This is a genomic window from Haloarcula sp. Atlit-47R, assembly GCF_003665985.1.
Classification (GTDB): Archaea; Halobacteriota; Halobacteria; order Halobacteriales; family Haloarculaceae; genus Haloarcula; species Haloarcula taiwanensis.
Genome location: NZ_QPLQ01000001.1, coordinates 1107181 through 1328198, shown reverse-complemented (window position 1 = coordinate 1328198; position 221018 = coordinate 1107181). Strand labels below are relative to the sequence as shown.

The 221018-nt window shown below is 64.0% G+C and carries 230 protein-coding genes and 3 tRNA genes (2 of these 233 only partly in view); 123 read left to right on the top strand and 110 right to left on the bottom strand.

The window, feature by feature from the left end; all coding sequences use genetic code 11:
* Both DVK00_RS06930 and DVK00_RS06925 read right to left on the bottom strand, forming a co-directional pair.
* A protein-coding gene (locus DVK00_RS06930; protein ID WP_101348892.1) for a hypothetical protein crosses the window boundary here: on the bottom strand, positions 1-905 show its 5' portion. 1 nt of this gene lie to the left of the window's left edge; 905 of the gene's 906 nt are visible here — the first part of the coding sequence; the start codon lies at positions 903-905; the stop codon is cut by the window's left edge — 2 of its three bases fall inside, at positions 1-2.
* A 50-nt stretch (positions 906-955) separates the two neighbouring features.
* Positions 956-1567, bottom strand: coding sequence for an MBL fold metallo-hydrolase (locus tag DVK00_RS06925; RefSeq protein WP_121536170.1), 612 nt, complete (start codon positions 1565-1567; stop codon positions 956-958).
* A gap of 154 nt (positions 1568-1721) precedes the next feature.
* Here DVK00_RS06925 and DVK00_RS06920 point away from each other — a divergent pair, with 154 nt between their 5' ends.
* From DVK00_RS06920 to DVK00_RS06890, 7 genes are all read left to right on the top strand, one after another.
* Positions 1722-1907, top strand: a complete 186-nt coding sequence (locus tag DVK00_RS06920; protein WP_004515979.1) for a DUF5786 family protein — start codon at positions 1722-1724, stop codon at positions 1905-1907.
* A complete protein-coding gene (locus DVK00_RS06915; RefSeq protein WP_101348891.1) occupies positions 1904-2455 on the top strand; it encodes a DUF99 family protein in 552 nt (183 codons plus the stop codon). The genes DVK00_RS06920 and DVK00_RS06915 overlap by 4 nt, the downstream gene beginning before the upstream one ends.
* Positions 2456-2598: 143 nt before the next feature.
* Positions 2599-3042, top strand: coding sequence for a RidA family protein (locus tag DVK00_RS06910; protein WP_101348890.1), 444 nt, complete (start codon positions 2599-2601; stop codon positions 3040-3042).
* A 75-nt stretch (positions 3043-3117) separates the two neighbouring features.
* Positions 3118-3705, top strand: a complete 588-nt coding sequence (locus DVK00_RS06905) for a uracil-DNA glycosylase family protein (RefSeq protein WP_101348889.1) — start codon at positions 3118-3120, stop codon at positions 3703-3705.
* A gap of 55 nt (positions 3706-3760) precedes the next feature.
* Positions 3761-4408, top strand: coding sequence for an imidazole glycerol phosphate synthase subunit HisH (gene hisH / locus DVK00_RS06900; RefSeq protein ID WP_101348888.1), 648 nt, complete (start codon positions 3761-3763; stop codon positions 4406-4408).
* Between the two features lie 23 nt (positions 4409-4431).
* The gene (locus DVK00_RS06895; RefSeq protein WP_101348887.1) at positions 4432-5277 is read left to right on the top strand and encodes an SDR family oxidoreductase; all 846 of its coding nucleotides are present in this window, start codon (positions 4432-4434) and stop codon (positions 5275-5277) included.
* Positions 5274-6008 (top strand): acetoacetate decarboxylase family protein, encoded by a 735-nt coding sequence (locus DVK00_RS06890; RefSeq protein ID WP_121577532.1) that lies wholly within the window; start codon positions 5274-5276, stop codon positions 6006-6008. The genes DVK00_RS06895 and DVK00_RS06890 overlap by 4 nt, the downstream gene beginning before the upstream one ends.
* A 194-nt stretch (positions 6009-6202) precedes the next feature.
* Here DVK00_RS06890 and DVK00_RS06885 read toward each other — a convergent pair whose 3' ends face one another.
* The gene (locus DVK00_RS06885; protein ID WP_101348886.1) at positions 6203-6556 is read right to left on the bottom strand and encodes a hypothetical protein; all 354 of its coding nucleotides are present in this window, start codon (positions 6554-6556) and stop codon (positions 6203-6205) included.
* A 110-nt stretch (positions 6557-6666) separates the two neighbouring features.
* Between DVK00_RS06885 and DVK00_RS06880 the strand changes: the two genes are divergently transcribed.
* From DVK00_RS06880 to DVK00_RS06870, 3 genes are all read left to right on the top strand, one after another.
* Positions 6667-8349: a histidine kinase N-terminal 7TM domain-containing protein gene (locus tag DVK00_RS06880; RefSeq protein ID WP_121577481.1), complete on the top strand. Its 1683-nt coding sequence runs from the start codon at positions 6667-6669 to the stop codon at positions 8347-8349.
* A 145-nt stretch (positions 8350-8494) separates the two neighbouring features.
* On the top strand, positions 8495-9139 hold the full coding sequence (locus tag DVK00_RS06875) for a hypothetical protein (protein ID WP_233560766.1): 645 nt from the start codon (positions 8495-8497) through the stop codon (positions 9137-9139).
* Between the two features lie 152 nt (positions 9140-9291).
* Entirely contained in the window at positions 9292-10398 is a 1107-nt protein-coding gene (locus DVK00_RS06870; RefSeq protein WP_121535992.1) for a tRNA (guanine(26)-N(2))-dimethyltransferase, read from the top strand.
* Between the two features lie 58 nt (positions 10399-10456).
* Here the strand turns inward: DVK00_RS06870 and DVK00_RS06865 are convergent, their stop codons facing one another.
* Positions 10457-10873 (bottom strand): hypothetical protein, encoded by a 417-nt coding sequence (locus DVK00_RS06865; protein ID WP_101348883.1) that lies wholly within the window; start codon positions 10871-10873, stop codon positions 10457-10459.
* A 93-nt stretch (positions 10874-10966) separates the two neighbouring features.
* On the opposite strand from DVK00_RS06865, the gene DVK00_RS06860 reads away from it, so the two are divergent.
* Genes DVK00_RS06860 through DVK00_RS06850 form a run of 3 tightly spaced genes read left to right on the top strand, consistent with a single transcriptional unit; the run spans position 10967 to position 14568 of the window.
* A complete protein-coding gene (locus DVK00_RS06860) occupies positions 10967-12403 on the top strand; it encodes an MATE family efflux transporter (protein WP_121577480.1) in 1437 nt (478 codons plus the stop codon).
* Positions 12404-12451: 48 nt separating this feature from the next.
* Positions 12452-13678 carry a YihY/virulence factor BrkB family protein gene (locus DVK00_RS06855; RefSeq protein WP_121577479.1) on the top strand — a complete coding sequence of 409 codons (1227 nt, stop codon included), beginning with the start codon at positions 12452-12454 and terminating at the stop codon, positions 13676-13678.
* Positions 13675-14568, top strand: coding sequence for a phosphatase PAP2 family protein (locus DVK00_RS06850; RefSeq protein ID WP_121535986.1), 894 nt, complete (start codon positions 13675-13677; stop codon positions 14566-14568). The genes DVK00_RS06855 and DVK00_RS06850 overlap by 4 nt, the downstream gene beginning before the upstream one ends.
* Positions 14569-14580: 12 nt before the next feature.
* Here the strand turns inward: DVK00_RS06850 and glnA are convergent, their stop codons facing one another.
* The gene (glnA, locus tag DVK00_RS06845; RefSeq protein WP_101348879.1) at positions 14581-15936 is read right to left on the bottom strand and encodes a type I glutamate--ammonia ligase; all 1356 of its coding nucleotides are present in this window, start codon (positions 15934-15936) and stop codon (positions 14581-14583) included.
* Between the two features lie 126 nt (positions 15937-16062).
* Here glnA and lrp (DVK00_RS06840) point away from each other — a divergent pair, with 126 nt between their 5' ends.
* From lrp (DVK00_RS06840) to DVK00_RS06830, 3 genes are all read left to right on the top strand, one after another.
* A complete protein-coding gene (gene lrp / locus DVK00_RS06840; protein ID WP_004960124.1) occupies positions 16063-16521 on the top strand; it encodes an HTH-type transcriptional regulator Lrp in 459 nt (152 codons plus the stop codon).
* A gap of 140 nt (positions 16522-16661) precedes the next feature.
* Positions 16662-17258 (top strand): TetR/AcrR family transcriptional regulator, encoded by a 597-nt coding sequence (locus tag DVK00_RS06835; RefSeq protein ID WP_121535983.1) that lies wholly within the window; start codon positions 16662-16664, stop codon positions 17256-17258.
* Complete coding sequence (locus DVK00_RS06830) at positions 17255-18742, top strand: MATE family efflux transporter (RefSeq protein WP_121511996.1); 1488 nt, start codon at positions 17255-17257, stop codon at positions 18740-18742. The genes DVK00_RS06835 and DVK00_RS06830 overlap by 4 nt, the downstream gene beginning before the upstream one ends.
* A gap of 46 nt (positions 18743-18788) precedes the next feature.
* On the opposite strand, the gene DVK00_RS06825 is transcribed toward DVK00_RS06830, so the two are convergent.
* Positions 18789-19331 (bottom strand): Rieske 2Fe-2S domain-containing protein, encoded by a 543-nt coding sequence (locus tag DVK00_RS06825; protein WP_199722446.1) that lies wholly within the window; start codon positions 19329-19331, stop codon positions 18789-18791.
* A gap of 97 nt (positions 19332-19428) precedes the next feature.
* Here DVK00_RS06825 and DVK00_RS06820 point away from each other — a divergent pair, with 97 nt between their 5' ends.
* Both DVK00_RS06820 and DVK00_RS06815 read left to right on the top strand, forming a co-directional pair.
* On the top strand, positions 19429-19677 hold the full coding sequence (locus DVK00_RS06820; protein WP_121577477.1) for a hypothetical protein: 249 nt from the start codon (positions 19429-19431) through the stop codon (positions 19675-19677).
* Positions 19678-19947: 270 nt separating this feature from the next.
* Entirely contained in the window at positions 19948-20256 is a 309-nt protein-coding gene (locus DVK00_RS06815) for an NAD(P)H-dependent oxidoreductase (protein ID WP_121535974.1), read from the top strand.
* Between the two features lie 2 nt (positions 20257-20258).
* On the opposite strand, the gene DVK00_RS06810 is transcribed toward DVK00_RS06815, so the two are convergent.
* Positions 20259-21779, bottom strand: coding sequence for a hypothetical protein (locus DVK00_RS06810; RefSeq protein WP_121577476.1), 1521 nt, complete (start codon positions 21777-21779; stop codon positions 20259-20261).
* Between the two features lie 138 nt (positions 21780-21917).
* Complete coding sequence (locus DVK00_RS06805) at positions 21918-22412, bottom strand: hypothetical protein (RefSeq protein WP_121511993.1); 495 nt, start codon at positions 22410-22412, stop codon at positions 21918-21920.
* Between the two features lie 171 nt (positions 22413-22583).
* Between DVK00_RS06805 and DVK00_RS06800 the strand changes: the two genes are divergently transcribed.
* Positions 22584-23444 carry a transcription initiation factor IIB family protein gene (locus DVK00_RS06800; protein ID WP_101348872.1) on the top strand — a complete coding sequence of 287 codons (861 nt, stop codon included), beginning with the start codon at positions 22584-22586 and terminating at the stop codon, positions 23442-23444.
* On the opposite strand, the gene DVK00_RS06795 is transcribed toward DVK00_RS06800, so the two are convergent.
* The 6 genes from DVK00_RS06795 to DVK00_RS06770 form a co-directional block, all read right to left on the bottom strand.
* Positions 23423-24139 (bottom strand): P-loop NTPase, encoded by a 717-nt coding sequence (locus DVK00_RS06795; protein ID WP_121577475.1) that lies wholly within the window; start codon positions 24137-24139, stop codon positions 23423-23425. The genes DVK00_RS06800 and DVK00_RS06795 overlap by 22 nt on opposite strands.
* Entirely contained in the window at positions 24136-24900 is a 765-nt protein-coding gene (locus DVK00_RS06790) for a hypothetical protein (protein WP_121577474.1), read from the bottom strand. Before DVK00_RS06790 ends, DVK00_RS06795 begins: the two co-directional genes overlap by 4 nt.
* Positions 24901-24932: 32 nt before the next feature.
* On the bottom strand, positions 24933-25742 hold the full coding sequence (locus tag DVK00_RS06785) for a hypothetical protein (protein ID WP_101348869.1): 810 nt from the start codon (positions 25740-25742) through the stop codon (positions 24933-24935).
* Positions 25739-26074 (bottom strand): hypothetical protein, encoded by a 336-nt coding sequence (locus DVK00_RS06780; RefSeq protein ID WP_101348868.1) that lies wholly within the window; start codon positions 26072-26074, stop codon positions 25739-25741. Before DVK00_RS06780 ends, DVK00_RS06785 begins: the two co-directional genes overlap by 4 nt.
* Before the next feature lie 154 nt (positions 26075-26228).
* Positions 26229-26501, bottom strand: coding sequence for a hypothetical protein (locus tag DVK00_RS06775; protein WP_101348867.1), 273 nt, complete (start codon positions 26499-26501; stop codon positions 26229-26231).
* A 2-nt stretch (positions 26502-26503) separates the two neighbouring features.
* Positions 26504-30031: an LAGLIDADG family homing endonuclease gene (locus tag DVK00_RS06770; RefSeq protein ID WP_121577473.1), complete on the bottom strand. Its 3528-nt coding sequence runs from the start codon at positions 30029-30031 to the stop codon at positions 26504-26506.
* A 156-nt stretch (positions 30032-30187) separates the two neighbouring features.
* Here DVK00_RS06770 and DVK00_RS06765 point away from each other — a divergent pair, with 156 nt between their 5' ends.
* Both DVK00_RS06765 and DVK00_RS06760 read left to right on the top strand, forming a co-directional pair.
* Complete coding sequence (locus tag DVK00_RS06765) at positions 30188-31333, top strand: BMP family protein (RefSeq protein ID WP_121577472.1); 1146 nt, start codon at positions 30188-30190, stop codon at positions 31331-31333.
* Positions 31333-33705 (top strand): methyl-accepting chemotaxis protein, encoded by a 2373-nt coding sequence (locus tag DVK00_RS06760; RefSeq protein ID WP_121577471.1) that lies wholly within the window; start codon positions 31333-31335, stop codon positions 33703-33705. The genes DVK00_RS06765 and DVK00_RS06760 overlap by 1 nt, the downstream gene beginning before the upstream one ends.
* 180 nt (positions 33706-33885) lie before the next feature.
* Here the strand turns inward: DVK00_RS06760 and DVK00_RS06755 are convergent.
* Positions 33886-33958, bottom strand: a tRNA-Pro gene (locus DVK00_RS06755).
* A gap of 55 nt (positions 33959-34013) precedes the next feature.
* Complete coding sequence (locus DVK00_RS06750) at positions 34014-35888, bottom strand: SLC13 family permease (RefSeq protein ID WP_101348864.1); 1875 nt, start codon at positions 35886-35888, stop codon at positions 34014-34016.
* Positions 35889-36030: 142 nt separating this feature from the next.
* Here DVK00_RS06750 and DVK00_RS21625 point away from each other — a divergent pair, with 142 nt between their 5' ends.
* Positions 36031-36204, top strand: a complete 174-nt coding sequence (locus tag DVK00_RS21625) for a hypothetical protein (RefSeq protein WP_199722445.1) — start codon at positions 36031-36033, stop codon at positions 36202-36204.
* Between the two features lie 31 nt (positions 36205-36235).
* Here DVK00_RS21625 and DVK00_RS06745 read toward each other — a convergent pair whose 3' ends face one another.
* From DVK00_RS06745 to DVK00_RS06735, 3 genes are all read right to left on the bottom strand, one after another.
* Positions 36236-38218 (bottom strand): hypothetical protein, encoded by a 1983-nt coding sequence (locus DVK00_RS06745; RefSeq protein WP_121577470.1) that lies wholly within the window; start codon positions 38216-38218, stop codon positions 36236-36238.
* A gap of 79 nt (positions 38219-38297) precedes the next feature.
* Positions 38298-40343: a DEAD/DEAH box helicase gene (locus DVK00_RS06740; RefSeq protein ID WP_121577469.1), complete on the bottom strand. Its 2046-nt coding sequence runs from the start codon at positions 40341-40343 to the stop codon at positions 38298-38300.
* Positions 40344-40626: 283 nt separating this feature from the next.
* Entirely contained in the window at positions 40627-40992 is a 366-nt protein-coding gene (locus tag DVK00_RS06735; protein WP_101348861.1) for a cupin domain-containing protein, read from the bottom strand.
* Positions 40993-41080: 88 nt separating this feature from the next.
* Here DVK00_RS06735 and DVK00_RS06730 point away from each other — a divergent pair, with 88 nt between their 5' ends.
* Complete coding sequence (locus DVK00_RS06730) at positions 41081-42286, top strand: CBS domain-containing protein (RefSeq protein WP_121577468.1); 1206 nt, start codon at positions 41081-41083, stop codon at positions 42284-42286.
* A 3-nt stretch (positions 42287-42289) separates the two neighbouring features.
* Here DVK00_RS06730 and DVK00_RS06725 read toward each other — a convergent pair whose 3' ends face one another.
* The 4 genes from DVK00_RS06725 to DVK00_RS06710 all read right to left on the bottom strand — a co-directional run bounded on the left by DVK00_RS06725 (position 42290) and on the right by DVK00_RS06710 (position 44366).
* A complete protein-coding gene (locus DVK00_RS06725; RefSeq protein ID WP_101348859.1) occupies positions 42290-42937 on the bottom strand; it encodes a phosphoribosyltransferase in 648 nt (215 codons plus the stop codon).
* Positions 42938-43019: 82 nt separating this feature from the next.
* Positions 43020-43298 (bottom strand): hypothetical protein, encoded by a 279-nt coding sequence (locus DVK00_RS06720; protein ID WP_101348858.1) that lies wholly within the window; start codon positions 43296-43298, stop codon positions 43020-43022.
* Between the two features lie 43 nt (positions 43299-43341).
* A complete protein-coding gene (locus tag DVK00_RS06715) occupies positions 43342-44130 on the bottom strand; it encodes an HNH endonuclease (protein WP_233560764.1) in 789 nt (262 codons plus the stop codon).
* A gap of 165 nt (positions 44131-44295) precedes the next feature.
* A tRNA-His gene (locus DVK00_RS06710) sits at positions 44296-44366 on the bottom strand.
* A 179-nt stretch (positions 44367-44545) separates the two neighbouring features.
* Here DVK00_RS06710 and DVK00_RS06705 point away from each other — a divergent pair.
* Positions 44546-44998, top strand: coding sequence for a DUF5814 domain-containing protein (locus DVK00_RS06705; RefSeq protein WP_004590290.1), 453 nt, complete (start codon positions 44546-44548; stop codon positions 44996-44998).
* Here DVK00_RS06705 and DVK00_RS06700 read toward each other — a convergent pair.
* Complete coding sequence (locus tag DVK00_RS06700; protein WP_121511981.1) at positions 44990-45424, bottom strand: CopG family transcriptional regulator; 435 nt, start codon at positions 45422-45424, stop codon at positions 44990-44992. The genes DVK00_RS06705 and DVK00_RS06700 overlap by 9 nt on opposite strands.
* Before the next feature lie 133 nt (positions 45425-45557).
* Between DVK00_RS06700 and DVK00_RS06695 the strand changes: the two genes are divergently transcribed.
* Positions 45558-45986: a VOC family protein gene (locus DVK00_RS06695; protein ID WP_121577466.1), complete on the top strand. Its 429-nt coding sequence runs from the start codon at positions 45558-45560 to the stop codon at positions 45984-45986.
* A gap of 35 nt (positions 45987-46021) precedes the next feature.
* Here the strand turns inward: DVK00_RS06695 and DVK00_RS06690 are convergent, their stop codons facing one another.
* Both DVK00_RS06690 and DVK00_RS06685 read right to left on the bottom strand, forming a co-directional pair.
* Positions 46022-46636, bottom strand: coding sequence for an RPA family protein (locus tag DVK00_RS06690; RefSeq protein WP_121535950.1), 615 nt, complete (start codon positions 46634-46636; stop codon positions 46022-46024).
* Positions 46637-47581 carry a replication factor A gene (locus DVK00_RS06685; protein WP_121577465.1) on the bottom strand — a complete coding sequence of 315 codons (945 nt, stop codon included), beginning with the start codon at positions 47579-47581 and terminating at the stop codon, positions 46637-46639.
* A gap of 177 nt (positions 47582-47758) precedes the next feature.
* Here DVK00_RS06685 and DVK00_RS06680 point away from each other — a divergent pair, with 177 nt between their 5' ends.
* Together DVK00_RS06680 and DVK00_RS06675 are read left to right on the top strand one after the other, a co-directional pair.
* Positions 47759-48043 (top strand): hypothetical protein, encoded by a 285-nt coding sequence (locus DVK00_RS06680; RefSeq protein ID WP_101348853.1) that lies wholly within the window; start codon positions 47759-47761, stop codon positions 48041-48043.
* A gap of 82 nt (positions 48044-48125) precedes the next feature.
* Entirely contained in the window at positions 48126-49118 is a 993-nt protein-coding gene (locus DVK00_RS06675; protein WP_121577464.1) for a mannose-1-phosphate guanylyltransferase, read from the top strand.
* A 21-nt stretch (positions 49119-49139) separates the two neighbouring features.
* Here DVK00_RS06675 and DVK00_RS06670 read toward each other — a convergent pair whose 3' ends face one another.
* Together DVK00_RS06670 and DVK00_RS06665 are read right to left on the bottom strand one after the other, a co-directional pair.
* Positions 49140-49922 (bottom strand): SDR family oxidoreductase, encoded by a 783-nt coding sequence (locus DVK00_RS06670; protein WP_121535941.1) that lies wholly within the window; start codon positions 49920-49922, stop codon positions 49140-49142.
* Positions 49923-49984: 62 nt separating this feature from the next.
* Positions 49985-50437 carry a TRAM domain-containing protein gene (locus tag DVK00_RS06665; protein WP_121577463.1) on the bottom strand — a complete coding sequence of 151 codons (453 nt, stop codon included), beginning with the start codon at positions 50435-50437 and terminating at the stop codon, positions 49985-49987.
* Between the two features lie 145 nt (positions 50438-50582).
* Between DVK00_RS06665 and DVK00_RS06660 the strand changes: the two genes are divergently transcribed.
* Both DVK00_RS06660 and DVK00_RS06655 read left to right on the top strand, forming a co-directional pair.
* Entirely contained in the window at positions 50583-52040 is a 1458-nt protein-coding gene (locus DVK00_RS06660; protein WP_121577462.1) for a hypothetical protein, read from the top strand.
* Positions 52041-52150: 110 nt separating this feature from the next.
* Positions 52151-52513, top strand: a complete 363-nt coding sequence (locus tag DVK00_RS06655) for a group 1 truncated hemoglobin (RefSeq protein WP_101348849.1) — start codon at positions 52151-52153, stop codon at positions 52511-52513.
* A gap of 189 nt (positions 52514-52702) precedes the next feature.
* Here the strand turns inward: DVK00_RS06655 and DVK00_RS06650 are convergent, their stop codons facing one another.
* The gene (locus DVK00_RS06650) at positions 52703-53752 is read right to left on the bottom strand and encodes a site-specific integrase (RefSeq protein WP_121577461.1); all 1050 of its coding nucleotides are present in this window, start codon (positions 53750-53752) and stop codon (positions 52703-52705) included.
* Between the two features lie 356 nt (positions 53753-54108).
* Here DVK00_RS06650 and DVK00_RS06645 point away from each other — a divergent pair, with 356 nt between their 5' ends.
* Entirely contained in the window at positions 54109-54375 is a 267-nt protein-coding gene (locus DVK00_RS06645; RefSeq protein ID WP_233560762.1) for an ArsR family transcriptional regulator, read from the top strand.
* A 12-nt stretch (positions 54376-54387) separates the two neighbouring features.
* Complete coding sequence (locus DVK00_RS06640) at positions 54388-54681, top strand: hypothetical protein (RefSeq protein WP_121577459.1); 294 nt, start codon at positions 54388-54390, stop codon at positions 54679-54681.
* An 83-nt stretch (positions 54682-54764) separates the two neighbouring features.
* Here the strand turns inward: DVK00_RS06640 and DVK00_RS06635 are convergent, their stop codons facing one another.
* From DVK00_RS06635 to DVK00_RS06565, 15 genes are all read right to left on the bottom strand, one after another.
* On the bottom strand, positions 54765-55238 hold the full coding sequence (locus DVK00_RS06635) for a type IV pilin (RefSeq protein ID WP_064288527.1): 474 nt from the start codon (positions 55236-55238) through the stop codon (positions 54765-54767).
* Between the two features lie 286 nt (positions 55239-55524).
* A complete protein-coding gene (locus tag DVK00_RS06630) occupies positions 55525-56511 on the bottom strand; it encodes a hypothetical protein (protein ID WP_121577458.1) in 987 nt (328 codons plus the stop codon).
* Positions 56504-56800: a hypothetical protein gene (locus DVK00_RS06625; RefSeq protein ID WP_121577457.1), complete on the bottom strand. Its 297-nt coding sequence runs from the start codon at positions 56798-56800 to the stop codon at positions 56504-56506. The genes DVK00_RS06630 and DVK00_RS06625 overlap by 8 nt, the downstream gene beginning before the upstream one ends.
* Positions 56793-57626, bottom strand: a complete 834-nt coding sequence (locus DVK00_RS06620) for a hypothetical protein (protein ID WP_121577456.1) — start codon at positions 57624-57626, stop codon at positions 56793-56795. Before DVK00_RS06620 ends, DVK00_RS06625 begins: the two co-directional genes overlap by 8 nt.
* Positions 57623-58177 carry a hypothetical protein gene (locus tag DVK00_RS06615; protein ID WP_121577455.1) on the bottom strand — a complete coding sequence of 185 codons (555 nt, stop codon included), beginning with the start codon at positions 58175-58177 and terminating at the stop codon, positions 57623-57625. Before DVK00_RS06615 ends, DVK00_RS06620 begins: the two co-directional genes overlap by 4 nt.
* Before the next feature lie 19 nt (positions 58178-58196).
* The gene (locus tag DVK00_RS21325; RefSeq protein WP_155120750.1) at positions 58197-58358 is read right to left on the bottom strand and encodes a hypothetical protein; all 162 of its coding nucleotides are present in this window, start codon (positions 58356-58358) and stop codon (positions 58197-58199) included.
* Positions 58358-60163, bottom strand: a complete 1806-nt coding sequence (locus DVK00_RS06610; protein ID WP_121577454.1) for a hypothetical protein — start codon at positions 60161-60163, stop codon at positions 58358-58360. The genes DVK00_RS21325 and DVK00_RS06610 overlap by 1 nt, the downstream gene beginning before the upstream one ends.
* A gap of 39 nt (positions 60164-60202) precedes the next feature.
* Complete coding sequence (locus DVK00_RS06605; RefSeq protein ID WP_121577453.1) at positions 60203-60601, bottom strand: hypothetical protein; 399 nt, start codon at positions 60599-60601, stop codon at positions 60203-60205.
* Positions 60598-60927: a hypothetical protein gene (locus DVK00_RS06600; RefSeq protein ID WP_050037296.1), complete on the bottom strand. Its 330-nt coding sequence runs from the start codon at positions 60925-60927 to the stop codon at positions 60598-60600. Before DVK00_RS06600 ends, DVK00_RS06605 begins: the two co-directional genes overlap by 4 nt.
* Positions 60928-61020: 93 nt before the next feature.
* On the bottom strand, positions 61021-63162 hold the full coding sequence (locus DVK00_RS06595; RefSeq protein WP_158598812.1) for a hypothetical protein: 2142 nt from the start codon (positions 63160-63162) through the stop codon (positions 61021-61023).
* Positions 63163-63956: 794 nt separating this feature from the next.
* Positions 63957-64061: transfer RNA gene (locus tag DVK00_RS06585), tRNA-Arg, on the bottom strand.
* Positions 64062-64115: 54 nt separating this feature from the next.
* Positions 64116-64412, bottom strand: a complete 297-nt coding sequence (locus DVK00_RS06580) for a hypothetical protein (RefSeq protein WP_101348848.1) — start codon at positions 64410-64412, stop codon at positions 64116-64118.
* Positions 64412-65509, bottom strand: a complete 1098-nt coding sequence (locus tag DVK00_RS06575; protein WP_101348847.1) for a DUF373 family protein — start codon at positions 65507-65509, stop codon at positions 64412-64414. The genes DVK00_RS06580 and DVK00_RS06575 overlap by 1 nt, the downstream gene beginning before the upstream one ends.
* A gap of 43 nt (positions 65510-65552) precedes the next feature.
* The gene (locus DVK00_RS06570; RefSeq protein ID WP_121511969.1) at positions 65553-66053 is read right to left on the bottom strand and encodes a phosphate-starvation-inducible PsiE family protein; all 501 of its coding nucleotides are present in this window, start codon (positions 66051-66053) and stop codon (positions 65553-65555) included.
* A 37-nt stretch (positions 66054-66090) separates the two neighbouring features.
* Positions 66091-67431, bottom strand: coding sequence for an MFS transporter (locus DVK00_RS06565; RefSeq protein WP_121535935.1), 1341 nt, complete (start codon positions 67429-67431; stop codon positions 66091-66093).
* Between the two features lie 115 nt (positions 67432-67546).
* On the opposite strand from DVK00_RS06565, the gene DVK00_RS06560 reads away from it, so the two are divergent.
* On the top strand, positions 67547-68575 hold the full coding sequence (locus DVK00_RS06560; RefSeq protein ID WP_121511968.1) for a radical SAM protein: 1029 nt from the start codon (positions 67547-67549) through the stop codon (positions 68573-68575).
* 108 nt (positions 68576-68683) lie between these two features.
* A complete protein-coding gene (locus DVK00_RS21320) occupies positions 68684-69523 on the top strand; it encodes a hypothetical protein (RefSeq protein ID WP_101348843.1) in 840 nt (279 codons plus the stop codon).
* Here DVK00_RS21320 and DVK00_RS06545 read toward each other — a convergent pair whose 3' ends face one another.
* Positions 69524-69844 (bottom strand): zinc ribbon domain-containing protein, encoded by a 321-nt coding sequence (locus DVK00_RS06545; RefSeq protein WP_101348842.1) that lies wholly within the window; start codon positions 69842-69844, stop codon positions 69524-69526.
* Positions 69845-69951: 107 nt separating this feature from the next.
* Here DVK00_RS06545 and DVK00_RS06540 point away from each other — a divergent pair, with 107 nt between their 5' ends.
* Complete coding sequence (locus DVK00_RS06540) at positions 69952-70467, top strand: CNNM domain-containing protein (RefSeq protein WP_101348841.1); 516 nt, start codon at positions 69952-69954, stop codon at positions 70465-70467.
* Between the two features lie 3 nt (positions 70468-70470).
* On the opposite strand, the gene DVK00_RS06535 is transcribed toward DVK00_RS06540, so the two are convergent.
* Positions 70471-70845, bottom strand: a complete 375-nt coding sequence (locus DVK00_RS06535) for a YccF domain-containing protein (protein WP_101348840.1) — start codon at positions 70843-70845, stop codon at positions 70471-70473.
* Positions 70846-71099: 254 nt separating this feature from the next.
* On the opposite strand from DVK00_RS06535, the gene DVK00_RS06530 reads away from it, so the two are divergent.
* Complete coding sequence (locus DVK00_RS06530) at positions 71100-73454, top strand: methyl-accepting chemotaxis protein (protein WP_121577450.1); 2355 nt, start codon at positions 71100-71102, stop codon at positions 73452-73454.
* A 187-nt stretch (positions 73455-73641) separates the two neighbouring features.
* On the opposite strand, the gene DVK00_RS06525 is transcribed toward DVK00_RS06530, so the two are convergent.
* The gene (locus DVK00_RS06525; RefSeq protein ID WP_101348838.1) at positions 73642-74733 is read right to left on the bottom strand and encodes an aminopeptidase; all 1092 of its coding nucleotides are present in this window, start codon (positions 74731-74733) and stop codon (positions 73642-73644) included.
* A 43-nt stretch (positions 74734-74776) separates the two neighbouring features.
* Positions 74777-74902: a hypothetical protein gene (locus DVK00_RS22220; protein WP_004959992.1), complete on the bottom strand. Its 126-nt coding sequence runs from the start codon at positions 74900-74902 to the stop codon at positions 74777-74779.
* 159 nt (positions 74903-75061) lie between these two features.
* Between DVK00_RS22220 and DVK00_RS06520 the strand changes: the two genes are divergently transcribed.
* Positions 75062-75745: a helix-turn-helix domain-containing protein gene (locus tag DVK00_RS06520; protein ID WP_101348837.1), complete on the top strand. Its 684-nt coding sequence runs from the start codon at positions 75062-75064 to the stop codon at positions 75743-75745.
* Positions 75746-75800: 55 nt separating this feature from the next.
* Here DVK00_RS06520 and DVK00_RS06515 read toward each other — a convergent pair whose 3' ends face one another.
* Positions 75801-76310: a metallophosphoesterase gene (locus DVK00_RS06515; protein ID WP_101348836.1), complete on the bottom strand. Its 510-nt coding sequence runs from the start codon at positions 76308-76310 to the stop codon at positions 75801-75803.
* Positions 76311-76376: 66 nt separating this feature from the next.
* Here DVK00_RS06515 and DVK00_RS06510 point away from each other — a divergent pair, with 66 nt between their 5' ends.
* A complete protein-coding gene (locus tag DVK00_RS06510; RefSeq protein ID WP_121577449.1) occupies positions 76377-77348 on the top strand; it encodes a cation diffusion facilitator family transporter in 972 nt (323 codons plus the stop codon).
* Here DVK00_RS06510 and DVK00_RS06505 read toward each other — a convergent pair.
* Positions 77327-78079, bottom strand: a complete 753-nt coding sequence (locus tag DVK00_RS06505; protein ID WP_121577448.1) for a hypothetical protein — start codon at positions 78077-78079, stop codon at positions 77327-77329. The genes DVK00_RS06510 and DVK00_RS06505 overlap by 22 nt on opposite strands.
* A 76-nt stretch (positions 78080-78155) precedes the next feature.
* Between DVK00_RS06505 and DVK00_RS06500 the strand changes: the two genes are divergently transcribed.
* Together DVK00_RS06500 and serB are read left to right on the top strand one after the other, a co-directional pair.
* Positions 78156-80333: an ATP-dependent DNA helicase gene (locus DVK00_RS06500; protein ID WP_121577447.1), complete on the top strand. Its 2178-nt coding sequence runs from the start codon at positions 78156-78158 to the stop codon at positions 80331-80333.
* A gap of 70 nt (positions 80334-80403) precedes the next feature.
* Positions 80404-81036 (top strand): phosphoserine phosphatase SerB, encoded by a 633-nt coding sequence (gene serB, locus DVK00_RS06495; protein ID WP_101348832.1) that lies wholly within the window; start codon positions 80404-80406, stop codon positions 81034-81036.
* Positions 81037-81308: 272 nt separating this feature from the next.
* On the opposite strand, the gene DVK00_RS06490 is transcribed toward serB, so the two are convergent.
* Positions 81309-82607: an O-acetylhomoserine aminocarboxypropyltransferase/cysteine synthase family protein gene (locus DVK00_RS06490; RefSeq protein WP_101348831.1), complete on the bottom strand. Its 1299-nt coding sequence runs from the start codon at positions 82605-82607 to the stop codon at positions 81309-81311.
* A gap of 380 nt (positions 82608-82987) precedes the next feature.
* Complete coding sequence (locus tag DVK00_RS06485; RefSeq protein ID WP_101348830.1) at positions 82988-84556, bottom strand: DNA-directed DNA polymerase II small subunit; 1569 nt, start codon at positions 84554-84556, stop codon at positions 82988-82990.
* 88 nt (positions 84557-84644) lie between these two features.
* On the opposite strand from DVK00_RS06485, the gene DVK00_RS06480 reads away from it, so the two are divergent.
* The gene (locus DVK00_RS06480) at positions 84645-85355 is read left to right on the top strand and encodes a S26 family signal peptidase (RefSeq protein WP_121535911.1); all 711 of its coding nucleotides are present in this window, start codon (positions 84645-84647) and stop codon (positions 85353-85355) included.
* Positions 85356-85483: 128 nt separating this feature from the next.
* Positions 85484-86137 (top strand): S26 family signal peptidase, encoded by a 654-nt coding sequence (locus DVK00_RS06475; RefSeq protein ID WP_121577530.1) that lies wholly within the window; start codon positions 85484-85486, stop codon positions 86135-86137.
* Positions 86138-86210: 73 nt separating this feature from the next.
* Here the strand turns inward: DVK00_RS06475 and DVK00_RS06470 are convergent, their stop codons facing one another.
* Complete coding sequence (locus tag DVK00_RS06470; protein ID WP_101348828.1) at positions 86211-87788, bottom strand: Cdc6/Cdc18 family protein; 1578 nt, start codon at positions 87786-87788, stop codon at positions 86211-86213.
* A gap of 930 nt (positions 87789-88718) precedes the next feature.
* On the opposite strand from DVK00_RS06470, the gene DVK00_RS06465 reads away from it, so the two are divergent.
* From DVK00_RS06465 to DVK00_RS22215, 4 genes are all read left to right on the top strand, one after another.
* Positions 88719-89360: an Era-like GTP-binding protein gene (locus tag DVK00_RS06465; protein WP_004590329.1), complete on the top strand. Its 642-nt coding sequence runs from the start codon at positions 88719-88721 to the stop codon at positions 89358-89360.
* A 4-nt stretch (positions 89361-89364) separates the two neighbouring features.
* Positions 89365-89748: a DUF2073 domain-containing protein gene (locus tag DVK00_RS06460; RefSeq protein ID WP_004517591.1), complete on the top strand. Its 384-nt coding sequence runs from the start codon at positions 89365-89367 to the stop codon at positions 89746-89748.
* Positions 89748-90434 carry a Zn-ribbon containing protein gene (locus tag DVK00_RS06455; protein ID WP_101351372.1) on the top strand — a complete coding sequence of 229 codons (687 nt, stop codon included), beginning with the start codon at positions 89748-89750 and terminating at the stop codon, positions 90432-90434. Before DVK00_RS06460 ends, DVK00_RS06455 begins: the two co-directional genes overlap by 1 nt.
* Positions 90435-90563: 129 nt before the next feature.
* Entirely contained in the window at positions 90564-90689 is a 126-nt protein-coding gene (locus DVK00_RS22215; protein ID WP_255410203.1) for a hypothetical protein, read from the top strand.
* Positions 90690-90808: 119 nt separating this feature from the next.
* Here the strand turns inward: DVK00_RS22215 and mdh are convergent, their stop codons facing one another.
* Positions 90809-91723 (bottom strand): malate dehydrogenase, encoded by a 915-nt coding sequence (gene mdh, locus DVK00_RS06450; RefSeq protein ID WP_005536799.1) that lies wholly within the window; start codon positions 91721-91723, stop codon positions 90809-90811.
* A gap of 117 nt (positions 91724-91840) precedes the next feature.
* Between mdh and DVK00_RS06445 the strand changes: the two genes are divergently transcribed.
* Positions 91841-92653: an Sjogren's syndrome/scleroderma autoantigen 1 family protein gene (locus DVK00_RS06445; protein ID WP_121577446.1), complete on the top strand. Its 813-nt coding sequence runs from the start codon at positions 91841-91843 to the stop codon at positions 92651-92653.
* A gap of 8 nt (positions 92654-92661) precedes the next feature.
* Here the strand turns inward: DVK00_RS06445 and DVK00_RS06440 are convergent, their stop codons facing one another.
* The 4 genes from DVK00_RS06440 to DVK00_RS06425 form a co-directional block, all read right to left on the bottom strand.
* Complete coding sequence (locus DVK00_RS06440; RefSeq protein WP_121577445.1) at positions 92662-95181, bottom strand: DEAD/DEAH box helicase; 2520 nt, start codon at positions 95179-95181, stop codon at positions 92662-92664.
* Positions 95182-95256: 75 nt separating this feature from the next.
* Entirely contained in the window at positions 95257-95847 is a 591-nt protein-coding gene (locus DVK00_RS06435; RefSeq protein ID WP_101351368.1) for a dolichol kinase, read from the bottom strand.
* Complete coding sequence (gene glyS, locus DVK00_RS06430) at positions 95848-97584, bottom strand: glycine--tRNA ligase (RefSeq protein ID WP_121577444.1); 1737 nt, start codon at positions 97582-97584, stop codon at positions 95848-95850.
* Positions 97581-98426: a CBS domain-containing protein gene (locus tag DVK00_RS06425; protein WP_101351366.1), complete on the bottom strand. Its 846-nt coding sequence runs from the start codon at positions 98424-98426 to the stop codon at positions 97581-97583. Before DVK00_RS06425 ends, glyS begins: the two co-directional genes overlap by 4 nt.
* A 373-nt stretch (positions 98427-98799) precedes the next feature.
* Between DVK00_RS06425 and DVK00_RS21620 the strand changes: the two genes are divergently transcribed.
* Positions 98800-98967, top strand: a complete 168-nt coding sequence (locus DVK00_RS21620) for a hypothetical protein (RefSeq protein WP_198560203.1) — start codon at positions 98800-98802, stop codon at positions 98965-98967.
* A gap of 149 nt (positions 98968-99116) precedes the next feature.
* Positions 99117-100703 carry a phosphoglycerate dehydrogenase gene (gene serA, locus DVK00_RS06420; RefSeq protein ID WP_101351365.1) on the top strand — a complete coding sequence of 529 codons (1587 nt, stop codon included), beginning with the start codon at positions 99117-99119 and terminating at the stop codon, positions 100701-100703.
* Between the two features lie 32 nt (positions 100704-100735).
* Here serA and DVK00_RS06415 read toward each other — a convergent pair whose 3' ends face one another.
* From DVK00_RS06415 to DVK00_RS06395, 5 genes are all read right to left on the bottom strand, one after another.
* The gene (locus tag DVK00_RS06415) at positions 100736-100951 is read right to left on the bottom strand and encodes a hypothetical protein (RefSeq protein ID WP_053966800.1); all 216 of its coding nucleotides are present in this window, start codon (positions 100949-100951) and stop codon (positions 100736-100738) included.
* Between the two features lie 92 nt (positions 100952-101043).
* A complete protein-coding gene (locus tag DVK00_RS06410; RefSeq protein WP_121577443.1) occupies positions 101044-105228 on the bottom strand; it encodes a DNA-directed DNA polymerase II large subunit in 4185 nt (1394 codons plus the stop codon).
* Position 105229: 1 nt separating this feature from the next.
* On the bottom strand, positions 105230-105652 hold the full coding sequence (locus DVK00_RS06405; RefSeq protein ID WP_101351363.1) for a PPC domain-containing DNA-binding protein: 423 nt from the start codon (positions 105650-105652) through the stop codon (positions 105230-105232).
* Between the two features lie 183 nt (positions 105653-105835).
* The gene (locus DVK00_RS06400) at positions 105836-106345 is read right to left on the bottom strand and encodes a 2'-5' RNA ligase family protein (protein ID WP_121511953.1); all 510 of its coding nucleotides are present in this window, start codon (positions 106343-106345) and stop codon (positions 105836-105838) included.
* 40 nt (positions 106346-106385) lie between these two features.
* A complete protein-coding gene (locus tag DVK00_RS06395) occupies positions 106386-106574 on the bottom strand; it encodes a hypothetical protein (protein ID WP_007189558.1) in 189 nt (62 codons plus the stop codon).
* A 158-nt stretch (positions 106575-106732) separates the two neighbouring features.
* Here DVK00_RS06395 and DVK00_RS06390 point away from each other — a divergent pair, with 158 nt between their 5' ends.
* The 11 genes from DVK00_RS06390 (at position 106733) to argF (ending at position 118354) form a co-directional block, all read left to right on the top strand.
* On the top strand, positions 106733-107827 hold the full coding sequence (locus tag DVK00_RS06390; protein ID WP_121535891.1) for a hypothetical protein: 1095 nt from the start codon (positions 106733-106735) through the stop codon (positions 107825-107827).
* A 137-nt stretch (positions 107828-107964) separates the two neighbouring features.
* On the top strand, positions 107965-108750 hold the full coding sequence (locus DVK00_RS06385; RefSeq protein WP_198560202.1) for a hypothetical protein: 786 nt from the start codon (positions 107965-107967) through the stop codon (positions 108748-108750).
* Between the two features lie 400 nt (positions 108751-109150).
* Entirely contained in the window at positions 109151-110419 is a 1269-nt protein-coding gene (locus tag DVK00_RS06380) for an argininosuccinate synthase (protein WP_121536164.1), read from the top strand.
* 4 nt (positions 110420-110423) lie between these two features.
* Positions 110424-111950: an argininosuccinate lyase gene (gene argH / locus DVK00_RS06375; protein WP_101351360.1), complete on the top strand. Its 1527-nt coding sequence runs from the start codon at positions 110424-110426 to the stop codon at positions 111948-111950.
* A 164-nt stretch (positions 111951-112114) separates the two neighbouring features.
* Positions 112115-112279: a lysine biosynthesis protein LysW gene (lysW, locus tag DVK00_RS06370; protein ID WP_004959888.1), complete on the top strand. Its 165-nt coding sequence runs from the start codon at positions 112115-112117 to the stop codon at positions 112277-112279.
* An 84-nt stretch (positions 112280-112363) separates the two neighbouring features.
* Entirely contained in the window at positions 112364-113278 is a 915-nt protein-coding gene (gene lysX, locus DVK00_RS06365; RefSeq protein ID WP_101351359.1) for a lysine biosynthesis protein LysX, read from the top strand.
* A gap of 79 nt (positions 113279-113357) precedes the next feature.
* Complete coding sequence (argC, locus tag DVK00_RS06360) at positions 113358-114395, top strand: N-acetyl-gamma-glutamyl-phosphate reductase (protein ID WP_101351358.1); 1038 nt, start codon at positions 113358-113360, stop codon at positions 114393-114395.
* An 18-nt stretch (positions 114396-114413) separates the two neighbouring features.
* Complete coding sequence (locus DVK00_RS06355) at positions 114414-115274, top strand: acetylglutamate/acetylaminoadipate kinase (RefSeq protein ID WP_101351357.1); 861 nt, start codon at positions 114414-114416, stop codon at positions 115272-115274.
* Positions 115271-116398 (top strand): aspartate aminotransferase family protein, encoded by a 1128-nt coding sequence (locus tag DVK00_RS06350; protein WP_121535885.1) that lies wholly within the window; start codon positions 115271-115273, stop codon positions 116396-116398. Before DVK00_RS06355 ends, DVK00_RS06350 begins: the two co-directional genes overlap by 4 nt.
* A complete protein-coding gene (locus DVK00_RS06345) occupies positions 116395-117456 on the top strand; it encodes a [LysW]-lysine hydrolase (RefSeq protein ID WP_101351355.1) in 1062 nt (353 codons plus the stop codon). The genes DVK00_RS06350 and DVK00_RS06345 overlap by 4 nt, the downstream gene beginning before the upstream one ends.
* A gap of 1 nt (position 117457) precedes the next feature.
* Positions 117458-118354 (top strand): ornithine carbamoyltransferase, encoded by an 897-nt coding sequence (gene argF / locus DVK00_RS06340; RefSeq protein ID WP_101351354.1) that lies wholly within the window; start codon positions 117458-117460, stop codon positions 118352-118354.
* A 179-nt stretch (positions 118355-118533) separates the two neighbouring features.
* Here the strand turns inward: argF and DVK00_RS06335 are convergent, their stop codons facing one another.
* On the bottom strand, positions 118534-119277 hold the full coding sequence (locus DVK00_RS06335; protein ID WP_101351353.1) for an SDR family oxidoreductase: 744 nt from the start codon (positions 119275-119277) through the stop codon (positions 118534-118536).
* A 253-nt stretch (positions 119278-119530) separates the two neighbouring features.
* On the opposite strand from DVK00_RS06335, the gene DVK00_RS06330 reads away from it, so the two are divergent.
* Both DVK00_RS06330 and thrC read left to right on the top strand, forming a co-directional pair.
* The gene (locus tag DVK00_RS06330) at positions 119531-119920 is read left to right on the top strand and encodes a helix-turn-helix domain-containing protein (RefSeq protein WP_101351352.1); all 390 of its coding nucleotides are present in this window, start codon (positions 119531-119533) and stop codon (positions 119918-119920) included.
* Between the two features lie 46 nt (positions 119921-119966).
* Positions 119967-121352, top strand: coding sequence for a threonine synthase (gene thrC, locus DVK00_RS06325; protein WP_101351351.1), 1386 nt, complete (start codon positions 119967-119969; stop codon positions 121350-121352).
* A gap of 29 nt (positions 121353-121381) precedes the next feature.
* Here the strand turns inward: thrC and DVK00_RS06320 are convergent, their stop codons facing one another.
* Complete coding sequence (locus DVK00_RS06320) at positions 121382-121780, bottom strand: hypothetical protein (protein WP_101351350.1); 399 nt, start codon at positions 121778-121780, stop codon at positions 121382-121384.
* A 200-nt stretch (positions 121781-121980) separates the two neighbouring features.
* Here DVK00_RS06320 and DVK00_RS06315 point away from each other — a divergent pair, with 200 nt between their 5' ends.
* Positions 121981-123156, top strand: coding sequence for an aspartate kinase (locus DVK00_RS06315; RefSeq protein ID WP_101351349.1), 1176 nt, complete (start codon positions 121981-121983; stop codon positions 123154-123156).
* 14 nt (positions 123157-123170) lie between these two features.
* On the opposite strand, the gene fer is transcribed toward DVK00_RS06315, so the two are convergent.
* From fer to DVK00_RS06300, 3 genes are all read right to left on the bottom strand, one after another.
* Positions 123171-123833, bottom strand: a complete 663-nt coding sequence (fer, locus tag DVK00_RS06310; protein ID WP_064288558.1) for a ferredoxin Fer — start codon at positions 123831-123833, stop codon at positions 123171-123173.
* Positions 123834-123922: 89 nt separating this feature from the next.
* Positions 123923-124621 (bottom strand): metallophosphoesterase, encoded by a 699-nt coding sequence (locus DVK00_RS06305; RefSeq protein WP_101351348.1) that lies wholly within the window; start codon positions 124619-124621, stop codon positions 123923-123925.
* Between the two features lie 80 nt (positions 124622-124701).
* The gene (locus DVK00_RS06300) at positions 124702-125310 is read right to left on the bottom strand and encodes an IMP cyclohydrolase (protein ID WP_101351347.1); all 609 of its coding nucleotides are present in this window, start codon (positions 125308-125310) and stop codon (positions 124702-124704) included.
* Between the two features lie 365 nt (positions 125311-125675).
* Here DVK00_RS06300 and DVK00_RS06290 point away from each other — a divergent pair, with 365 nt between their 5' ends.
* Entirely contained in the window at positions 125676-126107 is a 432-nt protein-coding gene (locus DVK00_RS06290; RefSeq protein ID WP_064288560.1) for a universal stress protein, read from the top strand.
* Between the two features lie 38 nt (positions 126108-126145).
* On the opposite strand, the gene DVK00_RS06285 is transcribed toward DVK00_RS06290, so the two are convergent.
* On the bottom strand, positions 126146-127339 hold the full coding sequence (locus DVK00_RS06285; RefSeq protein WP_064288561.1) for an inorganic phosphate transporter: 1194 nt from the start codon (positions 127337-127339) through the stop codon (positions 126146-126148).
* 157 nt (positions 127340-127496) lie between these two features.
* Between DVK00_RS06285 and DVK00_RS06280 the strand changes: the two genes are divergently transcribed.
* The 5 genes from DVK00_RS06280 to leuS all read left to right on the top strand — a co-directional run bounded on the left by DVK00_RS06280 (position 127497) and on the right by leuS (position 135629).
* A complete protein-coding gene (locus tag DVK00_RS06280; RefSeq protein ID WP_101351346.1) occupies positions 127497-128666 on the top strand; it encodes a BMP family protein in 1170 nt (389 codons plus the stop codon).
* 173 nt (positions 128667-128839) lie between these two features.
* The gene (locus DVK00_RS06275; RefSeq protein WP_121535879.1) at positions 128840-130396 is read left to right on the top strand and encodes an ABC transporter ATP-binding protein; all 1557 of its coding nucleotides are present in this window, start codon (positions 128840-128842) and stop codon (positions 130394-130396) included.
* Positions 130393-131673 carry an ABC transporter permease gene (locus tag DVK00_RS06270; RefSeq protein WP_101351344.1) on the top strand — a complete coding sequence of 427 codons (1281 nt, stop codon included), beginning with the start codon at positions 130393-130395 and terminating at the stop codon, positions 131671-131673. The genes DVK00_RS06275 and DVK00_RS06270 overlap by 4 nt, the downstream gene beginning before the upstream one ends.
* Before the next feature lie 10 nt (positions 131674-131683).
* Entirely contained in the window at positions 131684-132730 is a 1047-nt protein-coding gene (locus tag DVK00_RS06265) for an ABC transporter permease (RefSeq protein WP_121512099.1), read from the top strand.
* A gap of 223 nt (positions 132731-132953) precedes the next feature.
* Positions 132954-135629, top strand: a complete 2676-nt coding sequence (leuS, locus tag DVK00_RS06260; RefSeq protein WP_121577442.1) for a leucine--tRNA ligase — start codon at positions 132954-132956, stop codon at positions 135627-135629.
* Here leuS and DVK00_RS06255 read toward each other — a convergent pair whose 3' ends face one another.
* Both DVK00_RS06255 and DVK00_RS06250 read right to left on the bottom strand, forming a co-directional pair.
* Entirely contained in the window at positions 135630-136073 is a 444-nt protein-coding gene (locus DVK00_RS06255) for a DUF123 domain-containing protein (protein ID WP_101351341.1), read from the bottom strand.
* Between the two features lie 7 nt (positions 136074-136080).
* Positions 136081-136371, bottom strand: a complete 291-nt coding sequence (locus tag DVK00_RS06250; protein WP_121577441.1) for a hypothetical protein — start codon at positions 136369-136371, stop codon at positions 136081-136083.
* A 92-nt stretch (positions 136372-136463) separates the two neighbouring features.
* Between DVK00_RS06250 and DVK00_RS06245 the strand changes: the two genes are divergently transcribed.
* From DVK00_RS06245 to DVK00_RS06230, 5 genes are all read left to right on the top strand, one after another.
* Entirely contained in the window at positions 136464-137096 is a 633-nt protein-coding gene (locus DVK00_RS06245; protein ID WP_198560201.1) for a rhomboid family intramembrane serine protease, read from the top strand.
* Between the two features lie 98 nt (positions 137097-137194).
* On the top strand, positions 137195-138625 hold the full coding sequence (locus DVK00_RS06240) for a lamin tail domain-containing protein (RefSeq protein ID WP_121577440.1): 1431 nt from the start codon (positions 137195-137197) through the stop codon (positions 138623-138625).
* Positions 138625-138903: a DUF3006 domain-containing protein gene (locus DVK00_RS06235; RefSeq protein ID WP_121511934.1), complete on the top strand. Its 279-nt coding sequence runs from the start codon at positions 138625-138627 to the stop codon at positions 138901-138903. The genes DVK00_RS06240 and DVK00_RS06235 overlap by 1 nt, the downstream gene beginning before the upstream one ends.
* Positions 138904-138955: 52 nt before the next feature.
* On the top strand, positions 138956-139123 hold the full coding sequence (locus DVK00_RS21615) for a hypothetical protein (protein WP_198560200.1): 168 nt from the start codon (positions 138956-138958) through the stop codon (positions 139121-139123).
* A gap of 138 nt (positions 139124-139261) precedes the next feature.
* Positions 139262-139567, top strand: a complete 306-nt coding sequence (locus tag DVK00_RS06230) for a hypothetical protein (protein WP_101351337.1) — start codon at positions 139262-139264, stop codon at positions 139565-139567.
* A 74-nt stretch (positions 139568-139641) separates the two neighbouring features.
* Here DVK00_RS06230 and DVK00_RS06225 read toward each other — a convergent pair whose 3' ends face one another.
* Both DVK00_RS06225 and DVK00_RS21315 read right to left on the bottom strand, forming a co-directional pair.
* Positions 139642-140379, bottom strand: a complete 738-nt coding sequence (locus DVK00_RS06225) for a ribonuclease H-like domain-containing protein (protein ID WP_121511933.1) — start codon at positions 140377-140379, stop codon at positions 139642-139644.
* 74 nt (positions 140380-140453) lie between these two features.
* Positions 140454-140618: a hypothetical protein gene (locus DVK00_RS21315; protein WP_158598811.1), complete on the bottom strand. Its 165-nt coding sequence runs from the start codon at positions 140616-140618 to the stop codon at positions 140454-140456.
* A 179-nt stretch (positions 140619-140797) separates the two neighbouring features.
* Here DVK00_RS21315 and DVK00_RS06215 point away from each other — a divergent pair, with 179 nt between their 5' ends.
* Together DVK00_RS06215 and DVK00_RS06210 are read left to right on the top strand one after the other, a co-directional pair.
* The gene (locus tag DVK00_RS06215; protein ID WP_233560761.1) at positions 140798-141847 is read left to right on the top strand and encodes a hypothetical protein; all 1050 of its coding nucleotides are present in this window, start codon (positions 140798-140800) and stop codon (positions 141845-141847) included.
* 81 nt (positions 141848-141928) lie between these two features.
* Entirely contained in the window at positions 141929-142303 is a 375-nt protein-coding gene (locus DVK00_RS06210) for a universal stress protein (protein WP_121577439.1), read from the top strand.
* Here DVK00_RS06210 and DVK00_RS06205 read toward each other — a convergent pair.
* The 3 genes from DVK00_RS06205 to DVK00_RS06195 are packed head-to-tail and all read right to left on the bottom strand — an operon-like array spanning position 142300 to position 144157.
* Complete coding sequence (locus DVK00_RS06205) at positions 142300-143028, bottom strand: AAA family ATPase (protein WP_101351333.1); 729 nt, start codon at positions 143026-143028, stop codon at positions 142300-142302. The genes DVK00_RS06210 and DVK00_RS06205 overlap by 4 nt on opposite strands.
* Positions 143029-143070: 42 nt before the next feature.
* Entirely contained in the window at positions 143071-143499 is a 429-nt protein-coding gene (locus DVK00_RS06200) for an HIT family protein (RefSeq protein ID WP_101351332.1), read from the bottom strand.
* A 34-nt stretch (positions 143500-143533) separates the two neighbouring features.
* Positions 143534-144157: a uracil-DNA glycosylase family protein gene (locus DVK00_RS06195; RefSeq protein ID WP_121577438.1), complete on the bottom strand. Its 624-nt coding sequence runs from the start codon at positions 144155-144157 to the stop codon at positions 143534-143536.
* An 86-nt stretch (positions 144158-144243) separates the two neighbouring features.
* Here DVK00_RS06195 and DVK00_RS06190 point away from each other — a divergent pair, with 86 nt between their 5' ends.
* Together DVK00_RS06190 and ileS are read left to right on the top strand one after the other, a co-directional pair.
* A complete protein-coding gene (locus DVK00_RS06190; protein WP_004590398.1) occupies positions 144244-144414 on the top strand; it encodes a DUF4177 domain-containing protein in 171 nt (56 codons plus the stop codon).
* 87 nt (positions 144415-144501) lie between these two features.
* Positions 144502-147705, top strand: a complete 3204-nt coding sequence (ileS, locus tag DVK00_RS06185) for an isoleucine--tRNA ligase (RefSeq protein WP_121577437.1) — start codon at positions 144502-144504, stop codon at positions 147703-147705.
* A 114-nt stretch (positions 147706-147819) separates the two neighbouring features.
* Here ileS and DVK00_RS06180 read toward each other — a convergent pair whose 3' ends face one another.
* From DVK00_RS06180 to DVK00_RS06170, 3 genes are all read right to left on the bottom strand, one after another.
* Positions 147820-148674: a ribose-phosphate diphosphokinase gene (locus tag DVK00_RS06180; protein WP_101351329.1), complete on the bottom strand. Its 855-nt coding sequence runs from the start codon at positions 148672-148674 to the stop codon at positions 147820-147822.
* A 95-nt stretch (positions 148675-148769) separates the two neighbouring features.
* Entirely contained in the window at positions 148770-149570 is an 801-nt protein-coding gene (locus tag DVK00_RS06175; protein WP_121577436.1) for a hypothetical protein, read from the bottom strand.
* Between the two features lies 1 nt (position 149571).
* Entirely contained in the window at positions 149572-150909 is a 1338-nt protein-coding gene (locus DVK00_RS06170) for a glutamate-1-semialdehyde 2,1-aminomutase (protein WP_121511923.1), read from the bottom strand.
* Between the two features lie 177 nt (positions 150910-151086).
* On the opposite strand from DVK00_RS06170, the gene nasA reads away from it, so the two are divergent.
* The 4 genes from nasA to DVK00_RS21310 all read left to right on the top strand — a co-directional run bounded on the left by nasA (position 151087) and on the right by DVK00_RS21310 (position 157185).
* Positions 151087-153207: an assimilatory nitrate reductase NasA gene (gene nasA / locus DVK00_RS06165; protein WP_121577435.1), complete on the top strand. Its 2121-nt coding sequence runs from the start codon at positions 151087-151089 to the stop codon at positions 153205-153207.
* A gap of 320 nt (positions 153208-153527) precedes the next feature.
* Positions 153528-154850: an MFS transporter gene (locus tag DVK00_RS06160; protein ID WP_101351325.1), complete on the top strand. Its 1323-nt coding sequence runs from the start codon at positions 153528-153530 to the stop codon at positions 154848-154850.
* Between the two features lie 425 nt (positions 154851-155275).
* Positions 155276-157042, top strand: coding sequence for a nitrite/sulfite reductase (locus DVK00_RS06155; RefSeq protein WP_121577434.1), 1767 nt, complete (start codon positions 155276-155278; stop codon positions 157040-157042).
* 2 nt (positions 157043-157044) lie between these two features.
* On the top strand, positions 157045-157185 hold the full coding sequence (locus DVK00_RS21310) for a hypothetical protein (protein ID WP_157829443.1): 141 nt from the start codon (positions 157045-157047) through the stop codon (positions 157183-157185).
* 119 nt (positions 157186-157304) lie between these two features.
* Here the strand turns inward: DVK00_RS21310 and DVK00_RS06150 are convergent, their stop codons facing one another.
* The 10 genes from DVK00_RS06150 to hemB form a co-directional block, all read right to left on the bottom strand.
* Entirely contained in the window at positions 157305-158660 is a 1356-nt protein-coding gene (locus DVK00_RS06150; RefSeq protein WP_101351323.1) for a substrate-binding protein, read from the bottom strand.
* 171 nt (positions 158661-158831) lie between these two features.
* Positions 158832-159476: a chemotaxis protein CheC gene (locus DVK00_RS06145; protein ID WP_101351322.1), complete on the bottom strand. Its 645-nt coding sequence runs from the start codon at positions 159474-159476 to the stop codon at positions 158832-158834.
* 197 nt (positions 159477-159673) lie between these two features.
* A complete protein-coding gene (gene lrp, locus DVK00_RS06140; protein ID WP_121577433.1) occupies positions 159674-160132 on the bottom strand; it encodes an HTH-type transcriptional regulator Lrp in 459 nt (152 codons plus the stop codon).
* A 9-nt stretch (positions 160133-160141) separates the two neighbouring features.
* The gene (locus DVK00_RS06135) at positions 160142-160507 is read right to left on the bottom strand and encodes a P-II family nitrogen regulator (protein ID WP_121511918.1); all 366 of its coding nucleotides are present in this window, start codon (positions 160505-160507) and stop codon (positions 160142-160144) included.
* Positions 160500-161828 carry an ammonium transporter gene (locus tag DVK00_RS06130; RefSeq protein ID WP_101351320.1) on the bottom strand — a complete coding sequence of 443 codons (1329 nt, stop codon included), beginning with the start codon at positions 161826-161828 and terminating at the stop codon, positions 160500-160502. Before DVK00_RS06130 ends, DVK00_RS06135 begins: the two co-directional genes overlap by 8 nt.
* A gap of 339 nt (positions 161829-162167) precedes the next feature.
* Entirely contained in the window at positions 162168-162650 is a 483-nt protein-coding gene (locus tag DVK00_RS06125; protein ID WP_101351319.1) for a hypothetical protein, read from the bottom strand.
* Positions 162647-163903 (bottom strand): DUF58 domain-containing protein, encoded by a 1257-nt coding sequence (locus tag DVK00_RS06120; protein WP_121577432.1) that lies wholly within the window; start codon positions 163901-163903, stop codon positions 162647-162649. The genes DVK00_RS06125 and DVK00_RS06120 overlap by 4 nt, the downstream gene beginning before the upstream one ends.
* Positions 163900-164427, bottom strand: a complete 528-nt coding sequence (locus DVK00_RS06115; protein WP_101351317.1) for a hypothetical protein — start codon at positions 164425-164427, stop codon at positions 163900-163902. Before DVK00_RS06115 ends, DVK00_RS06120 begins: the two co-directional genes overlap by 4 nt.
* A complete protein-coding gene (locus tag DVK00_RS06110) occupies positions 164424-165137 on the bottom strand; it encodes a DUF4129 domain-containing protein (RefSeq protein WP_101351316.1) in 714 nt (237 codons plus the stop codon). Before DVK00_RS06110 ends, DVK00_RS06115 begins: the two co-directional genes overlap by 4 nt.
* Positions 165138-165239: 102 nt before the next feature.
* A complete protein-coding gene (hemB, locus tag DVK00_RS06105) occupies positions 165240-166220 on the bottom strand; it encodes a porphobilinogen synthase (protein WP_101351315.1) in 981 nt (326 codons plus the stop codon).
* Positions 166221-166359: 139 nt separating this feature from the next.
* Between hemB and DVK00_RS06100 the strand changes: the two genes are divergently transcribed.
* Positions 166360-167049, top strand: coding sequence for a hypothetical protein (locus DVK00_RS06100; protein ID WP_101351314.1), 690 nt, complete (start codon positions 166360-166362; stop codon positions 167047-167049).
* 1 nt (position 167050) lies between these two features.
* On the opposite strand, the gene DVK00_RS06095 is transcribed toward DVK00_RS06100, so the two are convergent.
* A complete protein-coding gene (locus tag DVK00_RS06095; RefSeq protein ID WP_121577431.1) occupies positions 167051-167788 on the bottom strand; it encodes a molybdopterin-binding protein in 738 nt (245 codons plus the stop codon).
* Positions 167789-167966: 178 nt separating this feature from the next.
* Here DVK00_RS06095 and DVK00_RS21610 point away from each other — a divergent pair, with 178 nt between their 5' ends.
* Together DVK00_RS21610 and DVK00_RS06090 are read left to right on the top strand one after the other, a co-directional pair.
* Complete coding sequence (locus DVK00_RS21610) at positions 167967-168104, top strand: hypothetical protein (protein ID WP_198560199.1); 138 nt, start codon at positions 167967-167969, stop codon at positions 168102-168104.
* 68 nt (positions 168105-168172) lie between these two features.
* Positions 168173-168922 carry a TrkA family potassium uptake protein gene (locus tag DVK00_RS06090; protein WP_101351312.1) on the top strand — a complete coding sequence of 250 codons (750 nt, stop codon included), beginning with the start codon at positions 168173-168175 and terminating at the stop codon, positions 168920-168922.
* 30 nt (positions 168923-168952) lie between these two features.
* Here DVK00_RS06090 and DVK00_RS06085 read toward each other — a convergent pair whose 3' ends face one another.
* Positions 168953-171037 (bottom strand): (Fe-S)-binding protein, encoded by a 2085-nt coding sequence (locus DVK00_RS06085; protein WP_121577430.1) that lies wholly within the window; start codon positions 171035-171037, stop codon positions 168953-168955.
* 142 nt (positions 171038-171179) lie between these two features.
* Here DVK00_RS06085 and DVK00_RS06080 point away from each other — a divergent pair, with 142 nt between their 5' ends.
* A complete protein-coding gene (locus DVK00_RS06080; protein ID WP_101351310.1) occupies positions 171180-171800 on the top strand; it encodes a conditioned medium-induced protein 4 in 621 nt (206 codons plus the stop codon).
* A gap of 117 nt (positions 171801-171917) precedes the next feature.
* Positions 171918-172580 carry a hypothetical protein gene (locus tag DVK00_RS06075; protein ID WP_121535831.1) on the top strand — a complete coding sequence of 221 codons (663 nt, stop codon included), beginning with the start codon at positions 171918-171920 and terminating at the stop codon, positions 172578-172580.
* A 30-nt stretch (positions 172581-172610) separates the two neighbouring features.
* On the opposite strand, the gene DVK00_RS06070 is transcribed toward DVK00_RS06075, so the two are convergent.
* From DVK00_RS06070 to DVK00_RS06060, 3 genes are read right to left on the bottom strand one after another with little or no spacing between them, the layout of a single operon-like run.
* Complete coding sequence (locus tag DVK00_RS06070; protein ID WP_121535828.1) at positions 172611-173195, bottom strand: L-threonylcarbamoyladenylate synthase; 585 nt, start codon at positions 173193-173195, stop codon at positions 172611-172613.
* Between the two features lie 2 nt (positions 173196-173197).
* On the bottom strand, positions 173198-173707 hold the full coding sequence (locus DVK00_RS06065) for a redoxin domain-containing protein (protein ID WP_101351307.1): 510 nt from the start codon (positions 173705-173707) through the stop codon (positions 173198-173200).
* A complete protein-coding gene (locus tag DVK00_RS06060; RefSeq protein ID WP_101351306.1) occupies positions 173707-173985 on the bottom strand; it encodes a glutathione S-transferase N-terminal domain-containing protein in 279 nt (92 codons plus the stop codon). The genes DVK00_RS06065 and DVK00_RS06060 overlap by 1 nt, the downstream gene beginning before the upstream one ends.
* A 98-nt stretch (positions 173986-174083) precedes the next feature.
* Here DVK00_RS06060 and DVK00_RS06055 point away from each other — a divergent pair, with 98 nt between their 5' ends.
* Together DVK00_RS06055 and DVK00_RS06050 are read left to right on the top strand one after the other, a co-directional pair.
* The gene (locus DVK00_RS06055) at positions 174084-175469 is read left to right on the top strand and encodes a hemolysin family protein (RefSeq protein WP_101351305.1); all 1386 of its coding nucleotides are present in this window, start codon (positions 174084-174086) and stop codon (positions 175467-175469) included.
* Positions 175470-175519: 50 nt separating this feature from the next.
* Entirely contained in the window at positions 175520-175891 is a 372-nt protein-coding gene (locus DVK00_RS06050) for a cupin domain-containing protein (protein WP_121577429.1), read from the top strand.
* A gap of 30 nt (positions 175892-175921) precedes the next feature.
* Here DVK00_RS06050 and DVK00_RS06045 read toward each other — a convergent pair whose 3' ends face one another.
* The gene (locus tag DVK00_RS06045) at positions 175922-176134 is read right to left on the bottom strand and encodes a hypothetical protein (protein ID WP_121511904.1); all 213 of its coding nucleotides are present in this window, start codon (positions 176132-176134) and stop codon (positions 175922-175924) included.
* Positions 176135-176257: 123 nt separating this feature from the next.
* Between DVK00_RS06045 and DVK00_RS06040 the strand changes: the two genes are divergently transcribed.
* The 3 genes from DVK00_RS06040 (at position 176258) to DVK00_RS06030 (ending at position 177323) form a co-directional block, all read left to right on the top strand.
* On the top strand, positions 176258-176572 hold the full coding sequence (locus tag DVK00_RS06040) for a hypothetical protein (protein WP_121577428.1): 315 nt from the start codon (positions 176258-176260) through the stop codon (positions 176570-176572).
* A gap of 30 nt (positions 176573-176602) precedes the next feature.
* Complete coding sequence (locus DVK00_RS06035) at positions 176603-177016, top strand: SRPBCC family protein (RefSeq protein WP_121511902.1); 414 nt, start codon at positions 176603-176605, stop codon at positions 177014-177016.
* Between the two features lie 100 nt (positions 177017-177116).
* Positions 177117-177323 carry a hypothetical protein gene (locus DVK00_RS06030; RefSeq protein WP_101351300.1) on the top strand — a complete coding sequence of 69 codons (207 nt, stop codon included), beginning with the start codon at positions 177117-177119 and terminating at the stop codon, positions 177321-177323.
* On the opposite strand, the gene DVK00_RS06025 is transcribed toward DVK00_RS06030, so the two are convergent.
* Entirely contained in the window at positions 177320-178588 is a 1269-nt protein-coding gene (locus DVK00_RS06025) for a GTP-binding protein (RefSeq protein ID WP_101351299.1), read from the bottom strand. The two genes, DVK00_RS06030 and DVK00_RS06025, sit on opposite strands and share 4 nt — an antisense overlap.
* Positions 178589-178726: 138 nt before the next feature.
* On the opposite strand from DVK00_RS06025, the gene DVK00_RS06020 reads away from it, so the two are divergent.
* The 3 genes from DVK00_RS06020 to DVK00_RS06010 all read left to right on the top strand — a co-directional run bounded on the left by DVK00_RS06020 (position 178727) and on the right by DVK00_RS06010 (position 182065).
* Positions 178727-179023: a hypothetical protein gene (locus DVK00_RS06020; RefSeq protein WP_004959670.1), complete on the top strand. Its 297-nt coding sequence runs from the start codon at positions 178727-178729 to the stop codon at positions 179021-179023.
* On the top strand, positions 179023-179997 hold the full coding sequence (locus tag DVK00_RS06015; RefSeq protein WP_101351298.1) for a TRC40/GET3/ArsA family transport-energizing ATPase: 975 nt from the start codon (positions 179023-179025) through the stop codon (positions 179995-179997). The genes DVK00_RS06020 and DVK00_RS06015 overlap by 1 nt, the downstream gene beginning before the upstream one ends.
* Positions 179998-180169: 172 nt before the next feature.
* Positions 180170-182065, top strand: a complete 1896-nt coding sequence (locus DVK00_RS06010; RefSeq protein ID WP_101351297.1) for a carbon starvation protein A — start codon at positions 180170-180172, stop codon at positions 182063-182065.
* A gap of 42 nt (positions 182066-182107) precedes the next feature.
* Here the strand turns inward: DVK00_RS06010 and DVK00_RS06005 are convergent, their stop codons facing one another.
* Positions 182108-182707, bottom strand: coding sequence for a DUF6517 family protein (locus DVK00_RS06005; protein WP_101351296.1), 600 nt, complete (start codon positions 182705-182707; stop codon positions 182108-182110).
* Positions 182704-183387, bottom strand: coding sequence for a hypothetical protein (locus tag DVK00_RS06000; RefSeq protein WP_121577427.1), 684 nt, complete (start codon positions 183385-183387; stop codon positions 182704-182706). Before DVK00_RS06000 ends, DVK00_RS06005 begins: the two co-directional genes overlap by 4 nt.
* Positions 183388-183563: 176 nt before the next feature.
* Between DVK00_RS06000 and DVK00_RS05995 the strand changes: the two genes are divergently transcribed.
* Positions 183564-183779: a hypothetical protein gene (locus tag DVK00_RS05995; RefSeq protein WP_121535813.1), complete on the top strand. Its 216-nt coding sequence runs from the start codon at positions 183564-183566 to the stop codon at positions 183777-183779.
* Between the two features lie 5 nt (positions 183780-183784).
* Here the strand turns inward: DVK00_RS05995 and DVK00_RS05990 are convergent, their stop codons facing one another.
* Positions 183785-184984 carry an inorganic phosphate transporter gene (locus tag DVK00_RS05990; protein WP_101351293.1) on the bottom strand — a complete coding sequence of 400 codons (1200 nt, stop codon included), beginning with the start codon at positions 184982-184984 and terminating at the stop codon, positions 183785-183787.
* Positions 184985-185110: 126 nt separating this feature from the next.
* Here DVK00_RS05990 and DVK00_RS05985 point away from each other — a divergent pair, with 126 nt between their 5' ends.
* Positions 185111-185392, top strand: coding sequence for a hypothetical protein (locus DVK00_RS05985; RefSeq protein WP_121511894.1), 282 nt, complete (start codon positions 185111-185113; stop codon positions 185390-185392).
* 77 nt (positions 185393-185469) lie between these two features.
* Here the strand turns inward: DVK00_RS05985 and DVK00_RS05980 are convergent, their stop codons facing one another.
* The gene (locus tag DVK00_RS05980) at positions 185470-186168 is read right to left on the bottom strand and encodes a DUF5828 family protein (RefSeq protein WP_121535810.1); all 699 of its coding nucleotides are present in this window, start codon (positions 186166-186168) and stop codon (positions 185470-185472) included.
* 254 nt (positions 186169-186422) lie between these two features.
* On the opposite strand from DVK00_RS05980, the gene DVK00_RS05975 reads away from it, so the two are divergent.
* The 7 genes from DVK00_RS05975 (at position 186423) to DVK00_RS05945 (ending at position 193826) form a co-directional block, all read left to right on the top strand.
* Positions 186423-187115, top strand: a complete 693-nt coding sequence (locus DVK00_RS05975) for a type 1 glutamine amidotransferase domain-containing protein (protein WP_121535807.1) — start codon at positions 186423-186425, stop codon at positions 187113-187115.
* Positions 187116-187317: 202 nt separating this feature from the next.
* Positions 187318-188355: a TAXI family TRAP transporter solute-binding subunit gene (locus DVK00_RS05970; protein WP_101351289.1), complete on the top strand. Its 1038-nt coding sequence runs from the start codon at positions 187318-187320 to the stop codon at positions 188353-188355.
* Between the two features lie 61 nt (positions 188356-188416).
* Positions 188417-188905 (top strand): DUF1850 domain-containing protein, encoded by a 489-nt coding sequence (locus DVK00_RS05965; RefSeq protein WP_101351288.1) that lies wholly within the window; start codon positions 188417-188419, stop codon positions 188903-188905.
* The gene (locus DVK00_RS05960) at positions 188902-191703 is read left to right on the top strand and encodes a TRAP transporter fused permease subunit (RefSeq protein WP_121577426.1); all 2802 of its coding nucleotides are present in this window, start codon (positions 188902-188904) and stop codon (positions 191701-191703) included. The genes DVK00_RS05965 and DVK00_RS05960 overlap by 4 nt, the downstream gene beginning before the upstream one ends.
* A gap of 113 nt (positions 191704-191816) precedes the next feature.
* A complete protein-coding gene (gene upp, locus DVK00_RS05955; RefSeq protein WP_101351286.1) occupies positions 191817-192494 on the top strand; it encodes a uracil phosphoribosyltransferase in 678 nt (225 codons plus the stop codon).
* Between the two features lie 263 nt (positions 192495-192757).
* Positions 192758-193195 carry a DUF2391 family protein gene (locus tag DVK00_RS05950; RefSeq protein ID WP_053966712.1) on the top strand — a complete coding sequence of 146 codons (438 nt, stop codon included), beginning with the start codon at positions 192758-192760 and terminating at the stop codon, positions 193193-193195.
* 46 nt (positions 193196-193241) lie between these two features.
* Positions 193242-193826 (top strand): hypothetical protein, encoded by a 585-nt coding sequence (locus DVK00_RS05945; protein WP_121577425.1) that lies wholly within the window; start codon positions 193242-193244, stop codon positions 193824-193826.
* Between the two features lie 471 nt (positions 193827-194297).
* On the opposite strand, the gene glmM is transcribed toward DVK00_RS05945, so the two are convergent.
* Together glmM and DVK00_RS05935 are read right to left on the bottom strand one after the other, a co-directional pair.
* Positions 194298-195614, bottom strand: coding sequence for a phosphoglucosamine mutase (gene glmM / locus DVK00_RS05940; protein ID WP_121577424.1), 1317 nt, complete (start codon positions 195612-195614; stop codon positions 194298-194300).
* A gap of 81 nt (positions 195615-195695) precedes the next feature.
* A complete protein-coding gene (locus DVK00_RS05935; protein WP_394337665.1) occupies positions 195696-195872 on the bottom strand; it encodes a hypothetical protein in 177 nt (58 codons plus the stop codon).
* Positions 195873-195930: 58 nt separating this feature from the next.
* On the opposite strand from DVK00_RS05935, the gene rpiA reads away from it, so the two are divergent.
* Entirely contained in the window at positions 195931-196617 is a 687-nt protein-coding gene (gene rpiA / locus DVK00_RS05930) for a ribose-5-phosphate isomerase RpiA (protein WP_101351282.1), read from the top strand.
* Between the two features lie 48 nt (positions 196618-196665).
* Here the strand turns inward: rpiA and DVK00_RS05925 are convergent, their stop codons facing one another.
* A complete protein-coding gene (locus tag DVK00_RS05925) occupies positions 196666-196833 on the bottom strand; it encodes a hypothetical protein (protein WP_004517708.1) in 168 nt (55 codons plus the stop codon).
* A gap of 288 nt (positions 196834-197121) precedes the next feature.
* On the opposite strand from DVK00_RS05925, the gene larB reads away from it, so the two are divergent.
* The 4 genes from larB (at position 197122) to DVK00_RS05905 (ending at position 200416) form a co-directional block, all read left to right on the top strand.
* Complete coding sequence (gene larB / locus DVK00_RS05920; protein ID WP_121577423.1) at positions 197122-197886, top strand: nickel pincer cofactor biosynthesis protein LarB; 765 nt, start codon at positions 197122-197124, stop codon at positions 197884-197886.
* Positions 197887-198165: 279 nt separating this feature from the next.
* Entirely contained in the window at positions 198166-198450 is a 285-nt protein-coding gene (locus tag DVK00_RS05915; RefSeq protein ID WP_198560198.1) for a GIY-YIG nuclease family protein, read from the top strand.
* A 91-nt stretch (positions 198451-198541) separates the two neighbouring features.
* Positions 198542-199939, top strand: a complete 1398-nt coding sequence (locus DVK00_RS05910) for a phosphoglucomutase/phosphomannomutase family protein (protein WP_121577422.1) — start codon at positions 198542-198544, stop codon at positions 199937-199939.
* Positions 199940-199963: 24 nt separating this feature from the next.
* Entirely contained in the window at positions 199964-200416 is a 453-nt protein-coding gene (locus DVK00_RS05905) for a pyridoxamine 5'-phosphate oxidase family protein (protein WP_121535792.1), read from the top strand.
* Here DVK00_RS05905 and DVK00_RS05900 read toward each other — a convergent pair.
* On the bottom strand, positions 200413-200799 hold the full coding sequence (locus DVK00_RS05900) for a GNAT family N-acetyltransferase (RefSeq protein ID WP_121577421.1): 387 nt from the start codon (positions 200797-200799) through the stop codon (positions 200413-200415). The genes DVK00_RS05905 and DVK00_RS05900 overlap by 4 nt on opposite strands.
* Positions 200800-200805: 6 nt before the next feature.
* Positions 200806-201006 (bottom strand): ubiquitin-like small modifier protein 2, encoded by a 201-nt coding sequence (locus tag DVK00_RS05895; protein ID WP_101351276.1) that lies wholly within the window; start codon positions 201004-201006, stop codon positions 200806-200808.
* 79 nt (positions 201007-201085) lie between these two features.
* Here DVK00_RS05895 and DVK00_RS05890 point away from each other — a divergent pair, with 79 nt between their 5' ends.
* From DVK00_RS05890 to DVK00_RS05875, 4 genes are all read left to right on the top strand, one after another.
* Positions 201086-202063 carry a replication factor C small subunit gene (locus tag DVK00_RS05890; RefSeq protein WP_121577420.1) on the top strand — a complete coding sequence of 326 codons (978 nt, stop codon included), beginning with the start codon at positions 201086-201088 and terminating at the stop codon, positions 202061-202063.
* A 92-nt stretch (positions 202064-202155) separates the two neighbouring features.
* The gene (locus DVK00_RS05885) at positions 202156-202788 is read left to right on the top strand and encodes an archaellin/type IV pilin N-terminal domain-containing protein (protein WP_121577419.1); all 633 of its coding nucleotides are present in this window, start codon (positions 202156-202158) and stop codon (positions 202786-202788) included.
* A gap of 63 nt (positions 202789-202851) precedes the next feature.
* Positions 202852-205635, top strand: a complete 2784-nt coding sequence (gene alaS / locus DVK00_RS05880; protein ID WP_121577418.1) for an alanine--tRNA ligase — start codon at positions 202852-202854, stop codon at positions 205633-205635.
* 348 nt (positions 205636-205983) lie between these two features.
* The gene (locus DVK00_RS05875; RefSeq protein ID WP_101351273.1) at positions 205984-206175 is read left to right on the top strand and encodes a hypothetical protein; all 192 of its coding nucleotides are present in this window, start codon (positions 205984-205986) and stop codon (positions 206173-206175) included.
* 18 nt (positions 206176-206193) lie between these two features.
* On the opposite strand, the gene DVK00_RS05870 is transcribed toward DVK00_RS05875, so the two are convergent.
* Positions 206194-208056, bottom strand: a complete 1863-nt coding sequence (locus DVK00_RS05870; protein WP_121535780.1) for a cation:proton antiporter — start codon at positions 208054-208056, stop codon at positions 206194-206196.
* A gap of 82 nt (positions 208057-208138) precedes the next feature.
* Between DVK00_RS05870 and DVK00_RS05865 the strand changes: the two genes are divergently transcribed.
* The 8 genes from DVK00_RS05865 (at position 208139) to DVK00_RS05830 (ending at position 215103) form a co-directional block, all read left to right on the top strand.
* Positions 208139-208900: an alpha/beta fold hydrolase gene (locus DVK00_RS05865; RefSeq protein ID WP_121577417.1), complete on the top strand. Its 762-nt coding sequence runs from the start codon at positions 208139-208141 to the stop codon at positions 208898-208900.
* Between the two features lie 58 nt (positions 208901-208958).
* Complete coding sequence (hisB, locus tag DVK00_RS05860; protein WP_121577416.1) at positions 208959-209546, top strand: imidazoleglycerol-phosphate dehydratase HisB; 588 nt, start codon at positions 208959-208961, stop codon at positions 209544-209546.
* Positions 209547-209978: 432 nt separating this feature from the next.
* Positions 209979-210236, top strand: a complete 258-nt coding sequence (locus tag DVK00_RS05855) for a hypothetical protein (protein WP_121577415.1) — start codon at positions 209979-209981, stop codon at positions 210234-210236.
* Positions 210237-210698: 462 nt separating this feature from the next.
* On the top strand, positions 210699-210911 hold the full coding sequence (locus DVK00_RS05850; RefSeq protein ID WP_121577414.1) for a hypothetical protein: 213 nt from the start codon (positions 210699-210701) through the stop codon (positions 210909-210911).
* Complete coding sequence (locus DVK00_RS21165; protein WP_147435876.1) at positions 210904-211113, top strand: hypothetical protein; 210 nt, start codon at positions 210904-210906, stop codon at positions 211111-211113. Before DVK00_RS05850 ends, DVK00_RS21165 begins: the two co-directional genes overlap by 8 nt.
* 429 nt (positions 211114-211542) lie before the next feature.
* Positions 211543-212178, top strand: coding sequence for a hypothetical protein (locus DVK00_RS05840; RefSeq protein ID WP_147435875.1), 636 nt, complete (start codon positions 211543-211545; stop codon positions 212176-212178).
* A gap of 169 nt (positions 212179-212347) precedes the next feature.
* On the top strand, positions 212348-213388 hold the full coding sequence (locus DVK00_RS05835) for a nucleoid-associated protein (protein ID WP_121577411.1): 1041 nt from the start codon (positions 212348-212350) through the stop codon (positions 213386-213388).
* Positions 213388-215103 carry a hypothetical protein gene (locus DVK00_RS05830; protein ID WP_147435874.1) on the top strand — a complete coding sequence of 572 codons (1716 nt, stop codon included), beginning with the start codon at positions 213388-213390 and terminating at the stop codon, positions 215101-215103. Before DVK00_RS05835 ends, DVK00_RS05830 begins: the two co-directional genes overlap by 1 nt.
* A gap of 24 nt (positions 215104-215127) precedes the next feature.
* Here DVK00_RS05830 and DVK00_RS05825 read toward each other — a convergent pair whose 3' ends face one another.
* Positions 215128-215679, bottom strand: coding sequence for an antitoxin VbhA family protein (locus DVK00_RS05825; protein WP_121577529.1), 552 nt, complete (start codon positions 215677-215679; stop codon positions 215128-215130).
* 134 nt (positions 215680-215813) lie between these two features.
* On the bottom strand, positions 215814-217106 hold the full coding sequence (locus tag DVK00_RS05820; RefSeq protein ID WP_121577409.1) for a hypothetical protein: 1293 nt from the start codon (positions 217104-217106) through the stop codon (positions 215814-215816).
* Positions 217107-217286: 180 nt separating this feature from the next.
* On the opposite strand from DVK00_RS05820, the gene DVK00_RS05815 reads away from it, so the two are divergent.
* The 3 genes from DVK00_RS05815 to DVK00_RS05805 are packed head-to-tail and all read left to right on the top strand — an operon-like array spanning position 217287 to position 218778.
* Positions 217287-217790: an ACT domain-containing protein gene (locus DVK00_RS05815; RefSeq protein ID WP_101351269.1), complete on the top strand. Its 504-nt coding sequence runs from the start codon at positions 217287-217289 to the stop codon at positions 217788-217790.
* Positions 217790-218125: a 2Fe-2S iron-sulfur cluster binding domain-containing protein gene (locus tag DVK00_RS05810; RefSeq protein WP_121577408.1), complete on the top strand. Its 336-nt coding sequence runs from the start codon at positions 217790-217792 to the stop codon at positions 218123-218125. Before DVK00_RS05815 ends, DVK00_RS05810 begins: the two co-directional genes overlap by 1 nt.
* 50 nt (positions 218126-218175) lie before the next feature.
* Positions 218176-218778, top strand: a complete 603-nt coding sequence (locus DVK00_RS05805) for a YigZ family protein (protein ID WP_101351267.1) — start codon at positions 218176-218178, stop codon at positions 218776-218778.
* A gap of 6 nt (positions 218779-218784) precedes the next feature.
* On the opposite strand, the gene DVK00_RS05800 is transcribed toward DVK00_RS05805, so the two are convergent.
* Entirely contained in the window at positions 218785-219870 is a 1086-nt protein-coding gene (locus DVK00_RS05800; protein ID WP_121511874.1) for an aminomethyltransferase family protein, read from the bottom strand.
* Between the two features lie 38 nt (positions 219871-219908).
* Positions 219909-221018, bottom strand: partial view of a carboxypeptidase regulatory-like domain-containing protein gene (locus DVK00_RS05795; protein ID WP_198560197.1) — the 3' portion only. 126 nt of this gene lie beyond the right edge of the window; only the last 1110 of its 1236 coding nucleotides appear in the window; its start codon lies beyond the right edge, outside the window; the stop codon is at positions 219909-219911.

The window sequence follows — 221018 nt, the reverse complement described above, 5'->3', positions numbered from 1 at the left end:
TACCGGTCAGTTGGGTCTTTGTCCACTGCCTGCCGGTTGAGCGTCGCCAGGCGAACCGATGCGTGTGAGACAATGAGTTCCAGCAGTTTTGTGTCTTCTTCGCCGACAGTCGTCTCGTCTGTCGTCACTGAGAGAACGACTGTCGTCGTGTCCGCGTCGTCCAGAACCACCGCCGACACGCAATCGGTGACTGACTCGGGGAAGTCGACGGCGAACGGCCGGTCGTGAACGGTGACCTCGCCCTGTTGCTGTGTCCGGACTTCCCGTGCGAGCGAGCCGACGGCGTCGACCGGCACGGTTCGAATCGTGTTCGCGAGCGCCACCGCATCGCCGTCCCTGAGCCGGATGACGGCCGTCTCCTCCATGCCGGTCATCGTGCCGAAGGCCTCGACGACGAAGGCAGCGACGCCGTCGACGCTGGGGGCGCTGGCGATGGCGCGTCCGTAGTTGTTCACGTCGGCCGCCTTCCCGGCGAACGCCTCAATGCGGTCGCGCTCGGCCGCCAGTTCGCGGAGCCGACTGCGGCTCCGGGCGTCGTACAGACCGACAAGAACACCGGCCAGCGCGCCAACGGTAACGAGATCGACCGTTACGTACGACGCCCGGGCGAGTGAGCCGGAGGTCACGCGCTGGCTGAACAACAGCAGCGCCGCCACAGCGGCGAACGTCACAGTTCCGCCGGCGGCCCACGCGGCCACCCGGGACGCTGCCCCCTCGAACGTTGTGTCGCGAGCGAGCCAGACGCCCGCGTACGCTATCGCCAGCCCCATCGCCGCAAAGGGGAGCGCATCTACCGCGACCGCCACTGGAATCCGGGTCTGCTGGACCGCGTGAAGCACCTGGATGGCGGCCAGTACAACGCCGGAAAGCGCCAGGGCCGCCCCCGTCAGAAGTCGCTGGTTCATGGTGTCGAATATCGGCCCGCCCACGAGAGCGTTGTGCCGGTTTCGGGTGGTCACTCGTCGGGATACTTCGGCTCGCGGCGCTCGGCCCGTTCGAGGGCGCGCTCGACGACCTCGCGGACATCGCCGTGGAAGACGCCGCCGTGACCCGAGTACATGTGTTCGACGCCGGCAGGCATGCGGTCGAGGAGGGTCTCGATGCTTTCGATGAGGCGCTCGCGGGACTGACCGGGGCGGTCCGTGCGGCCGAAGGAGCCGTCGCCGAACGCGCCGTCGTCGTGAACAACCACGTCACCGGAAAACAGGGACGACTCGGAGACGAGCGAGACGTGGTCGTCGGCGTGGCCCGGCGTGTAGATGACCTCACACTCCTCGTCGCCGACGGTGAGCGTGTCGCCGTCGGCGAGTGCGTGGTCCCGGCGTGGATGGGAGCCGTAGGCGTACAGCGGCACGTCGAAGGCGTCGAGGACGGCGTCGAGCTGCTGGACGTGGTCGCCGTGCTGGTGGGTCAAGACGACGGCGTCGAGCGTATCGACGTGCTCGCGGATGACGTCGACGACGCCGCGCATCGCGCCGGCGTCGACCAGCGTCGTCTGCTCGCCGGTCGCGAGATAGGCGTTGCAGGTGAACGTCTCGGCCTCGGCGGTGACGTTGTGAACGTCCATACACGAACCCTGTGGCGCGGCCCGCTTGAGTGTACTGTCCCGGCTGCCGGTCGCCACAGCGTCTCCAAGAGCGACGCCCCGTCGTATTAATTCACTTATACGATTGGATCGGCGAGTGATTTTTTACTGTGAACGTCATAGTTGTACACGTACCATGGGGTTCGGGAGCTACGACGAATCGGAACAAGACAATCAGGAGTACGACACAGACTTCGAGGACGAGGACGGCCTCGATGCTGAAGAAAACGCCCACGAGGGCGACATCGAATACGAGTTCACCGCGTCGAACGACGAACTACTCGACAGACTGGAAGACATCAAAGACAACCAGAACACGTGAAATCAGGGGCACGGGCCCTCGGCGTTGCGGAGTCGTACCGAGCGGAAACCAGTCAGTTCGCTGGCGCTGTCGTCCGCGCCAGTAGAGTGACTGACGGCTTTGTTTTCAGCACTGCCACGGTCGGTGGGAGCGACGCGACCGAGACGGTGTGTGCGATGGTTGACCGACTGGACCGGGAGGACATCCGCTACCTGCTGGTGGCGGGTATCGCGCCGGCGTGGTTCAACATACTTGACCTCCAACAGATTCACGGCCACACCGACCTGCCAGTCGTCTCTGTCACTTTCGAGTCCTCGCCGGGGCTGGAAGGGGCCATCCGCGAGGCGTTCGACGACTCCGATGTCGTACAGGACCGGCTGGCGACCTACCGCGCCCAGCCGGAGCGCCGACCGGTGACGGTGAACGACGAGACAGTGTACGTCCGGAGCGTCGGCCTTAGCGACAGTGCCGCCGCCGACGTCGTCCGCGCGTTCACGCCTGAGGGCGGCCGTCCGGAACCGCTCCGTGTCGCCCGACTGGCGGCGCGGGGCCTGGTCGAGATGGCGTGACGCTGCCGGTGACTGGCTTACCTATCGCTAACGCGTTCTCAGAAAGTGGAGGAAAAGGCTATCTGCCCTGTTCAGACTCAGGCAATTCTTTAGCTATTACTAAACTCACACTGATTGTACGGCACGGTGTACGTAGGATCACGATGGCCGAAAGCAGAACGCGCACGAGGAAGACCGTCGAATCGGTAGAGCGGAACGAACAGCGCAACGTCGACAGTACCGTCACCCGGTACGAAAGCGACCAGCCGACGGACCGCAGCGTCTACGGGACGCGCCGGCAGGACAGCCAGCTCGTGTTCTTCGACGGGCAGACCCCCGACAGGGAGACGGCCCGGAGCGGCGGCGTTCGGGAGCAGACACGTGACGCGCTCGACCGGGTTCGGACCATGGCGGCCGAGTCCGGCCTCGAACCGGACGACCTGCTGCGCACGACCGTGTACCTCGCCGAGATGGACGAGCTACCGGCAGTCAAGCGGGCGTACGCGGAGTTCTTCGACGGACAGCGACCGTCACGGACCGTCGTCGGCGTTTCAAGCCTGCCGAACGACGCGGCGGTGCAGATCGAAGCAACGGGTGTGAAACGGTAATCGGTACCGGCGGCCTCGTCGGCGACCGCGCGGCGGACCGCTGCGTTTGAGAGTCCCCAGTGCAAACGGCAGCGCATGGAGCAGATGGACGGCCTCAACGTCGTCGGCTGTGAGCGCTGTGATGACCTCTGTCACTCGCGCTCGCGCATCGTCAACGGTGTCGGCCCCGCGGATGCGGATCTGTTGTTCGTCGGGGAGGCTCCCGGCGCGAACGAGGACGAACAGGGCGAGCCGTTCGTCGGTCGCAGCGGCGACGTGCTGGACGATGGGCTACGCGATGCCGGCCTTGACCGCGACGACGTTCGCATCACGAACTGCGTGCGGTGTCGCCCGCCGGACAACCGCGACCCGCGGGCGGGCGAACTGGCGAACTGCCGGGAGTACCTGGAAACCGAGATCGACCGTGTTGACCCGGCGGTCGTGGTCACGCTCGGGAAAGTCCCGGCCGAGCACCTGCTGGAGCGGGACGTGGCCGTCACGGGCGAAGCGGGCGACGTGTTCGACGTGGCCATCGCCGGTCAGCCACGACGCATCCTCGTCTCGGTCCATCCGGCGGCGACGCTGTACGACCCGAGCCAGAAGGAGACGTTCGAGGCGGCGCTGGAAACCGCCGCGGAGTTCACCGACGCTCGGAGCGGACAGTCGCGGCTCGGCGAGTTCTGAGTCCAGCCTTGCGCGAACAGGAAATCACTTACCCTCCGTTCGCCTACGACGACGTATGAGTGTCAGACAGACGACCGCGGACGTGGTCGTCGTCGATTACGGACTGGGGAACCTCCGGAGCGTCACGCGCGGCCTCGAACGCGCCGGCGCGGACGTGACCCTCTCAGAGGACCCCGCGGAGTTCGACGCGGCCGACGGCATCGTTCTGCCCGGCGTCGGGGCCTTCTCCGAAGGGATGGACAACGCCGGCCCGTTCCGCGAGGCGCTGGTCGAACAGGCCGAGGCCGGAAAGCCCCTGTTCGGGATCTGTCTCGGGATGCAGATGCTCCTGACGACAAGCGAGGAGGCCGACCACGAAGGGCAGGGCGACGCCGAGGGGCTCGACCTCATCCCCGGACAGAACGTCCGGTTCAGCCGCGACCAGACCGTCCCGCACATGGGCTGGAACGAACTCGACGTGACGCGGGACCACCCGCTCGTCGAGGGCGTGGATGGGGAGCACGCCTACTTCGTCCACTCCTACTACGCCGTCCCGGACGACGAGAACGCGACGGTGGCGACGACGGACTACGGGACGGATTTCGCCTCCATCGTCGCCAACGACGCCGGCAACGTCTTCGGCACGCAGTTCCACCCGGAGAAGTCGGGCGAGACCGGGCTTCGTATCCTCCAGAACTACGTCGACTACTGTCTCGAACACTGAGTCCGGGAAGTCGATTTCTTCGTATGTCTACGGATGACGCTGTCGTGCTTCTCACCGGTGCGGCGTCGGGCATCGGTGCCGCGACGGCGCAGGCGTTCGCCGACGACGGCTGGACGGTCTACGCGACAGACATCGAAAGCGCGTTTCCGGCAGCTATCCGCGAACGCTGTCGCTGTCTCGAACTCGACGTGACCGACGACGAACAGATAGCGACTGTTGTTGACCAAATCAGCACGGAGACCGGCCGGCTCGACTGTCTGGTGAACAACGCCGGCTACGGGGTCGCCGGCCCGGTCGAGGACGTGGCCAGCGACGACGTTCGCGAGCAGTTCGACGTGCTGGTCCACGGCCCACATCGACTCGCACAGGCAGTGCTCCCGGAACTGCGCGAACACGGCGGGCGCATCGTCACCGTCTCCAGCGTGCTGGGCCACACCGCCTCACCCGGGCTGGGCGCATACTCGGCCGGGAAGGCCGCCATCGAGTCGCTCTCTGACGCGCTCCGGATAGAGGTCGCCGGGGAAGACGATGTCCACGTCTCGCTCGTCGAGCCGGCGTGGGTCGAGACCGGCTTCGCCGAGGGCGCGCTGGGGAGCCTGACCGAGGCGGACCGGACACCGACCTACGACCGGACCTACGACGCGCTGGAGGACGGATGGGTGCTCACCGGCGGGCCGCTGGCGACGACGCCGGAGGCCGTCGCCGCGACGGTGCTGGCCGCGGCGACCGACGACCCACCGAAGGCCCGCTACCCCGTCGGGGCCTTCGCTACGTTCGTCCGGTGGACTCACTGGCTCCCGGCGCGACTGCAGGACCCGATTCACCGCGGGTTCGGCCGCGTGAGCGCGGCGCTGGGGCGGTGGCTGTGACGCGACTCGCCGACGGCGACCGGGTCCGGCTCTCGACGGGCCACGAGGTGACGCTCCCGCTGGTCACCGAGGCGACGGTCGCCGGCGCGGTGCTGCCGGCGCGATACGACGTTGCGGCGTCGCTGTTGCCCGAGGGACTGACGCCGGTTCGGGCGACGGCCCGGAGAGCCGCGGTCGTGCTCCTCTGTGTCGAGTACCACCGCATCGGCGACGACGCGATGTCCCCATACGACGAGTTCGCGGTGGCCATCGCGGCGACGCCGGACGGGCGGCGGCCGCCGTTGCTCCCCCTGCTGACCCGCGCGGCCGGGGCCTACGTCTGGTCGCTCCCGGTAACGACCGAACCCGCACGCGCCCTCGGCGACGAAATCTGGGGCTACCCGAAGACAGTCGCCGACATCGACCACCGCGACGACGCGACCGGCCGCGAGACGACGGTCGTCGAAGACGGCGACCGCGTGGCGACGGTGAGAATCGACTGGCCCCGAACCTGGAAGCGCCGGGAGCGGATAGCGAGCTACGCGGTCCGGGAGGGGCGACTCGAACGGACGCCCGTCGCGTTCCAGGGGAAACTGGGGGCCGCGCCGCTGAGCGGGCGCGTCGCCGTGGCTCCGGGCGACCACGAGCGGGCCGACACGCTCCGCGCGCTGGACCTCGGCACCCGGTCAGTGCTCCGGTTCTCGCTGGACGGGCGGATTACGTACGGCGCTGGGCGGGCGGTAGAGCGGTAGCGGGGGGTAGCAGGAGCGGAGCAGTGCGGTAGCAGGGTGGTGCGGAAGCCGTACCACAGGCGTACCGCGCCTCCGGCGCGGTTTCCCCGGACTCGCCGCGGTGCGGCGAGTCCGGCCTTTTTCGCCCACGTTTTTGTACGGGGGTTGAGCGCTCGCCAGCGGCGAGCGCGAGGCCCCCGTCGAAAAAGGTGGGTCTACAGAAACTCCCGAACCTCGGAGTACCACATATCGTGCTCGTCGACGGCGTCGATGGCCTCGGCGACGCGGACGGCGATGGCGTGCCAGCAGAGCTGGTCGGGGTCCTCGGCGTCGAGGTTGTACTCGCTGTCGGCGCAGGTACAGCCGCCGTCCTCGACGATGTACTCGTCGTCGTGGCCGACGACGACGGTGAAATCCCGGTACTGCTTGACCCGGCTCTCGCCGACGGCCTCGATGGCCTGGTGGCCGCGGTCGCCGTGGACGTCGACGATAGCCGACACTGCGTCGGGGGTCAGCTCCCCGGCGGCTTCGAGGTCGGCCACCCACTCCTCGACTCCGGTCACAGCCATGCTACGGAAAGGGGTGACAAAACGGCGTCGGCTTCAGGAGCCCGGCGGGGAGTTATCAATGCTTGTACTGTGCCCAGAAGGGTAAACACGGAGCGGCGGCTTCGTCCGGCATGGACCTCCCGTGGCTGGCGCTTGGCTCGTTCGCCTCGGGACTCGGGTCTGTGTATCTACTGACACGCCTCCGGGCCCACTGGGGCAAGCCCGGCGCGCAGTGGTTCGTCGCCACCATCGTCACGCAGACGGTCTGGTGTTTCGCCTACGGCGCGGCGCTGCTCGTGTTCGACCCGACCCTTCGCCTCGCGCTGGAGATGGTCGCCTGGCTGGGCATCATCTGGATAGGCTTCTGTTTCCTCTCCTTTGCGCTGGGATACACCGGCCGGACGACCGTCCTGGAGAGCTGGTGGTATCGGGCTGTGGCAGCGCTCCCGCTGGCCGGCACGGCGCTCGTCGTCACGAACCCGCTCCATACCGTGGTCTGGCAGGGGTTCCGTGTCGTACCGGCTGCCGGCGGCGCGGGGGCCGAGTACGCCGTCCTGCCGGTCGGGCTGCTCACGATTATCGTCGCGATGCTGTTCGTCAGTTTCGGGACCCTGCTGGTGTTCGATACGGTCGTCAGCTACGGCCCGCTGTACCGGCGCGAGGCGCTGGCGGTCGGACTGAGTCCGATACCGCCCGGCGCTGCGGTGTTGCTGTGGGCCGGCGGCGTCGGGCCGGTGCCGGCGGTGAACCTGACGACGCTCATGTTCCTGCCCCACGTCGCCCTGGACCTGTACGCGTTCGTCCGCAGCGACATGTTCGAGTTCCACCCGGCGACCCGCCGGGCCGGCGAACGGGCGGCCATCCACGACATCGCCACGCCGGTCGCCATCGTCGACGGGCAGGGCCGCGTGGTGAACCTCAACCCCGCCGCCGAGCGGATGCTCGCCGTCGACAAGCACGAGACACTGACGGAGCCGCTGAACGACTTTCTCGGCGACGACGACATCGCGACCGACGGCGGGAGTTCACGGGTGTCCGTTGAGGCCGGTGGTCGACACCGCGAGTTCAAAGTCCAACAGACAGCGCTCCGGGACGAGGCGGGCACCCAGTTGGGCTACACGGTCGTCTTTCAGGACATCACCGACGAAATCCGCCGCGAGCGCCGCCTCGAAGTGCTCAACCGTTTTCTCAGACACAACGTCCGCAACGAAAGCGTCGTCATCCAGGCTCGGGCGGAACTGCTGGCGTCGGAGCTCAACGGCGAACAGGCCGACCACGCGACGACCATCGAGCGGTCGGTCACGCGCCTGGTCGAGTCCGGCCAGAAGGCCCGCACCCTCGCGGAAGCCGGGGCTGGCGACGCGGCCCCCGAACCCGTCGTGCTGGCCGACCTCGCCGCCGAGGTCGTGGCGGCCGCCCGCGAGGAGTACGGCGGCTCGGTCGCCGTGGAGATACCGGACGACCTCCGGCTGACGACCCAGCCCGCCCTGTTAGAGATTCTGCTCGCCAACCTCGTCGAGAACGCCCTCCAGCACGTCCCGGACGCCGCCGTCACCGTCGGCGCAACAATCGAGGGCGACGACGTGGTGGTGACAGTCAGCGACGACGGTCCCGGGGTGCCGGACCACGAACTCGGCGTGCTGGAGCGGGGCCGCGAGACGGACCTGAACCACGGCAGCGGCATCGGCCTCTGGCTCGTCCGCTGGACGACCACGACGCTTGAGGGGGACCTCGACTTCGACACGAGCGACGGGACGACGGCGACCGTGCGGCTGCCACAGGAGCGGACGGCCACCGAAGCGGCGAGACAGTGAGAGTCGTGGAGACGGCCCGCTGACTGTGTGGTGTGGATTACACAGCCGGTATTCTCAGTGAGGATGCGTACGCGTTAAATTCTGAGAACGATACACAAATCTCGCTCACAAAACATATTATACAAGACAGATAACGTCGGCAGGCATGCGTCGAAGACGCTACCTGTTAGCCACCTCCAGCCTCCTCGGACTCGCCGGTTGCTCAGGTACCGGTAGCAATCCGATCGAGACAACTGCAGAAACGGACACTGAGACTACTGACCAAAAACCGACTGAAGGTACTGAGATAACAAGAGATCAACTCAGTGGTCACGTTCGGCCAACAGATGGTCCTTGGGAGCCGGTTGAAGAACTCTCGTGTGAGAAGAGCAATTTCACTCGCCATCCGCCAAGGTATGACGATATTTCCTGGGGAGATACTGAAAACGTATCTCTACGGGTTAATGATACGGCGTTTGAATACGGTGACACAGCTCAAATCACGTTGACAAACACATCTAATAGCACCGTCAGTCTAGGGCTTAAACACGATTACCAGTTCGAGCTTCTCACTGAAGATGGATGGCAAGATGTTCGTGGTAAAACTGGGGATGATGACTTTGAATACATAGATCTGGCTACTGAGAATCCGCCCGGGAAGGTATTTGAATGGTCGCTCCGCCTGACCGAAGAGGGGGTTGTTCCTGACGAGAAAGATTTTATTGTGTGTCCTGAACTCGTCTCCGGTCGATATCGGTTCGTATATCCGGCACTTGAACAGGTAGCAGTGGCATTCGACCTCCAGAAGTAGGCTGTTCTGCGCGTGTCTGTGAAACACATTGGTGACTGTACCGACCGTTCATCGAGAACCACAACAGGGCTGTGAACGGTTCTATGACACCCCGTGGCAGAGACGAAACCGAGGTCCGAACGACTTAACGGCGCACGCACGGACCGGGGAGTATGCGCGTCAGTGAGGGCCGAGTGAGCGTCACGGTGCCGGAACAGCCCGACGCCGGGAAGGGCGCGGACGTGTTCTTCAACCCCGTTCAGGAGCTGAACCGCGACATCACCGTGGCGGCGCTGCGGGCCTACCGCGAGCGAACCCCCCGCGTGTCGACGTATCTGGACGCCACCGCCGCCAGCGGCATCCGGGGCGTCCGCGCCGCGGCCAACGACTGGGAGACGACGCTGTGTGACATCGACGACGACGCGACGGCGCTGTGCGAGGAGAACCTCGCTCGCAACGACCTCGCGGCCTCGGTCCGGCGGTCGGACGCGAACGTCCTCATGCACTCGGAGGCCTTCGACGTGGTCGACGTGGACCCGTTCGGGACGCCCATTCCCTTCGCCGACGCGGCCGTCCAGGGGACCAAGCACCTCCTCTGTGTGACGGCCACCGACACCGCGCCGCTGTGTGGGGCCCACTTCGAGAGCGGCGTCCGGTCGTACGGCGCGGTGCCGCGAAACACCGAGTTCCACGCCGAGATGGGGATGCGCGTCCTCCTGTCGGCGATGGTCCGCACCGCCGCCCGGTACGACATCGCCGCCCGGCCGATTCTCAGCCACGCGACGAAACACTACGCCCGGACCTATCTTGAGTTCGACCACGGGGCGAAAGTGGCCAACGACTGCATCGACGAACTCGGCTACGTCCACCACTGCCAGCACTGCCTCTGGCGCGACCACGACCGCGGCCTCATCGCCGACGCGCCCGACGCCTGCCCGGTCTGTGGCGAACACCTCCAGACTGCCGGCCCCATCTGGCTCGGCCGGACCTGCGAGCCCGAGTTCGCCGACGCCGTCGCCGACCACGCGACCGAGGAGATGGGCACCGCCGACGAGGCGACGGACCTGCTGGCGACGCTGTCGGCCGAACTCGACACGCCGACCCACTACGACCAGCACCGCCTCTGCAAGCGCTGGGGCCGCGGCGCGGAGGCGATGGACACCTTCATCGAGAAACTGCGCGACGCCGGCTACGAGGCCTCACGCACGCACTACGGCGGGACGACGTTCAAAACGGACGCCGACGTAGTGGAAATCCGCGAGGCGACGGCGGAGTCGTAGAATCGGGAATCGGGGACAGTGCCACAGATTGCGACAGAAATGTGCGTTGAAGCGATGCCTACCGACCGTTCGCCCGCCCGACGCTCTCCCGGACCGCAGCGACGAAATCGTAGCCGAGCAGGTACACCGGGCGCAGGAAGTAGTTCGCCATGCCCGCGAGACCGAGCAGCCCGCCAATGGCCTGTACCTCTCCGGGTGTGGCCGACAGGCGGACGAGCAGCGCCAGCGCCGTAACGAGCGGCGCGAGCCACAGCGACCGGGCGATACCGCCTACATCGACACCAGCCACGGGACCGAACCGGTCCGCGTCCGGACGGGCAACAAACAGAACAGCCGTCAGTACCAGCAGCCCCACGACAATCGGCAGGGACGCACCGATGCCGGCAACGCCGAAGCCGATAGCCAGCGCGGCCGCGACGAGCAACAGGACGGTTACCTGCATCGTCCCGTGCCGGATGGCCGCTTCCGTATCCATATCCGGTCGTTGCAGCGGCGCTGTATAAACCCTGTGAGGGCGGCGTCGCTTTCTTAACACCTTTCGGAGTCGACCGCAAAGCAGTGGCGAGACGTGCCCTTCACGTTCAATCCGGTCCGTGGCGTCCTACTGCTCGTCGGCAGTCTGCTCGCACGATACGACCTCGTCGAGCACGAGCGGGTCCGCCGGGCGACGGACCTGTCCTGGCCCCGAATCGTCACCGGGCTCGCACGGATGTCGAAGTCAACGGTCGACGTGGCGATGGTGGGGCTGGCGCTCGGACCGACCGCCATCGCCGGCGTCGGCTTCGCCGCGCCGTTCTGGGAACTGGTGTTCGCGCTGGGCGCAGGTGTTGCCGGCGGGACAATCGGCATGGTGTCACAGCGGTACGGGGCCGACGCCGACGGGGAACTGGCGGTCACCGTCACGACCAGCGCCGCTGTCGTGCTTGGGCTGACACTCCCGCTGGCGGCGGCGTACTGGGTCGTCCCCGGACTACTCGTCGACCGCGTTGGAACGGGGTCCGAAGCCGTCGGGTACGGGGTCCAGTACCTGCGTATTATCGCCCTCGGTGTCCCCTTCGCCGCACTGAATCTTATCGGCAGCCGGACGCTGGTCGGGGCCGACGACGCCTGGACGCCGATGCTGTTGCGGGCCGGCGGCGCAGTCGTCAACATCGCGCTGAACGCCGTCTTCATCTTCGGGTTCGGCCTCGGCGTCGTCGGTGCGGCGCTTGGCACGGTCATCGCGAACGTGCTGGTCACGGTCGGGTTCGCGGTGGGGCTAGCTCGCGGTGGCCTGCCGATCATCGGCGCGTTTCCGGTCCGGGTTCCGGTGTCGCGCCCGTTCCTCGACCGACGACTGGGGCGGGACCTCGCGGAAACTGGAACGCCGCTGGTCGGGGCCAACCTCGCGCGGACCGGTGCGCAGTTCCCGCGGCTGTTCATCGTCGGCCTGTTCGGACCGGGCGTGGTGTCGGCCTACGTCGTGGCGCTTCGCGTCCGGGCGCTGCTCGATACGCCGAACTGGGGCCTGAGTCTCGCGTCCAGTAGCCTGGTCGGGCAGGCGCTGGGCGACGGGAACGAGGCCGAGGCGAGCGTCTGGGCACAGACGGTGCTCCGGCTGAGTATCGGGGTGTACATCGTCGTCGCAGCGACACTGCTCCCGTTCTCACGGGGCATCGCCCGCCTGTTCGTCTCGGACCCCGCGGTGCTCCCGCTGGTGACGGTGTTCGTCGCCGTCGCGTGTGGCAGTGTCGTGTTCCGGGGCGTCGACGGCGGCGCAATCGGACCGCTCCGTGCCAGCGGCGACACGCGCTGGCCGTTTTACTCACAGCTGGCCGGGATGTACCTGTTCGCCCTCCCGCTTGCGTATCTCGGCTACGTCACGCCGCTGGGCACGCTTGCGCTGTACGCCTCGCTGGTGTTCGAGACGGCGGTTCCCGCGGCTGTGACCTACTATCGGTTCCACTCGGGGACGTGGCGGACCGTGAGCCGATCCTACCGGCCCGACGCGGCGCTCGACGACTGACATCAATCAGTCGACAGTATATTTGTAGCCCCACTCCGACATGCTCGCGTGGACCGCACACGCGCTGTCTCCGTCGGTCAGGAGGTCATCCGCACGGTACGGGAGGAGGAGGTCTCCTTTCTCGCAGCCGGCATCGCCTACTACATGTTCGTCTCCCTGCTGCCGCTGTTGTTGCTGACGCTGGTTGTCGGTACGCTGGCGGGCGGGGAGGCCTTCGCCGAGCGAGTCGTCAGCGCCGCCGGTGACGTGCTTACGCCGGCGGCGTCGACACTGCTCGAAGACGCGCTGACCAGCGGGGCCGGCCGCGGGGGTGCGACTGTGCTCGGTGTCGGCGTCACACTCTGGAGCGCGCTCAAGGTGTTCCGCGGGCTGGATACAGCTTTCAGTCGCGTCTACGGGACGGACGGCCCCGACTCCATCGTCGGTGAACTCGTCGACGGGCTGGCCGCGCTGGGCGGCATCGGCATCGCACTGGTCGGGCTCGGTATCATCGGCGCGTTCGGGACGGTACTCGGTGTGCAAGTCGCGCTCGGCGGGCTCGCGCTCGTGCCCGTGCTGGCGATCGCGTTCCTTCCGCTGTACTACCTGTTCCCCGATCAGAAAATGACGCTGCGGGAGGCCGTCCCCGGCGCAGTGTTTGCCGGTGTCGGGTGGACGGTGCTCGGGACGGGGTTCAACGTCTACGCGGCACAGGCCGACTCCTATCAGGTGTACGGGATCATCGGCGGGGTCCTGCTGCTCGTGACGTGGTTTTACTTCGCCGGACAGGTGCTGCTCGTGGGGGCAGCGGTCAACGCGGCGCTCACGGACCGGCAACTACAACAGGTATCGCACCGACGGTCCGGCAAAGCGATGAGTGAGGACGCTGACGAAACCGACACGCCCCCGCCGGCCGGAACCGGACGAGACGCCGATGCGCTGACAGACGAGGAACTGCAGGACCTCCGCGAGGAGTTCGAATCGTTCCGCGAGGACGTCGAGGACCGAACGCTCCACCGTGACGAGGTGAAATCGGACCTCAAGCAGTACGTCCGCCGCCGGATGCGCCGCGGCCACGCCCGACAGTGGGGGCCCTACATCGTCTTGCTGTACGGCACGATCATGACCCTTGGCGCGTTCTACTACCTGCAGGGCATGTGGGCCGTGCTGGCGATGCTGGTCATCTGGCTGTCAGTGCTGGGCCTTTATACCATCATGATTGCGGTCGGCGTGACACTGACTGCCACCGGCCTCCCCGGACGGCTCATCGACCGCGTGCGCGACTGGCGACAGTGATACGGGCTGTCGGCGTCACCGAGGTGCTGTCGGCGCTGCCCGGTGCAGTCGTCGTGCTGTTCGCGCTGCTCACCCAGCTTGGGGATTTCTGGTTCACCTTTCTGGCCTGTGGCCTGCTGTACTGGCTCGGCCCGTGGACACCGAAACTCGGTCGGGACCTCACTCGCGACCGGACGGCGATGCTGGTGGCGCTGCTCGCAGTCGGTGTCGCGCTCGTCGTGTCACTGAAGGGTATGTTTGCACTGCCGCGGCCGCCCGGGGCAGGCACGGCCACCCACGCCGAGCTACTTCCAGCGGCGCTGCGGGGCGTCTACAAGTCGATGGCGACCGGAGAAGGGTTCGGCTTCCCGAGCGGCCACGCCACCCTTTCGCTGCTCGTCTGGGGCGGTATCGCGTGGGCGCTCCGGGTCGGCACGCGCCGACAGCGCACCGCTGTCGCCGCGACAATCGTTGCCCTCATCGGACTCTCTCGGCTAGTACTGGGCGTCCACTACCTCGCCGACATCCTCGCGGGCTTTGTCATCGCCGGGACGGCCCTCGCACTCGCCCTCGGGACGCTCAAAACGCCCGAGCGGGTGTTCGGACTCGCGGCTGTCATCGCCGTCATAGGGCTGCTCGTCAGCGGCGTCTCTCGTAATTCGGCCGGAGCGTTAGGCGTTGCTGTCGCGGGCGCTGTGGTCTGGTCGCGACTGGGTGATACGATTCCGGAGCCGACCCGGCACGGTGTCGGTATCACGGCGTTGCTGGGCGTTGTCTCAGTCGGAACGTTCCTCGGCGTGACGTTCGGATTAGACCCGTCACCGGTTGCCGTCACGCTGCTTGCGGCGCTCGGGACCGGAGCCCTGCTGACGCTACCGCTGGCTGGTGAGCGACTCGCGAAAAAATACTGAAGCGGTGGCCGTTTAGAACTTCTCGAGGTAGCGGTCGAGTTCCCAGTCGGAGACGTCGACCAGGTACTCTTTGTGTTCCTGACGCTTTGCCTCGACGAAGTTCTCGAAGACGTGCTCGCCGAGCGCGTCGCTGATGACTTCGTCCTGTTCGAGTTCATCGACGGCTTCGCCGAGGTTCTCTGGCAGCGTGGTGATGCCGTACTCCTCGCGTTTCTCTTCGTCGAAGTCGTAGATGTTCTCCCGGACCGGGTCCTCGCATTCGAGGTCGCGCTCGATACCGTCGAGCCCGGCGTGAATGAGCGCCGCGAAGGCGAGGTACGGGTTACACGACGGGTCGGGGAAGCGAGCCTCGATACGGCTTGCGGCCGGGGTTCGGGCGGCCGGCTTGCGGATGAGCGCCGAGCGGTTGCGGTCCGACCAGGCGACGTAGACCGGGGCTTCGTAGCCCGGGACCAGCCGCTTGTAGGAGTTCACCGTCGGGTTGGTGACCGCGGTGATGGCCGGTGCGTGTTCGAGGATACCGGCGGTGAAGCTCTTTGCCGTCTCGGAGAGGTTGAACTCGTCGTCCTCGTCGTGGAACGCGTTCTCGCCGTCCTCGGTGAACAGCGAGATGTGCGTGTGCATGCCGGAGCCGTTGATCTTCGGGATGGGCTTTGGCATGAACGTCGCGTGCAGGTCGTGTTCGGCCGCGATGGCGCGAACGACGGACCGGAAGGTGGCGACGTTGTCGGCCGTGGTCAGGGCGTCGTCGTAGGTGAAGTTGATCTCGTGTTGGCCCTGTGCGACCTCGTGGTGGGAGGCTTCGATGTCGAAGCCCATGTCTTCGAGGCCGTAGATGATGTCACGGCGCACGTCGGAGGCGAGGTCCTTCGGCGCGAGGTCGAAGTAGCCACCGGCGTCGTTGGTCTTGGTGGTCGCGCGACCCTCTTCGTCTTCCTCGAAGAGGAAGAACTCGGGCTCGGGTGCGGCGTTGACCGTATAGCCCATGTCGTTTGCGCGCTCGATGGCACGCTTCAGGACGCCACGCGGGTCGCCGGAGAACGGCTTGCCGGTCGAGGTGTCGATGACATCACAGATGAGGCGGGCACTCGAACCACCTTCGACGTTTTCTCTCCACGGGAGCACGGAGAACGTCGACGGGTCCGGGTCCAGGCGCATGTCGGACTCCTGAATCCGGACGAAGCCGTTGATGGAGGACCCGTCGAAGTAGATGCCCTCTGTGAACGCTTTCTCTGCCTGGTCGGCTGTGATCGAGACGTTCTTGATCGTGCCGAGGATGTCGGTAAACTGGAGCCGAAGGAAGTCGACGTTCTTCTCTTCGATCTCGTCGAGTACCTCCTCCGCCGCCTCTGAAAGTTCGCTTGTCATCTTTGGACACCCGATAGGAGCGGTGCTACTACTAAAACCCTGCTGATTTGCGCAAAGGTTTCGACGCTTTCGCCTACATTTGGACATTCGTAAAATTCTAATCCCTGGGGGGCGTCTCCAAGCGTAATGACGTACGAAAATCTCGACCGTGAGTTGGTGAATGCACTTCTGGGTGACGGCCGTGCCAGCCTCCGGAGCCTCGGAGAAGACCTCGACGTGTCGGTAACGACCGTCTCGAACCACCTCTCCGACCTCGAAGACGAGGGGATCATCAACGGGTATACTCCCAAGGTCGATTACGACAAGCTCGGCTACGACGTGACGGCAATCATCCAGCTCAAGGTTGAGGGGTCGTCGCTCCCGGCGGTCACCGAGGACCTCAAAGAGCACAAGCAGATGATTTCGGTGTACGAGGTCACCGGCGACTACGACATCATCGCGGTCGGGAAGTTCACCGACACCGACGGCATGAACGCCCAGATAAAGGAACTGCTCACCGACCCGGACATCAGGGAGTCGAACACCTCCGTTGTGCTCAACGCCGCCAGCGAACACGAGCAGTTCGACCTCGATCTGAAGGAGTAGCGACCGCCCTTCTACCATCGTGCCGAACGCTCTCAGAGCGACAGCTCTCGTGAGTCTGACCCATCGATGGCATGGCATGCACACCCATCCGCAGAGAGTACCGACGAATACTTGACTGACCAGTCAGTTAGTTTCGCGTAATGAACGACGGCGACACGGCCGACGATATTATGGATGCGACCTACCGTGCGCTGTGTACGTACGGCTATGCGGACCTGACGATGCAGGACATCGCCGACGAGTCGGACAAGAGCAAGGCCGCCCTCCACTACCACTACGACAGCAAGCACGACCTCCTCTGTGCGTTTCTCGAATACCTGTACGACGGGTTTGTCGACCGGATCGAAGACCCGGAGGGCGAAACTCCACACGCGCGCCTGCTTTCGCTCGTTGACTCTGTGCTTGACAAGCCGGACGACGGGAGCGAGGAGTTCGGGACGGCGATTCTCGAAATCCGTGCCCACGCACCATACGAACCCGGCTTTCGTGAGCGGCTGACGAAATTCGACGAGTACCTCATCGACGAACTCGAAGCGATTCTCGAAGACGGCATCGCTGACGGGACGTTCAAATCAGACCTCGACGCCGAGGAAACGGCTCGGTTCATCGTCACCGTGCTGACCGGCGCAGCGACCGAGCGCGTTACGACCGGTCGCCCGGTCGAGTGTACCAGACGGATGCTCACCGAGTATGTCGAGACACATCTTCTGGACGGCCAGCAGGAGGTCACAGCGTGAGCGTCCGGCAGAAACTGGCTCGGCTGGGTGCGCGACTCGGGAACCTGTTCAAGGGACAGGATGAGTTGGACCTGACCAGTGGCGACATCGGCAAGCCGCTACTGTTTCTCTCCTTTCCCATCGTCATCACGAACCTGCTACAGGTGGCGTATAACCTCGCGGACACGTTCTGGCTGGGCCAGTACTCCACGACGGCGCTTGCGGCGATTTCCTTTGCCTTCCCGATGATCTTCCTGCTCATCTCGCTCGGCATGGGACTGTCAGTGGCGGGCAGCGTACTGGTCGCCCAACACACCGGGGCCGAGGAGCACCGCGAGGCCGAGTACGCCGCCTCCCAGACGGTGACGTTCGCGCTGTTGGCCTCTGTGTTGCTCGGCGCGACGGGTTACTTCTTCGTCGAGGACTTCCTGTCACTGCTAGGTGCATCCAGCGAGGTGCTCCCGGGCGCGACCGGCTACCTGCAGGTCGTCTCGCTCGGGCTGACGGCGATGTTTGGCTTCTTCGTATTCATCTCGCTGATGCGCGGAGCCGGCGATACCATCACGCCGATGCTGGTGATGTTCGGGACCGTCGTCCTGAACATCGTCATCGACCCGTTCCTCATCTTCGGCTGGTGGGTGTTCCCCGAGATGGGCGTCGTCGGCGCGGCCGTCGCGACCATCTTCTCGCGTGGTGTCGCGCTGGTCGTCGGCATCGCCATCCTGCTGTCGGGCAGGCGCGGCGTGCGGATTCACCTCGGCGACATGTCGCCCGACCTGGAGTACCTCCGGAAACTGCTGCGGCTGGGCGTCCCGGCCTCCGTCGAGGGGACCGGGCGTGCGCTGTCGGTCAACGCCATGCTGTTCATCGTCGGGACGTTCTCGGTCACCGTCGTGGCAGCCTTCGGCGTCGGCATCCGCGTGTTCTCGCTGGTGTTCATGCCGGCCATCGCGATGGACCGCGGCGTCGAGACGATGACCGGCCAGAACCTCGGTGCCGAGCGGCCTGACCGCGCGGCGACGGCCAACCACTTCGCCGCGAAGGTGTCGTTCGTCATCCTCACCGTGCTGGGCGCGGTCACTATCTTCGCCGCACCGACCGTCGTCAGCGTGTTCAGCGACGACCCCGAGGTCGTCCGCATCGGGGCCGAGTTCCTCCAGTGGGTCGCCCCGACCTTCGGCTTCATCGGCATCGTTCGGGCCTACTCTGGCGGGTTCCGCGGGGCCGGCAAGACCCTCACCGCGGCGGCGCTGGCGATTACCATGCTGGGTATTATCCGACTCCCGGTCGCCTGGGTCGCATCCCGACCGGTCACGGTCCCAGCGTGGCTTGGCCCGCAGGTCGTCGACCTCTTCGCGTACTCGCTGGCTGAACAGGGTATCTGGCTCGCCTTCGCCGTCTCGAACGTACTCGCTGCTTTCATCGCCGCCGCCTGGTTCCTCCGAGGAACGTGGCGCGACGCCGACGCGCGGGCCGGCAGCGAACCAGCCGTCGCTGACGACTGACGGCGTCGCTTGCTGGGAGACAACCGCAGAAAAACGCAGACGTGAGTCAGCGCCGTTCGGCCCGCTCGAAGCGCTCGTCCGTGAGGTACACGTCGCCGTCCTGTACTGCGACCTCAACACCGTCGAGAGCGTCACCGGCACATGGACCGTGCGTACAGACGCCGTCCGTGGGTTCGAACTGCGCGCCGTGCTTGTGACACACGAGTTGGTCACCGCGGACAATCGCGCCCCGACCGGGGTCCAGCGGGACCTCGGGCTGGTGCGGACAGGAGTTACGCCAGGCGACGACGGCGTCGCCTGCACGATGCAGGATGCAGTTGACACCTCGTCGACCGTCGCGCGCTTCGAACACGAGCGTGCTGTCGGTGGGCACCGAATCGAGCGCGACGATGCGGCGCGGGTCCGCACCGCCGTCGTTGCCGTTGGGTGACCGCTCGTCGTCATCGCCAGACTGGTCGTTGTCGCCAGTGCCCGAAAAACTGAACCGGACGGTCGCGTCGCCGGCTTCGACCTCGCCACCGTCGTCGTGGATGCGGACCGACTCCGACTCGCCGTCGGTGTCGACGGTCACGTCCACGGGATCACTCATAGCGAGTTGTCGGCGGTTGACGCACATAGCGATGTCGAAGTTGTCCGCAGCATGCCGGTTGCAAAACGGAATTATGTCAGCCCCTCGGAACGTGGGTATGGACCGAGACGACGTGTCCGTCGAAGTCGAAGTCGAGGTAGAGATAGACACAGCGGAACTGGAAGCAGAAGTCGAAGATATGGCGGAGTTCGAAGCCGAACTGGAAGGCAAGGGCGTCGAAATCGAACTAGAAGCTGAAGTCGAGTTCGCCGAGAGCGACGAACACGAGGCAGTGGACGAGACGGCGGAGTCGGAAGTCGACGAGGAGATAGACGGGACAGCGGAGCGCGACGAAGATCAAAAGTAGTCACAGACAGCGACAGCGGCGATCGGCAGGACGATCTTCAGTAAGCGAGAGGAAATCAAGTTCCGATCGCAGGTGCGTACCGGTCGGAGCCCGTGGCTCTTCAGCGGTGTGATTGAGAGGGGGCGATCAGTGTTCAGTATCGTCGGCCGTGGCGACGGTTTCATAATGTCACTCTGGACCGTCTAGCCGCGTAGCTACCTCTCAGAGTGCGTACTGAAATTTATTTCTCAGAGTACTCACCAATAGGCACCGGCTATGGACAGGCACACCATGCACGACACGCCACACGTTATCGGGATCAACGGCAGCCTTCGAGACGACATCGGAACCAGAGTCGCCGTTCAGCGCACCCTCGACGCGGCGGCGGGGGCTGGCGCAACGATTGCGCACATCGACCTGCGGGAGTGGGACCTCTCGCTGTTCGACCCCGACACGTGGGCTGCCTTCGAGGACGGCAGCATCGCCAACAGAGACATCGCTGACCGCATCGAGGAACTGGGCGAAGACGTCGTCGCGTACGCAGGGATTGCGGACCGACACGGGGAGACAGAGCAGTCGGAACTGGCGACCGGTGACTGAGGTTACTCGAACCAGTCGACGAAACTCCCCTCAAGCAGATTCTCTTCCTGATGACGGATGTAGGTGGCCTGCATCCCCCAGATCGCTTCAGCAAGCGGGACGTTCTCCTCGACGCGGCGGCGAACGTAGTCGTGTTTCCACCGTGCGGGCGTGAGCCGGCGATCGACGCGCTCGCGCAGCGGCCGGATGTAGCTGTGGGCCTCCTCAGCCGAGAGACCGCGCTGTTCGAGACCCTCGCGTGCGTGCTCGAACAGTTCGCCGTATATTTCTTCGGTGCTGGTCGTCGTCGCCCCGTCGGCGGTTATCCACTCGATTTTCGCCCGGAGACCGTTCCGGGCGGCGGTGTAGAAGTTCTTCTTCGCCGTCTCCCAGTCCAGCGACCGGATAGGGTGTTCGAGCTGTGGTAGGCTCTCCATCAGGCCAGCAAAGACAGCGGCGAATCCGATTGCATCGTTGACGGTCGGCTGTGCAGCCAGCGGGCGGAACTCGATGCGAGCGTTGGCCGCCGACCGGGTCGGCCCCTCGAACACCGGCCTGACCCACCGCCAGTACGTGCCGTGCTTGTGTCGGAAGTGGACGAAATCGTCGTCGAAGCGGGTCCCCGACTGTAGTTCGACCGGAACGATGGTGTCGTCCTCGACGATATCGTCGATGGCCGCCTCGACTGAGTCGAAATCCGGCGGAAAACACACTTTCGGTGGCGTCGAATCGCCGTCGGGCGGGTTGAGCACTGACTCGAAGACGCCGATACGGTTCTCCATGTTCGCCCCGGCGACGATCTCCAGATCGGGCGCGTCGTCGTAGAGGTCCGGCGGGAAAAACGGAGAGTTGACGCCAAGCGCCAGCAGCGGCGCAGCAATTCGGAGTGCGTACGTGAAATACTCCGGTAGGTCCGGGGCGTGTGGAATCTGGTAGTGGGGTTGAATCGAGGTGATGAGCGACTCCGGCATCACCGTCTCGGCCTGTAGCGAGACGTGTGGCGCGTCGATTTCGAACGCCGAGGGGTAGTCCGTGTTGGCCATCGTGTGATAGCGGACGGAGTCGGACATGTTCGTCCCGATGCGGACGCCGTTCTGTTCGACGCAGTCACAGAGGTACTCCCGGGCCGTCTCACCGGCGGGTGGAACGGTCCACATACCGTCGGAGACGAGCCGGATACCCTCGTTGCGTACCCGTTGCTGGGCCGGCATCAGCGACGCCTTCAGTTCGTTTCGCTGGGCCGCCAGCCCATGCGTATTCAGCGGCTGCGGACTCGTCTGCATCTCCGCGTTGTGCAGGCCGAGTTCCTTCTCGAATCCGATGAGTTCGAGCAACTGTCGAGGGACCCGCTGGAGCGCGTCGGTCTGCTCGTCAACGGCGTACAGCTCCAGTTCCATACCGACGATCGCTTCCGTGTTGTCGAACGTCCCGTCGCGAACAGCGGATTTGAGCGCTTCGGCTTCCTCGCGCGCCTGTTCGTTGAACGACTCGCTATCCGCCGCAAGCACCTCGGCCACCCGGTCTGCCAGTTCCGAAGCCGACATAACTCCGCGTTTGCAGCCATAGGTGTTAAGCATGCCCCAGACAGGTCGCGAGGAGCGAGACAGCGGTTTCGACACCCCCACAGCAGCTCGCCGATGTTACTCACTCCCGACCTCGCCGAGAGAGTTATGCGCACACCCTCACAACAGCTCGCCGATGTCGCTCATCGTCTCTCTTAACGGGTCCCGTTCCGCAGTCGTCAGTGCGCCCTCGACCGCATCGCGGGCCGCGGGCAACGGCTCGTGCGTTTCGATGTACACCGCCAGGGCAAACTCCTGTTCAGTTACGTCAGCGAGTGCGATGGCATCGCTGCGAGAGAGGTCCCCGGCGAGCCAATCGGCGATTATCTCACGGCCCTGTGGGCCGACCGGTGACACTTGCTCACCGACGAGATGGAGCGTCTTGGCGGCCATCACAGGCGCAACACCGGCGGTTCGGCCCGCATCGCCGACGCTCTTGCCGGCTGCGTAGGCCTCGACGACGGTCGCCGCTGTCGCCGCCGAGCACGGGAGGTCGTCGGCCACGGGAGCCAAGCGCTCCGAGAGCGGCGCGTCCGTCTCGTCGACAGCAGCGACGCCGTGGTCACGCTGGTGGGTCGTGACCTCGACACCGGCAGCGATATCCGACAGTGCCATTAAAAATTTTCTTTTCCGTATTGGAATTTAATGCTGTCGGTATCCCGATAGACTCTGGTACCGACCCCGACAGCTACCTACCGGTTACCGGTTGGCAGTTTCGACGAAAACCGCCCGGAAACCCGTCTTTGCATCGGTTTTTTAACCCGCCATCCAGCCGTAGGTGGAAACATGAGTACGACGGTAACGCAATGTCCGGAGTGTAACGGGTCAGTCAAACAGCAGGGCGTCGAGTCGGTCTGTAGCGGCTGTGGGTTAGTCGTCGGTGAGGACGCCATTGATCCCGGCCCAGAGTGGCGGTCGTTCGACGATGACGACACGGACCGGGCACGCACGGGCGCGCCGTTGACGCGGTCCCGTCACGACCGCGGCCTTTCGACGAAAATCGGCCGGTCGACGCGGCTCAAAGGGCGCAAACGCCGTCAGTTTGCTCGCCTCCGCCGCGAACACAACCGCGCCCAGATCAGTTCGAAGCGTGAGCGAAACAAGGTGTATGCCTTCACCGAGATACGGCGTATCATCAGTTCGATGGCGCTCTCAGACGCAATCAGAGACCGAGCGTGCGTGCTGTTCGAATCCGCACAGAACGAGGGCCTGCTGCAGGGACGGACGCTTGAAGGGTTCGCAGCCGCGGCCATCTACGCCACTTGCCGAACCGAAGGCGTTGCCCGGACCGTCGACGAACTCTGTACTGTCGCCAAAGCGACCCAGGCAGAGCTTCGCGCGGCGTACGACGCCCTGAACAGAGAACTCGGGCTACCGACTGGGCCGATTGACCCCCGCGAGTACGTCCCCCGGTTCGCAACGACGCTGGACCTGCCTACGGAAGTGCGACAGCGCGCAGAGCGGCTCGTCGACGTGGCACAGGACCGTGGACTGGTCAGCGGGCGCAATCCGGCCGGTGTCGCTGCGGCGTGTCTCTACACCGCAGCCCAGGAGCAGGACGTGGCGCTCACGCAGGCCGAAGCAGCAGAGACAGCAGACGTAACGCCGGTCACGTTACGGGGGACCTACACCGAGCTACAGGAGTAAGCGGCGTCGGCGAGCGCTTCAAGCGAGTGTTTGGCCGGCGTGTCCGGGGCTATGTCTCGAAGCGGCTGTCCGTGCGCCTGTGCCGTCGATAGTGGCTCACTTTCCGGGATGGCAACGACTGGCGCACCGAACCGGTCTGCGGCGGCGCCGGTCGCAGAGTTCGGACCGGCTCGGTTGAGAACGACCCGACAGAGTCCGGCGTCGAGTTCGCGGGCCAGCGCCCGAACCCGGAGCGCGTCGGCGAGGGCCGCACCTTCCGGCGTCGTGACGAGTACCGCGGCGTCGGCGGCTGCAAGGGGCAGCCCTACGTCGGCGTGCAGGCCGGCTGGCGAATCCACGATGACCCAGCGATAGGTCCGCTCCAGCGCAGCGAATACGTCTGTGAGGGCCTGCAAATCGGTACTTCGAGCGCCGGCTAGCGTTCGTCCGCACGGGACGAGAGTCACGGGACCGTCCTCGCGGACAGCCTCGTGTGGGTCGGCGCGGTCAGCGAGAACGTCGTGCAGGTCGGGGCCGTGGCTGGACGGGAGGTCCGCCATCCCGAGATCGCCGTCGACGACGACGCTCCCCGCGTTCGGGTTCGAGAACGAACCCCTGCTGTCAGCCCGTTCGAGTTCGTCGAGTTCCGCCGCGAGATTGTACGCGACAGTCGACTTGCCGACGCCGCCCTTGCCGCCGGTGACTGCCAGAATCATGCCAGCCGGGCCAGCGTTTCGGTCGGCACCGTGGTGGCCGCTCGTCGATCGGCGAGCCGCTCGGCCCGCCGGGCCAGCGCCCGGAGCATTTGCTCGTCAGTATCGCCGCGTGCCGCAACCGTCCGGACGCCGGAGAGGCCGTCTGCCGCGCGAACTGCAGCTGTCGCCGCCGACAGCGACTCTGCCTCAGCCAGCCGCTCGGCACAGTCTACCCGCCGAGCAACGGTTTCGAGCCACTGCAAGACCGCATCGGGGAGTTGCTGCTCCGGACGCCGGCCGGACGCCCCCGGCCCGGTTGACTGATGACTTCCCTCTGGCAGTCGTTCGATGTCCCGCCCGGGTGTGGGGCCGAGCGGTCCAGCGCTCGATGTTTGGGATACGTGGGCCGACTCAGCTGTTGGCACAGCATCAGAAGGCGGTGACGGGTCACCCAGCTCTCTGAGTACGGCAGCTGCAGAGTCGAGTCGCTCGTCGGCGATACTAGTCTCAGGCGCTGGCTCGGCACGCACCAGCTCCGCCGGCTTGGCGGCCGGCGGGGCCGGCGTCGCGTACCCGAGCGCGTGTGTCCCCGGCCTAACGACTCCCTCGAACCCACCTTCCGACCAGCCGGCCTCAGGGACGCCCTGCGTCCTCGGTGGCCAGAGCGGACCATCGAGACGATTCTGAACGGTAATTCGAGTCGGTTCAGGGATGTCGCCGACAGTGGCCGTGACGAGCGTCACGTCGTCGACTCGCTCGGCGCGACAGTCGAAGGTAACCATAGGGTCGGTGGCCTGGCCCTCTGATTTAAAAGTCAGCAACGAACGACAGGGGCGTCGAGACAGTCTGATGCAGCTGTCGGCGATCTGAACCGGTTCGTTTCGAGGACGACCGGTGCGGGCGTCTTCGCGAACCGGAGCACGCCCAGAGCGGCCGTTACTGGATCGGCGTCGAACGGGCTGTCCGGAACTGGCCCCGGAACGGTGTCGATGGCCCGAGCAAACGTCTCGGTACATCGGTCGACGAGAGTTGCCCGAGCGCTCCGCCGGAGGTTGGCCAGTTCGTCGGCAAACCGACGCTGTTCCTCCAGCGTGTCCCGGTAGGCGCGTGCCCGCTCCCGGCGGAGTTCGCGAGTTTCGCTGACGGCAGCCCGCCGCGTCTCCCGTTCGCTCAGTTCCGTTGCCGCGTCGCGGAGGGCGGCCTGTGCCGCTTCGTCGTCTGCACCGACCGCCTGCCGAGCGGTGAGACGCCCGCGGTGGGTAGCGACCGCTTCCTGCAGGCCGTCGATGGTCGACTCCGAGACCGGGTCGACAGGGTCCGGCAGCTCCGGCGGCGAACACTCAAGCTTGGCCAGTTTTGCGCGGCAGTCCGCGATAGCGTCGTCCTGCGGCGTCTCGTATCCCCGTGACCGGGCGGCAGCCGCAAGTGCAGTTCGCGTTCGGAGTCCCATCGACGGGTGGACGTGTCCGGCGTAAACGTACACGGCCGGCGGTTCCGGACAGGACACAGCCGGAAGGCACCGCCGTCCGCGGATGCTCGCGGCGACGGTCCGACCGTCGACGGTTCGGGCACGGAGGTCGACGACAGCACCCGTATAAGTAGTTCCAGCGACGCGGAGCTTCACAGGTTAACGCCTCGGAGTTGGTCCGGGTCCGGGAGATCACGTCCCGACGCGAACCGCTCGTAGGGCGTCGCCGGTTGCTCGCGTGCCTCGTACCGCCTGGCCGCCTCACGAACGTGTTTCGGGACATCCGTCGGTTCGAACGGCTCAACGCGCTCGATCTGAACGTCAAGCCCGTGTTTCTCGTGGAGTCGGAGCGCCTGAAACGCCCCGAACTCGGTCCCGGAGAACAACGCTGCTCTCCCGAACTGCCGAACGACACAATCTTCGTGGGCACGACAGACGTTCCGCAGGTCTCTGCGTGCCGGCCGAGAGTACGTGACGACGAGTAGCACTGGATAGACATTGCTATTATTGCTATAAAATTTTACTGAATTGAAGTAGTTTTATAGTGAATATATGAAGGTCTGGAGGAGAAAATAGAGGGTAATCGGGACAAAACGGTACAGTCTGCGGGCGAGATCGACAGCCCCACGACCCCGAGGCGGCCTACTCGACGGCCGTGACGGTGAACTCACCGGCGTCCGAAACGAGGTCTCGAACCCGTTCGCGGGCTGCTGTCTCGGACGGCGCAAGGACAACGAGCCCGTCAACGGCGGCCCCGCCGCTCGCCCGGTATGCCTGCAGGTCGCCCTCGAACTCAGTTGCGTAGGTCCGGAGCGTTCCGCGAACGTCCCGTTCAAGGTCACCGAGCGACTTCGACCCGGCCTCGAAGTCGGCCAGCGCCTCTTCGATGTTGCGGAGTGCGGAAATACGGTCCATATTCAGGTCGTCCGGAGATGGTCCGTCCGGGGCTCGTACACCTCGCCCTTCTGTTTCAGCTTGTCAATCTCGTGTTCGGCCTTGGACTCGTCGATGCCGACCTCCTCCGCGCGCTCGATGACCACGTCAGCGGGTGCGCCCTCGTCGTACTCGTCCTCGATGTCGGAGATGATGCCCTTGATGTTCTGGATGCGGTCGCGCTGGGTCTTGGACTGGCCTGTCTCGACCACATCGGCGTCGAACTCGCCGGTTTCGGGGTCGACCCCGATTTCTTTCAGGCAGTAGTGGGCGATGTCGACGGCCCGGTCGGCGTCGGCCTCGTCGACGGTGTCCGACAGCCGAATCCGGGCGGACGCCTCGGCAAGCCGGACCAGCGCCTCCAGTTTCCGGGCGGTGACCGGGACCGGCGCGTCTTCGTCCTGGCCCTTGAGCCGCAGGTCGACGTAGAAGTCCTCGATTCGCGATTTCGCATCCTCAGTCATCGTCGGGAAGCAGTTGCGCTTCGCGTAGGCAACGTACTTCCGGAGGAGATCTGGTTCGATGGTCGGTGCGACCTCCTCGGTGACCGTGTCGACCTCTTCCTCGCTGAAATTCGAGGTCGGATTCTGCGTCCGGTGGGTGTTGAGTTCGCCGGCGTAGTTGGTCTGGATGATGTGTTCGGCGAGGTTCCGGTCGGCCTCCTCGTCGGGCTTGTCGGTGACGGTGAAGATGAGGTCGAACCGGGAGATAAGCGCCGGTTCGAGGTCTATCTGCTCGCCGATTGGTTCGTACTGGTCGAAGCGGCCGTACTTCGGGTTGGCCGCGCCCAGCAGCGAACAGCGGGACTTGAGCGTCGCGTTGATGCCGGCCTTCGAGACGCTGATTCGCTGCTGTTCCAGCGCCTCGTGCATCGCCGACCGGTCCTCCGGCGTCATCTTGTCCAGTTCGTCAATGGCAGCGATACCCTGGTCGGCGAGCACGAGTGCGCCCGCTTCAAGCGTCCACTGCTGGCCGTCGCCGAAGTCGTCGCGCACGGCCGCGGCGGTCAGCCCCGCGCTCGACGACCCCTTCCCGGAGGTGTAGACAGAGCGGGGCGCGATATTCTCGATATATGATAACATCTGGGAGTTGTGCGAGACAACCCCGTTAGTGAGGTAATTGTGCGTGCCCTCGATTTCGAGGTCGTAGACCCACTCTTCGTCGTGGTCGATGGGTTCTATCGATTCGATTCGGTCCCACGCGACGTCTCCTTCGACGAGTGCAGTGAGTGCATCCAGGTCTTGACGGAGTGAGCCGGTTCCGCCCCCGTCGCTGGCCGCAACGTCACCGGACGGAGGCTCGTGACTCATCTCAGCTAACCGCGTCTCGAACGCATCGAGAACCGATTCGAGACTGTCACGACTCGGGTTTCTGCGCCCCCGTTCGTAGTGTTGATACGTCGACCGTGGAAGGCCACATTCGGACTGCGTCAGTCCAAGCGTCTCCCGGATGCGACGGAGTTCCGGACCCAGAGCAGGGACGGTATCCAGGTTCGTATTTCCGCGGGTGCCCTCGAATTTCTGGCAGGCCTCAGTCTTTCGCTCCGTAACGAATCCGATGGTTTCCGCGTACTCGTGGACGGACTGCCCGGAGATTCGGAGCCGGTAACTTCCGTTGTTTCGGGATTGGAGTTGCGCCGTGATTCCCTGTGTCACGAGGAGTGTCCGGACATCTTCCAGCAGCGGCTTACTCATCGAAGCAACGGTAATTTCCCGTTGTGACTTCGAGACGTGGCCCTCCCCTTCGATATATCCCCGAAGGAATCCGGAGCCGACGTCGTCGCTAGCCCGCATGATAGCTCGCGGAACGCGTCTGTCCGCCGACGACGCGAGCAGCGTCTCGTCCAGAGATGCGAGGAAGCTCACGAACTCACCGGCCGAACACAGCAGTTCGCGGGCAGCCTTCCCGTCGTGGGAGTCGCGTTCCGTGACGTTGAGATTGAGCGACTCTAGAACGGATTTCGCGTCATCGAGCACTTCGGAGTCGTTGTTCGTTATCGAAACGAAGCCGGTGTTGTCCGGGCGCTGTTCGACGTACCCTTCGGCGACGATGTATCCGATGAGCCGGGCCAGTTCGGGAGTCCACGTCGCCGGCAGGTCGAGGTCGACCCTGTTGTTCGCCTGTGATTTTCGGAACGTGACGTCCAGTTCGTCGCAGGCGGCTGTAGAGAGGGTCCGAGGGACTGCGATGTGAGTCCCGGTCTCCAAGTCCTCGGCTTTCCTGGCCTGGAACCGACCGGCGGATTGGACAAACAGTGGATGGGACGGAGTGGCGTCGAGTTCGTGCCCAGTCGCGGTCCGTATCCGATACAGGGAGTCCGGTGCTTCGCGTTTCCAGACCTTTGTCGCTCGCTGGGCGGCTATCGTTCCGTCGGACTGGAGTGACGGGACATCGAAATCAGCGGTGTCCCACACCCCGTCGTCGACCGGTTTGGGGTCGTCCAAGTTCGATTCGACGAGCTCCCGTATCGGGCGTTCGTGACCGTCTGCGAGTGTCACTCTGGTATCACCGTGAACGCATTTCCCCGTCCCAGGGTCACCTATCAGCAACATATGGAGGTCCCCGCGTATACGCGAGCCGTCAGGAAGCTCCTTGGTCACGCCCGAGAAGAGCTGGAGCATCATCGCGAGCTTCTCCTTCTCGTAGCCGTAGATGGAGGGGGCGATAGCGCCGACCATCTTGTCGTAGATGTCGGATTCGTTGGAGAGTTCGACGATTTCCTTCTTGTCGGCGTCGGTGATCTCCATATCCTCGAACTGCTCGTCCTCGATTTCGACGCTGATACCCTCCATGTAGATGTCGAACATCGGGGACTTCTCGTTGTCCGATCCCCGCTGGTCGAGTTTGAGGACACCGGTCACGCGGACGTGGTCGCCCGCGGTGACGTGGCCCGTGATGTCGTCCTCAATGTTGACATCGATAGACTGGGGCGTCTCGCCGCCGCGGAGTCCTTCGGGGGACTCCTGGACGCGGAGCTTCTGGGCGTCGATAAACTGGGACTGGTCGGTGTTGAGCCGGAACGGCCCCTGTCGCTCACAGCCCTGACACTCGTGGGGCTCCTGAAAGTCACCGGCAGCCTGTGGGATGCGCGTGAGTGTGCCACAGCGCTGGCACTCGAATGCGGCCTCGATAACCTTCGGCCGCACGTCGGTCGCCTTCCGAATGATGCCCTGGACGGCGACGAGGTTGCCGTGGTGTTCGTGGCGCAGGTCCCGGATGTCCTCCGACTCGGGGAGGTTCCGGACGCGGACGTGAGCCTGGCCAAGCGAGACGTCGACCGGGAGGTCGTACAGTCGAAGGGCCTCCTCGGCGTACTCCTGAATCTGCTCTGGCTTGGTCCGGTAGTCGTCCGCCAGGTCCGGATCGAAGCGATAGAGGTCGTCCCAGTCGATATACAGCGATTTCTGGTCGTTCGGGTATTTCTGGGCGAGCTCACCGATTTCGTTGCGGTAGTAGTTGCGGTAGAACTCCTCGAAGCGGTCGATGAGTTCGGTGTTCTCGGCGGTCGCCATCTGAGTGGACAGTGGTTATGCCCACTGGCCTAAGAAGGTTCGCAAACCGGGGTGGAACTGAACCGCGGCTGTACGGGGGTGGTATTAGTATCACTGTCGAGAATTGGGACCAGTAGTTTTTGCTGGTATACCTGATTCACTCAGAGTAGAATAACCGTGCGTAAACAAAAAATCACAAGGCGTCGGCTCCTCGCCAGCGGAAGCGCGGCCGCGACCGCAACGCTCGCCGGCTGTGCAGGCCGCTTCGGGGATTTCGGAGGGAGCGGAGACGAGGACACCGGCGACAGCCAGCAAGCGACGGAAAGCGACATCGACGTGAGCGATGCGGCGGCGACTGTCGGAATGGTGTACGCACTGGGCGGGCTGGATGACCGCTCGTTCAACGATGCGGCGAACCGCGGCATTCAGCGCGCGCGGCTCGATGACGGGGTCGAGTACACGAACCACGAGCCAACCAGTGTCGCCGGATTCGCCGAAGTACAGGCTGAGCTGGCGAGTTCGACAAACCCGTCATACGACCTGATCTGTTGTATCGGCTTTCTGCAGGCTGAGGGGCTATCTGAGACTGCAACGGAGTACACGGACCAGCAGTTCATGATCGTCGACTCTGTCGTAGAGGCCGACAACGTGGCGAGTTACGTGTTCCGCGAACACGAGGGATCGTTCCAGGCCGGGAACCTCGCTGGGCTGCTCACGACCAGAGATATCGACCTCGGGGCAGGCTCGACGAACCCGGACGAGACGACCGTCGGATTCGTCGGCGGCCTCGACCAGCCCCTCATCCACAAGTTCGAGGCCGGCTTCAGAGCCGGCGTCGAGTACGCCAACACGGACGTCGATGTCCTCACGGAGTATCTCGGGAATTTCGACGACGTGCAGGGCGCCCGCGACATCGCAGCCGGGATGTACGATGATGGGGCGGATATTGTCTACCACGCAGCGGGTGGTGCAGGTGTTGGCATCTTCCAGGCCGCACAGGCCCACGGCCGGTACGCAATCGGAGTGGACTCAGACCAGTCTCGCAGTAACCCCCGGTACGCTGATGTCGTGCTGGCGAGCATGGTCAAGCGGGTGAACGTCGCAGTCTACGACGCGGCGACGGCGACGGTCGCGGACAGCCTCCCCGCTGGTGAGGTCGTCTCTCTCGGGATAGATAGTGACGGGGTCGGCATTGTCTATGGCACTTCCCTCGAGCCGGCGATTCCCGATGACGTCAGGACGGCACTGTCGACATCGCGGGAGCAGATCGCCGCCGGCGACATCGTCGTCCCCACTGAGCGCTCCAGCACGGGTGGTGCCTGATGGCGAGCGGTCCGCTCGATGAGCTGGCGAGCGCACTTGATCGGGTCGCCCCCGAGTTCGTCCGGCAGCGGTTCGCTGCGAAGTTCGCTGTCGCGTTCCTCGCCGTGTTGCTCGTCATCGCGGGCGCTGGGGCGTTCACCTTCCAGGCGACATCCACAGCAGTCGAACGCCAGACGACCGGACAGCTCGCCGAGACCAGCCAGCTAGAGGGGGACGCTATCGGCTCGTGGGTCGAGCAGCAGCGCACGCACACACGCTCCGTCTCGCAGGGCGAGCCACTCCGGAGCGACCGACGCGCCGCGGCGTACATCCTTCTGCAGGACCAGCTACTGCCCGATGATGTTGTCAGTATGCACCTCGTGAATGATACTCGTGGCGAGGTGGTCGCCAGCACGGAACTCCCGCTGGAGGGGCGGTCGCTGTCCGAACTTGACGCGCCGTGGACGAACGCCGAAGTGCCGGAAGGGCCTGGGAACAACAGTCAGGTGTGGTCGAGTAGTCGGTCGTACCGCTCACCGGTCCTCAACGACGAGCCCGTGATGGCGTTCGCTAGCTCGGTCCCGAAGCGTGACGGCTCGCATCTCGTCGTCGTCACGCGCATCCAGAGCCAGGTCGACCGCCTCAGCGATACGAACTCCACGAAAGAAACCACGATTCTGAACACCAACGACGAGACGGTACTGAACATCGACCGCGAGTTCGATGCCGACACCCACAGTGAGAGCCTCGCAGCGATCCGCGACGCAAACGGTACGGCAACACCGGTGACAGCAGTTTCCGATGGTCGCGTGTACGCGTTCGCACCCGTCCCGACGACGAACTGGGTCACGGTGACGAGCCTGGACACGGCGCAGGCGTTCAGTGTCCGTGATACGGTCGGGCAGACGGTCGGACTGCTTGTCCTGCTGGCGCTCGTTTCGTTGTCGGCTGTCGGCCTCGTGCTCGGGAAACGGACTGTCGACCCACTGAAGCAGTTGCGGGACCGTGCCGAGCGCATCGAGGCCGGCGACTTCGATGTCGACCTCGAGACGAACCGCGCCGACGAAATCGGTCGCCTCTACGGTACCTTCGACGATATGCGGCTCTCACTCCAGAACCGTATTCAAGAAGCGGAGGACGCAGTCGAGGAGGCGAAGACGGCGCGAGCAGAAGCCGAAGAACTGCGTACGGAAGCGGAAGACGCACGGGCAGAGGCAGAGGAAGCCAGCCAGCGCCTCCAGGAGCGCGCTGCCGAGTACAGCGCGGTGATGCAGGACATCGCCGACGGTGACCTCACGAAGCGACTCGACGAGGACGCAGAGGAGACAGCGATGCGAGAAGTCGCGGTGGAGTTCAACGCAATGCTCGACGGGCTCGAAGCCACCGTCAGCGAGGTCGCGGCGTTCGCCGACGAAGTCGCGGATGCCACGATTGAGGTCGCGACTGGGGCCGAGGAAATCGAGACGACGAGCCAGACGGTCAGCGACCGCATACAGGAGATCACAGACGGAGCCATCAGACAGCACGACGACCTTGAGGAGGCCGCCGCCGAGATGGACGAGCTATCGGCGAGCATCGAGGAGGTCGCAGCGTCGTCGACGACGGTTGCAGAGACGGCCAGGGACGCCGTCGACCGTGGCGAAACCGGCCGGGAAGCCGCTGAGTCGGCCATCGACGACATGGCGGAAATCGAGTCCCGGTCGGCAGACGCGGTCGACCAGATTCTCGATCTGCAGGAGCGTATGGACGACATCGGCGAGATTGTCGACTTCATCACAGATATCGCCGAACAGACGAATATGCTCGCCCTGAACGCCAACATCGAGGCCGCCCGCGCCGACAAGGACGGCGAGGGGTTCGCTGTTGTTGCTGACGAGGTCAAGAGCCTCGCGGAGGAGACAAAGCAGGCGGCAGCAGAGATAGAAGCCGAAATCGCGGCCGTACAGACGGAAACCGACGAGACTGTCACCGACATCCGCGCGACCAGCGACCACATTGACACCGGTGTCGAGACTGTCCGTGAGGCTGCCGATGCGATCGAGGATACCGTCGACGCGATAGAGAACGCCAACGACGGTATTCAGGAGATCGCGGACGCCACAGAGGACCAGGCCGACGCGACGCAGAGCGTCGTCCACCGCGTCGACGGGGTATCCGAGATCAGCCAGAACGTGACGGAGGACGCAGAGCAGGTCTCGGCGGCCGCCGAAGAGCAGTCCGCGTCCGTCGCCGAAATCGCCCAGAGCGCGGATGAACTCCGCGACCGTGCCGACTCGCTGGCCCGGACCGTCGATCAGTTCGACACCAGCGGCAGAGCGGTCGAGCGCGGCGATACCGCCGGTGTCGGCGGGGAGCGCACCACGCGTTCGGCTCCCGACAGGACTGACGACTGACGCGACGTGCCCTCGCGGCGGGCTCTTTTCACAGTGTTGTTCGGAAAGTCGTTGCTGGACAACGGTAAGGACCGGCCACGAAGACGGGTGAGAGCAGCGACGACAGCAGGCGACTGGCAGTACAGACCGCTAGAGAGGAGCGGGAAAAGCGACAGAACGGTCGCATTCGGAATCCAGCTATGGGATCGCCCAGATTTGAACTAGGGGCGCGGGCACCCAAGGCCCGAAGGTTACCAAGCTACCCCACGATCCCGTACTACCACCTCGACTCGACAGCGTGTAAAGCGTTTCGTTGCGAGGCGGCCGTGTCACGCGGGAGCGAGGCCCCAGAAGTACGCGATGCCGAGCGTCGTCGCGACGGCGAAGACGGCCTGGAGCGGCGCACCGACCTTCAGATAGTCGGCGAATCGGTACCCACCAGGACCGTAGACGAGGAGGTTCGTCTGGTAGCCGACCGGCGTCATGAACGCCGTCGAGGCGGCGAAGGTGACGGCGAGGACGAAGGCGAAGGCGTTGGCGTTCAGTTGCCGGGCGGTTTCGATGGCGACTGGGATCATCAAAACGACGGAGGCGTTGTTCGAGATGATGTTCGTCAGGAGCGCCGTGACGAGGTACATGAGGCCGAGGACGACCGCGAGGCCGCCACCGGCGGTGAGGACACTGCCGGCCCCCATGACGAACAGCTCCGCAAGCAGGTCAGCGCCGCCGGTCTCCTGCAGGGCGATTCCCAGCGGAATGACACCGGCAAGCAGGAAGATGACGTCCCACTGAACGGCGTCGTACAGCTCGGGCGGGCGGAGACAGCCGGTGAGGACCATCGCGAGCGCCCCGCCGAGCGCCGAGATGACGATGTGAATCGGCGTCAGGGCCGCGACACCCACAACGGCGGCGACGATGCCGACCGCGACGGGAATCTTCGACTGGCGGAAGTCCGGTCGTTCGACTTCCTGGGCGACGATGAAGTCGTTATTGCGGTTGAGGCGGTCGATGCTGTCTGGGGTGGCCTGCACCAGCAGCGTATCGCCGATGCGGAGTGTGACGTGGTCCATTCGCTGGCGGTACAGCTCCTGTCCGTGGCGAAGCGCCAGCACAGTCGCGTCGTAGCGCTGGCGGAAGCTCGTGGAGACGAGCGTCTCGCCGATGAGCGAGGAGCCGGGAGCGACGACGACCTCGACGAGATTCTTTCGCTCGGTCGCGGTTTCCAGTTCCGCGTCGTCAACCTCAACCTCGGGAATTACGTCCAGCCCCTCGACGTCGAGGAGGTCGACAAGTGTGTCCCGGTCCGTCCGAACGGCAAAGACGTCGCCGGCCTGGATCGCTTTCTGTCCGAACGGTTCGAGGAACGTGCGCTTCTCACGGACCAGTTGGACGATATCCACGTCGAACTCCGAGACTCTGAGCGCCTCCTCGACAGTCTGGCCGATGAGCGGGGAGTCTTCGCGGACGACAACTTCGGTCAGGTACTCACCCATCTCGAACTCCCGGGTGAGGTCCTCTTCGGCCGGGATACGCGACGGGACCAGATAGCGCCCGACAGTGAGCAGATAGATCGTCCCGATGATAGTCACGATAATGCCGAGCTGGGTGAACTCGAACATACTGAACGGACGGCCGATCAGTTCCGCCGAGAGCTGCGAGGCGAGGATGTTCGTCGAGGTGCCGATGAGCGTCAACATCCCGCCGAACATCGAGGCGTAGGACAGCGGCAGCAGTAGTTTCGACGGCGAGAGCTTGCCCTTGTGCGCGATATCGGTCACCATCGGCAGGAGGATGGCGACGGCAGCGGTGTTGTTGATGAACCCGGAGATAGGCGCGACCAGCCCGACGGTCGCACCGAGCTGTTTCGTTTCGCTGTCCCCGGTCAGGGAGGCGATTTTCGCGCCGAGGATCTGGACGATTCCGGTCCGCTGGACGCCGTCGGAGAGAATGAACATCGCCAGCACAGTTATCGTCGCCGTCGAGGCAAAACCCGAAAGCCCGCGATCCAGCGGCGATAGCCCGTCGCCCGGCTGATGTAACACGTACACCGGCTCGGCGAGCAGCCCGATATCGGCCGCGAGTACCGTCACCGGTTCGGCCAGCATCAGCGCCACCATGACGGCGATAGCGGTCACGTCGACTGGCAGCGCCTCCGTCGCAAACAGCACCAGCGCGGCGACGATGGTCGCGAACACGAACAACATCCCCGGCGTGACAGGTGGCAGCGACACGTCTGTCCCCTGCGGGGCCAGTGACAAAAGGATGGGACGTTTGCGAGTCGGGCGTCCGCTGGCACCCTGACCCGGCGGCCGACGTTTATCCCTGTCCGGGTCGAACAGTATCCCAATGGGAATTTTCAACGATCTCGGTCGAAAAGTCGAGGAGCTGAAACAGGAGGTCGGAAACGCGTCCGACGACGAAGCCACCCACCGGTGTATAGAGTGTGAGACGCTGCTTTACGCGGACCACGACGAGTGCCCCGACTGTGGGAGCACGTCGGTCGTGGCCCTGAGCGAATAGCTACGACGAGGTGGACGCACCGGAAACGGGCTCACCGAACCGGTCCGTCGCGGCCGAGGTCGTCGAGCAAAGCGTCGTAGCTCCGGCCGAACACGGCCCGTTTTCTGAGCGAGGTTATCGCCACCTCGAAGACGGGAACGGCGAACTGTCCGTCCGGTCCGCCGACGACGACCGCCGCTTCGTGGTCCGTCTCGTCAGTCCAGTCGCCATCGAGATGTCGGACGAGTACCTCGCCGAAGTAGCCGCCGAGTTCCCGGACGACGCTGGTAAATGCGCGGTCGTCGAACGACGCATCGCTCCCGAACGTCGTCTCGGCGAAGCGCTCGTTGTCCCACTCTGTGTCGACCAGGTCATCGAGGCGTGACAGCGAGGCCGGGGAGAAATCGAGGTCGTGCTCGCCCCAGAACTCGGCGAACTCGACAGCGGTGTCAGCGTGGCCCGCGCGGACCGTGCCGGGATCCCACGAGCGGGCCGTCGAGCCAGCGGAGCCGTCCTGTAACGGTGTAGTCGCAGTGGCACCAGACGCCTCAGCGTCCGCAACAGAGTCCGATGCATCGGGACTGTCATCGGATGATGTCCCGGCGTCGGATTCCGCAACAGCTACCGGCTCGTCATCGACCGCCGCGGTGTTGTCGATGGCTGCAAGTGACTCGTCAGCCGTCGTTTCGGAAGCCGCCTCTGCGTCTGGAGCATCGCCTGACGACGCATCCGGCGAGCTATCGCGAGTCGGTTCGTCGTCCGTCGATGCGTCGGCCGGTCCGTCAGCGACTGTGTCCGTCGCTGCGTCGTCAACGGGTGTGTCAGTTGCCGACCCCACGGGCGCGGTGTCACCGGTTCCAGCATCGTCGCGGGAGTCGATAGGCGAGCCTGCTGGCGGTGTCTCGGTCGTCGGTGCGTCGTCCGAGGGGCCCGCTGTAGCACTATCGAACGAGGACTCTGCTTCGTCGATATATGCGGCCGCCTCGTCGGCCGCGGCCGAATCAGCGAACTCATCGGTAGCTGTTTCGGCGGTAGCAGGCGTGTCAGTGGCCGACGGCCGGTCACTCGGAACGGCGGTCGATTCCGCTTCGGTGGTTTCAGCGGTCGACGGCTCGCTACCGGCATCGTCTGACGCTGAATCGGTCGGGTCGGGGTTCGCGTCTCCAGCGATGTCGGTAGCCGTGCCATCAGCTTCGTTGGCCGGTGGTGCCTCGTTCGCTGGTTCGTCAGCAACGTCACCGACGACAGGTGTAGGGTCAGTGTCGTCCGACCCGTCACCCGTCTCCGCGTCGGCGTCGACCCGACGAACGACTCGGGTCGGCTCCGTTTCGACAGCCTGCGACGGCGCAGAAGCAGCGGTATCGCCGGCAGTTGTCTCACCTTGCTCGTCTGCCGCCGTCGGTTCGGGAGGTGCGTCGCGCTCGTCCGCCTGTCCATCGTCGACGCGGCTAACGATCCGCGTCGGCTCGGAAGCGCCGCTGTCGGTATCGGTTTCGTCCGTCTCCGGGACTGCAGGTCCGGCGTTCTGGACACTATCCAGTGCCAGTTCGGACTCCAGACGCGTCACGACGGCCGCAAACACCGGCTCGTTGCCGAACGAGCGAGCGGCCACGTCGAACACCGCGACGCCCACCTCGTCGTCCGGCCCGGAAACGGCGACGCCCCACCGGCCGTCGGACTGGACCCACTCACCGTCGTATGCTCGCACGAGGAGTTCGCCGAGATAGCTCCCGAACCGTACCGTGTTCTCGGTGTAGGTCGTCGTCCCCGCGGCGTCACCGACGGTCTCGCCGCCGTAGCTCTCCTCGATGGCTGTATCGAGACGGGCGAGCGCATCGGGGTCGAACGTCAGCGGGTCCGCGCCGTCAACGACGCGCTCGGCGTACTTCCGGAACGCCGTCGGGTCAAGCGTCGCCGTGTCCAGACGGTCCGGCCCATCGTCGGACGAGGAGTCACCTCCAGCCGTCCGTTCGTCCCCGCCGGTCGACGAGGCATCGCCACCGACGGCGCGACGGATCGTATCGAACAGGCCCATGGACACCGGAAGTACGTGCCGCTACAAGAATGTACGCCGAAAGGATATTCGGCCGACAGGTCTGCGGGGCGAAAGCGATTCAGTGCTCGTCGCGCAGTTCCATGTCGGCGACGATTTCGTAAGGATGCTGTCCCTTCCGGATGCCGTCGAGCAACTGGAACGCCTCGTCGGGCGCGAGGAAGTGCCGGGTCACAGCTCGGCCGAGCGGCGTCGGTGAGAGGCCGTCGATGAACTCGTATTCGAGCAGTTTCCCCAGTGCGTGTTTCGTCGGCACCTCGCCGACCATCCGGTCGTTGAGCCGCTTGGCCTGCTTGCCGGCAACGGTGACGTTCGCCAGCGTCTCCTCGACGGCCGCGCCCTCGTCGTAGCGGGTGATGACCGGCTCCATCTCGCCTTTCAGGAGTTTGAACGCCACTTCATCCTCGGTCATCTCCATGCTGTTGTGGTACGAGCAGTCCGGTTCGACCAGCATGTAGACGGTCCCCTTGTCGTGGTAGTCCGGGCGGCCCGCACGGCCGAGCATCTGGCTGAACTCCTGGACGGTGAGCCACTCGATACCCATCGCCAGCGAGTCGAAGATGACCTGCGAGGCCGGGAAGTCCACCCCAGCGGCCAGCGCCGCCGTCGTCACGACCGCCGCGAGGTCCTGGTCGGCGAACTGCCGCTCGACGCGCTGGCGCTTCCGGTTGTCCAGTCCGGCGTGGTACGGCGCTGAGCTGTACTCCAGTTTCCGTGAAATCTGGTGACAGCGCCGCCGGGAGTTGGTGAAAATGATAGTCTGACCGCGATAGCCCTTGCTGGACTTATTATCGAACGCCCGCTTGACCAGCTTCTTTTCCGTCTCAATCTTCTCGCGGCCGTCGGCGAACGTGACGTGGCGCTCGATGGGGACCGGCCGCTCCTCGAACTCGATGAGCGTCGCTCGGAGTTGGTCGGCCAGCTGGCCGGGGTTGCCGACGGTCGCCGAGAGGTAAATCCACTGCGTGTCGCCGCTGTCGGGCGCGCCGCCAGACTCACAGTAATACTTCAGCCGGGAGATGAGCCCGTCCAGCCGGTGGCCCCGCTCGTCCTCGCCGAGCGTGTGGACCTCGTCGATGACGACGGTGCCGACAGTGCCGAGATTCTTGCCAGTCCGGAGCGCGTGGTCGATTCCCTCGTAGGTCCCGACGATGACATCAGCTTCGGGGTCGAAGCGTCCGCCCTCGTCGGCGATACGGCTGGCACCCACGCGCAGCGACACGTCGACCATGTCGCCGTAGCGGTCCTGGAACTGCTCGTATTTCTGGTTCGCGAGCGCGACCAGCGGGACGAGAAACAGCATCTTGCCCTTGCCGTTGAGGACGCGGTCGATGCCGGCCATCTCGCCGATGAGCGTCTTCCCCGTCGCCGTCGCGCTCACGACCAGCTGGTCGCGGCCCTCCGTGGCCCCGTGCTCGACGGCGAGGCTCTGGACCGGGAGCAGGGTGTCGAACCGGGATTCGAGGTGTGCTTGCATACCCGGGTGGAGGTCCAGCGAGTCGACGCGGACGGGGTCGACCTCGTCGACGGTCGCCGAAATCTCGTCGAACTTCGTCAGGTCCGGGTCCAGTTGGCCCGACAGGAGGTTCGTCACCCGGTCGAGATCCTGGACTTCCAGTAGCAGTTCTTCGAGGCGGTCGCGCGCGTCGCCGCTGATGCTCCCTTTGAACGCGAGTTCGCGGTCGAGTTGCTGACGAGCGCACTCCGGACAGATGGTCTCGTCGTCGGCTTCGATGGCCGTCTCGCTCGTGATCGGCGAGTAGCGCCCGTCGGAGGCACACAGCCGGCAGCTCCGGACGACCTTGGCATCGATCTGGTACGCGTCGAGCATCTCGCGGATGCGCTCGCGGGCGAGCGGGGTAGTCTGCTCGGAGATGCGAATGCGGGCCGCACGACGGGCGATCTCGACGAACTGGTCGGGGGAGCGAAGCTCCTCGCTGGTCCCGTCCTTGATCCGAAGTCGGCGTGGGCGGGGGCCGGCGTCGGTCTCCTTGAGTTCGAGGATGCCGTGGAAGAGCCGGTCGCCGTCCCGCTGGGCGACGACGCGGAACTCCTCGCCGTGTTCGTGGAGGAACAGCGTCTCTACCTGTGCGGCCTGCTGTGACACAGTTGTCTAGTGGCGATTGCGCTACTTGAGCGGTTCGGACTAGGTGTGGGCGGGACGAATCACGCGGCTACGGTTTCGAACAGCCAGAACGCCCCGAGCCGCTGGACTACTGCGACTCGCTGCGCTCCTCGGTCGTTGCACTCCCTGCGGTGTTTAGGTCGTCTCGAACGCCCAGCGGTTCGCCCCTTTCGCTCCCACCCGGCCTGGATTGGGTAGTCGGCTCTGTGTTGGGCGCTCTGGTGCTCAGCTGTTGCTACGCCCGTGGAGATGCACATGCTAGCAGTCACTCCTGCAGTTTGATTTCGTCGTCGCCGGCGGGAACCGCACAGAGGAACGCACCCGGTTCGTCACCGTCGTTGCGGTACCAGTGGACAGCACCGGCGGGGATATGGAGGCTGTCGCCGGCTTCGACGTCGTACTCTTCGCCCTCGATACCGACGGTGTACCGGCCAGCAAGGACGTACTGCTCGTGTTCGACCTCGTTGGTGTGTTCCGGTACACTGCCGCCGGGGGCGAGCGTGAAGCGCCGAATTGCGAGATTGCCACCGCCGGTCCCCTCGCCGATGAGAACGCCTTTTTTTAGCCCGTCAGCTGCGTCGACACCCTCGTACTCGATGTCCTCGGCCCGCCGAATCAGTGGGTCGCTCATGTGTGAGACATCGCGGGTGCAGCGCAAAGGCGTGGCGGCGGGAGTCCCGCCAAGGGGGCTTAAGACCGTCCCGCGTCAACTCCTCGATATGCGCCGGTTTCGTATCGGAAGCGCGTTCGGAATCCCGATCCAGTTGGACCTGACATTTCTCCTCGTACTACCGCTGTTCGCCTGGATTATCGGGACACAGGTAGAGCAGACGACCGAGCTCCTGAACGGGACCTTGAACGCCGGGCTGGACGCCGCCGTCCTCACCGACGGTGCACTCGTCTGGGTGCTCGGCATCGGTGCGGCCGTCGGCCTGTTCGCCGGCGTCGTCCTCCACGAACTCGGCCACTCGCTCGTGGCCATCCGCTATGGCTTTCCCATCGACTCCATCACGCTCTGGCTGTTCGGCGGCATCGCCCAGCTCAGCGAGATGCCCGAAGACTGGAAACAGGAACTGGTCATCGCCATCGCCGGTCCTATCGTCAGTATCGCCGTCGGCGCTGTCTGTTACGTCGCGTTCCAGATTCTCCCGAGCGGCGTGGGGACAGCAATCGAATCAGCCCGGTTTATTCTCGGCTATCTCGCGCTGATGAACATCGCGCTGGCGGCGTTCAACATGCTCCCGGGGTTCCCGATGGACGGCGGCCGCGTCCTGCGTGCGCTGCTCGCCCGCCGACGGTCCTACGCCAGAGCCACAACCATCGCCGCCGAGGTCGGGAAGGTGTTCGCCATCTTCCTCGGCCTGTTTGGCATCTTCGTCCTCGGAAACATCTTCCTTGCCGGCCTGGCCTTCTTCATCTACATCGGCGCGGCGGGCGAGTCCCGCCAGACCTCGATGCGGGCCGCGTTCGAGGGCGTCACCGTCGCGGACGTGATGACGCCGGCGGACCACGTAACGACGGTCCCCGAAGACATGTCCGTCCGGGAGCTCATCCAGACAATGTTCAGGGAGCGCCACACCGGCTATCCGGTCGAGCGCGGCGGCGAGGTCATCGGCCTTGTCACGCTCGAAGACGCCCGCGCCGTTCAGGAAGTCGAGCGCGATGCCTACACCGTCGGCGACGTGATGACGACGGAAATCATCACGATTAGCTCGGACACCGACGTGATGGACGCGCTGACCTCGCTCCAACAGAACTCCGTCGGTCGCCTGCTGGTCACTGGCGAAGACGACTCCTTCGAAGGGCTGCTCACCCGATCCGACATTATGACGGCACTCTCCATCATCAAATCGAGCAGCGACTACACCGCCATCGGCGAGCCGGAAACCGAAACCGTCCAACCCGAATCCAGAATAGAGCGGTAGCGGTCACTCGGCGGCGAGATACGACATCGCCGCCTCGTCGGAGACCTGCTCGAACTGCTCGTAGTACTGGCCGACAGCGCGGAACTCCGACGGTACCTCCAGACAGATCACCTCGTCGACCAGCGCTTTGAGGTCCGATATCGCCCGTGGCGAGGCGACCGGCACCGCGAGGACGAGGCGCTCGGGGTCAGCCTGTCGAATCTGCTCGATGCAGGCCCGGGCCGTCGCGCCCGTCGCCACGCCGTCGTCGACGAGACACACCCGCTTGCCGGTAAGTGACAGCGATGACTTCGAGTCACGGTAGCGCTGGGCTTTCTGCCGGGCGGTTTCGGCCATCTCCGATCGCGTGTTTGCAACGTAGTCACTGGGAATCTCTCGTCGGTTGATGACATCGCTGTTGAGCCAGACCGAGCCGTCGGCGGCGACAGCGCCGATAGCGTACTCGGGGTTGTTCGGTGCGCCGATCTTTTTTGCGACCGAAATATCCAGTGGCACATCGAGCGCGTCAGCGACTGGATGCCCCACCGGCAGCCCACCGCGCGGGATAGCGAGGACGATGTCGACTTCGATATCCCGCTCGCGCAACGCCTCTCCAAGCCGGTTTCCAGCCGCCTGCCTGTTCGCGAACGTCGGAGAGCGGTTGCGTCCCATACTGGTTAGTTCGCTGTCTTGATGCAAATATTTCTGCATTCTGGTGGTCAGCTGGAACCCTCGCGCCAGCCGGAGGACACCGTTACTCGGTGTCCAGCGCCGCGGCGACCGCTTCGAGTTCCCCCTTCCGGAAAGGCTGCTCTGCGTCCGCAGGGTTGTCATCCTCCTGCTCTCCGATTTGCCAGAGGATTCCCGCCCGCATCTGTGGTTTCGATGGCAGTCGGTCCGTATCTACGTCGTATCCGACAGCCTCGCAGATCGCCGCCAGCGCTTCCTTGGTGAACGCAGTCGAGACCGGCCGTTCGTACCGCCCGACAGCCTCGCGGATCTCGTTCCGCAGTTCGTCGACAGTCGGTGACATACGGGTACTGGCGGCGGGACCGATTGTGTAGGTTCCGGTCCAATTACACCGTCGTGCCGCCTGCGACAGGGGTATCCATTCGAGGGATACTGGCCCGCCAGCGCAACTTCGCCCGCGAGACATGGTCGAACTCCGCTCGGCGATGGCAGCCCGGACACAGCGAAATGACGTTGTCCAGCATGTGTGCGTCCCGAACGGCGAGCGCCCGCATTGCGGCGAACAACCGAACCGGCACGATGTGGTGCACGTCCGGGTTCCGGCCCAGTTCGTCGGCATCAGTCCCACACAGTACGCAAGCGTGGTCGTCCCGCGCCAGGGCTTGCTCGCGCACCGCCCGCCATCCCGGTCCGTATTCGCCCACGCCACCGCCGCGCCAGTTCGGATGCCCGTCATCGGTGAACGCCGCCGAAAGCCACTCCGCGTGGCAGTCACGGCTGCAGAGGACGACTTCACTCTGAATCTGACTCGGATATCGCTCAATGCGGGCGTCGCAAACGTCACAGGAGCCCGATAGTTTGCCACCGGACCACGAGTGGTGTGCAGCTCCAGAAATTTGTGGCGGGTCGCGCCACGCCGCGTTCTCGACACAGTCAGAGCAGTACACCCCATCTTTCTCCGACGGGTAATACTCGAACTTCGCGCCACAGACCTCGCACTTCGTCTGCTCTGTCGCATCCGAAAAGTTCGGATTAGCTTTTCCTTCGTACGATACGGCGGCATCGTGGCAGTGCTCCGAACAGTAGGCTCGGGCGGACTCACAGTAGAAGGAGTCTCCACAATGGTTGCACTCTCTATTCGGTAGCCGTTCGTCGTGGACGCGGCTATGATGCACTCCAAGACCACGTCGACTATCGAATACCCGACCACATGTCCGGCAGTCGAACTTTTCACAGGGCAGACAAGAACGTAGTAGATAGTAAATATGAGCCGAGTAGGGTGAAAATAAAACTAAACGTACCGATGTCCTCGGTTCAAGACATATAAGAAAATTTATACAGTCCGGGTGCGGGAATTGAACCCACGTCTCAGCCACCACAAGGCTGAAGGATACCACTACCCCAACCCGGACACGCTCGCTGAAGCATTCGTAGATATTCCGCTGGAACAGAAATACGTTACGAATCTGGAAACCAGTGAGTCGTGAGAGCGCATGACAGCGGTTGCACATCGGTTCGGAGTGGGTTTCGACTAGGTCACCGGCTGCTTCGAGACGCTTTTACACAGCCGACGCGTACAGAGGGGCACGCGTGGCCATCACGGACAAAATCTACGTCAAGAACCACCAGCAGCTTGCCTCCCAGCTAGAGACGAGCTTCCCAAAGGGCGCGTTCAAGGGTGCGACGCTGGACATCCTGTTTCAGGGCGAGGGGTTGGCAAAGCTCGACGAAGCCTCCAGAGAGCGAGTCCTCGATTTCGCTGAAGACTTTCTGGACTGTGACTGTGAGGCCAACCCCCACTGTGGCTGTGCCGAGCGGAAGTTTATTTCGTACCTGCTGGAACTCCGCGAACAGGGAATGGGACCGGACGCCATCGTCGACGTGATGAGCGACGACTACATGCTGTATGCCTATCCGGGTGACGTGCTCTCCTTCCTCGATAACTCCGTCAGAACGTTAGAAGCCGTGGAAACCCTGGCCGACGTCGACGGGCGAGACGACGTAGCCGAAGACGTGCAACAGAAACGCCAGCGGTTACTCTAAGTCGTCGAAACTGCCGATGCGATAGGAGGCGTCCTCTTCCTCGCTCTGGTCAAGGTCTTCGAGGTGGATGACCTCGTCCTGATCCATTTCGTCGAGTTGCTGCCGGAGCTTGGTGACGTAGCGCTTGTGTTCTTCCAGTTGTTCGCGGAGGTGCTCGGCTTCGAGTTCGAGTCGTTCGTGCTCGCGGACGAAGCTCTTGGGTACTTCGACCTTCGGGGGGAAGCTCTCGGTGCTGGTCTCGGTTGCGTCGTCCTCGAACTCGTGTTCCGGCGCGACCTTCACCTGGCCGTCGTGGGAGACGAGCGTGTCGACGTAGTCACGAAAAACTGCAGAGAGCGAGATATCGCGCTCCTCGGCGATTTCGCGGAGGGTTTCGAATTTGTCCTCGCTGACGCGAAAGGAGATTGTCTTGTTTTTGTTACCCATAGTTATGTACTGTTTTAGCAGCAACGTATTTAATCGTTTGTCAGACGCTACCGGACCCGCACCTCGGTAGCCGTCTCCGGCAACAGTCGAACCGCCGTGATTTAACAGCCGGCCGACCTCGGTATCGGCAGAGATGGCGACAGATATCGACGCAACCGGCCACCACTTCGGCATCATCGTCAGCGACCTGGACCGCGCCGTCGAGTTCTACCGCGACGTGCTCGGACTCGACGTACTGACCCGCTTTTCCGTCGGTGGCGAGGCGTTCGGAACCGCTGTCGACATCGAGGGTGCCAGCGCCGAACTGGTCCACCTCGATGCCGGCAACGTCCGTCTGGAACTGGCGACATACGAGCCGGAGGGCGAGACCATGCCCGACCCCGACCTCAATCGTCCGGGAGCGACCCATCCCGGGCTGGAAGTCGACGACCTCGACGCCGTTGCCGACCGGCTCCCCGGCGATGTTGAAACGCTCAGCGGCCCCCAGACGACCGAAAGCGGGACGACAATCATGTTTGTCGTCGACCCCGAAGGGAACCGAATCGAGCTACTGGAGCCGTAACGCCAGTCGCAAAGAAACCGCCGACAGCGTCGAGGTTAGTCCGCGCTGGCTTCGGCCTGCTCGTCCTGTAGGCTCTCCAGCGCGCCGACGACCGACTGCCGATAGTTCTCGATTGACAGTTGCTCGTACTCCTCGTCGGCCATCGCGATGTACTCGTCGGTGGCCGGGTCCTCCATGTCGGCCTCCTTGTACCGCTTGACCCGATCAAGCGTCCGCTCGGCCGTCTCCACGACCCAGCGGTCCCGTGTCGCCTCGTCAACCTCGGAGATGGATTCTGGGCGAATCGAGACGTTGACTTCGCCCTCGTCGGTCTCGTAGGTGCGTGGTTTGCCGACGACGGCGACGTAGGCTGGCGGCTCCAGTTCGCGGAGCATCGACGCCGCGTCGGGCTGGTACTGCCCGGCGTACATGAAGAACGTGTCGCCGTTGGGGTCGACGACCCGCCCCTGCCAGTACTCGCTATCCTCGCCGACATCCTCGGTCTCGGTGAGGGTCCCGACCAGGAACACGCGGTTGGCGCGCTGGCCGGTCGGGAGGAGGACGTACACCGGCGCACGGTCGTCGTCGGATTCCTTGAACGTGTAGCTCGCGTCGTTGAACTCGCGTGCGAAGACGCGCCGTGCGACCTCGCGGGTAGGTGTACTCGCCATTTAGATCGACCTCGCTTTGATAAGAATCTCGTCTGCATCCACAGCCCCGGTCAGTCGTTCCTGCTCGTCGGCGAGCAAGTAGCGGCCGAAGGTCGGGCCGCGAACGCGGTAGTACCGGCCGAGGATCTTCTGTCGCATCTCGTCAGCAACGACTGTGGTGTCGAGCGCGTCCATCGCCATCTCTTTCGCCTCTTCGAGGGCGATGCCGGTCAGTTCCTCGGTCGCTTCCTCGTCGAAGATGACCTCGGTGACCTCCTCGCCGTCGTCGAGGACGCCCTTGATGCGGAGGTCGAACTCGCCTTCGACCTCGCCGTGTTCGCTACAGCGGCCGTTCTGGAGGACGCGCGTGCAGTCGTCCTCCGGACAGCGTTTGATGAGCCCGGAGCCGGACTGGATGTCGACCAGTGCGCCTTCGGCCTCGACGCTGTCGTCGCCGACCTCGATCTCCTCGTCGAGTTCCTCGATGGTGGTCGTCCGGTTGAGCTTCACCGAGAAGCGGCCCTGGTACTCGTCGGTGACGACGTTGCGCAGGGCGTAGGACGTGCCTTCTTCGAGCGACGGGAGGTCGGACTTGGACCACTTGGTGAACTTGATTGTGCCCGTCTCGTCTCCCAGCAGGCCGACCTGGGCCACGGCGTCGGCGCGTGGCTCCCAGAGTTCGACGACCGTCGCGCGAACGTCGACCCACTCCTCGGGGGCGTCGACATCGGCGACGTTCACCTGCTCGTTGCCGCCACCGTCGCCGCTGCCCAGCTGGTCGCGGTCCATGCCGGCCTCGTCGAGGTACGTGTTGACGACGCTCCGGCGGGCCTCGCTGATCGGGACCTGATAATCGTTGACCAGCGTATCGAGACGCTCGACGACATCGTCGACATCAATCTCTAGCTGGTCGGAAAACTGCTCGTGTATCTCTGTCGCGTGGGTTCGCAAATCTGACTCAGTCATTGGCTGTCACTGTCTCCGCCTGGTTTTCGTTGGGAGACGTTCGATGGTTGGTCGCCTTTGGTTATAAACACTCGCCCAGCGGAGTGAAAGTGAACCTGCGTGCGAATGTCGCGGCCCCGAATTGAGTTGTGAGGGCCACGCGAGAAGATTGATTTGTGGCCGGGCACAACGGTCAGTATGGCCGACGACGACCGACTCGCACGGTTCATCCGGGAGACCTTGCGGTCGGCCGAGCAGCAACTTTCCGACGCGAAGAAGGCCTACAAGAACGGCAAGCGGTCGGCGGAGGCCGGCCTGCCCAGAGACGAGGAAGGGCGGGCCCGAATCGTCTGTCGCCGGCACGCCGAGTACCGCGCGGTGTCGATGGACGAGCAGCGACGGCCAGTCTGCTACGACGCGGAGAACCCAGACTGTCAGGGCTGTGTCGAGGATATCAGGGGCGGCACCATAGAGACGTGGTAAGTCGCTGACGGCAGTGGCTTCGGCCGGTCCTCCCCTCGGTCGCCAGTACAACACTTTAGCACCGGCCGGCTGAACGCGGAGTATGGAGCGACCAATCGTCGCGCTCGTTCTGGCCGGCGGGACCGGCACACGTCTGTATCCGGCGAGTCGAAGCGACCGGCCCAAACAGTTTCTCTCCTTTGGGGCGGACAAGTCACTACTCACCGAGACTGTCAACCGTGTGGGGTTCGCCGACGAAACCTACGTGCTGACCCGGGAGTCATTCGCCGATGGGGTCCGAGAACGTGTCCCGAATACGGCAGTGTTGACCGAGCCGGACCCCAAAGATACCGGGCCGGCCCTTGTGTACGCAGCCCACCGAATCCGCGAACAGGTCGGCGACTGTGTCCTGTTGTGTCTGCCCAGCGACCACCGGATTTCGGGGCCGTTCGAGCGGGTCGGGCGGACGGCCGCGCGAGTCGCAGTGGAAACGGAGGGGATCGTCACCGTCGGCATCGAACCGGACCGGCCGGCGACCGGTTACGGCTACATCAAGCCGGGCCCGTCAGAGAACGGCTTTGCGCCGGTCGAAACATTCCACGAGAAACCTGACCGGGAGACCGCGACGGAGTACGTCCGGGAGGGATTCTACTGGAACGCCGGGCTGTTCGCGTGGACGCCGACGACCCTCCTGTCGGCGGCAGCGTCCTCGCCGCTTGCACCGATGGTCGAACGGCTGGACGAGGACGCCGATGCGGCGTTCGACGTCGTCGATCCGGTGAGCATCGACTACGCTGTCCTCGAAGACGCCGAGAACGTCTTCGTCGTTCCGGCGGCGCTTGACTGGGACGACCTGGGGTCGTGGGACGCTTTCGAACGCGTCCTCGACAGTCAGGACCGGAACGCGGTGCTCGGCGACGCGGTGACCATCGACGCCGACGGGAACGTGCTAGCAAGCGACGGCCACGTCAGCGCCGTCGGCGTCGAAGACCTCGTGGTAGCTTCTTTCGACGACCGGACATTGGTCGTTCCGAAAGACGAGGCCCAGCGAGTCAGGGAAGTGGTCGCCAAACTGCGGGACGATGAGCGGTTCTGACTGGACCGCTGGTCGGGACCGTCAGCTCCGCATCGCGCCGCCGTCGACCGGGAGCGCCGTCCCGGTGACGTACGACGAGCGGGCCGACGAGAGGAACGCCACCACGTCGCCGAGTTCCTCCGGCTGGCCGACGCGTTCGAGCGGCGCGTCCGACCACGATTCGATGCCCTCCTCGTAAGATTCGTACTCGCCGCGCTCGACGGCGGCCTCAACCAGTTCCTCGATACGGGGCGTCTCGTGTGCCCCGGGGAGGACGGCGTTCACGCGAACCTCGGGTGCGAACTCACGGGCCTGGGTCTTCATCAGGCCGATGACGGCCCGGCGGACGGCGTTCGACAGCACCAGGTCGTCGATGACTTCCCGGACCGAGCGGGACGTGATGTTGACGATGGTGCCGGCCTCGGAGTCACTGAGGTACGGGTAGGCGGCCCGGGTGGTCCAGACGGCGCTCATCACCAGCAGGTCGTAGGCGCTGTACCACTCGCGCTCGGTCGTCTCCATGAACGGGCCGGGGGCCGGGCCGCCCGCGCTGGTGACGACGTGGTCGAGGCCGCCGAAGGTGTCGACGGTCTCCTCGACGAGCGCCGCTATCTGATCGGGGTCGGTGATGTCAGCTTCGACGGCCAGCACGTCGCCGTCACCGACTGATTCGAGCCGCCCCCGTGCTTCGTCGACGTGGTCCGGCGTCCGACCACAGACAGCCACATCGGCTCCCTCAGCGGCGAGCGCTTCGGCGCTCGCAAGTCCGAGCCCGCTCGTCGCGGCGGTACACAGCGCTGCGTTGCCATCGAGTTCAAGGTCCATACCCAGAGGAAGGGCTGACTGGCTCAAAGAAGTCCCGCTCGCAAACGGTTCGGCTGACTGGCCTAGCTGCCCCAGAAGTTGTCCCGGCTTCCGAGACGGCGGCCGTCATCGTCGGGGTCGTCGTCCGTCTCGTCGGTCTCGGTGTCGCTCTCACCGGACTCAGCTTCGGACGGCGCTTCGTCCATCTCCAGGCGCTCGATTTCCTCGGCCCGGGCGTGGTTCGAGTGGACGTTCGTCACCTTGACCAGCGAACGGGCCGGGGGGAGCACGCCGTCAACCATGATGATGAAGCCGTCCTCGGTCCGCCCGACACCGGCCCCGCTCTCGTGGATGTCCTCGACGTCGACGGTGACCTCCTCGCCCATCTTGACCGGCTGGCTCTTGAGTTCCGAGATCGGCTGGTTGTAGTGATTGCACCACTCTGCACCGCCGTGGTCGCCGTAGTGGGTACAGCCCATCCCCTGGATTCGTTCGGTGAATTTGGGACAGTCGTCTGCGAGCGGACAGTCGGCCATATCAGGGGATAACGCGGCCGCTGGCAAAACGCTTGCGACCCCGTGTCCGAGGTACACAGCCTGTTATTACCTTTGAGATTTTCACCGGCACACACTTTACCGCCACTCGCTGGTTGTCGCGTAGCATTCAGTCGCACCCAGAGCTATGAGAACGCAGCTGTTGACAGGACTGGTTTGTCTCCTTCTGGTTTGTGCGTCCCCGGTCGCCCTCGGTGTCGGATCGGGACTACCAGAGCGAGGCAGCGCTGGCGGCGACAGTTCGATTGGCGTCGAGTACGCAATCGATAGAGAGCCGAACCAGACCGGTCACGTCCGGGTAACCGCGACGATTGATCGCCCACGACACGTCACTGGACTGTCGGTGCGGACGCCAGCGGAGGCGACAGTCCACAGAACTGACGGCCTCCAGTCCAATGGCGACCGCTGGCGTCTCAGCGGTGCTGCCAGGACAGCACGGTTGACCTACACCGTGCCGGTCGGACTCTCGACAGCGTTCGGCCAGCGGACCGCCGACACCCACAACTGGACGCTATTGGCCAGACAGGAAGTGTCACTGCGTGCCCGCTGGCGCTGGCACGTCGGGCCGCGGCCCACGTGGAACGAGTCACTCGCGCTCGCGCCCGGTCGGAGCGGTGTCGCCGGGAGGACAGCCGCCTACATCGGTCCCCACGGGACAGAAACCAAGACGGTCGATGGCGACCGAATCACGCTCATCGTCCCGGCAGCGTCGGAGCTGCGGCCCGACAGAGACGCCATTCTAGACTCTATCAGCCATGCGAAGCGTGCCTCGACTGCCGGACGGGACCACGACCACATCCGCGTGTTTGTCGCGCCGAACGAACTCGCGTCGGGCGGGTACGCCCCCTCGAACGGCGAGCCGGACGTCATCGTCAACGCCGGGGAACCCGTCCGCTCCCCGGTCAACGTCTGGGTCCACGAGTACCGCCACACCCGACAGACGTTCGAGGCGACACCGGAGATGGTGTGGCTCGAGGAGGGGAGCGCCGACTACCACACAGCGGCGCTCACCTACGCCGCGGGCGACATCGGGCAAGACCGGTTCCGGGACAGGGTCACGACCGAGCGTTACGAGACTGCGGACCTGACACGGCCCGACAGCTGGGACGGCCCCGGGCCGCAGTACCACAAGGGAACGCGCGTCGTCGCAGCCATCGACGCCCGCCTCCGACAGACGACCGACGGTCGCCGGACGTTCGAAGCCGTCCTCGGCAGGCTGATGCAGCAGGACGACCGCGTCACTCTCGCGCTGTTCGCCGAGACGGTGTCAGCCGTCGCCGGGACGGACCTCGATGCATTCGTTCGGCGGGCCGTCACTGGCGACGCACCGTCGGTCCCGATGGACGCGCTCTTAGACCTCAGCCCGCGACGGAGCGGGTCGGCAGACACGACCGAGCGGCCGATGAACGCCGCGCCGGCACTCGAGCGCGCCACCGCGGCGACCAGCGCCGGGGACAGGTCCGGGGCCGGCGTCGGTACTGCACGACCTGTCACCGACCGCCATGGAGAGTGGACCGTCCTCGGGACGCTCGGTATGCTGACGGTGGTGCTGGTCTCTCGCCAGCGACGGCTGGAACGGCCGTAGCTCCAGATAGGCGTCGTTCGAGCCGGGAACGTCGGCGCGGCCGCGGCGACGACCGACCCGAATATGTTCTTCCACAACCGTCATGTCGACCGCTTCCGTGCCCTCCAGCAATGGCATCACAGTCCATCTTCGAGCGGATCGGCGGTCGCGACGCGGTCGAGGCGGTGGTCTCGGATTTTTACGACCGCGTGCTTGACGACCCGCTGCTCGAACCGTACTTCGAGGAGACCGACATGGACCAACTTCGCAGCCACCAAGCGCAGTTCATCAGCGCCGTCACCGGCGGGCCGGTCGACTACGACGGGGACGATATGCAGACCGCCCACGAGGGCATGGGGATCACAGAGGACGCCTTCGCCAGTGTCGCCTCCCATCTCGAAACCGCGCTCCGCGAGAACGGCGTCCCCGACGACGACATCGAAGCAATCCTCACCGAAGTCGCTGCCATGGAAGACGACATCGTGGAGGCGTAGCCCACCGGCGTGTCAGTTTTTCATCAGAAAGGCGAGTGCGTTTCTCGACCACGAGACGAAGGCAGTGACTCCCGTGTGCGGAACCTCCTGTGTGTTTCGGCACGCTTCGGTATCGTTCAGCGGCGGGACGGGCACGGTGGGAACCTGAATATCGCCAATTCGCGGCGTTGATTTTAGTATTCATTGTGTTCAAATATCTGGGAGGAAGTCGCTACGCTGTTCAGCCTGTTCGCGGTCAGAACGCCGGTCGTAGTGACGGTCGAGAATATCCGTGCTGGCGTTGAGTCGATCCTTCACGACTCGGCGGGGAACATCCTCACGACGGTAATAGGTCACTCGACCACTGCGAACATCGTGAGGAGATCGAGCCGAGGGACACTTACTGGCATGGTCGATGTGCGTGGCTTCGCATTCATCGAGATCGCGGTCATGCGGGCAGTCCTCACCACGCCAGCAGGGACGGGTGATCCGATACAGTGTCGTTCGGAAGGTGTTGCCAGCTGGTCGACCGTGTGATGTTGTGAGCAGGGGTTCTCGTCCGTATTCGTCGGTCACATCGTCCCGGTGAAAATCAATGTAGTCCTCGATGTACCGAGCGGTTTTCTCACTGATTCGGTTCCACCGAGTTCCTGCCTCTCGGTTCTTGAGCGGCGTGTCTGTTTCAGGACGATGGACAAACTGTAGGGCGGGCCCAGAGAACCGCGGATGATCGCCTTCTAAGTCCACGTCTTCGAGATCGAGGCCACGGATTGCGCCAGTACGCGCACCGGTTTCCCAGAGCAGAGCGAGAATGATGTGGTCGCGCGTGCTGGGACGGGCCTTTTCGAGATAGTCCAGAATCTCAATTGCGCGCTCAGGGTCGAGCGTAGTCTCCGATACGTCCTCGCCGTTGGTCATCGTCGGCAGCGTCAGTTTTTCAAAGAAGCCCTGCGGGACAGCGTCAATGTCAGCAGCAAACTGGAGGAAGCGACGGAGTGTCGCCAGCTGGCCCTTGAGCGTGACTGTTTTGATAGGGTCACGACCGTCGCCCTGGCCTTCGCGTCGCCAGATCCGGTACTTGTAGAGGTCCCGACCAGTGAGTTCGTTCAGGTTCTCGATGCCTTCCTCATCACAGAACTGTACGAACGCCTGGAGACGATGCTTGTTGCTCTCCCGAGTCGACTTAGCATGTTCATCGACCATCGCATCGTGGAACATTTCCACGGCCTCATGAGGCGGGATCGGGTCAAGACCGCTCATCAGAAACCAACCTCCATACACCCGCGAACGTCGGGTTTTTCATCTGGCGATACAACTGTCGTCTTGCGGGGCAGACGCCCCGTGCTGGTTCCGTACGTCATGGTTTGCCGGGCGGAGCCACCTTCTGGGCCGTGTTCCAGCACGGCCCGGTTCTCGATGGATGAGAGCCATCAGCGGGCGGCCCGTAACTACCCTGTTACCATCTGGCTGCATAAATGTAACGAACAGATTAGTGCATCGTCTACAAACTGGAGTGCATTTTTAACATGAATTAGGCTCTTAGATGTTGATGCGTTAGTTGAATGCGTAGATCTGGATCTTGGCAAAGTGTCTGGGATGACCGTATCCTAGAGTGGATGCGGGAAAACGACGGTGCAGGAACACCTAAAAAACTCAAAGAGAGCGGCCTGATCAGGGTTTCTCAGGCTCATATCTCTCGTCGCTGTAGGACGCTCGCAGAGAACGGATTACTGCGTGAAATCGGGAACGGTGCTTACGTTATCACTGACGAAGGAGAAGCGTACCTCGATGAGGAATACGACGCCGAGGAAGGCGTCTATATCAACGGTAGTGGCCCAACAGAGCCATCGACGAGTGCAAACGCAGAGACGAACGACGTGTAATCGCCCTCCACCATGACGATTCGCAAGACGGCTCGCTGGCAACGGAGTATCGACGACCGGATACTGGAACACCTTCGGGATGACTCGGTGTCGACAGCCAAGCAGATGGCTATCCGTGACAGTATTCACGCGACAGAGGCGCAGGTACAAGATCGGTGTCGGGTATTGGCTGACGCCGATCTGGTAGCGTTTCTAACAGAAGATCAGGATTTCGTCGAACTGACGACGGAAGGCGAGCAGTATCTTGAGGGAGAGATTGACGTGGAACTGTATCCGTATCCGCGGCATCCGAAGGCGATGGAATAAGTCGACCCGGTGGGTGGGTCGGTGGGTGGGTTGAGATATGTCTATTATATACAGCGGGTCTGATAAAAATTCAAAATGATCAGTTACGCATCAGGGCCGGAGTCTTGCGCGAGAGTGGCCGAGCTATCACCTTCTTGAGTCTCATAAATCACCCGTAAGTCGTACTTCGAACCGACACCAGGGTTGATTGTTTGTCCTGCAGAAACATCTGAACCACCAGAAACAGATGCACCTTCGTAGGTGTTCCATGATCCAGCAGTTGTTTCTCCGCCGCTATCGAAGTCACCACGAATATAGAGTTCCTGTGCCTGGATTGAATCGCCACCATCGTGCGTGATTGTCACATTACCATCAGTGTCAGCTGAGCTGTTTGCACTGTATTCCCAGCTAAAGCTGGCTTGTGGGGTTGCCTGCTGTGCCTGATCACCGAGACCGAGGACGAAGGATGCGATTACTGCGGCGAGTATGACTGTGATTGCGACCATCAGAATGACGCCGATCACCGGTGAGACGGCGTCATCTTCAGTAAGCAATTCTTTCAGGTTTGTTAGATCCATACGGAACAGTCCATGATATACAGTGGTATAAACCGCTCAGACCGTTCACAGCAAATCCGGCAGTGCAAGGCCTGATTGTGTGATTACAAGTCTATATTGTAGCTTTCAAGCCCGGCTTGAGCCTGAATTTTCAACAAAACGCATGGATATCGGGGGGCTATCCAGGCCCGGAGCACCGATGCGAAAACGGTGTTCCTATATCCCGTTTTCAGCGAGACGGGTCACTGTCTCGCAATCATTTTTCGAGGCTTGTAGTGTATCAAGATTGTGGATTTTCACACGAGTACTATTCAGGTCCGCGCTCACGAAGCAAGTCAAGAAGTTTGGACCACTCGACATCTTTCTCGAATAGACCAGCTCGAAGATTCCACGCCCACGGCGCGGCGTCATCGGGATCGTAGCCAGTCGCCTTCTCAATCTCTTCTAGACTACCACCAAACATTCGATCAGTAGGCGCGTCAGCATCGGCAGGCCATGTCTCGAAGAACTCGGCGCTCTTCTTAGCCGCTTTGTACATCGCCAGCGTTGAGAGGCGCTTGCGCTCGGGATGGAGGTCCTTCCCGGTGTGGACAACGACAGCTTCCATGTCCACGCCGATCTTCGCGTAGCGTTTCGCCAGCGGCGTGTACTGCTCAGCAACTTCACGGCGGTTCGTTCGAGCATCGAAGTGTGTCGATCCCTCATCGATCAGGATAGCCTTCGGACGGTCGCGGTGTTCAAGCAGCTGCACGGCGAGATCGTGAGCTGACGTGACGACGATATCCGTCTGTTCCCACGTCCGGACGTTCGAGAGTACCAGAAGGTCATCGAGGTCGAGCGCCCGCAGCGTGATCAGGAGGATAGCCGTGTTGGTCTTGCCCGTGTTCGGGTTGCCCGCCGCGGTGAGGAACGCCGGAGCGCCGTTGTTCTCGATCTGGTTCAGGAGCATCATCGGGAGCCGCAGCGCCGAAGCATCGAGGTCCTGTTCAGTGACACCGACGATGTGGGACATGACCGAGCCGTTGCCAGTAGCGACGGCCTCGGTCGCCGTGTCGGTCAGTACCTTCGAGGAGATCGCCTGTCCGAGAGCCGTGCCCTCGAACGTAGAACTACCTACCAGTGACCGGTCGGTTTCTCGCATCGCAGTCTCCATGAACGACAGCGCCGCGCGGTCTTGCTGATCCTCGACGATTCCAGTGTGCGGTAACAGCCGCTCGTCACCGTCAAGTTCGCCCTGTACCTGTTCGTAGAGCTTCGCAGCGGTCAGCAGATGTTCGTCAACGCTGTCAGTCATCATCGGACACCTCAACAGAGTCGGAACTGTCCTCGACGAGCTGATCCCGGAACGCGTATGCGAAGCCGAGCAGCGGAACGACAACTGAGACGACAGGCAGGGAACCGGGAACAGGACGATAGGCAGGATCGTATATCTGTTCTCCAGCGTTCTGCGTCACCTCCAGTGGCACGTCAAGGGCCTGCGGTGGTACCGACCAGATACCGGCCCAGAAGCCAGCTACGAACGTCACAGAAGCAGTTAGCACGACGATGCTTTTCTCACGATGGGTTAGATTGAGTTCAATCATCAGCGGGAACACCTTCGTCACCAGCGCCAGCGAGATCGGCGAGGTCCTGGTCAAGATCGATGCGGACGCCCGGGACGTCCGACTCGGGAGACTCGTCGTTCTCGGCAGCGCGGATCTTTCGGTCAAGGCCGAACTGTTCAATAGCCGAATCTATCTCGTCGGTCAACCCCTCTCCTTCATCTGGAAGGGTGCCACGCTCGAACGTCGAAACGATTCGGAGAACCGCCTTTCGCGTGGCATTGCGGATGATCGTAAACGCCTGGGCTTCGATGGCGAAGCCGCGCTTGGCGTCGGCTTCGAGCTGGCCGCGACATTCTTCGACGGCCTGTAGTGTTCGCATTAGCTCCCGGTCAGAGAGGGTTCCGCGCCAGCATCCTTCGACGGTCTGGGCTTCGAGGTCGACGTTCTTGCCGAAGGCAAGATTGGGACTTACCCAGTCGAGTTGGCCGTCCTCGACGGACCACTCTCGGAACCGTTGGCCAGGTGTCCGGAAGATACCGCCTTTCGTGTGACGGGCGTCAATGTCGACGAGCCAGACGTAATTCGGGTCCCACAGTAGCGACCGGACTTTCTTGCCCGTCGGTCGTCCAACCAGCGGAATCGTCACGAGCGCACAGAGTCCGATCAGGCGCAGACTTCGCGGGAGTTCGTACCCGAGTACCGACGCGATGACGAACAGGACGATACCGACACCCGACGCGATCAACAGCAGGTTGTTCGTGAGCCACCGGAACAGTCGATAGGTCCGACTGTGGTCCGGGCCAGGATCAGCGTTGTGCGCCATCTCGTCGCGGTCGAGATCGGGATTATTCTCGTCGTCGGTCATGCCAGTCGCTCACCTCGCTGGGCTGACCCGATTTTCGCGGAGACGGCTTCGTACAGGACGGCAATCACGACACCGAGCGCACTGCCGAGGGCAGCGTTGCGAACGTCTTCACCACTCCACGGGCCGGTGATGATGAACGAATTGGGCTTGCGGAGGTAGTGGAACCGCTGTTGTTCGATGGATTGCTCAGTCCAGAGTGTCACGCCACCGCTGGATGGGACGCGAACAGTGGTCGTCGTATCCGCATCGACGACAGCCGCACGGAAAGAGACGCTGCCCGCTTCCGATCCGGCGTCAACCTGCGGGGCAACACTGACGACTTTGTACTCGTCCGACCAGAAGTCGATGACCAGCTGGCCGTCAGCGTAGTGGTAGTCTGTGACCACCACGTTCTCGTCAACAACGAGTTCGACATCACTGGGTGCGCCATCCGGTGCGGAGACGTTCGTCGAGGTCGCCGTCTCGTTCGTTGTCTCTTGCGCTGCTGCTGGTGCGGCGAGAGCAATACAGCTGACGATCAGTATGAGGAGTATGGGCGTACGTAGGTTCATAGTCGAAAATCCGAGTTTGTCACCAGAACCAGTCAAGCGAGGGTTCTGGGAGCCAAGACGACACCAAATCAATGGCTGGCCCGATCACGTCGACGGTTCCCGAGAGTTGCAGCGCGGCGAGTGCGACGATGACGAGCCACAGGTCCCGAGGAACGAGCTTGAGAGCCAGCCAGTAGACCATCAGTTGTTACCTCCCGTTTGCCGCTGGCTCACGGCGTAGAGTGCCCCAACGCCAATCAGTACCAGCACGACCGAGGAAGATGAGCCACCGAGCAGGCCACCACCAGCTGAGCCACGAAGGTTCTGCTCACGCGCCTCAATCTCCGCTTGCTTTCGTGCCAGATCCTCGTACTGTTGCTTGAGTTCGGTTACGTTGGTCGTCTCGTAGGTGGTCTTCTGGATAGTGACGTTCTGAACGGTCTGACCGTCGTGTGTCGATATGCTGTCGATGGTGAACTCACCCTCCAGTTCAACAATGCGATCCGAGGTCACGACGTACTGCGTGCCGCCAATGTTAGACGTGTTGTACGTCGTCCCGTTCTCGAACTGCCCGCTGGCAGGATTTTCCTGCGAGAACAGCACGCCCTTGTACTGCGTGCCGTCTCCGGTGGTGACGTTGAAGCTCCCAATTTGATCGAAGTTCTCCGGGGAATTCGTCCCCATCAACGTTAGCTGTGCGGCAGCCCAGCCTTGGAAGTCATCGCCCGGAGACTGCTGGGACGCCAGCATGTAGGGATCTACGAGATCACTGTTGCTGATTTCGCCCTGTTGGTAGGCACTATACGTGTTGTTCGCAAGAGTCTGGATCTCAGCCTGCACGTTACTGTTATGCGTCTTAATCTGAGTCCACTGCTCAGCGAACTCGGAGAACTTGAGATATTCGACGCCATCAGACGTGGAACTAGTCGGTTTAGCACGGACAGCCGACACGGTGTGACCGGACTGCGGGGTGACAGGGCCGGTGTTGATGTACACGTCTTGAGAATACGGATTCCAGTGGTTGTCCCCAAAGTCCCACTCTCGGACATTGATACCATCAACGGTCGTTGTGTTGCCGTTCAGCAACTGCATACTCTTGGACGTGGTGCCATGGATACGCCAGGTCAGGTCGCCGTTAGTGTGTTGCATGACCCCTCCATTGACATTGTGGAAGTCCATCGAGACACCGGTTTGCGACGACGACAGAGTGTTGTTCAGGTACTGGGCCTGAGCGACGCCGCTGTTCCACTGAGCAATTAGATTGCGTTGCTTGACAGCGTAGTAGTTCTCAACAGCGTCACGAGCACGCTGTTCAGCTTCAAGCTTGCCAGCGCCGTCATTGAGAGCTTTGATATAAGCATTCTTACCAATAATGAGGGCAGTGGTCTCAGAGTCGTCAAGGTAGTTGTCGAACACTACACGCTGGTTCTCGAACTGAGCATGCGTGTTGCGTGAGCTTTGGTAAATGCGGTGTTTCAGCAAGGACGCATCCGTTGTGGAGTTGACCTTCTTGATACCGGGCTTAGTACAGTCCAGATGCGTCATACCACCAACAGCGTTGCTGATGCGGTCAGACAAGTCGCACTGCGTATCCGGGTCGCCGCCAGTCGTGCCAACAACGGTTTTTTGCAGGTTTAGAGACGTTACGACTCCGCGAGTCTCAAACTTAGGTTCACCGCCGCTGTAGCCACTCACAGTGACCTTGACGGTATCGTATGCCCCCTCGTTATAGAACCACAGTTCATCGCCGTGCAGATTGGCGGTATTGTACGTCTCACGGGCTAAGACAGTCGGATTGTCTGGCCCCTCCATTGTCGAGTATTCGACAGTGAAATCCGTCCCGGTATCCATTGCGGATGTGTCGATAACCAGAGTCTCAGCGCCTCCCTCGTAGCTGTAAGATATTGGTCCCGTCTCCGTACTTTGTGCCAGCGCGGGACCGGCACCAGTAACGACTACCGACAGGACAAGCAGCCCAGCCAGTAAGATCGAGCGTGCGTGACTCATCGTAGTTCACCTCCGAAAGAATAGCGTCGTGTCATTGGTTTACTGAACAGCGACTCCCCAAGAGACGACCGTGGCGACGAACGCCAGCTGCATCCCGAGCGGGTCGCCCAGACTGAGGAGGAAGTCGTTCACTTGCGGGACGAACTCGTTGCCGAGGATGACGAGCGGGCCTATGACAATCGCAATTTGCTCCCATAGTCCGTAGTACTCGAAGCGTTTGGATTCGCTCGAAGCGAATCCCGCCGCATACGTACCGAGCGACACGAGCAGCGAGTGCTGGGTCGTCAGCGTGTACGACAGCCACGGGAGTTCGACCGTTGTGATGCCACCGAACTGGTAGAGACTTGCCGCCACGAACGCTACCGAGAGCATCGCCGGCAGCGAGCGCATATTCATGTAGTCTCCGGCCACATCGCTCAGGCGTCGCTGATAGCTCATCGCTTCACCCGCACCTCGCGCGGATTGTACTCCTGTTCTTCACCGTCCTCGTTTTCGAACGACTCCGTTTCTTCGGACTTGCGGACGCCGATCTTCGCACCTTCGATAAGGCCAGCGATGATCTGTCGACGCATCGTCTGGTTGAGCCGAATCGGACGACCATCGATTTCGGCCACACCGTTGTAGCTCGCCAACGGGTTGAACGCAGTAATGACGCCGGTCACTTCTTCGCCTGGTTCGAGATCAATCCATCCGTTCGAGTTGTCGTCGTCGGAGACCTCGACAGAATCGAGGTCATCGAACGACGGGGCTTCGTTGGTAGCCATGCTACATTCAGAAATACTAGATACTAGTTAAAAGAGAAGAACCAGATGGAATCTGGTGAAGTTTTAAATACAAAGAATACGGTGAATTGCAGATCAAGAAACACGAATAGTATCGCCACACGAATCACACTCGAATAGTGATAGAGACTTATCGGTGATTTGCCGTTCGTACTGATAGTGTCCAGAGTCACAGGACAGACAACTATCATTAATTCGTGGGTTTTGGAAACCAGTTTGGTTTTCTGAAATTTGATTCGAGTCGTCCCAGCTCTCAACGTCGGTCGTGATCTCGGTCATTGTGACACCGTTACCGGAGCTGGCCGAGTGGAGTTCACCATCAATCTCGATAGAATGTACGCGCCACTCCGGAACGCGCTCATGCTTCAACCAATCAGGGCGGTGTTCCGGATCATCCAAGTCGGGACGGTCGAAGCCAGCCAGCACGCCACGAATTAGTGCTTCACCATGCTTGTCGGGTAGTTCCAACTGAAGCATTCCAAGCAAGCCAGCGACACCGACATTCGGGTATCGGCGGGCCTTCTGCTCAATCCGTTTGACGTGTTCGACAGCCTTGTTCTCGAACGCATCATCAGGGATGTAGGTGTCATCAGGTATCGGAACGGTTGCGTCCACAGCACCCTGATATTCCGCGCAGAGAGGGCACTGATTCGACCCATCAGGGTGGTAGCACTGCCGATCAGCCGTTGTCTGTTCACAGGCACGCCAAGCGTCAACCCAGTCGTCCCATAGCTCGGTGGAGCCACCGTCTGAGACGATTTCGGGCGATTCAGCAGGAGAGGTGTCGACACGATGCTTTGTGAGTGTCTGAGATTGGTCGATACCGTGTGGAGAACCACACTCGGCGCACTCAACCGTGTTAGTACCTTTATCCGAGACGGTGAGACGGTCGCCGTGTTGACCCTCCAAATCCGAGTGGGGCGACTCATGGCGTTGCCGGCAGCGGTCGGCGATAGCCGCCCATCGAGCAGAATCTGAGCGGGAGACTGTTCGGATGTTTCCGGCAGTCATCGCAGCTGCCCAGGCGATGTAGGAGGGAGATCGTTCGAACAGGTCGAGCGGGTCGATAGAAGCGTAATCCGCGACGTAGGCGGCGAGGTTCTCGACCGATTCGGGGTCGCGTACTGAAACAGGTGTGTCGCAGTCGTCACACGCACCATCAGCGGCGTCCCACGGATTCGGCGCTGTATCTGCGTGTTCGGGACACGGCGTATTCGTGTGTGCGTCACGTCCAGCCCCCTCAGTAGCGGATACATGGGTTTCCATGACAGGAGCGAAATCTGACTGTGATATTTCGCCGTCGACGACGATGATCGAGTGTTCGTGAGCGTAGCACTGATTTTGGCCGGTACCCGGATGTGGCTCTAAAACGCGCCAGAACTGCCACTCATCGTTCTCGAAACCGAGTTTGTCGAGTACGTATCGAAGCTTCTGGTAGACTTCGCGCCAGGGCTCACGGACTCTGTTCGCGTGGTCGACGGGTCCGATCCGAGTCCCATCAGGGACGGAAGAAGCCGACCGGGTCAGGAACGCGACGGAGGGGTTATCGAACGAGGCTTCGGTTTCGCCACCGGAGGGGCGTGAACCACCGGTTATCTCACGAAGCCATCCTTGGCACTGCGCATAAAACTCGCGCTGGTAGTCGGGGGACCACCGATCAGACGCCGAGAAACTGAACTTCGTATACTCGGGATCGCGGGGCCAGCCGTATTGGAGATTAATCGTAGTCTGGCGGGTCCGTTCGTGGGATTCAAGCAGATTCTCTACTGCGACAGCCCACGGGACACCTTCGATTTCGGTAACTCGTTCACCGGAAACGGACTTGCGGACAACCCAGGTGTCAGCTGCATCAGCAGGTGAAAAGGAAAGTCGATCAATTTCGTCGCCATGTGATTCGGAAACGTGACCCGCTGGGTCTTGCGTAGCAGGCATGAAAAACGACTCACAGCGGCCACAGTAGTAGAGAATATCGGAATCCCAGGTTTCGGTAGAGCAGTCGGTGTAGTCCTCGCGTATCGGGGTGCCGTCCTCGAATGCGACGGGAACATCAACGAGGTCGGGACACTCCTCGATGAAGGACCAAAGAACGTCGTCAGTGCTTGGTAGGTCGCGCTCGTCGGATTCGGAAGTTTGGGTTTCAGCGTCTGTCCCGGCAGTTTCACACTTATTCTGATTGGTTTGCCGAGAGCCGCTGGCCGCTGGTTGCCCCTCACTCATCGAACTCAGTAGAAGAACCGCCGACGTTCGACAACGACCGCACAGCATCCCCACGTTCCGGGCCTTCGGCCGGGCTTTCGCGTTGGGATTGCCCCCGTCGCTCCGCTCGGGGGCGTGCGCTCTCTCGGTCGGTCGGACCCCCATGTGAGGGGGCCGCTCCCTCCGCTCGCTCGCTTGTGGCGGAGTTTAGGACTGCTTCAGGAATGTCGTTGAAGCAGGAATGGCAGAGGTCGAACCGAGCGGCTTCTGTATCGGTGTGATTGATACAGATCGCTCCGCAGTCATCGCAGGCGTAGTGAACGTACTCCGACCAGGAGGTCACGCCTGACCACCTCCTTCGAGATCGAGGATTACAGCTGAGACTTCATCTCGAGTATGTCGATGAGCCTCGGTTAGCGCGATTGCCGATGCCGTGGTATCGCCGCTCGGCGCGACAGAGACTAAATCGAAACATAGCTCGTCGACGAAAACCCAGTCCGTCATCGAGAACCACCGTCCTCGATCTGCTCGATTGCTCGACGAACTTCGTCGTCGGTTGCCTCTATGAGACGGGACGCACGAACGAACTCGTTTGGAGGGAACGGCCAGTCCTCAGGAGCGGGGGAACTCAAGAATCATCACCCCGCTCACGTCTCGGAACAATGGAAATCACCAGCAGGCAGCGGGGGCCGTTCAGCTGCTGAACGAACTCCGAAATCCGAGTTTCAACTGAGAATTGTAACCGGCCCAGAGACGGCCTGAAGCATGATATATCGGTATTTGAGCGAAGAAGCTCGAAACCGACGATTTCGGGACGGGCACGGTGGGATTCGAACCCACGACCGTCGGATGTCTTCCCCCGATGGCAGCGCCAGCGGAGATAGAAGTCCGACGCTCTATCCGGACTGAGCTACGTGCCCTCGCTGTCGTGTACTTCCGGTAGTGACAAAAGAAATGCGGAACACAGTCGCCAGTCAGTCGTGGGGGTCGAGGTCTTCTTCGACATCGTCGGGCGTTGTAATGGCGTTCACGTTGCCGGTCTGAATCGCTGCCAGTCCGTCCAGACCACAGAGGGCGTCGATTTCGTCCTGTGTCGCCGAGACCAGCAGGTCGTCGAACTGGAGGCGGCGCTCGACGGTCGCACCGGCGGCCTCCGCGGCGGCGGCAACGCGCTCGGGGTCAGCACCGTCAGCCGTTTCGAGAACCAGATCGACGGGTTCGCCGTCGACTGGGTCCGCGCGCAAACTCTCGACGGCACGAGAGACGTACATTATTCGGATGAGGGGCCCCCGGGGCCTTGATTGTGCTGTTCGGGGCGGTCGAAGCGGGCCTCCGCGACGGCAAAGGCCAGCGTACTGACCAGCCCGAGCAGCGTCCCGCCGGTGAGCATTATGGCGAGATACTCCAAGTCCTGAGTGCCGAGGAAGAAGGCGCTGACGGCGTGTAACACGAGGGCGATCGAGAGGACGTAGAAGGGGGCGTTGAGATATCGCCACCGGAAGCTCCCGTCGAGATACTCGTCGGTCACCCGGCCGAGGCTGGAGGTGATGCCGGCGGCGGCGAACCACTGAATCGCGCCCGACACCAGCGACGCGATGACTTCGAGTGCATCGGGGTCCGTCTGGCGTCCGAGTTCCTGAACGCCGTTGACGCCGCCGATAGCAAGGAGTGCGGCCGCAACGACGTAGGTGATAATCGTCACGCGCCCGGCGTACAGTCCGGCGGTCGTTCGCTCGACCGCTTCGTCCAGTATCTTCTCGGCACCGAGGCCTCGGGCGAGAATGTAGAGTCCGAGCAGGCCGGAGATGACACCGAGCGCAGAGCCGGGGTAGCCCAGCGCTTCAATAGCGATTGTCAACGGGTAGATGAGCAGGAGAATACCCAGCGGCACCAGAATTGTGCCGCGGGTTTCCGGGTCATCAAGCACCTGCTTGATGGTGTAGTACATCGATTCGAGATTCTGGGCCTGCCGGACGACGACGCGGCGGACGCCGTCGATGCGAACCCGCGAGCGGATAACGGGGACCACCGACTCGTCCTGTGCGCCGTCGGTGACGAGGAGTGCCCGGACATCCTCACTGGCCGCCAGCGACGCGAGAACAGTATCGACCTCCTCGCCGACCGCGCGGTTGGCGGCGACATCGCTCCCGTCGACGCCGGTGACGGCCGCGACTTCGACCGGCTCGTCGGTGATGTCGTCGTAGATGTGGACGCCCTCGAAGAGGACGTTCACGTCGGAGTCCTCCGGGTCGTTCGAGGCCAGCGCCACCGCTGCGTCCACGACGGCATCGCGCCCGATGACGGGCGTCTCGATGCCGGTCTTGCGGCCGAGGTCGTCGTCGAGGTCGATACACAGCACCAGCAGCATCTGTCGGCGCTACGCCGTCTGTGTTTAACTTCTTTCGGGACCGCTACCCCGGTTCCGTCGACGGTCCACGGGTCCGGCGTTCGACGAGCAATAGCGCCGCGAGGCCGAGGATGATGAGCGTGTACGCCCCGGCAGCGAGGAGAGCGGCCTGTTCAGAGCTGTACTCGCCGGTGCGGAAAATGATGGCCTTCCGGACCATGGCGATGACGCCCGTGTAGATGACCAAGCGGACGATGCGCCGGGTCTCGCTCTCTTGTGTGTAGGCGACGACGGTCTGGTACACCTCGACGATAATAAACAGGAGGAGAGCAGTGTCGATGAAGCCAACGACGACCAGCGGGTCGGTGATATCTCCCCGGGCGGCGCTCTGGAATATCTGCAGCCCCAGGTCGAAGACGCCGATGGCAAAGAGCAGGACGAGCACCAGCGCCGCGACCACCTCGACGTAGCGGATGGCCGTTTCGCTGTAGCCCAGCACCCTGTCGTCGAGTGTCTCCGCTTTCGGTAGCGTCCCGCCGACGGGGTCGGCCTCCTCATCATCCATACACACGAAACGAACCCCAGCCCATTCAAAGCGGTCCCTATCTGGCGTGGCCCGGGTCTGACGGTCGCGGCTCGTAAGCCTCCGGTGTCGTTCCCAGTCTAGCAACGAGCCACAGCACCGGGAGCAACAGGACGCTGCCGACGACGAACGGCGACCAGTAGCCGACGGCGAAGTACAGCCCGCCCATGACCGGCGGGCCGACGGTCCGGGCGAGGCTGCCGGCCCCCTGCGTGATACCGAAGGCGCTCCCCTGGACGGCTGCGCCGGCCCGCTGGGAGACCAACGCCGTCAGCGTCACCGAGAGGATACCGTTGCCAAGCGGCAGCAGCGTCAGTACGAACAGGAGGCCGAGCAGGTCGGCGGTGAGAAACGGGACGAGTGCGGTCAGGTCGGGCAGGACCGAGCCGATGGCCCGCGAGGTCGGGATGGCACCGACGCCGACGACGAGCAGGCCGGTCCCGAACAGCGAGAGCCGGACTGGGCTGTACCGGGCCGAGAGGCGGCCGACGAGGACTCCCTGCGTGATGACCGCGAGGACGCCGATGTAGGTCAAAAGGAGCGCGCTCTGGGCCGCGGTGTAGCCGTAGATGTCGGCGACGTAGGGGACGAACATCACCTGCACGCCCGAGAAGGCAAAGGAGACGAGGAAGAAGGCCGCCAGCAACGGGCGGAGGCCGGGGGTCGCCACCGCCGTCCGGAGCTGTGAGAGCGCCGAGGGGCGGCCGGTCGCCGTCGCGGTCCCCGAGGCGGGCCTGGATTCGGGGAGAAACAGGAGGGCGACGACGACGCCACAGAGGCTCGCGGCCGCGGCGGCGAAGCTCGGGAGCGAGAACCGGGAGACGGGAACGGCCGCCGGCACGAGCGCGTCGACGGCGGCGACCGTGGCGTCGAAGCTCAACACCGCGCCGATGCCGGGGCCGAAGATGAACCCCAGACCGAAGGCGGCTCCGATGAACCCCAGCGCCGCGGCGCGTCGCTCCGGCGGCGTCACGTCGGCCACGTAGGCCTGGGCCGTCGAGAGGTTCCCGCCCATCGCGCCGGCAAGCATCCGGGAGACGAACAGCAGCCACAGCGCGTCGGCCAGCCCGAACACCGTCCACGCGACGACGGAGCCACACAGCGACACCACAAGCACCGGGCGGCGGCCCACGCGGTCGGACAACGAGCCAAGTAGCGGCGCGAAGACGAACTGCATCGCGGAGTAGGAGGCCGCGAGCAATCCGATGACGAACTCCGTCCCGCCCGGGAACGACCGGGTGTAGTACGGGAGTATGGGGATGACGATGCCAAAGCCCAGCAAATCCAGGAAAACGACGAAGAAAACGACCGCAAGGGCGCGGCGTTGGGACCCGGTGCTTGTGGTCCCGGTGTCTGTCATACCAGCCCCTGCGTCGGGACGGCGGATAAGCGCGCCGGGGCCGGGCCGTGGGCTCATCTCGCACGCCGAGCACGATGCGCACGCTTTTTCCCGCTGGGAGCGGTGGCTAGAGACAATGATTTCCGAGGGCTGCGAACAGTGCGCCAAAGGCGGCAAGATGGTGCTGTTCGTCTACGGCTACTGCGACCAGCGAGACTGCTTCTACTGTCCCCTCGGGGAGAACCGCAAGAACGTCACCCAGATGTACGCCAACGAGCGGCCCGTCGAGGACGATTCGGACGTCATCGAGGAGGCAAAGCGCATGAGCGCGCTTGGCACCTCGATCACAGGCGGCGAGCCGCAGGAAGTCCTCGACCGGACCTGTCACTATCTGGAACTGCTGAAAGACGAGTTCGGCGAGGACCACCACACGCACCTCTACACCGGTATCACCGGCGGCCGCGAGAACATGCGCCGCCTCTCGGAAGCCGGCCTCGACGAGATTCGCTTCCACCCGCCCTTAGAGCAGTGGGGCGACCTCCACGGGACCGAGTGGGAGGACATCCTCTACATCGCCCGCGAGGAGGGGCTGACCCCCGCCTTCGAGATCCCGGGCATCCGCGCCGAGGAGGAGTTCCTCGAATTCTTAGACGAGGGCGCGGCCGACTTCTGTAACATCAACGAGTTCGAGATGTCCGACGGGAACTACCGCCGGATGCAGGAGGAAGGCTTCGAACTGAAAGAGGACCACATGAGCGCCGTCGAGGGGTCCCACGACATCCTCGAGAAAATGGGCGACCACGAGAAGGTGTACTTCTGTACGAGCGTCTTCAAGGACGCCGCCCAGCACCGCTCGCGGCTCAAGCGGATGGCTCGAAACATCCGGCGTCCGTTCGACGACGTGACCGAGGACGGGACGCTCGTCTACGGGAAGGCGTGGACCTCCGAGGCGCGGCTGGAGGCACTCGGTGTCCCCGAAGAGTACTACACTGTCAAATCCGAGCACGTCGAGCTGGCCTGGTGGCTGCTTGAGGAAATGGTCGAAGAGGGCGACCTCGACAAGGGCGAAATCGTCGAGCAGTACCCGACCTACGACGGGACGGTCGTCGAGCGGACACCGCTGGCTGGCGGCGCGGATAGCGGGCGGGCGACTGCGGACGATTAGCAAGCCACCCCGTGGTTCGTTGCAGCGTGCCTGAGAGAGTCCGAAAGAGACGTTGTGCTGTCAGGACGTGGGTTTATGTCCCGCCTCAGAGAAGTGAGGGTACGCTTGATGCGCTTTGGTATCGACAGCGGCAAACTCCTGTACGCACTCGGTGTCCTGTTCGCCGCGGCTGCGCTCCTGTATTTTGTCCGTGATGTCGTGTTCGACCTCTCGATAACCGTGAAAGCGGCGCTGCTGTTGCTGGCCTTTATCGCACTGTTCGTTGCGGGTGTAGCCCTCGAACGAGACGTACTTGACGTCGTTGCCTTCGCCCTCAGTGGGGTGACCTACGTCGTGTTCGTCGGCTACGTCGTCGTTCGGTATTCGCCCGGCGAGACGGGAACGTTCCTGTTGCTCGCCATGTCCGCGGGACTGTTCGTCGGGCTCGGCTACGCGCTCCGGGCAGGGATTCCGACGCCGTCGCAGCGAACGGCGGCGGCCGCCCTCGGCGGCCTCCTCATCGTGAGTGCTGGACTCGTGGGTGCCGACGCGCTCAGCGGCGGGGTGGCCTACGATGTGCAGACAAACGAGTCGGTCACCGTGTCGGTCCCGGAGACGGAACACACCCCGAACAGGTACCCGTACATCGAGGCAGAGGTCGGGACCGTTACCGCGTCGAACCCCTCTCCGTTTCTGCGGGCGCTAGATCTCCCCTCACTTTCGGGCTGTCTGGTCGGCCCGACAGAACATCCGGATGACAGCGTGTTCATAAACACCGATATCAAGTGGGACGAGGACACTATCGGCGCTTCGGCGACAAAGTCCTACGCCGTCAGGGCTGAGTTACCGATTGACCCGAACCGGACGGAGTCACAAACGTACGCCATCGAACAGGGACACGACTGCAGTACGGAGCGCTCTGAGCCAACGCTGGTGGTGCAGGTCAGCCAGAGCGACACGATAGACTGACTACTCCAGTTCTGTGAGACACTCCTGACAGTAGCTGGCGTCTTCCATGTTCGGCGTGCCGCAGGTGGCACAGGTTACGACTGACAGACTGGTCTCCGACAGCGGCGACGACTCATCGTCAAGGATTGCGTCGGCCGGCCAGTCAGGGCCAGTCAGCGACTGGTCCTGCATCTCAGCGTGTTGGTGGACCTGCTGGATGAGTTCGTCGTCACGCATCGCTTCGAGGCCGCGCCATAGCCCCAGAAACAGCAGCGTCGGCGCGACGATGACGAATAGGCCAGCGATGACGCGCAACGCCAGTTCCACCTGGCCGAGTGCCATATGCTCATAATGAACTGGACAGTCGAGTATCCTTCGCCGCATCTGTCGGCTTGCGGGCCGTCAGACGGCGTCGACGCCTTCTTGCCTCGTCTCGCTGAAGACGGGGTATGAGTGGTCCTATCGTGGCAGTCGGTAGCGTCCTCGCTGTGGTCTTGCTTCTCGGACTGAGCGCGTTCTTTTCCAGTTCGGAGATAGCAGTGTTTTCGCTGCAAAAAGACTGGATAGCACAACAGGCAGCGACGGGGGAACGACGGGCGCAGGTGCTGCAGGAACTGTACGATAACCCCCACCGACTACTGGTGACGCTGTTGGTCGGCAACAACATCGTCAACATCGCGATTTCGAGCATCATCACCGTCCTCGTCGCGAGCTATCTCTCGCCCGGACCGGCGGTCGTTGCAACCACGGTCGTGACGAGCGTCCTCATCCTGATTTTCGGGGAGATCGTGCCCAAGGCGTTCGGCCTCGGCAACGCACAGGCGTGGGCACTAACTGTCGCGTCGCCCGTCCGACTCGTCGAGCGCGTACTCTCTCCGCTTATCACCGTGTTCGATGGCATCACTGGCCGGATAACCGCACTCATCACCGGTGAAACGGACATCGAAAAGCCGTATCTGGAGTGACCGTCAGTACTGGTACAGCGAAACGACGAACGGGAGTCTGTTGTACATCCAGATTGCCAGCGGCAGGCCGACGATTGTCAACGACAGCGCGTACGCGACACCGGTCCAGACGCCACTGGCCCACCAGCCAACGAAGACGAACCAGATCGCCCGGACGAGCAGTGAGTGCTGCGAGCCGCCAGCACTCTCCGTGACGAGCCGATCACGTCGCTTGAGCGTCAGCACCAGCGGCACCTTGTTTATCATTTTGATGCCCAGCGGGAGGCCGATGATTGTGACGTTCAGGAACCACGCGACTGAAAGCCAGATGCCGGTCACCCACCAGCCGACGAGCAGGAACCACACCGCCCTGACGAAGAGGGACCGCTGTTCACTCATATCGGCACTACCATACCTGCCAGCATAAGTCTCCGGTTCGAAGGGAGACGACTGTGGTAACACCGCACCGCCGATATCGAATCTGAAACTGGGGCGGCGGCCAGGAATGTCAGCACATCGGACAAGCAGTTACAGATAGTGACATTTCAGCCCACAAATCGCCGATTTCCCGGGCAAATCATTCGTATATGCCTCTGTCAGTATCTCTATATATCTCGTAGTTTTTTGTACGATAACTGGAAATCGCCGGACGAATGGTAAGCCGAGATGCCCGCCCCCGAATCGCCCACCTCGTCCCGGCCGCTGTGCGAGAGAGTTTCGTCCGGAAGTTCGTGGCCGCAGTGCTGGTGGCGGTCCTGGTTGCCGGCGGAATCGGGGCAGTGTTTTACACCGATACGACGCGAACGCTCGACCAGCGAGTGGAGACACAGGTCGTCTCGACCGCCGAGTTACAGGCTGACGGGCTCGACAACTGGGTCGACGGCTTCCGACGTCAGACCCAGACGCTCTCGTCGGTCAAGGAGTTCCAGAACGGGCAACCGAGCGTCATCAGGGACTACCTCCTGCTGGAATCGAGCGACCTCACCTCGGAGTTCGTCGCCGTCCACTACGTGCAAGCCTCGGACGGCACGGTCGAGGCGAGCACCGCGAGCGGGGTCCGCGGGGAGACACTTGCATCCCTCAACGTTCCATGGGGGTCGGAGATGGCAGCTATCGACAACGAGACAGATACGTCCGGGACTGTCGTTGTCCCAGAAGAGCCCTACAAGTCACCGGTAACAAACGACAGCGTCCTGGCGTTCGTCAGCTCCGCGCCGCAGAACACGGAACACGTCATCGTCGTTGAGGCGAACCTCTCCGCGCGTACCGAATCGTTCCGTGGGTCGCTGGCCGACAGCGAGACGACGATTCTCGGACCGGAGGGAACGGCTGTCGTCGGCAACAGTATACCGGGCGAGGCCGTCACTACGGTCACACGCGAGGGCGGCAACGGCTTTACCCAGTCATCGGAGACAGTGTACGGGTATTCGAGCCTCGACAGCATCCGGTGGACGGTCGTGACACAAGTGCCTGCATCGAGCGCCTATGCCCTCCGTAACCAGATTGCGACCAGTCTCCTCCTGACGCTCATCTCCGCAATAGTAATCCTCGGCGGCGTGACCGTTGCGATGAGCAGGCGCTCGGCGACAGCTCTCTCTGAACTCGCAACGACGGCCGACGAGATGCGCGCAGGCACCCTCGACGTGACGCTCGAGACATCTCGGTCCGACGAAATCGGACAGCTGTTCACCGCCTTCGACGAGATGGGGCAGTCGCTCCGCGAGCAGATCGCTGACGCGGAGGCGGCCAGGGAAAACGCCGAATCCGCCAGAAAGGAGGCCGAGTCGGCGAAAGAAGAGGCAGAAGCGGCTCGCGAAGCCGCGGAGACACTCAGCGATAGGCTCCAGAACCGCGCCGAAGACTACGCCGAGGTCATGGCTGCGTGCGCCGACGGCGACCTGACAGCACGGATGTCGTCCGACGCTGACGCCGAGTCGATGGCCCGGATCGCAACAGCCTACAACGACCTGCTCGACGAGTGGGAAGACACCATCCGCGAGGTCCGAGCGTTCAGTGAGGCCGTCGACACCGCAACCGAGACCGTCTCGGAGAACGTCGACGCAGTTCAGGACCGCAGTACCAGCGTGAAATCCTCGGCCGCAGAGATGGCCGACGGGGCAGAGACGCAGTCGGAGAAGCTCGAAACCGTCTGGACGGAACTCGAAGACCTTTCGGCGACTGTCGAGGAGGTGTCCACCGCCGCTGACACGGTCAGAGACCGGGCTGACGAAGCGCTCAGCCGGTCACAAAGCGGACGAGCTGCTGCCGAGCGCGCGGCGACGGCGCTCGACGAGATCGAACGGTCGACAGACCAGACTGTCACACAGGTCGAAGCACTCGACGCACTGATGGGTGAAATCGAATCCGTTACCGACCTCATCACTGACATCGCCGACCAGACGACGATGCTCGCGCTGAACGCCAACATCGAGGCCGCCCGGGCCGGAAGTGAAGGCGATGGCGACGGCTTTGCTGTCGTTGCCGACGAGGTGAAAGCGCTCGCCGACGAGACGGTGACAGCGACCGACGATATCGAGGCCGCTATCGGCGAGATGCGTCAGCAGGTCGAGCGCACTGTCGACGAGATGCACGCCACACAGTCGAAAGTCGATACTGGAACCGAGACGGTCGGCGATGCCCTCGATGCGTTCGACGACATCGTCGGCGACATCGAGGATGCGACCAGCGGGATGCGAGAGATCGACCGCGCGACAGACGAGCAGGCTGAGTCGACACAGGAGGTCGTCTCGATGGTTGAAGGGGTCGGCGACATCAGCGACGACACGGCTGTCGAAGCGGCCGCCGTCGCCGACGCGGCGACCGAGCAGGTCGAGGCCGTCGATGACGTCGAGTCATCCGTCGCGAACCTCTCCGACCGCGCCACCGACCTCGGGCAGTTGCTGGAAACGTTCACCGTCGACGAATCCGACACTATCGACAGTGGGACTGACGTGTTCGAGACGGCCGTCGAGGACCGAACGGGAGCAGAGTCGACAGGGGACGACTGAGCCGTCAACGTCCAGCAGCCGATAGCCGCGGTCGGTACTCAGTCCTCAAATCCGTCCTCAAAGACGAACGTCCCGTTTCGCTGGACGACCTGCGCCGACCTTTTTTTGCGTCGGGTCGCCTCTGGCGACCGCTCCTTGAAAAACGTCGATGAAAAGGCCGGCCGCTCACTCCGTTCGCGGTCAGTACTCAGTCCTCGAACCCGTCTTCGAAGACGAACGTCCCGTTTCGCTGGACGACTTCGCCATCGACTTCGATGAACGAGTCCTCGCTCATGTCGACAATCATGTCCACGTGGACGGCGGACTCGTTTTGTTCGTTGTCCTCGCCGACAGTGGCGTCGTAAGCTCGTCCTACCGCCATATGGACGGTGTCGCCCATCTTTTCGTCGAACAGCATATTGTAGGAGAACTGGTCGATATCCCGGTTCATTCCGATACCCAGTTCGCCGAGTCGGCTCGCGCCGTCATCGGTTGACAGCACCTCTGTCAGGAGGTCCTCGTTCTTCGCGGCGCTGTGCTCGACGACTTCGCCGTCCTCGAAGCGAAGGAAGACATCAGTCACTTCCCGGCCCTGGTGGTACAGCGGCTTGTCGAACAGCACCTCGCCCTCGACGCTGTCTGGGACCGGTGCGGTGAACACCTCGCCGCCGGGAAGGTTCTTTTCGCCGTAATCGTTGAGCGTCTCGTTACCGGCGACGGACATCGTCACGTCCGTTGTCTCCCCGGAAACGATGCGGACTTCGTCGGCGGGGTCAAGTATCTCGACCATCTGTGACTGGTGCTCGCGAACGGCGTCCCAGTCTTTGAGGACAGCATCCCAGACGAAGTTCTCGTACCCTTCCGTGGACGTCTGGGCGAGCTGGGCGTTGGCGGGCGCAGGGTATTGCGTGAGACACCAGGTCTTCGAGAGCCGCTCGTTCAGGAGCGGCTGCTGGGACTGCTGATAGGCGGCCGTCGTTTCGGGGTCGACGTCGCTGGTCTCGGTGACATTGTCGCTCCCCTTGATGGCGATGTACGCGTCCATCTCCTCGTACAGCGCCTCGACGTGGCTCGGCGTCTCGAACTCGTCCCGGTTGCGGAGGTAGGCGCGACGGAACCGCTCGCCGAGGCGGTCCTGCACGACAAGCGGATTTGCGCCGCGGTCAGCAGCGAACTCGTGTAGCGCCGTAACGAGATCCGCAGCCTGTGGGTGCGCGTCGATAACGAGGTTGTCGCCTTCGCTCAAATCGATAGAGTGGTCGACAATGACTTCCGCGTGTTCGCGGATACGTGGGTCCATACAGATAGGCACCACCGACGCCCCCTAATCGTTACCCTCCCGGCTACTTCTTCTTGCTCTGCTGGAACCCTTCTTTGAAGCCCTGGAAGGTCCGCCGGAGCATCAGATACATGAAGAAAAAAAACAGGAGCACAGCAGCGAGGAGTGCGTATGTGAGCAGGTCGGCCATACCGGCGGTTGTCGAGCCGAGATGAAAATGCTTTCGGGAGGAGCGCCTTCGGGCGTCTACCGGTCGATTTTGGAGGGTAAAATACGGGTTTGACCGATAGCTACAACGGTCACTGTGCTTTGGCAAAGACTCATAATCCCATAGAACATACAGATAGTCATGTCGTTGCTGCCCTCTCGGGACCCGGCGACCCCGGACGCCGAACCCCGAGTCATCGGTGTCGACAGTGATGATGCGGACGACGTGCTGTCGGCACTCTCGGCAGAGACAGCGCGCAATTTACTGTCAGAACTAAACAAGGAGCCGGCACCGCCGTCAGAGCTGGCCGACCGGGTGGATACGTCGCTGCAGAACGCACAGTATCACCTGAAGAAACTGAAAAACGCCGGCGCGGTCGAGGTCGTCGATACGGCGTACTCCGAGAAGGGACGCGAGATGGACGTGTTCGCGCCGGCCAACCAGCCACTCGTTATCTGTGCCGGTGACGAACAGGAAACGTCGGGACTCCGGGCGGCGCTGGCGAACATTATCGGCGGTTTCGCTATCATCGGCTTCGCAAGCCTGCTGGTCCAGCAAGTGTTCGGGAGCGGGCAGGGAACGCTGTTTGGCGGCCCGACAGTGTCGTCCGGGAGTGCGGACACTGGCAGCCGGGACCCGAGTTTTTACGCCGAGAACGCGACTGTGACCGACGGCGGCTTCGAGGCTACTGCGGGTGCACTCGACACTGCCGCACAGGGCGGTGCCGAGGCCGCTGCCGCCGTGATTCCGCCGGGCCTTGCGTTCTTCGCTGGCGGCGCATTTGTCATCGCGGGCATGGCGGCGCTGTGGTATATCCGGCAGTAACCGCCTGCAGCCGGTTTGCTCCGGTATTACCACAATTAGCGTCGCTACGATACGCTCACCGATTGACGATAGTCGTCGAAATCGGCGTCCCGTCCGGGGAGCGAAGGCGGACGCGAACGTCGCCAGCCATCACGTCCAGTTCCGCGTGGGCCGGTTGATAGCGCCGCGGGTCGGCGTAGCTACCCGGATTAACCAGCGTCCAGCCGCCAAAATCGGTCAGTACGGGTTTGTGTGAGTGACCGACGACGACGATGTCGGCCGCCTCCTGTCGGGCCAGCATGCCGAGTGCGGTTTCGGTGTGCTCGTGCCCGTGGACAACGACGATGGTCAGCCCTTCCCAAGAGACGGTCGCAACGTCTGGGAGTCGATCACGGACCGGTGGTCTGTCGTTGTTCCCGACAACGCCGGTCAGTTCGTCGCATTCGGCCTCGATGGCATCGAGGACCTGCTCAGTCATGAAATCGCCTGCATGGAGAACATGGTCGGCGTCGCGGACAGCGGCAAGCGTCCGACCTGTCAGCCGGTGGTCCTCCGTTCCGTGCGTGTCTGAGATAGCAGTGAGCATACTGACGGTAGCGGGGCCAGGTATAAATCCAGAAGCATTTTGCGTTACGGTCGTGACGGAAAAATAATGGCAGGGAGTAAATCAGTCGTCATCGCCGCACTGATAGCCAACGGCGCGATTGCGATTCTGAAGTTCTTCGGCTTCCTTCTCACGGGGAGTGCCGCGATGCTGTCGGAGACGTACCACAGCATCTCAGACACCGGGAATCAGGTGTTTCTACTCATCGGGATTCGGTTCAGCGAACGGGAGCGCGACCGCCGTCATCCTTTCGGGTACGGCAAGGCACAGTTCTTCTATAGCTTCCTCGTCTCCGTGTTCCTGTTCGGCATCGCCGGCTGGGAGAGCGCGAAACACGGCTGGAACGAGCTCACGGCCGGCGGCCACGGCGGTGGTGGACACGCCGGCGAGGCCGTCGAGTTCCTGTTTTTCTCCTTCCAGCCCCCGGCGTGGCTGGACCCGCTGTGGGTCAACTACACCGTCCTCCTCGGTGCGTTCGTGTTTGAGACGTACGCACTGGTGAAGGCCCGCGCGGAGATGCAGCGACAGATAGACCGCAACGACTGGTCGGGATACCGCGAGGCGTTCCGCAAGACCAGCGACGTGACGACGCTGACCGCCCTGACCGAGGACGCCATCGCACTCGCGGGGATCGTCATCGCGCTGGTCGGCCTGTTCCTCGAGCAGCAGACCGGTAACCCCTTCTTCGACCGGGTTTCCGCACTACTCATCGGGATTATGCTGATGGGCTTCGCCCTGGCACTGGCCTGGGAGAACAAGCGGCTCCTGCTGGGGGAGAGTCTCCCGACGGACGAGGAACAGCGCCTCCGTGAGGTTGTCATGCAGAACGAACACGTGGACGAAATTATCGGCTTCCGGACGGTCTACTTCGGGCCGAACGAGGTCATCGTTTTCGCAGACCTGCAGTTCGACCCGGCGCTGGACACGGAATCGATAGACGACGAGATAACGGCGCTGGAATCGGCGATGCAGGACACCAACGACGACATCAGGAAAGCCTACGTCGAGCCGGAAGTGTAAGGGTCGTTGTCTTCGAGCCACCACGGAATCGGGACGCGGGCGATATCGGTTGTGACCGTCATCGTCGTGTCGATATCCGGCCGCTCCGGCCGCTGTTCAGTGTGTTCGACATGTCTGATTACTCCCTGTCGGTCGACGTACAGCCGTGACCGCACGACCGCGGATTCGTTTTCGGCGGTTGGTGTCTCGACCGCATTCGTTGCGGCCAGGACAGCGACAGGCCGTCCGTTCCGCTGGACGGACGCCACCGTCCGATACGCAGTGTTCGACAGGAGCCGTCGAAGCAGGTCAACGCCGGGCGGCGAGGCGACAAGCGACGTGTTCGGCGTCGCTGGCGTGGTGGCGTACGGCGTATCGGGGTCGTCCCGGACGTTCGTGTACAGCGTCCCGTCGGCGAGGACCACGTCGTCCGATATCGGACCGAACCGCTGTCTGACCCGCTGGATGCCTCGTTGACGGTCGATCCAGACGTCGAGCGTGTTCTGTGGCCCGGCCTGTTCGACGTGTCGATGGAAGTTCCGGTTCGAAAGTGCCCGCTGATGGCGGTCGAGCAGTCGGTCCACGTCGACCCTCCCGTCGCTGGTCGGGACTGTGACCGTCGCCTCCGGTGTGTTAGTGGGGACGGGCGCTGGCGTCACCGGGTCGCTGTCGTCCGCCGACGGGCCAGCCGGGAGGAAGCCGGAACACCCCGCGAGAAGGGCAATACCGACGGCGAGCGTGACACGCCACATGTATCTCTTGAGGAGCGCTCGCGGCAAGTAGCTGTGGGGGCGAACCCTTTTGCCGGTGAACGGCCAATCGGGGCACGTGGCAACGACAGACGACGGCTACATGCGGTTTTTCCCCTTCGAAGAGCCGTACGACCATCAGCAGGAGGCGATGGGCACGATATACGACGCCCTCGAAGAGGGTCGGGACGTGCTGTTCGAGGGGGCCTGTGGGACCGGAAAGACGCTTGCATCGCTGGTCCCTGCGCTGGAACACGCCCGCGAGACGGGCAAGACCGTCGTCATCACGACGAACGTCCACCAGCAGATGCGCCAGTTCGTCGAGGACGCCAGAGCGATAACGGACCAGGAGCGCCTGCGGGCCGTGGTCTTCCGGGGCAAGGGCTCGATGTGCCACATCGACGTGGACTACGAGGAGTGTCAGGCACTTCGAGACACGACCCGTGACCTGGTCGAGGTCGAGAGCGACATCGCCGAACTCGAACAGCGCGAGGGCGAACTCCTCTCGGACGGCCAGGCGGGCAGCAGCGAAGCGATGGAGGCCCGTAACGCCGTCGTCGAGGAACTCCGGGACCTGCAGGACGAGCGCGAGGAAATCGAAACCGAACGCTCGACCTGCGACCACTACTACCGGAACCTTACTGTCGACACCAGCGAGTTCTACTCCTGGCTGTTCGACGACGTCCGGACGCCCGATGACGTGTACGAGTACGCCCACCAGCAGGGACTGTGCGGCTACGAACTGCTGAAAGAGGGGATGGACGGCGTCGACCTTGTCGTCTGTAACTACCACCACCTGCTGGACCCCACCATCCGCGAGCAGTTCTTCCACTGGATCGGCCGCGACCCCGAGGACATCATCGCCGTCTTCGACGAGGCTCACAACGTCGAGTCGGCCGCCCGTGACCACGCCCGGCGGACGCTCACCGAGAACACGCTCGACCAGGCCATAGAGGAACTCGACGGCGAGGACGACGCCCGGACCGACGCCGCGGCCAACGTCATCGAGACGTTCCGGGACGCGCTCGTCGAAGCCTACGAGGACTCGTTCGAGTTCGGCGGGCGCGCGGCCGTCGACGAGCACTGGGACGACGTGACCATCGCTAACGACGACCGGAAAGACGACCTGACGCTCGCCTTCCTGCAGAGCTACACCGGCCCCGGCTTCCACGAGGAACTGGACCACGCGCTGGACCTCGGCCGGGACCTCGACGCTCGCTACCAAGAGGCGTTCAAAGAAGGAGACCTCGACACCAGAAAGGAATGCCAGACGCTGCAGGCCGCCGGCTTCATTTCCGACTGGCTCGATGAAACGGACGAGACCGGTCAGTACCCCGTCGTCAGCGTCCGCCGGGACGAATCGACAGACGAGGTGTACGGCCGCGCGGAACTGTACACCTGCATCCCCGAGCAGGTGACCCGCGACCTGTTTTCCGACCTGCACGCGGCGGTGCTGATGAGTGCCACGCTGCGCCCGTTCGACGTGACCGAGAACGTCGTCGGCGTCGACGACCCGGTGACGATGGCCTACGGTGCGCAGTTCCCCGAGGAGCGCCGGCGGACCTATGCCGTCGACGGCCCGGCGCTGTTTTCCAGCGAACGGGACGACCCACAGACCCAGCAGCGCATCGCCCGCACGCTCGAAGACATCGTCCGGTTCACCCCCGGCAACACACTTGTGTTCTGCCCCTCCTACAGCGAGGCCGAGCGCTACCACGACATGACCGCCGTGAGCGCGACGCGATACCTCGACGAGCCGGGCACGCAGGCCCGGGACCTCCGGGAGGCCTTTACCGACGGCGACGACGGCGTCCTCTACACCTCGCTGTGGGGGACGCTCGGTGAGGGGGTGAGCTACGACGGCGACGACGCCCGGACCGTCGTCGTGGTCGGCGTCCCGTACCCCCACCTCGACGACCGGATGGATGCCGTCCAGGACGCCTACGACGTGGCCTTCGGCGACGACGAGGACGAGGCCGGCTGGCGCTACGCCGTCGAGATTCCGACGGTCAGAAAGACGCGGCAGGCCCTCGGACGAGTCGTCCGCTCGCCCGAGGACTTCGGCGCGCGCATCCTGCTTGACAAGCGCTACACGGAGGCCGCCGAGATGGAGATGCACGACTACGCCGTCCGCGGGACCTTCCCGCCGGAGGAACGCCGCGAGATGGTGGATATCGGGCCCGAGAAACTCAAGTTCGCGATGCTGAATTTCTACCAAGATATGGACGCCTACGACGGGCCGCCGCCGAAGCCTTGAGTACGGGTTCGGAACGGCGACCGACCGGAAACCGGATAGTTTGAAACCCTCCACGTGAAACGGACGGGTAATGCTAGTCGCCTTCGACTTCGACGGGACGCTCTCCGATTCGGAGATGACGGTCCTGCTCGGGAGCCAGAACGGGACGGCCGAGGACATGGCCGACATCACCGAGCGCGCGATGAACGACGAAATCGAGTACGCCGAGAGCCTGCGCCAGCGCTGTGCGCTGCTGGAAGGCCTCTCGGATGAACAGGCCCGGGCGGCCTTCAGTGAGGTCGCCCTGCGTCCGGGTGCAGCCGAGGTCATCACTGCGCTACGAGACGCCGGCGTCTACGTCGCTATCCTCACTGGAGGGTTTGAGCGCGGCGTCGAGGCTGCACTCGAAACGGAGGGGGTCGAGGTCGACGCCATCGTCGCCAACCGACTGCCCGTGGCAGACGGAAAGCTGACCGGCGAAGTTCGCGGGCCGCTCATCTCCGGGACGAAAGACGACGCGATGGAAGTCGTCACCGCCGTCACCGGCGAAGACCGGGACGCGACTGTTGCCGTCGGCGACGGGGCCAACGACCTCCCGATGCTCGAAGTGTCGAACCTGGCTATCGGCTTCGACCCGAAACCGGCCGTCGCGCCGTCGTGTGACACGACAGTCGAGACAATGGACGAACTGTACGAGCTGCTGGAAGCCGAAGGAATCCTGTAACGAATCTCTGTTTTTGTCGCTCACGGTCACGACCTGTACGCTGCACGGTAGACGGAGAACAAACGGGGAGAGGCACGCTCCCCACGGACGCGAGCAGTCGTTGTCGGACCAATGACAGAGTATGGTTGAGCGTGAACCGACGCGTGCTCGCTACCAGCGACGGTTCATTGAATGCATTGTCTTCTCCCGTAATAAGCCTAATGAATAGGTGAATTATTGCAGTACTTTGATACGCACGTTCAGAAAAGTTCTGTAGAATACCGTATTCTTCGTTAGTTAGTTGCCTGGCCGATTGCCTGGTCGAGGTCGGCTTTGATGTCTTCGACAGACTCAGTGCCAACAGAGAGACGAACCATGTCGTCAGTGACGCCAGCGGCGGCCTTCTCCTCGTCCGTGAGCTGCTGGTGGGTAGTCGAGGCCGGGTGGATGATGAGCGTCTTCGCGTCGCCGACGTTGGCCAGCAGCGACGCAATCTCGGTCGATTCGACGGTCGTCCGGGCGGCGTCGTAGCCCGCGTCGAGGCCGAACGTTATCATGCCGCCGTAGCCACCGTCGAGGTATTTGCTGGCGGTGTCGTGCGTTTCGTGGTCGTCGAGGCCGGGGTAGGTGACCCACGATACTTCGGGGTGGTCAGCGAGGAACTCGGCAACCCCCATGGCGTTGTCACAGTGGCGGTCCATCCGTGCGGGCAGCGTCTCCAGACCCTGCATCGTCTGCCACGCGTCGAAGGGCGACTGCTGGCAGCCCAGGTCACGGAGCCCGCGAGCGATAGCGGCGTAGGTGAAGGCCGCGTCCTCGAATCGCTCCCGGAAGTTGACACCGTGGTACGCGGGGTTGTCACCGGCAATTTCGGGGTACTTGTCGGCGTGTTCCTCCCACGGGAAGGAGCCGCCATCGACGAGGACGCCGCCGACGGTGGTGCCGTGGCCGTGGATCCACTTCGTCGTGGAGTTCCAGACGAGGTCAGCCCCGTGCTCGATTGGGTTACAGAGGTACGGTGTCGCGAAGGTGTTGTCGACAAAGAAGGGGACACCATGGTCGTGAGCGATTTCGGCGAGGCGTTCGAAGTCGGGCGTGACGAGCGCCGGGTTGCCGATGGTCTCACAGTGAACATAGGCTGTGTTTTCGTCGATAGCCTCGGCGTAGGCGTCGTAGTCGAGCGTGTCGACGAAGCGGGTTTCGACGCCATTGCGCGGCGCGGTGTGGGTGTAGTAGGTGTAGGTCCCGCCGTACAGCGACGACGCCGTGACGACGTTGTCGCCGACATCCGCGAGCAGGAAGGTGGCGAGGTTCAGCGACGCCATTCCCGAAGCAGTGGCGACCGCGCCGACGCCGCCCTCCAGCGCCGCCAGCCGTTCCTGTAGCATGCCGACGGTGGGGTTCATTAGCCGCGAGTAGATGTGGCCCGGCTTCTCCAGCGCGAACTGCTTTGCGGCGTCCTCGGCGTCTTCGAAGACGTAGGAGGTGGTCTGGTACAGCGGCGGCGCGCGAGAGCGGGTCTCGGCGTCCGGCTCTTCCTGCCCGACGTGCAAGGCGTCGGTTTCGAATCCGTGGTCTTGGTCGTCGCTCATACACTCCGCTTTCACCTGATGGGTCTTAATAACGACCACACCGGTGAGCCCCGCCACTGCTACGAGATAGCGGTGATTATTCGGGCCGTTTCCGGACGTATTCGGGCGCGGAAGGCCGTGTGGAGTCAGTATCGTGCTTCTGGAAGAACACGAAGAGAAGTACTCGGGCCGGGAGCGAGTGGTGCGACGACTGTCGCACCCGAAGCGACCCGGGGAAGGGCAGGCCTGCGGTCGTGCCGGGCGGTTAGCATACCGGTCGCCTGGCGACCGGTTTCACCGGACGCGAACGGAGTGAGCGTCCGGCCTTTTTCGCCCACGTTTTTGTACGGGGGTTGAGCGCTCGGCCCCGGCGAGCGCGAGGCCCCCGTGGAAAAAGGTGGTTAGGTAAACTTCCGGACCGTCATCGAAAGCGTATCCAGGTCCAGAATCGGCGCGAAGCCGGCGTCGGGGTCGATGTTGACGCTCTTCTGGAACGCGGTCTGGGCCTGCCAGCACCCGGAGTTCAGCGCAACGACGTTGTGGTACTCGCCCCAGCCGAGCTTGTGGACGTGGCCAGTGTGAAACACGTCCGGGACCTCCTCCATGACCAGATAGTCGCGGTCCTCGGGGGCGAGCCGGGTGTGACCGCCGTACTGCGGCGCGACGTGGCGCTTCTTCAGGAGCTGGTACATCGCCTTGTGTGGCTCCTCGTAGCTGGCCTCCTCATCCGGAAGTTCGGCGATGACCTCGTCCAGCGAGACGCCGTGGTACAGCAGCACCGTGACGCCCTCGACGGTGACCAACGAGGGATTAGAGTGGACCTGAGCGTCGTGGGCAGTCATGATGTCCCGGAGTTCCTCGTCGAAGCCGGGCTGGGGCTCGGCCAGTCGGACGGCGTCGTGGTTGCCCGGAATCATCCGGATTTCCATATCGCCCGGAACCTCCTTGAGGTACTCCGAGAATGCGCGGTACTGGTCGTAGATGTCGATGATGTCCAGTTCCTCGTCTTGCTCAGGGTAAATGCCGACGCCCTCGACCATGTCGCCGGCGATAAGGAGATACTCGACAGTCTCAGCCTCTGGGGTGTGGAGCCAGTCCGTGAAGCGGTGCCAGGCGTCCTCCATGAACTCCTGGCTGCCGACGTGGATGTCTGAGATGAGTGCCGCCTGAACGTGACGGTCAGCGGTCGAGGGGCTGTGCGTTCGGGGCACGTCCGGGAAGTACAGCGAGTCCACAAACAGGATGCCGGCGTCGTCGGCCAGCGTTCCCTCGACGGCGATGACCTCGTCCATGAGCAACTGCTGGACGAGGTCGGCGATAGGGCGGTCTTTCATCACCAGACAGGGGAAGGTCCCGTTCGTGTCCTCCAGTTCGACGAGCCAGTGCCCGCTGGCGGTCGAGCGGATGTCCGAGACCATCCCGATGAGCGCCGCGTCGCTGCCGCCACCCATGTTTTCGATTGCGTCGGTCGGCCGGTGGTTCACTCTGCCACGGAGTTTGCTCGCCAGTTTCTCGTAGCGGTCCCGGAACACCGAGACGAAGTCCGAGTACTCGCCGGTCCCAGTTGACTGACCGGTCATGTCGTTCGCGACCTCGATTGCCCGGAGGGATGTGTCCACATCCCGTGACCCCTCCGTTTCAGGTGGAGAAGACGTACCCGGTTCGGTCGATGCGGCTGCACTCGTTCCAGTTGAAACGGAGGGGTGTGGATTGGGAGGGGTGCCGGTAATTTCGTCTCCTGCGCCTGGTCCGGTTTTCGGCGTGCTTCCCGCGTCTTCTGCCGTCTCAATCACAGATTCGACGTGGTCGGTTGTCAGCTTCAGCGCGTCATCGGGCAGGGTTTCGAGTGCGCGTTCCAGTGTCGCCGATGGATCCGGGGTATCGGCGATCCGCGTCACTGCTTCGCGCTCCGCGTTGTAGCCGCGGCTCGCGAGTTCGCTGACGATTCGTGCCGGCGTCTCCAGAGGCACGTTCCACACTCAGTGTCTGCGGGCAAAAGGATAGCGGACCGACAGTCGTCACAAGATTGATACCCCGCTGTCGGCAATCCGAGGTAGGATGGGCCGGGACGAATCGACCAGCAGCACGTCGCCAGACGAGACGGAGGAGGCTGCTGACACCAGCCCAACGTTTCGTCTCGGCCTGTACGTCCGCGACATCAGTACGAGCGTCGGAGCGGTCATGCTCGTCGGTGCGCTCCTGTTTGCCGTCAGCGGAGTGTGGCCCCCGCTTGTCGCAATCGAGAGCGGGAGCATGGAGCCACACATCGACACCGGTGACATGGTGTTTGTCATGGACGCAGAACGGTTCCCCGGACAGGAGGCGCGTCACGGCGTTGTAACGGCGGCAACCGGGGCCGAAACCGGGTATCGGACCTTTCAGCAGTCCGGAGATGTCATCGTCTTCGAACCCAACGGTAACGAACAGCGAACGCCGATTATCCACCGGTCGATGCTGTGGGTTGATGCCGGCGAGAACTGGTACGACCGAGCGAACCAGACGTACATCGGAAGCGCGGACAGTTGCGACGAGCTTCGGAACTGCCCGGCCCCCCACGCTGGGTTTATTACGAAAGGTGACAACAAAGTGACCAACACGAGATACGATCAGGTGACCGGAGCGAGTACTGTTGTGCGCCCGCAGTGGGTTATTGGAACCGGAATCTTCCGAATCCCGCGTCTCGGGTACGTCCGGGTCCAGCCGTCCCAGCTATGGCACACAGCAGCGACTATAGGGGTCGGAGAAGCTTCAGCGCCAGCGGCAAGTTGACTGACTCGGACGGTAGTGGTCGCTCTAACAACAGAAGGTTGATTGGCCGCCTCCGAGTATTCGTGGTACGAATGGCCGGGTCAGACCATCGGTCGTCGGACGGGGACGGAACCGAGGGACCGGGAGGGATGATGTACGTGACCGATATCGTCAGTAGCGCCGGTTCAGTCCTGCTTGTCGGGGTGTTGCTGTTCGCCGTTAGCGGCGTGTGGCCCCCACTGGTCGCTATCGAAAGCCCGAGCATGGACCCGCATATCAAAGAAGGCGACCTCGTGTTCGTGATGGAAGAGGAGCGGTTCTCCGGCCCAGGTGATCACAGGGGTGTCGTTACTGCGGCGAACGACGACAGCTATCGGAAGTTCCAGCAACCGGGCGACGTCATCGTATACGAACCCGACGGCAACAGTCGGCAGACCCCGATCATCCACCGAGCGATGCTGTGGGTTGATGCCGGCGAGAACTGGTACGACCGGGCAAACAAGGACTACACCGGGAGTGCGGACAGCTGTGACGAACTCAGCTCCTGTCCGGCCGACCACGCCGGCTTCATCACCAAGGGCGACAACAACGGCCGGTACGACCAAGTCGGCTCCAGCCCAATCAGCGAACCGGTCAAGCCTGGGTGGGTCGTCGGTACCGCGGAAATGCGGGTCCCACTGCTGGGGCAGGTCCGGCTCCAGTGGAACCAGGCTGGAGCGACCGACGTAGTACCAAGCGGGGCAGGACCGGCAGTGACGAACGAAACAGGGTCGACAGCCACGAACACGACTGCGTCCGGGTAGTTCGTCACTCTCGATAGGGGGACTGTTTCACCTGCGACGGCGGAGACTGCCGGGCGCTCAGACAATCCGCAGATCAGTTGTCGAAGCGGGCCTGCACGAACGGCTGGACGTCGTCGATATCGCCGAGTCGTGAATCGGACAGAAGTACCGCCTCCGTCTCCTCGGTTGGAACCGACAGCGAGATCTCTTTCGTCCGTCCGTATCGGCCCTTCGAGACAACGACGGCGTTGACGATGCCGAGCATATCGAGTTCCGAAATGAGGTCAGTGACGCGGCGCTGTGTCAAGATATCGGCGTCGATCTCCTCACAGAGGTTCTTGTAAATGTTGAATACCTCGCCGGTGTTGATGTTGTGGACGCCGTTTTTCTCCAGAAGGATGATGGCGAAAAGGACGATCTTCGACTGGGTGGGAAGCGTCCGGACGACCTCGACGACGCGGTCGAGTTCGATCTTCTCCTGGGCCTGCCTGACGTGGTCTTCAAGTACGTTGTCGGTCTGGTCGCGCTCGGCGAGTTCGCCCGCGGTCCGGAGGAGGTCAAGCGCACGACGTGCGTCCCCGTGTTCCTGTGCAGCGAAGGCCGCACACAGCGGGATGACATCCTCGGTGAGCGCGTCGTTTTTAAACGCCACGTCGGAGCGTGCCTGCAGGATGTCCCGGAGCTGATTCGCGTCGTATGGCGGGAAGACGATCTCCTCCTCTCCGAGGCTTGATTTGACCCGAGGATCGAGGAAATCAGTGAACTTCAGGTCGTTAGAAATGCCCATAATCGAGACGCGGGAGTTCTCCAGTTCGGAGTTCATCCGGGAGAGGTTATACAGGGTATCGTCGCCGCTTTTCTCGACGAGCTTGTCAATCTCGTCGAGCATAATGACGACCACGCGCTCGTGGTAGTCGACTGCGTCGAAAAAGGAGCTGTAGACCCGATCCGTTGGCCACCCGGTCATCGGCACTTCCTCGAACTCCGCCTTGTCTGCTTCCAGCGAACTGATTTCGGTTTCGATGTCGTCGAGAGAGTCAAACGCCGTCTCTTCGAGTGCAGCCGCCGTGTTCTCGCGTGCGCGCGACTGGAGGTCTTCGAGTTCGGCGATTCGGTCGTCGATGAGCCGGGCATTCTTGTCGATGAACTTATTCGCGAGCTGAGCCAGTACGCGGTACTGGGTGTCGGTCACCTCGCAGTTGATATACTCGACCTCACAGGGAACCTCGTACTTCTGTGAGGTCGTTTCGAGTTCCTCGCTGACGAACTTCGCGGACGCGGTTTTCCCTGTTCCCGTCTTGCCGTAGATGAGGATATTCGACGGCGTATCACCACGCAAGGCGGTAACGAGAATCGTCGCCATGTTGTTGATCTGCTCCTCGCGGTGGGGGAGTTTGTGTGGCGTATACGAGGGGCGAAGGACCTCCTTGTTCTCGAAAATGGGTTCCCCTTCGAGAAGGTCGTCGAACAGGCCACGGGACGCTTCGTCTGAGGGATCATCGGACCCGGTATCGAGATTGTCGAGAATGACATCGTCGAGATCTGATGGCCCGGTCGATATGTCGGGGTCCGTTTCGGAGCCGGGGTGCCCGTCGGACCCGTCGGCATCGTTCGACGTTTCTGGTGTCGACAGATCGGATTCCGGGGCCGAGTTGTTGCTTTCGTCAGTCATAGTCGATCGAGGGGGTCCCCTTCGTTTCGTGTGGAGAGAGTTGGAGACACCGGAACAGAGGGAGCGAGGAGTGCGTCAGTGCCGTTGTTAGTGAGCATCAGCGCTCTCCGGTGTGTCCAGTTGAACCACATGAACCGTACCGTGATTCGATATTAAATATTTCGGTACACCACCTGTGAAAGATGTGTGTTGATATATTTATATTTTCTGTCGCATGAGTACTGCTGTCATAAAGGGAAATATAGCTTCGATCTCACTGGGGTGAAACGGGCAGTATACAGCAGCTAGTGATCGGAGAGTAAGAGAATGGTGGTGCAGTTTCGGGAGCGGGTACGCTGTGTGAATATGAGGGTAGCGCATGAGGAGCCGGTGCTTGCAGCGGAACCCGACTCCAACAGGGTAACCCCCCCACCCCTTCGTTTCCAGTGGAACTAGAAGCAGGCCCGGGGGGAGGGGGGAGGGAGGCCGACAATGTACTGTAACAAGAAAAAAGATTTAATATGGTATATCGTAAACCAAACCCGCACCAGATAAAACAGATAGTCAGTAGGAGTTAGTGTTCAGTTTTCTAGTGTCTAGACCGCTCTAGCTAGTGAAATCACGTATCGCGCTGATCTGAAGAACTAGTGCGCTCCCAATTTGACCGATAAGTCTCCCACCCCTCCCCAGGGGTGTGCGGCGTTCCACCTGAAACGAAGGGGTGGGGGGCTGTGTTGGTACACCCACATACATCTCGCGTGGGTCAGGATGGGCTGACTCGAATAGTCCCCCCTTTTCGCTCGTCTCCGTCCCAACGCCCGCACGCTGATCTGTGCTATGCCCCACCATGTCAGAATAGGGACTAATGTCTGACGTAGGCTTAAGTGAATTCGCCTATCTTTTATGGGCAGAGCCGCCATACCGGACGACTCCGGGCGGCGGGAGGATAGGATGGGATTGTTAACAAACCTCAAAGATAGTATTTCACGCGCGGCATCGACGCTGTTCTCCGAAGAGGACCCGAAGCGTATCGGGATCTACGGCCCGCCGAACGCCGGTAAGACGACGCTGGCGAACCGCATTGCACGTGATTGGACCGGCGATGCTGTCGGCCCAGAGAGTCACGTTCCACACGAGACTCGCCGTGCGCGCCGAAAGGAGAACGTCGAGATCGAACGCGACGGGAAGAAAGTGACAATCGATATCGTCGACACCCCCGGCGTGACGACGAAGGTCGATTACACCGAGTTCCTTGAACACGACATGGAGAAAGACGACGCCGTCCGTCGCTCCCGCGAAGCGACTGAGGGCGTCGCTGAAGCGATGCACTGGCTCCGCGAGGATGTCGATGGTGTTATTTACGTACTCGACTCTGCGACCGATCCGTTCACGCAGGTCAACACCATGCTCATCGGCATCATCGAGAGCCAGGACCTTCCGGTGCTGATCCTCGCGAACAAAATCGATCTTGAAGAATCTTCGGTCCAGCGCATCCGAAACGCATACCCACAGCACGAGACGATTCCGCTATCAGCGCTTGAGGGAGACAACATGGACGAAGTCTACGACAAAATCGCGGAGTACTTCGGGTGATATAATGGCGGAAGTCAAAGACCCAGACGACGGCGTCCAGATCGACCTCATCAGCGGCGAACGCATGGCGGGGCTGGCCTCGATGGAAAAAATTCGGATGATTCTCGATGGCGTCCGCGACGGCAACATCGTCATCCTTGAAGAGGGGCTCTCCCCCGACGAGGAGTCCCGCCTCATCGAAGTGACGATGACCGAAATCAGTCCGGACGAGTTCAACGGCATCGAGATCGAGACCTACCCCAAGTCCGAGGCCGCCGACGCCAGCATCCTCGACCGGTTGATGGGCAAACAGTCGACCCAGAAGCTGACGGTTATCGGGCCGGCGAACCAGATAGAGACGCTCCACAAGGACGAAACGCTCATCAGCGCCCTCGTCTCTCGGAAATAATGCCCCACCAGTGTACGGAGTGTGGCCGTGGCTTCGACGACGGGTCGAAGGAGATGCTCTCGGGCTGTCCCAACTGCGGCGGGAACAAGTTCCAGTATCAGCCCGAAGGAGCCGACATCTCTGAGACGCCGGACGCGGAGCCACCGGAACCACCGGGACCTGACAGTACCGTCGCTCGTACCGTTGGCAAAACCGCTGCCTCAGTACGAGACTTCGTCAGCGGTTCCGCTACAGACGGGGACCGGGACGCCGAGCAGTCCCATTTCGACGCCGACCGGTCGGTTGACGCACAGCCGAGTGACCCATCCCACACGTCCGGTTCGCCGTCGACCGAACCTGACCGCACGTCTGTGACTGAGGACTCGGCCCAGGCTAGCGCCCGTGGGGATGTCGTCGAGCCGGACGAACTCCCGTCGAACGTCCCGTCGGCATCCGAATCCGAACACCAGTTCCGTCCCGTCGGTGCCGACCCCGACCCACCACCAGAGCCGGACAGCGAGGACCGCCCCGATCTGGAGGAACTCCGAGCGGAACTCAACGACCAGTTCGAGTCGATCAAAGTACTGGAACCCGGCCAGTACGAACTGAACCTGATGGAGTTGTACGACCGCGAGGAGTACATCATCGCGCTGCAGGAGGACGGCCACTACTCGATTCAGGTTCCGGAAACCATCCGCTCCGAGTGATCGACACGGGCTTTTCGTTTTACTGGTTCGCTAGCCCCGAATTACCCCGTAGAACCGCTCCATACACCATTGAGTATCAATGCCGGCACAACCATTATATAATATGCCGTGGATGCTTCCGATAACGCCATGAGCCACCGAGAACTCTCGACATCGGAGTCACACCTCGAAGAGTGGGCGTCACTCCTCGGTGCTGATATCGACGACGACGGGCGCGACGGCGATTTGCTTGACGACCAAGACGACCCCGCGTAACAATCGTGGACCGGCAAACGGCCGATTCGCAGTTACAGCTGCGTCTCTTACGGCGATAGCGGAAAAAGGCAGTCCGGGAGGGCGTCAGTCCCGAACGCTCGCAGTACCGCTCGACCGGGTTACGAGATTTTGTCGTACTGGTCGGAGAGCTTCTCTGCAGCGTCTGCCATCAGGTCCTGCTCGTAGTCGTCGAGGTCCCACTCGACGATTTCCTCGACGCCGTTGCTCCCGAGACGGACCGGGACGCCGAAAGCAGTGTCTTCGTGCCCGAACTCGCCCTCCAGCTTGACCGAGGCCGGCAGCACTTCCCCGGTGTCATGGAGGATGGCTTCGACCATGTGTGCGACGCCGCGGGCTGGTCCCCACTCGGTCGCGCCTTTGCGCTCGATGACGTCCATCGCCGACTCCTGCAGGTCGCCGAGCAACTGCTCTTTCTCGTCGTCGCTGAACTCGGGGTCAGTCCCGTCGACGCGGACTTTCGAGAATACGGGGACCTGCGCGTCGCCGTGTTCCCCGAGAATCGTCCCTTCGACGTTCTGCACTGGTGCGTCGAACTCCTCGCTCAGTACGTAGCGGAACCGCGCGGAGTCGAGGCGGCCGCCGAAGCCGATGACCTGCTCGCGAGAGCGGTCGCCGGCCTCGTAGAGGTGGCGGTTGAGCAGGTCGACGGGGTTCGAGGTGGTCAGCGAGATGTAGTCGTCGTTGTGCTCGTCCAGTGAGGACTGGATGTCCTCCATGATAGGCGCATTGTCGCCGGCGAGGTCAATGCGGGTCTGACCGGGCTGGCGCGGGATGCCGGCCGTGATGACGACCACATCGGAGCCAGCGGTGTCCTCGTAGCCGCCCTGCCGGACGCGCGTGTTCGAGTCGTAGGCGATGCCGTGGTTCGTGTCAGCTGCCTGCCCGACCGTGTCGTCCTCCTTATCGGGGATGTCCACGAAAACGACTTCATCAGCGATGTCGCGGAGCGCGATGTTGTACCCTGCGGCTGCGCCGACCGTACCGGCTGCGCCGACTACGCTTACCTTTGTCATACCATTCGAAAAGGCTCGGGCGCGAACGTTAAACGTGTCGAAACCCCGATTCCGCCGCGCATCGTTCAGCCAGTATCACCCGTAAACGGTTTTCAGCCCCGCGGCGTTGTGACGGGTATGAGCGACTTCGATAAGGAAGCCGAACGCGAGAAACTCCGAGAGAAGTTCGAGAAGGAAGACGAGAAGCGCCAGACGACCGAGCAGATGAGCGAACTCCTGTTGAAGGGCGCGACGATGACCAACGCCCACTGCAGCGACTGCGGCGACCCCATTTTCCGCTACGACGGCCAGGAGTTCTGCCCCACCTGCCAGAAGCCGGTCGCGCGCGACACGCAGGAAAACGGGGCAGACCCGTCAGATGCTGACGAACAGGCGGGGCAGGCCGACGACAGTGACCAGATCGAGGTTGCCGACCCGAGCGACGAGGCTCGCGTCCAGTTCGGCGATGCTGCCGAGGACACAGCAGAGAATGCGGTGGACGCGACGGACGAACACGCACAGCAGGAGACCGCACATACCCAGCCCGACACCGCTTCACAGTCTCCCTCCGAACCGACGGCGTCGACACCCAACTCGTCCGCTCCACCCGAAGCGAGGGGTGACCAGTCGACCCAGGCGTCAGACCACTCGGAGCCAGCGCCACAGACTGCTCGAACAGGTGCATCGTCGGAGCCTAGCGGCCGAACTGCCAACGACCAGCCGCGTGGGACAGCGACACAGAACCCCCCTGTTTCCGCTCGACAGACTCGGACGACCGATAGTCACACCGGCGATATTGAGGCCAATCTCGATGCGGCGTCTGCGCTACTGGCCGAGACGGTTCACAGCTTCGCCGAGCGCGCCGCGGCCACCGAGAACCCACGCGAGGCTCGCGAACATCTGCAGGCAGCCCGAGAAGCGGCGGAAGCGCTGGATGCAGCGCGGTTCTGAACGGACCGCTACGGCTCGTAGTCGCTGGCGATGACTTCTCGAATCCGGTCGGCCGTTACGTCGCCGATACCGGACACCTCTAGCAGGGCCTCTTTATCGGCGGTCATCACTGCCTCGACGCTTCCGAAGGCGTCCAGCAGCGTGCGCGCGGTTACCGGTCCGACTTCGGCGATGGAGGCGACGACGTACTCCTGTTGCTCGGGCAGCGTCTTCGACTGTTTCTCGCCGTGGACGCTCACCTCGCGGTCGGCCACCTCCTGTTCCCGTTCGGCGATGACTTGCAGCAGATCGGCGGTCTCGTCCTCCCCACTGGTCCGTAACACGCTCGCACCGAAATCGACCGCCAGCGACGCGAGTGCGCCCTGAATCGCCTTGTGGTGAACGTTGCGCGCACCGAAGAGGTCCTCGCCTTCGATGACGACGACGGGCCGACCGTAGTTTCGCGTGGCGTCCCCGACCTGCTCGAACATCGACCGGTCTCCGCCCGTCAGCGTGTCCATGAAGTCGGCGACGGTCTTGCGCTCGACAACGACGCGGTCAGAGAGAACGTAGTCGCCGACGGCCAGCGTTTCGAGTCGGGTTTCGATACCGTCCCGCGTCGAGAGGTCCCGAGCGATGTTCGAGTCGAGTTCCCGCTGGTCCGCGACAATTTCGACGGGGTCGTCCTCATCATCGCGGCCGGCAGTGGCGACTGTTCCCGTGTCCGGCGTCGCGGTATCCCCCTCGTCGGCTGTCGCCGCGTCGCTGTTGACTTCGGTATCCCCACCGGACGCTTCCGACGAGTCGTCCGCGAAGGCGTCTAGTCCGGCCTGGCCGTTGCTGCCGTCGGTATCATCGGCTGACTTGTTAGCTGTGCTACCCCTCCCGTTTCCAGTGGAATCCGACTGCTGTGTGGTGGTTTCACCGCTTTTCGTTCCACCCGAAGCGTCCCCCTCTTCGTCCTCGTACTCGTCGAGCCCGGTCTGGTCGAGGCGGGCCTCCAGTTCCCCGGCGACGCTTTTGAGTTCGTTCAGCTCCCGTTTCATCCGCTTCTGGTCGTTGCGGGCCTTCCAGAAGTACGCCTCGTCGCGGGTGTCCTCGGCCAGGAGGACGACGACCCGGCCCTCGGCCTGGCGACCGGTCCGGCCCTTCCGCTGGATGGCCCGAATCGCGGTCGGCACCGGCTCGTAGAACAACACCAGGTCGACCTCGGGCACGTCCAGGCCCTCCTCGGCGACGGAGGTGGAGACGAGCACCTCGAACTCGCCGTTCCGGAAGCGGTCCAGCGTCTCCTGTTGCTGGGTCTGTGTCATCCCCTCGCTGCCGTCGGTGTCGCTCTGTCCGACGAACTTCTCGGTCGTAAAGTGGTCTGAGAGGAAGTCCACGAGCGTCTCGGCGGTGTCGCGGGACTCGGTGAAGACGATGACCCGCTCGCCGTTCTCGATGCCCAGCGTCTCCGCGAGCAGCATTCGAGTCTGGCGGAACTTCGGGTGCAGGTCGTCGTAGGACTCGGCTTTCCGTATCGCCTCGCGGACCTTCGGCTCGCTGACGAGGCGCTGGTCGGCCTTCGACGCACCCGACGAACGAGCGGCTTCCTTCAGGCGCTCGAAGTACCGCCGCAGGGACTCGACGCTCTGGGTCTCGACGTAGGTGACGGCGGTCCGGAGCTTCCGGATTTCGGCGAGCAGGCTCATCCCCTGGTAGCCCTCGCTCTGGTCGTTGTTCATCAGTTTCCGGAGGTCGGCCTGCATCCCCTGAATCTCGCGCTCGGAGATGTCCGCCGAGGACTTGTTCGTCACGCCCAGTTCCCTCAACTGCGCCAGCCGGTCCTTGATGACCTCGTTGATTGCGTCCCGAATCTCGACGACGACCTCGGGGAGTTCGATGCGGTTCCAGTCCACGCTGGTGTCGTGGGTGTACTCGGCCACGTCGGCGTCGTCCTCGGTCATCACCGCGACCTCGGAGAGTCCGAGGTTCTCACACACTCCGAGGATGGCCTCCTCGTCGTCGCCGGGCGAGGCGCTCATGCCCGTCACCAGCGGGTCCTCGGCGTCGGCGTGGTAGCGGTCGGCGATGTAGTTGTAAGCGTAGTCGCCGGTCGCCCGGTGGCACTCGTCGAAGGTGCAGTGGGTCACGTCGGCCAGCGAGATGCGGTTGCCGACGAGGTCGTTCTCGACGACCTGCGGCGTCGCGATGACGATGCGGGCGTCCTCCCAGAGGGCGGCGCGGTCGTCGGGCCGGACCTCGCCGGTGAAGACGACGACCTCCTCGTCGTCCAGTTCGAGTGCCTCGCGGTAGAACTCGGCGTGTTGCTGGACCAGCGGCTTCGTCGGGGCCAGCATGAGCGACTTCCCGCCGACGGCGTGGAGGCGCTCGGCGGTCACCAGCAGCGAGACTGTCGTCTTGCCCAGCCCGGTCGGGAGACAGACGAGCGTGTGCCCGGTGCTTGCCGTCTCCGCCAGTTCGGTCTGGTAGCCGCGGTTCTCCAGGAACTCCGGCGTCACCAGCGGGCGTTCGACGTGCTCGCCACCGGCGTCGGTGGTCGCCATTACCCACGCGTTCGTCCCGCCGGTGGTTAAGGGTTCAGATACCGCGGTGAAAGTGGACGCCGGGGAATTGCCCGGTCAGAACGGGAGGTACCGGACGCCGACCCACATCGCCAGCGCGCCCAGCACCGGAATCGAGAAGTTGTCGTCGACGACGTAGCCGGCGATGCGGGGCTTGACCCCGTCCGCGAACGTCGCCGCGACACCCCCGAGAACGGCGGCGGCGGGGGGAACAAAGGGGGCGGCCAGCAGCGTGCAGACGCCGAACATCACCAGCAAGACCCAGGCCTGCTTGACGTTGCTGGCGTCGCCCGAGCCCAGCAGGCCGCTGATGGGGTCGCCGATGGCGAGCATCAACATTGCCGGGACGGCGACGTCGGTCGTCACGCCCGGCAGTTCGACGGCGAAGGCGACGATAGCCATCCCGACGATGTACAGCGCGTAGCCGGCGGGGTTGTCCTGCTCGTACTCCCGGGTGAGCCGGTCGTACACTACCCAGTCCAGCCCGGTCGTCAGCCGCACGGCTTCGAGAACACACACGACGACCAGCGCCACGGCCAGGAACCCCTGCACGACGCGCCACGTAATCAAGTCCGGCCAGCCAAGGTGTGCCAGCGGGACCGCCGCGCCAGTGACATGGACGAGCCGCCGGGATACCTCGTCGGCCATCTACAGGTCGTCGAAGGTGCGGTCGCCGGTACTGAGGCGTTCGAGCGTCTCCGCCAGCCCGTCGATGGGGAGCCGTTTCTGTTCGGTTGTGTCGCGCTCGCGCACCGTAACCTCGCGGTCCTCGAGACTCTCGTAATCCACGGTCACACAGTACGGCGTTCCGACTTCGTCCTGACGCCGGTAGCGGCGACCGATGGCCCCGGAGTCGTCGTAGGTGACCGAGAGCCCGGCGGCCCGGAGGTCGTCGGCAATGTCGGTGGCGAGGTCGGCCATTCCGTCCTTGTCCATCAGTGGGAAGACGCCGACTGTCGTCGGGGCCTGTTCGGGCGGCAGCGAGAGGTAGGTCCGCTCCTCGCCGTCGACCTCGTCGGTCTCGTAGGAGTGTGCGAGGACGGTGTAGATGATTCGTCCCACGCCAAAGGAGGGTTCGACGACGTGTGGCCGGACGTGTTCGCCGTTCTCGGTGACCTCGTCGACGCTGAAGTTCGTCTCCGCGACGGGGACGGTGTAGGACTCCCCGTCCACTTCGACGGTGACCTCATCGGCGTCGAAGGCGTCCGGATTCCGCTCGGCCAGCGCTTCGAGTGCGTCGGCGACTGCGCCGGCCGACCCGCCAAACTCCGGCCCGAGATAGCTCATGTCGGGGTCGACGGTGGCGCGCTCGACAGTGACCGGCTCGTCGTACTGCTTGAACACCGTGTAGTCCTCGCCGGAGTGGTCGGCGTGCTTCGAGAGGTCGTAGTCGCCCCGGTAGGCGAAGCCCGTAATCTCTATCCAGTCGCCGTCGACCTCGCTCTCGGCGTCCCAGCAGTCGGAGGCGTAGTGGGCGCGCTCGCCGGCGAGGTGCTGGCGGTAGCGAAAGCGGTCCATGTCGACGCCGATGCGCTCGTACCACTCCTTGGAGACGCCCAAGTAGTAGGCGACCCACTCGCTCTCGACGACGCCCTCGTCGACGGCCTCGCGGACCGTGAGTTCGCGCTGGCCGCCGTCCTCGGCCTGCTGCTCGGCGGCGGAGTACAGCGGCAGGGTCACGTCGGCGACCTCCGAAAGCGGCGGCTCGTCCTCCTCGGGGTCGACGAAGTGTTCGAGTTCGGCCTGGGTGAACTCCCTGACGCGGACGAGAGATTTCCGCGGCGAAATCTCGTTGCGGTAGGCCTTCCCGATTTGCGCGACGCCGAAGGGGAGCTGGTTCCGGGCGTACTCCGAGAGTTGCGGGAACTCCACGAAGATGCCCTGTGCGGTCTCCGGGCGGAGGTAGCCCGGCGACGACGACCCCGGCCCGATATTGGTCTCGAACATGAGGTTGAAGTTGTCGACCGGCTGGTCGGCCAGGGACGTGTGACAGGAGGGGCATTCGATGCCGTGCTCAGCGATGAGGTCCATGACCTCCTCGTTCGGCAGGGACTCGGCCTCCTCGATGTCCGTGTTGTCCTCGACGAGGTGGTCCGCGCGGTGGGTCGCGCCACACTCGCCGCACTCGACAATCATATCGTCGAATCCGTCGAGATGCCCCGACGCCTCGAAGACAGGCTCGGGCATCACGTCGGGGGCGGAGATTTCCTGATGGCCCTCCTTGACGACATAGCGGTCCCGCCAGGTGTCCTCGATGTTCGATTTCAGCGCAGCGCCCTGTGGCCCGTAGGTCCAGAAGCCCGCCGCCCCGCCGTAGGCGCTCGAAGAGGGGAAGTAGAAACCGCGACGCTTGGCCAGCTCGGTAAGTCGTTCGCCTTCGCTCATAGGCCTCGCAGCAGGTCGATATCCCGTACGATGCCAGTGAGTTCGTCACCGGACAGCAGCGGGATCTGTTCGATGTCGTGCTCGATCATCAGCTGTGCCGCTTCCTCGGCGGTGCGGCGCTTGTTCACCGTCACGACATCGGCGGTCATGAACTCGCGGACGGGCTCGACCGGGAGTTCGACGTTGCGGGTGGGCATGTACCGGCCGCCGACCGCCTTGATGCCTTCCCAGGCCCAGTCGTCATCCTGGTTGGCGATGGAGTCGCCGGTGTCGTCCTCGCCCTCGACGACCCGGGCGACCGCGATGATGTCTACCTCTGTGAGCATCCCCGACATATCGCCGTCGTCGCCGAGTACGACGCCGTATGGGACGTTCGCGTGGGAGAGCTCCCGTTCGGCGACGGTCAGGGGCGTGCCCTCGTACACGCAGTTGATGTCTCGGTTGGCGAGGTCGCCGACGATCTGGTCGCCGTCGACGTCACCGTTCGCGATAGACCGAATCACGTCGGTCACTGTGATGATGCCTTTGAGCTGGCCGTCGACGATGGGCAGGCGACGTTCGTCGTCTTCGACCATCATCCGTGCCGCGGCCTCGATAGACGTGTCCTCGCTGATCGTCGGGACTTCCTCGACGAGCAGGGCTAGCTGGTCCTCGTCGGGGCTCTCGATGAGCGCATCGCGTGAAATAATCCCTCTGAACTCTTCGCCCTCGTCGGTTTCCTTGATAACCGGCACCGACGAGAAGGCCTGCTCTTGGAGGTACTCCAGTGCGTCATCACGGGTACCGGGTATAGTAACCGTGACGACCTCCGAGCGTGGCGTCATAGCGTCTGCAACGTTCATACTGCCAGAACTTCCTTCCCGCATCTACTAAGTCCTTAACATCCGTCCGTTTTCGACATTCGGGTAGAACGCTGTACGGCCATCGGCTATCTCTGACGACTGCGCAAGCGCTATCTCGGAAACCGAGGGACCGTGGTGTCTTGGCAACAACTACGTCTTCTGCCATATCCACAGCCCGTCTCTGCGCGTGAACAGAAGTCCTTGCTCAACCGCTATTGGTTGAGATATCAGGCTCTGGCTGTGCTGACTCACTTCCCCGCTCATACCAATCCTGACAGGATGTGAACTATTGTCAGACAGTTGGCCCAGCGTCATACCACTCCCCTCTCTGGGTTTCGCTAAATTTTTATAGGGTTGTTACATATTATCATGCATGGAGTCGGAACCTGTCGCTCCGGTCGAGATGGCCGCGGATGGAGACATCATGGCGTCCGTTGAAGAGGGTCCAACGGACCAGTTTATCCTCGCTGACGTGACCCGAGACGACGCCTATCTCACAACCCCGCTCTCAGACGCTGCCTCGCTCCCGGCCTGGCGATAGGTCACGCCCAGTCGGTTCCTTTTCACTGAACGGTCCCGCTCAGCAGGACACCCCCATCAGCGGCGCGACCACTCCGGCCCGAGTGCTTGCACGTAGTTGCTCGGACGGAGAAAACAAGCGTTATGCCGCCCCAGTAAGTTCGATTCGGTATGAAGGTACTCGTCACGGACCCTATCGCCGACGCCGGTCTCACGCGACTCCGTGAGGCGGGCCACGATGTCGAAACAGCCTACGAGGTCGAGGGCGACGCGCTCCTCGACGCAGTGGCCGACGCGAACGCGCTCATCGTCCGCTCGGGCACCGAAGTCACTGAAGAAGTGTTCGCGGCCGCGCCCGACCTCATCATCGTCGGCCGGGCCGGCATCGGCGTCGACAACATCGACATCGACGCCGCCACTGACCACGGCGTCATCGTCGCCAACGCCCCCGAAGGTAACGTCCGTGCCGCCGCGGAACACTCTGTCGCGATGGCGTTTGCCACCGCTCGCTCCATCCCGCAGGCCCACGACCGCCTGAAAAGCGGCGAGTGGGCGAAAGGCGAGTTCCTGGGCACGGAGGTCAACAACAAGACGCTGGGCGTCGTCGGCTTCGGCCGCGTCGGCCAGCAGGTCGCCAAGCGACTGGGCAGCCTCGGCATGGACATCGTCACGTTCGACCCCTACATCAGTCAGGAGCGCGCCGACCAGTTCGGCGCGGAACTGGTCGACGACCTCGAAGACTGCCTCGCCAAGTCCGATTTCATCACCATCCACACGCCGCTGACCCCCGAGACCGAGAACATGATCGGCGAGGAGGAACTCGCCGAACTCGAGGGCGGCTACGTCGTCAACTGTGCCCGCGGCGGCATCATCGACGAGCCAGCGCTTGCTGAGGCCGTCGAGGACGGCGTCCTGAAAGGCGCAGCGCTCGATGTGTTCGGCGAGGAACCCCTCCCCGAGGACAGCCCGCTGCTCGACGTCGAGGACATCATCGTCACGCCCCACCTGGGCGCGTCTACGGAGGCGGCACAGGAGAACGTCGCCACCTCCACGGCCGACCAGATCATCGCCGCGGCCAACGGCCAGCCCGTCGCCAACGCCCTGAACGCGCCGTCGCTGGACGAGGCGACGTTCAAGCAGGTCGGCCCGTACCTCGACCTCGCCGACACTGCTGGCCGCATCGCCGTCCAGCTGTTCGGCGGCCACATGTCCGAAGTCCAGGTCACCTACGCCGGCGACATCGCCGAGCAGGACGTAGAGTACGTCACCGCGAGCGCGCTGAAGGGCGTGTTCGCCCCCTCGGACCTCCAGGTCAACGCCGTCAACGCCCCCCAGATTGCCGAGGACCGGGGCATCGACGTGACCGAGTCCAAGACCCGCACCTCCGAGGACTACCAGAGCCTCATCACCGTCACCGTCTCCGACGGCGAGGAGTCCGTCTCCGTCTGTGGGACCCAGTTCGGCGGCGAGGAGCCCCGCATCGTCCGTATCGACGACCACCGCATCGAGGCCGTCCCACACGGGCACATGCTGGTCGTCCGGAACCGTGACGAGCCGGGCACCATCGGTTTCATCGGCACGGTGCTTGGCGACGCCGACATCAACATCGCCGGGATGTTCAACGGCCGCGAGACCATCGGCGGGGAGGCCCTGTCCGTTTACAACCTCGACGAACAGCCGCCACAGGACATCATCGAGCGGCTCAACGGAGACAGCCGCATCATCGAGACGACCTACGTCGAACTCGGCGACGAGTAACACAACGGACTGTCCCGACAGCCAGTCGCGGACTATTCCCCGTGGAGAAGGCGCTCGTACCGATCAACGACAGCCTGACGGTGTTCGCGTTCCTGTTCGAGCGCGGTTTCCAGTGTCGCTACCTGTGAGCGCAACAGCGCAATCTGTATCTGATAGATCGTACTGGGCGTCTGTCGGGGCGATGGTGACGGGGAACCCGACCGGTCCCCGGAGTCGAACGGCGGTGCTGAATCGCGGGACGAGGCCATACCCGTGACAGGACCGCCACGGTGAAAAACACCCGTCGGACGACTGTCACGCGCTCGTCTGTCGCCCTGACGAATCCGGGTGACGCTGTCGCTCACATGAAGTCTGCGATACCTGACTGCTTGTTGTGGTCGTTTTCGAACACCGACTCGATTTTCCGTTCCAGTATCTTGAGCCGCTGTTTCGTGTAGTCCCGCGCGCCGAACTCATCAGCGACGCGGATAGCGGTATCGATGTACTTGTTGACCGACCCCTCGTGGACGGTGAGATTGACGCGGCCGCCACACTCCCGGCAGTCGCCGGTCAGCGGGGCGCGCCGAAACGACTCTCCGCAGTCCAGACACCGGACCTCCTGTCTTGAGAAGGCCCGGAGGTTGCCGATGAGGTCCGGCAAGAAGTGGTACTCGATGATACGCTCGGCCACGTCGCTCTCGACGACGGCCCGCAGTTTCCGGGAAATCTCTAGCTGGGCGTCCATCTTGTCCTCCATCGAGCCGAGCGTCTTGTACGCCGAAAGGTCCGGCCCGGCGGCGATGTTGGTCGTGTCGTGGGTGTGGCGGAACTCCGTGTACTCGCGGTCGGTCCCCAGCGTCTCCTCGGCGATTTTCATCACGTCCTCGACCTCGGTCGGGTCTTTCATCTCGCGGGTGGCTTCGTAGAACTCCCGGGGATAGGCGTCCATGATGTCCATGTTGTGGGCCTCGTCGTCGATCTCGCTGGGGTCGATTCGCGAGGACATCACGAGCGGGGCGTCCATCTGGCCGCCGCGCTGGTTCGGGAGATACGACTTCGAGAAGTTCAGCAGGCCGTCCATCAGAAGCATCACGCAGTCCTCGTCGCCGTCGCACTGGCCGACGTAGGTGCCTTCGACGGCCACCCGGTGTGTGTCAGCGACCGTGAGACAGTAGACGCTGTCGACGTCGCTTTCGACGTACTCGACAGTCTCGACGGTGTCTGTCGGGGCTGCGCCGTCAGTCGCTGCTGTCGAAGCCTCCCCGCGTGCCGTCATCGTCGTCGTTTCGCCGCCGTCGTAAGCGGGGAGTTCGTCACCGGCAGTCAGGCCGCTGGCCGGGACTTCCTCGATCCCGTCGGAGTCGGCTCGGAGCATCGTGTGGTCGGGCGTAACCCTGAGGGTTCGGTCGCCGACGGAAATCTCGACGAGGTGGTCCGGAGTGGGGTGTTTCGAGACGGCGTCGACGGGCCGGCGACAGGGGCCGTCCTCGCCAAGCGACGACACGGTGAGAGTACCGTCTAGCTCTTCGACGAGCGTCCCGAAGTCGTCTTCCTCGGGGTCCTCAAGTCGGTCCTCAACCAGTTCCTCGATGGTCCCGTACTCCCAGTCGTCATTCTCGTCTTCGTACCACAGCCGCGTGTCCGGGTGGAAGCAGTTCCGGCGCTTGGCGGCGTGGAAGTACGGATGTGCGTAGCCGACGGCGGCGGACGTGAAGCCGACTACGCGGCCGACCGTCGCCGCGCTGGTGTGAGGGGCCATCCCGAAGACGAGTTCCCCGACGAGGTCTTCGCGGTCGTCGAACTCGTAGAACCGCTCCAGCCCGTAGTACTGCTCTAGGAGGTCGTCGACGAACCGGGCGGTCTGGAGCATGTGTTCGGCCGCGCCGTCCGAGAGAACGATGTCCTGCACTTTTAGCTCGACCAGCTGGTCGTCGTGGGTCAGCGGGTCGCCGTGGATGTCCTCCTCGTAGCCCAGCCCGCGGAGTCGCTCGGCGGAGACATCCAGTTCCGAGGCCCGGACCGCCGTCACCGGCAGATCCGTCATGTCGTAGCGGACGGTGCCGTCTTTGAACGCCGACACGTCGTGTTTCGCCCGGAGAATGCCCTTCTCCATCGGCTCCGGCACCTTCTCCTCGGAGGTGAGCCCCTTGACCGCTTTCAGTTGCTCGAAGGCCGTCTCGCGCTCGCCGACGTTCTGCAGGGCATCCCGATACGCCTCCTGCAGGTCAAGCACTTTGTACTGGGTCGGCGAGGCGAGCGTCTCACACCGGGCACACTCCGCGCGGCCGGACTCGTCGCGCTCGACCTCGGCTTCACAATCGGGGCAGACGTACACCGGTTCGGTGGTGCCGCCGCAGTCGGGACAGCCCGCCTGGTGGGTCTCGGTCCCGCACTCGGGACAGCGCCGCCGGGCTACCTCGACCTCGACTTGGCCGGGCGTATCGCTCATCCCGTCAGCGTGTTTCGTCGCCTTGGCCACGTCCCGCTGTGCCCCGCCGGCCTCGCCGATGGGGCTGAGCGTGTGGACGGCCGGCGAGAGGTCCCGCCGCTCGGATTTCTCGGGGCGACCCATCCGGTTGCCGATGCGGGTCGGGGCGCGCTCACGGACCTGAAACGGCGCGATTTCGTTGACGGCCTCGATGGCGTTCTGCCCGACTTCGGGTTCGGTGTCCTCCGAAACGCCGATTGCGTCGACAGACTCGCTCTCTCCGTAGGTCCGGGCGTGCTCGGAGAGATCCGACGGTGTCCAGTCCCGCTCTAGCGACCGGGTGAACCCGAGTGTCCGCACCAGCGGCACCCAGTCGGTGACCGTAATTGTGTCCTCGTCCTGTGTGTGCTCGACAAGCAGGTGTTCGAGCGTCTGCTGGACGGTGTCGCTCCGTGGCAGGACGAGCGCGCCGGCGTCACTGTATGCGTCGCCCGCTGTGCCGTCCATCTCCGGGTCGGCGTACGCACCATCGGCCTGTGCGACATGTGCGTCCTCGACGGCGTCGGCGAGCGCACACACCTGGTCGACGCTCACGTCGTGCCAGAGGTAGGTGTATTTCGGGTGCAGCGGGGCGTCGTAGTCGGTCGCCCATTCGATGGCTTCCTCGGCGCTCGGGTCGGCGAGGTCGATGTGAGGCGAGTCCTCCATCGCCTGCACGTCCGCGCCGGCGGCCGCGAGGTCCTGCTCCCACCACTCGACGGTGTAGGAGGCCGGTGCGAGCGGATGGTTGTTCTCGACGAACTCGCCGTAGTTGACCAGATACTCGCCCAGATCGAGTATTTTCTCGACGCCGTTGCGGACTGCCAGTGCCTCCTCGGCGTCGTCGATGCGGCGCACGTCGCCATTAGCCAGACGTACGGTCGGCCCCTCGATGGTGTCGACCGGCACGACGCCGGCGGCTTTCCCCGGCCGCTCGGTCTTGATCTGGGTCCCGGTCGCGAGGAAGTCGTCGACGAGATGCATCGTCGCCGGGTGGACGCCGGCTGTCGCGAAGCCGTGGTTGCGCGCCCGGCCGTAGCGCAGCCGGAACCCGCCCGCCTTCGACGGGTGGGAAAACACCGGACGGCCGGCGATGAGGTCCCGGAGGTATTTGTCGGCGGGGTCGACTCGTGGCGGTCCAGCCTGCTCGTCAGCCTCGTCCCTGTCGTCGTCCGATCCGTCGCCCGCGTCGTCGCCGTTCGCGTCCTCTCCTTCCTCTCCTTCGTCGGCCTCGTCTTTGCCGATGGTTCCGTCGATGAGGTCCTGCAGCCACGGCCAGTCGACCTCGTCTAGGTTCCGCGTGTAGCGCTGAATCTTCGGGGCCTTGAGCGCGATGCCCTCGGCCAGCACCAGACACATCCCGCCCCGCGGGGAGTTCGAGTCGACGCGTTCGAGGTCCCGGTAGCCCGACACCTCCTCGTCGCCGGTCGCCTCGCCGTCGAGCATGATGGGCATGTGCTCGGCGATGAACTTCGTCTCCTTCTCCTTGGGTGAGTACTGCAGGCCCGTGTCCTTGTCGTAGAGGTCGATTTCCTCGGCGTAGCGGCCGATTTCCTCCTCGCGGGCCTTGTACTGGTCGATGCCCAGCAGCGCGCGGGCGTAGTCCGCGACTAGCACCGAGAGCGCCTGTGCGGTCCCGCCGGCAGAGCGAATTGGCCCGGCGTAGTAGACGTTGATGAACTCCGTCCCGTCGTCGTTTTCCAGCAGTTCGACGCGGTCGATGCCCTCGATGGGGGCGGCGACGACCCCCTCGGTCAGCAGGGCGACGGCGGTCCGGACCGCGCCCTCGACCTTCCCTTCGCGGCTGTCGTAGTCGCCGACAGTCCCTTCGACGAAGTCCTCGACCAGTTCCAGCGCGGCCTCCTCGCGGGACATCTGCCCCTCCAGCTCGCGGACTCGCTCGGCCACGCCGTCGATGCCGAGAATGTTTTCCACCCGGTCGGCCATGTCACGAGCGGTCGGAATCTCGACTTCGGGCTTCGGGTCGCCACCGCGCTCCTTGGCCCGCTCGGCGACGTCGAAGGCGGCTTCGAGCTGGGTTTCCAGCGTTTCGAAGTACTGTTCGTCGGCCTCCCGCATCTTAGATATCCCAGAGGTCCAGATCGGTCGGCTCGTCGTGCTCCCGCTTGAGTTCTGTATCGAATCCGCGGACGTACAGTTCGCCCGCCCAGACGGTGCCGGCGTTCAGGTGGCCGGCAATCGCTTCGCCGTCGGGCCGGGAGAGGACGGCGTGGGTGTGGGCGAACCGCTTCCCGTCGAGATGCGAGATGTTGCCCATGCAAGCGGCGACCTCAAGCGGTTCGTCGAAGGTCAGCGAGTCGTACTCGGTCCGGTCTTGGTCGTAGAACATGAGCTCCGCGTCCTGCACTGCCCCAAGCCCGTAAAAAAAGCCGGCGTCGATGCCCTGTTCGTCCGCGAAGGCCTCGATCTGCGCGCGCCAGTCCCCACCGTGCTCCAGTCGGCAGACGAACTCGGACGTACTGTCGACTTCGCGGTAATCCATATCTGTAGTGGATGGCAGGCCGCTCCAAAAGCATTGCTTTCGGTCCAACCGTTTATATCCGAAGCCGAGACCACGGCCGCTGTGACGTAGCTACGGCCCGGCGCGCTGAGCGGTTGTGCGGCACACCGCACCGGGACTGACGCGTGCCGCCTGTTCGCCACGATGGACGGAGACCGACCGCTGTCACGCCGGCAGCGACACCCGGCTGACCGGCTGGTTCCGGTCGGCGTCGTAGAAGGTGAGTTCGTCGACGGTCCACCGGATCGGGTCGATACCCTGCTCGACCAGCCGCGCGGCCGCGTCGCGGTCCCCGCCGCGGGCGACGGTCACGTGCGGGACGTACTCGTCGCCTTCCATTTCGTCGACGGGATCGAAGCGCTCGCAGAGCCGCTCGTGTAAACCGACCAGCCCCGGGCTCTCGACGGCGAGGTACACTACTGGTGACGGGCCGGTCGCGGCTGTCTCGAACTGCTCGATCTCTGAAATTTCCGCCTCGAACGCCGGCTGGCCGCGAAGCACTTCGCGCCCCTGCGCTTCCAGTCGCGCGTAGGCCGCGTGGTCGCCGTCACCCAGCCGCTTGGCGACCAGCGTGTGCTCACCCCGTCCCCGCCGCTGTGCGAGCGGCAGGTCCGCCGCAAGGTCGGCGGCCAGCGACGTGACTGCTGACGGGAGTGGGACGTTGATGCTGTACACAGTGAGCGGGTCGCTTGCTGTCGAGAAAAAGAGCGCGGTCCTACAGCCGGTCAAGCAGCCACAGGACGATGAGGACGACCAGCACCACGCCGAGTATCGGTTGGAGTGGTCCCAGAAGCCAACCCAACAGCCCTAGAACCCCGCCGATAATTTCGAGCACCAACCAGACGACAATGAGGACAAGGACAATCTTCAGCAGAGTGTCCACGTCGAGCTTCGCTCTGTCCATGCTCGACAGGACTTCCTCGCGGGGCAAACCCCTTGTGGCCGCAGTAGCCCCTGACTTCGGCTCCGGAACGGATACGGCTTGGGCTGTAACGCTTTAGAGTGTCAGCTCACTCAATCGGCAATAAACGATATACCTGCCGAGGGGATAGCCGCGGTAGGATGGGCTGGACTCCTGAAACACTGGTCGTCGTATTCGTCGCGGTAGCACTGCTTGTCCCGACAGCGACCGGGGCAGGTTTCGGCAGTCTCGGCCAGCAGTCTGTCGATGCGGACGTGGTCGTCATGACCGCTGATGTGAACCCCGACGGGACCGCTGACTGGACGGTCGCCTACCGACTTCGGCTGGACGACGACAACACCACGCAAGCGTTCGAGGACCTGCGAACGGATATCCAGGCCAACCCGGCGGCGTACACGGACCGCTTTGAGCGTCGGATGCAACGCACTGCCGGGGCCGCGGAGAACACGACTGGCCGCGAGATGGCTGTCAAAAACGTCACGGTGAGTGCGCGCGAAGAGACGTTCGGCCAGACGTACGGCGTCATCACTTATCGGTTCCAGTGGACGAATTTCGCTAGCGTCTCCGGCGACCGCGTCGAGATCGGCGACGCGCTCTCGGGGCTGTTTCTGGACAGCGAAACCTCACTGACCCTCCGCTGGCCAGCGGACTATCAGGCTGACTCCGTTGCACCGCAGGCCGACGAACGGGGGAACGCCTCTGTCACCTGGCGTGGCCAACAGACGTTCGGGGAAACCGAGCCGCGAGTGGTCGTCAACTCGAGGGACAGCGCTGGCGGTGACAGCGGGTCGAACGGGCTCCTCATCGGTGGGATTCTCGCGCTAGTCGGCATTGCTGCCGGGGTGTACGCACTTCGGCGGTACGGCATCCCTAACGGCAATGCGCCGGCCGAGCCGCCGGCGTCGATGGTAGACTCGGATGATCCCGAAGCGGAGTCCGCTGCCGGCACGGACGCTGACGCTGGCACACCGCCGGTCGAACTGTTGAGTAACGAAGAACAGGTCCTGCAACTGCTCGAATCGAACGGCGGGCGGCTCAAGCAACAGCAGGTGGCCGGCGAACTCGACTGGACCGACGCCAAGACGAGCCAGGTCATCGGCGGCCTGCGCGAGGAAGAGAAGGTAGAAACGTTCCGCATCGGCCGAGAGAACGTGGTGACGCTGCCGGACACTGACGTGACTGGTGGAGAGGGTGACGGGAGCGACGGAACCGACAGCGGTGACGAAACCCGATAATAAATCTGTCGACAGTTCAGTAGGGATTGCGGATCAAAACCACTCCTGTATTGCGGTTTTAATCCGGCTTAATCGGTGATAACCCGGCTTTATAGACGCCTATTTATAGGATGTTGGAGAGCCAAGCAACGGGTGTAATGAGACGAGCGACCCCGGTGTTGCTGGCAGTGGTGCTCGTGGTGAGCACGCTCGCCGCGGTGCCCGCCGTGACGATGGCACAGGAGACTGAAACGGTGGCCGAAGAGGCAGATGAGAATGCGACGCCCCCCGGCGCACAGTTGGCAGGCGTCGTCAGCGTGCAGGGAGCCGAACTGGACGGTGAGGTCCAGTCACGAACGTTCGGGGTCCGCGTCGCGAGGGCGAACACCGACGCTGCGAAGGCGTCCGTCGTCGCCGAGCAGGTGAACGACTCCGAGGCCCGACTGGACGAACTCCAACAGCGAAAGCAGGCGCTGGAGCAAGCCCGCCAGAACGGCTCGATAAGCGAGGGCGAGTACCGAGCGAAGGCTGCACAGCTCCATGCCGAGACGAAGAACGTCCAGCGGCTGGCAAACGAGACGAACGAAACCGCCAGCCAGCTTCCCGCCGAAGCGCTGGAGCAGAAAGGCATCGACGCGGCGGCGATCAAGACTCTCTCACAGCGCGCGAGCGAGCTGAGCGGGCCGGAAGTCGCCGCTGTCGCGCAGGGCATCGCCGGGCCGAACGTCGGACAGCAGGCTCGACCTGACGTTGCCGGCGACCGTGGCCCCGAAGCGGCGAACAGAACCGAAGTAGGCGACCGTCCGGAAGGTGGGCCGGAGCGGACTCCGGCGAGTGAACGGCCGGACGACACCGATACGACGCCAGCCAATGAGACGGCCACCAGCGGGGGCGAAACAAAGTCGCCGGGTGTCGGGTCTGATACCACCGCCGCTGGCCAATAGCCAGAGAGACGGCGAGTACAGTGCTTACACTTCGGCACACGCCAGTCTGTCTGGCGGTCCTGGCCGCTACGGGCGACGTGATGGCTATGAGGGACTGTGTTTGGTGACCATGCACACGACACTGTGAACACGGAAACTATTAGTACCCGAGTCACACAGCAGAATATACATGACGCGGACCTCTCGCTCCACGCCGCTCGCTGCGGATAGCGAGGGGTCCCTCCGTTTCTCCCCACGACGACGACGACCGGGCCGTTTCTAGGCCCACTACTACTTACTCTTCACTCGACAGGTTCGTTTCGTCGCTAGACGCCGTCGTCGTCGGTTCGATGGGATACTCGATCTGGTGTTTGATCGAGAAACCGACAGGCACACCACGGAACCAATGCAGAACACATCCATGCCAGAAGGAAACGGAACCGTCGCACTCGCCTTTTCCGGCGGGCTCGACACGACAGTCTGCGTATCGCTGCTGAAAGAGGAGTACGGCTACGACGAGGTCATCGGCGTCACCGTCGACGTCGGCCAGCCCGACTACGAGTTCGAGGAGGCCGAGGAGACCGCCGAGGCGCTGGGCGTCGAACAGCACGTTGTCGACGCCACCGAGGAGTTCGCTGACCTCTGTATGGAGGCCGTCAAGGCCAACGCCGACTATCAGGGCTACCCGCTCGGAACTGCCCTCGCGCGCCCGGTCATCGCCAAGGCTATTCTCTCGGTCGCCGAAGAGCAGGGCTGCTCGGCCGTCGCCCACGGCTGTACTGGCAAGGGCAACGACCAACTGCGCTTTGAGGCCGTCTGGCGCGACTCGGACCTCGATGTTATCGCGCCGGTGCGTGAACTTGGGCTGACCCGCGAGTGGGAAAACGAGTACGCCGCGGAGAAGGGCCTGCCCGTCGAGGGCGGCGATGGCGGTCGCTACTCCATCGACACGAACCTCTGGAGCCGCTCCATCGAGGGCTCCGAACTCGAAGACCCGAGCACCATCCCCGACGACGACATCTACAAGTGGACCGACAACCCCTCCGACAAGGACGCTGAACTGGTCGAAATCACCTTTGAGGAAGGCGTTCCCGTCGCTGTCGACGGCGAGGAACTCGACGGGGTCGAACTCATCGAGCAACTCAACGCACAGGCAGGGGCCCACGGCATCGGCCGCACGGACATGATGGAAGACCGCATGCTCGGGCTCAAAGTGAGAGAGAACTACGAGCACCCCGCAGCGACGGTGCTTCTGACGGCCCACGAAGCGCTCGAAGGGCTCGTCCTCACGCAGGAGGAGCGCCAGTTCAAGGCCCAGGTCGACCAGGAGTGGTCCCAGAAGGCCTACCAGGGCCTCGTCGACGCGCCGCTGACGGGCGCGCTCGAAGCGTTCATCGACGACACGAACGAGCGCGTTACCGGCACCGTCACCGTGAAACTCGAAGGCGGGCACTGCCGCGCCGTCTCCCGTGAGTCCGACTACGCCGTCTACAGCGAGTCGGCGGCCTCCTTCAACGAGGAGGACGTCTCCGGCGGTATCACCCAGCAGGACGCGACCGGCGTCGCGAAGTACCACGGCTTCCAGTCCCGCCTCGCGAACAAGGTTCTCGACGACGTGAAGAAGGGCGCTGCTGTCACGGACGGCAGCGGCGACCAATCCGACGACGCGAGCGGGGCCACGGAGGAGTAAGCGAATGAGCGACGGCGAGGACCACGAGACGGCGGACGCGGACCGCGGCGATGCCGCGGCAGACGCGGACGGCGGCGATGAGACGGTCGTCCGCCGCGACCGCTTCGCTGGCGGGCCGGCACGGTCGTTCCTCTCCTCGCTGTCGGACGACGAGCGTATCTTCGCGGCCGACCTCGCGGTTGACCGCGCCCACGTCGTGATGCTGGCCGAACAGGAGATCATCGACCGCGAGACGGCCGGCGAGGTGCTGGCCGCGCTGGCGGACGTGGAGGACGCCGGCCACGGTGCGCTGCCTGACGGCGAGGATGTCCACGAGGCAATCGAGAGCGCCGTCATCGACCGCGTCGGGCAGTCGGGCGGGAAGATGCACACCGCTCGCTCGCGCAACGACGAGGTGGCGGCTTGCATCCGTTACCGCCTGCGCGCGGACATTTTGGACCTCATGGAGACCGTTATCGGGGCCCGCGAGCAACTCATCGAGGTGGCTCGCGCCGAGCGCGAGACGGTGATGCCGGGCTACACGCATCTCCAGCCCGCGCAGCCGACGACAGTCGCTCACTGGGTCCTGTCCTACGAACAGGCACTCCAGCGCGATACCGCGCGGCTGCTGGATGCATACAAGCGGGTCAACCAGAACCCGCTGGGGTCGGCCGCCTTTGCGGGGACACCCTTCGACGTGGACCGTGAGCGTACCGCTGCACTCCTCGGGTTCGAGGGCGTCGCAGAGAACTCGATGGACGCCTCGGCGACGCGTGATTTCCTCGTCGAGACGACCAGCGCCGTCGCCACGCTGGCGACGACCCTATCGGGGCTAGCCGAGGACGTGGTCGTGATGGCGAGCAAGGGCCACGTCGACCTCGACGACGACTACGCCTCGACCTCCTCGATCATGCCCCAGAAGAAGAACCCCGACACACTGGAACTGGTCCGCGGGCGCACAGGCGACGCCGTCGCCGGGCTGAACGGCCTGCTGACCAACCTCAAGGGCCAGCCTCGCGCCTACAACCGCGACCTCCAGCGTGCCGGCCGCCACGCCTGGGACGCCATCGACAGCGTCACCGAGAGTGTGGAAGTCGCCGCTGGCGCGGTCGCGACCGCCGACTGGCCCGCCGAGACCCTCGTAGCTGCGGCCACCGACGGGTTCGCCACCGCGACCGGCGTGGCCGACCTGCTGGCGATGGCCGGCGTCCCTTTCAGGACGGCCCACGAGGTCGTCGCCGAGGCCGCGGCGGGGCTGGCGGCCGACGAGGACGCGCCCGACTACGCGGCGCTGTCGGCCGTCGCCGAGGACGTGCTGGGCGAGCCGCTGTCAGCCTACGTTGACCGCGACGCGCTGGTGGCCGCACTCGACCCCGCCGAAAGTGTCGCCATGCGGGACTCTCGCGGCGGGCCGGATCCCGACGCCGTTGTCGAGCAGGTGTCGGTGGCTGAGGACGCTCTCGCCGCCGACAGCGAGGCACTGACTGCCCGCCGGCAGGCGGTTTCACAGGCGGCTGACCGCCGCCAGACGGAGGTGGACCGATATGTCTGAGCGACCACCGTCCCCTCGTGGGACAATTATACCATAATTCTGATATACAACTCAGAGACGTGGCGGATATAGGGCTTTGATACCATTAGAGCGTGGTATGTCTAATTCAATATTCTGATATGTTCGAAGGCTTTAAGTGTGTCCCTGTCACAGGATGAACTACAATGGCAGAATGCATCGAGTGTGGGGCGGACGTGTCCCTGCACGACAACCTCGAAGTCGGAGAGATCGTTGACTGTGCCACCTGCGGTGCCGAACTGGAAGTCGTCGGCGCCGACCCCGTCGAGCTCGACAGCGCACCCGAGCTCGAAGAGGACTGGGGTGAGTGAGGTGTTCGCGGTGGCGCGGCGCTCGACGCCGTACGTGACCGTGGCGCTCGACGCCGCGAGCCGCGAACCCACGGAGGACTCAGTATGAAAGTCGGACTCCTCTACTCGCGTATCCGCCGGGACGAGAAGTTGCTCCTGTCGGAACTGCGCGAGCGCGACCACGAAATCGAGAAGATAGACGTTCGCAAACAGCAGTTCAACATCCACGAGGCCCCCGAGGCCTTCGAGGATCTGGACATCGTCGTCGACCGCTGTCTGGCGACCAGCCGCAGCGTGTACGCGACGAAGTTCGCACAGGCCTACGGCGTGCCGGTCGTCAACGGCCCCGAGGTCGCCGACACATGTGCGGACAAGGTCAACAACAGCCTCGCGCTGGAGGCCGCGGGCGTGCCGACGCCCAACACCGACGTGGCCTTTACCAAGGACGCCGCGCTGGAGTCAATCGAGAAGTTCGGCTACCCCTGCGTCCTCAAGCCGGTCGTCGGCTCCTGGGGCCGCCTGATGGCGAAGATCGACTCGCGCTCGGCCGCCGAGGCCATCCTCGAACACAAGGAGACGCTCGGCCACTACGAGCACAAGATATTCTACGTGCAGGAGTTCGTCGAAAAGCCCGGCCGCGACATGCGCGTGCTGGCCGTCGACGGCGAGCCCATCGCGGCGATGGTCCGCTCCTCGGACCACTGGCTCACCAACGCCGCCAAGGGCGCAGAGACCGCCGAGTTCGAACTGGACGACCGCGCGCTGGAACTGGTCGAGAAGGCCTCCGACGCCGTCGGTGGCGGCCTGCTGGGTATCGACCTGATGGAGGTCGGGGTAGCGGAGAGCGAGGCCGACCAGCCGCGAGCGCGCGAGTTCGACGACTACACCGTCCACGAGGTGAACCACACAGTCGAGTTCAAGGCGCTGAACGAGGTCACGGACGTGGACGTGCCCGCGAAGGTCGTCGACTGGCTCGAAACCAAGGCGGCGACCGAGGCTGACGCCGAGGTGACGGCATGACTTCCGCTGGACGTTCCAGCTCGCTTCGCACCGCGGGCTGCGACCAGCGACATCACGCTCGCCACTGGAGGTGGCTCGCGTGACCTACACGGCAAGCGTCGTCGGCGGCTCCGGCTTCACGGGCGGGGAACTGCTCCGCCTGCTCGATGGCCACCCCGAGTTCGAACTGGCCCAGGCGACAAGCCGCTCGAAAGAGAACAAGACCGTTGGCCACTCCCATCCGAACCTCCGGCACTCGGACCTGCGCTTTTCCTCGCCGGAGGACCTGGAGTCGGTGGACGTGCTGTTCGCCGCGACGCCCCACGGCGTCTCGATGGAGCAGATAGACCGCTTCCAGGAGGCCGCCGGCACGGTCGTCGACCTCTCGGCGGACTTCCGGCTCAACTCCGAGGCCCAGTACGACGAGTGGTACGACGGGCACACGCGCCCGGACCTGCTCGAAGAGAGCGAGTACGCGCTGCCGGAGCTCAACCGCGAGAACCTCGACGGCGCGGACCTCATCGCCTCCGGCGGCTGTAACGCCACGGCGACGATTCTTGGCCTGCTCCCGCTGTTCGAGGCCGACATCCTGAGCGGCGACGAGCAGGTCGTCGTCGACGTGAAGGTCGGCTCCAGCGAGGGCGGGGCCGGCGGCGGCGAGGCCTCCTCGCACCCGGAGCGCTCGGGCGTCGTCCGCCCGTACGCGCCCACGGGCCACCGCCACGAGGCCGAGATTCAGCAGTTCCTCGGCATCGACGTGTCCTTCACCGTCCACGCGGTGGACATGATTCGTGGCGCGAGCGCGACCTGTCACGTCTTCCCCGAGGGCCCCGTCTCGAAGGGCGACCTCTGGGGAGCCTACCGCGGCGAGTACGAGGACGAACCGTTCGTCGAACTCGTCGCCGGCGGTGGCGGCGTCTACCGTTACCCCGAACCCAAGTCGGTCGCGGGCACGAACCGCGCCGAGGTCGGCTTCGAACTCGACCCCGGCAACAAGCGACTGGTCGTGTTCTCGGCCATCGACAACATGATGAAGGGATCGGCGGGACAGGCCGTTCACGCGGCCAACGTCGCCCTCGGCATCGAAGAGACGGCGGGCCTGGAGTTCCAGGGGCTCCACCCCGTCGGCGCACCGTAACCCCTGGAGTGATTTTCTATGACAGTCGTTATCAAAGTCGGTGGCGCTCGCGCGGTCGACCCCGCGGGGGCGCTTGCGGACGTGGCATCGTTAGTGGCCGACGGGGAGCGGGTCGTCGTGGTTCACGGCGGCTCGACCAAAGTCGACAAGACGCTCGAACGGCTCGGCGTCGAACCGGAGTACGTCGAGACGCCGTCGGGCGTCGTCGGCCGGTTCACCGACGAGACCACGATGGAGGTGTTCGAGATGGCCTTCGGTCACCTCAACACCCAGCTCGTCGCCGGGCTCCAGAGCGAGGGCGTCGACGCGGTCGGTCTCAACGGCGTCGACGGCAAACTGCTCTACGGACCGCGCAAGTCCGCGGTGCGGGTCGTCGAGGACGGCACGAAGAAAATCCGCCGTGGCGACCACTCGGGCACGATCAAGCAGGTCAACGGCGACCTGCTGGAGACGCTGCTCGACGACGGATACACGCCCGTCGCGGCTCCGCCGATGGCCGGCAAAGACGATGACGAAATCATTCCTGTCAACACCGACGCCGACCGCTCGGCCGCGGCGATTGCCGGCGAACTCGACGCGACGCTGGTACTCCTGACCGACGTTGAGGGCGTCTACGCGGACCCCGACGACCCGTCGACGCTAATCGAATCGGTCGAGACGGCGGCCGACTGGGACGCCCTCGAAGACGCGGCCGAGGGCTTCATGGGCCGGAAGATAATGGCCGTCGAGGAGGCCCTCGACGGCGGCGCGACCGAGGCGGTCGTGGCTGACGCCAACGCCGAGTCACCGATTCACTCGGCGCTTGACGGCGGCGGCACCCACGTTTACGCGAGCGCACTCGAACAGGACACAGACCAGACAGCGACGGAGGAACAATGAGCGGATTCGTCTTCAACGAGAAACCCATCCAGATCGAACGCGGCGACGGTGCCTACGTCTACGACGACAGCGGCACAGAGTACCTAGACATGGGCGCGTCCTACGCCTGTGTCCCGCTGGGACACAAGCACCCGGCGGTCCAGAGCGCCGTCAGCGAGCAGCTAGAGAAGATAACGTACGTCCAGGCGTCGTACCCGAACGCCGAGCGGACGGCGTTGTACGACCTGCTCGCCGACACCGCGCCGGACCCCATCGACAAGACCTGGCTCTGTAACTCCGGGACCGAGGCCAACGAGGCGGCGCTGAAGTTCGCCCGCTCGGCCACGGGGAACTCCAAAATCGTCGCGACGATGCAGGGCTTCCACGGCCGGACGATGGGCGCGCTGGCGACGACCTGGAAGGACAAGTACAAGAAGCCCTACGAGCCGCTCATCGGCGACGTGGAGTTCGTCCCCTACGACGACAGCGAGGCGCTGGCCGAGGCCGTCGACGAGGACACCGCCGCGTTCATCGTCGAACCGGTCCAGGGCGAGGGCGGCATCAACCCCACCTCCGACGGCTACCTCGAAGCCGCCCGGGAGATTACCGAGGACGCCGGGGCGGCGCTCATCTTCGACGAGGTCCAGACCGGTATGGGACGGACCGGCGCGCTGTGGAACTCCCAGCGGGCCGCCGTCGCGCCGGACATGATAACCGCGGCGAAGGGCCTCGGAAACGGCCTCCCCATCGGTGCGACGCTGTGTCGGGACTGGATCGCCGAGAACTACGGCTCCCACGCCTCGACGTTCTCCGGCGGGCCGGTCATCTCCGCCGCTGCCGGCGCGACCGTTTCGACTATCATTGAGGACTCTGTGCCGGGTAACGCCGCCGTGATGGGCGACTACCTCCTGACTGAACTGGAAGCGACCATCGGCGACGACGTGCGGGACATCCGCGGCGAGGGCCTGATGATAGGCGTCGAGGTCGGCCGCGGCGCGAACGCGGCGCTGAAGAAGCTCGCCCTGAACCACCAGGTGCTCGCGCTGCCGGCCGGCCGCACCGTGGTCCGCCTGCTCCCGCCGCTGACCATCGACGAGGCCCACGCCGACGCCGTCGTCGACGCGATGGCGGAGGTGGTGGGATGAGCGAAGCCGCGACGCGCGAGGCCGACACAGAGGCCCGCGACCTACTCGAAGCAGTTGTCCGTATCCCATCGGTTTCGCGGAACGAGGCGGAGGCGGCCGAGCGACTCGTCGAGTTCTTCGAGTCCCACGACCGCGAGGCGTGGCTCGACGAGGTCGGCAACGTCCGCGCGCCCGCCGACGACAGCGTCCTCCTCACCTCCCACATCGACACCGTGCCGGGCGACATCCCGGTCCGCGTCGAGGAGACCGACGAGGGCGACGTGCTGTGGGGCCGCGGTAGCGTCGACGCGAAGGGGCCGCTGTGTGCGATGGCCGTCGCGGCCGTCCGCACCGGGGCCTCCTTCGTCGGCGTCGTCGGTGAGGAGGTCGACTCGACCGGTGCCCGGTTCCTCGTCGAGGACCGCGAGTCGGCACCGGGGGCCGTCATTAACGGCGAGCCGTCCGGCTGGGAGGGCATCACGCTGGGATACCGCGGTCTGCTGGCCGGGACCTACGTCGCGACGAGCGAGTCCGGCCACTCCTCGCGCCCGGAGAACAACGCCATTCAGGACGCCATCGACTGGTGGACCGCTGTCGAAGACGAGTTCGCCAAAGACGAGTGGCACCCCGTCTTCGAGCGCGTCACCTGCAAGCCGGTCGAGTTCAAGGGCGGCACGTCGACCGACGGGCTGAGCGTCGAGGCGACGATGGACGTCCAGTTGCGGGTCCCGCCGGAGTACAGTACCAGCGAGATCCGCGAAATCGCCGACGGATTTCTGGAGAACGGCACGGTCAACTGGGACGACAAGGTCGAGCCGGTGATGCAGAGCCCCCGAACCAGCGCCGCCCGGGCGTTCCGGGCCGCGATTCGGCAGCAGGGTGGCGAGCCCACACTACTTCGCAAGACCGGCACCAGCGACATGAACGTCTACGCGAAGGCGTGGGACTGTCCGATGGTGACCTACGGACCCGGCGACTCTGATCTGGACCACGCGCCGAACGAGCACCTCCCGCTCGACGAGTACGACCGCTCCGTTGCAGTGCTCGAAACCGCGACCGAACGCATGCTGGAGGACTGACATGGATATACTCGACGTCGATGACCTCACGACCGACGAACTGGCCACCGTCCTCGACCGCGCCGCGGCCATCAAAGCCGACCACGGCGAGGGAAGCACGAGTGACCTGCTTGACCAGCAGACGCTCGGGATGATATTCGAGAAACCCTCGACGCGGACCCGGGTCTCCTTCGAGACGGGCATGACGCAACTGGGCGGCCATGCCGTCTTTCTCGGCCCCGACGACATCCACCTGGGCCACGGCGAACCGGTCAAGGACACCGCCCGCGCGCTCGGCCGCTACGTCGATTTCATCATGGCCCGCGTGTTCGACCACGCCGACGCGGAGGAACTGGCCGCGTACGCCGACGTGCCAGTCATCAACGGCCTGACCGACGACGCCCACCCCTGCCAGACGCTCGCCGACCTGCTGACCGTCCGCGAGGAGTTCGGCGACTTCGAGGACGTGTCCGTGGCGTGGGTCGGCGACGGCAACAACGTCTGCCAGTCGTTCGTCATCGGCGCGGCGATGGTCGGGCTGGACCTGACCGTCGCCACGCCGGAGGGTTACGGCATCGCCGACGACGTGGCCGACCGCGCCGCCGCCTTCGGCAACGCGCCCGAGACCACCCACGACCCCGAAGCGGCCGTCGCTGACGCTGACGTGGTGTACTCTGACGTGTGGGTCAGCATGGGCCAGGAGGACAAACGCGAGCAGAAACTGGCGGACTTCGAGGGGTTCCAGATTACGAGGGACCTGCTCGGAGACCGCCCGTTCATGCACTGCCTCCCCGCCCACCGCGGCGAGGAAGTCACCGACGACGCCATCGAGTCGGAGAACGCCGTCGTCTGGAACCAGGCGGAGAACCGGCTGCACGCCCAGAAAGGGCTACTCGTGTGGCTGTCTGAGCAGGCGTAGAACCGGTCGGCCCGAACATTTAGAACGGTTAGCCGGGCGGAGGCGGTCTGTGGCGAGCCCGCTGTACCGCGCGCCGTCGGCGCGCGGTTTCACGCGAATCGCAGAGCGATTCGCGCCTTTTTCGCCCACGTTTTTCGAGGAGCGCTTCGCGCGAACCCGACGCTGAAAAAGGTGGTGGGCTAAAAGTGACTAAATTTGTCCCGTCGGAACACGTCGATGCTGTTTATCGTCGTCGGTGGCTCCTGTCGCATAGCGAAGGCGATAGCGTCGGCTACCTCCTCTGGTTCGGTCACCTCACCCGGTTCGAACCGCTCGTTGAACGAGGTTCCGTCCTCGGAGCCGAACTCAGACCGGACTTCTGAAGGGTTGACCACGGTGACGCCGATATCGTCGTCGCCGACCTGCCCGGCGAGGCTGTGGGCGAACCCGCGGAGCCACCACTTCGTCGCGGCGTAGACAGGATTGAACGGCCGGGGATACTGGCCGGCGAAGCTCCCGACGAACACGAGTGACCCTGCCCCAGCACGGAGATGCGGCAGCGACTCGCGGGCGGTGTAGAACGCGCCGTCGACGTTGACCTCCATCATCGTCCGGTACTGCTCGTCGGACAGCGTCTCCACGTCCGAGCCGCGGCCGACTCCGGCGTTGACGACGACGCCGTCGAGCGAGCCGAGCGTGTCGACGGTGGACTCGACAGCGGCCGTGACCTGCGTCCGGTCGCTAACATCGGCCGGCACCACTTGGGTGTCGACGGTGTGCTCGGCGGTGATTTCGTCGGCCAGTTCAGTGAGGCGGTCTTCCCGGCGGGCGACCAGTGCTACGTCGGCTCCGTCGCGTGCCAACTTCCGAGCGGTTGCCGCGCCGATACCCGAACTCGCTCCGGTAACGAGTGTGGCTGTCTCTGAGAGTGGTCCCGAACCCATGGTCAGACCCACGGGCGTCTCGTGGTTAGCGTTTGGGCCCCGAGTGGGAGTGGCGGTTGGCCCGGCGGTGTCGACGACCGTTCCGGGGCAGTTTTCCACCCGAAACACTGCCCTTTTCGGTTTGGTTGGCAACGTTTCACACAGGACTGCTGGTGACCCGACCGCCCGCTCCGCGTCCGCTCAGCGCCGGTTCCGGGCCGGTGAGGTCGAGGTAACGGCCCTGTTTATCCGAGTCCACACAGTACAGCCTGGTATGTCTGTCAACCCCTCTCCGGACCAGTCCCACGAGCTGATGGTCGACGACGAACCGAAGCTTTCGGATGTGATGGCCTCAGTCTTCGGTGTTCAGGAACACGAGGTACGGACGTATCAGACATTGCTTGAGGCACCAGCAAGCACTGTCGAGGAACTCGCTGACGAACTCGGCCGGGACCGCTCGAACGTCAACCGGTCGCTGTCGACGCTCCGCGAGAAGGGGCTTGCGACGCGGAAACGACGCCTCCTCGACGGCGGTGGCCACGTGTACCAGTACACCGCGACACCGCTGTCGGAGGCCCGCGAACTGATGCACGAGACGCTTGAGGAGTGGACCGCCGCGGTCCACCACCGCATCGACGAGTTCGACGCCAGCCCCGGCGAGTGAGTCGGGCGTACGGCCGGCAACCGTCCGACTTTTGCATACTGGGAGCATGGTCCCGACAATGGCTGACCTGCAACTCACCGACGACGTGCCGCCGGTTGCCGACGACGGCGTCTGGCTGGCCTGCATCGAGTGTGGTGAGACGTTCGCTCCGTTCGACGCGATTCGCTACACCTGCGACGACTGTGATGGCCTGCTTGAGGTCCGCTACGACGATCTGCCGACCTTCGACGAGTTCGAGGGCTCGGGGGTCTGGCGGTACAACGCCGCCCTGCCCTTCGAGGAAGGCGTCACGCTCCCCGAGGGCAACACGCCGCTGCACGAGATGCCCCGCCTGAAAGACGACATCGGCGTCGACGCGCTCCGCGTGAAACACGAGGGGATGAATCCCACCGGCTCGTTCAAGGACCGCGGCATGACCGTCGGTGTCCGGGTCGCTCAGGAGGTCGGTGTCGACCGACTGGCCTGTGCCTCGACCGGCAACACCTCCGCGGCGCTTGCGGCCTACGGCGCACGCGGCGGCATGGAGACGCTCGTGCTCCTGCCCGAAGGGAAGGTCGCGGCCGGCAAGATCGCGCAGGCGAGCCTCCACCGCGCCCGGATTCTCGAAGTCGACGGCAACTTCGACGAGTGTCTCGACATCGTGCAGGACCTCGCCGCCCGCGGCGAGGCCTACCTGCTGAACTCGCTGAACCCGTTCCGACTGGAGGGTCAGAAGACCATCGGGCTGGAAATCATGGAGGAGTTCTACGCCGACCACGGCGAGTACCCGGACCGCATCGTCCTGCCGGTCGGCAACGCCGGCAACACCGCGGCGCTGTACAAGTGCTTCCGCGAACTCGTCGAGGCCGGCGCGATAACCGAAGACCAGGTGCCCAAACTCACCGGCGTCCAGGCCGAGGGGGCCGCTCCGATGGTCGAAGCCATCGAGGAGGGGTACGAGGACACCCGCCGCTGGGACGACGTCGAGACCCGCGCGACCGCCATCCGCATCGGCAACCCGGTCAACGCGCCGAAGGCGCTGCCGGGCATCCGGGAGACCGGCGGTACTGCGGTGGCCGTCTCCGACGAGGAAATTACTGAAGCGCAGCGCGACATCGCCGGGGAAGGCGTCGGCGTCGAACCGGCTTCTGCGGCATCCGTCGCCGGTCTCCGGAAACTCCGCGAGGAGGGCGAGGTCGACAGCGACGAGTCGGTCGTCTGCCTGACCACGGGCCATCTCCTCAAAGACCCCGAGGCAGCCGCCGAAGCCGGGAACGAGCCGGAGCCGGTCGCAAACAGCACTGAGGCCGTGCTGGACCTCATCGAAGAACCGTCGTCGGTCACCGGAACGGTTCGGCGACAGGTGTCGAAGGCCGCCGACGCGCCGCTGGTCCCGGCACTGGTCGCCGGCGGTTTCGGCATCGCGTATCTCTACCGCAAATTCCGTTCGTAGAAGGACGGCGACGAGACGTCTCGACTCGGTCAGTGCTCCGCCCGTTCTGGCTCCAGCCGGTAGCGTGTCGTCGCCTGCCCATCGAACCGGGGACCGTTTCCGGTCGAGGCGAACCCGACGGCCTCGACGGCGGCTCGGACTTCGGATTCGTCTTCCGGGAGCAGGAGTTCGACGGTCATGTGTTCTCGACGTGCGAACTCAATCGGGTCTGTCAGGAGCTTCTCACAGGCGTTGCCTGACCCGGCCAGTTGCGTCACGTGGACGGTCCCACGCTCGGCGTCAAAACTCACGAACCCAACAATGGTGTCGTCTTCCTCGGCCACGCGGACGGTACGGTCGTGGACGAGGTTTCGCATCACGTCCGGCGGCCCGTCAGCGAGGGCGGCCAGTCGTTCGGCGTCGTCTTCGATAGCGTCGCGGATATCCATACATGTGCGTGGGAACCCCACGCAAATAAACGGTGTGTCGGACGCTCCGGACTGTCCCCGCCTTCGCGCCAACAGGGCTTCGCACGACGGAATCTACTGCCGCTGTCGACAGTGAGACGCGGTCACAGATGAACACAGTTATCCCGAGCGACGGATAACGCGAGGGCAATGGTTCACGTACACACGGGCACGGTGGTAGCATGCGCGTAGTCGCCAAGTTCGGTGGGACGAGTCTCGGTAGCGGCGACCGAATCAACCGGGCCGCGGACTCGATTGCCGCTGCCGTCCAGCAGGGCCACGAGGTCGCGGTCGTCGCCTCGGCGATGGGCAACACGACCGACGAGTTGCTCGATGAAATCAACTACGACGCCGACTCCGCGGACCGCGCGGAAATCGTCTCGATGGGCGAACGGACCTCCGTCCGCATGCTCAAGGGCGCGCTCGCAGCCCGGGGCATCGAGGCGGTCTTCCTCGAACCCGGCAGCGAGGACTGGCCGATCATCACCGACGAGTACGGCGAGGTCGACGTCGAGGAGACACAGAAGCGCGCCCACGCGCTGGCCGGCCAGCTCAAGGACGTCGTCCCGGTCATCACCGGCTTCCTCGCACAGGACTACCAAGGCAACGTGACGACGCTTGGCCGTGGCGGCTCCGATACGAGCGCCGTGATGATGGGCGACTACATGGACGCCGACGAAGTCGTCATCGTCACCGACGTCGAGGGCGTCATGACCGGGGACCCACGGGTCGTCGAGGGTGCTCGGAACGTCGGCAAAATATCCGTCGACGAACTCCGTTCGCTGTCGTTCCGCGGAGCCGAGGTGGTCGCGCCGTCGGCGCTGTCGTACAAGAGCGACGACCTCGGTGTTCGCGTCGTCCACTACCAGCACGGCGACCTGCTCTCCGGCGGCACCTCAATAGAAGGCGAGTTCCAGAACCTGATCGACCTGCAGGAACAGCCAATCGCCTGCGTGACCGTCGCCGGTCGCGCTATCCGGAACAGCCCGGGCATCCTCGCGGACCTGTCGGGCGCTATCGCTGACGAGGAGATCAACATCGAGGCCAATTCCTCGGGCATGGACTCGTTGACGTTCTACGTCGACGAAGACGACGCCGAGGAGGCCGAAGCACTGCTGCACGCCCGTATCGTCGACGACGAGACGCTCTCGTCAGTCACTGTCGAGGACGATATCGCCGTCATCCGCGTCACCGGCGGCGACCCCAGCCAGTCGGCGCTGGCTCACCAGGTCGTCGCACCGCTTGCCGACGCGCACATCCATCTCTACGACGTGATTACGTCCGCAACATCGGTCTCCGTGTTCGTTCCGTGGGAGGACCGTGAACAGGCCCTCTCGCTCGTACAGGACGTGTTCTGACCGCTGAATTCTTTTTAATCGGTTGAGGAGGCCTGCTCGAACCGGCTCGCGGGCAGCAACAGTTCGCTCACTTCGGGGAGGTGTTTCAGGTTGTAGACGATCTTCGCGTCGTCAGACACCGGTGCGGCGATACACGACAGGCGAATCCCCTTTTCGGTGAGGTCCGGCGGGAGAATGTGGCTCGCCGGCGACGGCATCTCGCCTTCGACGACTGCCACCGCGCAGTTCGTGCACGCGCCGCCACGGCAGGCAAACGGCCACGCGAAGCCGTTCTTTTCGGCCGCTTCAAGCAGCGTGTCGTTCGGGTCGACGTAGAACCGCCCGAAATCAGTCGACTGCAGGTTCGCGTCGGCGGCTTTCGCGAACAGGTCCTCGTCTTCCAGTGCCCAGCCGTGGTCTTCGAGCACCTCGAAATTGAGAAATTCTACCATCGGGTCGTCCGGTTCCGGCGGGGCCTCCTCGGCCTCGGATTCGGACTCTGACGCCTCGTCGGGCAGGGGGTCTCCGGGCTCGTACCCGTTCTGCAGTCGCTCGTAGGCTGTCTTGACTGCCTGGAACTCGGCCGCCGACCCGCCCTGATCCGGGTGTGCCTCTTTTACCCGCTCGCGGTACGCGTCGACGATCTCCCCGTCGTCGGCGTCCGGCGTGATTCCGAGGACCTCGAATGGAGACGCCACGCAACACAGTAGCGGTCACGGACATAAATCCCCTCCTCCCGCTGCAGTATCTGCAGGCTACCGACGACAGCCGACGTGCTGTTCCCGGGCTACCGGCCCTGTGTCAACCGGAAACCGATTTGCCGCGGCAGGTCAGCGTCGGTAACCGCATCGATAACCGCGCTCGTGTCGTAGGCCACGCGGTGCTCCTCGATAGTCAGGTCCGCGAGGTCAAGCACAGCGTAGGCGGCCCGGTGGTCCCTGTCGCGAGGCTGGCCCACGCTGCCAGGGTTCAGCACGACACCGTCCTCGTACACTTCGTGGTGCTGATGGTGCGTGTGTCCCATCACGAGCACGTCCTCGTCACCCAGCAGGTCCGGCCCGAACTCCTCGGGGTATGTGTAGTGGTCCGGGTCGTCCGGGTGGCCGTGGACGAGCTTCACCCGCTCGTCACACACCAGTCGCTCGTCGGGCAGTGCCGCCAGCCACTCTATCTGCTCGTCGGACAACTGTTCCGTGGCGTGTTCGACGCCGGCCTGGGCCATCCCGTTGAACGCGAACGGCGTCTCGGCGGCGACGGCACGGTCGTGGTTGCCCATCACCGTCGGGACCGCTTCGGTCGGCCAGGGAGCGTCTGCAGGGAGCGCGTCGGTGTGCCCGCGCATCGCGTCGACACAGTCGGCGTGCCAGGGATTGTAACCGACGACATCGCCCGCACAGACTAGCCCGTCAACCGGCGGCATATCTGCAAGCACTGCCGCGAGCGCTATCCGATTCCCATGAATATCAGAGAGTATCCCGAGTTTCATTGTTCGTGTCTACCCCCTGCGGGGTCTTGAGTGTCGGTCCCGGCTCAGCATCTGTGTTCGCTGTGCGTTCGCTGCCATCCTCACTCTCCGTTGTACACTGCCACGTCGAACTCACCCGCCGACCCCGCGACGCCGGCCGAACAGACGGCGTGTTCGTACTCGTGGCCGTACACTTCGCGGGCCACCGCGTCCGCGTCGGTGGCGGCCAGGCCGAACGCCGTGGGACTGTTCTCCTCGTAGGTCGCCACCAGCGTCGGTTCGGTGACCTCCTCGACGAGCAGCGCGTCCCGGCGGACGGTCCCGATGACCGCGCCCGGCCCGTCGGCGTTCGTCGTTGGGTCCGCCGCGTCGACACCGACGATACCGGCGACCCGCGGCGTGTCGTAGTCGTCCTTCTCGAAGTCGAGCGACAGGAGCGGTTCAGCAAGGGCGTCCCGCGCTGGATAGCCCAGTTCGAGCTTTTCGGCGATTGGGTCGACGTGGGAGCCGTTGCCGACGACCGCGCCGCGCTCGGTGACCCGGACACCGTTGTAGGAGATGTATGGGTTGTCCGTCTCCGGCGCGTCCGGCGTCGGCTCGACGGTCACTGTCCCGTCGCGCTGGACTGCCTGGCGGTTGGGGAACGAGCGCGAAGAGACGCGGTACGCACCGACTTCGGGACTGACAACGACGAATCGTCCAACGTACATATGCGAGTGTGCACAGCACCCGAAAAAAGCGCTGTCGATGTCTCACTGTCTGGCGTAGGCGTTACGCTGTTGTCTTCCCGATAGTATTGTGCGGGCTGCTGACACGCTTCATGTCCGACCGAATCGCGCAACGCTTACAAAGGGGCACCCGATACTGTAGAGTGCGCACAGTCCATTGGGGTAGAGGCCAATCCTGAAGCCTTCTGGGGGCTTCGACCCTGGTTCGAATCCAGGATGGACTATTTCTGTGGCGAACAACTCGTGAGCGACAGCGTCGTTGTTACTGGACTATTCTCTGGTGCCGACGGAACCAGCAACGCCTCGCTTGCCCCTGGCTACTTGTAGCTCCCTTCCAGAGAGAACATATGACACCGACACACGTCCTCGTCCCGCTGGACGGGTCACCGCTGGCTGACGAGGCGCTGACGTACGCGCTGGAGACGTTTGACTGTCGGATTACAGTCCTGAACGTCGTTGCGCCGCTCGACACGGGAATGAGCGAAGGTGGGATGCTCGAACCGGGCGCGGATCGCCGGGCGGCGGCTGACGAGCGGGCCACGAATCTCGTCGACCGGGCGGCACAGCAGGCCAGCGAGGTCGGCCAGCAGATCGAAACGGCTGTCGAGACAGGTGATCCGGCAGAAACGATTCTGGACTACGTTGAGGCGGTCGACGTGGATCAGGTGGTAATGGGTGGCCACGGTGGAACGCGAAACGAGATCGCCCGGCGGTTGCTCGGAACGGTCGCGACGGCGGTCGTCAGCGAAGCGCCAGTGACAGTGACGGTCGTCCGATAGTCACCGACGCCGACGACTCGGAGACAGCACGCGGCGACTCACGCTTGGCTGCCGAGGACGGCTTCCAGCCCCTGATACACGCCGAAGCCGATCACGACGCTGGTGGCGAGCGTGATGAGCCAGAACCCGACAGTCACGCCTATCTTCCGGCGCGAGACCCCGGCGGAGCCGCCGGCGAGGCCGCCGCCGATGACTCCGGAGATGATGATGTTGTTGAACGAGATGGGGATGCCAAGCGCGATGGCGGCCTGTGCGATGATGAAGCCGGGGACCAGCGCCGCAATGGAGCGGCGGACGCCGAGTTGTGCGTACTCGCGGGAGGTCGCCTGTAGCAGGCGGGGGGCACCCATCCACGCGCCGCCGAGGATACCCACGGAACCGAGCGCCAGCAACACGATCCCGGGGAGGCCGAGTTCGGTACCGTAGAGGTTTTCGAGTGGCCCGGTCGCGAGGCCGACCTGACTGCCGCCACTGGAGAAGGCGACGACGCTGCCGAGAACGACCAGAAACGTCTTGATACCCTTGTCGACGGAGGCCTGTGTCTGCAGGCGGATGTAGTAGAAGCTCCCGGCGGCGACGAGCAGCGTCGCGGCGACGGCGGCGATATCCGTCCCGGTGACCATCGCGGCGAAGCCGGCCAGCGAGCCCTGGTCGGTGCCGGCAGGCGACGGGATGATGCTCAACTGGACGTTGGCGACGATACCGCCGACAACGCCGGCGAGCAACGGGACGCCGACCGTTTCGGGGATGTCGTCCCGACGCAACACAGTCGCGGTGAGATAGGCCAGGCTTCCCGAGACGGGCGGGACGAGCAGCCAGAAGGTGGCGATGCGGCGGTAGGTGTCGAAGACGGGGTCGCCGCCGAGCGAGAGGCCGACGCCGACCATCGCGCCCGTCGTCGCGAACGCCGCCGGAACGGGGTAGCCCGAGTAGATACCGAACGCCATGAACCCAGTCGCGGTCAGCAGGCCGGCGACTGCCGCCAGCGAGGTGATTGCGACGCCGTCGATGAGACCGGCCCCGACTGTTTCCGAGATGCTCCCACCCTGTGTCAGCGCTCCCAGCGCGGCGAGGATGCCGATCAGGAAGGCGGCGCGCATCGTCGAGATGGCGTTTGCACCGATGGCTGGGGCGAACGGCGGTGAGTTGCTGTTCGCACCGAGTGTCCAGGCCGTTACAAGGCCGGTGACTGTCGCGAGGACGACCAGCGCCCAGAAGACGACGGTAGTCACCGCGTGCTGAACTCCGCTTGAGCCTGCCAGTTGTTGCTGTGTGAACGCGACCAGACTGTCATTGCCAGCCGTTCACACCCAGTACATAAAATGTCCGCGGCGTCGACAGCGAACAGTGACCGGCCCGCCTTGCCATGGTTTGTCGCCGATGTGGCTAATGTGCGACACCGAAGTCTTTAACGCCTATCGACACCGCTGGTGGGACATGTCACAGCGAAGACGCACGTTCATCAGTAGTGTTGGTACCGCAACTGCAATCGGGTTAGCCGGCTGCCTTGGCGGCGGCGACGGTGGCGACGGCGGCGACGGCGGAGACGGCGGCGACGGCGGAGACGGCGGAGACGGCGGCGACAGTGGTCCGGCCGCTCGTATCGGAATGGTGTACGCGACAGGCGGACTCGGCGACGGGTCGTTCAACGACCAGGCCCAGACCGGTGCTATTCGGGCAGCAGACGAGCTAAACATCGAATACGACGAGTCGCAGCCGGAAGCGGTACAGGACTTCGGCAGCCTCCAGCAGCAGTACGCACAGTCCTCGAACCCGGACTACGACCTCGTCTGCTGTATCGGCTTCCTGCAGGCGGACGCCCTCACGGAGAACGCCGAACAGTACCCCGAGCAGAACTTCATGATCGTCGACTCCGTCGTCGAATCGGACAACGTCGGCTCGTACGTATTCGGTGAGCATCAGGGCTCGTTCCTCATTGGGCTGATGGCTGCGAAGCTGACCAGTCAGGACTTCTCGGCTGGCGCCGGCTCCACGCAGAGTGACTCCGCGAGCGTCGGCTTCGTCGGCGGCGTCGAGGGTGACCTCATCGGCCGCTTCGAAGCCGGCTACAAAGCCGGCGTCAAGCACGCAGAGGAGGATGTCGACGTCCAGACAGCCTACGTCGGCGACTTCAACGACCCATCGGGCGGCCAGGAGGCGGCTCTCTCGATGTACAACTCCGGTGCGGATATCGTCTACCACGCGGCCGGTAACACCGGGACTGGCGTGTTCCGTGCGGCCCAGGAGGCCGGGCGCTTCGCAGTCGGCGTCGACCGCGACCAGTCGGTCACGAAAGAGAACTTCAGCGACGTTATCCTCGCGAGTATGGTCAAGCGCGTCGACAACGCGGTGTACACGTCGGTCGAATCAGTCGTCAACGATAACTTCGAGGGCGGCAGTGTGAACACGCTCGGCCTCGAACAGAACGGTGTCGAAGCGGTGTACGGCCAGCAGCTCGGCTCGGAAATCCCACAGAGCGTCAAAGACGAGGTGTCGGAAGTCCGTCAGAGCATCATCGACGGCGACATCAGCGTGCCGACCGACCCCGAAAACGCCTGAGGCGGATCAGTGGCACAGTGTGCCGGTATGCCAGGCTCTGCGACTGACACTGTCCTGAAATAAACCACACCAGTTCGTATGAATCGTCGCGGTCACACACGCAGTTGCCGCATATTTTTGGCAGACATGTGGAACCGTGAAGTTAAAACACCGGGACGGTAACGGCTCAGAGTATGGAACAGGCCGTCCACCTCGATGGTATTACGAAGCGGTTTCCGGGGGTAGTCGCGAATGACGACGTCGATCTGGCGGTCGAGAAGGGGACGGTTCACGCACTGCTCGGCGAGAACGGTGCGGGAAAAACCACCCTGATGAACGTCCTCTACGGGCTCTACCAGCCCACCGAGGGGACGGTCAACGTGCACGGCGAGACACAGCAGTTCGACTCGCCGCGCGACGCCATCGACGAGGGTGTCGGTATGATCCACCAGCACTTCATGCTGGTCGATCCGATGACCGTCACCGAAAACATCACGCTTGGGAACGAGCCCCGCAAGTGGCTCGGTCTCACGGTCGACAGCGAGCAATCCCGAAAACAGGTCCGTGAACTGTCCGAGCGGTACGGGTTCGACGTGGACCCCGACGCCCGAATCGAAGATGTCGGTGTCGGCGTCCAGCAGCGCGTCGAGATCCTCAAAGCGCTCTATCGCGGCGCGGATGTCTTGATTCTGGACGAACCGACGGCAGTACTCACGCCACAGGAAGTCGAAGATCTCTTTCGCGTGCTCGAAGAGCTGACCGACCAGGGCAAGACGATTATTTTCATCACGCACAAGCTCGGCGAGGCGATGGAGGCTGCCGACGAAATCACTGTGTTGCGCGAGGGGAAAAACGTCGGGACGGTGCCGGCCGACGACATCACTCGGGAAGAACTGGCCGAGATGATGGTCGGTCGGGAGGTGCTGCTGGACCTCGACCGGGACCCTGCCGAGCCGGGCCGGTCTATCCTCGAGGTTTCGGACCTCGTTGTGGAGGACGACCGGGGTGTCCGCGCAGTCGACGGGATTTCGCTTGAGGTCCGGGCCGGCGAGGTGCTCGGTATCGCTGGCGTTGACGGGAACGGCCAGTCGGAACTGGTCGAGGCAATTACCGGGCTCCAGATGCCTGACGAGGGAACGATCACATACGACGACGTCGACCGGACCACCGACAGCCGCCGGGAGCGCATCGAGGCCGGACTGGCCTACATCCCGGAAGACCGACAGGAGCGAGGGCTGGTGATGGACTTCGACCTCGTCGAGAACGGCCTGCTGGGGAGCCAGCACGCCCCTGACTACTCCTCGAACGGTCGAATCGACTGGGACTACACGCGCGACCACGCGGAGGAGATAATCGAAGAGTACGACGTTCGGCCGCCGGATGCCAACGCTCACGCGAAGTCTCTCTCCGGCGGGAACCAGCAGAAGTTCGTCGTCGGCCGGGAGTTCGCCCGGGACCCGCGTCTTGTCGTTGCCTCTCACCCCACGCGCGGCGTGGATGTGGGGTCGATGGAGTTCATCCACGACCAGATCAACGCGCTCCGGGAAGCGGGCCGGGCCGTGTTGCTCATCTCTTCGAACCTCGATGAGGTCCAGTCGCTTTCGGACCGCCTCGCCGTCGTCTACGAGGGCGAGATCGTCGACATCGTCGATCCCGAGCGCGTGACCGAAGAACAGCTCGGACTGCTGATGGCCGGGCAGCAACCTGACGCCGCCCCGACCATTGCGGCGGACGGGGAGGGACACCAATGAGCGATAGCGACCCGTCGCGGAACGGCGACGACCCGCCGACGCCGGATGCGGACGACCGGTGGTCACAGTACCGACAGCAACTCATCAGACTGGGGCAGACCTCTGTCGGCGAGCGTATCCTCATCGCTGTCTCGGCGCTGTTGCTCTCTATCGTCGTCGGAACGGTCATCGTCACCGTCGCGGGACTGCTGGCGACGTGCCGGTCGCCGGTACTTACGTTCGGTTCCACGACGCTGTGTTACGACCCGTTCTACGTGTTCAACCGGCTGTTCCTCGGCGCGCTGGGCGATCCCTTCGCCGGCGGCTGGTCGCCGCTGAACGCGCAGTTCGCGGCGACGCTTCGGGAGACGACGATTCTGGTGTTCACCGGACTCTCGGTTGCATTAGCGTTCCGTGCCGGCATCTTCAACATCGGGACGCAGGGCCAGCTTATCATCGGCGCGCTGGCGGCCGCACTGACGGTGCTCTGGGCTGGTTCGCTAGTCTCCGGAACAATCGCGCTCGTCCTGTTTATTCCGCTCGGCCTGCTCGCCGGCGCAATCGGCGGCGGCCTCTACGGTGCGATACCTGGCGCGCTGAAAGCCTATGCCGACGCAAATGAGGTTATTACGACGATTATGCTCAACTTCGTCGCCGTCCGGGTAACGCTGTATCTCGTCCGGAACCACTTCGCCGACCCGACGAGTCAGGCGACACAGACCCGGACGCTGCCCGTCGAAGGGCAGTTCCCCTCGATCCTGTTCGACCCGCGGACGGACTTCTCCTTGCTCGCGCTGCTGATTGCGCTCGCGTTCGTCGGGGGCGTCTACTACTTGCTCGAACACACGGCCTTCGGATACGACCTGCGAACCGCCGGTATCCAGCCTGCAGCCGCGGAGTACGGCGGTGTCGACTCCGCCCGGACTATCTTGACGTCGCTGACGCTGTCCGGCGCACTCGGCGGTATCGGCGGGGCCGTGTTCGTGATGATGACCCTCGGAAAGTTCCAGACTGGCATTCCGAGCTACGGCTTCGACGGGATCACCGTCTCTATCCTTGCCGGCAACAATCCGATTGGAGCCGTCTTCGCTGCCCTGCTCTTTGGCGTCCTCAAGTCCGGCTCGAACGTGGTGGCCTTCGCGACCGACGTGCCGCCACAGTTGGTCGGCGTCCTCCGGGGGCTTATCATCCTGTTCGTCGCGATGCCGGAGTTCTTCCGTATCATCGGACGGCGGCTCGCAACGCGCGAGCCAGACAGTCCGGCCACCGCGACCGCCGGAGGTGGTGCTGATGACTAACGACAGCACCATGGATCGACTTTCGTCAGCGTCAGGCCGACTGTTCATCGCCGCTGCGGCGTTTCTCACGCTGGCTGTCCTCGCCGGGTTCGGCCTCGTGGCACCGGCGTCGACCCCCGGGCAGATATTCTGGGTGCTGGCCTCGAAATCGACGCTGTCATCGACGCTACGGCTCTCGGTCCCAATCGTGCTGGCCGCGCTCGGTGGCATCTTTGCGGAAAAAAGCGGCATCATCAACATCGGGCTCGAAGGGCTGCTCATCATCTCGGCGTTCGCAGCTATCTTCGGGGCCGACGCCACCGGGTCGCTGTGGCTCGGGTTCCTCATCGGCATCGTCGCATCGACGCTGCTCGCTGGCGTCTTCGCCGTCGTCTGTATCGAGTTCCGCGCGGATCAGATCATCGCCGGTCTGGCCGTCTGGCTCATCGCGCTCGGCCTCGCGCCGTTCGCCTCACAGGTGTTCTACGGCGGGCCAAACACTAGCAACGTCGGGACCTTCGATACGATAACGGTCCCGGGGCTGGCCGACATCCCGTTCTTCGGCGCGCTGTTCGATGCCTCGCCCGCAGTGTATATTATGTTCCTCGCCGTGGCGGCGTCGTGGTACGTGCTGAACCGCACCACCTTCGGCCGCTGGGTCCGGGCCTCCGGCGAGAACCCGAAGGCACTGGACACTGCCGGCGTTGACGTGTCACGCGTCCGCTACGCCGCCGTACTCCTCTCCGGCGTCCTCTCGGGGATGGGCGGGGCCGCGCTGGCCATCAACATCGGCCAGTTCACCGGCAACGGGCCGACGATGGTCAACGGCAAGGGATTCATCGCCATCGTCGCTTATCTGTTCGGCAACTACAACCCGGTCGGTGCGCTGCTGTCGACCACGCTGTTTGCCGGTCTCGACGCCGTCCAGTTGCGCCTCCAGACGGCCGATGTCATCGCTGTCCCCGACTCACTGGTCCAGACGATCCCGTTCGTCGCCGTCATCGTCGTGCTCGCTCTGGTGGGCAAGACTCGCCTGCCCGAAGCCGCGGGTGAGCATTACGAGTCCGGCGAGGAATGAGCTAGAAACAATCTTCTCTGGGCTTATTTCTGCCCGCAACAGTAGCACAAAGTTATGTAATGCGAACAGCCAAGGCAAGAGCGCGCTCTCGCGGGCAATCGGACGCTGCGCGTCCGATGACAGCCGGGGCTTTCTGGCTGTACACAATAGCAGTCCCGTTGGGGCAAGCCCCTTTTCAGAGCCGAACACTGATGTGCGCCGCCGGCACAGGACGAGGTAGCAAATGTCGCGCCGATATGACCACGCTCGGGTTCAGGAGTACTGGCAGCAGGCTTGGGAGCGCGAGGGCGTTTTCGAGTGCCCCGCTGAAGCTGACGACCCGACGTACGTACTGGGGATGTTCCCGTACACGTCCGGCTCGTTGCATATGGGACACATCCGGAACTACGCCATCACGGACGCGTACGCCCGGTACCGGCGGATGGCCGGCGACGACGTACTCCACCCGATGGGGTGGGACGCCTTCGGCCTGCCGGCGGAGAACGCGGCCTACGAACGGAACACGGACCCCGAGTCTTGGACCCGAACGTGTATCGACCAGATGAAAGACGACCTTCGGGAGATGGGCTTTGGCTACGACTGGTCTCGGGAGATCACGACCTGCGACCCCGAATACTACCAGTGGAACCAGTGGCTGTTTACCCAGTTCTACGACGAGGGTCTGGTTGACTACGGCGCGGCGACGGTGAACTGGTGTCCGGACTGCGAGACAGTGCTTGCCGACGCACAGGTCGAGACGCCGCCGGAAACCGACGAAGGCGAGACGATTGCCGGCACCGGCCACAGCCATACCCACGGTGGTGTCTGCTGGCGTTGCGGGACCGGCGTGGAGCAGCGCGACCTCGACCAGTGGTTTTTCGCCATTACCGACTACGCCGAGGAGCTGTATCACGGGCTGGACGACCTGGAGGGGTGGCCTGACGGCGTCCGGGACAGCCAGCGCAACTGGATCGGCCGACAAGAAGGTGCTCGCGTCGCGTTCTCCATTGACCACGACGACCACGACACCGTCGAGGCGTTCACGACGCGGCTCGATACGGTCTACGGCGCGACGTATCTGGCACTGTCTCCGGGCCACGACCTCGCCCGAGCGCTCGCCGAGGCGGACGAGGCCGTCGCCGAGTACGTGGAATCAGTGGCGACTACGGACGACACCGGGATGAGCGGCGTCGAGACGGACCTCACCGCGACACACCCCTACACCGGCGAGGAACTGCCGGTGTACGTCGCGGCGTACGTGCTGGACGACGTGGGCACGGGCGCGGTTATGGGCGTCCCCGCTCACAACGAACAGGACCACGCCTTCGCCGACGAACACGATCTGCCCGTACAGCGGGCTGTTGAACCGGTCGATGGCAGCGGGACGGACCTGCCACACGCACCGTACACCGGCGACGGGATGCTCACGGGCAGCGGCGAGTACGACGGCCTCGCCAGTTCCGCCGCCCGCGAGCGCCTGTGTGAGCACGAGGCCGCCGAGTCCGCAGTGACCTACCGCCTGCGGGACTGGCTCATCTCCCGGCAGCGCTACTGGGGGACGCCGATTCCAATCGTCCACTGCGACGACTGCGGCCACGTCCCCGTCCCCGAGGAGGACCTGCCGGTGGAACTGCCCGACTACGTCCAGACGACCGGAAATCCCCTCGATGCGGCCGAGGAGTGGAAGCAGACGACCTGTCCGGACTGCGGGGCCGACGCGGTGCGAGAGACAGACACGATGGACACGTTCGTCGACTCCTCGTGGTACTTTTTGAGATACCTGTCTCCACACTTTGAGGACGCCCCCTTCGACCAGCAAACCGCCGACGAGTGGCTCCCGGTCGACGTGTACGTCGGCGGCGAGGAACACGCCGTCCTCCACCTGCTGTACATCCGCTTTTTCGCCCGGGCGCTGTCGGACATCGGCCTGCTGGACCGCGAGGAACCGGTCGAGCGGCTCATCAACCAGGGGACGGTGCTCCACAGCGGCGAGAAGATGTCCAAGTCGAAGGGCAACGACATCGCGCCCCACGAGTACGGGGCCGAGACGACGCGGCTGTTCGTCCTCTCGGCGGCCCACCCCTCACAGGACTTCGAGTGGACGGTCAAGGACGTCTCGACGGCCTACGACTTCCAGCAGACGCTGTATCGCCTTGTCACGGAATACACCGACCGAACGGAGACACGCACCGAGAGCACCGACCACGACGCGTACTTGGAGCGGGAAATCGACCGGACAATCGCGGCCGTCACCGAGGAGTACGACCGCTTTCGCTTCCATCGTGTCATCGGCGAGATACAGCGGTTCGCACGGCTTCTGGGGCGCTACGCGGGCTACGACCGGCCCTACCAGTTCGCCTACGGCCGCGGCCTGCGGGTGCTCGCTCGTCTGGTTGCTCCGATTGCACCGTTCCTCGCCGAGGAGATGTGGCAACTGCTCGACGAGGACGGCCTCGTCGCCGAGAGCCGGTGGCCGGAACCGCTCCGGGACGTTGACAACTACCGCATCGAGCGGCAGGTCGTCCGGCGAACGCTCGACGACGTGCGCGAAATCACGGAGGTCGTCGACATCGACGAACCGAACGAGATCGAACTCGTCGTCGCCGCCGACTGGAAGTACCGCGCCTACGAAATCGCCCGCGAGTCTGACCCCGACGACGCCATCGTCGGCGAAATCATGGCCGACGAGGGTATCAAGCAGCACGGCGACACGGCCGCCGATTTCGCCGACCGGTTGGCCGACCGCGGGGCAGGGCTCGAACCGATTATCAACGGCGAGCGCGAACTCGACACGCTCCAGCAGGCCGCGTGGCTGTTCGAAGACGAGTTCGGCTGTGACGTCGTCGTCCGGCGGGCCGCACCCGACGACGACCTCGCGGCCAAGGCACGGCCGAACAAGCCCGCGATTCACATCTCCTGACTACTCGTCTGTGGGCGCGTCGCGGACAGCCTCGTGGGCGTCGGTCACCGCGCCGACCAGCTGTGCCCGCTGCGCGTGGTGTATCAGATGCGAACGACAGTCACAGTCAGAACAGCCGAAAGCGTCGATACGCTCGAACCCCTCGGCCGTCGGGCCGTCGACCCGCCGGGCGACGGCACACTCGACGTCGGCCTCGGTTGTGACGACCCGCTCGACGGTCGTCGCTGCGTCACCGAGCAGATAGTCGATATGCCAGTGCCGGGTGTCGTTGTCGCCGGCGGCGACCGCGCGGTGGCGGTCGATGCGGCCGAAGCCGCCGCTGCCCAGCGCGCTCCCAGTGTAGGCGTACCAGCCCGCCGGGAACGTGAATTCGCCAAGCGCGCCGACCGTAATCGGTCCACGGGCGTCCCGTTGGAGTACCAGCGTGTAGGTTCCGCCGGGCATGGCCCGCTCAGGTCCCGATATCGGGGTCGGCCGCGAGGTCGCCGAACCCGTCGATGCGGAACTCCCGGGAGTCGGTGCAGTCTTCGCTCTCGGCGGCGAGTTCGCCGACGACCCAGTTGAACCGGCGCTGGAACCCGTCGTAGGGTGCATCCGCGAGTAGGTCGGTGACGCGGTCGCTCGTCAAGTCCTCGTCGTACTCCTCGGCGAAGTCGGCGATGTTTTCGGCGGCTGCCTGTGCGATGTCGTCGTCGGTCTCGTTTGCGAACACCGCAGTAAGGGCGTCAGTTAGCTCGGACATACGCGAGGTAACGCCACGCTGCCACGTATGCGTTCTGCAACGGTTCGGGGCGTCCGAGCGTTTCTTGTATCGAGGGCAACAATATCAGCGAGATGAAGCCGCTGCGACAAAGCCCAACCGTGGTCACGCTGGCCGTCATCTGTACTGTGTTCCTCGCACAGCAGGCCGTCGGCGTAGTGGCCGCGCCGCGGAGCCTGTTCGCCCTTTCTCCTCCGCTGCTCAGCCGTCCCTGGACGCTTGTCACCAACGTGTATGCACACGCTGGCCTGCCCCACCTCCTCGCAAACGCCGTCGGGCTGGCGCTCGCTGGCGCTGTCCTCGAACGCCGGACTTCGCCACTCCGGTTTCACGCCTTCTTCGTCTCGACCGGCGCACTCGCCGGAGTTTCACAGGTCTCGATAGCTGGCCTCGTCGGCCCGTTCGTCCCCGGGATGGTCAGTCACGTCTCCGTGCTCGGGGCCAGCGGCGCGGTGTTTGCGCTTTTCGGATACCTGCTCGCCGCCAATCGTCTGACTGACACTGTCATCGGCGGATTCGAACTCGCGCCGCGCGTCCAGCTGGCACTGGCTGGCGTCGTCGCCGCCGCGATCACGATTGCCACCGCGAACCCCGGCGTCGCGCTTATCGCACATTTCACCGGCCTTTTGCTGGGGTTTCTTGCCGGGCGCGTCCACCTGCTGCGGCCGACGGACTCGCCGAAGACACCCGAGGCCGCCAACTACTGAACGGCGTGCTGTTGTTCCGGGTACACGACGCCACGCACTGTCTCGCGGCATGTAATTGGTAAGTGCTACCAAATAACCCGGGCGCGTAGACAGACGGAATGGTATGGAGTCGCGGGGTTGCGTCAATAGCCGTCGCAGTACTGTTGGTACTTGCTGGGTGCGGCGGGTTCGTGGCGAACGGGATTGACAGCGGCGCGACCCAGCCGACCGCAACCGAGACAGCGACGCCGGACTCCTCCTCGCCGGTCGCAGCGAACGGGACGCTAGAGGTCCATTTCATCAACGTTGGCCAGTCGGTGGCGACCTTGCTGGTCAGTCCCGACAACGAGACGATGCTCATCGACTCCGGGGATTTCACTGACGACGGTGAGTACGTCCTGCAGTATCTCGACCGACAGGACATCGACCGCGTCGACCACTTCGTCGTCTCACACAATGACGCCGACCACATCGGCGGCAACGCGGCCGTCATCAGGCACTACGAGACCGAGGAAAACGGCGTCGGCGCGGTGTACGACCCCGGTATCGCCGCGAGCACGCAGACCTACGAGCGATACCTCGACGCTGTCGACGCCCACAACGTGACGCTGTACGAGACCCGCGAGGGCGACCGGATTCGGTTCGCTGGCGTCGAGACGACCGTCCTCGGCCCGCCGGAGCCATACCTCGAAAACGGGGACCGAAACGAGAACAGCATCGTCCTCCGGGTCGAGCACGGTGAGACGAGTTTCCTCTTTACCGGCGATGCGGAGGACAAGCAGGAGGCGTATCTCGTCGACGCCTACGGAGCAACGCTCAGGGCCACCGTGCTAAAAGCCGGGCACCACGGCAGCGCGTCAAGCACGAGCGGGGCGCTGCTCGACGCCGCCGACCCCCGGACGGTCATCGTGTCGAGCGCCTACGACTCCCAGTACGGCCACCCCAGCAACGAGACGCTCGCGCGGCTCGCAGCGCGGTCGGTGCCGACGTACTGGACCGCCACCCACGGCGACACTGTGGTGACAAGCGGCGGGACCGCCGTGACCGTCAGCACGCAACGGGCCGCACCGACCGACCCGCTGTCGCTGCGTGCCGGCGACCCGATTGCCCCCGGCGCGACCGACCCCGTCTCGGAGCGTGCGACCTACCGCGCCGGCGTGTCGGTCCGGGCCGACACGCCGGTCGTGACTGACGGTGGAACGCCCGCCGAAAACACGAGCGGGGACCTGGTCGTCGACCGGATTCGCGCCGACGCCGCCGGCGACGACCGGGACAACCTCAACGACGAGTACGTCGTGTTCCGGAACGCGGGCGCGGCCCCGCTTTCGATTGGCGGCTGGACGGTCGCCGACGAGTCTGGCCGCACCTACGCCTTCCCCGAGGGGGTCACCCTCGGCCCCGACGAGACCGTTACCCTGCACACCGGCAGCGGCACCGACACGGCTACCGACCTTTACTGGGGGTCCGAGCGTCCGATATGGAACAACGGTGGCGACACTGTCACCGTAACCGACGTCGACAACGAGACCGTACTCGAACGGAGTTACTAATGATACCTGATGGAACCTACACCGCCGTCGTCGACCGAATCGAGGAGGGAATCGCGACGCTCGAACTGGAGGCCGAGGACGACCTGTACGCCCTCGACATCGAGGCGGCCGAACTGCCGGCCGAGGCGCGGACGGCCGACGCTGTCCTCGAAGTAACCGTCGCGGACGCGGCGCTCGCGGACGTGACCTACGAGGCCGACGAAACCGTCGACCGGGCGAGCGAGGCCCAGCGCCGGTTCGACCGGCTTTCGAAGCGGCCGCCGCGGGACGGGGAGTGAGACGCGCCGTAGGAGGTTGGTAACAATACGTTTAGCGTGTGTAGCTCGTCGTATGTGGAACAGTGACATAGAGACGGCCGACCCACCGCTCGGGAAGTGCCCGGCCTGTGACGTGACGATTCCGGCGGCGAACCTCGTCATCGCCTACGACACGGCCGGCGACTGGCCCCGGATGCTCGCCGAGTGCCCGGACTGTGCGGGCGCCGTGAACCCGGTGTGACACCCGATGACACCGATTGGGACGGTGAATACACGTAGCCGCGCCGACGCGTCCGCTTATATGTGTAGCAACCACCGATTAGGTGCGGTATACTGTTGTTTCGACCGATGATACCGAGGCCAGACAGGGTGAGCGACGGTGGGGTCGTCGAACAGCGATAACCCCTCGCTCCCCCGCCAGAGCGACACCGACAGCCTGGGGGCGACGGACGCCGGCCGATACCTCGATACGCTCGCGTTCGCGGCTCGGGGCGTCTGGACCGTGACGCTCGCCGGCGTCCGTCCGGTCGCGTTCTGGAGCGCGGTAGTGTTGCCGCTTTGCTATCTCCCGTCGCTCTACGGCGTCGGCACGGGCCAGGACACGGGGCTGTTCGTCGAACTCGTCGCCTGGCACGTCGCGGCTATCCTGCTCGGCCACGGACACACGCCCTTCTGGAGCCGATAGCCGACCCAGTCGGGCGTCGGCTCCCCGTTCCACCTGAAACGATGGGGGTATGGTGACGGTTCCCGTCCGCGGTCTCAACCGACGAAAACTTCTTCGTCGAGGCGCTCGGTCGCGGTTTCGGCCAGCGTCTTGAGGTTCACTGTGTCCTCCCGGTTGTACGACACCAGCGTTTCGAGTGCACCGTCACGGCCCTGCTCGTGTTCCCGCCAGAGACGGACCGCGTCCCGGCCCGAGATGTCCGGCCGGTCGCGCTCGATGCCGATGTCCTGCTCGACCTGTTTGAGCCCGCCCGAGAGCCCGATTTTCTTGCAGGTGTACATGAGGTCCAGGTGCGGCCGGTCGAGGTCGACGTCGAAGTTCGCTTCGAGGAAGGGCACGTCGAAGCGCTTGCCGTTGAACGTCACCAGCAGATCCGCGCCGTCGAACGCGGCCCGGAGGTTCTCGGTCGTCAGGTCGTCGCCGGCTATCAGCGTCTCTGTGTCGCCGTCCTGGTGGAGGCTCACCGTCGTCACCTGATTTCGGTCCTGGTCGAGTCCGGTCGTCTCGATGTCGAAGAAACAGGCCCGCTCGCGGAAGGTCTCGTACAGCCGCCAGCGCTCGCTGCTGGGAAACGCCCGGTCGAAGTAGGCCACGTCGGTCTCGGCGACCCGCTCGCGCCCCTCGTCGATGAACTGCTGGATGTGGTCGCCGCGCTGGCCGCCGACGACTGACGGTTCGAACTCGTCCCAGTGGGTGACGCCCTGCTCCCAGATGGACCGCTCGGTCTTCTCCCCGACGCCGTCGGTGCCGATGAAACTGTTCTCGACGCGCACGCTCTCGGGTACAGGTTGGGCTGTATGTAAGCCCGTCGGTGACGCCCCCGGGCCGGCGGTCGGTCGCGTCCGACCTACTTCCCACACATCGCGAGGATGCTGTCGTACGCGGACTGGCTCTCGAGCGGGAGCACGACCGTGCTGCCGCAGTTCGAACACGCCGTCCGCGACCGCTCGAACGTCCGCTCGCAGAACGGACAGACGAACCGTGACGCGCCGACGGTGTCGGTTCCGGACATGGTCGTACGCGGCGTCCCGTCCCTGAACGTCTGTCCGCTACGTGCATACAGCGGCCGTGGTCACGTCACTATTTATATAGCGTTTCTCGGACAGCGAAGCCGAGTCCGGCCGGTACGTCACCGCTGAGTGGCCTGTCTCGCCGCCAGTTTGATTACACGCTCACGTCGACAGTTGGCGTATGGGTATCGGTGACAATTCAGGACAGGGGCCCAGGGCAGGCCGACCACTGCTCGCCCGCCTCGCTGGTAGACTGGGCGCGTCCGGCGACCGCTCGACCGGGACGCCGGCGGTCTGGGGGCCGCTCACGTGGTTTGCCGTCGCCGTCGTCGCCGTGGAACTGGTCGGACTGCAGGGGTATCGCCTCCTCACCGGGCAGGTGTTGACGTTCGTCCAGAACCCGCTGTGGCTGGTCAGACCGCTGGTGTTGCTCGGGGCCGCGCTCGCGACGGAGTCGCTGTACCGTCGCTACGACCGGGCGCTCGCCCGGAGCAACATCGAGGCGCGCGTCGACGACGCCTCGCGGTTCGACGGGCTGGTCCCGGACCGCCTCGTCTGGCTGCTCGTCGGCTTGGGGACCGGCTTCACGCTCGTCAACGCCGTCGTCATCCTCACCGTGCCACAGCTCTACGCCGCCGGCGGCGCGACGCGGGTGTTTCGCTTCCTCGTCGTGACGCCCTTCGGCTACGTCCCGGTGCTGGCGTCGTTTCTCGCGACCTACGTCGCCGTCGAGGTGCTGTTGCCCCGCCGAATCGCCGCGGCGGACGTGACGCTCGATTACTTAGACCCCGAGCAACTGGGCGGGATGCGACCGGTCGGTGAACTGGTCAAAGTGGCTTACTACTACCTGATGGTCGGGCTCGTCGCCTACGCCGTCGCGACGTACGGGCCGCACATCCTCGGCGGGGCGCTCGGTTACAGCGCGCTGGACGCGCCCGGCCTCGCGGTCAACGCCGCGTTCACCGCCGTCTGGGTCCTGTCGGTCGGCGTCATGGCTACGGCATCTACGTCCTCCACCAGCACATGGCCCGACAGAAGCGCGAACTCCTCTACGACCTCGACAGGCGGGCCAGGGACCACGTCGACGCGCCGTGGGACATCCGGTCGTTCGACGCGCTCAACCCCCCGGCGGAGTACCGCCGGTACCGCAAGCAGGTCGAGTTCGTCACCGGGACCAAGGAGTACCCGGCCACGTTCACGATGTGGACCCAGCTCGTCGTCGGCGTCATGATACCGAAGGCGCTCCAACTTCTGCTGGCGGCCGTCTGAGCCGAGCGAAAGCCCGAAGCCGGGCGGGTCCCCACGGTAGCCCATGACGACGTTTCTGCTCGCCACCGGCTCCGTCCACGTCACCGCGGCCGCCGCCGACTACCTCCAGGACCGACTCGACCCCGGAGCCGACGACGAAATCGTCGTGGTCGCCGTCCGCGACCCCGACGCACCGTCCCGTGACGCCGGTGACGCCGTCAACGTCGCCCGCTCGCGGCTCGCGGCGTTCGCGCCAACGACAGAGACGCGGGCGGGCGAACCTGCCACGGAGCTACTGGCGGCCGTCGACGAGCACGACCCGGACGAACTCGTCGTCGGCCCCCACCGCGGGACCGACGACAGCGACGGCGTCGGCTCGACGGCCGCGGAGCTGTTCGCCCGGGTCGACCGCCCCGTCGTCGTCGTTCCGCTCCCCTAGCGAGAGAACAGCCCGTCGTCCTCGAAGGTCAGGCCGAGGTCCGTATCGAGTAGATCCTCGGTCATCGCGGCGACGGCCGGCGCGACCTCGGTATCGGGGTCGGTCGCGAGCGGCCTGGGCGCGGCCGCTCCGATGTGACCCACCGTGTGTGCCGCGTCCTCGATTGGTTCGGCGTCGTCGCCGGCCACACGGGTCGCGACGACGGCCGTGGCCGGCGCGCCGATGTCCCGCAGCCGGCCCCGCTGTCTCGGGAGCAGGTCGCTGCCCCGCTGGCTCGCCGGCACAACGAGCGCCCGCCGCTGTGCGGTCGTGACGGCGGCGACGGCCGGGTTCGACGCGACCGGGGGCACGTCCAGCAGGACGTGGTCGAACCGACCGGTCAACTCCTCGATGGCCCGTTCGAGCGCCTGTGCGCTCTCGGCGGTCTTGGCGCGGGCGAGGCGCTCGAAGGGCGCGTGGGCCGGACAGAGCGCGACCCGCCCGTCGGCGTCGATATCCCACTCGAACAGCGCGTCCTCGACCGGCGCGTCGCCGACCGCCACCGCGGTCACGTCGGCGTCGAGCCGCCCGTCGACGTACGTGGCCAGCCCCTGCGTCCCGAAGGCCGCGTCGACGACGGCGACGGACCGCCCGCCCCGGGCCAGCGTCGCCGCCGCCTCGACTGTCAGTCTCGTCGTGCCAGCACCACCGGTACACCCAACGAACGCGAGCGTCGGAACCCCCATGCGTCGCTGTTCGACTATCTTTCGGTAAAAAGATACGGAATTTTAGTCTCGCTGGGCGACGATGTCGCTCTCGATGGCGTCCAGTTCGTCCTCGGAGAGGTCGGGCCGGTCGGTGACCAGCGCGTGGATGGGGCGGCCGCCATCATCCTCGAACCGCGGGACGATGTGGCCGTGGACGTGGGGGACCTCCTGACCGGCTTCCTCGCCGTTGTTGAACGCCACCGTACTGGCGGGGGCGTCGACGGCCGCCTCGACGGCGGGGACGAGTTCGTGCAGGGTCGACATGACCGCACCCGCTACGTCGGCGGGCGTGTCGTTCAGCCGCTCGTGGTGGGCCTTCGGGATGACGAGCGTGTGACCCGGCGAGAGGGGGTTTGCGTCCAGAAACGCCAGCACGGTGTCGTCCTCGTAGACGGTGCGTCCGGGGATGTCGCCGGCGACAATCTGACAGAAGATGCAGTCCTCGCTCATGGTCGTCCCTGCGTCCGGCGGTCACATGAAGGTTCTAGGTGTCGGCGACGCCGGCCACCGTCTCGGCGATGGCGTCGACGTACTCCGTGCGGTCGTAGCCCAGTCGCGAGAGCCACACCTCCTGATACGAGGGGTGGAGCAGCGGGACGACGGGGACGCCAAGCGCCTCGCTCCGCCGGGGGTCGAGCACGCTATCGAGGAACCCATCGAGGGACGTGTCGTCGAGGGACAGCACCGTCTCCGTGGCGTGTCTCCCGGTCGTCACGACCGCCGCCGGCTCCACTGCCTCGACCTCCTCGACGAGGTACGGCCGGCAGTTCGCCAGCTCCGCGTCGGTGGGGTCGCGGTTCTCCGCCGGGTGGCACTTCACCGCGTTCGTGAAGTAGCAGGCGTCGCGGCCGTAGCCGGCGTCGGCGAGTATCTGCCGGATTTTCCGGCCGGAACGGCGCGAGGTGTAGGCCAGCCCCGTCAGGTTGCCGCCGCGCCAGCGTTCGGCCTCCGGGTCGCCCTCGGCCGGGGCTTCGCCGACGACCACGAGAGCGGCGTCCAGGGGGCCGTTGCCCCACGAGATGCAGGTCCGGCTCGCGGCGAGTTCGGGACAGCGCTGGCAGTCCGCGGCGAGGGCGTGTCTGGCCTCGTCGTCGGGGAACGTGGGCACACGCGAGGGCACGGCCGTCGGCGGCAAAGCGGTGGCGGTCGCGCCACCACAAGACGTTTGCCGCTGGTCGCCGCCACAGCGCGTGTATGCCCTCCTACGAGTACAAGACGCTCGACGTCGACACCGGCATGTTCGGCGGCAGCAGCGTTCCCGTCGACGAACTGAACGACCTCGGTGCCGACGGCTGGGAAGTCGTCGCGCCGATAACGGAAAACAGCGGCCAGACCGCCGGGTTGCTCCTCCAGCGCGAGCGCTGACCGGCGCCGCGAGGCCGGCGGCCCCGCGGTCTGAACGGCACACACACAATCGATTGTCCTTTATTGCCGGCGGCGGATGGAACGGGTATGGAACGTTTCGCCGCTGTCGACGACCAGTACGACCCCGAGGACGTCGAGGAGGGGGTCTTCTCCTACTGGGACGACGTCGACGCCTACGAGCAGACGAAGGCCCACCGGGCCGACGGCGAGGACTACTTCTTCGTCGACGGGCCGCCCTACACTTCCGGCGCGGCCCACATGGGGACGACGTGGAACAAGACCCTGAAGGACTGTTACATCCGCTACCTGCGGATGCAGGGCTACGACGTCACCGACCGGCCGGGCTACGACATGCACGGCCTCCCCATCGAGACCAAGGTCGAGGAGCGCCTGGACTTCGAGAACAAGAAGGACATCGAAGCCTTCGGCGAGGAGAACTTCATCGCGGAGTGCAAGGAGTTCGCCGAGGAGCAACTGGAGGGCCTCCAGTCCGACTTCCAGGACTTCGGCGTCTGGATGGACTGGGACGACCCGTACAAAACAGTCAATCCCGAGTACATGGAGGCCGCGTGGTGGGGCTTCCAGCAGGCCCACGAGCGCGGCCTCGTCGAGCAGGGCCAGCGCTCCATCAATCAGTGCCCCCGCTGTGAGACCGGCATCGCCAACAACGAGGTCGAGTACCACGACGTGGGCAAGCCCTCCATCTACGTGAAGTTCGACCTCGCGGACCGCGAGGGCAGTCTGGTCATCTGGACGACGACCCCGTGGACCATCGTCGCCAACACCTTCGTCGCCGTCGACGGCGACCTCGACTACGTGGGCGTCGACGCCGAGAAAGACGGCGAGACGGAGCGCCTCTACGTCGCCGAGGCCTGCGTCGAGGACGTGCTGAAGGCCGGCCGCTACGACGACTACGAGGTCGTCGAGGACCTCACCGGCGAGGAGATGATCGGCTGGGAGTACGACCACCCGCTGGCCGAGGAAGTGCCGAACCACGCCCAGGGCGAGGGCTCCGGGCAGGTGTACACCGCCGACTACGTCGAGGCCGACCGCACGGGACTGGTCCACTCCGCGCCCGGCCATGGTGAGGAGGACTTCGAGCGCGGGCAGGAACTCGGTCTGGAAATCTTCTGTCCGGTCGGCTCCGACGGCGTCTACACCGAGGACGCGGGCAAGTACGCCGGGACCTTCGTCCGCGACGCCAACGACGATGTCATCGACGACCTCGACGACAACGGCGTCCTGCTCTCCAGCGAGGAGGGCCACACCGTCCGCGAGGGGCAGTGCTGGCGCTGTGACACCGACATCGTCCGCATCGTCACCGACCAGTGGTTCATCACGGTGACCGACATCAAAGAGGAACTGCTCGAAAACATCGAGGACAGCGAGTGGTACCCGCAGTGGGCGCGGGACAACCGCTTCCGGGACTTCGTCGAGGACGCGCCGGACTGGAACGTCTCCCGGCAGCGCTACTGGGGCATCCCCATCCCCATCTGGCTACCTGAGGACTGGAGCGGCGACATGGACGACGCCATCGTCGTCGGCGACCGCGAGGAACTGGCCGAGCGCGTCGACCAGGACATCGACCCCGAGAGCGTGGACCTCCACAAGGGCACCGTCGACGACCTCACCATCACCGAGGACGGCACGACCTACACCCGCGTCGGCGACGTGTTCGACGTGTGGCTCGACTCCTCCGTGGCGACGTGGGGGACCGTCGACTACCCCGAGCGGACCGAGGACTTCGAGGAACTGTGGCCCGCCGACCTCATCATGGAGGCCCACGACCAGACCCGCGGGTGGTTCTGGTCCCAGCTGGGTATGAGTACCGCCGCGACGGGCGAAATCCCGTACAAGCAGGTGTTGATGCACGGCTACGCCAACATGCCCGACGGCCGCGGGATGTCCAAGTCGAAGGGCATCCTGGTCGACCCCCACGAGGTCATCGACAAGCACGGCCGCGACCCAATGCGGCTGTTCCTGCTGTCGGTGACCGCCCAGGGCGAGGACATGAACTTCTCGTGGGAGGAGACCGCCGAGATGCAGCGACGGCTCAACATCCTCTGGAACGTCGCGCGCTTCCCGCTGCCGTACATGCGGGCCGACGACTTCGACCCCGAGGAAACCACTGTCGAGGCTGTCCGCGACGACCTCGAACTCGTCGACGAGTGGATCCTCTCCCGCCTGCAGAGCGTCGAGGCGGCGATGACCGAGTCGATGGACGACTTCGAGAACGACAAGGCGGTCGACGAACTGCTTGAGTTCGTCGTCGAAGACGTCTCCCGCTTTTACATCCAGGTCGTCCGCGAGCGGATGTGGGAGGAGGAAGACAGCGACTCCAAGCAGGCCGCCTACGCCACGCTCTATCGCGTGCTGGAGGAGGTCGCGGCCCTGTTCGCGCCGTTTACCCCCTTCGTCGCCGAGGAGATATACGAGGCGCTCACCGGGGAATCGGGCCACCCGACGGTCCACATGTGCGACTGGCCCGAGGCCGACGAGGACCTGCGCGACCCCGCCCTCGAACGCGAAATCGAGGTCGTCCGCGAGGTCGAGGAGGCGGGGTCGAACGCCCGCCAGCAGGCCGAGCGCAAACTCCGCTGGCCCGTCACGCGCGTCGTCGTCGACGCCGACAGCGACGACGTGGCCGACGCCGTTCGCGCGCAGGAGGCCATCATCGCCGACCGACTCAACGCCCGCGCCGTCGAAGTCGTCGGCGCTGACGACGAGTGGGGCGAACTCCAGTACTCCGCAGAGGCCGACATGAGCGAACTCGGCCCGGCCTTCGGCGACGACGCCGGCCGCGTGATGAACGCGCTCAACGAGGCCCGCGTCACCGAGCAGTCCCTCGATACCCTCGAAGGCACAGTCTCGGAAACGCTCGACGAGGACATCGACCTCACCGAGGCGATGGTCGAGTTCCGCCGCGAGACGCCCGACGGCGTCACCGGCACGGAGTTCGCCGCCCTCGACGGCGGCGGCGTGGTCTACGTCGACACCGCGCTCACCGAGGACATCGAGAGCGAAGGCTACGCACGCGAGGTCATCCGCCGGGTTCAGGAGATGCGAAAGGACCTCGAACTGGACATCGAGGCGCGCATCGTCGTGGACCTCAGCATAGACGATGAGAGGGTCTCCGAACTGGTTTGGAGACATGAAGACTTCATCAAAAACGAGGTTCGTGCCGATGAGTTAGACGGCGTCGAAGATGGCCACCGAAAGACCTGGCCGGTTGAGGGCGTAGAGATGGAGATCGCGATTGCTCCGGTCGCGGCTGCCGAAGCGTCTGATTAGAACAGCACGCGAACAGTGAGCAGGCTTGACGCAGGCGCGCGGCGAGTAAGAGCAGTCGCGAGCCATACTGGCTGCTGAAGCATCGGGGTAATGCACCCCTAAAACAGAGTGTGACTACAACTGGTCTGCGACGACCGGGGCGGCGCTGACCTCACTGACGGCGCGTTCGAGCGTGTCCGTCCCGTAGACGGCCTCGACGCCGGCGCTGTTGAGTTTCGTCAGGGCGTTGCTCGCCAGCATCGGGTGGACGCAGGTGACGAACACCCGCCGGGCGTTCCGCTCGTCGAGGACCCCGACGGACTCGCTCATCGTCGACCCGGTGGCGATGATGTCGTCGACAAGCACCACGTCCCGGCCCTCGACTGGCGCGTCGCTCGGTCGGATTTCGATGTCGCCGGTGTCGTAGTCGCGGTCCTTCTCGAAGAAGTCGGTCTCGCCCTTGCCGTAGGCGTCCCGGACCGTTCTGGCGAGGCCGATCGCGCCCTCGTCGGGCGAGAGAAAGAGCGGGTCGTCGAGGGCGTCCGGCAGCGGGTCGGCGAGGACGCTCGCGGCGTCGACGTGGGCTGCCGGCACATCGAAGAAGTCACAGATGGCCGGCTCGTGGGGATTCACCGTCACCACGCGGTCGGTTCCGGTCGAGATTGCGCTCGCCATCGCCCGCGAGGAAACCGGCTCGCCGGGCTTGAACGCCTCGTCTTGCCGGGCGTAGCCCATGTAGGGGAGGACGGTGACGACCTCGCTGGCCCCGCTCTCGCGGGCCGCGTCCTGCAACTGGAGCACCTGTACGTGGGCGTCGCTGTCGACGGTCGAGGCGACGACAACGGCCCGCTCGCCCGAGACCGCCTCGGGCACGCGGACAACGTGCTCGCCGTCGGGGAACCGCTCGTACTCGACCCGTCCCAGCCGCTCGCCGGTCGCCTCGGCGAGAGTCGCCGCGAACGCCTGCGTGTCAGCTCCGGGGATAATCATGTGCGGTGGGTGGCTGCCCGGGCTAAACCCTGTTTCGGTTCTGTAAGCGGGTGTGGCGCGTGAGACAGGCACGCGGCCGATTCGTGCTGTCGGGGTCAGACCACGGCGACGCCGACGACGTCGGGGACGCCCAGCGAGCGCTGTCGCCAGCCGCCCTGACCGTCGGCCGTCGCCTCGGCTACGGTCGCCACGAGGAAGGTCCCGTTCTCGGTGATGGCGTAGGTGTCATCGCCGTGAACCGCGTCGACCACGCGCTCGTCGACGGGGAGGGCACACGGCTCCCAGCCCACTTCGGTCAGTTCGTACAGCCCGTCCGCCGCGGCGGCGTGGACGCGCTCGCCGTCGGCGGCGACGGCCCGGTGGCTCCCAGACCGGACCTCGGTCCACGCGCCGCCGTCTCGGCGGTAGAGCCCGCTCTCGGTCGCGACGTAGTCGCCGGCCACGTCGGTCGCGTCGGCCAGCCCCAGCCGGTCAAGCGACGGCAGGGCGTAGACGCCGTCGGCCGCGGCCAGCAGGTCGCCGTCGATGGCGCGGACGCCGTCGACGGCCCCGAGGTCAGTCCACTCGCCGTCGGCGTAGCGGGCGACGCGGCCCTCACCGGCCGCGAGCAGGCCGGTCTCGTCGTAGCCGACGGCAGTGGCCGGCCCGAACCCGGTCGGGACGAAGCCGTCGTCGGTCGACACGAGCACGCCGTCGTCGGTGGCGACCGCGACCTCGCCGCTCGCGCCGGCCACGTCGCGAGCGGTACAGCGCTCGCTCAGGCTGAACCGGCCTATCTGGCCGCCGGCGGTCTCGACGCGGGTGACGCCCAGTCCCGACGCGACGTACGCGTGGGTCTCCGGACGCTTCTCCCCGTACATCCGCTTTTCCGAGAGTGCGATGTCGTCGTCGCTCACTTCATATCGCCTCTTTGTATGCTTCGAGCGCATTCTCTATGTCTTCACCTGTGTGGGCATCACAGATGAACTGTGACTCGAACTGGTTCGCCGTGAGGAACACGCCCCGGTCTTTCATTGCGGGCCAGAACAGCCGCTCCCAGCGCTCGGTCTCGGCCTGTGTCACCTCGCCCCCGGTCTTCGGGCAGTAGTCGAAGCGAGGGCAGGACTCCCGCTGTCGGCAGCCGGCCTCGCAGTGCCCCTCGAAGGTGTCCGGCCCGTCCCGGGTGAAGATGACCTTGAACATCGAGTCCCGGCCCACGACGGTGTACTCGGGGGCCTGGTCTTCGAGGATGTCCTGCAGGCCCGCCCGGAGGCGCTCGCCCAGCGCGTTGACGTGGTCGTATACATCGTGTTCAGCCGCATACCGAAGCGTCTCCAGCCCGGCGGCCATCGTCACGGGGTGGCCGGAGAACGTGCCCGACTGGAACACGTCGCCGGCGGGCGTGAACTGCTCGATGATTTCGCTCTTGCCGCCGATGGCTCCTACGGGGAAGCCGCCGCCGACGATTTTCCCGAAGGTGGTGATGTCGGGGTCGATATCGAACGCGCCCTGGGCGCACTGGAGGCCGCCGACGCGGAAGCCGGTGATGACCTCGTCGAAGATCAGCAGCGAGCCGTGGGCGTCACACAGGTCCCGGAGGGTCTCGTGGTAGCCCTCGACCGGGTGGACGATACCGTAGTTCCCGAGGATGGGTTCGGTCAGCACCGCGGCGATGTCGTCGCCGTGTTCCTCGAACACCTCGCGGACGGCCGCCTCGTCGTTGAACGGCACGGTCAGCGTGTGCTCGGCGAAACTCTCGGGGATACCGGGGCTGGAGGGGGCGGTGTGGTCGCCCTCGCCCTCGACCAGCGTCGACTCCTGTGCGCCGTGGTAGCCGCTCTGCATCACGACGATTTTGTCGCGTCCGGTGTAGCCACGAGCCAGTCGGACCGCCGAGACCGTCGCCTCGGTCCCGCTGTTGACGAACCGCAGCATCTCGACGCTGGGGACGTGCCGGGTGACGAACTCGGCCAGTTCGACCTCGACCTCGGTGGGCGCGCCGTACATCGGCCCCTCGGCGGCGTGTTGCTGGATGGCCGACTGCACCTGGTCGGGCAGGCTGTGGCCCAGCAGGAGCGGGCCATAGCCCATGACGAAGTCGATGTAGCGGTTGCCGTCGGCGTCGACGACGTGTCCGCCGTCCCCTTTCTCGACGAAGAACGGATAGGGCCGCGTCGCTCGCACGGAGGAGTTGACGCCGCCCGACAGCACCGACAGGGCGCGGTCGTACAGCGCTCGTGACTGCTCGTGGTTCATACCTCGGCGTTTGGCCGCTGTCAGAAAGAAACTGTTGTTACCTGGCGGTGCTATCGATCTAGCGGACGGATGTCACATACTCACTGGTGAAATAAGTATTTCGTAAAGAGTCACTGTTATACAGTGTGTGTTCGTCTATTCAAATACGACAATGACATCCGAAACAACTGCAATATTATGGAAAAATGGACAAACAGGCGTCTGGATGGCGCGTGGGTGGCTGTGAGCGACTGGGTGCCAACGACGTGTATGCGGTGTGCGGTTGGCTGTGGACACATGCACCAGGGCGCTGACGAGGGCTACGGCATTGACGCCGCCCGCGGCGACGCCGCCCACCCGGTCAGTCAGGGACTCGCCTGTGCGCGCGGTCTCCGGGAGAGCAAGGCCCCTGACGGTGAGTGGCTCACACGGCCGATGGTCCGCAGCGGTGGGGAACTCCGCCAGACTCAGTGGGACGTGGCGCTGTCTCGCGCGGTTGAGGGACTTCAGGCCGCCTCCCAGCAGGACCCTGACTCAGTCGCCGTACTGGGCAGCGGCCAACAGACCAACGAGGCCGCCTACGCGCTGGGGAAGGTCGCCCGCGGCGGCTTCGGGACGCGCAACTACGACGCCAACACGACCCTGTGCATGGCAAGCGCCGTCACCGCCTACTACCAGGCCTTCGGCAGCGACGCGCCACCCTGTACGTACGCCGACATCAGCGACGCCGACCGCCACGTCATCTGGGGGGCGAACCCGGCGGTCGCCCACCCCGTGATGTTCCGCTGGATTCAACAGGCCGCCGGCGAGGACGGCGTCGAAATCATCGTCGTCGACCCCGTCCGTTCGGAGACCGCCGAGAACTCCGAACACCACGTCGCGCCCGCCCCCGGCAAGGACCTCGCGCTGGCCAGGGCTGTGCTCGCCCGCATCGTCGAGACGGGGCGGGTCGACCGCGCGTTCGTCGACGCGGCGACGGAGGGCTTCGAGGACCTGCTCGCGGCCCTGCCCGACGCCACGGATGCGGCCGCCGAGGCCGGCGTCGACATGGCAGACGTGGACCTGCTGGCCGACGTGATGGACCAGCGGACGCTCGTCTACTGGGGCATGGGCATCAACCAGCACGTCCAGGGGACCGAGACCGCCCGGGCGCTCATCGACCTGACGCTGGCGACGGGGAACCTCCGTCCCGGCGGCGGGCCGTTCTCGCTGACCGGCCAGGCCAACTCGATGGGGACCCGCATCTGCTCGTCGAAAGGGACCTGGCCCGGTCAGCGCGCTTTCGAGGACCCTGACCACCGCCGCCTCGTCGCCGACCACTGGGACGTGCCCGTCGACCGCCTGCCCGACGACACCGGCCCCGGTCCCGTCGGGATGCTCGAAGGCGAGCCAGAGGCCGTCTGGGCCGTCGCCACCAACCCCGTCGCCGGGATGCCCGAGGCCGAGAGCGTCCGCGAGACGCTCGAAGACGCCTTCCTCGTGGTGCAGGACGCCTTCCACACGGAGACGACCGAGGTCGCCGACGTGGTCCTGCCCGCCGCGACCTGGGGGGAAAGCGACGGGACGACGACGAACATGGAGCGGACCATCTCCCGCGTCCGGCCGGCGACCGACGTGCCAAGCGGCGTCCGGCAGGATATCGACATCATCGCCACCATCGGCTCGCGGCTGTTCCCCGGCCTGTTCGAGAGCACGTCGCCGGACCCGTCGGCCGTCTTCAACGAGTTCACCGCCCTCACCGAGGGGACGGTCGCCGACTGCTCGGGCATCACCTACGAGCGTCTCGACGAGAACCACGCCGTCCGCTGGCCCGCGCCCGACGGGGAGAGTTCGGGCGGCTACCGCTACTACGACCGCGACGCGGACGACAGCGAGTTGTGGTCGTTCCCGACCCCCTCCGGGCTGGCGCAGTTCTCGACGGGCCGCCAGGGGTCGCTCCCGGAACCGACCGACGAGGACTACCCGCTGACCCTGACCACCGCCCGCGAGGCCGACGGGTACAACACCGGCGTCCGGTCCCGCGGGGGTGAGGCCGGGTCGCTGGTGGCCCGCATCCACCCGGAGACAGTCGAGGAACACAGCAGTCTCGTCGACGACGGGACACTGACCGTCGAAACGCGCCGCGGGTCCGCGACAGTCGCCATCGACCGGGACGAGGGCGTCCCCCGCGGCATGGTGTGGCTCCCGATCCACCACCCGGCGACGAACCGGCTGACGCTCTCGGACCGGGACCCCCAGTCTGACGAACCGAATTTCAAACAGTGTGCCGCCCGCCTCGCTGCCCCTGAAGCTGAACTGCCCCCGGCCACGGCCGATTGAACCGATAGCAGGCGCACTTCCGATATCTCGACGACACGCGCTTTTCCAGCGATGTTCGAATTAATCAAAATATGTCCAATTATTCCCCTGTGTGCTGGGCGTTCAATGTCCTTAAACAGGGGATATCCGATGATATATTTGCGGTCTATCCATTCTGAGGGATGAGAATAGCCGTTCTGTAAAGGGTTACTGTTATTAAATGGTGGGACTTTCGAACTTCATGTACTGATGTGGGCACACATCCAAAATAAACTCGGATTGGTGGACAAAAAATCGGCAATAACTCCAAATAGCGCGCAGTCCGTAATCGGGGTGTCAGTATGGGACTGATCAAGATGACGAAGTACCGGACGCTGTTGCTGGCGACCATCGGATTCAACTTCTCATTTCTCATCTGGTTCTCTTTTGCGCCGTTTACCGGTCCGATGGCCGAAGAGTTCGGGCTCACGACCGCGGAAATCGGTATCCTCGCCAGTTCGGCTATCTGGATGGCACCGTTCGGACGGATGCTCACCGGGTGGCTCTCCGATAAGTTCGGCGCGCCAGCCATCTTCGCCATCGTGTTGGCCTACGTCGGCGTGTTCTCGATAGGGAGCGCCTTCGCACAGGACTACTCCGTGTTCTTCGTGCTCCGGCTCATCGTGGCGACGGCCGGCATCACGTTCGTCATCGGCATCCAGCACGTCGCCGAGTGGTTCGAAGAGGAGAACCTCGGCCTGGCGGAGGGCATCTACGCCGGCGTCGGGAACGCCGGTGCCGCCGGCGGGGCGCTCATCCTCCCTCGCGTGTTCGGGACCGACTGGAGCGGGCCGCTGTTCTCGACCAACTGGCGGGCCGCGTTCTTCTACACCGGCATTGTCTCCATCCTCCTCGCAATCGCCTACTACACGCTGGGCGAGGCTGCGAAAAGCGAGGCGAAGCGTCAGGCGACCAAGGAAAACACCAACTTCAAAGGCTGGCTCCACACGGCCACGCGCTACGGCACCGTCGTCCTCGCCGCCGCGTACATCATGTCCTTCGGCCTCGAACTGTCGATGAACGGGTGGCTCGCCACCTACTACCGCGAGGCATTCAACCAGGACAACCTCGTCATCGCCAGTACCTTCGCGGCGACGTTCTCGATTGCCGCGGGCCTGCTCCGGCCCTTCGGCGGCTACGGCAGCGACCTGCTGGCCCGCAAGGAGAAGAACATCCTGCCCTTCTTCGAGGGACAGTACCGCGAGCAGTGGACGTTCCTCGGGCTCTGTTTCATCGTGGTGATGATGTTCGCAATGACGCTGGCCGGCCTCTCCGGGGTCCTGATGAACGCCGTCGTCGTCGGCTTCCTCGTGGGCACGGGCTGTGCTTGGGCTGAAGGCGCCATCTTCGCGCAGGTACCGGCGATGTTCCCCAACGACTCTGGCTCAGTTGCGGGCGTCGTCGGCGGCGTCGGCACCGTCGGCGGCATTGTCTACCCGCTGTTTTACTCCGCGCCGTGGCTATCGAACCTCCACATCGGGTACTCTGTGACTGCTCTCACCATGCTCCCCATCGTCGCGCTGTCGGCGTGGGTGTTCCGGCCGGAGATCGCGAAAATCGCTAACACGGCCGGGTTTGTCCGGAGCACGCAAGAAGGCACTACTGTCGCCTCCGGCGACGACTGACGCCTCGCCTGCTGTCCCTGCTGCATTCTTTCATTTTTCATGTTAACTAGTGCCACGCCTACTGCGTTGCGTCCCGCAGTCCGTCGGTTCGGCACGCGCGACCGACACCCCAGTTCTACGGGTCCAGCTGACTCGGATGAACTATTTTCCGCGAGCGTCTCCGAAGGACAACTCCGGTACCGGACCGGACAACCGCCTGCAGTCCCTCGGTTTTCCCGTTCCAGCGGTGTGGTGTATAACCTCTTTAAACACCTCCTAGACGGTATAATTCTGGACGGCTGTTTTCGAAGCCCACTTTACTCTTTATTTCTTTAACGATTAGGGTTATAAGCAATCAAGCTGAGTAATTAGACGTAGATTAGCGGACATTCAGATATATATGGGCGATAAAAAACCACATACAGCAAGAACGGCGGGGCGAGAAGATGGCGCATAAAAAAGAGGAGTACAAAGCGGAGCTGTACGGCGACGAGGTACGGGAGAAGCTGGAGGAGTTCGCCGAGAAGGGATGGGACTCCATCCCAGAGGACGAACGGGAGAAGTGGTTCTCGCGGTTCAAGTTCTGGGGGGTGTTCCACCACCGCGGCGGGCAGGAATCGTATTTCATGATGCGTCTGACCAACTGCGGCGGCGTCTTGGAGCCCGACCAGCTCCGGGCTATCGGCGAGGTCGCCCGGGACTACGCGAAGGGACCGGCCGAGAACCCCGAGTTCGGGAACGGCTGGATCGACTTCACGACGCGACAGTCCATCCAACTACACTGGCTCAAGCTCGAGGACATCCCGGAGATCTGGGAGAAGCTCGAAGCCGTCGGCGTCTCCTCGCGCTCGGCCGGCGGGGACACGATGCGGAACATCTCCGGCTGTCCGGTCGCCGGCAAGGCCGAGGAGTTCGTCGAGTCCCGCCCGATTCTCGACGAGATTCAGGAGACCATCCGCGACGACAACGACCTGGCCAACATGCCCCGGAAGTTCAACATCTCGGTGACGGGGTGCAAACAGGGGTGTGCCCAGGACAGCATTAACGACATCGGGCTGGAGCCGGCCCACAAATTCATCGACGGCGAGGAGGTCGAAGGGTTCAATGTCCGCGTCGGCGGCGGCCTTGGCGGCCGCGAGCCCCGCGAGGCCCGCCCGCTCGACCTGTTCATCCGGCCCGAACACGCCGTCGAGACCGTCCGGGCGTTCGTCGAGTACTACCACGAGGAAGGCAACCGTCAGAACCGCTCGAAGAACCGCGCGCGCTTCTTCGTCGACGAGCACGGCACCGACGCCATCCGCGAGGCGCTCGACGAACAGCTAGACTTCGAGTTCGAGACCGCCGGAACCGACTTCCGTGGGGAGTACACGTACAACGCCGGCAAACCCACCGAGTACGGTGCCCACGACCACGTCGGCGTCTACGACCAGAACGACGGCAAGAACTATGTCGGGCTCTCAGTTCCTGTGGGCCGGCTCTCCGCCGAGGACGCCATCGAACTGGCGGACCTCGCAGACGCATACGGCTCCGGCGAGGTGCGGCTGACCCGCCGCCAGAACCCGCTCGTCATGGACGTGCCCGACGACAAGCTCTCGAACCTGCTCAACGAGCCGCTGCTGGACAAGCACACCCCCGAGCCGAACCCCTTTGTTCAGGGCGCGATGGCCTGTACCGGCACGGAGTTCTGCTCACTCGCGCTCACCGAGACGAAGGCGCGGATGGCGCGCCTGCTCCGCTGGCTCGGCGACAACGTCGACGTGCCCGACGACGTGGACCGCATCAAGATGCACTTCTCGGGCTGTACGGCCGACTGCGGGCAGGCGATGACTGCGGACATCGGCTTACAGGGGATGCGCGCCCGCAAGGACGGCCAGATGGTTGAAGCCGTCGACGTTGGCGTCGGCGGCGGCATCGGTTCGGAGCCGGCGTTCATCGAGTGGGTTCGCCAGCGCGTCCCCGCCGACGAAGCGCCGGGCATGATAAAGAACATCGTCGAGGCCTACGCCGCGTTGCGCTCAGAGGGCCAGACCTTCCGCGAGTGGGTCGACGCCACCGGCCACGAGACAATCGTTGAACTGGCCGAACCCCACGAGGTCGAGGGGTACGAAGACCCCTGCCTGGCCGACGGCAAGCAGTCGTGGTACCCCTTCGACGACGGCGACAGCCCCGCCCCGACCGACGCCGAGGGCCAGCCGATTTCGGCGGACGACTGACCATGGCTGAGACAGACTGTCCGACCGACAACGCCGACGACGATCAGCCAGAATCCGCGGTTGCGGGGTTGGATACGACGCGGCACCGGAGCTACTGGAGTGACGCAGCCTCCGGCTCCGAACAGCCGGATGTGCTGACGTGACCTGCCCGTTGCAGGGCGCGTCCGTCTGCCTCTGACAGTTGGGGACTGCTTGCGTCCAGTTCCCGCTCGCTTCTCCGCTTGCCGTATTTTCCGGTGTACAGTAACGTCACGCTCCGGCTCTAGTCCCCGTAGTCGCCGAGTTCGCACTCGGCGGCCGGGCCGCCGTCACAGTCGTATCCGACCGCTTTCGTGACGCTGAGCAGATCATAGAACCGACCGAGGGACTGCTCAGACTCGGGCAGCCCCTCGACCACCGGGACGCCACGCTGGGCCTGATGGTCACAGCGCCGCATCGTCTGGCTGCCCAGCCCGACCGAGTATTCGTGGCCTTCCAGTTCTCGGATAACCGCTGGCGGATAGAACGTGCCGGCCCGCTCGACGGCCGCGGCGAACTGGAGCGTCTGTGCGTAGGCCAGATGGGCCACGCCCGAGGGCCGCTGTCCGTTCCCGTACTCCGCGGTGAAGGCGTTTTTGAACGCATTGGAGAGGTCAGACGAGACGCTGGTGTCCCACGCGACCGTCCCGACGACACCATCGAGCGCCGCCGAGGCGTTCTGTGCCACGATACGGTTGTACAGCGGCACCACAATCCCCACCTCGTCAGGGAGTATTTCCTGAGCTGTTGTCAGCGAGTTCGCGGCGTCGAGTCCGTAGTGGTCGAGGAAAACGACCTCCGCGCCCGCGTCCCGGGCCCGTTTGAGTGGTTCCTCGTAGTCTGTCGTCCCGAGACGTGTCGGGATGCTCGTGAGTTCGACCCAGCCACTCGACGTGAAGAAATCGCGAATCGACGACTCCATCGTTTGCCCCCAGTTGTAGTCCGCGTAGATCTGGACGTACTCGGCGTCTCGGCCGAACCGTTCCTTGAGCGCCGGAATCAGCGCCTGTGCGGTCATGTACGCGTTGAACATCTCTCGGAAGCTGTAGCGGACACAGGCGCTCCCCGTCGTGTCGTTCGAGTGCGTCAGACAGCACATATACGGGACTTTCCGGGCCTGTGCGACCTTCTGCTGAGCGATGGCGACGGAACTGGACGAGCCGCCGGAGAACATGATAACATCGTCCTGCTTGATCATCTCCTCGGCGTTAGCCGTCGCGACATCCGGTTTCGTCTCCGTGTCTGCAGTGACGTACTCGACGGTCTTTCCGAGCACGCCGTCGCCGCTGAGTACGTCAAAGGAGCGTTGCCCGACCCAGCCGCCGCCCTCGTTGAGATGGGCGACAGCGAGTTCGTACCCCCGGAGCTCGTCGCGTCCTTCGGCGGCGTAGGTCCCGGACTGCGGGACGTTGAAGCCGAACGTCACCGTGTCGCCGTCGACCGGATAGTTCCCGAGCGGTGGGTGTTCTGGTGTGCTTTCGGCTCTCGAACCCCCGCCCTGGCATCCCGCCAACCCGGCGAGGCCCGCGGTACCGACCCCACCGGCAAGCTGTAGTAGCGACCGCCTATCAACCGCTGCGCCCCCACTTTCCAATCGCATACCAGCTGTTTTGATGATAAATATATATAATACTTATTTCAGTAGAAAAGGGTAACCAATTGGCACAGGCTGACTGGTCTCAGGAAGTAACAGATGGTCACGCATCGCTATAGCGGTTACAGCAACACTGGAGACGATACGAAATGGGGAAGCAGAGATAGCGTGTCGCTCTCAGTCGAGAATGTCGCTGGCTTCGGTGTCGACCGCCACGTCGGTGTCGAGGTCGATATCCTGAATCAGCGCGACGAGGTCCTCCAGTTCCGGGAACGTGTACACAGTCATCCCGAGGTCACCGTCGTCGACGGTGATACGCGAGTCGACGACGAACACCAGGTCGGAGTCCGGCCAGCCGCCCATTTTGTCGATGATGCCGTCAGCCGGTCCGAACACGAAGTTCGGCGTCCCCATGTCGATGGTCGTCTCCAGCACGTTGGCCCACCCGTCGATGAACGCGGAGGTCATGATGTTGCCGATCTCCTGCATCGCTGACCGTTCCATGTCGGAGAACCCCTCCCCCTCGCTTGGCTCACCCATTCCACCCATCATCGCGCTGGCCATCCGCTTGCTGTCGGCCGGGTCGAGCAGGAACAGGACGTATCCGTAGGGCGGTTCGTTCAGTTCGACGTAGATGCCGACGCCCTTGTCGTCGCCGATGTGTGTTTTGACGTCCTCGATGTCGAGAAAATTGATCTGTGAGGTCCGAACTGTCGCGTCGAGGCCGGTCAACTGGCCGAGGTTATCCGCGACTGTCCCGGACCCCTCCTTTGCCATCTGATTGAAAAGGTCCAGCTTCCGCACGTCGACTTTCAAGCCCATATCTTCTGGAGCGGCGCGAGCGGCTTAACGCCACCGCTGGGAGCCACGCTCACCAGCGGATAGGGGCTGACAGCCATCTGCTGCCGGTCCCACAGGGTACCGGGCAAGAAATGCAGCCACTACGGACACATTCCCGTTGCACCTCGTAGCGTGCCGTCCCGTACTGAACTAGCAGCGAAAACAGGACCGCCGGCGCCTCAGACGTCAGTTCCGTCGACCGGGAACTGCTCGTGTTCACACACCGTGTTCAGTACGACTGATGTCGAGGCGGAGCGGATGTCCTCGTCGGTGAGCAGCGTCTTTATTCGCTCGTTCATCGACTGCGTGTCGGTGAACTTCCCGACGGCCACGATGTCGTGGTCGCCGGTCACTTCGTAAACCGCCACCATCTCGCGTCGATCACGTAACTGATCTACCACCCGTTCGAGCCCGTCGCCCTCGACGGAGAGCTGGAACACGGCAGTCACGTCGTAGCCCAGCGCCCCGTAATCGATGTCGACGGTGTATTCGTCGATCACACCGGTCGACTCCAGGTCGTCCATCCGGCGGGATACCGTGGTCGCCGCGATGCCGGTCGCAGCGGCGACATCACGGGCGCTCGCACGGCCGTCCTGGAGCAGTGCGTTTACTACCTGTCTGTCGGTATCATCGACCATCTCGTCCGCTCAGACTGCCTCTGGGCCTTCTTTGCCGGTTCGGACCTGATAGGCGTTGTCCACGGGGAGGACGAATATCTTGCCGTCACCTTTCTCGCCAGTGTGGGCACCGTCGGCGATAGCGTCGACGACATCCCCTGCGGGGATGTCTGCGACCACCGTCTCGACTTTGACCTTCTGGTGCAGGTCGACCACGTACTCCTCACCGCGCCACTGCCCCTTCTTCGCGGGCTGTGAGCCGCGGCCGGAGACGTTCGTCACTGTCAGCGAGGGCGCGCCGACCTCGGCGAGTGCTTTCTTCACGTCGCCGAGTTTGTCCGGTCGAACCATTGCGACTACCATCTTGATTTCGGAGTCGTCGGTTTCGTCAGTCATCTTTGGAACCTCCGTCAGTACGCACACTCGGATTCACTTTACCACCATCGGCGACAACGCTTTCGCCGCCACCGAACTCGGGGTAGGTCTCGACGCCGTGTTCGCTGACGTCCAGCCCTTCCTGCTCGTGTTCGGGCGTAACTCGAGCCTGGCCGGCTGCCTTGAGGCCGTACCAGATGAGGCCGGTGGTCACAATCGTCCAGCCGGCGATAACGGCGACACCAACCACCTGCACGGCGAGGGCGCTGCCGATAGAGCCAACGGTGCCGGAGGTTGCGACAAGTGGGTACATGATCGTGCCCAGCACACCGGCACTGCCGTGGACCGGGAACACAGCGCACACGTCGTCAATCTTCATGCGGTTTTCTATGAAGCTGAACACAATCGGAAGCTGACCGCCAGCGAGGACGCCGACGATGAGTGCGCCCCACCAGGTCGTGGTGTCGGGGATGGCCGTGATACCGACCAGCCCGGCGAGCAGCCCGTTTGCGACGTACAGCGTGTCGACTTTGCCGGTCTTCAGCCACGCGACCAGTGCGGCACCGATTGCGCCCATCGCCATCGCCACGGTCGTCGTCATCGCAACGCGACCGACCGTTGCGAAGGCACCGAGCGCGAGTGCGCCGTCTTCAACGACAAAAACACTCGCTGCGGTCCCGACGTTGAACCCGTACCAGCCGAAAGCAAGGATAAGCGTCCCCAGCACGGCGAAGGTCATCGAGTGACCCGGAATAACGTTCGCAGAGCCGTCCTCGTTGTACCGGCCCATGCGCGGACCCAGCACGTAGGCGGCCGTGAGACCGGCGATACCGCCCATACCGTGGACAATCATCCCACCGGCGAAGTCCTTGAACACGACACCGCCGAGGCTGATGTGGGACCCGGCCCACGTGAGCCCGGTCACGACGGGGTAGATGACTGCGGCCAGCAGGAACGTGTACGTGATGTACGCACGGAGCTTGGCTCGGCCAGCCACCGCCCCGGAGACGATGGTTGCCGCCGTCATCGCGAAGACGGCACCGAACAGCCACCCGACGTAGTCGTTTGCGGCCTCAGCACCGAACGCCGGCGCGAAGGATCCGGACCCGACGAGCGACGAGATGCCGGACCCAATGAGGAAGAACACGACAACTCCGACCGACCAGGTCAGGAGGTTCTTCGTTAGCTGGTTCGCGACGTTCTTCGAACGCACCTGGCCCGCCTCGAGCATGGCGAAGCCTGCGTGCATGAAGAAGATCAGGAACGATACTGTAAGGACCCACAGGAGGTTGACACCTTCTGCGAGTACGTTCGGGTCAACTTGTAGTGCGGTGTAGCTCATTTCTAGTTCACCTGTTTCGTTTTGTTATCTACTGCCGGCTGCATGTCCAACTTTCTCCCATTCTGGCTCAACTTCTTCAACTCTTTCACGAGAATGGCTCTGGTAACAACACTACATAAGGTTTGCCTTTATGAACGCGGAAATTAGAGGGGATATGGTAGACGACCGTCCAAATTATGGTATGATATTATGGATATAAGGTTGTTCTCCGTAAAGAAAGTCCGTATATGTGTACTGGAATTTTGGACGTTTGTCGACCCCAGTTCCGGCCACAGGGGGCCAAATAGGCCGTTTTTGCTTGCGCGCGCTCTCAGCTATCCGTACACACTGCTCGGCCGGTCATCGCCTGAGCGCCGCGGTAAGTGCGATTGCGCCCAGCACGACGCTTGCCAGCGCCAGCGGCGACAGCGGCGGCACGTCGAGCTGAAAGAGCAGCGTCGTCACCACGACGCTCGCCCCGACAAGCCCTGTCGTTCCCGCGACATGTGTGAGTTCGACGGGCGTCCCGGGCGCTGTCCCGAGGTCTGCATAGAGGTCGGTTGCCGCGTGTGCGAACGTCCAGGCCAGCACCGTCGCGCCGCCGGCGACCAGCACCGTCGTCGTCGTTGCTCCCTGCAGGGCGGCCACTAACAATGCAAGGAACAGCGACGCGCTGGCGAGGTCGATTAGCCGCCCGGACTGAATTAGCTGCCCGCCGGCGAGCAGCACCACGCCAACGAGGGCAGCAGCGGTCGAGACCGCACTGATGCCGGCGACGAATAGCGTCACGACACCCGCCGCCAGTGCCGCACCGCCACAGACGAGCCCGGTTCGGTACGTCATCGGCCACCTCGCAAGGCCCGTTCAGTGACCTGCTCCAGCGGCTCCGTTCCGGGCCAGTCGTGGACGGCGATGCCGGCGGCTCGCAGCCGACGGAGCCGTTCGCGGCGTTCGAGTCGGGCTAACCGGTGGCCTGCCGTATCCGTCGCGGTCGGGTCGGGACTCAGGACCGTCACCGGGTGACCGCTGGCGGCGAGTCGGCGGACCAGGGCCTCGCTGTCGTCGTCACACAGTGGGCCGAGGAAGACGACGTTCGCCGCCGTCGGCAACTGTGCGATGAGCTTCGTCGTATCCGGTGTTCGGGTGACCGATGTCGCGGCGAACGCGCGGTCGGTCCTGAGCAGGGTCCGGGCCTGCTGCTGATGGGCAGCGCTCGTGCCCGGTGCGAGCCACGCGCCGTGTGGCGAGTACGCCGCGACGCCGACCTCGTGGCCGTCCTCCGGGAGCCCCTCGACGAGGGCGACGGCGGCCATCGTCGACCGCTCGACAGCCGTCTCGGCGTCCGGTCGCGGGGCCAGCGCGGCGGCCGACCTGGCGTCGACGACGACCACGACCGTCGCCGACTGTTCGCGCTGGAACTCGACGGTCCGAAGGTCGCCGGTGCGAGCGTACTGGTTCCAGTCAACGCGGGAGAGCGGGTCGTTCGAGCGGTGCTCCCTGACCGCGTAGAAGGAGACCCCCTCGCCGCCCTCGTCGACGGGCACTGTCCCGGGTCGGCGGGCCACCGCCGGGACCAGCGGCAACAGCGCCGAACTGGCCGGCTGTTCCCAGGTGACGGTGTCGGGCTCGGCCGTAACGGACGTTCGCCGGGCGACGACGCCGACAACGTCCCTGACGACGACCGTCGCCGGATCGAACACGCAACGGTCGGTCCCGCCGGTAATCTCGTAGGTGATGGTCGTCGACGCGCCGGGGCGTAGCGCCGTTCCCAGCGACGCCGACCCTTCGACCACGCGGACAGAATCCGGTACGCCGTCGGCGAGCCGGAGGTCCGGAATCGTCCGCGACCCGTCGTTACGGACCGTGAGCGCCACGGTGACCCGCTCGCCGAGTGCGGGTTCTGTCGGTGTGATGGACCGCTGTATCGACACGTTCGCGGCGGGCGGGACGGCGACCCGGTCGTACGCGCTCAGCGTGACGCCGAGCCCGCCCAGCAACACGAGCGCGGGGACCTGCCCCACCAGCCCGACGCCGACGGCGACCAGCGCGGCCCCGGCCAGCCCGAACCAGCGGCCGGTGCGGTGGACCTCGCTCATCGCTCCTCGTCGCGCCGCCGGAGTTCGGCCGTCGCGTGGGCGACGCGCCGCTGGAACGGACGGATACCCGAGAGCCACCCGGACAGCCGCGCCCGGAGCGATATCGGTGTCCCGTCGAACAGTTTCTGAGCCGGCTCCCTGTCCGTCCACGCGCCGGACCGGAGCGCGTCCGCTGCCTCGTCGGGAGAGAGCCCGTCGCGCTGGAGGACGGTGACAGCAACTCCCTCGACGCGCTGCCGGATGGCTTCCTGTCCGGCTCCACCAGCAAGCGCCTCGTCGATATCGTCACCGGGGACCGTGACGTACTGGCTGTCGGTGTCGGGCAGCGCCACGCCGCGTTCGCTGTCGAGGGAACGAACGAGGAGTGCGAGGAGCGCGACGCCTCCGGCGAAGACGGCCACCGCGAGGATCGGGAGGTCCGAGACAGCGCCCGAGGGCAACAGCGGCGCGCCGAGCGCGGCGAGGCCGAGGCCGATGGCTGTCGCGACGAGGCCGAGCGCCAGCGGAAGCCGGCGCAGTGTCACGCCTTGCCCTCCCCCGCGGACCCGTCGGCGTCTTTGTCCGCAGAAGGCATCTCGTCGGGGCTCGCCGCGATATCGTCCGCGTTGTCGGCGGCTCGTTCCAGCGCCGCACGGGCTTGGGACTCCAGGTCAGCGTCCGGCCGCTCCCGGCCGTAGCGAACCCGTTCGAACACTGACCGGAGCGAGGCGACGGCGTCTGGGTCGGCCCCGGCCGCCGTCGCGTCCGCCTCGATGTCCTGCGGGGACGATGCATCGTCGTCCACGGTCACCGCATCTTCGAGGGCGGCCCACGCGCGGTACACGTCGTTGGTCAGGGGCACGTCGATTGCAGCCGCGCTATGCGAGGGGGTCTCCGCGGATTCCGCGGTTCCGACGGCTGGCGTTTCGCCGCCCGTCTCGTCGATTGTCCGGCTCTGGCCGGCCAGTCGCCAGAGAACCACGAGCCCGACTGCGAGGCCAACGGCGAGCGCACCGACTGCCGGGGCGGGGACACTCGGCAGCAGCGCGCGGGCACCGTTCTCGCTTTCCGGCGGGTCGATGCTACCGGGCGGGTCACTGAGGCCCTGTCCGTCGGGGTTGTCAATCTGGCTGTCGTCCCGGGTCATCTCCGCCTGGTCGGATCCGGTGGCGGCGTCGAGGCTCGCAGCGCCGACGCTGAACGACAGCAGCGCAATCGCGGCGACAACCGCCACGAGGAGGGACTGTCGCTGCATATAGCCACTCCGCCCCTGGTACATGAATAGGTTAGGGACCTGCCCTTCGGTGGAACGCTCACGGGCGCGGTTCGAACGGGGACACGCCGCGACCGGTCCCGCTCAGAGTTCGTCTGCGAGGTCCTCCGCGAAGTAGGTCAGAATCAGGTCCGCACCGGCGCGTTTGATAGACAGCAGCGACTCGTAAGCAACTGATTCGAGGTCGAGCCAGCCCTTCTCGGCGGCGGCGTGGAGCATCGCGTACTCGCCGGAGACGTTGTAGGCGGCGACGGGGTGGTCGTAAGACTCCCGGATCTCCTTGACGATGTCCAGATACGGCAGGGCGGGCTTGACCATCAGCACGTCTGCGCCCTGCTTGACGTCGAGGTCGACCTCGCGGCGGGCTTCGCGTGCGTTCGCGGGGTCCATCTGATAGTGGCGGCGGTCGCCGAAGGCCGGCGCGCCATCGGCGGCGTCCCGGAACGGCCCGTAGAAGGCCGACTCGTACTTCGCGGCGTAGCTCATGACGGGCACGTCGGTGTCGCCTTGGGCGTCCAGCGCCTCCCGAATCGCGCCCACCATCCCGTCTATCATGCCCGATGGCGCGACCATGTCGGCCCCGGCGGCCGCGTGGCTCGTCGCAATCCGCTGTAGCAGGTCGAGCGTCTCGTCGTTGCACACCGTCAGCCGCGGGTCCTCGGCGGCGTCGTCTTCGAGGACGCCGCAGTGGCCGTGGTCGGTGTACTCACAGAGACAGACGTCCGTGATGACGTAGGCGTCGGTTTCGCTCGTGATGCGGCGCGTGGCTTCCTGAACGACGCCGTCTTCGGCCCAAGCGCGGCTCCCGCGCTCGTCTTTCGACTCGGGGACGCCAAACAGCATCACCGCTTCGACGCCGGTTTCGAGAATCTCCTCAACGCGGCCGGCCGCTTCGTCGACCGGGACACGTTCGTGGCCCGGCATCGTCTCGATGGGGACCCGTTCGTCCGTCGTCGCGTCGACGAACACCGGGGCGATGAGGTCCGACGCCGAGAGGTCCGTCTCGCGCACCAGCGGGCGCACGCCGTCGGTCCGCAGGCGGCGCGGGCGCTGTGTCAGGTTCATACCGACTGTTCCGGCCGTCCGCGGCATGAACCCACCGCTTGCGGCGGCGACTGCGTCCTCGGCGACGGGACCCGGGACCGTGTGACACGTTCCCGTCCAGACACGAGATTTATGCCGACGCCGCCGTCACACCTGACCGATGCCTTCTGAGGACAGTGACTCGCTGACCGAACAGATGCACGACTTCCTCGACGGCCTCGGCTTCGCGGACCTGACGCCGGACTACCGCGAGGAGCGCGAGGCCGCCAACGACGCCATCGACGCCGCCTTCGACCCGCTGCCCGAGGAACTCGCTGAGGACCCGGACCTCGCCGAAATAAACAAAGTCAACGTCCACGACGACGGCGACGACATCCTCGTCCCCGTGGTTACCTTCCTCTTCGAGGACGCCGGCGAACCGGACCGCGACGCCGTCTGGTCGTTCGCCGGCCGGGCGCTGGAGGCGGTGCGGGAGCCGTTCGCCGACTGCCACGTCCGTCACTACGACCTCCAGTTCGCCTACGCCCACGAAGAGGAGGACGCGGTCGTCTACTGCCGCATCGCGGTCCATCCGCCGCTCGTCGAGCGGTACCTGACCGAACCGGGTTTCGACATCGAGTCACTCCGGGAGGCCGTCGCCGAGGGGGACAACGGCGACGACGAGATCCCGCCGGTCGACTGGAAGCCCTTCGACGCCGAGTCGATGGGTACGGGCGCGTACAGCGGCGGGCAGGCGGCAATCGCAGCTCACTGCGCCGGCGCAAGCGCGGGCGCGGCCGCCGCATGTACCGGCGCTGCTGCGGGAGCCGGCGGGGCCGCGGGCTGTGGCGGCGCGGGCGGCGGGATGTGAGTCACTCGCCGTCGACCGTCTCGATTCGCTCGCGGAGCCACGCCGCGGCTTCGGTGACGGCGGCGGCGTCCTCGCCGGTCACCTTCACTCGGCCGGGCGCGTCGTCTTTGCGGGGGTAGCTCCCGACAGCGACGCCGAACCGCTCGCGGGCCTCGGTGACGCGGCTGACCAGCGCCCCCTCGGGAGCGGGCGTGTGTAGCGTCTCCGTCGTCCGGTCGCCGCCGAACTCGTCGGCGACGGTCTCGTACATCGCCCGCAGTTCCTCGGGGATGCCCGGGAACACGTACACGCGGTCGATAACACAGCCGGCGGCGAAGCTCTCGTCGGTCAGCAGTGCCTGCCCACCTTCGGGGACCGACGCCCACGCATCGAGGTCCAAGTCCATGTCGTAGCGGTCCACCAGCTCGGGGTTGTCCTCGGCGAAGCGCTCGGCCTTCGCTTCGAGGTGTGCCCGCACGTCGTCGGGAACAACGAGGTCGCGGTCGAACGCCCTCGCCACGGCGGCCTTCGTTATGTCGTCGGGCGTCCCGCCGATGCCACCGGTGACGATGACCGCGTCGAAGGCGTCGTGATATCGCGCCACAGTGTCGGCGACGACCGCCTCGTCGTCGGGCACAGTCAGGACGCGGGCGACGCTCGCACCGGCAGCCGTGAGCTGGCGCCCTAGCCACGACGCGTTCGTGTTCTCCGTGTCGCCAGCGAGCAGTTCGTCACCGACAGTGACCAGTGCGACCTCCATTATCTCGCTGTGGGTGTCTGCCGGCGTTAAGCGTTTGGCTGGCAAGTAGCGATAGATCGGGTAACCGACCCGCCTGCCGGTCCCGGTCTGAACACGTATTAATGGTATATTATGTCATTAATTTTCGTCTAGCCATATTTCGGCAACATACATATGCAAGCTCTCCTGACCACGGTGTATGGTACTTGTCACCAATTGTACTGACTGTGTCAAACGGGTCTACCCGGACCGGAGCCGCGCGCCGAGCATGGACCGCGGCGACGACGCGCCCGTCGAGGAGCCGCACACACCCCTTGCCGAGACACTGACAGACTGAACTCAGCGGCGAACTACGCCAGCGCCGGTTGTGGCGGCGCTGTGTCGCTCCCTTCGATAGCTACAGCAATGGAACTCAGCGACAGCAGTACAGACACGGACCGGTCGTTGCTCCGGCAACTCTCGAAACCAGTTCTCGCGTTCGTCGGGCTTGTCGTCGCCGGCGTGGTCGGTTTCGTCACGTTCGGCGGGGTCGGCGTCGTCAACGCACTGTTCTGGCTCCTCGACCCCACGAGCATCGAACTCCACTTTCAGAGCCACGACGGGCCTGCGAGGCTGGTCAAAGGCTATGCCATCGTCGTACTGACTGGGCTCGTCGTCGCCGGGCTGTGGACTGGTGAGACAGCGCTGTCGGCGGCCTTCGGCGGCCAGATTCAGACGGAACTCACACGTATGCAAATCGCACAGCGAATCAAGGACCTGAACGGCCACGTCGTCGTCTGTGGGTACGGGACGTTCGGACGGACCGTCGCGGAGCAGATCGGCGATACGGACACCCGAGTGGTCGTCATCGAACAGGAGGCAGAACAGTACGAGCAGGCGCTTGATGACGGCCATCTCGCGCTGGAGGCTGACGCGAGCCGCGAGGACGCACTGACAGATGCGGGCGTCAAGCGAGCCGACACCGTCATCGGTGCAATCGATGACACGAACGCAAATATTCAGATCGCGGTGCTTGCCAGCCAGCTCGCGCCTACTGTCCGGCTCATCGTCCGGGCCGGCGACCAGCAGGACGAGACCGTGGCCCGCCGCGTCGGAGCGGACGAGGTGATCATCCCTGAGGTCGTGAGCGGGAAGCAGGTCTGTGAGCGGCTGTAGCCGTCAGTGTCACCCGCCTCTGTCGCTGGCTTAGACCGCCGTATCGACCGCTTCGGCAAGGAGTTCTGTCACACCGACGATTTCGATGTCGTCCTCGTAGCCGCCGGTTTTGCGCCCGTCTTCGTACATCGTCATGCACATCGGGCAGGCGACGACGAACTTCTCGACGGCCGCGCCCGCCTCGGTGTCTTCGAGGGCCTCGCGCAGGCGTTCTTCGCTGGGTTTGCTCTCTTCTTCGAGGTCCATCCAGAGGCCGCCGCCGCCACCGCCACAGCAGAAGGAGTCGTCCCTGTTGCGGGGCATCTCGTGGAGGTCGGCCCCGGTCGCCCGGACGAGGTCCCGCGGGGCCTCGAACTCGCCGTTGTACCGTCCGAGGTGACAGGGGTCGTGGTACGTGACGGTGTAGTCCAGCTCGGTCCCGGAGAGGCCAAGCGCGCCGGCGCTGGCGAGGTCGGCGACGACCTGCGTGTAGTGGAACACGTCGTCTTCGCCCCACTCACAGGCCTCGAACTCGGGGTACTCGTTCATGAACGTGTTGTAGGCGTGGGGGTCCGTCGTGACGATAGACTCGAACTCACAGTCCAGAATCGCCTCGGCGTTGTCCTCGACGAGCATCTCGTAGAGGCCTTCCTCGCCGACGCGGCGAACGTCGTTGCCGTCGGTCTGCTCGGCCTCGTAGAGGATGCCGTAGTCCACGTCGGCGGCCTCGAAGACGCGAGCCAGCGCGCGTGCTATCTTCTGGTTGCGCTCGTCGTAGCTGGGGTAGTCACCGACGTACCAGAGGTATTCCACCGGTTCGTCGCGGGCGTCGGGCACCTCGAAGTCGAGCTCCTCGGTCCAGTCCGGCCGGGCGCGCTCGGGGTCGCCGAAGGTGTTACCGTGCTGGAACACGTTCATCATCGCGTCCTGGACGTGTTCGTCCATCTCGCCGGCCTCGGTCAGCCGGCGGTTCATCTCGGTGAACTGGGTGACGTGCTCGATGTCGACCGGGCAGGCGTCCATGCAGGCCATACAGGACATGCAGGACTCCATCGTGTGAGCATCGATGACTGAAGTCCCGCCGTCGGCGATGATGGGCACGTCCTCACCACCGGCGTCGCGCTCCTCGCGGTAGCGTTTCAGGTCGAGGATGACATTCCGCGGGTCAAGCGGCCGCCCAGAAGCCTTTGCCGGGCAGACGGACGAACACCGGCCACACTTGGTGCAGGCGTCGTGGTCGAGCAGCTGTTTCCAGGAGAAGTCGTCGATGTCGCTGGGGCCGATTTCGTCCGGACTCGCGTCGCTCGGCACGCCCGGAAGTCGCACCCCGGCCTTTTCGTCTCGCGCGACAAGGTTGGCAAACGACGAGAGCATGTGGAACGGCTTCGCGTAGGGGATCCAGGCGACGAACCACAGCGCGACCAGCGAGTGGCTCCACCAGACAAAGGGGTATGCGCCCGCTGCCAGCTCCGGCGTCATCCCGGCCATGACGAGCACTTCCTTGACCGACCAGCCAACGAAGCTCACCGTCTCGAAGGAGACGTCACGGACTGTCGAGGTCCCGAGAATCCGGACGCCTTCAGTGAGGTAGCCGCCGACGCCCAGCACGAACAGCGCGCCCAGAAACAGGTCGTCCTCGCGGGAGGTGTGGCGGTCGTGGAGGCGGTCGAGTTTGCGGCCGTAGCGTCGCCACAGCGCGACACCGACGCCGACGACGAACAGTAGCCCCATCGCATCCATGACGAACGAGTAAGAGAGATAGAACTGGCCGACAAAGAAGGACTCGCCGGTCAGCGGCCGGTAGAGGTCCATGTCGATACCCAGAATCGTCGTCCCGATGAGTAGCGTCAGAAAGCCCCAGACGATGAACGCGTGCATCACGCCAGCGACGGTGTCGCGGTCCAGTTGCTTCCGATTTGACAGCGCTAACTGCGCCGCTGCAACCGTCCGCTGGGGCAAGTCGTCCAGTCGCTCGAAGGGGTCCTCGCTGCCCTGCGCATAGCGGGTGACGCGATTGTACACACCGTACAGAAAGACGATGATGGCGAGCGCTGCCAGATAGTAGAACAGCGCCTTCCCCACGTCGCCGATACGCCAGAACGTCGGGCGCGTGGTCGTCTGGAGTATAGATGACATACGCTAACACGTGCTTCGTGTCCGCTTAAATCTTGCCACGCCCCGTCGCAGTCCTGCGAGAATTTGGAAACTGTTGAAAGTTCACCGCGTTACGTTGCCCGTCCGACAGATATATGACTCCCGAGAGGTAGTATCATGTTCGATGGACGAGAAGACTGAAGAACTTCGTGACATCTTCATGGACGTCTCCGATGAGGGGGCTGTGACGGAGTCCCAAGAGGCGTCGAGAGGGTCCTTGGCCGACACTGACGAGGCCGGTGTCGCGGACCGACTCGGTGACATCATCGCGCGGATGCGCGAGCGGTACGAGTTCCGAACCGAACTCGTTGACGAGGAGCTAGTGACAGTGGTCCGACTGTTCTACGAGGGGAGCGACGACGCGACTATCGCGGCCGAGATCGACGCGGACGAGCCCGACGTTGTCGAGGGCCGACTGGACCTGCATCTCCTCCGCGAGGAGGACACAGAGGCACCGTTTGACCTGCCTGCGTTCCGCCGTCGCGTCGCCAACGACGACCCTTCGGTCGCCGAACTCGCGACCGAGTTCGATATCGACGAGTCCCGGGCCGCCCACTATCGGCGCGTCGTTGCCGCACAGGATGCTGCCCGCCGTGTCTCCCACCGATTCCAGAGTGAGTTCGAGGACGTGCTGACCGACGCCGGGCTGTCGACACAGCACGCCGCCGCCCTCCGCGAGGACGGCCTTGACGAGGCCACCGAGGATATCGACTCACTTGATTCCGGCGCTGACGTGTCGATGTGACTCCCTGAAATCTTCTGTAGGTGTCTCCCGTTGCGGTAGGCTGCCTCACTGTGCTGCTGTTTCACCGGCCAGCAGTGCGCCGAACCTTCTTGTGTGAACGCACGACCACGCACCTCCATGCCGACGCACACGTTCAGGGAACTGGAAACGGCCGCCTACTGCCCACGGAAGCTCTATTACCGCCGCCGCGACGGAGCGAGCGAGATTCCCGACAAAATCGAGTCGATTCGCCGGCTCGCCCGGGAGTACGAGCGACTGCTAACTGACGATGCCTCCCTGCTGGCGGCCCCCATCGAAGTGGGACCGGACGAGTATCGCGACCGGCTCAGAGCGCTTCGAGAGCGGCTTGCTGACTGGGACGCGCTGGTCGCCCCGACAGCGACCGAGGCCTATCTCGAAGGGAAGGACGCCCGCGGGATCGCACATAAGGTCATCGCCGGACAGGACGGTCCCGCGCCGTCGCTCGTGTTCGCCGGTCGGCCGCCCGAAGACGGTGTCTGGGAGCCCCAGACCGTGCGGCTTGTCGCCGCCGCGAAGGCGCTCGCCTGGGAGCGCGAGCGTGACATCGACACCGCCTACGCGGAGTATCCGGCGCACGGCGTGATTCGACGAATCGAGGTGAACGCGCGGCGGGCCGGGGTCTATCGCCGGGCAATCAGAACTGCCGACAGCATCGACGGCCCGCCGGGGCGGGTGCGAAACGACGCCAAATGCGAGCCCTGTGAGTTCAGCGACGACTGCGGGGTGAAGACGCGGTCCCTGCGGTCGATGCTACGCTAAGGAGGGCAACCGCGCGGACAGTCCCCCGTCTCAGTCTCGGTCATCGAGCCACGACTCGACAGCGTCGGCGCGTGCGCCGCGGCGATGAATCGTCCTGCTGGCGACGTTTACGACCGTTGACCCGGTCCCGCCGTCGGTCTCGCCGGCGTCGAGTACGACGGCGGCACGCTCGCGGATAGCGTCGAGGTCGCCGACGGTGCGGGCGCTCGGGTTCCCGGAGATGTTAGCGCTCGTTGCCGTGAGCGGCCCGGTTTCGGCGAGGAGTTCGAGCGCGAGGTCGTGGTCGGGGATGCGGACCCCGACGCGGTCCCGGCCGGCGACCAGCACGTCCGGCACTGCGTCGCGGCGCTTGACGACGACGGTGACCGGGCCGGGAAGGAACTCGCGCATGAACGCCAGTTCACGCTCACTCAGGTCGGTGTACTCGCGTGCGGACTCGATGTCGGGGACGGCCATCGACACTGGCTTGTCGCGCTCCCGTCCCTTCGCCTCGAACACCCGCTCGACAGCAGCAGCATCGAGGGCGTCTGCGCCGAGACCGTACACTGTCTCTGTGGGATAGATGACAAGCTCTCCGTCGCGAACCGCTGCCGCGGCGTCGTCGACTGTCGTCATCGTCAGAGCTGCGCTTCGACGTCGTCGTAGTCCGGGAAGTCGGGCCAGCTCTCGGCCACCCACGCGTACTCGACGGTCCGGTCGCTATCGAGGACGAACACGGACGGGCGCGGCTCCTCGATACCGGCCATCCCGTCGAGGTCCATGTCGATACCGTACTGCTGTGCGACGCCGTTGGCCGGGTCCGAGAACAGCCGGTAGTCCCCCTCTATTTCCCGCTCTTCGAGCAACTGCTTGTGCTCGTAGGGCGTCGAGATGGAGACGCCGACGACGGTGGCCTGCTCGTGCCACGCGCGGTCGCGGATCTCGTTCCAGATGTACGTCGCCGGGAACGCCCCGTCCATCGCGTGGAACACGAGCACGACCCGGTCGCTGTCGGCACACACAGACGCGAGCGACTCGTCCTCCCAGAACTCGTCGTTGACCAGCGGGCGCGTGAAATCCGGCGCAGTGTCGCCTTCTTCGGGGTGGTCGACCGGGTCGAGGTCGACGACATCGAAGTCGAGGTCCATCAGGCTACACCCCCTGCGGTCTCATCGCCCTCGCCGTAGGTCCGCTCCAGATACGCGACGATGTTCGCGCTCTCGGACATCGTAACCCCGGTGTTCTCGTCGACGATAGCGGGCACGGTCCGCTTGCCGGACAGCCGCTTGACTACGTCGCGGTCGGAGTGCATCGGCTCGACGAACCGCGACTGGTAGTCGAGACCGTATTCGTGCAGCTTCCGGACGACGCGCTCACAGAACGGACACGCCTGCAACCGGTACAGTGTGATGTCGGACTCGCTCATACTCTGTGGGACGGTACGCGTGAAAGCCGGGTAAGGGCTTCGCTGGCGACCCCTTCATGACAAGCCTTAATCCCTGCCCATTACAACTTCGACCGTTGATGGCCCTGGATCCACCTGCGCCGTTTGAGCTGCCTACAGCGATGTTGCAGGCTATCGAATACGCCGGCGTCACGATACCCCAAACCGTGGTGCTGGTCGGTGGCACCGCCGTTATCGTCTTCCTCATCGTCCTGTCGGCGTTCTTCTCGTCCTCGGAGATCGCTATGTTCTCGCTGCCCGCACACCGGACAGAGGCTCTCGTTGAGGACGGCGTCCCGGGCGCGAGGACGCTCAAGCAACTCAAGGCGGACCCGCACCGCCTGCTCGTGACGATTCTCGTCGGGAACAACCTCGTCAACATTGCGATGTCCTCCATCGCGACCGGGCTGCTTGCACTCTATCTCTCTCAGGGGCAAGCCGTCGCCATCGCGACGTTCGGTATTACCGCCATCGTGCTCCTGTTCGGTGAGAGCGCGCCGAAGAGCTACGCCGTCGAGAACACTGAGTCGTGGGCGCTGCGCATCTCCAAGCCGCTCAAGGCTGCCGAGAAGGTGCTGCTCCCGCTCATCCTGCTGTTCGACTACCTCACGCGCGTCGTCAACAAAATCACCGGGGGGCGCTCCGCCATCGAGACCTCCTACGTCACCCGCGAGGAGATACAGGACATCATCGAGACGGGTGAGCGCGAAGGCGTCCTCGACGAGGACGAACGTGAGATGCTTCAGCGCACCCTCCGATTCAACGACACCATCGCCAAGGAGGTGATGACCCCGCGGCTGGACATGACCGCTGTCGCCAAGGAGGCCTCCGTCGAGGAAGCGCTGGAGACCTGTATCCAGAGCGGCCACGCCCGCATCCCGGTCTACGAAGGCAGTCTGGACAACGTCATCGGCGTCATCCACATCCGCGACCTCGTTCGGGACCTCAACTACGGCGAGGCGCTGGCCCGCGACATGGAACTGGAGGACTTAATCGAGCCGACGCTGCACGTCCCCGAGTCGAAGAACGTCGACGACCTGCTGACCGAGATGCGGGCCGAACGCCTGCACATGGTCATCGTCATCGACGAGTTCGGGACTACCGAGGGACTGGTGACGATGGAGGACCTGACCGAAGAAATCGTCGGCGAGATACTCGAAGGCGAGGAGGAAGAGCCGATAGAGTACGTTGACGACGACACCGTGACGGTCAAAGGCGAGGTCAACATCGAGGAGGTCAACGAGGCGCTGGATCTGGACCTGCCCGAAGGCGAGGAGTTCGAGACCATCGCCGGCTTCATCTTCAACCGGGCGGGTCGACTGGTCGAGGAGGGCGAGACCATCACCTACGACGGCGTCGAGATCCGCGTCGAACAGGTCGAGAACACGCGCATCATGAAAGCTCGTGTCGTCCGCCTCGAAACCGACGCGACGGAGCCGGTCGACGCCGAAGAAGCCTCGGACTGATCCCTCTCGGCAGCAGTCGTTTTACGTCGGTCGCCGTCGACAGGGCTGACATGGGCTATCACCATCTCGCGGTCGACGACATCGAACCGACACCGGACCGGCCGAGCACCCAGCGCTCGCTCAGCGACGCCGCAGACCTTGAAAACGCGGCCGTGAACCTCTACGAGGTCGCCCCCGGCGAGGACATCCCGCTCGCGTACCACTACCACGACGACCAGGAAGAACTGTTCTACGTCCTCTCGGGAACGCTGGCTGTCGAGACGCCCGAGAAGACCTACGAAGTCGACGAAGACGAGGCGTTCGTCGTTGAACCGGACAGCCCCCAGCGGGCGCACAACCCTGAATCGGCGACCGAACCCGCCCGGACACTCGTCGTCGGCGCGCCTGCGGTGGACGACGTCCACCCCTACGACCCCGAGTAAGCCGAGCGCCGCGGTCGCTCCGCCAGACCGCTACTGGAGGGTGATGGCGTACGTCAGCGCGAACAGGAGTATCGCGCCGGTCGCGACGTTGATGGCCGTCAACTCCGCCGCGCCGATGACGCTCAGCCCCCAGACGATAGTGGCCGCAAACATCGTCGAGAGCACGACGTTCATCGCGATGAGTACCCGCGGGTCTCCCTGTGACCCGCTTGCGCCCTCTTCGAACCCGTTCGCGTCGCTCATGCCCACGAACACGGACGGGACGCCCCTTAGCTCTTTGGCAGTGGTCGGTGTGTTCGCTCCGCTCGCCCTAACCGGGCGCGGCCGAGTCGCGCAACTAAACACATTCGGGACCGAACACGAAATATGCCCGTTCAAAACCGTCACGGGGACCCGGTCGACCCGGTTCCGTTTCTCGTCTGCACCGCGACGGCGGTGATGCTCCTGTTCTCCGTCGGCCCGCTGTACGGCCTCGCCTACGGACTTCCCGTCTGGGCCGGCCTGACCGTTTCGACAGCTGGGACCGTCGCTGTCGCCGCCGTTTCCTACCACCGGCTGGTCTGGACTGCGCCGCCGCCCTCGGTACAGATCGCCCCGGAGCTTCGCTTTCAGCGCCTCGTCTACATCGGCGTCGGCTTCGCCGTCCTGTTGCTCGCCGTCTCCGTCCCGCTGGCCCTGTGATTTACCACCCCGGTACGCATGTGAACTGGTATGCGCGAGGTCGAACGCTCTCGGTTCGTGATGGCGCGGCCGCCGGCTGTCCACCGCACGCTCTCCCCGGAGGCAGTTGTCGCGGCCGAGGGGACGTTCACGGTGTCGGCCGTCGAGGAGGCCGACACGGGCACGGTGGTCACCGCCGCCGGCCCGGGGATGTCGGTGCCGCTCCGGTTTGAGACCCGGGACGACGGGCTCCGGTACACCGTCGAGGGCGAGGTCGGCCCGTTCGACCACCTGGAGACAGAACTCACGGTCACGCCGGAAGAGAACGGGTCCCGGCTCACGATGCGCTCGACCGTCTCGCTGAACCTGCCGCTCCCCTTCGCCGACCGCATCGCCGCCTGGAAGCGCGGCAACGAACTGGAACGAGCGCTCGACGAACTGGCGGCCGACGTGCCCGGGGGCTGAAGGCATCGATAGCGTCACTGTCCGGCCGGGCCATTGGTGTCCGTGAGACGACTGTGCACAACCACGATACGTTTAGTAGCTGTAATCTCAATGTACGATCATGAGCATCCTCGACAGCGTCAAGGAGGCACTCACGTCACAGCCCGAGGCGAAGTCTCGCCCCGACGACGGCTCACAGGGCGCGTACTGGTGTGACGACTGCGGCGTCCGCATCAGAGATGTCGAACTGGAGGGCGAGGCCGTCTGTCCGGACTGTGGCGAAGAGATGCGCTTCGAGCGGTCGGCTGGTCGTGACTGTGCCTGTTAGGGGCTCCGAATCACCGTCTCCTCGCCCTGTTCCGCCGGGAACGGCCCCGTAGACGGGTCGCCGTCACCCCACTCCTCGTCAGTGACGAGCGCGTCGTCGAGCGCCGACCGGAGGCCGTCTTCGTCGTAGTCCGTCCCGATGAACACCAGTTCCGTCCGACGGTCCCCGTGTTCGTCGTGCCAGTCGAGGTCCGGCCGGTTCGAGCGGTACATGTCCCGCTCGATGTCGGGGAGGCTCGCAATCCAGGGACCCTGGGCCTCGGCCCGTATCGACGGGCCGGCCTGCCCGACGACGACGCGGCAGTCGGTGCCCGCCAGCCAGACGGTCCCCTTCGAGCGGACGACGCTCGCCGGCAGGTCCCGCAGCGCCTCGGCGAGCCGCTCGGGGTGGAACGGCCGGCGGCGGCGGTAGGTGAAGGAGGTGACGCCGTACACCTCCTCAGGGTGGTGGTGGTCGTGGCCGTCCTCCTCGTGTGTGGCGTTGCCGTGGCTGTGCCCGTCCTCGGCCAGCGCCCGCTTCCAGCCCGGCAGGTCGGCAATCTTGTCGGGGTTGAACAGCCCACGGTCGAACAGCCGGTCGGGGTCGACCTGTGAGAAGGTCGTCCGGACCGTCTCGGCGTCGGGCTGGAGCGCCCCCACAAGTTCTTCGGCCTCGTCGAGTTCCGCGTCGGAACAGAGGTCCGCCTTGTTCAACACGACGAGGTTCGAGAGTTCGACCTGCTCGACCATCAAATCCGAGAGCGGACGGTCGCCGTCGGCGGCCGCCGGGTCGCCGCCGCCCGCGTCGGCCTCGTCTGCATCCCCGTCCGTTGTGCCGGCCCCCCGCCGCTCCGGCGTCTCGCCGGCGAAGGCGTCGAGGAACAGCCTGGTGTCGAGCACCGTCACGAGCGTGTCGACCCGATAGAGCGCCGCTACTCGCGACTCGGTGGTGAACAGCCGCGCGACGGGTGCCGGCTCGGAGATGCCCGACGACTCGACGACCAGCGCGTCGAAGTCCCGGTCGTTCGCCAGCCGGACCACCGCCGTTTCGAGGTCGTCCTGTAGCTCACAGCAGATACAGCCGTTCGACAGTTCGGCGACGCCGTCGTCCACGTCGAGTTCGGACCCCTCGGCGATGAGTTCGGCGTCGACGTTGACCGTCCCCATGTCGTTGACGAGGACGGCGATGTCGCGGTCGCCGGCTTCTGTCAGCAGGTGGTTCAGCAGTGTCGTCTTCCCGGCTCCGAGGCTGCCGGAGAGAATCGTGACGGGGATGGTGTCGCGCATACCCTCCGTTGTGGACCGGCTCCCTTCAAATCGCGCCTCGCTTCCGGCGGCCGGACACGACCGCTCCCGGCGCGTGGGCGCTGTCGACGGGGAACTGCGACAGGTTTTACTCCGTGCCTCTCGCACACACCACCCACGATGGAACTGGCCGACCGAATCGAGCGCTTCCGCCGGACGTTACGGGAGTGGGCGCGCGGGCTGTACCACGGCATGATAACGCACCCGGCCTACGAGAAAATCGAGAAGGAGGCCGAGGACATCGAGGACGCGTTCATGCTGGCCTGTTTCCCCGACGCCTTCGGCATTCCGTCGCCGGTGTCGTACTACACCGCCGAACTGCTGCCCTATCTCGAAGACACCTTCGAGGCCTGGGAGCGGCGGCTGTGGGACCGCGGGTCGTACATCGAACGCAAGGGCCAGCAGTACCACTTCTGATGGAGCCGTTCGTCTTCTTCGGCGGCAAGGGCGGGGTCGGCAAGACCACCGTCTCCTGTGCCTACGGCGTCAAGTCCGCGCGGGCGGGCCTGGACACGCTCGTCGTCTCGACGGATCCGGCCCACTCCGTCACCGACGTGTTCGACCAGGAGTTCGGCGACGAGCCGGCCCCCGTCGCGGGCGTCGACGGCCTCGACGCGATGGAAATCGACCCCGAGACCGAGAGCCAGCGCCACCTCGACAGCATCCGCAACGACCTCTCCGAGCAGGTGTCGGCGGCGATGGTCAATGAGATAAACCAGCAACTGGAGATGGCCCACCAGACGCCCGGGGCCTACGAGTCGGCGCTGTTCGACCGCTTCGTCGACGTGATGCGCAACGCCGACCCGTACGACCGGGTGGTCTTCGACACCTCGCCGACCGGCAGCACGCTCCGCCTGCTCGGTCTGCCGGAGTTCCTCGAAGGGTGGATAGACCGGCTGATGCACAAACGCGAGAAGAGCATCGACCTCTTCGAGAAGGCCGCTATCGGCAACAACGAGCCCCGCCGCGTGATGGACGGCGATCCGGTGCTTGCGCGCCTGCAGGACCGCAAGGAGTTCTTCGAGTTCGCCGGCGGCGCGCTCCAGGCCGACGCCGCCTTCTTCCTCGTGCTCAACCCCGACCAGCTCTCAGTCAACGAGACGAGGCGCGCGATCTCCGAGATGCGAGAGCGCGACCTCTCGGTTCGCGGCCTCGTCGCGAACAAACTCACGCCCGAACCGGACCCCGACGAGAACGGCCGCGGGGCCCGATACCTCCGGGACCGCGTCGCGACTGAAAACGAGCGACTGCAGGAGGTCCGAGAGACGCTCGACCCGCCGCTGGTCGCGGAAATCACGACCCGCACAGCGGAAGTGAAAGGCGACCTGCTCGACGATGTCGCCGCCGAACTCGATGTCGAGACGAACGCCGAGGCACCGTCGTTCGTTTGAGCGACCGGCCGCCGCTCGTGTACGGTCCGCGCATGACCGATAAGTAATCGGATACAGGTTTTGTCTACGGGTTGATATAGTGCGGCCGAGCGGCTTCTGAAGGACTTGAGAAGTATAAGAAATATATAATAACTATTAATAGCGTGATGTTGGTTACCATTCATGCACACACATGACACAGGTAATCTGGATCGTTCTGGCAGTACTGCTGACGTTCAGCGTGGGGTATCTGGGGTATTCGAAGTACCTCGCGCGGTTCCTCGAACTCGACGACGACAACGAGACACCGGCACACAAGTACGAAGACGGGCAGGAGTACGTCCCGTCGAAGAAACCGGTGTTGCTGGGTCACCACTACTCCAGCATCGCGGGTGGGGCACCGATTGTCGGACCGATTACGGCGGGCGCGGTATGGGGGTGGGTCCCCGCCCTGCTGTGGATTGCTATCGGCAACCCATTGATGGGCAGCGTCCACGACTTCGTCTCGCTGTCTGGCTCGCTCAGACACGAGGGGAAGTCCATCGGCTACATCATCGGTGAGTACATCGGAGAAGGCGGCAAGAACATGCTGCTGTGGTTCGCCTTCCTCACTATCATCCTCGTTGTCGCGGTGTTCGCGCTGGTGGTCGCCATCGTGTTCGATGCGTTCCCGCAGGTGACGACGGCGAGCTTCGTCTACATCGCGCTGGCGCTGGTGTTCGGCGTGTACCTGTATCAACTGAATGGACCGTTCCTCCCGGGAACAGTGCTGTTCGTCGCTGGCGTGTTCGCCGGCGTGTACGTGGGGATTCTGAACCCCGTTGCGCTGTTTCCGGCTGTCGGTGACGCGAGCTACCCCGCAGGCACGATCGTGCTCGCGGACGTGTTGAACCTCGGCAGTGGACAGTGGATTCCTGGCTCCTCTGCGACGGCGATGAACCCCAACCGTGCGGCGTGGGTGCCGATAATCATGGTGTACGCGGGCATTGCGAGTGCGCTCCCAGTGTGGGTGCTGCTCCAGCCGCGTGACTACCTGTCGTCGTTCCTGCTGTACGCCGGCGTCGGCGGCGCGCTGCTGGCCGTCATTGTCGGCACGGTGTTCGGCACGGCCGCCACCGAGAGCGGCTCACTGGTCATCGCGGACTCGATGAGCGCGTTCAATGGCTTCTGGGGCGTCGAGGGCGCGGGCCTCGCGCCGCTGTTCCCGCTGCTGTTTATCACCATCGCCTGCGGGACCATCAGTGGCTTCCACTCGCTGGTGTCCTCCGGAACGACGGCGAAACAGTTGAACAAGGAGACCGACGCCCGCCTCATCGGATACGGTGGGATGCTCGGTGAGGGGCTGCTGGCCGCCGTCGCGCTGTCGACGCTCGCCGTGGCCGGTTTCGCCGACCCCGCCGGTGGTATCGGTGCTGCGCTGCCGAACTTCGCGACGGGTGGCGGCATCATCTTCACCAGCCTCGGTATCCCCCAGACCTTTGGCGCGCCGTTCATGGCGCTCGTCCTAGTGAGCTTCCTGCTGACCTCGACAGACACGGCCGTCCGACTCGGCCGGTACATGATGGAAGAAATCGTCGGGCTTCGAGCGGGCGAGACGGCCTCCGGCTTCAATGTCGGCGGCGGCATCCGTTCGACGCTCGGCGAGATCGGCCGCGGCCGCTACACGAACCCGCTCGTCCAGGCTATCCCGGCCTACCTGATGGTCATCTCCGGCGAGTGGCTCACGCTGTGGGCACTGTTCGGCGGCGCGAACCAGCTGCTGGCCGCGCTGGCGCTGCTGACTGCGACCGTCTGGCTCGCGAACTGGGACGACAACAAGCAGCTGTACTCCACGGGCGTGCCGATGGCCATCATGACGACTATCACTATTCTGGGGCTGTCTTGGCTGGCGTTCTACAGCAACCTCTACCAGAACCTCATTCAGGGCGGTGCTGAGGGGACTGCGGCAATCGCCTCTTCGACCGTCCAGATGGTACTGGCGCTGGTCCTCATCGGCCTCGCGCTGGCCCTCGTGAAGAAAGGGTACGACAACATCAGCACGGTCCGTGACCGTGGTCCCGCCGGCGCGGTCGAACCAGGCGACGACTGACACGGCGACCGCTTTTCCGTTTTCCCGCACAGACAGCGACAGCTACGCGTCCCGCGTGACCGCGCCGAACGGTACCTCATCGCCGTCTGGGGCAGTCGCTATCCCGGTCACCGCGTCTTCGCCAGCACGGACCCGGACCCGAACGAGCTTCCGCTCGCTGCCGTCGGCCGTCGTCGTCGCTGTCGTCCGCGTCGTTTCGGTCCCGAGAAGCGTCTCTGAGCCGCGTTCGTGCCACTCCGAAACATCGTTGACATCGGCATCCAGCGCAAGCGACACCACCCGGGCGTCGTCCAGCGCCCTCAGCGGGTCACGGACGACCTCGGGCTGGTCGACGACCCGCACCGCCGGGGCAGTCAGGAGGCCAAACAGCGCCCCGCCCGTCGACTCGTACACGCGCCGGAACACCGTCGCAATCACGTCCCGACGCGAGGTCAACTGGACGTCGCCGGAGAAGTCGACGGTCACCGTCGTCTCGATGGTGCGGCTATCTTCGGCAACGACCGAGTAGCCGCTGGACTCGGGGAGCACTGCCGGCGCGGCCGCGCTGGCTTCGATGGGCTCGCGCTCCTCCGGCAGGACGCTACAGCCGGCCAGCGTCGCCGCACAGCCGACGACGAAGCCACGCCGGGTCGGGAGCGTCATTTCCAGAACCGCTTGGCGAGCCGCGACAGCACTCCTTCCTCGGGCTGGGTCACGTCCTCCCAGAGGACGAAGGCCTCGACCACGTCGGCGGCTTCGCCGGCGACGGCCGTCTGTTCGTCCGGCACGACGACGCCCAGATTGACCTCGTAATGGCCGTAGTACCCGTACTTCAACAGCGTGCGCTCGCGCTGGCCCTCGACAAACGACCGGACTTCCTCGGGCAGTTCGTCAGCGACGAGGACGAACGTGAAGTCGGTGCGGTAGTGCTCCTCGTTGGCTGTCACGCGCTCGTCGGCCAGGTCGTGGCCGAGTTCGACCAGTCGCTTCAGTTCGCCGACCGTCGGCCGGGTGACGCGGCGAGCGTAGAGGAACTCCTCTGACTCGTGGTCGCCGTAGGACAGCGCCGGGTGGAAGAACTGCTTCTGATTGAGGACTCGCATCTCGCCGTAGAGGTCCCAGCGCTCGCCCCGGAGCCGGTGGTCCCGCTCCAGCGTGTAGTTGTACATCAGACGGTCGCTCACCCGGTCGAAATACGGATCGTCCGTCCAGTGTGGGACCTCCTCGACGATTTCGTCGGGCAGCTCCGACTTCGGGACCGCACCGGTGACGGGGTCTTCCCAGTCGTCCGCACCGTACTCCGGCGATTCGCCGACCGACCCGGAGTCGGATTTCTCGCTCATCGTGCCGAGTCGGGCGGGCGTTCAGTTCGTACCGGTCCCATGCCGCGGTAGCTCATACCATGCCGATACCGTGTCGGACGCTTAAGCCCGTCGGTCAGCCGCCGGTCGTTCATGGGTCGTACACGACCGCCTCGGCAGGTTTTTGATGCTGGCGCCTCAATTAATCACTAACAATAATGGGTAAAGATACCGAAGCCTGCGGTCGCTGCTCAATGACCGTCGTCGTTGACGCTGTCGACGAAACTGGGGGCGAGAAACCCCACGACCCCTTCGGTGACGACCGAATTGAGGTCGACCAGCGAGACATTGAGCGCGTGTCACCAGAGGCTTGGATTGGGCGGCTCTCGACCCGCATCGACGAAGCTGTGAGTCGCTACGTCTGGGGTCGCTGACCGAGTCACAGCGTCGCGCTGATGACCCAGAAGAGTCCGTAGCTCAGCGCGAACGCTAGCGCCAGCGAGCCGACCCAGGCAAGCACCGTTTTCCCCATCTTCTCCCGACTGACTTCGCCGCCGCCGGCGGCCGCCCCGGAGCCGACGATGGCGGAGACGATGATCTCGTTGAACGACACCGGAATACCGAAGAAAACGGCCGCCTGTGCGATGATGAAGCTTGGAATCAACGCGCCGATGGACCGCCGCGGCCCGAGCGAGGAGTAGTCCTGTGCAAGCGCCTTTATCATCCGTGGCGCGCCAGTCCACGAGCCGACGAGGAGGCCGAGCCCGCCGAACAGCAGGACCCCGGTGATAGGGATAGCCGCCGTCGGCCCCTCGCCGAGCAAGGGCACCAGCGGCCCCAGCGCCAGCCCGACCTGGCTTCCGCCAGCGGAGAAGGCTACGAGACCGCCCATCACCAGCAGAAAGTGTCGCTGCCCTGCGTCTGCATCCGCTCTGATATCTAGATACAGCAGACCTCCTGCGAGCACTCCGATAAGGAGCGTGACGGCGACCATCGACGGGACCATCGGTGTCCCGGCCGCTCGCGCGACGGCACGGGCGACCGACGCCTGCTCGCTACCCGGTGCCAGCAGCACGAACTCGATGTTCGCCAGAATCACACCGACCAGCCCGCCAAGCAGCGGCACGAGTCGCTCCTCGGTAGTGGACTCGTGCCGGAGCGACCACGCCGTTCCGAAGGCGATGCCCCCGCCGACGAAGGGCGTCAGGACCCACAGCGAGACGATCTCGATGTACTTAGCTGTCGCCGGCTGGCCGCCCATCGCCAGCCCGACACCGACGACTGCGCCGGTGACGGTAAACGCTGTTGCGATCGGGTAGCCGGTGAAGATGCCGACGGCGACCAGCACTGCCGCGGTCAGCAGTGCGACGATAGCGGCGATGGCTGACAGGCCGCCGCCACTCGGGAACAGCACGAGTTCGCTCCCGACGGCTTCTGTGACGTTGGCCCCCTGCAGGACTGCGCCGGCCAGCCCGAGGATGCCCACGAAAAACCCGGCCCGCATCACCGAAATCGCGTTCGCACCGACGGCCGGCGCGAACGGAGTGGACCCGGACGACCCGGCACCGATGGCCCAGGCCATGAACAAACTCGCGGCTGACGCGATAACAAGCGTCGCAATCGTACTCGTCGCGACCATCTGTCACGGCGTTTGCCCCGCCCTGCAATGAGCCTACCGTTCGCGCGCCCTTGTGAGGCCGATTATCGACTTGGGCGCGGGCGTCACGGGCAAACGTTCAGGTGGCAGTGCGTAGTTCAATCTCGCATGTCCGCCACTGACGAGACGGTCCGCGTCTGGCTGGTCGAACGCACCTACTCCGACGACGAGCAGAACCTCATCATCCTCACGTACGCGACGCCTGATGGCGAACAGTACTTCCGCAAAGAACGCGCGCTGACCTCGTTTTCGGACGTGCGGGAGACGACGGCCGCCGTCGATGCCGACCCGGACAACCTCGGGTCTGTCGACGACCCGGACCTGCAGGCGCAGTACGCGGCCGAAGCGACGCGGATGGCCGAACAGCACGACCCCGGCGACGCTATCTAAGCGTCTGTACGGCGACGCTCACCTTTGCCCGTCTGTCTCTCGGACGCAAAATCGATGCCGCTCACCCGGCGGCGTGCTCAGTTCGTCTTCGCATCGGTCTCTTCCCCGGGCTCTGTCGCGTCCACACCCTCCGCGGCCTCGACGGCCTCGGTGACTTTTTCGGTGTCGACGTGCCAGCGGTCGACGGCCTGCTCGAAGTCGGCGAGCTTGTTCGAGACGCGCATCTTCAGGTCGTCGTCGTTGACGTTGACCTCGAAGACGTACTCGGGCCGGTCCTCGTCGCCGACCCGGCGGAGGTTCGCACTGACGAGGTCGTTGTCGAAGTAGTATGGCGCGATCTGTGTCATCACGTTGCGGTAGACGGTGTCTTCCACCTTCCGCAGGGCCTTTCGGCTGGCGGAGTCGGCCGCGCGCGCCACGTAGTCGACGGACTCGCTCCAGCGCTCCATCGCCTCGTCGGGTTCGTCGAGGTTCTCGTAGGACTCGCTGAGCTTTTCGCCGGCGGTCTGGAGGTCCTCGTCCGGTCCCTTCCCGGCCTGTTCACCCTTGCCCTCGTCGACACTCGCCTGGTCAGCGGTCTTCTCGTTGACGTCCTCGTCCAGTCGCTCGTGGCTTTTCGGTCGCCACTCGTCGAACTCACTGAGGGCGTCGTTGTCGACATCCTCGTCCGAAGCGATATCTTTCAGCGCCTGCGTGATGCGCTCGCCGTGCTCGACGATGTCGACCCAGCCGCCTTTCGTCTTGAATCCTGAAACGCTCTCTTCGATGTCTGCCATGGTATAATAGATCGGTCTATGACAGCCGCGGACCCTGCTGTAATGGGCTGTCCATCTGTACACACCGAATTGCTGCTCAGTGAGGTTAAACGTTTCCGCTGTAACGGTGTCGTCGGTATTCGTCCAGCGAAATCACTGCCGCCCTTCGACAGCGACGCGGTGTGTCCGGGTCCTGCGAAGCGACCTGCCTGCTCGCTCCGCTTCGCTCAACACCGAACGGCCGCTTATAAGGATTGCACGCGAACAGTAGTCCGATGCCATCCGCACTATTTGTCGTAAGCGAACACGGCTACTGGGGCGAAGAATGTATCGAGCCACTGACGACCCTCACAGAGGCCGGTCTGGATATCACGGTGGCGACACCGACCGGCGAGCCGCCGGTGCTTGACGAACGCTCTGTCGACCCCGACGAAGTCGGCGAAGACCTCTCGGAACACGTTCGGGAGGTCCACGAGACCGACGAGCGCCTGAACAACCCGATTCCGCTGGCACAGGCCGACGCCGACGACTACGACACTGTCGTGTTCCCTGGCGGCCACGGCGCTGAGTGGGATATTACACAGGACACGCACGCCCGCGAACTGCTGCGTGAGAGCGTCGCCGGCGACGACGGCAAAGCGCTCGTCGTCTGTCACACGGTCGGGATTCTGGCCTTTACCCGCGACAGCGACGGCGAGTTCCTCGTCGACGGCCGCTCGGTTACCGGCTTCCCGAACGCCTGGGAGGAGGGCATCGTCGACGAGAACGACCTGCTCCCCGACGGCCGGAAGCTCCCGTACTGGGTCGAAGACGAGGTGAAGGCCGCCGGCGCAGACTGGGACGCAGAACTCGACGCCGACACCAGCGTCACCGTTGACGGCGACCTCATCACAGCTCGTGGCCCACCGTCCTCGGGCGAGGCCGCCCGGACGCTGCTCGACGAACTCGGCATCGAGACGTCCGCGTAACGAATCCTGACGTGACAGGTGTCTGTTGAAACATAGGTAACGCTGAAATTATTGGAAGATAGGACATTTCGACTGTCCGTCTTTTTCTCAGCCACCTCCCGTCCAGCGAATAACTCTGTCACACGCTATCGCACGATATAGTCAAATAGCGACTGTATACTAGCTAACATTCTTGAATACCCCGTGCAACGTAGACATACGTATGACTAACAACTCCACGCGTAGGCGGTTCCTCAAGACAGCAGGCGTTGCAGGCGTCGCGGCACTCGCTGGTTGTGGCGGTGGCGGCGATGGCGGTGACGGCGGCGACGGCGGCATGACCGAGACAGACGGCGACGGCGGCGACGGCGGCATGACCGAGACAGACGGCGACGGCGGCGACATGGAGACCCGCCTCTCCTGGCACGCTGGCGGCACTGGTGGGACGTACTTCCCGCTCTCGAACGAGTTCAAGACGGTCGTAGAGGAGAACACGGACTTCACGCTGAACGTCCAGTCGACCGGTGCGAGCGTCGAGAACGTCGGCAGCCTCGCCAGCGGCGACGCCGACTTCGCGCTCATTCAGAACGATATCGCCTCGTTCGCGAGGAACGGCGAAGGGATTGATGCGTTCCAGGGCAACGCCGTCGAGAACCTCCGTGGTGTTGCGACCCTGTACCCGGAGACGATTACAGTCGTCACCCTCGCGGACACGGGTATCACGCAGCTCTCCGACCTCGAAGGGGCGACGATCAACACCGGCGACCTCGGGAGCGGGACCCAGGTCAACGCCCTCCAGATTCTGGAGTCGGTTGGGATCTCCGATTTCACCGAGCAGAACGCCTCGTTCTCCCAGGCCGCCGACCAGCTCCGGAACGGCGACATCGACGCCGCGTTCGTCGTCGGTGGCTGGCCGGTCGGCGCTATCGAGGACCTCGCGAACACCAACGACCTCGTCATCGTCCCGATCTCCGGCGACAACCGCGACGCGGCAAAGGAAGATGCATCGTGGTTCGCCAACGACACTATCCCTGCCGGCACCTACACCGGCGTCGACGAGGCTGTCGAAACAATTGCCGTCCAGGCGATGATCGCAACGAACGCTGAACAGCCCGAACAGACGGTCGAGTCGGTCACCGCAGCCATCTTCGACAATGTCGACGACCTGTCCATCAAGACGGACTTCATCAGTAAGGACTCCGCACAGGACGGAATGTCCATCGAACTCCACCCCGGCGCAGCGGCCTACTTCGACGCGTAACGCCGCTGACTGACGCCACCCGTATTGTTTACCACCCGTCTTCTATTATCCAGTAACCGGAATGAGACGACGATACGTTGCCGTCACGGTGCTCGTTGCCCTCCTCCTCATCGGGGCTGTAGCGGCGCTTCCCGGCGGACGTGCACTGGTTGTCGAAGACACTGAGACCGGTGAGCAGTATCTAACGGTCCCGGTCGAGGACGGCACGACGGTGGCGCTGGAGTACATGCACAGCGTCGAAAAAACGCGCGTCTACGACGAGTACACAGTTCGTGGCGACCATCTTGAGATGACCCGCATGGAGTTCGAATCCTTCGGCTGGGGGCTTCCGAGCGGGGCCAACGTCACGTGGCAAGACGGAATGTATGTCTTTGACCCGCCGGGGAACTACACGCGTGTGACAGTCTCTCCCGGTGATGTTGCAGGACATAACCTTCACGTCGGAGGCGAAACCTACGACTTGGTAGCCCGCACCAACGGCCGCTCGGTCCACCTCTATGTGACCCGGCGCTCGTCGTTCGGTGCCGCGACAGACCGGCTCAACACATGACTGACAACACACGATCTGACGACGGCGGGGAGGCCGTATCGGACGAGGAAGTCGATGAAGTACTGCAGGAGATCGAGCGGAAACGCTCGCTCACTGGCTGGGCGGTCGTCCTCGTCGCGCTCATCGGCATCTCGTTTTCGGTGTTTCAGATGTGGCTCGCGGCGAAAGGGTTCGTCCTCTCGATTTCGCTTCCCGGCGTCGGTGATGTCGTGTTCGCGTCACTGCAACTGCTCCAGATCAACGCTGTCCACGTCTCCTTCGGCCTCATTCTGACGTTCTTGCTGTATCCCGGCAGCACCGGCGACGGACCGCTCTCCCGGCGCTGTATCGCGCTCGGGTCGCTGGTCGACGAGAAACTCGGCCCGAAGCATCCGATGTCTCGCGTCGTTCACGCTATCGGGAGCGCCCTTGCCTGGGCGTTCCTCGACGCCGAGATGGACCGTGTGACGCCCTCGGATTTCGTCTTCATGGTCCTGTCGGCGCTATCGGCTGCGTATTTCATCACTGACTTCGATGAGATACAGCGCATGCGCGCACTTGGCCTTGAGCGTGGCCGTCCCATCCAAGACGTATTCACCTTTCTGGAGCCGATAGCAGGCCTGCTCGGGCCGCTCGCCGACACCTCCTACGCGTTCGTGCTGGGCGTGGTCGGTGTCTTGCTCGTCCTCGAAGCGACCCGCCGGGCCATCAGCCTCTGGCTGATGGTCATCGTCGCCGCGTTCATCGTTTATGCTCGTTTCGGCGTCCTCATTCCACAGGACGCCGCCTACGTCGGCGTGCTCTCCATCCCGGAGCTGTCTTGGCCTTCCATCATCCAGAACCTCTGGTACAATACGGAAAACGGGGTGTTCGGAATCCCGGTCACCGTCTCCGTGCAGTTCATCTACATCTTCATCCTCTTTGGCGCGTTCCTCGAGATGTCTGGCGCGGGGCAGTGGTTCATCGACCTCGCGTACGGTGCGACGGGCACTCGGAAGGGTGGCCCGGCGAAGGCGTCGATTCTCGCAAGCGGATTTATGGGAACCATCTCCGGGTCCTCCATTGCGAACACGGTGACGACCGGCGCGTTCACCATCCCGCTGATGAAGCGGTCGGGCTACTCGCCGGAGTTCTCCGGCGGCGTGGAGGCCTCTGCCTCCTCGGGCGGGCAGATTCTCCCGCCGGTGATGGGGGCCGCCGCATTCCTTATCGTCCAGTACACAGCGACGCCGTTCGCTGATGTCATCGTCGTCGCGACGATTCCCGCTATCGTCTTCTTCTTCGGCGTCTGGGTGATGGTCCACTTCGAGGCGGTCAAGGAGGATATCGGCGGCCTCGATTCCTCTGAACTGGTCGACCTCCGGAGCCATTTCCGTAGCGGCTGGTTCTACCTCGTCCCGCTCGGACTGCTCTTGTACTACCTCATCATCGAACGGCTGTCTGTCGCCCGCTCGGCGTGGTTCACGCTCATCGCAATCGGGGCGCTCATCACGCTCGTCGCGGCCTACGGCGACGAGACGCGTGCCCGACTCGGCATTACATTCGCATCCCTCTTCGGACTGACAACGCTCACGCAGTCCCTCACTGGCGTCGGTGTTTTCGGATACCTGTTCAATCGGCTCGTACAGGCCACGACAGCGTTCCCGGCGCTGTTCAGTCGTATTGATGGACTTGTCGCGGCAGACCTGACGGCTGAGGGTGCGCTTGCACTGCCCGGCTCACAGCCGCTTGGCTCCGCCTTTTCGGCGGCCCTCGGCAACGTCGGCACGATAATCATTCTCGCTGGCGTCCTCACCCTGATTACCCGTCCCAGACTCGACTCGCCCTTGCTGTCGTTCGACGGGGCTGTCGACGACACCGCCGAAACGACCGCTGACGCCGTCGGCCGCCCGGACCTGGCCTCGAATGGGCTGTACAGGCTCGGTGTCTTCGTCGGGAAGTCGATGGAGAGCGGGGCCAGAACCGCGGTCCCGGTCGTCATCGCTGTCGCCGCCGCCGGCATCATTCCGGGCGTCATCAGCGTCTCTGGTCTTGGCCCGAACCTCGTCTCGCTCATCACGGCTGTCGCCGGCGGCTCGCTGGTATTGCTGTTGCTCGTCACCGCGTTCTCCTCGATTATCCTCGGGATGGGAATGCCGACGACGGTGACCTACATCATCCTCGTCTCTCTGCTCGCGCCAGCGCTGACCGAGTTCGGCGTCCCGCTGCTCGCGGCGCACCTGTTTATCCTCTATTTCGGCGTCATCGCCGACATCACGCCGCCGGTCGCGGTGGCCGCCTACGCCGCCTCCGGCGTTGCGAAGTCCGACGCTTTCGAAACCGGTATCGAAGCGTTCTCGCTGTCGCTCAACAAGGCAATCGTCCCGTTCGCGTTCATCGTCACGCCGGGCATCATTCTGCTTCGTCGCAACCCTGACGCTGCCAGCCTCGACATCGGGGACAAATACCGGGTCGTCGGGACCGCGGACCTCCTCGATGTCGGCTACGCGATCCCCGAGATACTGATACCCGTGATCGGTGTCTTCCTCGGCGTTGTCGCGCTGGCCGCGACAGTCATCGGGTTCGCGTACGCACCGGTCTCCCGTGGCGAGCGGGGGGCGTTCGCATTCAGTTCGCTGCTTCTGATGGCCCCCGGACTCGCGGTGTCGGGAGCGTACGACATCCTCGGCCTGGTCGGCATCGCCGGTGGTGAGATGACGGTGTTACTCGATATCGTACTCCGCGGCGTCGGCCTCGCCCTGTTCCTCTTCCTCATGGCCAAGAACCGCCAGCGCGGCGGCGATCCCGCAACGCAGGCGGGCACGCCCGAGCCGGCCTGATACTGTCGGCTGTAATTCTGTACCGAATTCCGCCACCGCGAATATCTTACAATAGTTACAGCCGGAAGTGTGAGTGAGAACCGTTTAACCCATCGGGGGTCAACGGGCACGATATGCCAATCGAACAGCGCGGCGACGCCTCTGTCGTCACGCACGCGCTGGCGCGAGACGAACTGACTCGGATACGAAACGTCGAGACCGAACAGGTCGCGTTCCGGAAGGGACTGGTCCGCCTCGGCCGTATCTGTGGCTACGAGATCATCGACGGTCGGATGGAGACCGAGTACACGGAAGTCAAGACGCCGCTGACCACGACGATGGGCGAACGCGTCAAAGGACTCGACGATGTGGTCATCGTCAACGTCCTGCGCGCCGCGACGCCGTTCGTCGAGGGACTGCTCAAAGCGTTCCCCCGCGCCAGACAGGGCGTCATCTCAGCCAGCCGCGACGAGGAGGCCGGGATGAACGACGACGGCGAGTTCCCCATCTCCGTCGAATACGTCAAGCTGCCCGAAATCACCGAAGACGACACTGTCATCATCGCGGACCCGATGCTTGCGACCGGGTCGACGATGGCCACGGTACTGGACTACATCACCTCGGAGAAGACGGAGCCAGAGAACCTGCTCGTCCTGGCCGCAGTCTCCGCGCCCGAGGGAATCGTCCGCGTCTCGGAGGCTCAGCCGGACGCTGACATCATCAGCGTCGCTATCGACGATGAACTCGACGAGGACGGGTTCATCGTCCCGGGGCTCGGCGACGCCGGTGACCGGGCCTTCCGGACGACGTAAGCCGTCGCCGCCCGCTCGACCCGTCGGCTGTGGACGAAACGCTTTTATCTGCTGCCTGAATCAGCCGATAATGTCGCGATTTTTCCGTCCCTTCACCGCCATCCACCCCTCTGCTTCACTTGGAAACCCGTGGACGATAGCGTATTTTTCTTCCAGTTGAAACAAGAGCGGCAGCTGTGGTCCACCCCGCGGCGGCTGGGTGTCGGTCCTGTCAGACAGTAGTGGACCGGGAGACTTTCCTGTTGACGGGACAGCAATCCGGTATGGGCCGACGCCGATACCGGGTCGCTGACACTGCCCAGCAACTCGTCGGCGGGTTCCTGCTCGCGGGACCGTTCGTCGTGACCGAGGAGGTGTGGGTGCTGGCCGAGAATATGTCCTGGTATCACGCGGTGCTCGTTGTCGGTATCGTGTTCGCTATCGGGTACGGGGCGCTGTACAAAGCTGACGCCGACCGTGACGTGGACACCGAGGCGGAGGTAGCCGGAATTCCGGTCCGGTTCGTCTCGCTGATGATCGTGGCGTTTGGCTCCGTCGCCATTCTTGCGGTGGCGTTTACTGCGCCGGACACGTTCTTGGTCAACGGTGGGATTCTGCCGGACCCGACGCCGATGGCCGTCACCCTGACGACCCTCAAGGCCATCACTGTCGGTGCAATTTTCAGCGTCGTCGGGGCTGCGACGGCGGACAGCGTATTCTGACCGTGACCCGCACACTTAATTGGGTGCCACCCTCCTTGATGTGCATATGGAGTATACGCTGGCTATCGACAACGCGCCGGAGACTGTTCCGGGTGGCACAGGGATACTGCTCTTGCACCCGAGTACCGGCGAGACGGACCGACTGGACACGGACTTCCTTGCGACCGACACCGACTCGATGCTCGTCATCTCGACTCGGACCACCGCCCGGGAGGTCAAGCAGAAACTGGAGTACTACGAGGTCGACGAGTCGAAGGCGACGATCCTCGATACGCTGTCGGTCGAACGGGGCTACACCCGCCGCCGCTCCGAGGGCGTTCGGTACGTCTCCGCGCCGGATGATCTGTCCGGCATCGTCTCGGAAACCGAGACGTTCCTGCAGGACCACGACGGGAAACTCCGCGTGACCTTCGACTCGCTGACGGAGCTTATCTACTACGCCGACGAGGATGGCGCGCTGTCGGCTGTCGAAGACATCCTCGACCTGCTAGACGAGTACGACGCTGTCGGGATGTTCCACCTTGCCGACGAGGTTCACGACGAGGAGACGGTCGCGGCGTTCCGGGAACTCTTTGACGGTGTCATCGAACTGTCCGAGGACGGAACCATTACCAGTTCCTTCGAGGAATAACCGGCCACACTCCGCCCCAAATCCACCGCTCCGTGACGGGCGCTGTGGCAGCCAATCGACACTAGCGCCCCATCGAGTTGCCTGATAGCGTTTCCCTCTTTCGAACCAAACGGTGTTTTCTCCCGGTAGCGACGCCAACGCCCCGTATGCGAACTCTTACCAAACCAATAACAATTAAGAGGGTATAACCCACATACAGGGTTGTATGCCGGAATGCCAGAACTGCGGTAATTTTGTAACGGCTGACTACGCGCGTGTGTTCACGCCGAACGGGGTCGAAAAGCCCAGGGTCTGTCCGCAGTGCGAAGACAAGATTCGCGACGGGGCAGACGTCCGTGAGGCCCGGTCCACACGTCGCGGATAGAACCGGTCAGGAACTGCCGCCCTGTGACCTGACGGTTGCGGGGACGTTTTCCTCGCCGGCTGCACTCGCTACCAACCGCTGCTTTTCCGATCTTCCCGTCTCACCTTCTATACCAGCGCGTCGGTGAGGAGTGTGCGTGCTTCCTCGAACACCGCATCAGCACGGTCCGGGCTACGAGCTTCGGCGGTAAGCCGAACGAGCGGCTGTGTACCGCTTGCCCGCAGGAGGAACCACGCGTCGCCGAGGTCGACGCGGACGCCGTCGAGCGTCGTCACGTCGTCGTAGGTATCGGCCACTGTCTCACGAACGCGGTCCATTACCGCTTCTTTCTCGTCAGTTTCGACGCTGTCCCGGCGGATGGGGTAGTCCGGTACGTCGGCGGCACGCTCACCGAGCGGGCGCTCGCTGTCCAGCGCCACGGCGGTACAGGCCGCCAGCGGGCCGTCGGGACACAGCGTCCGGTCGGGCCATATCCACGCGCCGCTTGGCTCCCCGCCGAAGGCGACCCCCTCGGCGCTGGCGGCCTCGGCGACGTACACGTCCCCGACCGGGGTGTACTCGACGCTCACGTCGATATTGCTGAGGTGGTCCTCGACGGCGAGACTCGTGTCCACGGGGACGGCGACCCGCTCGCCCGGCGACGCCACGGCGCGGGCGAACACGGCCAGCAACACGTCGCCCGAGAGGAAGGTCCCGTCGGCCGCCACCGCGTGCATCCGGTCGGCGTCGCCGTCGTGTGCAATCCCGAGGTCGGCGTCGGATTCGGCCACCAGTGTCGAAAGTGACCCACAGTTCTCGGCCTTCGGCTCTGAGGGACGGCCGGGGAACACGCCGTCGGGCTGGCCGTTGAGCGTCTCGACGGCACAGCCAAGTTCTGTGAGAGCGTCGACGCTGACCCGGCCCGCACCGTTGCCGAGGTCGACGACGACGTGGCTGTCGAGGTTTCGTTCGCCGACTTCGGCGACTAGCGCGTCGACGTGGCGCTGGCCGGCGTCCCAGGACTCGTGGCCGCCGCTCTCGTCCCACGCCGCCGGCTCGAACGCTCCGTCCGCCAGTCGCTCTTCGATGGTTGCCCGCAGGTCCGCATCGAAAGCCTGCCCGCTAGACTGCCAGAGCTTGATGCCGTTGTCCTCCGGCGGGTTGTGGCTGGCCGTCACCGCGACGCCCGCGTCGGCGTCCTGCCAGGCCACCGCCCGGCCGATGGTCGGCGTCGCCGCGGTGCCGAGGTCGACCACATCGACGCCGCTCTCCCGGAGACCGGCCACCAGCGCCGCCTGCAGGTACTCGCCGCTCGCCCGCGGGTCTCGCCCCACGACCACCCGCTCGCAGTCGACGCCCAGCGCCCGCCCCACCGACAGCGCCAACTCGGCCGTCACCGTCTCGCCGACGGGGCCGCGGATGCCGCTCGTTCCGAACTGTGTCATTACCGTCCCTGCGTCGGCATCCCTCTAAAATCCATCCGGCATCCGACGGACTCCGGGGGCCGCCGGTGGCGGCTCGTTCCGCTACTGGTCCGGCGACCACTCGCAGGCCGTGCCGGTGGTCAGGTCGGCCGCGTCGATGTGGGCCGCCAGACAGCCGTAGTTGCAGAACTGCCCCGTCGGCGTTCCCTCGGGCGACTCGCTGACGAACACGGGGTCGTGGGCCTCGACCGGACAGCCACAGTACGTGCAGTCGGTCATACGGGTGCTTGCGGTCGGGAGAACAAACGTTTTGTCCGCGTCTGTCGACCCACCGCACATGAAGCAGGGCGGCTCCGACGCGGCGAAACGAGCAGCGGGGGAATCGGCAGCAGAGGCGGTCGAGGACGGCATGGTGGTCGGCCTTGGGACCGGGTCGACGGCGGCCCACGCCATCCGGGCCATCGGGCGGGCGGTCGACGCCGGACTCGACGTGGTCGGCGTCCCCACCTCCTTCCAGTCGCGCGAACTGGCCCGCGACTGCGGGATTCCGCTCGCAGACCTCGACGACGCGTCGGTCGACCTCGCCATCGACGGGGCCGACGAGGTGGCCGGCGGCGACCTGATAAAGGGCGGCGGCGCGGCCCACGCCCGGGAGAAGGTCGTCGACGCGAGCGCCGACCGCTTCCTCGTCGTCGCCGACCCGACCAAAGAGGCCGACGTGCTCGAACACCCCGTCCCCGTGGAAGTCCTCCCGATGGCCCGCTCGACGGTCGCCGCGGCGGTCGCGGACCTGGGCGGCGACCCCGAGCTCCGCCGTGCGGAGCGCAAGGACGGCCCGGTCGTCACCGACAACGGGAACCTCGTGTTCGACTGCGACTTCGGCGCTATCGAGGACCCCGCCGGGCTCGCCGCCGACCTCGCCGCGCTCCCCGGCGTCGTTGCGCACGGACTGTTCGTCGATATGGCCGACGAGATCCACGTTGGCACCACTGACGGCGTCACCGTCCGAGCGCTCTCGGAGTAGCTGCTGCTCGTCGGCTTGCGCCAAAAAAATACGCTGCCTGAAACGACCTTACAGGTCGCGCGGCTGGACCGTCTTCCGGTCGTTCTCGTCAGCTCGTCGGGCTGCGTCCTGAAGCAGCTCTTCGACTTCCTCGTCGAGTGCGTCGTAGAAGTCGGACGCTACGTTCATGTCGTTGAGCTCTTCCTTAACGGCGGCTTTGACGATTAGGTCTGCCATACAGACGAGGTATCGACGGGGGTTACTTATATACTTTCTCCAATTAGTTCGCTCTCGACCCTATAACCGGCAGTTTGAGGCATTATACGACACATAACCCCTTATAAATCCGCGATTGTGTCCGATTAAGTCCATCACAATACGTCTTTTGGCCTGCCCCAGACGGCTATTGTCGCGTTACGCCGGCCGAGCGTCGCTCACGCGCGCTCCCACAGGTTCGGCCCTGATTGTGACGAGACGCCGACCTGGACCGACGGATAGGAGTGGTCGTATCCCCGAATGGGTCCTATGCGCGAGATACTCGATTCGGTTGCGGCGGGCGACCTCTCCCCGGCGGAAGCCGAAGCGGCGCTTGCGGGCTACGCGACCAGTGGGGCCGGTCGGTTCGACGCCGCCCGGGAGGACCGTGCCGGCGTTCCCGAGGCTGTCCTCGCGGACGGGAAGACGCCGACGGAAGTGGCGGATCTGGCGGCGACAGCTATCGAAACGACGGAGCGGGCTATCGTGACGCGACTCAACGCACCAACTGCAACGACTGTCCGGGAGCGACTGGACGAGATCGCCCCGGACGCGACAGTTCGCTGGGACGACCGCTCGAACTGGCTGGTGGCGACAACGTCGGCGTTCGAACGTCCGTCGCTGGACGCGTCAGTGGGTGTCGTGACTGCCGGGACGTCTGACGCTGTTCCGGCCGGTGAGGCCGCGCTCATCGTCGAGGAGATGGGCGCGACCGTGACTCGCATCGACGATGTCGGGGTTGCGAGTCTCGCTCGGACGATAGACGCGGTCGATGGCCTCCGGGACCAGGATGTCCTCATCGTCGCAGCGGGCCGCGAAGGTGCGCTTCCGACGGTCGTTGCCGGTCTCGTCGACGTGCCGATTATCGGCCTGCCCGTCTCGACCGGCTACGGCCACGGCGGCGAGGGTGAGGCGGCCCTTTCGGGGTTGCTCCAGTCCTGTACCGCCCTCTCCGTCGTGAACATTGACGCCGGCTTCACCGCCGGAACGCAAGCCGGCCTAATCGCCAGACAGCTCGACGATGCACGGGACTAGCAACCCTCTCCGGCCATGGGTATACCCAAGTATTTGGGTAAAGAGCTATCAGAATAACGCGCGTACGCGTATACGTCGGCGGTGGTGTCGCCGACGAACACGATGCCTGAATGTGATCATTGCGGCGCGCACGTCTCAGACCAGTTCGCCCGAGTGTTCGCGGATGAACGCGGACACATCCGGGCATGTCCCAACTGCTCGGCAAACGCTGGCATTGCCGAGGTATCGAGAGAGCGCGCCCAACAAGTGTGAGGCCCACTGGGCCACCAGCATCGTGCGATGACTACCGCGCGGAGCCCTTACCACGTGTACGTCCTCCGTTGTAGCGACAACACGTTTTACACCGGCTACACGACCGATGTGGAACGCCGCGTCCGCGAGCACGACGCCGGCGACGGCGCGAAGTACACGCGCGGCCGAACCCCGGTCGAACTCATCCACGTCGAGTCGTTCGCGTCGCAGTCCGACGCGATGAGCCGCGAGTACGAGATCAAGCAGTACTCCAGAGCGGAGAAAGAACGGCTCGTCGAATCCAGCGACGCCGAAGCGGATTTCGATATCTGAGCCGCCGCTCGCCTTTGGCTGTCGGCACCGGCAACATGACAGCTTACCGATGATGCGTGACTTTTTGTCTGGGGGCCGAGAACCGCGGGCTATGGACAACGACGCGGATGCCGACGTAGGTGCAATCGCCTTCGGGACGGACGGCTGGCGGGCGACGCTGGACGTGTTCACGAAGCCGCGGGTCCGGATGGTCGGCCAGGCCGTCGCCACGACCCTCGCCGAGCGCGGGGCGACCGGGACCGTCGCCATCGGGTACGATGCCCGCGAAACCTCACCCGGGTTCGCCGATGAACTCGCGCACGTCTTGCGCGCCAACGGGTTCGACGTGCTCTTGCCGGACCGAGACACGCCGACACCAATCCTCGCCTGGACGGTGAAAAACCGCGATCTGGCCGGGGCACTCCAGATCACGGCCAGCCACAATCCGCCGGAGTACAACGGCGTGAAGTTCATTCCCGGCGACGGCTCGCCGGCCCTGCCCGACTGGACGGCCGCCTTCGAGGAGAACCTCGCCGTCCTCGACCCGCTTCCCGAGGACGAGTGGGGCGAACGAACGGAGGACGACCTCATCACCCCGTTCCATGAGCACGCGCTGGACTACGTCGACACCGACCTCGACGGCTTGCCGGTTGCATACGATGCACTATACGGCAGCGGCCGCGGCGTTACCGACGCCCTGCTCGAAGCAGCCGGCGCCGACGTGACTCGGCTCAACTGCGAACAGGACCCCGACTTTGGCGGCGGGTCGCCCGAACCGTCGGCGGAGAACGCCGAGGGACTCGTCGGCGAAGTCAGCGAGGGCGACGCCGCGCTGGGGATTATCAACGACGGCGACGCCGACCGAATCGGCGTCGTCACGCCCGAGCGCGGCTATCTGGACCCGAACCTGTTTTTCGCCGCGATGTACGACTTCCTGCTTGAGGACGGAACGGGCGACGTGGTCCGAACGGTCTCGACCTCTAGCATCGTCGACCGCGTCGCCGAGGCCCACGGGCAGGCCGTCCACGAGGTCGCCGTCGGTTTCAAGTGGGTCGCCGAGGCAATGGCCGAACACGACGCGCTGTTCGGTGGCGAGGAGTCCGGTGGCTTCGGCCTGCCGGACCACCTGCGGAACAAGGACGGCGTGCTGGTGGCGCTGGTCGCTGCTGCCGCCGAGCGCGAGGAACCTCTCGATGCTCGTGTCGACCGACTGCTGGACGAACACGGCGAAATCCACCAGGACCGCATCAGCGTCGACTGCCCTGACGACCGGAAGGAGGCCGTCCTTGCCGACCTCGAAACCGCCCTTCCGGACGCGCTGGCAGGGGTCGCTGTCGACGGTATCAACACTGTCGATGGGTTCAAGATTCGACTCGAAGACGGGACGTGGGTGCTGGTCCGGCCCTCGGGCACGGAGCCGAAACTCCGCGTCTACGCTGAGGCCGGCAGCGACGCCCGCGTCGACGAACTGCTCGCTGCCGGTCGGGATCTGGTCGAACCCCTCGTTTAAGCCCACTGCATGCGTCGTCGGCCCATGGACACCGATATCGCGTTCGCCTACACAAAGGGGATGCCCGACGACGCCGTCTGCGACCGTCTTACCGCGAGCGAGAGCGGCGTGCTCGCGTTGGCCGACGGCGACGACGCGTACGCCTTCCCGGTGTTTCACCACTACGAGGGCGGGTCGCTGTACTTCCGCTTGGGCGAGACGAGCGAGAGCGAGAAGTCGGCGTACCTCGACGCCACTGAAACGGCGACGTATGTCGTTACCGAGACGGCGGCGACGCCGGACGCGGAGTCGTGGACCGGCTGGAGCGTCGTCGCCCGCGGGCCCATAACCGCCGTCCCCGAGGACGACCCGGCCTACGAGGCCGTCGAGATTAACGAGCGCTACGCGCCCATCCGGGTGTTCGACGAGCCGACCGACGAGATGGACGTGACGCTGTACGAACTGTCCGTCGAGGAGCTGACCGGCCGGCGGAATTAGCGAGTCCCGCGAAACCGGTCGGCCTCGTTGTCGAGGGGCTCTACGTCGAACCCCAGTCGCTCGTAGAACGGCCGCACGTCTGTGTCAAACTCTGCGATGAGCCGGTCCCGCCGGTCGAGCGCCGCCTCGACGAGCCTCGTCCCAATGCCCTGGCCGCGGCGGCGGCGACGGACCGCCACGGCCGCGACGCGGTCGCCGTCGAGGACGAGCGCGCCGAGGACGCGGTCGCTCGTCGTCGTCTCGCCGTCGCCCGAAACCGCGACGAGCGTGCCGTCGCGCTCGATACCGCCGCGGACTGTCGCCACGTCTATTTCGAGCGCCGCGCCGTCGAGGACGTTCATCACGGCCGGCAGATCGGCCTCGGTCGCCTCGCGAACGCGCATCGCGGACTATCCGCCCTTGATGAGGCGCACGACGCGGACGCGGTCGGCCGCGACGGGCTGGTCAGTCGGCACGTGTTCGCCGTCAACGAGAACCGACACCTCGTGGGGGTTCAGGTCGACCGGTGCGAGCAGGTCGCCGTAGGTCGCGTCCGCGTCCACCTCCAGTTCGTGGGTGTCTTCGCCGGCAATCTCGACGGTGACGTGCATACCCGGCCGTACTCCGCCGACGCACCTGAGACTGTCGACTCTCGCGGGGTTTAAGACCGGCCCACGCCTCCCATCGTCCATGAGTGAGGCCGAGTCCGAGTCGCGGGCGGGACGCGAGGAGGTCTGGATCGAGAAGTACCGCCCGCAGACGCTCGACGACGTGATGGGTCACGAGAACATCGTCGGGCGGCTCAAGAGCTACGTCTCGCGCAACGACCTGAGCCACATGCTGTTTTCCGGGCCGGCAGGGACGGGAAAGACGACGTGTGCGACGGCTATCGCCCGTGAACTGTACGGTGACGACTGGCGCGAGCACTTCCTCGAACTGAACGCCTCCGACGAGCGCGGTATCGACGTGGTCCGGGACCGCATCAAGAACTTCGCCCGGACGAGCTTCGGCGGCGTCGAGTACCGCATCATCTTCCTCGACGAGGCCGACGCCCTCACGAGCGACGCACAGTCGGCGCTGCGCCGGACGATGGAGCAGTTCTCGAACAACGTCCGTTTTATCCTTTCGTGTAACTACTCCAGCCAGATCATCGACCCTATCCAGTCCCGGTGTGCGGTCTTCCGGTTCTCACCGCTGGCCGATGATGCCGTGGCTGAGGAAATCCGAAATATCGCCGCGCAAGAGGACATCGAACTGACTGAAGACGGCCTCGACGCGCTCGTCTACGCCGCCGACGGGGATATGCGGAAAGCCATCAACGGCCTGCAGGCCGCGTCGGTCAGCGGCGACACGGTCGACGAGTCGGCGGTGTACGCGATCACTTCGACGGCCCGGCCCGAGGAGATCCGGGAGATGGTCCAGTCGGCGCTGGACGGGGACTTCACCGCCTCGCGGGCAACGCTCGATAGACTACTGACCGAGGAGGGTATCGCGGGTGGCGACATCATCGACCAACTGCACCGCTCCATCTGGGAGTTCGATATTGACGACGAGGCAGCCGTCAGGGTGCTCGAACGCATCGGCGAAACCGATTATCGGATCACCCGCGGCGCGAACGAGCGTGTGCAACTCGAAGCGATGCTGGCCTCGCTTGCGCAGGGCGAGTAAGGGCCTCGTACCGAGAACTCCCAATTTTTCACACCTGATAACTGGTCGGTGAAGTTTATTATGAAAGCTACATAAGAGTATCAACAACTGAAATGCAACGTTTACGACCATCTACGGAGGGGACGGGCGAGGACCGCGGACAGGTCGGGATCGGCACCCTGATCGTGTTTATCGCGATGGTGCTGGTCGCGGCAATCGCAGCTGGCGTACTCATCAACACTGCCGGGTTCCTGCAGAGTTCCGCGCAGGCGACGGGTCAGCAGTCCAGCGATTCGACGACTAACCGCATCCAGGTCGTCGGCATGACCGGTGACCATTTCACCAGCAACAGTGAGGTCGGCGTGGTGAACATCACGGTCAAGCGCGCACCGGGTGCGGGGAACGTGGATCTGGACAAGACGACCGTTCAGTGGATCGGTCCGAGCGGGTCGTACTACCAGCTCGCGGCCGGCGGTGCACAGGGTAAACCTGATGGCCGGTTCGTTGTCTCGACTGTTCAAGACAACGATGGCTCTCAGCCGGTGTTAAACGACGTTGAGGACCGATTCACGATCTCTCTTGATCTCGGCGAGAGTCAGGAAATCAATGGTGTTACCACGTTCGGTGAACCGCTGCCCGAAGGAGAGACTGCGACGCTGCGTATTACCTCGCCAGCGGGCGGGATGACGACCGAGGAAGTCGTCGTGCCGAAGACCCTGTCCGGGGAATCCTCAGTCACGCTCTGACAGCCGGGGATACTCCGGCCCCTTCGGAACAGTTTTAGGCGAACGTGGGCCAACTGAACACCAATGAGCGACCTCGACGAGGCCTACCAACTCGACTACTTCGAAGAGGAAGGCTTCCACAGACAGGAGTGTGTCTCCTGTGGCGACATGTTCTGGTCCCGTGTCCAGCGCGAGACCTGCGGCGAACCGCCGTGTGCGGAGTACGACTTCATCGACAACCCCGGCTTCGACGAGTCCCACTCTTTGACGGAGATGCGCGAGGCGTTCCTCTCCTTTTTCGAGGAACGCGACCACGAGCGCATCGACCCGTACCCGGTGGCGGCGAACCGCTGGCGCGACGACGTGCTTCTCACGCAGGCGTCGATTTACGACTTCCAGCCGCTCGTGACCTCGGGGACGACGCCGCCGCCGGCGAACCCGCTGTGCATCAGCCAGCCCTGCATCCGGATGCAGGACATCGACAACGTCGGCAAGACCGGTCGCCACACGATGGCCTTCGAGATGATGGCCCACCACGCGTTCAACGCGCGCGAGGACATCGAAGACCCCGAGCAGTACGCCTACGAGGGCGAGGTGTACTGGAAAGACGAGACGGTCCGGTACTGCGACGAACTGTTCGAGGAGATGGGGGCGAATCTGGACGAAATCGTCTATATCGAGGACCCGTGGGTCGGCGGCGGCAACGCCGGTCCGGCCATCGAGGTCATCTACCGCGGGGCCGAACTCGCCACGCTCGTCTTCATGTCCATGGAGCAGGACCCAGAGGGCGAGTACGAGATGAAAGACGGCAACCGGTACTCGCCGATGGACACCTACATCGTCGACACCGGCTACGGGCTCGAACGCTGGACCTGGATGAGCCAGGGAACACCGACGGTGTACGAGGCCGTCTATCCCGACATGATCGCCTTCCTCAAGGACAACGCCGGCATCGAACTCACCGACGAGGAGGAGCAGGTCGTCCACGAGGCCGCGAAGCTCGCGGGCCGGATGGACATTGACGAGGCCGAGGACATCGAGGCCGAACGAGACACCATCGCCGCCGAGGTCGGTGTCGACGTCGAGGAGATGCGGGCCCTGATGGAACCGCTCGAAGACATCTATGCAATCGCCGACCACTGCCGGACGCTCGCGTACATGCTCGGCGACGGTATCGTCCCGTCGAACGTCGGGACGGGCTATCTGGCCCGGATGGTGCTGCGCCGGACGAAGCGACTGGTCGACGGTGTCGGCGTCGACGCGCCGCTGGACGAACTCGTCGATATGCAGGCCGAGCGCCTCGACTACGAGAACCGCGACACCATCCGCGACATCGTCCGCTCCGAGGTCGAGAAGTACCGCGAGACCCTGGACCGCGGCGGCCGGCGCGTCCGCCAGCTAGCCGACGAGTACGCCGAAAAGAGCGAGCCCATCCCGACCGCGGAGCTGGTCGAACTGTACGACTCCCACGGGATTCAGCCGGACATGGTCGAGGAGATCGCCGCCGAGAAAGGCGTCTCAGTCGACGTACCCGACGACTTCTACGCGGTCGTCGCCCAGCGCCACGGCGGCGGCGACACCGCCACAGAGGAGTCACAGACGCCCTACGAGGACCGGCTCGAAGAGCTCCCCGAGACCGACCGGCTCTACTACGAAGACCAGCAGCGGACCGAGTTCGAGGCCGTCGTGCTTGAGGTGTTCGACCGCGACGACGACACCTACGACGTGGTGCTCGACCAGACGATGTTCTACCCGGAAGGTGGCGGCCAACCGCCGGATGAAGGGACGCTGTCGACCGACGACGTCTCCGCCGAGGTGACCGACGTCCAGCAGTACGGCGACGTCATCGTCCACACCTGCGACGACGACCCCGGCAAGGGTGAGTTCGTCCGCGGGCAGGTCGACGCTACCCGTCGCCAGCGCCTGATGCAACACCACACAGCGACCCACATTGTCATCCACAGCGCCCGGCAGGTACTCGGCGAACACGTCAGACAGGCCGGTGCTCAGAAGGGTACTGACTCCGCTCGCATCGACATCCGCCACTACGAGTCGGTGAGTCGCGAGGAGGTCAAAGAGATCGAGCGGCTCGCAAACGATATCGTGCAGGATAACATCGCCGTCAAACAGGAGTGGCCCGACCGCAACGAGGCCGAGGAGCGCCACGGCTTCGACCTCTACCAGGGCGGCATCCCGGCCGGCGAGCAGATTCGGCTCATCACTGTCGGCGACGACGTGCAGGCCTGTGGCGGTACCCACGTCGCCCGCACCGGCGACATCGGAGCCGTCAAGCTCCTGAACACCGAGCGGATTCAGGACGGGGTCATCCGGCTGACCTTCGCGGCGGGCAACGCCGCTATCGAGGCCACCCAGCGCACCGAGGACGCGCTCACCGAGGCCGCCGACGTGCTGGACGTCGCGCCCGATGCCGTTCCGGAGACCGCCGAGCGGTTCTTCGACGAGTGGAAGGCTCGCGGGAAAGAGATCGAACAGCTCAAAGAGCAACTCGCCGAGGCCCGCGCCAGCGGCGGCGGCGACAGCGAGGAAGTCGACGTAGGCGAGGCGACCGCCGTCGTTCAGCGGATCGACGCCGACATGGACGAACTCCGAGCGCAGGCCAACGCCGTTGTCGAGCAAGGCAACATCGCGGTGCTTGGCTCGGGCCTCGACGGCGCGCAGTTCGTCGTCTCAGTACCTGATGGCATCGATGTCGACGCCGGTGAGGTCGTCGGCGAACTCGCTGGCCGCGTCGGTGGCGGCGGTGGCGGTCCGCCGGACTTCGCACAGGGTGGCGGTCCCGACGCCGACGCGCTGGACGACGCGCTGGACGACGCGGCGGACATCCTCCGAACTGCCGCGAACGCCTGAACCACTCTCGTTTTTCTCGGTACCGGTTTTGTCGCCCGCGCCGTTCTTCGGACAGCTGTCCGATTGCGGACCGACGTTCTGCCCGAACGATTCGGATACACGCGATAGATACAATTACATTTAGTTGTATTAGGAATATCTGGGTGAATTTCCAAAAGTATTTTTAGTAATTGCCCATATATAGCAGATATGGGCGGAAAACGTGATATCGAACATATTCACTCTCACACCGAATACGCTCGGTCCCAACGAACGTGTCGACGGTGCGGGACTGCTGTCCTCGCTGCTAACGGCAGCGCCCCCGATGAACTGTGTGACAACTGCAGTGATCCCCACACTCCCTGACTCATGAGTGCTACCACGACGCCCCCGTCGGACACTGACCTGAATGAAGCCCCGGAGTTCGAACTGGACTGCCTGTACGACGACCCCGAGAACCCCTCGGAGCTGACGATCTTCCCCTCGGACCGTCAGCAGACCGTGACGGAGTGGGTCACCGCGGACCGAACAGCGGCCGTCTCGCTCGATGAACTGCGCTGAGCGGGACGCGCCCCACGGCTATCCGCGCTGACACAGTCTTCTGGCGTCCTGCATCGCCTCGTTGGTCTCACAAACGAGCGTCAGGTGATCACCGCTTGCGAGGCGGAAATCGCTGTCTGGGACTCTGTCTGTTCCGTTACGGCTCACCATTGCGACCAGACAGCCGTCCGGGAGCCGCTCCGCAGTTTCTTCGACCGTCCGGTCGACCAGCGAGTCGTTGCTGAGTTCGACTTCCAGCACGTCCCCCGTTCGTCCGGAGTCCGACAGCCAGTGAGCGAGGGACGGTCGTTCGACCGCGTCGTCGATGGCGTCGGCGACGGCAAAGCCCGCGGAGATGGTCTCGACGTCGAGGTCCTCGAAGGCCTCGACGTTGTCCGGCTGGTTCGCTCTGGCGACCACGGTGTCGACGTCGAACCGTGTCGTCGCTAGCTGTGCCACGAGCAGGTTCACGTCGTCGTCTGCAGTCGCAGCGACGACGACGGACGCCCGGTTCGCCCCCGCCTCTTCGAGGACGGTCGCGTTCGTCGCGTCCCCGTGCACGACGCGGTGGCCGTCGGCTCGGGTCCGTTCGACCGTGTCCTCGTCGCTGTCGATAAGGACGACCTCCTCACCGCGTGACTCGTAGCGGACTGCCAGTTCCCGACCGACACGCCCGCTCCCGACGATGAGTGTTTGCATGGGGAGGATGTCAAGTGCTTGCGCGAAGTGACGGGCCAGCCCGCCTTGAAACATGACGGTCGCGAAAATAACGAGGAAGACAGTCCCAACGAGGACCGTCGCGGCAGCCGGGTTTTCGGGCCGTAGTTCGATGGCAAACAGCGTGGCGACACTGGCTGGAACGATACCGCGCGGCCCCATCGCGCCGACGAACAGCCGCTCGCGAACGGTCAGCCGGCCGCCCAGCGTCGACAGAAAGACGCCGAGCGGACGGACGAGCGTAGCGACGACGATAACGACGACCAGCCCGCCAACACCGAGCGTCCGCAGGTCGCCGAGTGAGAGCTGCGCCGCCAGCACGATGAACACGAACGAGAGGACAAACAGCGTAATCCCGCCCTTGAACTCGGCAATCTCCTCTTCGTGGGGGATGTCGGCATTCCCGAGCACAATCCCGGCAACGGCGGCGGCCGCGATACCGGCCTCAGAGAGCCACATACTTCCCAGCGCGTACGCCAGCAGCGCCGCGGTCAGAACCACGACCCGGGCGTTCTGGAGGGCATTGCCCGCGGACAGGTGCCACCGCTGGAGCAGCAGTGTGATGCCGCCGCCGACGGCGATGCCGACGACGTGGCCGACGGCCAGCCGGGCGACGAACGCCTCGACGACGACCAGCGGCGAGGACTGGCTCGCAATGACGAACTCGAACGTCGCCACCGCGAGGATGGCGGCGGTCACATCGTTGATGATGCCTTCGGTCTCTAAGGCCGCAGCGACCCGGTCCCTGACAGGGACCACTTGCATAACCGGCGTGATGACCGTCGGCCCGGTGGCGATAAGCAGGCTCCCGACGAGGACGGCGACCGGCCACGTCGTCCCGAACACGAGCCTGACGGCCATAGCTGTTCCGACGAGCGAGACGAATGCGCCGACTGTCACGAGCCCAAGCGCCTCTCTGGACGCTTCGCGGACGCGCTCGACAGTGAGGTGGAACGCCCCTTCGAAGACGATGATACCGACGCTGAGACCGACGATAGCCTGTAGTCCAGTCTGTCCGAATATGGCGGGGTCGACAAGGTCGAGCGCCTGCGGGCCGACGAGAACGCCGGCGACCAGCAGGAACGCGACGCTCGGAATCTGGAGCCAGTCGGCGACCAGCTGTGCGGCGACGCCGAGACTCACGACCAACACGACGGCGCCAATAAGTGATGCTGCTCCGGACACGGGGTTGGCGGGCGTTCGATAGCCAGCAGTATAGACCTATTCACCGAAAGAGACACACTGCCGGCGCGGGAATCGACGGCCAATGCCGACCGCACACAACCGCGATGTGGCTCTCTATTATGAAGCCGACGGCGACGGCCCGACCGTCGTGTTCATTAACGACGTGGGGTACGGGGCGTGGCTCTGGGGCTGGCACTACGACGCCGTCGCCGGCCCCTACGAGACGGTGGTGTGGGACCTGCGGGGTACCGGCCGGTCGGACGCGCCGGCAGGGCCGTACGACGTGGCGACGTTGGCGGCCGACCTCGAAGCCGTCCTGGCCGACCACGGCGTCGGGAGCGTTCACCTCGTGGGGGCCGGTCTCGGCGGGATGGTCGCGCTCGAATACGCCCACCGGTACAACCGCGCCCGCTCGCTGACGCTGTACTGTACGGCCGGGTCAGGTGACGCCGTCGACCGGGACGCACTCGACGCGCTCGCGCTCGACGCTCCGTCGTCGCTCGACAGGGCGTTCTCGCCGGCGTTTCGCGAGCACGATCCGGACCTGATGGACCGGATTGCGGACTGGCGCGCTGAAGAGGACGCCACCGGCGCGGCCCGCGATGCGCAGACGGCGGCGATGACGGGCTTCGACGCGCCGCCGCTGTACGAGATTACCCAGCCAGCCGAGGTCTACTACGGTCTGGACGACCCTGTGGTGTCGCCGGAGGCCGCGGAGTCGCTGGCGGCCGACCTGCCCCGCGGGACCGGCGAGGCCGTCGAGGGTCGCCACTGCTGTTTTGTCGAGCATGCCCCGGCAGTGACCGACCGACTGCTGGCGCTACTGGACGAGCAGACAGAGTAGCTACTTGACCGGGCGGCCGGACGCAATCCACAAATACACGGCCTGATACGTGCTAAGTATGACTGACCGGACGGCAGCCGTCACGCGGACCACGGCCGAGACTGACATCGAGGTCACGCTTGACGTCGACGGCGACGGCGACAGCACTATCGACACCGGCATCGGCTTCTTCGACCACATGCTCGATTCGTTCTCGACGCACGGGCTGTTCGACCTGACCGTGCAGTGTGACGGCGACCTGGATATTGACGACCACCACACCGTCGAAGACGTCGCCATCACGCTCGGCGAGGCGTTCACCGAGGCGCTGGACGACAAGCGCGGCATCCGCCGCTTCGCCGACCGCAAAGTCCCGCTGGACGAGGCCGTCGCCAGCGTCGTCGTCGACATCTCCGGCCGACCGTACTTCGAGTTCGACGGCGAATTCTCACAGGACGCCGTCGGCGGGATGACGAGCCACATGGCCAAGCACTTCTGTCGCTCGCTGTCGATGAACGCCGGGCTGACGCTACACTGTGGCGTCAGGGGCGAGAACGCCCACCACGAGGTCGAGGCGCTGTTCAAGGGGCTGGCACGGGCGCTGGATGACGCGACTCGCATCGACGAGCGCCGGTCCGACGTGGCGAGTACGAAAGGCGAACTGTAGTCGACGGCGGTGCGAAGCCGTCGCTGTTTCGACTGCTGGCGGCACCGATTAGTGGCCCCGCGTCCACCACTCCGTATGTTCGACGAGAACACACGGAAGTTAATAACTGATAGTAATAGCCTGAAAGGGCGACTCATGGGCTTTAGGAACTCTCTATACCGAAACAAGCTCTAAGAACTTGTTTCTGGACGCCCATTTGATTACTATCAAGCATTACAGACAGACGGGCAGTCAGCCACGACTGGCCGACCAAGAGTGCTTGCGTCCTCACCGCGCCGTCATCTGTCATCGGTGCGTATAATAACACGCTCTCCAGCATGCTAAAACCACCGATTACGGAAGATAGAGGGTCAGAGACGGCGAAATGTTGCTAACCGATTTTCGCTATGGCAACAGACATAATACCTGATGTTGTCATGACCCGTAGTGACGATGAAGAAACTTGCCACAGTCGAAAACCAGCAAGGTGACCCTGTTGCTGAGTTTTTCGCCACTTCCTCAGATCAGGACCACGATTACGAAGTCGTTGTTGACCATAGAACTGAAAAAATCCATCAGGTAAGTGCACGGGTTAGGGCAGGGTCTGTCCCCGATCCAGAAGGTAAACCGGCGATAAAACAACACGTCCGAGAGTTTCTTGAGTTAATTGACCACGCGGACGCCGATACAGATTTGATAGTCAAAAAATAGTCAACACCCAAAACTGCCTTTCGTGTCAGGTTTTTTATTGATGTGTAGCTAAACCAGCTACATCCTTGAGCAACTGCTGCGAGAACTGAGCCGATTCTACACCCAGAAATTCGGCTATCAATCTGTCAGTATTCGCTCGCTCATTTATAAGGGCGCGACCATTACGGTTTAATTGAGACGGGACGCTGAGAAGTGGCCTGTCTCCCCCTTACGCACTGTTCAGTCGTTCTGTTTGAACTGGATTGTAGTCAAGAGTCATGTAGGGCCGGGAACTGCCGGTTGACCCGGTGTAAGGCCCTTTCGTCGCACCCTGTCGCAGTAAGATGTCAACTAAAAGAACAACGATCATGGTCTACGAAAACGAGAAGAATCGACTTGAGAAGTACGCAGAGCGACGAATGGGGCACTCTGACGTTCCTTACCGGTCAATCGTCGTTTCTCTGCTTGAGGAGGTTGAGAGCGATGAGTAAGGTCACCCTCTCTTTTGACGAGAAGTACGACCGCTTGGTTCGCCAGCGCGTCAAGACGCTTCAAAAACAGCGTGCCCGTGAACTACGCGACGCAGGTCGTGAGGAACTGGCCGAGCGAGTAGCGGAGAGTGAGCCGGATCGAGCCGACTACGTCAAGGAACTGGTCAAGGCGGATCTTCAGGATGCAGGACTGACCCATGAGTAACGAATACGCTGAATATACTGTCCGATTCTCAACAGAGGGCGTCCAGTCTCCCCACGACAGGTTGGTTCGACTGGCACAGCACTCCCGACGCGCCCGCCGATATGATGGCGACGAGGTCGAAGCAGACGGTGAAAACGATGCCGTGGCAGACTTGCTGGCCTACGTCATGCATCAGGAAACGAAGCAGTCGAGTGGTCGGTAACCGGGGTTTGAGCGACAAGCTGAGGCTCGCAAACAATCCCATGGTGCGGGCAAAAACTACTCTACGACCAGACAGCGGTCGGTAGAAGGCTTCACTCGTCGGCAGATGCGGGGACTACCAGCTATCTTTTTCGTCAGGTCGCACAAACATGACTCTACTTAAAGGGGCTTTTTCGGGTGGTTCGAAGTGAGCATCACCGGACTCAGACCGGACCCTGCCAACGATCCGGCCAACGCTGGCCCAAGTGGTGACGCACTCCGTGGCACGCTGGCAGAGAACTCAGACATAGTCGGACCTATGGAACTCCGAGGTATCCCCATCTCAGACGCTGAGAGCTGTTATATCGGCGTTCGTCGAGCTGAAGGGGACAACTCGGAGTACGCCTCAGGAACTAAACACGGACGGGCTACGGCCAAATTCAGCCGTCTAATGGACATTGACCGGGTGGCACGAATCGTATTCGATTCGCCAGCAGTTGGGATGCAGACACTCGTGTTCGATCCAGAGCAGGCTCGCCGTGCTCTTTCACAGGATGTAATTGGACCGGTCGAACAGGCACAAATCGTCACGAACGGGGCCGAGAGTGCGATTCGACGTACTCGGGAACGGTTGACCGATACTGGGGGTCAGTTTGTTTTCTTCGGCGTGCGCGACATGGATACCGACGGTCTGAGCCACTGGCACGTCTACTGGTGTGTCGATCAGGCTCACGTCGACGCTGATTCACTCGATCTGCTCGCCGGCGTCGAGTCGCACGTACGCCATGTGCCCGGAGCGACTGACGCGGATCACCCGGCTACAGAAGCCGTGAAGTGGGACCCAAACCCCGAACAGACTGTCGAAGCGCACGGGGCCGATATGTCTCACGGAGGACCTGTTCATCCGTCGGCCCGGTATGTGGCGAGTTCACTGCCACATCTCGGGTCGGTGGGCGAGATGGATTCACGTGCGGTGCGACAAGGGGCTATCGAGTGGGCGACTACGTCGAAGTCACTTAAACAGCGAAATCGAGACGCTCTACCGGTCGAAATCAGGCATCTCAGTGCGGGCGGATTGTCTTCATAGAACAGGTATTCTACGCCCGAACGTGGGCGCATGTTGACCGACATGGCCAGCGCACATCACGGCGGGGTCAACACCGCGTTGGCCTCTGTGACTCGCTCGATATATACACATATCATCAGCCGTGTGATGAATAATCTTTATCACTGTCACACCGGACTTCTATGGTATCATGGATATCGAAATTAAAGGAATCGCCTATTCTCCTATCGCATACCCACTGGACACGAGCGATCAGTGGCAGAATATCATGTCTGGATCGGACGCTGATGACCTTAGTTTGTTCAAAAGCTATATCCAAGAGATCGTCATCAAGGGCGACATCTCAGATGTAACCGTAGGTCGATTTGAGGACACCAGCATAGAACCCTACGACTGGGTCGAGACGATTCGAACAGCTAACATTGCCACTGAAGAGCAAGAGTTCCTTGATGCTGCAAAAAACATCTCCGAGAAATTAAACGATATGATACATCAAGCATCCAATGAGGGTGTTCTATTCTGCGTTCAAACGGTAGTAGAAGATGATGGGGGTGGAAATATCGTTGAAGATGGACAACACCGCATTACGACTATTCTGAAACTTGATCTTGAAGAAGAAGAGCGTCTGCAACTCAAACCAGACAATTCTCTTGAGGAATTGGATTTAGACGACATTTTCCCAGAACCAAATGAGCTTCAAAAGGGCCTATGCTTCCCGATTGTGAAGGTGAAGGACTTCCGGCTTCCGGGAGATGTTAAGTTTTATCAGAAAGACAATGTATCGGGCTATTTTCAAGACTTTTTGGAGTGTGATTCAGATCCCGGCTCGTTAGATCAGGCAAAGAAAGTATTCGATGCGGTTAGCGAAATCAAAAGGGAGAGAACCGGGGAGTTCGCTGATGGAGAAGATCTCACCCAGTTCAAGAATCTACAGGACCAGACCGATGGAGGTGTAGCAAGCATAGACCAGATCACATCTATGGCGAGTGAAATTGTGGGGAGCGAGGTCTCAAGCGAAGATATCGGTGAAAAAATGGGAGTCGATGATCCCCAAAATATCGCTATAGATACGACAGAACTCCCGAGTAAAGTCAAATATACAGTAGACGATGAAATTGATGTGAAATTCCCTTCGACAGCGAGTGAACGTGTCCAAAAGAGCACGTCCGAGGATGGTGTTGAAGTAACTATATCAGGATCCGACGTAGATACTCAAGTGCTTGACCGGTGATGATCTCTGAGTTAGATTCGATCATAACTGATCTTCAAGGTTCTTGGGACGTATCTGAAGATACATCAACAATCACGTTCACACGAGATAACATTGATCAAACAGCCTATGAAGAAATAGTTGATCAAATATCTGATCTCCGCTCGATTATTGATGGAAGAAGCCTGATTTTCAAATTAGAAGAAACACGGGATGTCTTTCAATTCCGACTTCACTGGGAACCCTCGAATACAGTCACTGTATCGACTGATTCTGACCAAGAGACTGATCCTGAGGATTTATTTAATTCAGATGACGCCATATCAGCACTAACTCAAATCAGAGAGAATCGCATCTCAGATTTTGACTCGTTGGAAGATTGCTTAGCGGGCTTCATAGAAAATGAGCTTATCGAGATCTCCGTGATATATCGTCTCGATACTGATCACATAGGAAGTGCTATTCAATCAGAAATAGATGGATCAAGTACAGTCCGATTTTATTTACAAAAATCAACATTCTTGAACCACATAGATACTGGCGACCTGTCAGCAATAAAAAGTTTATTTGTATCTGATGGTGGCAAGGAATTGTTCGTTATCCAAGATCTCAGTGCACCTTGTTACGGAAGCGACTTGGGTTTCTTCTCGCTCACAGAACTTAGCACCACACAATTTGAGGACTTTATCCATCTACGGTCTACTTTCCGCGATACGATATCCAGTGTGGGTAGAGAATGTGTTATAGACGACTTTGAGAATATTTACATCACTCCAGACTTCTTTGAATTCAAAGCAGTAAACGATGAGCCATTTGTTGATTCTGTGTTGAGTAAGATTTCCGGACATCGGCTACTATATAGTATATTCTCCCTCAGCGACGTTGTCCGTCGAAGATCGGATAGGTGGCAGATCCGAATTAGTGGGAAGAAAATTTTGGAACAAGAGATTCGATTGGAAGAAGCGCGTTCGGGGTGGAAAATACAGGTGATAAATTCTGAAGAGGTAGATTCAGAGATCCCTGTAACTGATGAGATTGTAGATGCATTTGATGAGGTGTTTCAATGGGCGTATGAAGTCAGAGTCACAGACAGAATCTCCGTACTCCGGAATATCATTACCTTGTATACAACGACGATAGAAGGGCTAATACAGAATATTGAAGAAATTCACGAAAGTGCGAAGTCAAATTTCAAGTTTTATACACAAGAAAGTGTAGATGAGTTTATCGGGATGCAACAGGAAGTGAGCAACTATCTTCTTGAGACTCAACGAGAGTTCTCAGAACTACGCCGTAATTTGGCTAATAGTCTCAGCAGGGATCTCTTCCGTGTGTTCGGTTTCTTGGTCGTGACGTGGGTTGGAATTTTCCTCCAATTGGAAAAAATCGCTACTGTTAGGGATGCGCTCAGCGTTTCACTTGTTCCAGTTGTTTTCTACTTAGTGTTGAGTATCCGAGCGGTACACGGTCTGAGTCAACAGTTTAGCTCTCTTGAGGACAGTCGCGATTCTTATTATCGGATGTACAAGAGGCAAATGAATGAAGATTTATTTAAAGAAATTGTTAATTCCGATGAAGATGAGAGAATAAGCGATCAGTTTCAGACTGACAAGCGGATTTACTACGCACTGTTTGGACTCTTGCTTCTACTATCAGTGTATGCAGTGATTGATTTACAACTTATTCAGGGGCCGATCTCGGATATAATTCAGTCCATATTATCGGAGACTAATTGAAAACACGCCACAACTCTCCGGAAATCAACTCTCCGATGTTGGAACCACTGTGTGTGTACAGTGTGGATGGTTTGGGATTTTCACTTCATCATGATAATCTGCTTCTCCATAGGTGCGATTCAGTCGATTGAGCAGGATGTCTATATCCGCCTCTTTTCCTGCTAATTGAATCGTACACGGAGAGTCTCTGTCTTCCTGCGAAGAGTGGGGGACGAAGCAAGAGTTATCTCCTCGCTCACTTAGTAGCTCCAGTACAGCTTGATTGTAGAACCGACTTGCCTGTGTGCGTAACAATCTCTCATCCCACCCATCCGCGAATACTCTATTGCTATGCGAGTGAGGTGATTCGTGACGGGGTAGTTCTGAAGAAACCTTCGAGATTGCTTCCTCTAAGCTGATTTGACCCTCAAAAAATTGATTTAGAATATCTCTGAGTGAATCTGTTCGGCCATCTCCTTCGATAGCCTTTCCATGTATTGGTTCTTCGATTACCAATTCAAGCACTCTCTGCTGAAGAGGGTCGTTTTCCTCAAGTGCTTCTTGTATTTCGTAGAAATCTTGTGCCCAAATTGCCATGATACTCGCTTGTTTCATGACTAACGTCTATTTGTGTATAAGTTTGGGGTGATGTCGAGATGTATGTGTATCATTAAGCTGTGAAGATCCAGACAAGAATAGATATTCAGCTGGATCTCCTTTGCTGACCCTCCCTAACTGGAAAGCCAGTCGCCAGCCACCCGATTCATGCGCCGGTATTCGTCGGCCCTGTCATACACATCTCGTAGAGTGTCGGGTGATGTACCGACGATTCTGGCCACGGTCGAATGACCATACTCGTCGAGCAAGGATGTGATGGCACCGTGCCGGACTTGGTGCGGACTCCGAGTCTCGTTGCAGTGCTTGTAGACCTTCGAAGGATACGGATTCCGCCCGTGTTCGGCTCGGTACTCTCTGCACCCATCACACTGGCACTCTCTGTCTGTAAACGTAGTTGGACAGGTGAGCCAGTGAGCACGCTCTCTGATCGTTCTTCCAGTCAGTCGGGCGTTTTGTTCTCCGGTTAACAGCCCGTGTAGCCCGTATTCATCGGATTCCTCGTGCTCCTTCCGGGAGTCTTTTGCTCCAGTTGAACTGCCATTCTCGATGTAGTGGCGGAACACTTTGGCGTCTTCTGGTTGCAACGGCACTCGACGGCCCGCCAGTTCTTCGCGCTTATTCTTGAGTGGCAGTCCTTCGTCGTCGACTGGTCCCAGTTCTGGCCGATCCTTGAGTCGGAGATGCGGGCTGAAGCCGTGTTCGTCGGGCCAGTCGTCCGGCTCAGTCAGTATCAGGTCTTCACGATCAAGCGCACGGACCGCAGAGACTCGGAAACCGTACCGGAACAACAGTATCCAGAGCACATGCGCACGACTCCCGAACTGGTTGTTTCGGACCCAGTTCGTGATTCGCTCCCCTCGCTCGGGTGGGAGTGGATCACTCCGTACCTTGTCTTCGTCTCCGAGTTCCGGCTTCACTTCATCCCAAACGTCGTCTTCGGGCACGTCGCTCGGATAGATCCATCCCTGTGCGTTCGCATAGCGGACGACAGTTCGAATCCGGGAGAGGTGCATTGACCGGCTCAGTTTCGTCTTGTCGATCTGGTCGTGGTTAACCACCCACGAGTCGTGTCGACCCGGAAACCGTGGCGTTAGGTCCGTCAGATACTGATAGTCCTTGTACTCCATCCAATCGCAGAACTGTGTCCACGCGCTTCGGATGGGCTGGAGACTGGACTCCGCTTTGTTGTCAGCTCTCCAGTGACTCTCGAACTGCTTGAATACCCACTCTGGCCGACGATCTTCGATGTCTTCGGCCTTGTCGTCGTCTGCGACTTGATCCTCAAGCTGGTCAAGCCGATTCAGTAGTTCCTCATTCGTGATCGGGCCGGACCTTCCGGTATCGGTGTTCTCTGCTGGCGTTGATTCGCTGGCGGTTCCACTCACATGGTCGGATTCACTTGACATGCGACATCACCGCACCGACCGACCGACGACGCGGTGGTGGGCCTACACGAGGCAGTCCACACAGGCACATAACTACTGCGCATTCTTATAACTTTCGGTAATAACGCCAGTGGCTCCCGTCCCCACTTAAGGGGCCGTGAGACCCCAAGAGGGAAGCGGTCCGCCTGCAATGACTTCCGCATGTTCGACGAGATTATGCAGAAATTCGAAGACTCTCCGGGCCAGCAGGATGTCATCCGTTTGCTGCTTGAACGGGGGTTCTCCGTCAACGAGGACGGCCGCGTCGTCTCGGGCGGCATCGAAATCCCGAACACGGGTATCGCCCGCGAGGCCGGCGTTGACCGCCGAGTGGTCAACGCCACGACGGACGCGATTCTCGACGACGACGACCTGCGGCGCATCTTCCGCAACATCTCATCCGTGCCGAGCCTGCTGGACCTCGCCCCGGTCCTCGACCTGCATGCAGTGACTGTTACTGTTCGCGCCGCCGACGAGTCCGGAATCGTGTCGACAGTCACGTCGGCCATCGCCGACCGCGGCATCTCTATCCGGCAGGTTCTCAGCGAAGACCCCGAGTTCACTGACGAGCCGAAACTGTACGTCATCACCGACGAGGAACTGCCCGGTGACCTCATCAACGAAATCCGTCGTCTGGCGTTCGTCCGGACCATCGAACTGGCCTAATGCCCGCGACGCTCACCGTCGAGACGCCCGCGGGCGAGACCTACGAACTCACCGCCGAACCCGGCGCGGTCCTCCGGGACGTACTCCTCGAAGCTGACCTCTCGCCACACGGCCGCTACGCGACGCGGCTCAACTGCGGCGGCCGCGGCATCTGTGCCACCTGCGGCGTCCGGCTCGCCGAACCGCCCGACCCCGACCACTGGCACGACGACCTCGCCGACCGCTTTGGCTACCCTCGGCTCTCCTGTCAGCTGCAGGTCCGGGACGGAATGGCGGTCAAACTGCTTGACAAGCGGGTCTGGGGGTCGCGACAGTCCGGCGACGGCACGGACTGAGACGCCGTCCAACGGCAAACGCTATTCCGCCGCCCGGCGTATTACAGTCCGTGACGGACAGCTATCGGACCGTTCCGGACCGCGGCGAGGCGCGCTTCGAGGTGCGGGGCTCGGAGTTCATCGGCCACGTCGCGCCGGCGGCGACCGTCGAAGCCGCCGAGGCGTTCGTCGACGCCGTCGGCGAGGAGTACGCCGACGCGACCCACAACGTCCCCGCCTACCGCGTCCGGTCCGACCCTTTCCGGGAGTATGCGAGCGACGACGGCGAGCCGAGCGGCAGCGCCGGCGACCCCGCGCTGAACGTCCTCCAGCAACGCGAGGTCGAGAACGTCGTCGCCGTCGTCACGCGCTACTACGGCGGGACGAACCTCGGCGTCGGCGGGTTAGCCAGTGCCTACTCCAGGGCGGTGAAAGAGGGCGTCGACGACGCCGGCGTCGTCGAGGAAGTGCCCCACGAGCGGTTCACCGTGACCGTCGCCTACGACGATTCGGGCAGCGTCCGGAGCCTGCTCGAATCGGCGGGCGTCGAGTTCGAGGCAGACTACGAGGCCGAAGTCGTCTTCGAGGTCCGCGTGCCCACCGCCGACGGGAGCGCCCTGCGGGACCGGATTCGGAGCGCGACCAGCGGGCGGGCCGTAATCGAGCGCGAGTGACGCCCGCTACTCGTAGGCCGGGAGCCGCGCCGACTCTGCCGACCCGTCGATGAAGGGCAGGTCGACCTGCTGTGCGCCGACCGGGTCGCCGTCGACGCGGACCGTCAGGGACGCCTCGGGCCGGTCCCAGCTAAGATTCGCCAGTGCAATCGGGGCTTCCCGCATCGGGCTCTGCGCGGCGCGGGTCACGTCGCCGACGTGCTCGTCGCCGGCGAACACCGCCGCACCGGGTTCGGGGACGGCCTCGACGGCGAGACCGACCAGCCGCTGGGTCGGGTGGCCGCGGTTCTCGACCCGCGAGACGACCTCCTGGCCGACGTAACACCCCTTCTCGAAGTCCAAGGCGTTCCGGAGACCGAGGTCGTTGGGGAGCGCGCCCGCGATTTCGCTGTCGAACAGCGGCGTCCCCGCCTCCAGTGTGAGCGTCTCCCACGTCCGGTAGCCGAAGGGGACGGCGTTGAGCCCGCGGTTGACCAGCGTGTCGAAGACGGGTTCGGCGTCGTCGGCGCTACAGACCACGTCGTAGCTCTCCTCGCCGGCGAGGTTGTCCGTCCGGATGACGGAGACGCCGGCGTCGCCGAGTTCGCCCCGCTCGAAGGTCAGTACGCCCTCGGGCGTCCCGGTCTGGTGGAGGACGCTGGCGATTTTCTCGGTCGCTTTCGGCCCGTGGACGCCGAAGACCGCGAAGTCGTCGGTTGCCACCTCGAACTCGACGTCCTGAATGAAGGTCTTGTCCGCCCACTCCGCGGCTAGGTCGTCGGCCTCCTGTGGCGGCGTGAACACGAGCAGTCGCTCGCCGGCGTTGTACACGTACATATCCGTGTCGACGCGGCCGTCGGGGTCGAGCAAGAGCGCGTAACAGCCCGCGCCGTCCTCGTCGGGCACGCGGTTCGAGACGGCGTTGTCGACGTAGTCGACGCGGTCCTCGCCGGTGACGACGATGACGCCGTAGCCGTACTCTATCGCTCCAACGACGTTCCGAACCGCGCGGTGGGTCCGCTCCGGTCGCCCGTAGTTGTCGACGACGCGCCGGCCACCGACCTCCCTGAACGTCGCTCCGTGGGCCTCGTGAACGGACTCGAGAACAGTCATTGCACGGGTATGCGGCCTTCGCGGGGAAAAACGTCCCGTTAGCGTCGCCGGCGAGCCAGGACGGCCACCGCGACCAGCGCGGCAATCGTCACAGCGACAGTAAAACCCGGGCCGCTGCCGTCTGTCGTTTCGGTCGCCGTCCGGGCTGGCGTTGTGGCCGCCCCGCCCGTCGTCGCCTCCTCGTCCGGCCTGAACGCAGTCACGTTCGTTGTCGTGGTGAGGTCTCCGGCTGTCGCGGTGAACGTGACGTTCCCGGCTGTGGGGACCGTCGCCGTTACTTCGCCGTCCGCATCAGTCTCTCCGACTTCAGTTCCGTTCCGAGACACGGTCACGTTCGCCACTGGGTCGTCGTACTCGTTGGTGACCGTGAACCGGACGTTCGCGTCGACGATGACCTGCCTGTTGTCCGGTGTGAGCGTAATCTCCGGGGTGCGTCGGATCTCCACGTCGACCGACGTTTCGTCTTCAGCCACCCTGACGCGTCTCTCGACCGTCTCGTAGCCCTCCTTCGTCACTGTGAGGGCATAGCGGTCGTTGACCGGCACGCTGACCGACGCCGTCCCGTCGGAGAGCGTCGGCACGGTGCCGTCGAACCCGTTGTCCGATTCGACCTGAACGGTCGCGTCCCGGATCGGTCTGGAGTCGTTGAAATGGTCGTCGACGACCTCGGCTTGCAGCAGGACCGACCCCTCGCTAATCCGGACCGTCGCCGTCGTCTCGCCGGAGACGGACACGGTCGTCAGGTTGCGGTAGAACCCCGGCTTGGTGACGATGACGCTGTATTCGCCTTCCTCGACGGGCTGTGTCGTGATGGTCCCGTCGCTGCCCGCGTTCCTGTCGACCACGTAGTTCCCGTCCCGATACAGTCGGATGCGTGCGGTCTCGGCCGGCTGGCCGTCCGCCGTCACCGCGCTGACTGTGGCTGTCGCTGCCTCCGAGACCATTATCTCGACGGACTCCGCCTCGGCATCTTCGACGACGTAGGGGACGTTTCTGACGTACTCGCCGTCATCTATCTGGAGCATGACGTCCGCCCCCTCGGGGACATCGATAAGTGCCTGCCCGTTTGCCCGCGTCGTCTCGTTAGACGGGCCGCCCGCGCCGCCGTCCCACGTCGCCGAGATGTCGATACCACTGAGCGGGTCGCC

Bases quoted from the DNA above. Each gene is read 5' to 3' on its own strand.
- DVK00_RS06925 (WP_121536170.1), bottom strand. From the start codon at position 1,567: ATGGACGTTCACAACGTCACCGCCGAGGCCGAGACGTTCACCTGCAAC.
- DVK00_RS06920 (WP_004515979.1), top strand. From the start codon at position 1,722: ATGGGGTTCGGGAGCTACGACGAATCGGAACAAGACAATCAGGAGTAC.
- DVK00_RS06910 (WP_101348890.1), top strand. From the start codon at position 2,599: ATGGCCGAAAGCAGAACGCGCACGAGGAAGACCGTCGAATCGGTAGAG.
- DVK00_RS06905 (WP_101348889.1), top strand. From the start codon at position 3,118: ATGGAGCAGATGGACGGCCTCAACGTCGTCGGCTGTGAGCGCTGTGAT.
- hisH (WP_101348888.1), top strand. From the start codon at position 3,761: ATGAGTGTCAGACAGACGACCGCGGACGTGGTCGTCGTCGATTACGGA.
- DVK00_RS06895 (WP_101348887.1), top strand. From the start codon at position 4,432: ATGTCTACGGATGACGCTGTCGTGCTTCTCACCGGTGCGGCGTCGGGC.
- DVK00_RS06885 (WP_101348886.1), bottom strand. From the start codon at position 6,556: ATGGCTGTGACCGGAGTCGAGGAGTGGGTGGCCGACCTCGAAGCCGCC.
- DVK00_RS06880 (WP_121577481.1), top strand. From the start codon at position 6,667: ATGGACCTCCCGTGGCTGGCGCTTGGCTCGTTCGCCTCGGGACTCGGG.
- DVK00_RS06875 (WP_233560766.1), top strand. From the start codon at position 8,495: ATGCGTCGAAGACGCTACCTGTTAGCCACCTCCAGCCTCCTCGGACTC.
- DVK00_RS06870 (WP_121535992.1), top strand. From the start codon at position 9,292: ATGCGCGTCAGTGAGGGCCGAGTGAGCGTCACGGTGCCGGAACAGCCC.
- DVK00_RS06865 (WP_101348883.1), bottom strand. From the start codon at position 10,873: ATGGATACGGAAGCGGCCATCCGGCACGGGACGATGCAGGTAACCGTC.
- glnA (WP_101348879.1), bottom strand. From the start codon at position 15,936: ATGACAAGCGAACTTTCAGAGGCGGCGGAGGAGGTACTCGACGAGATC.
- lrp (WP_004960124.1), top strand. From the start codon at position 16,063: ATGACGTACGAAAATCTCGACCGTGAGTTGGTGAATGCACTTCTGGGT.
- DVK00_RS06835 (WP_121535983.1), top strand. From the start codon at position 16,662: ATGAACGACGGCGACACGGCCGACGATATTATGGATGCGACCTACCGT.
- DVK00_RS06825 (WP_199722446.1), bottom strand. From the start codon at position 19,331: ATGAGTGATCCCGTGGACGTGACCGTCGACACCGACGGCGAGTCGGAG.
- DVK00_RS06820 (WP_121577477.1), top strand. From the start codon at position 19,429: ATGGACCGAGACGACGTGTCCGTCGAAGTCGAAGTCGAGGTAGAGATA.
- DVK00_RS06815 (WP_121535974.1), top strand. From the start codon at position 19,948: ATGCACGACACGCCACACGTTATCGGGATCAACGGCAGCCTTCGAGAC.
- DVK00_RS06810 (WP_121577476.1), bottom strand. From the start codon at position 21,779: ATGTCGGCTTCGGAACTGGCAGACCGGGTGGCCGAGGTGCTTGCGGCG.
- DVK00_RS06805 (WP_121511993.1), bottom strand. From the start codon at position 22,412: ATGGCACTGTCGGATATCGCTGCCGGTGTCGAGGTCACGACCCACCAG.
- DVK00_RS06800 (WP_101348872.1), top strand. From the start codon at position 22,584: ATGAGTACGACGGTAACGCAATGTCCGGAGTGTAACGGGTCAGTCAAA.
- DVK00_RS06795 (WP_121577475.1), bottom strand. From the start codon at position 24,139: ATGATTCTGGCAGTCACCGGCGGCAAGGGCGGCGTCGGCAAGTCGACT.
- DVK00_RS06790 (WP_121577474.1), bottom strand. From the start codon at position 24,900: ATGGTTACCTTCGACTGTCGCGCCGAGCGAGTCGACGACGTGACGCTC.
- DVK00_RS06775 (WP_101348867.1), bottom strand. From the start codon at position 26,501: ATGGACCGTATTTCCGCACTCCGCAACATCGAAGAGGCGCTGGCCGAC.
- DVK00_RS06770 (WP_121577473.1), bottom strand. From the start codon at position 30,031: ATGGCGACCGCCGAGAACACCGAACTCATCGACCGCTTCGAGGAGTTC.
- DVK00_RS06760 (WP_121577471.1), top strand. From the start codon at position 31,333: ATGGCGAGCGGTCCGCTCGATGAGCTGGCGAGCGCACTTGATCGGGTC.
- DVK00_RS06750 (WP_101348864.1), bottom strand. From the start codon at position 35,888: ATGTTGTTCGTGTTCGCGACCATCGTCGCCGCGCTGGTGCTGTTTGCG.
- DVK00_RS21625 (WP_199722445.1), top strand. From the start codon at position 36,031: ATGGGAATTTTCAACGATCTCGGTCGAAAAGTCGAGGAGCTGAAACAG.
- DVK00_RS06745 (WP_121577470.1), bottom strand. From the start codon at position 38,218: ATGGGCCTGTTCGATACGATCCGTCGCGCCGTCGGTGGCGATGCCTCG.
- DVK00_RS06735 (WP_101348861.1), bottom strand. From the start codon at position 40,992: ATGAGCGACCCACTGATTCGGCGGGCCGAGGACATCGAGTACGAGGGT.
- DVK00_RS06730 (WP_121577468.1), top strand. From the start codon at position 41,081: ATGCGCCGGTTTCGTATCGGAAGCGCGTTCGGAATCCCGATCCAGTTG.
- DVK00_RS06725 (WP_101348859.1), bottom strand. From the start codon at position 42,937: ATGGGACGCAACCGCTCTCCGACGTTCGCGAACAGGCAGGCGGCTGGA.
- DVK00_RS06720 (WP_101348858.1), bottom strand. From the start codon at position 43,298: ATGTCACCGACTGTCGACGAACTGCGGAACGAGATCCGCGAGGCTGTC.
- DVK00_RS06700 (WP_121511981.1), bottom strand. From the start codon at position 45,424: ATGGGTAACAAAAACAAGACAATCTCCTTTCGCGTCAGCGAGGACAAA.
- DVK00_RS06695 (WP_121577466.1), top strand. From the start codon at position 45,558: ATGGCGACAGATATCGACGCAACCGGCCACCACTTCGGCATCATCGTC.
- DVK00_RS06690 (WP_121535950.1), bottom strand. From the start codon at position 46,636: ATGGCGAGTACACCTACCCGCGAGGTCGCACGGCGCGTCTTCGCACGC.
- DVK00_RS06685 (WP_121577465.1), bottom strand. From the start codon at position 47,581: ATGACTGAGTCAGATTTGCGAACCCACGCGACAGAGATACACGAGCAG.
- DVK00_RS06680 (WP_101348853.1), top strand. From the start codon at position 47,759: ATGGCCGACGACGACCGACTCGCACGGTTCATCCGGGAGACCTTGCGG.
- DVK00_RS06675 (WP_121577464.1), top strand. From the start codon at position 48,126: ATGGAGCGACCAATCGTCGCGCTCGTTCTGGCCGGCGGGACCGGCACA.
- DVK00_RS06670 (WP_121535941.1), bottom strand. From the start codon at position 49,922: ATGGACCTTGAACTCGATGGCAACGCAGCGCTGTGTACCGCCGCGACG.
- DVK00_RS06665 (WP_121577463.1), bottom strand. From the start codon at position 50,437: ATGGCCGACTGTCCGCTCGCAGACGACTGTCCCAAATTCACCGAACGA.
- DVK00_RS06660 (WP_121577462.1), top strand. From the start codon at position 50,583: ATGAGAACGCAGCTGTTGACAGGACTGGTTTGTCTCCTTCTGGTTTGT.
- DVK00_RS06655 (WP_101348849.1), top strand. From the start codon at position 52,151: ATGGCATCACAGTCCATCTTCGAGCGGATCGGCGGTCGCGACGCGGTC.
- DVK00_RS06650 (WP_121577461.1), bottom strand. From the start codon at position 53,752: ATGAGCGGTCTTGACCCGATCCCGCCTCATGAGGCCGTGGAAATGTTC.
- DVK00_RS06645 (WP_233560762.1), top strand. From the start codon at position 54,109: ATGCGGGAAAACGACGGTGCAGGAACACCTAAAAAACTCAAAGAGAGC.
- DVK00_RS06640 (WP_121577459.1), top strand. From the start codon at position 54,388: ATGACGATTCGCAAGACGGCTCGCTGGCAACGGAGTATCGACGACCGG.
- DVK00_RS06635 (WP_064288527.1), bottom strand. From the start codon at position 55,238: ATGGATCTAACAAACCTGAAAGAATTGCTTACTGAAGATGACGCCGTC.
- DVK00_RS06630 (WP_121577458.1), bottom strand. From the start codon at position 56,511: ATGACTGACAGCGTTGACGAACATCTGCTGACCGCTGCGAAGCTCTAC.
- DVK00_RS06625 (WP_121577457.1), bottom strand. From the start codon at position 56,800: ATGATTGAACTCAATCTAACCCATCGTGAGAAAAGCATCGTCGTGCTA.
- DVK00_RS06620 (WP_121577456.1), bottom strand. From the start codon at position 57,626: ATGACCGACGACGAGAATAATCCCGATCTCGACCGCGACGAGATGGCG.
- DVK00_RS06615 (WP_121577455.1), bottom strand. From the start codon at position 58,177: ATGAACCTACGTACGCCCATACTCCTCATACTGATCGTCAGCTGTATT.
- DVK00_RS21325 (WP_155120750.1), bottom strand. From the start codon at position 58,358: ATGGTCTACTGGCTGGCTCTCAAGCTCGTTCCTCGGGACCTGTGGCTC.
- DVK00_RS06610 (WP_121577454.1), bottom strand. From the start codon at position 60,163: ATGAGTCACGCACGCTCGATCTTACTGGCTGGGCTGCTTGTCCTGTCG.
- DVK00_RS06605 (WP_121577453.1), bottom strand. From the start codon at position 60,601: ATGAGCTATCAGCGACGCCTGAGCGATGTGGCCGGAGACTACATGAAT.
- DVK00_RS06600 (WP_050037296.1), bottom strand. From the start codon at position 60,927: ATGGCTACCAACGAAGCCCCGTCGTTCGATGACCTCGATTCTGTCGAG.
- DVK00_RS06595 (WP_158598812.1), bottom strand. From the start codon at position 63,162: ATGAGTGAGGGGCAACCAGCGGCCAGCGGCTCTCGGCAAACCAATCAG.
- DVK00_RS06580 (WP_101348848.1), bottom strand. From the start codon at position 64,412: ATGTACGTCTCTCGTGCCGTCGAGAGTTTGCGCGCGGACCCAGTCGAC.
- DVK00_RS06575 (WP_101348847.1), bottom strand. From the start codon at position 65,509: ATGCTGCTGGTGCTGTGTATCGACCTCGACGACGACCTCGGCCGCAAG.
- DVK00_RS06570 (WP_121511969.1), bottom strand. From the start codon at position 66,053: ATGGATGATGAGGAGGCCGACCCCGTCGGCGGGACGCTACCGAAAGCG.
- DVK00_RS06565 (WP_121535935.1), bottom strand. From the start codon at position 67,431: ATGACAGACACCGGGACCACAAGCACCGGGTCCCAACGCCGCGCCCTT.
- DVK00_RS06560 (WP_121511968.1), top strand. From the start codon at position 67,547: ATGATTTCCGAGGGCTGCGAACAGTGCGCCAAAGGCGGCAAGATGGTG.
- DVK00_RS21320 (WP_101348843.1), top strand. From the start codon at position 68,684: ATGCGCTTTGGTATCGACAGCGGCAAACTCCTGTACGCACTCGGTGTC.
- DVK00_RS06545 (WP_101348842.1), bottom strand. From the start codon at position 69,844: ATGGCACTCGGCCAGGTGGAACTGGCGTTGCGCGTCATCGCTGGCCTA.
- DVK00_RS06540 (WP_101348841.1), top strand. From the start codon at position 69,952: ATGAGTGGTCCTATCGTGGCAGTCGGTAGCGTCCTCGCTGTGGTCTTG.
- DVK00_RS06535 (WP_101348840.1), bottom strand. From the start codon at position 70,845: ATGAGTGAACAGCGGTCCCTCTTCGTCAGGGCGGTGTGGTTCCTGCTC.
- DVK00_RS06530 (WP_121577450.1), top strand. From the start codon at position 71,100: ATGGTAAGCCGAGATGCCCGCCCCCGAATCGCCCACCTCGTCCCGGCC.
- DVK00_RS06525 (WP_101348838.1), bottom strand. From the start codon at position 74,733: ATGGACCCACGTATCCGCGAACACGCGGAAGTCATTGTCGACCACTCT.
- DVK00_RS22220 (WP_004959992.1), bottom strand. From the start codon at position 74,902: ATGGCCGACCTGCTCACATACGCACTCCTCGCTGCTGTGCTCCTGTTT.
- DVK00_RS06520 (WP_101348837.1), top strand. From the start codon at position 75,062: ATGTCGTTGCTGCCCTCTCGGGACCCGGCGACCCCGGACGCCGAACCC.
- DVK00_RS06515 (WP_101348836.1), bottom strand. From the start codon at position 76,310: ATGCTCACTGCTATCTCAGACACGCACGGAACGGAGGACCACCGGCTG.
- DVK00_RS06510 (WP_121577449.1), top strand. From the start codon at position 76,377: ATGGCAGGGAGTAAATCAGTCGTCATCGCCGCACTGATAGCCAACGGC.
- DVK00_RS06505 (WP_121577448.1), bottom strand. From the start codon at position 78,079: ATGTGGCGTGTCACGCTCGCCGTCGGTATTGCCCTTCTCGCGGGGTGT.
- serB (WP_101348832.1), top strand. From the start codon at position 80,404: ATGCTAGTCGCCTTCGACTTCGACGGGACGCTCTCCGATTCGGAGATG.
- DVK00_RS06490 (WP_101348831.1), bottom strand. From the start codon at position 82,607: ATGAGCGACGACCAAGACCACGGATTCGAAACCGACGCCTTGCACGTC.
- DVK00_RS06480 (WP_121535911.1), top strand. From the start codon at position 84,645: ATGGGCCGGGACGAATCGACCAGCAGCACGTCGCCAGACGAGACGGAG.
- DVK00_RS06475 (WP_121577530.1), top strand. From the start codon at position 85,484: ATGATGTACGTGACCGATATCGTCAGTAGCGCCGGTTCAGTCCTGCTT.
- DVK00_RS06470 (WP_101348828.1), bottom strand. From the start codon at position 87,788: ATGACTGACGAAAGCAACAACTCGGCCCCGGAATCCGATCTGTCGACA.
- DVK00_RS06465 (WP_004590329.1), top strand. From the start codon at position 88,719: ATGGGATTGTTAACAAACCTCAAAGATAGTATTTCACGCGCGGCATCG.
- DVK00_RS06460 (WP_004517591.1), top strand. From the start codon at position 89,365: ATGGCGGAAGTCAAAGACCCAGACGACGGCGTCCAGATCGACCTCATC.
- DVK00_RS06455 (WP_101351372.1), top strand. From the start codon at position 89,748: ATGCCCCACCAGTGTACGGAGTGTGGCCGTGGCTTCGACGACGGGTCG.
- DVK00_RS22215 (WP_255410203.1), top strand. From the start codon at position 90,564: ATGAGCCACCGAGAACTCTCGACATCGGAGTCACACCTCGAAGAGTGG.
- mdh (WP_005536799.1), bottom strand. From the start codon at position 91,723: ATGACAAAGGTAAGCGTAGTCGGCGCAGCCGGTACGGTCGGCGCAGCC.
- DVK00_RS06445 (WP_121577446.1), top strand. From the start codon at position 91,841: ATGAGCGACTTCGATAAGGAAGCCGAACGCGAGAAACTCCGAGAGAAG.
- DVK00_RS06440 (WP_121577445.1), bottom strand. From the start codon at position 95,181: ATGGCGACCACCGACGCCGGTGGCGAGCACGTCGAACGCCCGCTGGTG.
- DVK00_RS06435 (WP_101351368.1), bottom strand. From the start codon at position 95,847: ATGGCCGACGAGGTATCCCGGCGGCTCGTCCATGTCACTGGCGCGGCG.
- glyS (WP_121577444.1), bottom strand. From the start codon at position 97,584: ATGAGCGAAGGCGAACGACTTACCGAGCTGGCCAAGCGTCGCGGTTTC.
- DVK00_RS06425 (WP_101351366.1), bottom strand. From the start codon at position 98,426: ATGAACGTTGCAGACGCTATGACGCCACGCTCGGAGGTCGTCACGGTT.
- DVK00_RS21620 (WP_198560203.1), top strand. From the start codon at position 98,800: ATGGAGTCGGAACCTGTCGCTCCGGTCGAGATGGCCGCGGATGGAGAC.
- serA (WP_101351365.1), top strand. From the start codon at position 99,117: ATGAAGGTACTCGTCACGGACCCTATCGCCGACGCCGGTCTCACGCGA.
- DVK00_RS06415 (WP_053966800.1), bottom strand. From the start codon at position 100,951: ATGGCCTCGTCCCGCGATTCAGCACCGCCGTTCGACTCCGGGGACCGG.
- DVK00_RS06410 (WP_121577443.1), bottom strand. From the start codon at position 105,228: ATGCGGGAGGCCGACGAACAGTACTTCGAAACGCTGGAAACCCAGCTC.
- DVK00_RS06405 (WP_101351363.1), bottom strand. From the start codon at position 105,652: ATGGATTACCGCGAAGTCGACAGTACGTCCGAGTTCGTCTGCCGACTG.
- DVK00_RS06395 (WP_007189558.1), bottom strand. From the start codon at position 106,574: ATGGACAGAGCGAAGCTCGACGTGGACACTCTGCTGAAGATTGTCCTT.
- DVK00_RS06390 (WP_121535891.1), top strand. From the start codon at position 106,733: ATGGGCTGGACTCCTGAAACACTGGTCGTCGTATTCGTCGCGGTAGCA.
- DVK00_RS06385 (WP_198560202.1), top strand. From the start codon at position 107,965: ATGAGACGAGCGACCCCGGTGTTGCTGGCAGTGGTGCTCGTGGTGAGC.
- DVK00_RS06380 (WP_121536164.1), top strand. From the start codon at position 109,151: ATGCCAGAAGGAAACGGAACCGTCGCACTCGCCTTTTCCGGCGGGCTC.
- argH (WP_101351360.1), top strand. From the start codon at position 110,424: ATGAGCGACGGCGAGGACCACGAGACGGCGGACGCGGACCGCGGCGAT.
- lysW (WP_004959888.1), top strand. From the start codon at position 112,115: ATGGCAGAATGCATCGAGTGTGGGGCGGACGTGTCCCTGCACGACAAC.
- lysX (WP_101351359.1), top strand. From the start codon at position 112,364: ATGAAAGTCGGACTCCTCTACTCGCGTATCCGCCGGGACGAGAAGTTG.
- DVK00_RS06355 (WP_101351357.1), top strand. From the start codon at position 114,414: ATGACAGTCGTTATCAAAGTCGGTGGCGCTCGCGCGGTCGACCCCGCG.
- DVK00_RS06350 (WP_121535885.1), top strand. From the start codon at position 115,271: ATGAGCGGATTCGTCTTCAACGAGAAACCCATCCAGATCGAACGCGGC.
- DVK00_RS06345 (WP_101351355.1), top strand. From the start codon at position 116,395: ATGAGCGAAGCCGCGACGCGCGAGGCCGACACAGAGGCCCGCGACCTA.
- argF (WP_101351354.1), top strand. From the start codon at position 117,458: ATGGATATACTCGACGTCGATGACCTCACGACCGACGAACTGGCCACC.
- DVK00_RS06335 (WP_101351353.1), bottom strand. From the start codon at position 119,277: ATGGGTTCGGGACCACTCTCAGAGACAGCCACACTCGTTACCGGAGCG.
- DVK00_RS06330 (WP_101351352.1), top strand. From the start codon at position 119,531: ATGTCTGTCAACCCCTCTCCGGACCAGTCCCACGAGCTGATGGTCGAC.
- thrC (WP_101351351.1), top strand. From the start codon at position 119,967: ATGGTCCCGACAATGGCTGACCTGCAACTCACCGACGACGTGCCGCCG.
- DVK00_RS06320 (WP_101351350.1), bottom strand. From the start codon at position 121,780: ATGGATATCCGCGACGCTATCGAAGACGACGCCGAACGACTGGCCGCC.
- DVK00_RS06315 (WP_101351349.1), top strand. From the start codon at position 121,981: ATGCGCGTAGTCGCCAAGTTCGGTGGGACGAGTCTCGGTAGCGGCGAC.
- DVK00_RS06305 (WP_101351348.1), bottom strand. From the start codon at position 124,621: ATGAAACTCGGGATACTCTCTGATATTCATGGGAATCGGATAGCGCTC.
- DVK00_RS06300 (WP_101351347.1), bottom strand. From the start codon at position 125,310: ATGTACGTTGGACGATTCGTCGTTGTCAGTCCCGAAGTCGGTGCGTAC.
- DVK00_RS06290 (WP_064288560.1), top strand. From the start codon at position 125,676: ATGACACCGACACACGTCCTCGTCCCGCTGGACGGGTCACCGCTGGCT.
- DVK00_RS06280 (WP_101351346.1), top strand. From the start codon at position 127,497: ATGTGCGACACCGAAGTCTTTAACGCCTATCGACACCGCTGGTGGGAC.
- DVK00_RS06275 (WP_121535879.1), top strand. From the start codon at position 128,840: ATGGAACAGGCCGTCCACCTCGATGGTATTACGAAGCGGTTTCCGGGG.
- DVK00_RS06270 (WP_101351344.1), top strand. From the start codon at position 130,393: ATGAGCGATAGCGACCCGTCGCGGAACGGCGACGACCCGCCGACGCCG.
- DVK00_RS06265 (WP_121512099.1), top strand. From the start codon at position 131,684: ATGGATCGACTTTCGTCAGCGTCAGGCCGACTGTTCATCGCCGCTGCG.
- leuS (WP_121577442.1), top strand. From the start codon at position 132,954: ATGTCGCGCCGATATGACCACGCTCGGGTTCAGGAGTACTGGCAGCAG.
- DVK00_RS06255 (WP_101351341.1), bottom strand. From the start codon at position 136,073: ATGCCCGGCGGAACCTACACGCTGGTACTCCAACGGGACGCCCGTGGA.
- DVK00_RS06250 (WP_121577441.1), bottom strand. From the start codon at position 136,371: ATGTCCGAGCTAACTGACGCCCTTACTGCGGTGTTCGCAAACGAGACC.
- DVK00_RS06245 (WP_198560201.1), top strand. From the start codon at position 136,464: ATGAAGCCGCTGCGACAAAGCCCAACCGTGGTCACGCTGGCCGTCATC.
- DVK00_RS06240 (WP_121577440.1), top strand. From the start codon at position 137,195: ATGGTATGGAGTCGCGGGGTTGCGTCAATAGCCGTCGCAGTACTGTTG.
- DVK00_RS06235 (WP_121511934.1), top strand. From the start codon at position 138,625: ATGATACCTGATGGAACCTACACCGCCGTCGTCGACCGAATCGAGGAG.
- DVK00_RS21615 (WP_198560200.1), top strand. From the start codon at position 138,956: ATGTGGAACAGTGACATAGAGACGGCCGACCCACCGCTCGGGAAGTGC.
- DVK00_RS21315 (WP_158598811.1), bottom strand. From the start codon at position 140,618: ATGTCCGGAACCGACACCGTCGGCGCGTCACGGTTCGTCTGTCCGTTC.
- DVK00_RS06215 (WP_233560761.1), top strand. From the start codon at position 140,798: ATGGGTATCGGTGACAATTCAGGACAGGGGCCCAGGGCAGGCCGACCA.
- DVK00_RS06210 (WP_121577439.1), top strand. From the start codon at position 141,929: ATGACGACGTTTCTGCTCGCCACCGGCTCCGTCCACGTCACCGCGGCC.
- DVK00_RS06205 (WP_101351333.1), bottom strand. From the start codon at position 143,028: ATGGGGGTTCCGACGCTCGCGTTCGTTGGGTGTACCGGTGGTGCTGGC.
- DVK00_RS06200 (WP_101351332.1), bottom strand. From the start codon at position 143,499: ATGAGCGAGGACTGCATCTTCTGTCAGATTGTCGCCGGCGACATCCCC.
- DVK00_RS06190 (WP_004590398.1), top strand. From the start codon at position 144,244: ATGCCCTCCTACGAGTACAAGACGCTCGACGTCGACACCGGCATGTTC.
- ileS (WP_121577437.1), top strand. From the start codon at position 144,502: ATGGAACGTTTCGCCGCTGTCGACGACCAGTACGACCCCGAGGACGTC.
- DVK00_RS06180 (WP_101351329.1), bottom strand. From the start codon at position 148,674: ATGATTATCCCCGGAGCTGACACGCAGGCGTTCGCGGCGACTCTCGCC.
- DVK00_RS06170 (WP_121511923.1), bottom strand. From the start codon at position 150,909: ATGAACCACGAGCAGTCACGAGCGCTGTACGACCGCGCCCTGTCGGTG.
- nasA (WP_121577435.1), top strand. From the start codon at position 151,087: ATGGAAAAATGGACAAACAGGCGTCTGGATGGCGCGTGGGTGGCTGTG.
- DVK00_RS06160 (WP_101351325.1), top strand. From the start codon at position 153,528: ATGGGACTGATCAAGATGACGAAGTACCGGACGCTGTTGCTGGCGACC.
- DVK00_RS06155 (WP_121577434.1), top strand. From the start codon at position 155,276: ATGGCGCATAAAAAAGAGGAGTACAAAGCGGAGCTGTACGGCGACGAG.
- DVK00_RS21310 (WP_157829443.1), top strand. From the start codon at position 157,045: ATGGCTGAGACAGACTGTCCGACCGACAACGCCGACGACGATCAGCCA.
- DVK00_RS06150 (WP_101351323.1), bottom strand. From the start codon at position 158,660: ATGCGATTGGAAAGTGGGGGCGCAGCGGTTGATAGGCGGTCGCTACTA.
- DVK00_RS06145 (WP_101351322.1), bottom strand. From the start codon at position 159,476: ATGGGCTTGAAAGTCGACGTGCGGAAGCTGGACCTTTTCAATCAGATG.
- lrp (WP_121577433.1), bottom strand. From the start codon at position 160,132: ATGGTCGATGATACCGACAGACAGGTAGTAAACGCACTGCTCCAGGAC.
- DVK00_RS06135 (WP_121511918.1), bottom strand. From the start codon at position 160,507: ATGACTGACGAAACCGACGACTCCGAAATCAAGATGGTAGTCGCAATG.
- DVK00_RS06130 (WP_101351320.1), bottom strand. From the start codon at position 161,828: ATGAGCTACACCGCACTACAAGTTGACCCGAACGTACTCGCAGAAGGT.
- DVK00_RS06125 (WP_101351319.1), bottom strand. From the start codon at position 162,650: ATGACGTACCGAACCGGGCTCGTCTGTGGCGGTGCGGCACTGGCGGCG.
- DVK00_RS06120 (WP_121577432.1), bottom strand. From the start codon at position 163,903: ATGAGCGAGGTCCACCGCACCGGCCGCTGGTTCGGGCTGGCCGGGGCC.
- DVK00_RS06110 (WP_101351316.1), bottom strand. From the start codon at position 165,137: ATGCAGCGACAGTCCCTCCTCGTGGCGGTTGTCGCCGCGATTGCGCTG.
- hemB (WP_101351315.1), bottom strand. From the start codon at position 166,220: ATGAACCTGACACAGCGCCCGCGCCGCCTGCGGACCGACGGCGTGCGC.
- DVK00_RS06100 (WP_101351314.1), top strand. From the start codon at position 166,360: ATGCCTTCTGAGGACAGTGACTCGCTGACCGAACAGATGCACGACTTC.
- DVK00_RS06095 (WP_121577431.1), bottom strand. From the start codon at position 167,788: ATGGAGGTCGCACTGGTCACTGTCGGTGACGAACTGCTCGCTGGCGAC.
- DVK00_RS21610 (WP_198560199.1), top strand. From the start codon at position 167,967: ATGGTACTTGTCACCAATTGTACTGACTGTGTCAAACGGGTCTACCCG.
- DVK00_RS06090 (WP_101351312.1), top strand. From the start codon at position 168,173: ATGGAACTCAGCGACAGCAGTACAGACACGGACCGGTCGTTGCTCCGG.
- DVK00_RS06085 (WP_121577430.1), bottom strand. From the start codon at position 171,037: ATGTCATCTATACTCCAGACGACCACGCGCCCGACGTTCTGGCGTATC.
- DVK00_RS06080 (WP_101351310.1), top strand. From the start codon at position 171,180: ATGGACGAGAAGACTGAAGAACTTCGTGACATCTTCATGGACGTCTCC.
- DVK00_RS06075 (WP_121535831.1), top strand. From the start codon at position 171,918: ATGCCGACGCACACGTTCAGGGAACTGGAAACGGCCGCCTACTGCCCA.
- DVK00_RS06070 (WP_121535828.1), bottom strand. From the start codon at position 173,195: ATGACGACAGTCGACGACGCCGCGGCAGCGGTTCGCGACGGAGAGCTT.
- DVK00_RS06065 (WP_101351307.1), bottom strand. From the start codon at position 173,707: ATGGACCTCGACTTCGATGTCGTCGACCTCGACCCGGTCGACCACCCC.
- DVK00_RS06060 (WP_101351306.1), bottom strand. From the start codon at position 173,985: ATGAGCGAGTCCGACATCACACTGTACCGGTTGCAGGCGTGTCCGTTC.
- DVK00_RS06055 (WP_101351305.1), top strand. From the start codon at position 174,084: ATGGCCCTGGATCCACCTGCGCCGTTTGAGCTGCCTACAGCGATGTTG.
- DVK00_RS06050 (WP_121577429.1), top strand. From the start codon at position 175,520: ATGGGCTATCACCATCTCGCGGTCGACGACATCGAACCGACACCGGAC.
- DVK00_RS06045 (WP_121511904.1), bottom strand. From the start codon at position 176,134: ATGAGCGACGCGAACGGGTTCGAAGAGGGCGCAAGCGGGTCACAGGGA.
- DVK00_RS06040 (WP_121577428.1), top strand. From the start codon at position 176,258: ATGCCCGTTCAAAACCGTCACGGGGACCCGGTCGACCCGGTTCCGTTT.
- DVK00_RS06035 (WP_121511902.1), top strand. From the start codon at position 176,603: ATGCGCGAGGTCGAACGCTCTCGGTTCGTGATGGCGCGGCCGCCGGCT.
- DVK00_RS06030 (WP_101351300.1), top strand. From the start codon at position 177,117: ATGAGCATCCTCGACAGCGTCAAGGAGGCACTCACGTCACAGCCCGAG.
- DVK00_RS06025 (WP_101351299.1), bottom strand. From the start codon at position 178,588: ATGCGCGACACCATCCCCGTCACGATTCTCTCCGGCAGCCTCGGAGCC.
- DVK00_RS06020 (WP_004959670.1), top strand. From the start codon at position 178,727: ATGGAACTGGCCGACCGAATCGAGCGCTTCCGCCGGACGTTACGGGAG.
- DVK00_RS06015 (WP_101351298.1), top strand. From the start codon at position 179,023: ATGGAGCCGTTCGTCTTCTTCGGCGGCAAGGGCGGGGTCGGCAAGACC.
- DVK00_RS06010 (WP_101351297.1), top strand. From the start codon at position 180,170: ATGACACAGGTAATCTGGATCGTTCTGGCAGTACTGCTGACGTTCAGC.
- DVK00_RS06005 (WP_101351296.1), bottom strand. From the start codon at position 182,707: ATGACGCTCCCGACCCGGCGTGGCTTCGTCGTCGGCTGTGCGGCGACG.
- DVK00_RS06000 (WP_121577427.1), bottom strand. From the start codon at position 183,387: ATGAGCGAGAAATCCGACTCCGGGTCGGTCGGCGAATCGCCGGAGTAC.
- DVK00_RS05995 (WP_121535813.1), top strand. From the start codon at position 183,564: ATGGGTAAAGATACCGAAGCCTGCGGTCGCTGCTCAATGACCGTCGTC.
- DVK00_RS05990 (WP_101351293.1), bottom strand. From the start codon at position 184,984: ATGGTCGCGACGAGTACGATTGCGACGCTTGTTATCGCGTCAGCCGCG.
- DVK00_RS05985 (WP_121511894.1), top strand. From the start codon at position 185,111: ATGTCCGCCACTGACGAGACGGTCCGCGTCTGGCTGGTCGAACGCACC.
- DVK00_RS05980 (WP_121535810.1), bottom strand. From the start codon at position 186,168: ATGGCAGACATCGAAGAGAGCGTTTCAGGATTCAAGACGAAAGGCGGC.
- DVK00_RS05975 (WP_121535807.1), top strand. From the start codon at position 186,423: ATGCCATCCGCACTATTTGTCGTAAGCGAACACGGCTACTGGGGCGAA.
- DVK00_RS05970 (WP_101351289.1), top strand. From the start codon at position 187,318: ATGACTAACAACTCCACGCGTAGGCGGTTCCTCAAGACAGCAGGCGTT.
- DVK00_RS05965 (WP_101351288.1), top strand. From the start codon at position 188,417: ATGAGACGACGATACGTTGCCGTCACGGTGCTCGTTGCCCTCCTCCTC.
- DVK00_RS05960 (WP_121577426.1), top strand. From the start codon at position 188,902: ATGACTGACAACACACGATCTGACGACGGCGGGGAGGCCGTATCGGAC.
- upp (WP_101351286.1), top strand. From the start codon at position 191,817: ATGCCAATCGAACAGCGCGGCGACGCCTCTGTCGTCACGCACGCGCTG.
- DVK00_RS05950 (WP_053966712.1), top strand. From the start codon at position 192,758: ATGGGCCGACGCCGATACCGGGTCGCTGACACTGCCCAGCAACTCGTC.
- DVK00_RS05945 (WP_121577425.1), top strand. From the start codon at position 193,242: ATGGAGTATACGCTGGCTATCGACAACGCGCCGGAGACTGTTCCGGGT.
- glmM (WP_121577424.1), bottom strand. From the start codon at position 195,614: ATGACACAGTTCGGAACGAGCGGCATCCGCGGCCCCGTCGGCGAGACG.
- DVK00_RS05935 (WP_394337665.1), bottom strand. From the start codon at position 195,872: ATGACCGACTGCACGTACTGTGGCTGTCCGGTCGAGGCCCACGACCCC.
- rpiA (WP_101351282.1), top strand. From the start codon at position 195,931: ATGAAGCAGGGCGGCTCCGACGCGGCGAAACGAGCAGCGGGGGAATCG.
- DVK00_RS05925 (WP_004517708.1), bottom strand. From the start codon at position 196,833: ATGGCAGACCTAATCGTCAAAGCCGCCGTTAAGGAAGAGCTCAACGAC.
- larB (WP_121577423.1), top strand. From the start codon at position 197,122: ATGCGCGAGATACTCGATTCGGTTGCGGCGGGCGACCTCTCCCCGGCG.
- DVK00_RS05915 (WP_198560198.1), top strand. From the start codon at position 198,166: ATGACTACCGCGCGGAGCCCTTACCACGTGTACGTCCTCCGTTGTAGC.
- DVK00_RS05910 (WP_121577422.1), top strand. From the start codon at position 198,542: ATGGACAACGACGCGGATGCCGACGTAGGTGCAATCGCCTTCGGGACG.
- DVK00_RS05905 (WP_121535792.1), top strand. From the start codon at position 199,964: ATGGACACCGATATCGCGTTCGCCTACACAAAGGGGATGCCCGACGAC.
- DVK00_RS05900 (WP_121577421.1), bottom strand. From the start codon at position 200,799: ATGCGCGTTCGCGAGGCGACCGAGGCCGATCTGCCGGCCGTGATGAAC.
- DVK00_RS05895 (WP_101351276.1), bottom strand. From the start codon at position 201,006: ATGCACGTCACCGTCGAGATTGCCGGCGAAGACACCCACGAACTGGAG.
- DVK00_RS05890 (WP_121577420.1), top strand. From the start codon at position 201,086: ATGAGTGAGGCCGAGTCCGAGTCGCGGGCGGGACGCGAGGAGGTCTGG.
- DVK00_RS05885 (WP_121577419.1), top strand. From the start codon at position 202,156: ATGCAACGTTTACGACCATCTACGGAGGGGACGGGCGAGGACCGCGGA.
- alaS (WP_121577418.1), top strand. From the start codon at position 202,852: ATGAGCGACCTCGACGAGGCCTACCAACTCGACTACTTCGAAGAGGAA.
- DVK00_RS05875 (WP_101351273.1), top strand. From the start codon at position 205,984: ATGAGTGCTACCACGACGCCCCCGTCGGACACTGACCTGAATGAAGCC.
- DVK00_RS05865 (WP_121577417.1), top strand. From the start codon at position 208,139: ATGCCGACCGCACACAACCGCGATGTGGCTCTCTATTATGAAGCCGAC.
- hisB (WP_121577416.1), top strand. From the start codon at position 208,959: ATGACTGACCGGACGGCAGCCGTCACGCGGACCACGGCCGAGACTGAC.
- DVK00_RS05855 (WP_121577415.1), top strand. From the start codon at position 209,979: ATGAAGAAACTTGCCACAGTCGAAAACCAGCAAGGTGACCCTGTTGCT.
- DVK00_RS05850 (WP_121577414.1), top strand. From the start codon at position 210,699: ATGAGTAAGGTCACCCTCTCTTTTGACGAGAAGTACGACCGCTTGGTT.
- DVK00_RS21165 (WP_147435876.1), top strand. From the start codon at position 210,904: ATGAGTAACGAATACGCTGAATATACTGTCCGATTCTCAACAGAGGGC.
- DVK00_RS05840 (WP_147435875.1), top strand. From the start codon at position 211,543: ATGGACATTGACCGGGTGGCACGAATCGTATTCGATTCGCCAGCAGTT.
- DVK00_RS05835 (WP_121577411.1), top strand. From the start codon at position 212,348: ATGGATATCGAAATTAAAGGAATCGCCTATTCTCCTATCGCATACCCA.
- DVK00_RS05830 (WP_147435874.1), top strand. From the start codon at position 213,388: ATGATCTCTGAGTTAGATTCGATCATAACTGATCTTCAAGGTTCTTGG.
- DVK00_RS05825 (WP_121577529.1), bottom strand. From the start codon at position 215,679: ATGGCAATTTGGGCACAAGATTTCTACGAAATACAAGAAGCACTTGAG.
- DVK00_RS05820 (WP_121577409.1), bottom strand. From the start codon at position 217,106: ATGTCAAGTGAATCCGACCATGTGAGTGGAACCGCCAGCGAATCAACG.
- DVK00_RS05815 (WP_101351269.1), top strand. From the start codon at position 217,287: ATGTTCGACGAGATTATGCAGAAATTCGAAGACTCTCCGGGCCAGCAG.
- DVK00_RS05810 (WP_121577408.1), top strand. From the start codon at position 217,790: ATGCCCGCGACGCTCACCGTCGAGACGCCCGCGGGCGAGACCTACGAA.
- DVK00_RS05800 (WP_121511874.1), bottom strand. From the start codon at position 219,870: ATGACTGTTCTCGAGTCCGTTCACGAGGCCCACGGAGCGACGTTCAGG.